This window comes from Halomonas halocynthiae DSM 14573, assembly GCF_000425725.1.
In the GTDB taxonomy this organism is placed as follows: Bacteria; Pseudomonadota; Gammaproteobacteria; order Pseudomonadales; family Halomonadaceae; genus Halomonas; species Halomonas halocynthiae.
Window position 1 is genome coordinate 1 of the sequence record NZ_KE384440.1, and the last position, 193,991, is coordinate 193,991.

General features: G+C 54.5%; 171 protein-coding genes, 1 tRNA gene, 1 pseudogene and 1 riboswitch. Of the genes and pseudogenes, 104 read left to right on the forward strand and 69 right to left on the reverse strand.

All coding sequences use genetic code 11. From position 1 onward, the window contains the following. From H616_RS0109105 to H616_RS14610, 6 genes are all read left to right on the forward strand, one after another. Positions 1–2,094 (forward strand): YadA family autotransporter adhesin (locus tag H616_RS0109105; protein ID WP_027967095.1); only part of this gene is annotated, 2,094 nt, incomplete at its 5' end. Positions 2,095–2,166: 72 nt separating this feature from the next. Next, entirely contained in the window at positions 2,167–2,961 is a 795-nt protein-coding gene (locus H616_RS14600; RefSeq protein ID WP_051234166.1) for an OmpA family protein, read from the forward strand. Between the two features lie 170 nt (positions 2,962–3,131). Continuing rightward, positions 3,132–3,452, forward strand: coding sequence for a hypothetical protein (locus H616_RS0109115; protein ID WP_156906443.1), 321 nt, complete (start codon positions 3,132–3,134; stop codon positions 3,450–3,452). Between the two features lie 73 nt (positions 3,453–3,525). After that, positions 3,526–4,461: an SH3 domain-containing protein gene (locus tag H616_RS0109120; RefSeq protein WP_035572967.1), complete on the forward strand. Its 936-nt coding sequence runs from the start codon at positions 3,526–3,528 to the stop codon at positions 4,459–4,461. Between the two features lie 22 nt (positions 4,462–4,483). Then, complete coding sequence (locus tag H616_RS14605) at positions 4,484–5,791, forward strand: FecR family protein (protein WP_035572969.1); 1,308 nt, start codon at positions 4,484–4,486, stop codon at positions 5,789–5,791. Next, on the forward strand, positions 5,769–8,099 hold the full coding sequence (locus H616_RS14610; protein WP_051234167.1) for a CHASE2 domain-containing protein: 2,331 nt from the start codon (positions 5,769–5,771) through the stop codon (positions 8,097–8,099). The genes H616_RS14605 and H616_RS14610 overlap by 23 nt, the downstream gene beginning before the upstream one ends. A 267-nt stretch (positions 8,100–8,366) precedes the next feature. Here H616_RS14610 and tsaA read toward each other — a convergent pair whose 3' ends face one another. After that, positions 8,367–9,083 (reverse strand): tRNA (N6-threonylcarbamoyladenosine(37)-N6)-methyltransferase TrmO, encoded by a 717-nt coding sequence (gene tsaA, locus H616_RS0109135; RefSeq protein ID WP_240470570.1) that lies wholly within the window; start codon positions 9,081–9,083, stop codon positions 8,367–8,369. Positions 9,084–9,103: 20 nt separating this feature from the next. After that, positions 9,104–9,955, reverse strand: coding sequence for a carboxylating nicotinate-nucleotide diphosphorylase (gene nadC / locus H616_RS0109140; RefSeq protein ID WP_027967099.1), 852 nt, complete (start codon positions 9,953–9,955; stop codon positions 9,104–9,106). A gap of 168 nt (positions 9,956–10,123) precedes the next feature. On the opposite strand from nadC, the gene ampD reads away from it, so the two are divergent. The 6 genes from ampD to H616_RS0109170 all read left to right on the forward strand — a co-directional run bounded on the left by ampD (position 10,124) and on the right by H616_RS0109170 (position 18,278). Further along, positions 10,124–10,699, forward strand: a complete 576-nt coding sequence (ampD, locus tag H616_RS0109145) for a 1,6-anhydro-N-acetylmuramyl-L-alanine amidase AmpD (RefSeq protein ID WP_027967100.1) — start codon at positions 10,124–10,126, stop codon at positions 10,697–10,699. Between the two features lie 341 nt (positions 10,700–11,040). Further along, positions 11,041–13,719, forward strand: a complete 2,679-nt coding sequence (gene aceE / locus H616_RS0109150; RefSeq protein WP_027967101.1) for a pyruvate dehydrogenase (acetyl-transferring), homodimeric type — start codon at positions 11,041–11,043, stop codon at positions 13,717–13,719. 62 nt (positions 13,720–13,781) lie between these two features. Next, positions 13,782–15,812, forward strand: coding sequence for a dihydrolipoyllysine-residue acetyltransferase (aceF, locus tag H616_RS0109155; RefSeq protein ID WP_027967102.1), 2,031 nt, complete (start codon positions 13,782–13,784; stop codon positions 15,810–15,812). A gap of 231 nt (positions 15,813–16,043) precedes the next feature. After that, positions 16,044–16,700 (forward strand): adenylate kinase, encoded by a 657-nt coding sequence (gene adk, locus H616_RS0109160; RefSeq protein ID WP_027967103.1) that lies wholly within the window; start codon positions 16,044–16,046, stop codon positions 16,698–16,700. Positions 16,701–16,812: 112 nt separating this feature from the next. Then, a complete protein-coding gene (gene tsaB / locus H616_RS0109165) occupies positions 16,813–17,514 on the forward strand; it encodes a tRNA (adenosine(37)-N6)-threonylcarbamoyltransferase complex dimerization subunit type 1 TsaB (RefSeq protein ID WP_027967104.1) in 702 nt (233 codons plus the stop codon). An 89-nt stretch (positions 17,515–17,603) separates the two neighbouring features. After that, the gene (locus H616_RS0109170) at positions 17,604–18,278 is read left to right on the forward strand and encodes a class I SAM-dependent methyltransferase (protein ID WP_240470587.1); all 675 of its coding nucleotides are present in this window, start codon (positions 17,604–17,606) and stop codon (positions 18,276–18,278) included. Positions 18,279–18,444: 166 nt separating this feature from the next. On the opposite strand, the gene H616_RS0109175 is transcribed toward H616_RS0109170, so the two are convergent. Next, positions 18,445–19,107, reverse strand: coding sequence for a YecA/YgfB family protein (locus tag H616_RS0109175; RefSeq protein ID WP_027967106.1), 663 nt, complete (start codon positions 19,105–19,107; stop codon positions 18,445–18,447). 62 nt (positions 19,108–19,169) lie between these two features. On the opposite strand from H616_RS0109175, the gene H616_RS0109180 reads away from it, so the two are divergent. The 15 genes from H616_RS0109180 (at position 19,170) to H616_RS14625 (ending at position 31,526) form a co-directional block, all read left to right on the forward strand. Next, a complete protein-coding gene (locus H616_RS0109180; protein WP_338035749.1) occupies positions 19,170–19,769 on the forward strand; it encodes a SprT family zinc-dependent metalloprotease in 600 nt (199 codons plus the stop codon). Positions 19,770–19,938: 169 nt separating this feature from the next. Next, positions 19,939–21,891: an acetate--CoA ligase gene (acs, locus tag H616_RS0109185; protein ID WP_027967108.1), complete on the forward strand. Its 1,953-nt coding sequence runs from the start codon at positions 19,939–19,941 to the stop codon at positions 21,889–21,891. Positions 21,892–22,082: 191 nt separating this feature from the next. Further along, positions 22,083–22,745 (forward strand): response regulator, encoded by a 663-nt coding sequence (locus H616_RS0109195; RefSeq protein WP_027967109.1) that lies wholly within the window; start codon positions 22,083–22,085, stop codon positions 22,743–22,745. A gap of 72 nt (positions 22,746–22,817) precedes the next feature. Then, on the forward strand, positions 22,818–22,979 hold the full coding sequence (locus H616_RS15565; RefSeq protein ID WP_156906444.1) for a hypothetical protein: 162 nt from the start codon (positions 22,818–22,820) through the stop codon (positions 22,977–22,979). Between the two features lie 52 nt (positions 22,980–23,031). Further along, positions 23,032–23,184 (forward strand): hypothetical protein, encoded by a 153-nt coding sequence (locus H616_RS15570; RefSeq protein ID WP_156906445.1) that lies wholly within the window; start codon positions 23,032–23,034, stop codon positions 23,182–23,184. Positions 23,185–23,202: 18 nt separating this feature from the next. Next, positions 23,203–23,544 carry a DUF6447 family protein gene (locus H616_RS14615; RefSeq protein ID WP_035572971.1) on the forward strand — a complete coding sequence of 114 codons (342 nt, stop codon included), beginning with the start codon at positions 23,203–23,205 and terminating at the stop codon, positions 23,542–23,544. A gap of 290 nt (positions 23,545–23,834) precedes the next feature. Then, complete coding sequence (locus H616_RS0109215; RefSeq protein WP_027967110.1) at positions 23,835–24,716, forward strand: MBL fold metallo-hydrolase; 882 nt, start codon at positions 23,835–23,837, stop codon at positions 24,714–24,716. A 43-nt stretch (positions 24,717–24,759) separates the two neighbouring features. After that, positions 24,760–26,538 (forward strand): SulP family inorganic anion transporter, encoded by a 1,779-nt coding sequence (locus tag H616_RS0109220; protein WP_035572972.1) that lies wholly within the window; start codon positions 24,760–24,762, stop codon positions 26,536–26,538. Positions 26,539–26,616: 78 nt separating this feature from the next. Further along, positions 26,617–26,808, forward strand: a complete 192-nt coding sequence (locus tag H616_RS0109225) for a YgaP family membrane protein (protein WP_027967112.1) — start codon at positions 26,617–26,619, stop codon at positions 26,806–26,808. Between the two features lie 30 nt (positions 26,809–26,838). Next, positions 26,839–27,294: a YeeE/YedE family protein gene (locus H616_RS0109230; protein WP_027967113.1), complete on the forward strand. Its 456-nt coding sequence runs from the start codon at positions 26,839–26,841 to the stop codon at positions 27,292–27,294. Further along, positions 27,291–27,710: a DUF6691 family protein gene (locus H616_RS0109235; protein WP_027967114.1), complete on the forward strand. Its 420-nt coding sequence runs from the start codon at positions 27,291–27,293 to the stop codon at positions 27,708–27,710. The genes H616_RS0109230 and H616_RS0109235 overlap by 4 nt, the downstream gene beginning before the upstream one ends. A 117-nt stretch (positions 27,711–27,827) precedes the next feature. Beyond that, complete coding sequence (locus H616_RS0109240) at positions 27,828–28,517, forward strand: response regulator (RefSeq protein WP_027967115.1); 690 nt, start codon at positions 27,828–27,830, stop codon at positions 28,515–28,517. After that, complete coding sequence (locus H616_RS0109245; protein WP_027967116.1) at positions 28,514–29,848, forward strand: ATP-binding protein; 1,335 nt, start codon at positions 28,514–28,516, stop codon at positions 29,846–29,848. The genes H616_RS0109240 and H616_RS0109245 overlap by 4 nt, the downstream gene beginning before the upstream one ends. 20 nt (positions 29,849–29,868) lie before the next feature. Then, the gene (locus H616_RS14620) at positions 29,869–30,555 is read left to right on the forward strand and encodes a c-type cytochrome (protein ID WP_035572973.1); all 687 of its coding nucleotides are present in this window, start codon (positions 29,869–29,871) and stop codon (positions 30,553–30,555) included. Then, complete coding sequence (locus H616_RS14625) at positions 30,552–31,526, forward strand: c-type cytochrome (RefSeq protein ID WP_035572974.1); 975 nt, start codon at positions 30,552–30,554, stop codon at positions 31,524–31,526. The genes H616_RS14620 and H616_RS14625 overlap by 4 nt, the downstream gene beginning before the upstream one ends. 152 nt (positions 31,527–31,678) lie before the next feature. On the opposite strand, the gene dsbG is transcribed toward H616_RS14625, so the two are convergent. The 3 genes from dsbG to dsbD form a co-directional block, all read right to left on the reverse strand. After that, positions 31,679–32,458, reverse strand: coding sequence for a thiol:disulfide interchange protein DsbG (dsbG, locus tag H616_RS0109260; RefSeq protein ID WP_051234169.1), 780 nt, complete (start codon positions 32,456–32,458; stop codon positions 31,679–31,681). A gap of 61 nt (positions 32,459–32,519) precedes the next feature. Continuing rightward, on the reverse strand, positions 32,520–33,344 hold the full coding sequence (locus H616_RS0109265) for a prolipoprotein diacylglyceryl transferase family protein (protein ID WP_338035750.1): 825 nt from the start codon (positions 33,342–33,344) through the stop codon (positions 32,520–32,522). Beyond that, positions 33,341–35,236 (reverse strand): protein-disulfide reductase DsbD, encoded by a 1,896-nt coding sequence (gene dsbD / locus H616_RS0109270; protein ID WP_240470572.1) that lies wholly within the window; start codon positions 35,234–35,236, stop codon positions 33,341–33,343. Before dsbD ends, H616_RS0109265 begins: the two co-directional genes overlap by 4 nt. Positions 35,237–35,481: 245 nt before the next feature. Here dsbD and nrdR point away from each other — a divergent pair, with 245 nt between their 5' ends. The 9 genes from nrdR to lon all read left to right on the forward strand — a co-directional run bounded on the left by nrdR (position 35,482) and on the right by lon (position 44,853). Next, the gene (nrdR, locus tag H616_RS0109275) at positions 35,482–35,997 is read left to right on the forward strand and encodes a transcriptional regulator NrdR (RefSeq protein ID WP_027967120.1); all 516 of its coding nucleotides are present in this window, start codon (positions 35,482–35,484) and stop codon (positions 35,995–35,997) included. Between the two features lie 17 nt (positions 35,998–36,014). Continuing rightward, positions 36,015–37,142 carry a bifunctional diaminohydroxyphosphoribosylaminopyrimidine deaminase/5-amino-6-(5-phosphoribosylamino)uracil reductase RibD gene (gene ribD / locus H616_RS14630; protein WP_051234171.1) on the forward strand — a complete coding sequence of 376 codons (1,128 nt, stop codon included), beginning with the start codon at positions 36,015–36,017 and terminating at the stop codon, positions 37,140–37,142. A gap of 121 nt (positions 37,143–37,263) precedes the next feature. Further along, complete coding sequence (gene ribBA / locus H616_RS14635; protein WP_035572975.1) at positions 37,264–38,454, forward strand: bifunctional 3,4-dihydroxy-2-butanone-4-phosphate synthase/GTP cyclohydrolase II; 1,191 nt, start codon at positions 37,264–37,266, stop codon at positions 38,452–38,454. A gap of 82 nt (positions 38,455–38,536) precedes the next feature. After that, positions 38,537–39,034 (forward strand): 6,7-dimethyl-8-ribityllumazine synthase, encoded by a 498-nt coding sequence (gene ribH / locus H616_RS0109290; protein WP_027967121.1) that lies wholly within the window; start codon positions 38,537–38,539, stop codon positions 39,032–39,034. Further along, a complete protein-coding gene (nusB, locus tag H616_RS0109295) occupies positions 39,031–39,528 on the forward strand; it encodes a transcription antitermination factor NusB (protein WP_027967122.1) in 498 nt (165 codons plus the stop codon). The genes ribH and nusB overlap by 4 nt, the downstream gene beginning before the upstream one ends. Positions 39,529–39,538: 10 nt before the next feature. Next, entirely contained in the window at positions 39,539–40,492 is a 954-nt protein-coding gene (gene thiL, locus H616_RS0109300; protein ID WP_027967123.1) for a thiamine-phosphate kinase, read from the forward strand. Continuing rightward, positions 40,489–40,962 (forward strand): phosphatidylglycerophosphatase A family protein, encoded by a 474-nt coding sequence (locus H616_RS0109305; RefSeq protein ID WP_027967124.1) that lies wholly within the window; start codon positions 40,489–40,491, stop codon positions 40,960–40,962. Before thiL ends, H616_RS0109305 begins: the two co-directional genes overlap by 4 nt. 55 nt (positions 40,963–41,017) lie before the next feature. Then, entirely contained in the window at positions 41,018–42,235 is a 1,218-nt protein-coding gene (locus H616_RS0109310) for a DUF945 family protein (RefSeq protein ID WP_027967125.1), read from the forward strand. A 92-nt stretch (positions 42,236–42,327) separates the two neighbouring features. Beyond that, the gene (lon, locus tag H616_RS0109315; RefSeq protein ID WP_027967126.1) at positions 42,328–44,853 is read left to right on the forward strand and encodes an endopeptidase La; all 2,526 of its coding nucleotides are present in this window, start codon (positions 42,328–42,330) and stop codon (positions 44,851–44,853) included. A gap of 50 nt (positions 44,854–44,903) precedes the next feature. Here the strand turns inward: lon and H616_RS14640 are convergent, their stop codons facing one another. After that, positions 44,904–45,656: an SDR family NAD(P)-dependent oxidoreductase gene (locus H616_RS14640; RefSeq protein ID WP_051234173.1), complete on the reverse strand. Its 753-nt coding sequence runs from the start codon at positions 45,654–45,656 to the stop codon at positions 44,904–44,906. Between the two features lie 131 nt (positions 45,657–45,787). On the opposite strand from H616_RS14640, the gene H616_RS0109325 reads away from it, so the two are divergent. The 3 genes from H616_RS0109325 to H616_RS0109335 all read left to right on the forward strand — a co-directional run bounded on the left by H616_RS0109325 (position 45,788) and on the right by H616_RS0109335 (position 48,976). After that, on the forward strand, positions 45,788–46,765 hold the full coding sequence (locus H616_RS0109325; RefSeq protein ID WP_027967127.1) for a TAXI family TRAP transporter solute-binding subunit: 978 nt from the start codon (positions 45,788–45,790) through the stop codon (positions 46,763–46,765). A gap of 68 nt (positions 46,766–46,833) precedes the next feature. Beyond that, the gene (locus H616_RS0109330) at positions 46,834–48,603 is read left to right on the forward strand and encodes a TRAP transporter permease (RefSeq protein WP_027967128.1); all 1,770 of its coding nucleotides are present in this window, start codon (positions 46,834–46,836) and stop codon (positions 48,601–48,603) included. A gap of 49 nt (positions 48,604–48,652) precedes the next feature. Continuing rightward, entirely contained in the window at positions 48,653–48,976 is a 324-nt protein-coding gene (locus H616_RS0109335; RefSeq protein WP_476729711.1) for a peptidylprolyl isomerase, read from the forward strand. A 5-nt stretch (positions 48,977–48,981) separates the two neighbouring features. Here the strand turns inward: H616_RS0109335 and H616_RS0109340 are convergent, their stop codons facing one another. From H616_RS0109340 to H616_RS0109350, 3 genes are all read right to left on the reverse strand, one after another. Then, positions 48,982–49,542 (reverse strand): hypothetical protein, encoded by a 561-nt coding sequence (locus tag H616_RS0109340; RefSeq protein WP_027967130.1) that lies wholly within the window; start codon positions 49,540–49,542, stop codon positions 48,982–48,984. A 160-nt stretch (positions 49,543–49,702) separates the two neighbouring features. Beyond that, positions 49,703–50,983, reverse strand: coding sequence for a 4-aminobutyrate--2-oxoglutarate transaminase (gabT, locus tag H616_RS0109345; RefSeq protein WP_027967131.1), 1,281 nt, complete (start codon positions 50,981–50,983; stop codon positions 49,703–49,705). A 32-nt stretch (positions 50,984–51,015) separates the two neighbouring features. Next, positions 51,016–52,461, reverse strand: a complete 1,446-nt coding sequence (locus H616_RS0109350) for an NAD-dependent succinate-semialdehyde dehydrogenase (protein ID WP_027967132.1) — start codon at positions 52,459–52,461, stop codon at positions 51,016–51,018. Between the two features lie 277 nt (positions 52,462–52,738). Between H616_RS0109350 and H616_RS0109355 the strand changes: the two genes are divergently transcribed. From H616_RS0109355 to H616_RS0109365, 3 genes are all read left to right on the forward strand, one after another. Next, entirely contained in the window at positions 52,739–55,201 is a 2,463-nt protein-coding gene (locus tag H616_RS0109355) for a DUF1266 domain-containing protein (RefSeq protein ID WP_027967133.1), read from the forward strand. A gap of 270 nt (positions 55,202–55,471) precedes the next feature. Further along, positions 55,472–56,068: a C40 family peptidase gene (locus tag H616_RS0109360; protein ID WP_027967134.1), complete on the forward strand. Its 597-nt coding sequence runs from the start codon at positions 55,472–55,474 to the stop codon at positions 56,066–56,068. Between the two features lie 75 nt (positions 56,069–56,143). After that, positions 56,144–57,352, forward strand: a complete 1,209-nt coding sequence (locus tag H616_RS0109365) for an MFS transporter (RefSeq protein WP_027967135.1) — start codon at positions 56,144–56,146, stop codon at positions 57,350–57,352. A 30-nt stretch (positions 57,353–57,382) separates the two neighbouring features. Here the strand turns inward: H616_RS0109365 and msrA are convergent, their stop codons facing one another. After that, the gene (gene msrA / locus H616_RS0109370; RefSeq protein ID WP_338035751.1) at positions 57,383–58,054 is read right to left on the reverse strand and encodes a peptide-methionine (S)-S-oxide reductase MsrA; all 672 of its coding nucleotides are present in this window, start codon (positions 58,052–58,054) and stop codon (positions 57,383–57,385) included. Between the two features lie 199 nt (positions 58,055–58,253). On the opposite strand from msrA, the gene H616_RS0109375 reads away from it, so the two are divergent. Together H616_RS0109375 and H616_RS0109380 are read left to right on the forward strand one after the other, a co-directional pair. Then, the gene (locus H616_RS0109375) at positions 58,254–60,398 is read left to right on the forward strand and encodes an FAD-dependent oxidoreductase (protein WP_027967137.1); all 2,145 of its coding nucleotides are present in this window, start codon (positions 58,254–58,256) and stop codon (positions 60,396–60,398) included. Between the two features lie 29 nt (positions 60,399–60,427). After that, positions 60,428–61,048: a CDP-alcohol phosphatidyltransferase family protein gene (locus H616_RS0109380; protein WP_027967138.1), complete on the forward strand. Its 621-nt coding sequence runs from the start codon at positions 60,428–60,430 to the stop codon at positions 61,046–61,048. A gap of 157 nt (positions 61,049–61,205) precedes the next feature. On the opposite strand, the gene H616_RS0109385 is transcribed toward H616_RS0109380, so the two are convergent. Beyond that, positions 61,206–61,688, reverse strand: a complete 483-nt coding sequence (locus H616_RS0109385) for an FKBP-type peptidyl-prolyl cis-trans isomerase (protein WP_027967139.1) — start codon at positions 61,686–61,688, stop codon at positions 61,206–61,208. 224 nt (positions 61,689–61,912) lie between these two features. Between H616_RS0109385 and H616_RS0109390 the strand changes: the two genes are divergently transcribed. Beyond that, positions 61,913–62,194: a hypothetical protein gene (locus tag H616_RS0109390; protein WP_027967140.1), complete on the forward strand. Its 282-nt coding sequence runs from the start codon at positions 61,913–61,915 to the stop codon at positions 62,192–62,194. 96 nt (positions 62,195–62,290) lie between these two features. Here H616_RS0109390 and H616_RS0109395 read toward each other — a convergent pair whose 3' ends face one another. The 7 genes from H616_RS0109395 to mnmA all read right to left on the reverse strand — a co-directional run bounded on the left by H616_RS0109395 (position 62,291) and on the right by mnmA (position 69,717). Further along, positions 62,291–62,758 (reverse strand): outer membrane lipoprotein, encoded by a 468-nt coding sequence (locus H616_RS0109395; RefSeq protein ID WP_027967141.1) that lies wholly within the window; start codon positions 62,756–62,758, stop codon positions 62,291–62,293. A gap of 220 nt (positions 62,759–62,978) precedes the next feature. After that, positions 62,979–64,574 carry an isocitrate lyase gene (locus H616_RS0109405; protein WP_027967142.1) on the reverse strand — a complete coding sequence of 532 codons (1,596 nt, stop codon included), beginning with the start codon at positions 64,572–64,574 and terminating at the stop codon, positions 62,979–62,981. 220 nt (positions 64,575–64,794) lie between these two features. Continuing rightward, the gene (locus H616_RS0109410; protein ID WP_035572976.1) at positions 64,795–65,235 is read right to left on the reverse strand and encodes a GNAT family N-acetyltransferase; all 441 of its coding nucleotides are present in this window, start codon (positions 65,233–65,235) and stop codon (positions 64,795–64,797) included. A gap of 18 nt (positions 65,236–65,253) precedes the next feature. After that, positions 65,254–66,465 carry a cupin domain-containing protein gene (locus H616_RS0109415; protein ID WP_027967144.1) on the reverse strand — a complete coding sequence of 404 codons (1,212 nt, stop codon included), beginning with the start codon at positions 66,463–66,465 and terminating at the stop codon, positions 65,254–65,256. Positions 66,466–66,488: 23 nt separating this feature from the next. Next, entirely contained in the window at positions 66,489–67,868 is a 1,380-nt protein-coding gene (gene purB / locus H616_RS0109420) for an adenylosuccinate lyase (protein WP_027967145.1), read from the reverse strand. Between the two features lie 98 nt (positions 67,869–67,966). Next, the gene (gene hflD / locus H616_RS0109425) at positions 67,967–68,608 is read right to left on the reverse strand and encodes a high frequency lysogenization protein HflD (RefSeq protein ID WP_027967146.1); all 642 of its coding nucleotides are present in this window, start codon (positions 68,606–68,608) and stop codon (positions 67,967–67,969) included. After that, the gene (gene mnmA / locus H616_RS0109430; RefSeq protein ID WP_027967147.1) at positions 68,608–69,717 is read right to left on the reverse strand and encodes a tRNA 2-thiouridine(34) synthase MnmA; all 1,110 of its coding nucleotides are present in this window, start codon (positions 69,715–69,717) and stop codon (positions 68,608–68,610) included. Before mnmA ends, hflD begins: the two co-directional genes overlap by 1 nt. A 195-nt stretch (positions 69,718–69,912) precedes the next feature. On the opposite strand from mnmA, the gene H616_RS0109435 reads away from it, so the two are divergent. The 6 genes from H616_RS0109435 to cysQ all read left to right on the forward strand — a co-directional run bounded on the left by H616_RS0109435 (position 69,913) and on the right by cysQ (position 75,076). Further along, positions 69,913–70,722: a thymidylate synthase gene (locus H616_RS0109435; protein WP_027967148.1), complete on the forward strand. Its 810-nt coding sequence runs from the start codon at positions 69,913–69,915 to the stop codon at positions 70,720–70,722. After that, a complete protein-coding gene (locus H616_RS0109440; protein ID WP_051234175.1) occupies positions 70,719–71,288 on the forward strand; it encodes a dihydrofolate reductase in 570 nt (189 codons plus the stop codon). The genes H616_RS0109435 and H616_RS0109440 overlap by 4 nt, the downstream gene beginning before the upstream one ends. A 92-nt stretch (positions 71,289–71,380) precedes the next feature. Beyond that, on the forward strand, positions 71,381–72,355 hold the full coding sequence (locus H616_RS15225) for a ProQ/FINO family protein (protein ID WP_051234177.1): 975 nt from the start codon (positions 71,381–71,383) through the stop codon (positions 72,353–72,355). Between the two features lie 95 nt (positions 72,356–72,450). Continuing rightward, positions 72,451–72,702: a hypothetical protein gene (locus tag H616_RS15575; RefSeq protein ID WP_156906446.1), complete on the forward strand. Its 252-nt coding sequence runs from the start codon at positions 72,451–72,453 to the stop codon at positions 72,700–72,702. Between the two features lie 240 nt (positions 72,703–72,942). Next, on the forward strand, positions 72,943–74,067 hold the full coding sequence (locus tag H616_RS0109450; protein WP_027967150.1) for a porin: 1,125 nt from the start codon (positions 72,943–72,945) through the stop codon (positions 74,065–74,067). A gap of 166 nt (positions 74,068–74,233) precedes the next feature. Continuing rightward, positions 74,234–75,076: a 3'(2'),5'-bisphosphate nucleotidase CysQ gene (gene cysQ / locus H616_RS0109455; RefSeq protein WP_027967151.1), complete on the forward strand. Its 843-nt coding sequence runs from the start codon at positions 74,234–74,236 to the stop codon at positions 75,074–75,076. Between the two features lie 44 nt (positions 75,077–75,120). Here cysQ and H616_RS0109460 read toward each other — a convergent pair whose 3' ends face one another. Further along, entirely contained in the window at positions 75,121–76,767 is a 1,647-nt protein-coding gene (locus tag H616_RS0109460) for an FMN-binding glutamate synthase family protein (RefSeq protein ID WP_027967152.1), read from the reverse strand. A 315-nt stretch (positions 76,768–77,082) separates the two neighbouring features. On the opposite strand from H616_RS0109460, the gene H616_RS0109465 reads away from it, so the two are divergent. The 3 genes from H616_RS0109465 to trpB all read left to right on the forward strand — a co-directional run bounded on the left by H616_RS0109465 (position 77,083) and on the right by trpB (position 79,518). Next, positions 77,083–77,289, forward strand: a complete 207-nt coding sequence (locus H616_RS0109465) for a cold-shock protein (RefSeq protein WP_027967153.1) — start codon at positions 77,083–77,085, stop codon at positions 77,287–77,289. 229 nt (positions 77,290–77,518) lie between these two features. Then, positions 77,519–78,187, forward strand: a complete 669-nt coding sequence (locus tag H616_RS0109470; RefSeq protein WP_027967154.1) for an alpha/beta hydrolase — start codon at positions 77,519–77,521, stop codon at positions 78,185–78,187. Positions 78,188–78,315: 128 nt separating this feature from the next. Continuing rightward, positions 78,316–79,518, forward strand: coding sequence for a tryptophan synthase subunit beta (trpB, locus tag H616_RS0109475; protein ID WP_027967155.1), 1,203 nt, complete (start codon positions 78,316–78,318; stop codon positions 79,516–79,518). A 454-nt stretch (positions 79,519–79,972) separates the two neighbouring features. On the opposite strand, the pseudogene H616_RS15425 reads toward trpB, so the two are convergent. Together H616_RS15425 and H616_RS0109495 are read right to left on the reverse strand one after the other, a co-directional pair. Then, positions 79,973–80,936: pseudogene (locus H616_RS15425) on the reverse strand (phosphomethylpyrimidine synthase ThiC); the annotation flags it as partial. Positions 80,937–80,945: 9 nt separating this feature from the next. Further along, a riboswitch (TPP riboswitch) is annotated at positions 80,946–81,069 on the reverse strand. Positions 81,070–81,115: 46 nt separating this feature from the next. Beyond that, a complete protein-coding gene (locus tag H616_RS0109495) occupies positions 81,116–81,937 on the reverse strand; it encodes an IclR family transcriptional regulator (protein ID WP_027967157.1) in 822 nt (273 codons plus the stop codon). Between the two features lie 180 nt (positions 81,938–82,117). Here H616_RS0109495 and xsc point away from each other — a divergent pair, with 180 nt between their 5' ends. The 3 genes from xsc to H616_RS0109510 all read left to right on the forward strand — a co-directional run bounded on the left by xsc (position 82,118) and on the right by H616_RS0109510 (position 85,832). Next, positions 82,118–83,938 (forward strand): sulfoacetaldehyde acetyltransferase, encoded by a 1,821-nt coding sequence (gene xsc, locus H616_RS0109500; RefSeq protein WP_035572977.1) that lies wholly within the window; start codon positions 82,118–82,120, stop codon positions 83,936–83,938. A gap of 105 nt (positions 83,939–84,043) precedes the next feature. Beyond that, a complete protein-coding gene (gene pta / locus H616_RS0109505) occupies positions 84,044–85,075 on the forward strand; it encodes a phosphate acetyltransferase (RefSeq protein WP_027967159.1) in 1,032 nt (343 codons plus the stop codon). Positions 85,076–85,082: 7 nt separating this feature from the next. Continuing rightward, positions 85,083–85,832: a sulfite exporter TauE/SafE family protein gene (locus H616_RS0109510; RefSeq protein ID WP_027967160.1), complete on the forward strand. Its 750-nt coding sequence runs from the start codon at positions 85,083–85,085 to the stop codon at positions 85,830–85,832. A 298-nt stretch (positions 85,833–86,130) separates the two neighbouring features. On the opposite strand, the gene H616_RS15755 is transcribed toward H616_RS0109510, so the two are convergent. From H616_RS15755 to H616_RS0109540, 6 genes are all read right to left on the reverse strand, one after another. Then, positions 86,131–86,265 (reverse strand): hypothetical protein, encoded by a 135-nt coding sequence (locus tag H616_RS15755; protein ID WP_276195418.1) that lies wholly within the window; start codon positions 86,263–86,265, stop codon positions 86,131–86,133. 81 nt (positions 86,266–86,346) lie between these two features. Then, positions 86,347–86,721, reverse strand: a complete 375-nt coding sequence (locus tag H616_RS0109520; RefSeq protein WP_027967161.1) for a Lin0512 family protein — start codon at positions 86,719–86,721, stop codon at positions 86,347–86,349. Next, positions 86,714–87,067 (reverse strand): Lin0512 family protein, encoded by a 354-nt coding sequence (locus tag H616_RS0109525; protein ID WP_027967162.1) that lies wholly within the window; start codon positions 87,065–87,067, stop codon positions 86,714–86,716. The genes H616_RS0109520 and H616_RS0109525 overlap by 8 nt, the downstream gene beginning before the upstream one ends. Before the next feature lie 10 nt (positions 87,068–87,077). Next, complete coding sequence (locus tag H616_RS0109530; RefSeq protein WP_035572978.1) at positions 87,078–87,446, reverse strand: cupin domain-containing protein; 369 nt, start codon at positions 87,444–87,446, stop codon at positions 87,078–87,080. A gap of 35 nt (positions 87,447–87,481) precedes the next feature. Next, on the reverse strand, positions 87,482–89,221 hold the full coding sequence (locus tag H616_RS0109535) for a cobaltochelatase CobT-related protein (protein WP_027967164.1): 1,740 nt from the start codon (positions 89,219–89,221) through the stop codon (positions 87,482–87,484). Next, complete coding sequence (locus tag H616_RS0109540) at positions 89,218–90,198, reverse strand: AAA family ATPase (RefSeq protein WP_027967165.1); 981 nt, start codon at positions 90,196–90,198, stop codon at positions 89,218–89,220. Before H616_RS0109540 ends, H616_RS0109535 begins: the two co-directional genes overlap by 4 nt. 861 nt (positions 90,199–91,059) lie before the next feature. Between H616_RS0109540 and thiO the strand changes: the two genes are divergently transcribed. From thiO to H616_RS0109555, 3 genes are all read left to right on the forward strand, one after another. Next, positions 91,060–92,178, forward strand: a complete 1,119-nt coding sequence (gene thiO / locus H616_RS0109545) for a glycine oxidase ThiO (protein ID WP_027967166.1) — start codon at positions 91,060–91,062, stop codon at positions 92,176–92,178. A 135-nt stretch (positions 92,179–92,313) separates the two neighbouring features. Continuing rightward, entirely contained in the window at positions 92,314–92,697 is a 384-nt protein-coding gene (locus H616_RS0109550) for a nuclear transport factor 2 family protein (RefSeq protein WP_027967167.1), read from the forward strand. Between the two features lie 46 nt (positions 92,698–92,743). Continuing rightward, positions 92,744–94,186, forward strand: a complete 1,443-nt coding sequence (locus H616_RS0109555; protein ID WP_027967168.1) for an NAD(P)/FAD-dependent oxidoreductase — start codon at positions 92,744–92,746, stop codon at positions 94,184–94,186. Between the two features lie 60 nt (positions 94,187–94,246). On the opposite strand, the gene H616_RS15430 is transcribed toward H616_RS0109555, so the two are convergent. After that, positions 94,247–94,582, reverse strand: coding sequence for a LysR substrate-binding domain-containing protein (locus H616_RS15430; RefSeq protein WP_084155826.1), 336 nt, complete (start codon positions 94,580–94,582; stop codon positions 94,247–94,249). A gap of 194 nt (positions 94,583–94,776) precedes the next feature. Continuing rightward, positions 94,777–94,935: a LysR family transcriptional regulator gene (locus H616_RS15810; protein ID WP_084155828.1), complete on the reverse strand. Its 159-nt coding sequence runs from the start codon at positions 94,933–94,935 to the stop codon at positions 94,777–94,779. Between the two features lie 176 nt (positions 94,936–95,111). Here H616_RS15810 and H616_RS15650 point away from each other — a divergent pair, with 176 nt between their 5' ends. Further along, the gene (locus tag H616_RS15650; RefSeq protein WP_027967169.1) at positions 95,112–95,318 is read left to right on the forward strand and encodes a GTP-binding protein; all 207 of its coding nucleotides are present in this window, start codon (positions 95,112–95,114) and stop codon (positions 95,316–95,318) included. 96 nt (positions 95,319–95,414) lie between these two features. Here the strand turns inward: H616_RS15650 and H616_RS0109570 are convergent, their stop codons facing one another. Further along, on the reverse strand, positions 95,415–96,374 hold the full coding sequence (locus tag H616_RS0109570; RefSeq protein ID WP_051234178.1) for a LysR family transcriptional regulator: 960 nt from the start codon (positions 96,372–96,374) through the stop codon (positions 95,415–95,417). Positions 96,375–96,488: 114 nt separating this feature from the next. On the opposite strand from H616_RS0109570, the gene speB reads away from it, so the two are divergent. Together speB and H616_RS0109580 are read left to right on the forward strand one after the other, a co-directional pair. Then, positions 96,489–97,466, forward strand: a complete 978-nt coding sequence (speB, locus tag H616_RS0109575) for an agmatinase (protein WP_027967171.1) — start codon at positions 96,489–96,491, stop codon at positions 97,464–97,466. A 63-nt stretch (positions 97,467–97,529) separates the two neighbouring features. Further along, the gene (locus H616_RS0109580) at positions 97,530–98,900 is read left to right on the forward strand and encodes a YjiH family protein (RefSeq protein WP_027967172.1); all 1,371 of its coding nucleotides are present in this window, start codon (positions 97,530–97,532) and stop codon (positions 98,898–98,900) included. Between the two features lie 106 nt (positions 98,901–99,006). Here the strand turns inward: H616_RS0109580 and pdxR are convergent, their stop codons facing one another. Beyond that, on the reverse strand, positions 99,007–100,479 hold the full coding sequence (pdxR, locus tag H616_RS0109585) for a MocR-like pyridoxine biosynthesis transcription factor PdxR (RefSeq protein WP_027967173.1): 1,473 nt from the start codon (positions 100,477–100,479) through the stop codon (positions 99,007–99,009). 770 nt (positions 100,480–101,249) lie between these two features. On the opposite strand from pdxR, the gene H616_RS0109590 reads away from it, so the two are divergent. The 4 genes from H616_RS0109590 (at position 101,250) to H616_RS0109605 (ending at position 104,811) form a co-directional block, all read left to right on the forward strand. Next, positions 101,250–102,263 carry a TRAP transporter substrate-binding protein gene (locus tag H616_RS0109590; protein ID WP_027967174.1) on the forward strand — a complete coding sequence of 338 codons (1,014 nt, stop codon included), beginning with the start codon at positions 101,250–101,252 and terminating at the stop codon, positions 102,261–102,263. Positions 102,264–102,430: 167 nt separating this feature from the next. Then, on the forward strand, positions 102,431–102,922 hold the full coding sequence (locus H616_RS0109595) for a TRAP transporter small permease (RefSeq protein WP_240470574.1): 492 nt from the start codon (positions 102,431–102,433) through the stop codon (positions 102,920–102,922). 2 nt (positions 102,923–102,924) lie between these two features. Beyond that, positions 102,925–104,265 (forward strand): TRAP transporter large permease, encoded by a 1,341-nt coding sequence (locus H616_RS0109600; RefSeq protein WP_027967176.1) that lies wholly within the window; start codon positions 102,925–102,927, stop codon positions 104,263–104,265. A gap of 57 nt (positions 104,266–104,322) precedes the next feature. Then, positions 104,323–104,811: a universal stress protein gene (locus H616_RS0109605; RefSeq protein WP_027967177.1), complete on the forward strand. Its 489-nt coding sequence runs from the start codon at positions 104,323–104,325 to the stop codon at positions 104,809–104,811. A gap of 67 nt (positions 104,812–104,878) precedes the next feature. Here H616_RS0109605 and H616_RS0109610 read toward each other — a convergent pair whose 3' ends face one another. The 4 genes from H616_RS0109610 to H616_RS0109625 all read right to left on the reverse strand — a co-directional run bounded on the left by H616_RS0109610 (position 104,879) and on the right by H616_RS0109625 (position 108,865). Further along, positions 104,879–105,661: an IclR family transcriptional regulator gene (locus H616_RS0109610; protein ID WP_051234179.1), complete on the reverse strand. Its 783-nt coding sequence runs from the start codon at positions 105,659–105,661 to the stop codon at positions 104,879–104,881. A gap of 89 nt (positions 105,662–105,750) precedes the next feature. After that, on the reverse strand, positions 105,751–107,025 hold the full coding sequence (locus H616_RS0109615; RefSeq protein WP_027967179.1) for a TRAP transporter large permease: 1,275 nt from the start codon (positions 107,023–107,025) through the stop codon (positions 105,751–105,753). Between the two features lie 11 nt (positions 107,026–107,036). Beyond that, positions 107,037–107,630 (reverse strand): TRAP transporter small permease, encoded by a 594-nt coding sequence (locus tag H616_RS0109620; RefSeq protein ID WP_084155832.1) that lies wholly within the window; start codon positions 107,628–107,630, stop codon positions 107,037–107,039. Beyond that, positions 107,630–108,865, reverse strand: coding sequence for a TRAP transporter substrate-binding protein (locus tag H616_RS0109625; protein ID WP_027967181.1), 1,236 nt, complete (start codon positions 108,863–108,865; stop codon positions 107,630–107,632). Before H616_RS0109625 ends, H616_RS0109620 begins: the two co-directional genes overlap by 1 nt. A 210-nt stretch (positions 108,866–109,075) precedes the next feature. On the opposite strand from H616_RS0109625, the gene H616_RS14655 reads away from it, so the two are divergent. Together H616_RS14655 and H616_RS0109635 are read left to right on the forward strand one after the other, a co-directional pair. Beyond that, complete coding sequence (locus tag H616_RS14655) at positions 109,076–110,710, forward strand: GMC family oxidoreductase (RefSeq protein ID WP_035572979.1); 1,635 nt, start codon at positions 109,076–109,078, stop codon at positions 110,708–110,710. Positions 110,711–110,961: 251 nt separating this feature from the next. After that, positions 110,962–111,999, forward strand: coding sequence for a YeiH family protein (locus tag H616_RS0109635; RefSeq protein ID WP_027967182.1), 1,038 nt, complete (start codon positions 110,962–110,964; stop codon positions 111,997–111,999). Between the two features lie 345 nt (positions 112,000–112,344). Here the strand turns inward: H616_RS0109635 and H616_RS0109640 are convergent, their stop codons facing one another. Beyond that, a complete protein-coding gene (locus H616_RS0109640) occupies positions 112,345–112,833 on the reverse strand; it encodes a peroxiredoxin (protein WP_027967183.1) in 489 nt (162 codons plus the stop codon). Positions 112,834–113,041: 208 nt separating this feature from the next. After that, positions 113,042–114,706: a peptidoglycan DD-metalloendopeptidase family protein gene (locus H616_RS0109645; RefSeq protein ID WP_338035752.1), complete on the reverse strand. Its 1,665-nt coding sequence runs from the start codon at positions 114,704–114,706 to the stop codon at positions 113,042–113,044. A gap of 657 nt (positions 114,707–115,363) precedes the next feature. On the opposite strand from H616_RS0109645, the gene H616_RS0109650 reads away from it, so the two are divergent. Then, entirely contained in the window at positions 115,364–117,073 is a 1,710-nt protein-coding gene (locus H616_RS0109650) for a DEAD/DEAH box helicase (protein WP_027967185.1), read from the forward strand. A gap of 168 nt (positions 117,074–117,241) precedes the next feature. Beyond that, positions 117,242–118,234 carry a DMT family transporter gene (locus H616_RS14660; protein WP_084155834.1) on the forward strand — a complete coding sequence of 331 codons (993 nt, stop codon included), beginning with the start codon at positions 117,242–117,244 and terminating at the stop codon, positions 118,232–118,234. Positions 118,235–118,300: 66 nt separating this feature from the next. On the opposite strand, the gene mqo is transcribed toward H616_RS14660, so the two are convergent. The 4 genes from mqo to H616_RS0109675 all read right to left on the reverse strand — a co-directional run bounded on the left by mqo (position 118,301) and on the right by H616_RS0109675 (position 122,624). Continuing rightward, positions 118,301–119,797, reverse strand: a complete 1,497-nt coding sequence (gene mqo, locus H616_RS0109660; RefSeq protein ID WP_027967186.1) for a malate dehydrogenase (quinone) — start codon at positions 119,795–119,797, stop codon at positions 118,301–118,303. Then, a complete protein-coding gene (locus H616_RS0109665; protein ID WP_027967187.1) occupies positions 119,790–120,197 on the reverse strand; it encodes a cupin domain-containing protein in 408 nt (135 codons plus the stop codon). The genes mqo and H616_RS0109665 overlap by 8 nt, the downstream gene beginning before the upstream one ends. A 92-nt stretch (positions 120,198–120,289) precedes the next feature. After that, positions 120,290–120,970 carry a lytic transglycosylase domain-containing protein gene (locus tag H616_RS15585; RefSeq protein WP_084155836.1) on the reverse strand — a complete coding sequence of 227 codons (681 nt, stop codon included), beginning with the start codon at positions 120,968–120,970 and terminating at the stop codon, positions 120,290–120,292. Then, on the reverse strand, positions 120,903–122,624 hold the full coding sequence (locus tag H616_RS0109675; protein WP_027967188.1) for a proline--tRNA ligase: 1,722 nt from the start codon (positions 122,622–122,624) through the stop codon (positions 120,903–120,905). The genes H616_RS15585 and H616_RS0109675 overlap by 68 nt, the downstream gene beginning before the upstream one ends. A gap of 350 nt (positions 122,625–122,974) precedes the next feature. On the opposite strand from H616_RS0109675, the gene H616_RS0109680 reads away from it, so the two are divergent. Continuing rightward, on the forward strand, positions 122,975–124,519 hold the full coding sequence (locus H616_RS0109680; RefSeq protein ID WP_027967189.1) for an acetyl-CoA hydrolase/transferase family protein: 1,545 nt from the start codon (positions 122,975–122,977) through the stop codon (positions 124,517–124,519). 20 nt (positions 124,520–124,539) lie between these two features. Here the strand turns inward: H616_RS0109680 and H616_RS14670 are convergent, their stop codons facing one another. The 7 genes from H616_RS14670 to H616_RS0109715 all read right to left on the reverse strand — a co-directional run bounded on the left by H616_RS14670 (position 124,540) and on the right by H616_RS0109715 (position 131,725). Continuing rightward, positions 124,540–125,361 carry an N-acetylmuramoyl-L-alanine amidase gene (locus H616_RS14670; RefSeq protein ID WP_084155838.1) on the reverse strand — a complete coding sequence of 274 codons (822 nt, stop codon included), beginning with the start codon at positions 125,359–125,361 and terminating at the stop codon, positions 124,540–124,542. Between the two features lie 227 nt (positions 125,362–125,588). Beyond that, positions 125,589–126,767: a vWA domain-containing protein gene (locus H616_RS0109690; protein ID WP_027967190.1), complete on the reverse strand. Its 1,179-nt coding sequence runs from the start codon at positions 126,765–126,767 to the stop codon at positions 125,589–125,591. 3 nt (positions 126,768–126,770) lie between these two features. Beyond that, positions 126,771–127,616: an AAA family ATPase gene (locus H616_RS0109695; protein WP_027967191.1), complete on the reverse strand. Its 846-nt coding sequence runs from the start codon at positions 127,614–127,616 to the stop codon at positions 126,771–126,773. A 129-nt stretch (positions 127,617–127,745) separates the two neighbouring features. Continuing rightward, positions 127,746–128,636 (reverse strand): NAD(P)-dependent oxidoreductase, encoded by an 891-nt coding sequence (locus tag H616_RS0109700; protein ID WP_027967192.1) that lies wholly within the window; start codon positions 128,634–128,636, stop codon positions 127,746–127,748. A 48-nt stretch (positions 128,637–128,684) separates the two neighbouring features. Then, positions 128,685–130,892, reverse strand: a complete 2,208-nt coding sequence (locus H616_RS0109705; protein WP_027967193.1) for a PepSY domain-containing protein — start codon at positions 130,890–130,892, stop codon at positions 128,685–128,687. Positions 130,893–130,919: 27 nt separating this feature from the next. Beyond that, a complete protein-coding gene (locus tag H616_RS0109710) occupies positions 130,920–131,399 on the reverse strand; it encodes a DUF2271 domain-containing protein (protein WP_027967194.1) in 480 nt (159 codons plus the stop codon). After that, positions 131,396–131,725, reverse strand: coding sequence for a PepSY domain-containing protein (locus H616_RS0109715; protein WP_027967195.1), 330 nt, complete (start codon positions 131,723–131,725; stop codon positions 131,396–131,398). Before H616_RS0109715 ends, H616_RS0109710 begins: the two co-directional genes overlap by 4 nt. A 207-nt stretch (positions 131,726–131,932) precedes the next feature. Here H616_RS0109715 and H616_RS0109720 point away from each other — a divergent pair, with 207 nt between their 5' ends. Together H616_RS0109720 and H616_RS0109725 are read left to right on the forward strand one after the other, a co-directional pair. Next, entirely contained in the window at positions 131,933–132,592 is a 660-nt protein-coding gene (locus H616_RS0109720) for a response regulator (protein ID WP_027967196.1), read from the forward strand. Further along, on the forward strand, positions 132,589–133,911 hold the full coding sequence (locus H616_RS0109725) for a sensor histidine kinase (protein ID WP_027967197.1): 1,323 nt from the start codon (positions 132,589–132,591) through the stop codon (positions 133,909–133,911). The genes H616_RS0109720 and H616_RS0109725 overlap by 4 nt, the downstream gene beginning before the upstream one ends. Positions 133,912–133,943: 32 nt before the next feature. Here the strand turns inward: H616_RS0109725 and H616_RS0109730 are convergent, their stop codons facing one another. Further along, complete coding sequence (locus H616_RS0109730) at positions 133,944–135,125, reverse strand: MFS transporter (RefSeq protein ID WP_027967198.1); 1,182 nt, start codon at positions 135,123–135,125, stop codon at positions 133,944–133,946. 57 nt (positions 135,126–135,182) lie between these two features. After that, a complete protein-coding gene (locus H616_RS0109735) occupies positions 135,183–135,401 on the reverse strand; it encodes a hypothetical protein (RefSeq protein WP_027967199.1) in 219 nt (72 codons plus the stop codon). A gap of 96 nt (positions 135,402–135,497) precedes the next feature. Here H616_RS0109735 and H616_RS0109740 point away from each other — a divergent pair, with 96 nt between their 5' ends. The 8 genes from H616_RS0109740 (at position 135,498) to H616_RS0109775 (ending at position 141,977) form a co-directional block, all read left to right on the forward strand. Continuing rightward, a complete protein-coding gene (locus tag H616_RS0109740; protein WP_051234185.1) occupies positions 135,498–136,070 on the forward strand; it encodes a DUF924 family protein in 573 nt (190 codons plus the stop codon). Positions 136,071–136,158: 88 nt separating this feature from the next. Then, complete coding sequence (locus H616_RS0109745; RefSeq protein WP_027967201.1) at positions 136,159–136,401, forward strand: GlsB/YeaQ/YmgE family stress response membrane protein; 243 nt, start codon at positions 136,159–136,161, stop codon at positions 136,399–136,401. A gap of 209 nt (positions 136,402–136,610) precedes the next feature. Next, a complete protein-coding gene (yrfG, locus tag H616_RS14675) occupies positions 136,611–137,312 on the forward strand; it encodes a GMP/IMP nucleotidase (protein WP_051234187.1) in 702 nt (233 codons plus the stop codon). Then, the gene (gene hslR, locus H616_RS0109755; protein ID WP_027967202.1) at positions 137,305–137,688 is read left to right on the forward strand and encodes a ribosome-associated heat shock protein Hsp15; all 384 of its coding nucleotides are present in this window, start codon (positions 137,305–137,307) and stop codon (positions 137,686–137,688) included. The genes yrfG and hslR overlap by 8 nt, the downstream gene beginning before the upstream one ends. Positions 137,689–137,790: 102 nt before the next feature. Beyond that, positions 137,791–138,666 (forward strand): Hsp33 family molecular chaperone HslO, encoded by an 876-nt coding sequence (gene hslO, locus H616_RS0109760; RefSeq protein ID WP_027967203.1) that lies wholly within the window; start codon positions 137,791–137,793, stop codon positions 138,664–138,666. 209 nt (positions 138,667–138,875) lie between these two features. Further along, entirely contained in the window at positions 138,876–140,435 is a 1,560-nt protein-coding gene (locus tag H616_RS0109765; protein WP_027967204.1) for a phosphoenolpyruvate carboxykinase, read from the forward strand. Positions 140,436–140,597: 162 nt separating this feature from the next. Next, the gene (gene msrB / locus H616_RS0109770; protein ID WP_027967205.1) at positions 140,598–141,095 is read left to right on the forward strand and encodes a peptide-methionine (R)-S-oxide reductase MsrB; all 498 of its coding nucleotides are present in this window, start codon (positions 140,598–140,600) and stop codon (positions 141,093–141,095) included. A 99-nt stretch (positions 141,096–141,194) separates the two neighbouring features. Further along, on the forward strand, positions 141,195–141,977 hold the full coding sequence (locus tag H616_RS0109775) for a 3-hydroxybutyrate dehydrogenase (protein ID WP_027967206.1): 783 nt from the start codon (positions 141,195–141,197) through the stop codon (positions 141,975–141,977). 85 nt (positions 141,978–142,062) lie between these two features. On the opposite strand, the gene H616_RS0109780 is transcribed toward H616_RS0109775, so the two are convergent. Further along, positions 142,063–143,772 carry an AMP-binding protein gene (locus tag H616_RS0109780; RefSeq protein ID WP_035572980.1) on the reverse strand — a complete coding sequence of 570 codons (1,710 nt, stop codon included), beginning with the start codon at positions 143,770–143,772 and terminating at the stop codon, positions 142,063–142,065. 223 nt (positions 143,773–143,995) lie between these two features. Here H616_RS0109780 and H616_RS0109785 point away from each other — a divergent pair, with 223 nt between their 5' ends. From H616_RS0109785 to rsd, 4 genes are all read left to right on the forward strand, one after another. Then, positions 143,996–146,380 carry a Tex family protein gene (locus tag H616_RS0109785; protein ID WP_027967208.1) on the forward strand — a complete coding sequence of 795 codons (2,385 nt, stop codon included), beginning with the start codon at positions 143,996–143,998 and terminating at the stop codon, positions 146,378–146,380. Between the two features lie 109 nt (positions 146,381–146,489). Beyond that, positions 146,490–148,121, forward strand: coding sequence for a glutamate--cysteine ligase (gshA, locus tag H616_RS0109790; protein ID WP_027967209.1), 1,632 nt, complete (start codon positions 146,490–146,492; stop codon positions 148,119–148,121). Continuing rightward, the gene (locus H616_RS14680; protein ID WP_156906457.1) at positions 148,121–148,675 is read left to right on the forward strand and encodes a disulfide bond formation protein B; all 555 of its coding nucleotides are present in this window, start codon (positions 148,121–148,123) and stop codon (positions 148,673–148,675) included. The genes gshA and H616_RS14680 overlap by 1 nt, the downstream gene beginning before the upstream one ends. Before the next feature lie 68 nt (positions 148,676–148,743). Beyond that, the gene (rsd, locus tag H616_RS0109800; protein WP_027967210.1) at positions 148,744–149,220 is read left to right on the forward strand and encodes a sigma D regulator; all 477 of its coding nucleotides are present in this window, start codon (positions 148,744–148,746) and stop codon (positions 149,218–149,220) included. Between the two features lie 168 nt (positions 149,221–149,388). Here the strand turns inward: rsd and H616_RS0109805 are convergent, their stop codons facing one another. Then, positions 149,389–152,454, reverse strand: a complete 3,066-nt coding sequence (locus H616_RS0109805) for an efflux RND transporter permease subunit (protein WP_027967211.1) — start codon at positions 152,452–152,454, stop codon at positions 149,389–149,391. Next, a complete protein-coding gene (locus tag H616_RS0109810) occupies positions 152,454–153,590 on the reverse strand; it encodes an efflux RND transporter periplasmic adaptor subunit (protein WP_027967212.1) in 1,137 nt (378 codons plus the stop codon). Before H616_RS0109810 ends, H616_RS0109805 begins: the two co-directional genes overlap by 1 nt. 211 nt (positions 153,591–153,801) lie before the next feature. On the opposite strand from H616_RS0109810, the gene H616_RS0109815 reads away from it, so the two are divergent. After that, positions 153,802–154,776: a malate dehydrogenase gene (locus H616_RS0109815; RefSeq protein ID WP_027967213.1), complete on the forward strand. Its 975-nt coding sequence runs from the start codon at positions 153,802–153,804 to the stop codon at positions 154,774–154,776. 157 nt (positions 154,777–154,933) lie between these two features. On the opposite strand, the gene H616_RS0109820 is transcribed toward H616_RS0109815, so the two are convergent. Continuing rightward, entirely contained in the window at positions 154,934–155,590 is a 657-nt protein-coding gene (locus tag H616_RS0109820; protein ID WP_027967214.1) for a histidinol-phosphatase, read from the reverse strand. Positions 155,591–155,751: 161 nt separating this feature from the next. Between H616_RS0109820 and H616_RS0109825 the strand changes: the two genes are divergently transcribed. Together H616_RS0109825 and ptsP are read left to right on the forward strand one after the other, a co-directional pair. Next, positions 155,752–156,246, forward strand: a complete 495-nt coding sequence (locus H616_RS0109825) for an RNA pyrophosphohydrolase (RefSeq protein WP_027967215.1) — start codon at positions 155,752–155,754, stop codon at positions 156,244–156,246. Positions 156,247–156,387: 141 nt separating this feature from the next. Continuing rightward, a complete protein-coding gene (gene ptsP, locus H616_RS0109830; protein WP_027967216.1) occupies positions 156,388–158,652 on the forward strand; it encodes a phosphoenolpyruvate--protein phosphotransferase in 2,265 nt (754 codons plus the stop codon). Between the two features lie 32 nt (positions 158,653–158,684). On the opposite strand, the gene H616_RS14685 is transcribed toward ptsP, so the two are convergent. Continuing rightward, positions 158,685–159,491 (reverse strand): NRDE family protein, encoded by an 807-nt coding sequence (locus H616_RS14685; protein ID WP_051234193.1) that lies wholly within the window; start codon positions 159,489–159,491, stop codon positions 158,685–158,687. Between the two features lie 139 nt (positions 159,492–159,630). Here H616_RS14685 and H616_RS0109840 point away from each other — a divergent pair, with 139 nt between their 5' ends. Both H616_RS0109840 and lgt read left to right on the forward strand, forming a co-directional pair. Continuing rightward, positions 159,631–160,422: a sulfite exporter TauE/SafE family protein gene (locus H616_RS0109840; protein WP_027967217.1), complete on the forward strand. Its 792-nt coding sequence runs from the start codon at positions 159,631–159,633 to the stop codon at positions 160,420–160,422. A 61-nt stretch (positions 160,423–160,483) separates the two neighbouring features. Further along, positions 160,484–161,287, forward strand: a complete 804-nt coding sequence (gene lgt / locus H616_RS0109845) for a prolipoprotein diacylglyceryl transferase (RefSeq protein WP_027967218.1) — start codon at positions 160,484–160,486, stop codon at positions 161,285–161,287. A gap of 38 nt (positions 161,288–161,325) precedes the next feature. Here lgt and H616_RS0109850 read toward each other — a convergent pair whose 3' ends face one another. The 3 genes from H616_RS0109850 to H616_RS0109860 all read right to left on the reverse strand — a co-directional run bounded on the left by H616_RS0109850 (position 161,326) and on the right by H616_RS0109860 (position 164,810). Continuing rightward, positions 161,326–161,775, reverse strand: coding sequence for an NUDIX domain-containing protein (locus H616_RS0109850; RefSeq protein ID WP_035572981.1), 450 nt, complete (start codon positions 161,773–161,775; stop codon positions 161,326–161,328). Next, the gene (locus H616_RS0109855; protein WP_027967220.1) at positions 161,775–162,410 is read right to left on the reverse strand and encodes a pseudouridine synthase; all 636 of its coding nucleotides are present in this window, start codon (positions 162,408–162,410) and stop codon (positions 161,775–161,777) included. The genes H616_RS0109850 and H616_RS0109855 overlap by 1 nt, the downstream gene beginning before the upstream one ends. A 162-nt stretch (positions 162,411–162,572) precedes the next feature. Next, positions 162,573–164,810 carry an NADP-dependent isocitrate dehydrogenase gene (locus H616_RS0109860; protein ID WP_027967221.1) on the reverse strand — a complete coding sequence of 746 codons (2,238 nt, stop codon included), beginning with the start codon at positions 164,808–164,810 and terminating at the stop codon, positions 162,573–162,575. Positions 164,811–165,278: 468 nt separating this feature from the next. Here H616_RS0109860 and clpS point away from each other — a divergent pair, with 468 nt between their 5' ends. Beyond that, entirely contained in the window at positions 165,279–165,653 is a 375-nt protein-coding gene (gene clpS, locus H616_RS0109865) for an ATP-dependent Clp protease adapter ClpS (RefSeq protein ID WP_027967222.1), read from the forward strand. A gap of 183 nt (positions 165,654–165,836) precedes the next feature. After that, the gene (gene clpA, locus H616_RS0109870) at positions 165,837–168,116 is read left to right on the forward strand and encodes an ATP-dependent Clp protease ATP-binding subunit ClpA (RefSeq protein ID WP_027967223.1); all 2,280 of its coding nucleotides are present in this window, start codon (positions 165,837–165,839) and stop codon (positions 168,114–168,116) included. A 131-nt stretch (positions 168,117–168,247) separates the two neighbouring features. On the opposite strand, the gene infA is transcribed toward clpA, so the two are convergent. The 3 genes from infA to aat form a co-directional block, all read right to left on the reverse strand. Beyond that, on the reverse strand, positions 168,248–168,466 hold the full coding sequence (gene infA / locus H616_RS0109875) for a translation initiation factor IF-1 (RefSeq protein WP_027961652.1): 219 nt from the start codon (positions 168,464–168,466) through the stop codon (positions 168,248–168,250). Between the two features lie 169 nt (positions 168,467–168,635). Next, entirely contained in the window at positions 168,636–169,376 is a 741-nt protein-coding gene (locus tag H616_RS0109880) for an arginyltransferase (RefSeq protein ID WP_027967224.1), read from the reverse strand. A gap of 41 nt (positions 169,377–169,417) precedes the next feature. Then, positions 169,418–170,158 carry a leucyl/phenylalanyl-tRNA--protein transferase gene (gene aat, locus H616_RS14690; protein WP_051234195.1) on the reverse strand — a complete coding sequence of 247 codons (741 nt, stop codon included), beginning with the start codon at positions 170,156–170,158 and terminating at the stop codon, positions 169,418–169,420. Between the two features lie 149 nt (positions 170,159–170,307). On the opposite strand from aat, the gene H616_RS0109890 reads away from it, so the two are divergent. Further along, a complete protein-coding gene (locus H616_RS0109890; protein ID WP_027967225.1) occupies positions 170,308–173,676 on the forward strand; it encodes a DNA translocase FtsK in 3,369 nt (1,122 codons plus the stop codon). A gap of 109 nt (positions 173,677–173,785) precedes the next feature. Then, positions 173,786–174,415, forward strand: coding sequence for an outer membrane lipoprotein periplasmic chaperone LolA (gene lolA / locus H616_RS0109895; RefSeq protein WP_027967226.1), 630 nt, complete (start codon positions 173,786–173,788; stop codon positions 174,413–174,415). Between the two features lie 15 nt (positions 174,416–174,430). Here the strand turns inward: lolA and H616_RS0109900 are convergent, their stop codons facing one another. Continuing rightward, positions 174,431–175,777 carry a replication-associated recombination protein A gene (locus tag H616_RS0109900; RefSeq protein WP_035572985.1) on the reverse strand — a complete coding sequence of 449 codons (1,347 nt, stop codon included), beginning with the start codon at positions 175,775–175,777 and terminating at the stop codon, positions 174,431–174,433. Positions 175,778–175,993: 216 nt separating this feature from the next. Between H616_RS0109900 and H616_RS0109905 the strand changes: the two genes are divergently transcribed. The 5 genes from H616_RS0109905 (at position 175,994) to H616_RS0109925 (ending at position 184,955) form a co-directional block, all read left to right on the forward strand. Next, positions 175,994–176,545, forward strand: a complete 552-nt coding sequence (locus tag H616_RS0109905) for a hemerythrin domain-containing protein (protein WP_027967228.1) — start codon at positions 175,994–175,996, stop codon at positions 176,543–176,545. 265 nt (positions 176,546–176,810) lie between these two features. After that, entirely contained in the window at positions 176,811–177,587 is a 777-nt protein-coding gene (gene murI / locus H616_RS0109910) for a glutamate racemase (protein WP_027967229.1), read from the forward strand. Between the two features lie 75 nt (positions 177,588–177,662). Further along, positions 177,663–178,778 carry a tRNA (uridine(54)-C5)-methyltransferase TrmA gene (gene trmA / locus H616_RS0109915; RefSeq protein ID WP_027967230.1) on the forward strand — a complete coding sequence of 372 codons (1,116 nt, stop codon included), beginning with the start codon at positions 177,663–177,665 and terminating at the stop codon, positions 178,776–178,778. A gap of 166 nt (positions 178,779–178,944) precedes the next feature. Then, positions 178,945–183,777: an NAD-glutamate dehydrogenase gene (locus H616_RS0109920; RefSeq protein WP_027967231.1), complete on the forward strand. Its 4,833-nt coding sequence runs from the start codon at positions 178,945–178,947 to the stop codon at positions 183,775–183,777. A 161-nt stretch (positions 183,778–183,938) separates the two neighbouring features. After that, positions 183,939–184,955 carry a quinone-dependent dihydroorotate dehydrogenase gene (locus H616_RS0109925; protein WP_027967232.1) on the forward strand — a complete coding sequence of 339 codons (1,017 nt, stop codon included), beginning with the start codon at positions 183,939–183,941 and terminating at the stop codon, positions 184,953–184,955. A gap of 150 nt (positions 184,956–185,105) precedes the next feature. Here the strand turns inward: H616_RS0109925 and rmf are convergent, their stop codons facing one another. Continuing rightward, positions 185,106–185,321 (reverse strand): ribosome modulation factor, encoded by a 216-nt coding sequence (gene rmf / locus H616_RS0109930; protein WP_027967233.1) that lies wholly within the window; start codon positions 185,319–185,321, stop codon positions 185,106–185,108. Between the two features lie 304 nt (positions 185,322–185,625). Here rmf and rlmKL point away from each other — a divergent pair, with 304 nt between their 5' ends. After that, a complete protein-coding gene (gene rlmKL, locus H616_RS0109935) occupies positions 185,626–187,890 on the forward strand; it encodes a bifunctional 23S rRNA (guanine(2069)-N(7))-methyltransferase RlmK/23S rRNA (guanine(2445)-N(2))-methyltransferase RlmL (RefSeq protein WP_035572986.1) in 2,265 nt (754 codons plus the stop codon). Next, complete coding sequence (locus H616_RS0109940) at positions 187,890–188,237, forward strand: glutaredoxin family protein (RefSeq protein WP_027967235.1); 348 nt, start codon at positions 187,890–187,892, stop codon at positions 188,235–188,237. The genes rlmKL and H616_RS0109940 overlap by 1 nt, the downstream gene beginning before the upstream one ends. A 23-nt stretch (positions 188,238–188,260) precedes the next feature. Here H616_RS0109940 and H616_RS0109945 read toward each other — a convergent pair whose 3' ends face one another. Continuing rightward, positions 188,261–188,545 (reverse strand): hypothetical protein, encoded by a 285-nt coding sequence (locus tag H616_RS0109945; protein ID WP_027967236.1) that lies wholly within the window; start codon positions 188,543–188,545, stop codon positions 188,261–188,263. Positions 188,546–188,731: 186 nt separating this feature from the next. Here H616_RS0109945 and pdxB point away from each other — a divergent pair, with 186 nt between their 5' ends. Further along, a complete protein-coding gene (gene pdxB / locus H616_RS0109950) occupies positions 188,732–189,877 on the forward strand; it encodes a 4-phosphoerythronate dehydrogenase PdxB (RefSeq protein ID WP_027967237.1) in 1,146 nt (381 codons plus the stop codon). A gap of 50 nt (positions 189,878–189,927) precedes the next feature. Here pdxB and htpX read toward each other — a convergent pair whose 3' ends face one another. The 4 genes from htpX to msrB (H616_RS0109970) all read right to left on the reverse strand — a co-directional run bounded on the left by htpX (position 189,928) and on the right by msrB (H616_RS0109970) (position 193,764). Continuing rightward, positions 189,928–190,830 carry a protease HtpX gene (gene htpX / locus H616_RS0109955; RefSeq protein WP_027967238.1) on the reverse strand — a complete coding sequence of 301 codons (903 nt, stop codon included), beginning with the start codon at positions 190,828–190,830 and terminating at the stop codon, positions 189,928–189,930. A 191-nt stretch (positions 190,831–191,021) separates the two neighbouring features. Continuing rightward, positions 191,022–192,251 (reverse strand): pyridoxal phosphate-dependent aminotransferase, encoded by a 1,230-nt coding sequence (locus tag H616_RS0109960; RefSeq protein WP_027967239.1) that lies wholly within the window; start codon positions 192,249–192,251, stop codon positions 191,022–191,024. A 42-nt stretch (positions 192,252–192,293) separates the two neighbouring features. Further along, complete coding sequence (ylqF, locus tag H616_RS0109965; protein WP_027967240.1) at positions 192,294–193,274, reverse strand: ribosome biogenesis GTPase YlqF; 981 nt, start codon at positions 193,272–193,274, stop codon at positions 192,294–192,296. An 88-nt stretch (positions 193,275–193,362) separates the two neighbouring features. Continuing rightward, positions 193,363–193,764 (reverse strand): peptide-methionine (R)-S-oxide reductase MsrB, encoded by a 402-nt coding sequence (msrB, locus tag H616_RS0109970; RefSeq protein ID WP_027967241.1) that lies wholly within the window; start codon positions 193,762–193,764, stop codon positions 193,363–193,365. A gap of 149 nt (positions 193,765–193,913) precedes the next feature. On the opposite strand from msrB (H616_RS0109970), the gene H616_RS0109975 reads away from it, so the two are divergent. After that, positions 193,914–193,989 (forward strand) — tRNA-Glu (locus tag H616_RS0109975). Positions 193,990–193,991 lie beyond the last annotated feature (2 nt).

The following is a 193,991-nucleotide window of genomic DNA, read 5'->3' on the forward strand; positions in this document are numbered from 1 at the left end:
GTCGACGGTAAGCTGGGTGTCAATGGCAAGGACGGTAAGAGCGGTGTTGCTATCGACGGCTCTGATGGCTCTATCGGCCTGACGGGCAGGCCAGGCAAGGACGGCATCAGCCCTGAGCTGACCATGCGTCCGGAAATCGTACCAGGCAACGTTATTGACAACGTCACCGAGGTAACACGCCTTCAGTACGTCGATGGTGATGGCAATACCAAAAATATTGCCACGCTGGAAGACGACGGCCTGCGCTTCTCGGGTAACGATAACACGGCAACGACTGACGGCTACGTCACCCGCAAGCTCAACAAAGAGATGCAGATTGTCGGTGGTGGGGATGAAATCGATGCTGATGGTAATGTGCTGACGTACTCGTCCAGCAACGTTAACACGGTTGCAACCCAGGACGGCGGTATCGAGATTCAGTTTGCTGAGTCTCCACGCTTTAAAGGTGATCTGACCGTTGAGGGTGACACCCAGCTAGGTGATAACTTCTTCGTGACCAAGGAAGGTGATACTAAGTACGACGTGACGATTGATAAGTCTACTGGTGACAAGAGCCTGGTTAATAAGGAGTACGTAGATAACTCAGTGACGGGCATTGCCAATAGCCCGCTGACCTTTGCTGGCGACTCTGGCACCAATGTAGAGCGCAAGCTGGGTGAGACTGTCAATCTGACGGGTGGCGAGAAGGATGAAGCCGAGCTCAGCGAAGGTAACATCGGTGTGGTAGCCAACGGTGATGATACCTTGGAAATCAAGCTGGCTAAGAACCTTGACTTGGGCAATAGCGGCAGTGTGACGATGGGTGACACCATCATCAACAACAACGGCTTGACCATCATGGGTGGCCCGAGCATTACCCAGGGCGGTATTGATGCGGGTGGCAAGCAGATTACCAATGTGGGTAGTGGCCTTGGTGGTAAGAAGTATGATGAGATTACCGGTGACGACCTGAATAACGCCGTTAATGTTGGCGATCTTCAGCAAGTTGCTGGGGATATCAACAACGACGTGGCGGCTGCAAAAACAGAGGTTGTTCAAGGGAAGAACATCACTGTCAAAGAGTCGACCGGCGCTGATGGTCAGACTGTCTATGAGGTGGCCACGGCTGACGAGGTTGATTTCGATGAGGTTACCGTGGGTGGCGATGGCGGCCTGACGATCAACAAGAACAATGTTGATGCCAATGGCGACGTCAAGATCGCCAATGTTGGCAAGGGAGATATCTCTGAAACCAGCACCGATGCGGTGAACGGTAGCCAGCTGTGGGAGATGCAGAATCAGATCACCAATATTGAAGTGGGCGATACCAAGTACTTCAAGGCGAACTCTGAAGCGGCAGCTGCCAATGCGGCTGGCCAGGAAAGTGTAGCGATGGGGCCACAGAGTGTCGCCCAGGGTGATAACAGCGTCGCCGCTGGTAATGGAGCCATCTCCAAGACCGAGGGTAGCGTGGCGCTGGGTGCAGGCTCTGTCGCTGACCGTGAAGGGATGAACGGTAAGAAAGAAGCCTTCTCGAACACCTCTGTGGCGTCTACTCAGGGTGCGGTTTCCGTGGGCAGCAAAGGTGGTGAGCGTCAGATCACCAATGTGGCCGGTGGTACTCAGGACACCGATGCGGTTAATGTGCGTCAGCTGAAGTCTGTTCAGGCGGGATCGGTGAACTACGATCGGAACGAAGATGGTAGTATTGACTACGGCAACGTCACCTTGGGTGGCGGTGGTGACCAGACCACTGTGATTCACAACGTTGCTGCAGGCGAGAAACCGACGGATGCAGCGAACGTTGGGCAACTGCAAGATTTGAATGATCGCTTCTATAATGAGATTGGCGGTGTCAATAAGCGCATCAGCAATCTTGAAGATGATGCATTCGCAGGTGTTGCTAGTGCCATTGCTGCCGCTTCCGTGCCGCAGACGGTACACTCTGGTGAAAGCATGTTTGCGGTGGGTGCTGGTACTTACAAGGGTGAGTCGGCAGTGTCGGTGGGTGTCTCTAGGCTGTCGGATAACGGTCGCATGGCGATCAAGTTGAATGTTACCGGTGATTCTCAGGGTAACTTCGGTGCAGGCGTTGGCGCTGGTTGGCACTGGTAAGCTAGAAGCAGAGCTTCCTACAAGGCGGTGCCAAGCGCCGCTTTGTAGGTCACGATACGTAAAGGAGCTTTTATGATGATATTCAATAAGCGCGTGCTGCTTGCTGGCTTGGTTGCTGCCTCAGCTGCACTAGTTCAGGGTTGTGTGACGTCGTACAGCGAGAATGCGGACGGTGTCAACTTTCCTGATATACCGCACTCTTATATTGAAGAGGGAACGTTTGTCGATCCTGAGGCAGTGCTGCGAATCTCTCGTGGCCAGACTAAAGACCAGGTTCGAGCCTTGCTGGCAGACCCGCATTTTGATGAGGGCCTGTTTGGTAACCGAGAGTGGAACTATATTTTCAACTTCTATACGGATACGGTGCCGGAAGGCTATATGACCTGCCAGTATCAGGTAGGCTTTAACAGTGAGGTGTTGGTTGAGCGCACTCACTGGAAAAACCCAGCCTGTGCAGATCTGTTAGTGCCGGTTGAAGTGGAAGAGATTGCTGACGATAAAGTGGTTACGCTTTCCGCTGATGTACTGTTCGACTTTGACAGCGACGTGCTACGTCTTGAAGGTCGTCGCAGTATCGACCGTTTTGCGGATGTTTTAACCGCTGAGTTTAAGAACCCACGCTTACAGGTCTTTGGCTTTACTGATCGCTTGGGTGACGATGCCTACAATCTGAAGCTATCTGATCGCCGTGCTGCGGCTGTCAAACAGGCGTTGATTGAAAATGGCGTGTCAGCTTATAGCATTCAGGCCGTGGGCAAAGGCGAGAGTAATCCGGTAGCCTCCTGTCCAGGCGTTAGCGGTAATGCGCTGAAAGAGTGTCTGCAGCCTAACCGTCGCGTTGAGATATTGATTACAGAAGCACCGTAATGTGATATCGGAGTATGTTGCGCCCCTTTCTGGCCTGGTCGGTAGAAAGGGGCGCAATGCTATCAAGTGCTCTAGTAATTGCTGTTACGGCTTTGTACTGAAATATGTCTAGGGCTAATATGTATAGGTCTGACTTGGTAAATAAGCTAAGTAAACATGGGGGTATGGGTGTGAATATTATCAGAGTCATTTTTTATGTGGTGATGGTTGCCCTGGTGGGCACGGGCGTGGCGATGTACGCGTCGGCGAGTAAGGGTGGCAAGGCGGGGGTCGATCAGACAAAGGTGTGTGTGATTGAGTCTGATCAGGATGCCGTTGATTGCGAAGAGGGGAGTTCAATACTGGCGCGCTTCACTGATAGTGAGCCAGCGGTTGCGGCGACTCGTATCATCAATACCGCAGCACTGTATTGTGATACCAACTATCAAGTGACGACAACAGCCACAGGCGTTTTTTGTGTGTTGACCCATGAGCGTATTCCCTCTCGCTAAGCGGAATTGTGCTCTGGTGAAACGAGCTATGGTAAATTGCTTGTATATCAAATGGCTGGAGGTTTAGGTGCCGATGATTTTATCAACGGATAAGCGCTGTTTTTTACCCTTGTTGCTTGTCGTTGCTTTGCAGGCACCTGTAGCAGTGGCTGACTTTGCATCCGCTCAACGCGATTTTGATAAACAAAATTACGCATCCGCTTTTTATGAATGGCGCCAGCTGGCTGAGCGGGGTGATGTGGGCTCACAGTATCAGGTGGCCCGCTTGTATGAAGCGGGTGTGGGGGTTGGTGCGAACTCTGATGAGGCGCTGAAGTGGTATCAGCTGGCCGCTGAACAGGGGAGTGTTCAAGCACAATTACGTTTGGCGAACTTGGCCTTGGCTGGCGAGGGTTTAGGGGGTGGCGATGCCGAAGCCAGGCGTTGGTTGTCTATGGCTGCCTCAGAAGGTAACGCAGATGCCCAAGTGAGCCTGGCCATGTTCTTGCTGGAAGGCCGAAGTGGAGAGGAAGATCCTAAGCGAGCAGCAGAGCTGTTTGCAGCGGCAGCAGAACAAGGGGTTGCGGTAGCTCAGAATAATTTGGGAGGGTTGTATGAGAGGGGTAGTGGCGTAGAGCGTAACCCTGAAAAAGCTTTCGAGTGGTACAGTAAAGCTGCTCGGCAAGGTGATCAGTATGCTCAAAACAACCTGGGCGCTTTGTATGCTAAAGGTCTTGGTGTTGAGAGAAACAACGCCTGGGCTGTTTTCTGGTTTGCTCAAGCCATAGCGAATGGCAATACGTTAGCCCAGGAAAACCTTGAGACAAGCCTTGAATACCTCAGAAAGCGTACAATTGCAGGCTCGCGGGTTAATATTCGTGCAGGGAACTCGACCCGTTATGAGGTGGTTGCCAAGCTTGAGCGAGGAGACGAGGTGTTTGTGTTGGGCGAAAGTGATGGCTGGTCACAGGTGTATATGAAACCTCAGCAGCGACTTGGGTGGGTCTCTTCTGCACTATTGGGAGACTGACTTGAGCAGAGGGGGAGATGCAATGAAAACTTTTTCTGGTTTAGTGTTAGCGGCTTTGTTGATGGTGTCTGCCAGTAGTGTTGCTGATGTGAACTCCAGCGTCGGTGATGCGGGCTCTCCGGGGCTATATCGAGTAAAACCCGGTGATACGCTATGGGATATTTCGGAAGAGTATTACGGCACACCTGATGTTTGGGGGAAAATCAGTAAAGAAAATAATGTGCCTGTGCCCATTCATTTACAGCCTGGCAAGGTGCTTAACCTTGATGCGTTGATGCCGCCTGTACCAGAAAGCTTTCCTGGCATTGTGACTCATTTAACCGGTGCGGTGTGGCATGTTGAGCAGGGTCGTCAGCGCCAACCATTAGCAATGGGTGATGACGTTCAGGTAGGTAGCCTGTTGGAGACGAGCTTTGATGGTTTTGTGGCCGTAGCATTCGCCGATGGTGCCAGAATTACGTTGCCGTCCAGGACGCGCGTTACGCTGGAAAAACGAGAAGATGGCCGTGGTGTGAGTGTGATGCTTGCTGAGGGGAGAGTGGAGTCTCGTATTCCGCGAACTGAATCTGGCAAGCCGCATTTTGATGTAGTAACGCCCACCGGCAATCTTGGCGTTCGGGGCACGCATTTTCGCGTGGCATATAATGATGCTACTGCCACTTATGGCGAGATAACGGGAACCACTGTTAGTGTGCTGGAAGGGCTGGTGGATGCGTCTTTCAATGTGGGGCAAACGGGAGTGGCTGCTGGCCAAGGCGCGTGGGAGTCTGAGGGTGAGTTCGGTGTGGTAGAGTTGTTGCCGTCGCCGCGTTTACACTCTTCCAGTGAAGGTTTGAATGACTCTCTGGAGTTGATGCTAAGTCAAGTGCCGAAAGCTGAGCTGTATCGTGTAAAGCTGGCAACGGATGCTGACTTCTTTAATGTTGTTCAAGATGTTAGCTCCCCAAATCATCAGCTTGAAATCTCAGGCCTTGACGAAGGTTTGTATTATTTGCACCTCACCGCTATTGATAGTAACGGCGTTGAAGGAATGCCGAGTGTAGAGATGTTGTACTACCACCCTGTTGGTGCCCAGGTGTCGTATCGTCAAGGCGAGTGGATATTTAATTGGAATTCGCGGCCTCGTTCGAGTTATCGCCTTGAGCTTTCTGCGTCAAGTGATTTTAGTCACCTGATTGTTGATAGAGAAATGACCAGTTCAAAAGGGGCATATGTTAGAAACTTGCCTGAGGGTGACTACTTCTGGCGGTTGAGCGTTTCCCATGACGATGAAGAGGCCAGCCATGTGGTGGGCACAGGACAGCTGAATGCCGAGGCTCGCAGCCAGTAGTACGCGACGCTACGCGCGTACGTGTTTTTTGATTGCCTTGCTGTTGGTGCCCCTAACTTGGTGGCTTCAATATGAGCGTTTTTGGGCTTCCGATAAGCTGCTCTACGATACGCTGGTGTCGTGGCGCAGCGATCCGGTTTCTTCTGATGTATTAATTGTCGCTATTGATGAACTCAGCCTTGAGTCGCTGGGGGCATGGCCGTGGCCAAGAAATATTCATGCGCAATTACTGGACCGCTTGACTGACGCTGACGCCAAGGCGGTGTTGATGGATGTGTTTTTTACTGAACCTGCCCGTCACTCAGTGGAGGATAAGCAATTAACGGAGGCGATTGAGCGCAACGGAAATGTTTTTCTTCCCGTGCTGCGGCTGCATGGTGCGGGTATGCGTGGTTCGGTGCTGCCGCCATTGCCCGAGTTGCGCGATGTTGCTCGGGGGCTTGGCCATGTGAGCGTTGAAACCGATACCGATGGTATGGTGCGTCGACTTTATCTTAATGTGAAAAGTGCTGGTGAGAGCTGGAATCAGTTGGCGTGGCAGTTGTATCAGACTTTACAGGAGGAGACTGAGGAGCCGCTTACAACATTACCTAAGGTGTTGCAGCCCCTGTCGCGTAGTGATAATGCAAACTGGCAGAGTGATCAGGTGGTTCGTGTGCCTTACCGAGGACCACCGGGCAGTTATTCAAGCGTGCCTTACATCAGCGTATTGCGTGGTGAAGTGCCGGATGTGTTGCTGCGTGATCGCGTCATCATGGTCGGTGCTACTGCTGGCGGATTGGGAGATAAACACCCAGTATCGTTAGCTTTTACCCAAGGAAGTATGCCCGGCGTGGAAGTGCAGGCCAACCTGTTTGATGCACTGCGTGATGGCCGATTTATCGTGAATGTACCAGAAAAAGTAGCCGCTGGCCTTGGGTTGCTGCCGCTATTAGGTATGGTGCTTATATTGTGGCTGTTGCGTTTTCGCTACTTGATGTTGCCGGCGATTTTGGCGCTATTGGCTACGTTGTTGGCGTCGTGGCTGTTGATGACACAGGGTTGGTGGTGGCCGCCGTCGATTAGCATGTTGTCGATTGTTGCAGCTTATCTGTTGATTAGTTGGCGCAGCCAAGCTGAGGCGCTGAACTGGTTCAAGAAAGAAATTGAGCAGCTGGAGCGGGAACCCCACCTGTTTCCGGTGGTTGACGCTGAGCCTCCACCCAACTGGGGTGATGCATTGCATCGGCGGTTGTATGCGTTGGATACCGGCGTTGAGCGCTTGCGCAGTGCACGTCGTTTTGTGTCAGATTCTCTGAAGTCACTACCGCTGCCGCTGCTGGTTGTGGCGGATGATGGCCGAGTGATTCTGGCAAACCGTTTGGCTAGAGAGCTTGAGCATCAACAGTTAGGGCGACGCTGCGAAAATATTTGTGAATTCCTTGAAACGCTAGATGACAACATCCTCGCGGGTAGTGACGGTAACAGCCTTGGTAGTGCGCTTGGGGGAGCTCACGGACGGCGGGTATATGGAGTTGCTGAGCGCTGTTATCGGTTGGACTTTGCACCACTGCGCACGAGTCGTTTGACGCGCCAAAATGGTTGGTTAATTGGTCTGGTCGATCTGACTGCGGAAAATCAAGCCGAAGAGCAGCGCGCGCGTATGCTGCGTTTTCTTTCGCACGACCTTAAGTCTCCTCAAACTGGTTTGTTGGCGCTGGTTGATTTGCAGCGTAAGCCGCAAACGGCATTACCGGATGAGGCTTTTTATCAGCGTATTGAGCAGCAGGTGCGCACTGGCCTGAGTCTGACCGAAGATTTCATGCAGCTGGCTAAAATCGAATTCGGCGCACCGGTAATGGATGTCGTGGTGTTGGAAGATGTGGTGATGGAGGTGCTGGACCAGGTATGGGCAGCCGCCAGAATTAAGCGTATTAAATTGAACTCAGCACTGGAGTGTGAAGAGGGCGGTATAGTGCGTGGCGACAGGGGATATTTGGTGAGAGCCCTGCATAATGTGCTGGAAAATGCGGTGAAATACAGCCCTGTCGATACAGAAATAACCGTGACGGTTAAAGAAGAAGCCGAGCGTGTGATCTGCCAAATTTGTGATCAGGGTCGAGGCATTGCCGAAGCTGATCTGCCGTATATTTTCGAGAGTTATAGCCGCGTAAATGTTGACGCCGAGGTTCAGGGGCATGGCTTGGGCCTTGCGTTGGTTAAAGCCGTTATTGACCAACACCGCGGGGATATTTCCTGCACTAGCACCTTAGGTGAAGGCACTTGCTTTACGTTGACATTTATACGCGACAACGAGTTGCTGGAATAAGCCCTGTTTAGCTCTCTTAGTTTTTCCATAATGCTTAAACAACGTTTACGCGTTATTGTTGTGAGAATCCGGTTGATTGAGCTTTGATCAAGGCGTAAGCGCTATTGTGGGAGCCCGGTTTATCGAGCGATGAGGGCTGGTTGGTTAACTCAAATCGCCCGATAAATCGGGCTCCTGCTTGTGTGAGTTACTGCCTCTTAATAAATCGGCCTTCTGTAAGCCTTGGGTTGGGCTGTGGTGGTATTAGAAGGCCAGCTTGCTGGGCGGCTATATGGCGGCGAGCTCTATGACTTCCAGTACGTTTTCTTGTGTGGCCCGAAAGCGTACATCGATGTCGCGCAGGCGTATGCCGTGGATGCGTGTGTCGGGGCGGCGGCGGTAAGCGGGGCGTGGGTCTTGGGCGAGCACCTGTTGGATTAGAGCGCTCAGGTTTTCGCTGTCGGGGCGTGCAGCGAGTTGTTGCGCGGCCTGGTTGCTGAATGTTACCTGGAAGAGAGGCGGTGCTTCGGGGGCGAAACCGCTACGTGCCTGGGGTTTCGATTCGAGCCAGGGCAGGTAGGGTTTGATGTCTACTACTGGTGTGCCGTCAGCGAGATCTGCACCGTTGAGAGTTAAGGTTACACCGTTGCGTGTATCAATGTGCTCTAGTGCTACCAGTGAGAGCCCGATACGGTTGGGTCGATGGGTGCTGCGGGTGGCAAAAACGCCCATTTTGGCATTGCCGCCCAGTCGAGGTGGGCGCACTAGTGGCTTCCAGCGTGTGGGGCTAAGGTGAAAAATGAAGGTTAGCCAGATATGGCTGAACTCGTCTAGCCCGCGCACACTAAGAGGATCATCGTAAGGAGGGGTCAGCACTAGGCTGGCACGGGCGGCGTTGGCGAGCCCAGGTTGGCGTGGAATGCCAAAGGGACTGATAAAGTCGCTGCGTATATGGCCGATAGGCTCAATGCGTAGCGATTCATTGTTGGTGATGGAGGAGTTCAAAAGCAATTAGCCGATGTTGTTTAGTCAAAAATATCTGTTAGACGCATGGATAGGTCGATGGCAGTGATATTTTTGGTTAGAGCGCCGCTAGAGATGCAGTCGACGCCAGTTTCAGCAATATCTCTGAGCCGGTCGGCGTCGACATTGCCTGATGCTTCAAGTACGGCGTTACCCGTGTTGCGTTTTACCGCTTCGCGCATATCTTTCAACGAGAAGTTATCTAGCATGATGACATCGGCACCTGCAGCCAGTGCGCTATCTAGTTCATCGAAGGTTTCAACTTCTATTTCTACCGGCAAGTCGCGTGCGATGCGACGCGCTTCCTCAATAGCTGCAGAAATCCCTCCGCAGGCGGTGATGTGGTTTTCTTTAATTAAGAAGGCGTCATAAAGACCGATGCGGTGGTTATGCCCGCCGCCGCAGGTAACCGCGTATTTCTGGGCGAGGCGCATGCCAGGCAGGGTCTTGCGGGTATCTAGCAAGCGCACGCCGGTGTCCTCAACCAAGTCAACGAAGGCGCGTGTTTGGGTTGCTGTGGCAGAGAGGGTTTGTAGTAGATTGAGTGCTGCACGCTCGCCAGTTAGCAAGCTGCGCGCGGGGCCTTCAAGTAGCAGGAAAGGCTCATTAGCACTGATGCGGTCGCCGTCGCTGGCCAACCAGTGCAGCGAAACGCTGGCGTCTAGGCGACGAAACAGTTCATTCACCCAAGCCATACCGCACAATACACTGTCCTGGCGGGCAATAACGCGTGCCTTGGCGCGTTGTGTGGCAGGAATCAGTTCTGCAGTGATGTCGCCGGGACCAACATCTTCCGCCAGTAAACGGGCAGCACTATTGCGAATTTCCTCGGCGAGAGCATCTTGGTAATCCATGATAAGTCTGTCCCTGTTCTTTTATGGAAGTTTTTCTAAAGAAAACGCTTATATAGATAGTCTGTGCGCTAGAGCTGTCTGTATGAACGTTTGGGTGCAACGTTTGTGATAACAGATGGTGAACGGCCATTATAAGTGAATTATGCAGGTTAACGTCAGAGGGGAGATATGTCGATTCAAGCGCTTATACAAGAGGGCTGGCTGGCCGAGGCTAGGCGTGTTCCTTCACCTAACTGCAATGAGCGACCGAGCGGGGAAGTGTCGTTGCTGGTGGTGCACTCTATCAGCTTGCCGCCGGGGGAGTTTGGCGGTGAGGCCATCGAGCAGCTATTTACTAACCGCCTGGCGCCTGAAGCACATCCTTTTTTTGCTGAGATTCACCAGCTGCGTGTGTCGGCACATCTACTGATTCGCCGTGACGGGGAGTGTGTGCAATTTGTGCCTTTTAATCAGCGTGCGTGGCATGCAGGGCGCTCGCGTTGGCGGGATGAAGGTCGGTGGCGTGAGTCGTTGAATGATTTTTCTATTGGTATTGAGCTGGAGGGTGATGAGGTGTCGCCTTATACGCAGGCCCAGTATCGTGCACTATGCCGTGTAACCGCTGCGCTGATTGAATCTTATCCCGCGATGTCGGCTAAGCGCATCGTAGGTCATGCGCATGTTGCTCCGTTACGTAAAAATGACCCTGGCCCAGCATTTGATTGGGCGTTTTATGCTCAGCAGCTGAGTCGTCACTCTGTGTAGCGAAAAAAGAAGGCTCGTTTGGCAGGTTTCAATGGCTTTGGCTATTGTGTCTGATTGAAGCCCGCTTGGTGGGTGGGTAGGCGAAATAATCCTGATGAGGCAATGGCGAGGCTGGTTCAAAGAGTTTTGGAAATTGCTTCCAAATCTGTTTTAATTGCTGCTATGTAGCTTATGCGATAATTTTGAGACCTGTTTTGAGAACGGTGCTGTGTGGTTCACAGTATCTTGTAATAATACTACAACATCGGGTTGTCCTGTCGGCAAATGCACGCACAGCACCCATAGCAAATTACCTCTTGCCGTGGGGAAATTAGTCCCCACCGTCATTCGGAGAGACGTCCATGAGTCTTGAGACACGAGAAGATCTCGATCCGGTCGAAACCACGGAGTGGTTGGAATCCCTGGAGTCTGTACTGGACCGCGAGGGCGAAGAACGCGCCCGTTTCCTGTTAACCCGCTTGGCGGATCGCGTTCGCCGAGACGGCAGACAGGTACCTTTCTCGGTGACGACGCCTCATCGCAACACGATTCCGGTGCATCGCGAGGCACGCATGCCTGGCGATATGTTCATGGAGCGGCGTATTCGCTCATTGATCCGCTGGAATGCGGCTGCCATGGTGACGCGTGCTAATGCCAAGAACAGTGGTATTGGCGGTCATATTGCCAGCTTCATGTCCAGTGCTACGCTGTACGATGTAGGCTTCAATCATTTTTTCCGTGCTCCCAAGGGCGATTTCAAAGGTGACCTGTTGTTTATTCAGGGTCATAGCTCGCCGGGTATTTATGCCCGCTCTTTTCTGGAAGGTCGTCTGACGGAAGCTCAGATGGATAAGTACCGTGAGGAAGTGGATGGCGATGGTCTGTCTTCTTATCCTCACCCGTGGCTGATGCCTGATTATTGGCAGCTGCCAACGGTCTCCATGGGGCTGGGACCGATCATGGCGATCTACCAGGCGCACGTTATGAAGTATCTGGATCAGCGTGACCTGCAGCCGATGATGGACCGCAAAGTGTGGTGTTTCATGGGCGATGGCGAGTGTGATGAGCCGGAATCTCTGGGGGCAATTCACCTGGCGGCGCGTGAGAACCTTGATAACTTGATTTTTGTGGTCAACTGTAATTTGCAGCGTTTGGATGGCCCGGTACGCGGTAACTCGCGGATCATGGATGAACTGGAAGGCGTGTTCCGAGGAGCCGGCTGGAATGTCATCAAGGTGGTATGGGGCCGTTTGTGGGACCCGCTTTTCGAGCAGGATCATAAAGGGATTTTGCAGAAACGGATGGACGAAGCGGTTGACGGCGAATACCAGAACTACAAGTCAAACGGCGGGGCTTATACTCGAGAGCACTTTTTCGGCAAGTACCCGGAAACGGCCGAGATGGTCAAAGACCTGTCCGACGAGGATATCTGGAAACTCAACCGTGGTGGTCACGACCCTTACAAGATGTATGCGGCCTACCATGAGGCAGTGAATAACGCTAATGGTCGTCCTACGGTAGTCCTGGCGCACACCGTTAAAGGTTATGGCTTGGGTGCTGACGGTGGGGAAGCCGACAATGAGGCGCACCAGGTCAAGTCGATTGACGACAAAGGGGTTCTCAAGCGTTTCCGCGACCGTTTCAGCATCGATGTGACTGATGAGCAGATCGAAAATGAGATGCCGTATTTCAAGCCAGCAGATGACTCGCCAGAGATGCGCTACATGCATCTACAGCGTGAGCGTTTGAACGGCTATCTGCCAGCTCGCAGTCCAGATTTTGACGCGCTGGATATTCCGGGGCTTGATGACAAGATTTTCTCTTCTCAGACAGGCGGCTCCAAAGGTCGTGAAATTTCTACCACCATGGCCTTTGTACGCATTCTCAATGGGCTGGTGAAGCATAAAGGCTTTGGTAAACAGGTTGTGCCGATTGTGCCCGATGAGGCACGTACCTTTGGTATGGAAGGTATGTTCCGTCAGCTGGGTATTTATAGTCCTGCGGGTCAGAAGTATGAGCCCATGGACAAGGGCCAGTTGATGTACTATCGCGAAGATAAGGCCGGCCAGGTGCTTGAAGAAGGCATTACTGAGGCAGGTGCCATGTCGTCGTGGGTCGCTGCGGCCACGTCGTATAGCAATAACGATATTCCGCTGTTGCCGTTCTATATTTATTACTCGATGTTTGGCTTTCAGCGCATTGGTGATCTGGCTTGGGCCGCTGGCGATATGCAGGCGCGAGGGTTCATGGTGGGTGGCACGGCAGGGCGTACGACACTTAACGGTGAGGGCCTGCAGCACCAGGATGGCCACAGCCACCTGCAGGCGTCGATGATTCCCAACTGCCGCAGCTATGACCCGACCTATGCTCATGAGGTTGCCGTGATTGTTCAGGATGGTCTGAAGCGGATGTTTGCCGACAAGGAAAACTGCTTCTACTACCTCACGGTAATGAATGAAAATTATCCACACCCTGAGCTGGCAGAGATTCCCGCGGCGGATATCATCAAGGGCATGTACCTGCTGCGTGAAAGTCAGGGCGACAAGGGCCATGTTCAGCTGATGGGGTCTGGTACTATCCTGCGTGAAGTCGAGGCCGCCGCTGAAATGCTTAGTGACGAGTGGGGCATTGGTTCTGATATTTGGAGTGTGACTAGCTTCAATGAGCTGCGTCGTGACGCGTTGGAAATCGACCGACAGGCCTTTATTAACCCTGAGACTGAGCGTGGGCAGCCGCATGTAACGGCTTGCCTAGAAGGTCGTGCGGGGCCGGCGATAGCGGCTACTGATTACATGAAGCTGTTCGCTGATCAGGTTCGCGCTTGGGTGCCAACCGATTATCATGTGCTTGGTACCGACGGCTATGGCCGCTCTGATACCCGCGAGAAGCTACGCCACTTCTTTGAAGTGAATCGTTACTTCGTCACCGTCGCCGCTCTCAAGGCGCTGGCGGACCGTGGTGAGCTGGATCGCAAGGTTGTTGTTGAGGCAATGGCTAAGTATGGCATTGACCCCAACAAGCCGAATCCGCTGACCAGCTGATCCCGATGTCCGGGCGGGGCTTACCCCGCCCGTTCCAGACACGATTTGGAAGGAGCGCAACCTTGAGTAGCGAAACCATCAAAGTTCCCGACATCGGCGGCGATACCGATGTGGAAATCATCGAGATCGCGGTGTCTGTTGGCGATGTGATTGACGCTGAAGATACCCTGATCACGCTTGAGTCTGATAAAGCCAGCATGGACGTGCCTTCGCCTAAGGGCGGTAAGGTAGTCAAGGTGTTGGTTAGCGAGGGTGACACCGTTTCTGAAGGCGATGCTATTGTTGAGCTTGACGTCGAAGGCGATGGTAGTGACGACAGCGGCGATAGTGAGCCTGCGGTGGAAGCCAGCAAGCCTCAAGAGCAGCCCGATGAACCGTCAGCAGCTGCTGCGGCTCCATCTGCTTCAAGTGCTAGCTCTGGTGGCGGTAAGCAGACAGTAGATATCGTGATTCCAGATCTTGGCGGTGATGAAAACGTTGAGGTCATCGAAGTGGCAGTGGCTGTTGGCGAAGAGATCGCTGAAGAAGACACGCTGATTACGCTGGAGTCTGACAAGGCGTCTATGGACGTGCCCAGCGAGCAAGCGGGTAAGCTCGTAACGTTGACTGTTAAGGTGGGTGACACCGTGTCAGCGGGTGATGTGATCGGCACTATCGAAATGGCTGGCGGTAGCGATAGCGAGGCTGACAGTAGCGCAGCGCAAGCGCCTGCTGCAGCACCGAGCGCGGCGTCTGGCGAGGCACGGAAACCCACGCCTGCACCAGCGGCCAGCAGCGGGCCGACACGTCAGGAAGTCCGTGTACCGGATCTGGGTGGCTCCGGCGACGTCCCAATTATTGAGGTGGCCGTTGCGGTTGGTGATGAGGTTGAGGAAGAAGGCACATTAATCACCTTGGAGTCTGACAAGGCGTCGATGGATGTGCCAAGTCCTTATGCGGGTAAGCTGGTTGAGTTGAGTGTCAAAGAAGGCGATAGCGTCTCTGAGGGCGACTTGATCGGTTATATCGAGACCGCTGGTGGTCGTGTCGCCGAAGAGGCGAGCGAGCCTCAGTCTGCGCCATCACAAAGCACGCCTAAGCAACGCGCTGAACAGCCTAAGCAGAGTGCTGCGCCGGTTGGACGCCCGAGTCCTGAAGCAGAAATGGCTGCGCATAAACCGCGTGATGGCAAGCTGGTGCATGCTGGGCCGGCGGTGCGTATGTTGGCTCGTGAGCTGGGAGTGGATCTTGAGCAGGTTAAGCCTAGCGGCCCCAGAGAGCGCGTGCTGAAAGAGGATGTTCACAACTACGTTAAGCAAGTGATGGCGGGTGGCCAGGCCAAGAGCGCTGGAGCTGAAACTCAGGCTGCGGTGGGTAGTGGTATACCGCCAATTCCTGATGTTGACTTCAGCCAGTTTGGTGATGTCGAAGAGAAGCCCATGGGTCGCTTGATGAAAATGGGCGCGACCAATCTGCATCGTAGCTGGGTTAATCTTCCTCATGTGACGCAGTTTGATGAAGCCGATATCACCGAGCTTGAGGCTTTCCGCAAATCGATGAAGGCTGAGGCGGAAGCGCAAGGAGCAAAACTCACGCCGCTACCGTTTATGATCAAAGCCTGTGCCTTGGCGCTGGCGCGCTATCCGCAGTTTAATGTCAGCCTGAAAAGCGACGGCGAGACCTTGGTGTACAAAAAATACGTACACATTGGTATCGCCGTGGATACGCCGGATGGTCTGATGGTGCCGGTGATTCGTAATGCTGATAAAAAATCGCTGATTGAGCTGGCCAAAGAGTCTGTCGAGCTGGCAGGCAAGGCGCAAGCCAAAAAACTCAAGCGCGATGAAATGAGTGGCGGCTGCTTCACTATTTCGAGCTTGGGTTCGATAGGTGGTACTGCGTTCACTCCTATCGTTAATGCGCCCGAGGTGGCAATTCTTGGCGTGTCAAAGGCGCAAATGAAGCCGGTCTGGGATGGTGCTAACTTCCAGCCAAGGCTGATGATGCCGTTATCGTTGTCGTACGATCACCGTGCAGTTAATGGGGCAGATGCTGCGCGTTTCACTGCCTTTATTGCGCAGTTGCTCAGCGATATTCGTCGTCAGTTGCTGTAATACGTCACAGCAGAGCTAGAGCGGCGCCTTCGGGCGCCGTCTTTTTTTCGTCGTTTGGTCTGCCAGACCAAAGTGCTATTCGTTGTTAGCTGGTTGTTAAATAATAATTTTTTTTTGAAATTTTATGAGCTTTCAATGCCGCTCATCTTGTTTGGTGGCCGTAGCAGGGGTATTGTAATTTCATTCAATTTTAACACTAGTACAATTTATCTCGCTTCAAGGAGCAGTTAGATGCGTTTGATCCTTTTAGGGGCGCCGGGCGCCGGCAAGGGCACCCAGGCTCAGTTTATCTGTGAGCGTTTTGGCATTCCTCAGATTTCAACGGGCGATATGCTGCGTGCGGCCGTGAAGGAAGGAAGTGAGCTGGGCCTCAAGGTTAAAGAGATTATGGCCACAGGCGGGTTGGTCTCTGATGATTTGATTATCGCACTGGTTAAGGAGCGTATTGCGCAACCCGACTGCGCCAATGGGTTTCTGTTCGACGGCTTCCCTCGCACCATCCCTCAGGCCGATGCCATGAAGGATGCTCAGGTCAAGATTGATCATGTGCTTGAAATTGCCGTGCCAGATGAGGAAATTGTTAAGCGTTTGGCAGGCCGTCGTGTGCATCAGGCGTCTGGGCGCACGTATCATATCGACTACAACCCGCCCAAAGAAGCGGGTAAAGATGATGTGACGGCTGAACCGCTGATTCAGCGCGAAGACGATAGCGAGTCGACGGTGCGTAATCGTTTGGCTATCTATCATGACCAGACAGCACCGCTGGTTGAGTATTATCAGCAGTGGGCATCACAAGAGCCCAGCGTTGCTCCCGCTTATCATCGGGTTGAGGGTGTCGGTAGCGTTGATGACATCACCGCTCAAGTGACCCGTGCGCTGGAAGGCTGAGCTAAGCTAGCCTAGCAGCATGGTGTGATACATTCTGTTGTTCCAAGGGCCCGCATTGTGCGGGTCCTTGGCGTATAATCAGCCGACACTTTTCTGACGCCTTGTTTTTCATATGCCCATACTGCTTGCCCTAGATGCCTCTTCGAGCGCCTGTTCTGCTGCACTGTTACACCGCGAAAACGGTAGAGACGACCGGCTGATTTCACGCTTTGAGTTTACGCCCCGTGAACATACACGGCGATTGTTGCCAATGGTTGACGCGGTGTTGGCTGAGGCAGGCGTTGTGCCTGCTGAGCTTGACGCCGTGGCCTACGGGCATGGCCCCGGTTCTTTTACAGGGCTGCGTATTGCTGCGGGTGTGGCTCAAGGGCTGGCGTTTGGCTTGGAGTGCCCGCTGATTGGTGTCTCTACCCTTGAGGCGCTGGCGCTGGGGGCTTATCGTCGTCATGGCTTTCATCACCTGTTTACTGTGCTCGATGCTCGCATGGGCGAGCTATACGCCGCTGCGTGGCAATGCGGTACTGACGGTAAGCTGCTGGCACGCATGGAAGAAAGCCTGTTAGCACCAGAGCATTTGCAGCTGCCCGAGGGGAGCGAGAGCTGGGTGGGTGTTGGCTCAGGCTGGCATCTGAAAGAGGCCATGCCCGCAGGCACTCAGGCGGCGGTTAGGCACTGCCTTTCCGACTGCGAAGCAGCAGCGGAAGATATGGCGCTGTTGGCAGCCGATGCGTTTGTGGCTGGCGGAGGGCGTCCTGCGCAGGAGGTACAGCCAGTCTATTTGCGTGATCAAGTGGCGTGGAAAAAGAGCCAGTGATTCAAACCTCTGTGGTAGCCGCGGCAACTGTTGACCTGGCCAGGAGCTGGGGGCTGCCTGAACGAGATAGCCCCGAAGGGCGTGAGGCCCTGCTGGTATTACAACAGTACGGTGACCGCTTGGCGCTGGTGGGAGATCCTCGGGTATACGGCAAGCCGCTGCAGGTAGACTTTGTTGCTGGGCGGGCTGCGCATCGTCGGCATTTCGGTGGTGGTAGAGGTCAGTTGGTCGCGCGGGCCTGTGGGTTGGGTAAGGGAGTCAGCCCGTCTGTGGTGGATGCTACCGCAGGCTTAGGGCGTGATGCGTTTGTGTTGGCCAGTCTTGGTGCTCGAGTGCTGATGGTGGAGCGGGTGCCAGCTATTGCCGCATTGCTGAATGACGGGCTGGCGCGGGCGCGACAGGATGCTGGTATAGCCAATATTGCAGCGGCGATGACCTTAATGCCGGGTGATGCTTGCCGAGACCTAGCGCTGCTGGTTCAGCGCGCTGATGTGCTGCCAGAAGTTATTCATTTAGACCCGATGTTTCCCCACCGCGACAAGTCTGCACTGGTCAAAAAAGAAATGCGGATATTTCGTGAATTGGCCGGTAGCGACGACGACGCACCACGACTGCTAGAGGCGGCACTGGATGTGGCGACTCATCGTGTTGTTGTCAAGCGTCCACGCAAGGCACCACCGTTGGCAGGCCCCGCACCACGTCATGTGTTGGAAGGTAAAACGAGTCGCTACGACCTCTATGTGCACCAGTCCATGACGAGTTGAGGGTTCCGTAACACCAGGCCGGTGCCTCAGCTCTATTGTGGGCGTTCTATTGTGGGAGTCCGGTTTATCGGGCTCCCACAAAACCATCTGGTGACGTCTTCAGCAGGCCGGTGTTACCCCATGAACTGGTTTCCCACAGCACCTGACCAGCGCCAGCTTCTGAGACTCAGCGTTTGTGTCCTGTTTTTCCCTTTCTGTCTCCGGCTGGACCTTTGCGCCTTGGGCGCGGTTGGTCTGTCTCAGGGGGGACGCGAAAGTGCAGGTACAGGTCCAGTACCAGTTCGGGTAACTGAGCGGTTAGGGCGTCGAGTCGAGGGGTGTCTTCGGCCAGTTCAGTCATATCAGGTTCGTCATCGAATAGCCCCGATAACAACATGAAAGGCAGCAGCAAGGTCGCTGTGGTTTCTTCGTTGTCTTCAAACCAAGCGGCTTCGTTAAGAAATACGCCTTCCATAAAGCCAGCGCACCAGTCGCCGATGGGAGTTTCTTCGGGGGGCAGGCCGCCTAGCTCCAGATCAAACGGCAGCTCTGGCAAACCGCCAGCCTCCAGCACGTTAATCGCATTGGTGCGAAGATTGTCTAGCAAGCCAAGAATTCGGTCACGCTCAGTGGTATCAGTAAACGCAGGTTCGCCTTGAAACAGCTCGGCCACCCAAATGCTGATTGGCTGCTCAACCGGTGCTAGTGCCAGCGCGACCAGAAAGCCATGGCTGCCGATCAGGTCTAGTGCATCGGGGCCAACACGTTCAGACGCTAGGAAATCGTCGAGCTCATCGAGGCTTTCATCCTCAAGCAGAGGGCTGGGGACTGGTGTTTCATTGTCAGACATGATGTATCTCGCTGCTGTCGCGGGCCTGTCAGCAGGCCGATTAGCGGGGATAGTCGCTGCTGGTGGTGCGCTTTACGCTACCAGAGGCTCATGCCATTCTACCATCCATGATGACACCCACACTGGATGATATTGATAAGACCTGGCTGGCTAAGCTGAGCAAGGCAGCGAGTCAGCAAGCGTTGCGTGATCGCTGTACTGACGCCTGGAAGCTGTGTTTAGAGGTCTGTGACGACTTGCCGTCGCCGAACATTTGGTTTGATTTGCGCGGTAAAACGGCAGGCCAGGCACATTTTGGTCGAGGTGGGCTGCGCTTTAACCCCGTGCTGTATGACGAAAATCGCTATGAGTTTTTAACAGATATTGTGCCTCATGAAATGGCGCACTGGTTGGTTGATCACTTGAAAGGCAGCGAGCGAATGCGCCCGCATGGCCATGAATGGAAGACCGTGATGCGTGAGCTGTTTGGGCTGGCGCCGACAGTGACACATCGTTTTGATACTCGGCGAGCCAGCCCTGCGCCGTATATTTATGGCTGTTCATGTCAGCAGCATGCGTTTAGCCGTCAGCGTCATGGATTGGTTTTAGCAGGGAAGCGTTACTATTGCCGAGGTTGTATGCTCCCTTTGACGTATGTGGGTCATAGTGAAGCTATTTTTTAAATATAAGCTGTTGTTATTAAATGATAATTTATTTCTACCAAGGTCTAAATGGAAGACTGCCTCGGGAAAGATATGCTAGAGACGTTATTTATGGGGTCGGTGCGTACAACAATAATGCGTCCGAACGTGGTAATTGCCTGATTTACTCCCTGATCGAGAGGTCTGTTTTATGACTGAGCAACACAAGAATATTTATCCGGTTCCTGAAGCGCTGGCGAAGAAGGCTTGGGTCAACAAAGCGGACTATGAGGTACTGTATCGCCAGTCCATCGAGGATCCTGATGCCTATTGGGGAGAGCAGGCTAAGCGGCTTGACTGGATCAAGGCGCCAACCAAAATCAAAAACACGTCGTTTGAGCGCGATAATGTTGATATTCGTTGGTTTGAGGACGGCACGCTAAACGCCAGTGCCAACTGTATTGACCGTCACCTTGAGACTCGCGGTGACCAACCGGCGATTATCTGGGAAGGCGATGATCCTAATACTGATAAGACGCTGACCTATCGCGACCTTTACGAACAAACCTGCCAGATGGCCAATGGTCTGAAGGCGTTGGGTATTGGAAAAGGCGATGTGGTAACGCTTTATCTACCGATGATTCCGGAAGCTGCTATTGCGATGCTGGCCTGTGCACGCATCGGGGCGATTCATTCGGTGGTGTTTGGTGGTTTTTCACCGGATGCAGTGGCTCAGCGCGTCGTGGGTGCGAAGTCCAAGCTGGTTATTACTGCGGATGAATCGGTGCGTGGTGGTAAGAATGTGCCGCTTAAGGATAACGTGGATGCGGCGCTAACCCGTGAGGGCACTGACGTCTGTAAGAATGTGATGGTGGTGAAGCGTACCGGCGGTAGCATTGACTGGCATGACGGTCGTGATGTGTGGTACGACGATGCTGTTTCACAGCAGCCCAAAGAGTGCCCGGCTGAAGTGATGAACGCAGAAGACCCGCTGTTCATTCTCTATACGTCTGGTTCTACTGGCGCGCCCAAGGGCATGAAGCACACCACCGGTGGCTATCTGACGTATGCCGCTCTCACGCACCAGTATGTTTTTGACTACCATGATGGCGATATTTATTGGTGTACCGCTGACGTAGGCTGGGTTACCGGCCACAGTTATATCGTTTATGGTCCGTTGGCTAATGGCGGTACCACCTTGATGTTTGAGGGTGTGCCGAGTTATCCGACGCCGGGCCGCATGGGTGAAGTGGTTGACAAGCATAAGGTCAACATCCTTTACACCGCACCCACCGCGATTCGTGCGTTGCGTGCTCATGGCGATGATGTCATGGCTTCTAGTACCCGTGAGAGCTTGCGCCTACTGGGTTCGGTCGGCGAGCCAATTAACCCTGAAGCCTGGGAGTGGTACTACCGTGTTATTGGTAACTCTAAATGCCCGATTGTTGATACTTGGTGGCAAACCGAGAATGGCGGCATTCTTATTTCACCGTTGCCCGGTGCTACCGCGCTTAAACCAGGGTCTGCCACGACGCCGATGTTTGGCGTTAAGCCGGGCATTGTTGATACGGATGGCAACCTGCTTGAGGGCGAGGCTGAGGGGAATCTAGTGATTCTCGATGCATGGCCAGGTATTGCTCGTTCGATTTGGGGAGATCATGAGCGTTTTGTTCAGACCTATTTCTCAACTTATCCAGGGATGTACTTTACCGGTGATGGCTGCCGCCGTGATGCGGATGGTTATTATTGGATTACTGGGCGTGTTGATGATGTTCTGAATGTCTCTGGGCACCGTATGGGTACCTCTGAAATTGAGTCTTCCTTGGTGGCGCATGACAAGGTGGCTGAAGCCGCAGTTGTTGGTTTCCCTCATGATATCAAGGGGCAGGGTATCTATATCTACGTTACCTTGGCGGAAGACTTTGAGCCCAGTGATGAGCTTAAGAAAGAGCTGGTTCAGTGGGTGCGTAAAGATATTGGCCCCATTGCTTCGCCTGATGTGATTCAGTGGGCCACAGACCTTCCCAAGACGCGTTCAGGAAAAATCATGCGCCGTATTCTGCGCAAGATTGCTGCCAATGAGACAGAGGGTCTAGGAGATACTAGTACTTTGGCAGATCCGTCGGTCGTCGATGAGCTGATTGAGCACCGCGTTAATCGTTGAGACCCCGCAGTTGCCAGTGAGTGATATGTTGTTGCAGTAACACAAACACCAGCGTCAAGCTGGTGTTTGTGTTTGTGACATACGCAATAAAGATACTTGGGGCCAGTGGCTGGGCTGGGTTAACATGAATCAATAAATAATGCATTCGCTAATGGTGCGGCGCATTGCTCAAGGTATTAGGAGGAGAGCCCATGACAGTTGCTCAGAAGTTCATCGTTGCTGATGACCATCCCTTGTTTCGTGCAGCTTTGACTCAGGCGTTGCGTCAAGTGGGAACTCAGGCCGAAATTGTAGAAGCTGATACCATGGAGGCCACGACAGAGGTGGTCACGCGTCACCCCGATGCGGATTTGATTCTGCTGGATTTGCACATGCCGGGAGCTCATGGGTTTTCAGGCTTGATTCAGCTCCGTAGCCAAGCGCCGGAAATTCCGGTGGCTGTGGTTTCGGGAAGCGACGAACCCCATGTGGTGCGTCGAGCTATTGACTACGGTGCGTCGGGGTTTATTCCTAAATCGTCTTCGCTGTCGTTAATTGCGGAAGCCGTAGGAGAGATTCTGAATGGTGAGGTGTGGCTGCCTGCTGAAATGGCAGACACCCTGGCGGATGCTGATGAAGAAGACACGAAGTTTGCTGAAGCGATAGCGTCGCTGACCCCACAACAGTTTCGAGTGCTCAATATGCTGACTGAAGGCTTGCTGAATAAGCAGATTGCCTATGAGTTGAGTGTTTCAGAAGCCACTATTAAAGCGCATGTTACTGCCATTCTACGTAAGCTGGGCGTTCACTCTCGTACCCAGGCGGTTATTATTGCTCAGAAGCTTGAGGTCGAGCCTCCTAAAGTTAAAAGCTGAAACGGCGAGAGTAGCCACGCGTCAGCTAGCGCATTGGGGCTGCTGCGACGTAAGGACGCGCGTCACCAGCGCATGAGAATGATGAATGAGGGTGCTGAGGTTCAGGTGTGTGCCATCTACCTGCCTAATAGCGAGCATAGTGAAGACGATCTGCGTGATGGTATTAGTGTTGCTGCGCCAGGCCCGATTGGTGAAATGATGCGCGACACCTCGGTCGCGACTTTTACGTTCTGAATCGTTGCTGCCTGAGCCTGACGTGAGTGCGTGTGATGTGAGGACGCATGGCGTGAAAGAGTCGGTTGGCCGTGACGTCTTATGGCAGTTTGGTAAGGCATGGCTGCCGCGCTGCTTGTCTGCCTATGGTGTGTATCAGATGTTCATGTTTGCTGGGTATTTATCTGAACGTGAGTTTGGCACCATAGCGCTTATCAATTCGTAATGAATCAAGGAGTAGGACATGGCGAAAAATGAAACGGTCGCACAGGCTGCACAAAGCACGTCAGGCGTTCAGGAAAACACGCAAACGCTGAATGTGGGTGGCAAGCTGTATGACTTGGGGCAACTTTCAGAGCAGGCGCGTCAGCTGGTTGTCAATATTCAAGCGGCTGAGTATGAGCTTGGCGAGTTGAGCCGTAAAACAGCAATCGCACAGACTGCGCATGCAGCGTATATGAATGCGCTTAATGAGGTGTTGCCCGCACCGCTGGCGGATGGTGCAACAGATGCGGCTGATAAGCCAGCAGCAGAGGAAAAGCCAGCCGTTACTGAGAAAAAACCGACGACTCGAAGAAAAAAGTAAGTGGTGAGCGTCGCCCTGAGTGATGGGCCAAGCGTCGTGTACTAAGCATGTACTAAGAACGATGTTACCTACCAAGAACCCCGCTGATGTTCGTCATCAGCGGGGTTCTTGGTTCTATGAGTCGACGAATAGCGCGGTGATGATGGCTGGGAGTTATCGAGTGGCTTGAAAGCTTTGAAATGATAAAAAGAGCGAAGCAGTAATTGATAGTATATTCCAAAAAAAACTAAGCATATAATAAAAAAGACATTATAATGTAGGCACGATCACTTCTGATGGAGCCCTGAATTATGTCGACACCTCTTGCCTCAACGCCCATCGTTACCGCTTTTTTTGATGAGTCGACCAACACATTTAGCTATGTGGTGAGGGACCCAGCAAGCGCTGTCTGCGCGATCATCGATTCAGTGCTTGATTTTGATTATGCCGCTGGTCGTACGGATGTACGCTCGGCTGATGCAATTATTGACTTCATCAAGCGTGAAGGGCTGAGGGTGGAATGGATTCTTGAAACCCATGTGCATGCCGATCACTTGTCGGCTGCGCCCTATCTGCATGAAGCGCTGGGCGGTAAAACGGGTATTGGCGCCAATATCACGGTGGTGCAAGAAGTGTTTGGCAAGGCGTTCAACGCTGGCACTGAATTTGCCCGAGATGGCAGTCAGTTTGATCAGCTATTTGAAGAGGGGGATACCTTCGCGATTGGTAAGCTGCAAGGTCGTGTATTGCATACGCCAGGTCACACGCCTGCTTGCCTGACGTATGTCATTGGTGATGTCGCTTTTGTTGGCGACACGCTGTTTATGCCCGATTACGGGACGGCTCGCTGTGACTTCCCCGGCGGAGATGCCCGCACGCTTTACCGCTCTATTCATAAAGTGTTGAGCCTGCCGGATGAGACGCGGTTGTTTTTGTGCCATGACTATTTGCCGGAAGGGCGCAGCGAATACCAGCACCAAACGACAGTTGCTGAGCAGCGCAGCGCCAATATCCATGTTCATCAAGGGGTGGCTGAGTCGGCATTTGTTGCCATGCGTACTGAACGTGACGCCACGCTTGATATGCCTAGGCTGATCCTGCCATCGGTACAGGTCAATATGCGTGCTGGCGAAATGCCGCCCGCTGAAAGTAACGGCCAGGTGTATTTAAAGGTGCCGCTCAACCTCTTTTGAGGTTTAAGCCGCTATTTATTAAGTGGAAGACGGAATCATGCCCATGTTGAGTACGCGACTCGCCCGCTGGATACCGTTGATTGGCTGGTTGCGTGACTATCATCGCGACACCCTGACACGAGACCTGCTGGCCGCAGTGATTGTTACCATGATGCTAGTGCCGCAAGCGCTGGCTTATGCGTTGCTGGCTGGGCTCCCACCTGAAGTGGGGTTGTATGCCAGCATGTTGCCGCTGGTGTTATATGCACTATTTGGTACCAGTGCGACGCTTGCCGTAGGGCCGGTCGCTGTTGCGTCATTGATGACTGCCTCGGCGCTGGCAGACATTGCCGTTTCTGGTACTGCTGAATACGTTGGGGCGGCGCTAGTGTTGGCGTTTTTTTCTGGCGTGTTACTGCTAGGAATGGGGCTTCTGCGCATGGGGTTTCTGGCCAACTTTCTGAGCCATCCAGTGATTTCTGGTTTTGTCACCGCATCGGGTATTTTGATTGCAGCGAGTCAGCTTAGCCATATTCTGGGTATTAATGGCTCAGGCAATAACCTAATTGAAATGGCCACTGGGCTGGCCAGCCAGTTAAATGAGATTAACGTGTTCACGTTATTACTGGGCATGGGGGTGTGGGGGTTTTTGCTGATCTGTCGGCGTTATCTCAAGGCATGGCTGACAGACGCAGGGTTGTCAGTGCGCCATGCCGAGCTTTTGTCCAAGGCCGCGCCGGTGCTGGCGGTAATAGCCACGACCCTGTTGGCTTGGTGGTTGACGCTGGGGGAGCACGGTGTGGCACTGGTAGGGGACGTTCCAAGCGGCTTGCCCGCGCTTGCGCTGCCCAGCATGGATCCTGGCCTTTGGGCAACGCTGTTGCCAGCAGCAATATTAATCAGCCTGGTCGGTTTCGTTGAATCTGTGTCAGTGGCGCAGACGCTGGCGGCTAAACGTCGTCAGCGCATTGACCCTAACCAGGAGCTGATTGCACTGGGATTAGCCAATATGGGGGCGGGGGTGAGTGGTGGCTCGCCGGTATCCGGTGGGTTTTCGCGCTCGGTGGTGAACTTTGAAGCTGGAGCCGCAACGCCGTTGGCGGGCGCCTTTACAGCGATTGGTATTGCCATTGCAACGCTGGTACTGACCGAACCGTTAGCCTATCTGCCTAAGGCGACTCTGGCTGCCACGATTATTGTTGCAATCGGAACCTTAATCGACCTGCCTGCGGTGCGTGAGGCCTGGTCTTACTCGCGTGCTGATGGTGTGGCTATGTTGGCGACTCTTTTGCTGACGCTGGTGCACGGCGTGGAAAGCGGTATTTTGGTAGGTGTCGCGTTGTCGATTGGCCTGCATTTGTATCGTACCAGCCGGCCACATAGCGCGTTAGTTGGGCGGGTTCCTGGTAGTGAGCACTTTCGTAACGTGCAGCGTCATCGTGTGGAAACTGACGAGCGCTTAGCTATCTTGCGTGTGGATGAGAGTCTGTATTTTGCCAATGCTCGTTATCTTGAAGATACCGTCATGGCGCTGACAGCGCATCAGCCGGGCCTTGAGCACATTGTATTGGCTTGCCAGGCCGTGAATGGGGTGGATGCCTCAGCGCTGAAGAGCCTAGAAGCAATCAATGCACGATTACGAGATGCCGGTGTGACGCTACATATGGCCGAAGTTAAAGGGCCGGTGATGGACCGACTTAAAGGAACGGAATTTTGTCGCGAGCTGACCGGGCAAGTGTTTCTGAGCACCTATGATGCCTGGTGTGAGCTGCGTGATGAGGCGTTGCCGAACCAGCTAGGCTCGCCCGTTGATGCATCAGTTAATGTTGCAGCCAGCGAGTGAATAAGTTGTTGGAGCGTGTCGCGGGGCGTTGTTGATGCACCATCATCTGTAAAACCACTTGAATAAGAGGCAGAGATTATGAAAAAGAACGTAGGCGGAATCGATAAAGTAGCCCGTATTGTGATTGGCGCACTGCTGATTGTGCTAGCGCTGACCGGCACTATTGGTGTTTGGGGCTGGGTAGGCGTTGTGCCTCTGGTTTCTGGGCTGTTCAACACTTGTCCGCTTTATCAGCTCTTCGGTATTAACACCTGTAAGGTTAAAAAGTAACGTTAATCAACGACATAGAAGGAGGTTTACGTGGACTGGACGGCAAGTCTTCATGGGCTGATCGGCGGTGTACTGATTGGCTTATCAGCTACTTGGCTGATGGCCACGCTGGGGCGTATTGCTGGCATCAGCGGCATTATCAGTGGGTTGATCGGAACACGGCCCAATGGTGATCACGCTTGGCGTTTTGCTTTTCTGCTAGGGCTGTTAAGTGGCCCAGTTTTGGTTATGTTACTGGGGTTTGGAAATGTTGCCGCTGAGCCAGAGGCGGTGATTGGTGCGCCAGCTGGTGGCCCAGGACTCATGCTGTTGGCAGGTTTACTGGTTGGGTTTGGCACGGGCATTGGTAGCGGCTGCACCAGTGGGCACGGCGTGTGTGGGCTGGCACGACTTTCCTGGCGCTCTTTTGTTGCTACTTTGACCTTCATGCTAATGGCGATTATCACGGTGTATGTGGTCAGGCATGTCATTGGAGGTGGGGCATGAAAGTGGTGATGGGCTATATTGCCGGTTTGTTATTTGGCCTTGGTGTGGCAGTGTCTGGTATGACAGATCCGGCGCGCGTGCTGGGCTTCTTGGACGTCTTTGGTGCCTGGGACCCGACCTTAATGTTTGTGCTGGGCGGAGCTGTAATAACCAATTTTATTGGCTATCGCGTGGTGTTGCGCCGTGAATATCCGCTATTCGCAGGGAGTTTCCAGCTGCCTGAACGTAGCGACCTAGATGCTCGTTTGATTGGTGGTGCTGCCCTGTTTGGCATTGGGTGGGGGTTGTCGGGCTATTGTCCTGGGCCGGCTATTGCCTCGGCATCGGGTATGACCTTGCCGCTTGCTGCCATGTTGCTTGCTATGGCATTGGGCTGGATTGTTTCCCAGCGAATGGTGAGATCGGCTGGCCGCTGACGTTAACGTTCATGCACGCCTTTTCGGCTAGCAGATTGCCCGCTGGCGAAACTTTTGCCTGCAGTTAATGCAGGCTTAATCATTGCGGGCCACAATGCAGCCTTGGAGGGTTAATGCATGCATGTACTTTTAATCGAGGATGATGCGCTGGTTGCTGCCGGTATTCGTTCCGGCCTGCAGGTGCATGATTTTGTTGTTGACGTGGCTACCAGTGTGGCTGAGGCGCGCGCCATGTTTGATGGCGTAGTCAGTGATGCTGTCATTCTTGATCGAGGTTTGCCGGATGGCGACGGCCTTGACCTGCTGGCCGACTGGCGTGCTGTTGGCCGTAAAGAACCGGTGCTTGTGCTCACTGCTCGCGATGCGGTGGCTGATCGGATTGAAGGCCTCCAGGAAGGGGCTGATGACTATCTTGCTAAGCCGTTTGATCTTGACGAGTTGGTGGCGCGCTTACAAGCGTTGATCCGGCGCAGTGCAGGGCGGGCTCGGTCGTTGATTGAACACGGCCCACTCTGCCTGGACAGCGTCACCCGCGAAGTGACCTTGGCAGGGCGACATGTTGTGCTATCGCGACGTGAACTGGTGTTGCTTGAAGCGTTTCTACAGTCGCCGCGTAGCATCCTCTCTGCTGAGCGCCTCAAAGACAGCCTCTATGGGTTGAGCGAAGAAGTGGAAAGCAATGCACTGAACGTGCATATTCACCACCTGCGCCGCAAGCTGGGTACGGGCATCGTCAAGACCGTTCGCGGGCTTGGTTACCAGCTCGGTGAGGCAAGTGTTACCTCCTCAAAGAACAGCGTCCGTTGAGCTTACGTACGCGCCTGTTGCTTAGCCTGGGTTTGACGCTGACCTTACTCTGGGGGTTAGCCGCAACCTGGTTGTTGAGTGGCCTGTATGATCAGTTAGAAAAAACGCTCGATCAACGTCTGGCTCAGTCAGCGCGCATGGTTGCGGGCCTCATGGAACAACTCCCTCAAGATGCCTGGTCTCAGGCCCAGCGTCCGGCACTGTCCATCCCTGCAATTGAGGGGCTGGCCTGCCAAGTCCACTCTCCCCGCGGCGAAGTGATTGCGCGCACCCATACCGACATGGCCGACATATTAACTCCGGGGGATCGGGGGCATATGTATCGCCAAGAGCAGGGAATCACTTGGCGTGTGTTTACCTATGAGCGCAATGGCTTGGTCATTACCACAGCTGACCGGATGGACGAGCGCAATTTGCTGCTGCGTAATGTGATTGAAGTGACGGTTGTGCCTTTTGTGGTGGCGCTAACAGGTAGCTTATTCATGTTGTGGTGGGGCGTTTCTAAAGGATTAGCGCCGCTGGTCAAGCTACGCCAGGCCTTGGCGAGTCGTCATCCAGATGCGCTGTCACCCGTACCGACTGAGGGTGTGCCAGCAGAAATTCGTCCGTTGGTTGATACGTTGAATGAGCTACTCGGCCGAGTGCAGCAGGCCATGGCGCGTGAGCAGCGTTTTACCAATGATGCCGCCCATGAGCTACGCACACCATTAACGGCAATTAAAACGCATTTGCAGGTAGCAAGCCGAGTCGATGGCGACGCTGCGCGCGACTCTGTTGCGCTGGCCGAGCAGGGGGTAGAGCGCCTGGCGCGAACCCTGGAACAGTTGTTGATGCTTGCTAGAGTCGAAGGGCGAATAGCTTTTGATGATGGTCAGCCGTGCCGAGTCGATGAGGTAATGCAGTTAGCCTGCGCTGATGCGAAAGGGCCTGTTACGCGTATTGATGTTATCAACCATTGTCCTGATGCCGTGTTGGATATGCCCAGAGAATTAGCCATTACGGCGTTGCGTAATCTTATCGATAACGCCCTAGCTTATGGTGGAGATGAACCCGTCAAACTCGTTGCTGACGCATCGCAGAGCGGGCATCTGTGTCTCAAAGTGCGTGATTATGGGCCAGGGCTTGATTCTGATGTGCTATCGCGCCTGCCGCGACGATTCTGGCGGTTGGGGAAAGGGCAGGGGAGTGGATTAGGTCTGGCTATTGTAGCGGCCATCGCTGAGCGGTTTGGTGGTGAGCTAAGTCTGTACGAGCCAGAAGGCGGTGGGCTAGAGGTGCAACTTTGTGTACCTCTGGTAGTGTCGTCATTATGCTCCATAAGAGAGCAGTAAACTGACAAGGGAGAAAGACCATGATAACAATTAGTAAGGTGGGGGGGATTGCACTGCTGTTGGCCGCAGCAACGCCAGCACTGGCCCAGCAAGGCGATGCTGAGCGTGGTGGTACCTCTGCCGTTGTTTGTGTGGCTTGTCACCAAGCCGACGGTATGGGGATGAATATCCCTGGTGGAGAATCCTGGCCACGTTTGGCAGGTATGAATGCTGATTATTTGGCCAAGCAGTTGCACGACTTCAAGTCGGGTGACCGTGAAAATATGACCATGATGCCGTTTGCTAACATGCTCAGTGATCAGCAGATTGCTGATGTGGCTGCGTATTACGCTGAAATGGCTTCCTGGCCTGAGTTGCCGACAGCTTATCATGCGGCTGACCCGAACAAGGAAGGCGAGTGGCTGGCAGAGCGGGGCGACTGGGAAGACAGCACGTTCATCCCGGCATGTAACCAGTGCCATGGCCCCAATGGGCAAGGGGTTGGTACGACATTCCCCCCCCTGGCTGGTCAGCACGCGGGATACATCAAAAACCAACTGAATGCCTGGCGTGAGGGAACGCGTCACAATGACCCGAATGAGTTGATGGTGGGTATTGCTAAACGTTTGAGTGATGAACAGGTTGAATTGATTGCTGAATACTACGCTGAGCTGCCGGAGAGCTTAGCTGCCGCTGACGCTCAAGAACAGCAGGAGGACGCCAAATGAAACTGCGTAACCCCCATTTGTTGACCGCCGCTGCCCTGATGTCTGCGCTAACGATTTCTCCTGCGCTTGTTGCTCAGGACGCCGCCAGCAGTGATGGCGAAGAGCGTGACTATCAAATTCAGTTACCCGCTCCCCCTGAGGGCGAGGTGACGTTCCAGCCGCCTCATGAGCGTGACCTGCCCGATAACCAATACGGTGACATGGTTCGTAAAGGGCGCGATCTTTTCATCAATACACAGTCGTTGCGCGGTAAGCACGTGTTCAACGACCAGAACTGCGTCAATTGCCACCTGGATGCTGGCCGCCTGGCTCATTCCGCTCCGATGTGGGCTGCCTTTGGTGTTTACCCCGCGTATCGTGGTAAGAACGATAAAGTTAATACATTGACCGATCGAATGCAGGGGTGCTTCACTTACTCAATGAATGGTGTACCGCCGGAAGCGGGTAGCGAGGAAATTGTTGCACTTGAAACTTACTTGCATTGGCTGTCAACCGGTGCGCCGATCAATGAATCGTTGCCTGGACGGAGTTATCCGACGCTGAGTGAGGCGGAGCAAGAGCCTGATATTACGCGTGGTGCTGAGGTCTACGCAGCGCAGTGCGCTATTTGCCATGAAGACGATGGTAGTGGTCAGCAGGTAGGTGAGCGCTGGGTATTCCCACCGCTGTGGGGCGATGGCGCCTTTAACTGGGGGGCGGGAATGCATCGCGTCAATACTGCTGCCAACTTCATTAAGGCGAATATGCCGTTGGGCAAGCCGTACTCCTTGACCGATCAGCAGGCCTGGGATGTTGCCGCGTTTGTGAACAGCCATGAGCGCCCACAGGATCCGCGCCGTCGTACTATGGAATCGCTTGATGAAACCGTCGATATCTACCACAACCACATGGGGTTCTACGGTGACGAGATCAACGGAGAGCGTTTGGGGGAGGGCGACAACTATGGTGAGAACCCGACGCCCAGTGAGTAATCATGGCGTATTTGGTGTGCCATGTTGACTGTATGAGCTGAACGCGCGAGTTGAGTGCATCAGTTGAAGAGAGTGTAGGTTGAAGAGAGTATAAAACGCTCCGTCGTTGTTGGCTTAGTGGGCCAGAGCGACGGAGCGTTTTTTTGGGCCACTCAGGGGGCTGGGCTGCCCATAATTTCTTCTAGCTTATCTGGAGCCGGGGCTCCCTGGCTGCTGAGTAATTTGCCATCTTCCATATAAAGAATGCTCGGAGTGGCGTACAGGCCGAAACTTTTCATTAGGTCGTGATTTTTCTGCAGTTCCATTTCCCATTCACGAGATAGTGATTCGAGAGGCTCAATGGGGTCGCCTGACTCATGGGCATTAAGTGCTTGTGAAGGGTTGTCGGCAGCCAGCATGGAAATAGCCATTCGTGGGCTGTCACGTTGCAAGATACCTACCATGACATGGCGCAGTTGTACGTCGCCAGCATCAATCCAGGGGCGGGCACTTTGCCAGAACTGACTGCAGAACGGGCAGTTAGGGTCGGTAAAAGTATAGACAGTGCGTTGTGCTTCATCATCGCCGTCAGCGATCCAGGCGCTTTCCTCTAATGCCTGCCAATCGAGGGCATTCTGAGGACCAGAGACCAAGCGCTCCAACGGCTCGGTTGACAGGTTGTTACCGTCAGCATCGACCATGTTGCCGATAATGGCATGCTCGCCGTCACTGGTGAGATACACCGATAGTTCGCGGCCTTGCATGCTGGTCGCGTAACCCGTGAGTCCGGAGGGCGCGTCAAAAGTCCCGTGTACGGTCAGGCCTTCATCTTCAAGTGCTGCAATGGGGGCCGGAATCTCCTCGGCCAATGTGCTGCCTGCGCTGACTGTTAGCCCTAATGATAGCCCCAGGGCTAGGGTTATCGTGCGGCCTGTTTGTGCATGCTGTGTCATAAGGATCACTCCGTCACGTTAGTGTTTATAAACGTTGTGTTTGCCAAATTACTGATTCTGTTTATGGCTGCAGGCGTTTTAAATATGGCGAGAGAGTCGCTTCTGATAGTTCGCCAATATGGCTGTCGATCAAGCGCCCGCTGGCGTCATAAAACAGGGTGGTGGGCATGATATGAGCGCCTAGTTCCTTGCCTAGTGTTAAGTTGGCGTCAAGCCACACATTGCTCAGGCTCAGTGACTGGTCCTGTAGAAAGCGTGTGATATGCAGAGGGTTCTCGCCTTGATTCGCAAAGACAAAAGCAATGTCGCCATTTTCTTGCTGAGCACTTTCTAGCAGAGGCATTTCGCGGCGGCAGGGCGGGCACCAAGTAGCCCACAGGTTGACCACCAGCGGTTTGCCTGTGTCTTGCGACAGTTCAGGCAGGCTGACCGGCGTGTCGTCCAGTGTGGCCATAGGGATGTCGGGCAGTGTGCTTGTCTGTTGGTTAATTAGCATCAGGCTGCCCGCTGTTAGCCCCCAGCAGATGGTCCCGATAATCACTGCGCCAGCGAGTGGGGTGCGCTGTTGCGGCGTGCGCCACAAGCGCCATAGTAAGTAGAGCGCTGCAACAATAATGCCGCCCAGCGGAGCAAACCCACCATCGCGTATATCAAGCATCGCCAGTAGGCTGTCATAGTTTGAGTAATTCAAAGTAACAAACAGCAGTCGTGCGCCTATTATTCCGCTCAGCGCAGCGGTAATCAGGCTGTCGCTGACGGAAACTCGGCGACGAGCGCCCATCAAGGCACCCGCTAATAAGGCAATCACGACGGCCAGTATTAGTAGCCAGCGCTCCACGCTCAGGCCGATTGGGCCAATGGCAAAACTTTGATGTAGCAGGTTCACTGGGAAATCTCCGTCGCGGCTTTCTGGCTAAGGCCTGCTTGGAGCAGGCGCGCCATGAAGTCTTCTGCGGAAAGCTCGCCGATGATGCGCTGGGCGCGGCGTTCTTCACCGTCAGGGCCAATCAGTAGCAGGGTAGGTGGCCCAATGATGCCGAACTCTTGCATCAGGGCTTTATCGGCGGCGTTGTTCTTGGTGACATCGGGACGTAGCAGGCTGACATCCGCGAGTGCTGCCTGCACTTCAGGGTCGCCAAATACCTCTTTCTCAATCACTTTGCATGACACGCACCAGTCGGCGTAGAAGTCGACCAGTGTCCAGCGCCCAGCGCTGCTGGCAACATCTACTTGGCGCTGCAGGTCGTTCAAACTAGTGACGGGAGCAAAGCGCTCCATGAAGTCCTGCTCTACCTGCTGTGTTGGGGTGGCCGACGAGCTGAGGTGGAAAGTGCTCAGCGGCTGCCATGGATTGCTGCTGCCCGTAGCGCTGCCCAGTACCATGATGACTCCCCATAGACCAAAGAGAATGCCAGTGGTGCGGCTGATCAGTTGACCCGGCGATGGTGTGGCGCTGCGTCCGGCTTGATATAGCGCGACGGAAACAGCAATAAGCCAGCCGCCCCAGAGCCCGAGCGCTAAGGCGTCGTTAATAACTCGCTCAATGAAGTAGATCGCCATGCCCAACAGTACAAAGCCAAACAGCGCTTTGACCCGAGTCATCCACGCGCCAGGTTTGGGCAGCAGTCGAGTACCCAGTACACCGACGGCAAGCAATGGTGCTCCCATGCCAAGGCCTAAGGCGAATAGCGCACTGCCGCCCAATACTGCATCGCTGGTTTCACTAATGTACAGCAACGCGCCAGCCAGTGGTGCAGTCATGCATGGGCCCACCAGTAGCGCTGAAAGTACTCCCATTACTGCTGCGCCGCCCAGGGTGCCCCCTTTTTGTCGCTGTTGCAGGTTATCTAAGCGCTGGCGCAGCGGACCGGGCAGCTGCAGTTCGAAAAGCCCGAACATGGCCAGTGCGAAAATCACAAATAAGGCGGCGAAGATACCTAGTACCCAAGGTGTCTGTAGCATGGCTTGCAGGTTGGCACCGGCCAAGGCTGCAGCGACACCAAGAACGGCATAGGTAGCTGCCATGGGCAATACATACGCAATAGAAAGCATCAGTCCGCGTTTGGCTGAAGCGTTCGCACCAACCACTAAACTAGAGAGAATGGGTATCATCGGCAGCACGCAAGGCGTGAATACCAGTAACAGGCCCATGCCGAAGAAGGCCGTTAGGGTCCAGAAGGGAGATGCCTGGCTGAGACGCTCGGCCAGCGCTTGGTCGTCGCCCAGGTTGTTGCTGGTCGATGCTTCAGTGGCGGCGGATGACGTTTCTTCGCTGGGGGCTTGGGGCGTCGTAGCAGCGGTGCCTAGGCTGCCACCTTCAACAATTGTCATATCCGACAGCTGAAGGTCTGCGCTTTGTGGTGCGTAGCATAACCCGTTTTCAGCACAGCCCTGCCAGGTTAGCGTTAAGTGCGAGGTGTCTCCCGGCGCCACGCTGACATCGAGCTGGTTATAGGAAACCGCTGATTCGCCGAAATATTCGTCGGTGATGGTTACACCGTCTGGCAGTGGCGGCTCCAGAAGAACCCCTTCAGCGGTCTTGAACTCCAATCTTTTATGGTAAAGATAATAGCCATCGGCAATATTCCAGCGCAGTAGCACCTGCTCGTCATCCGCTACGGCACTGAGCTGAAAGGCTTGGTCTGGTGACAAGAACTCATCTCTGCTTGAAAACAGGCTTTGGGCCATGGCCGGTAGGCTGAGTAGCGCCATCAAGAGCAACAGCAGCGCAAGTGAAAGCGGTGCAGTGTGGCGCGAATGAGTGCGTCTGGGCATCATGGTCGAGTCGGGCTCCATTTCATGTAGATAGTTATATAGCAAGGTAATGGGGGCTGAATAAGGCCATGTAATGAATTGTGTAATTTAGCCATAGTCTGCCAGTAGAGGATTAGCGGGGTATTATGTCATTCGAGTTTTCTGACTATTGCGTCAGTATGCCGCAGCATCGCCAGTGCTGTGCTCATTGGCTGTGAACCGTTACAATGTGGTGACTTTTTTCGTTTTTGATGCGAGAGCACGGTTTTATGCACTGTCCCTTTTGCGGCGGTAATGATACACGCGTCACCGATTCACGGTTGGTCGCAGAGGGTGACCAAGTGCGTCGGCGACGGCAGTGCGCGTCTTGTGGCGAGCGCTTTACAACGTATGAAGCCGCTGAGCTTGTGATGCCTCGGGTCATCAAAGCGGATGGTTCGCGCGAGCAGTTCAATGAAGCCAAGTTACGTGACGGCATGTTGCGTGCGCTGGAAAAACGGCCGGTTGAAGCTGAGGCTATCGAAGCGGCTGTAGAGCGTATTCGCCAGAGTCTCAGAGCTCGGGGCGAGCGCGAAGTTCACGCACGAGATGTCGGTGAGGAAGTAATGCAGGCTCTCGAGCGCTTGGATCATGTGGCCTATATCCGCTTTGCCTCGGTGTATCGCAGCTTTCAGGATATTAATGCCTTTCGTGCAGAGATTGATCGTCTCGCTCAGGAGCCTTCTGTAAGCCGTGACGAGTCTGCGCGGCAACCTAGTGTTGATGATACAGGGTCGTCACAGTGACTGTGCCTGAGCAATGGATGTCCCGCGCACTCATCTTGGCGCGCCGAGGGCTTTACACCACGCAGCCTAATCCGCGGGTGGGTTGCGTGCTGGTGCGTGATGGTCACTGCGTGGGGGAAGGGTGGCATGAGCGTGCTGGCCAGCCGCATGCTGAGATCAATGCGCTAGCCATGGCTGGCGATGCCGCAAACGGTGCGACCGCTTATGTCACGCTGGAGCCTTGCTCGCACTATGGTCGTACTGGGCCCTGTGCCGATGCGTTAGTCGCTGCTGGTGTGACACGAGTGATTGCTGCCATGCAAGACCCTAACCCTCAGGTGGCGGGGAATGGTATGGCGCGTCTTAAGGCTGCAGGCATTGAAGTGCAAGTTGGCTTGCTGGAAAGTGAGGCGCGTGCGCTGAATGCTGGGTATATTCGTCGTATGAGCGGGAAGCTACCGTTTGTGCGGTTGAAAATGGCCATGAGTCTAGATGGGCGCACTGCCATGCAGTCTGGGGAGTCTCAGTGGATCACGGGGCCTTTTGCGCGGCGCGAAGTCCAGCGCTTACGTGCCCGTTCCTGTGCGGTGATGAGTGGTGTGGACTCCATTATTGCGGATGATTCTCGGCTAACTGTTCGCGCTGAACAGCTGGGCCTGGCTGACGCTGAGCCACGTGTTTGTCAGCAACCGCTACGGGTGATATTGGACAGCCGTTTGCGTTTACCGCCGAACGCCGCGTGTTTGCGTGAGCCGGGAAGAACTCTCATCGCAACGTGTGAGGGGTACGAGGTTGAACGCCGCGCTCGCTTGGAGGCAGCTGGGGCTGACCTTGTGGTGTTGCCAGCAGGCAGTGATGGACGTATTGATCTTGCCGCGCTGCTAGCGCATTTAGCACGGTGTGAGCAGGTCAGCGAGGTGTTGCTGGAAACGGGTGCCACGCTCGCTGGCGCCATGCTGGACGCGCAGCTTGTTGATGAAATGCAGCTGTTTGTTGCCCCTATGCTGCTAGGTGGCGATGCTCGCCCTGTTGTGGAGCTACCCGGCTTAACGCGTATGGCGCAACAGCGACCACTGGAAATACGTGATATTCGCGCGTTGGGCAACGACTGGCGTATTACGGCGGTACCCTGCCCCTGTTTGGGCAGCGAGCTATCTAGGGAGTGAGTGGCTAGGGAGTGACTGGCGTCATCGGTCGCACCGCGATACTCTGATTCGTTTTTTTAAACGCGCTTTCGAGACACAAAATTTTACCCTGCCGGTGTCGTGCAGAAGCAATGGAGAATTCATGGAGAACTCCTCCACGGGGGGAATGGCCCCTATCGCTGATCTAATTGAGGACATTCGCCAAGGGCGAATGGTGATTCTGGTTGATGATGAAGATCGCGAAAATGAAGGTGATATCATCATGGCTGCCGAAAAGGTCGAGGCCGAGCATATCAATTTCATGGCGCGTCATGCCCGTGGGCTGATTTGCTTGCCGATGACCCGTGAGCGCTGCCAGCAGCTCAAGCTACCGCTGATGGTCACTGACAATGCGTCAGGCTTTGGCACGAAGTTTACTCTGTCGATCGAAGCGACTGACGGCGTGACTACGGGCATTTCTGCTGCTGACCGAGCGCGTACGGTTCAGGCTGCTGTGGCGCGTAATGCGCGTGCAGAGGATATTGTTCAGCCTGGGCATATTTTTCCGCTGATGGCAGAGCCGGGTGGTGTGCTACGTCGGGCTGGGCATACAGAGGCCGCGTGTGACCTGGCCGAGTTGGCTGGGCTAGAGCCTAGTGGTGTGATCTGTGAAGTCATGAATGACGACGGCAGTATGGCGCGACGTCCTGAGCTTGAGCAGTTTGCCCATGAGCATGGTATCAAAATGGGTACCATCGCTGACCTGATTCATTACCGGATCCACAATGAACAGACCGTTGAGCTGATAGAGTCGCTGCCGGTGCAGACCGCTCACGGCGATCTTGAACTGCATGTGTTCCGCGATCGCATTCAGGGAATTCACCATCTGGCGTTGGTTAAAGGGCGGCCTACGCCTGACGCCTTGACGACGGTGCGTGTTCACCTGGCGAATGTGATGCGAGACTTGCTGTCTCTTCAGCATGGTGAGAGTTCTGGCTGGGCGGCCAGTGCCGCTTTGGCTGATGTCGCCAGCTCGGAGCAGGGCGTTTTTGTGCTGCTGGACGATGGCCGCCCCTCCCAGGATCTGTATGACCTGCTTGATGTGTTTCTTGAGCGTCGCCGCGTCGCACGTAGCAGCGAGGTCGATGGTACTGGCAACTTCATGACCATTGGCACCGGTTCACAAATTTTGCGTGAGCTGGGTGTGGGCCATATGCGTTTGCTCAGTTCACCCTGGAAATATTCGGCGCTGTCCGGTTTCGGTCTTGAAGTCGTGGAGCGCTATGAGCCGGAAGACCTACAGGAAGGCTCCTTGCAACGTAGCTCGTCAGACAAAAGCGACAGCGACGCCTAATGGCGCCGACTGTTAACAGAATTCAGTGCTGCCTGCTCGTGGGTGGCATTGGCGCGTGACCGATTAGATCAGGAAAGAGACCATGCAACCGATTTCTCAGCTCGAAGGCCGCTTCATTGAGGTAGATGGCCGATACGTCATTGTGGTGGGGCGCTTCAATCATCATGTGGTAGACAGCTTGGTAGAGGGCGCGATTGATAGCCTGACCCGCCATGGTGTGGATGAGCAAAATATCGATATCATCCATGTACCAGGTGCCTGGGAGCTGCCACTGGCCGTGAAGCGTACCCTGGAAGTGGTTCAACCCGACGCGGTTATTGCGCTGGGCGCCGTTATTCGAGGTGGTACGCCGCACTTTGAATATGTGGCGGGTGAGTGCAATTCGTCGCTGAGCCGTCTGCAGCTGGACTTTGATACTCCGGTAGCGAATGGCGTCCTGACCGTCAACTCCATCGAGCAGGCTATCGAGCGCTCAGGCACTAAGGCGGGTAATAAAGGGGCTGAGGCAGCGATGGCGGCCATGGAAATGGTCTCTTTGCTGCGTCAGTTTGAAGGCGCTCGCGAGGGAGACGACCGATGAGCGAGTCCCGTCGGCCTTCCAAGAGCCAGTTGGCTCGCCGTGCGGCCCGTGAACTAGCCGTACAAGGGTTGTATCAGTGGCAAATGACCGGTAAGTCGATCAGTGCGGTTGAAGCGGAATTCCGCAGCCAGGTTGCCGATGATGATCTTGAAGATCATGAAAACTGGCATAAGGTGATGGAGATTGCTGACCTGGCCATGCTGCACCTATTGATGCAAGGCGTGGCTAAGCATCGTGATGCCTTGGACGACGGTATCGCTCCGCTACTTGATCGCCCGTTGGGCGAATTAGATGCTATTGAACTTGCCATTTTGCGGCTTGGTGCTTTTGAGTTGGGCTACCGTTTGGAGGTTCCCTACCGAGTGGTGATTAACGAGGGTGTTGAGCTGGCCAAGTCATTTGGCGCGACCGACGGGCACCGTTACGTCAATGGCATTCTTGATAAGCTTGCCGCCCGTCTGCGTGCCTCTGAGGTTGCTGCGCGTCGGCGCTGAGGCGTAGCTTATGCTAGGTGAATTTGACCTAATACGCCGTTATCTGGCACCTGAGTCTCAGTCCTCAGCCGAAGGCATTGTACTGGGTCCGGGGGATGATGCGGCGCTATTGATGCCCTCACCAGGACAGCAACTCGTGGTGAGTGTCGACACCTCTGTTGCGGGAGTGCATTTTCCGCCTGACGCACCGGCGCAGGCTATCGGCCACCGTGCCTTGGCAGTTAGCTTAAGCGACTTGGCAGCCATGGGCGCGACGCCTCGCTGGTGCCTGATGTCGTTAACGCTGCCACACGCTGATGCCGACTGGGTAGCGAGTTTTGCTTCTGGCTTTCATGCGCTTTGTCAGGCGAGTGGTATTCACCTAGTCGGTGGTGATGTTACGCATGGTGAGCTGGCTATCGGCGTAACAGTGATGGGAGAAGTGGCGGTCGGTGAAGAAATGCGGCGCAGTGCTGCCCAGGCAGGGGATCTGATCGCCGTGACTGGTGCGTTGGGCGGCGGAGCCGGAGGGTTGTCTGCTTGGCAGGCCGGCAATCGTAATTTGGACTCCCCCTTGTTGGCGCGTTACCTTTTGCCTCAGCCTCGCATTGCGGCGGGTTTGGCATTGCGTGGGCTGGCGACGGCTGCTATAGACGTTTCTGATGGATTAAGTGCTGATTTGCGTCACCTGTGTGACGCGTCATGTGTTGGTGCTGAACTAGATATTAGTTCCATGCCACTGGCCGACGGGCTAGTTGAGACCTTAGGAGAGAGTGCGGCTTGTCAGGCGGCTCTTGGTGGTGGTGATGACTATGAACTGCTGCTTGGCCTACCGCCTTCCGCGCTGAACGTGGCCAGGCAGCGTCTTGACGCGCTGGCACTGGAACTGACGGTTATCGGTCGTTTTACCAGTACGCTGGGGGTAACAGGCGTCGATCCCGAGTGGTTGACAGGCTGGCAGCATTTTTCGGGAGATAAGCCATGAATCGCGCACCACAGACAATCTGGCGACGCCCCACTCACTTTTTGGCGTTTGGCCTTGGTAGCGGTGCTGCCCCATTTGCTCCGGGTACCGTTGGTACCGTGGCTGCTATTCCCTTCTATTGGTTGATGGCAGACCTGCCGCTGGGCTGGTATCTGGCAGTGATTCTGGTCACTTTCGTGTGGGGAGTGTGGCTGTGCGAGAAAACCTCCCGAGACCTGGGGGTACATGATCACTCAGGAATTGTCTGGGATGAGTTTGTTGGTTATTGGTTAACCATGACGGCCGTGCCATTTTCCTGGGAGGCTGCCTTGTGGGGATTTGTCGTTTTTCGTATTTTTGATGTTATCAAACCTTGGCCGATTCGTTGGGCAGATCGGCGGGTTACTGGCGGTTTTGGCATCATGATTGACGATATCATGGCCGGTGTTTATGCCTGGAGCCTGATGCATCTTTGGTTCTGGTTGCACTGAGCCAGGGGGCATGTGCTGTTATTCGTAACCAACGCTCGCGAAAGGGGAGAGGGTCATGCGCATGGAGCGGCTGGTAGTTCCGCTACTTTCGCTGCTGGCGTTAATCTGGGCGGTAGCTCAGACCATGGCAGGAGTGTTTTTTGAGCGTGAGTTAACGCGCGCCATTGCTGATCTTCAGGCGAGAGGTGAGCTGCTGATCTACCGGTCCGAGGTAGATAATGGCTGGCTTGCATCGCGAGGCGTGTTGCATGTGTCTCCGTTGCTAGACAACGGCTGGCACATCGACATTCCTTATCGAGCGCGGCATGGCATCTTTGATACGTACCTTGACGGTACATTGCAGCCGCATCCTGACGAGGGCAAAGCGGTAGTCTCTGGCGGCCAGTCGCTGCATTGGAAAGCTCGCTACCACATGCTGGCTGGTACCTTTGATGGCGCGCTGGAGCTGCCCCCCATCGAGTTGCGTCAACACGGCAGCCGCTTGGAAATGAAGGGGGGGCGCGTTGCATTTCGCGGCGGCTTTGGTGATTGGCAGGTGCGTGCCCGGTTAGAAGCTGTGCGCCTTATGGATGGTAAGCGCCGCTTTGAAGGTGGGCCATTTGTTCTTGAAAGTCGTTATGCCTACACTCAGGGAGCCCACCATTTTTCTCAGCATGACCACCTCCGGCTTTCCAACCTGCGCTGGATACAGCCTGACCTGACGTTAGCTGCTGGAGAGGTCACTCTGAGCAGTATGACCACGCTTGATGAGTCAGAGCTGCGTGTACATAGTGAGCTGGACCTAGGCCAGATATATGCTGCTGGCGAGGTTCTGTTGGCGGGCAGTGTTAGTGCGGAGCTGTCACGTCTTAAGGCTGACGCGCTGCGTGCGTTATTCCATCAGTTGCGTCATCAAACAACAACGCGTCAAGGCGCTTCCGCACAGGAGCTGGCAGATAATCTGCGCTGGCTCATGAAAGACTCGCCGAGACTGGACATTCTTGATGTTAATATCGATAGCCCTATGCTGGGCGCCAGCCTGACAGGTAGTGGTGTGATGGTGTTCGATACCGAGGGTCTGGAAGAACTTGATCCATTGGCATTGTCCACCAACGCAGAGCGCACTCGTTGGTGGAACCAAGTTGATGGTGATTTCCTGTGGCGCAACTCTCCCCCAATGGCTGCGCTGTGGCTGGGGTTGCCGCTTGGAACGCAAGAGCTGCAATTTGATGTAGTGAGCGGGCAGTTAAGAGTTAATGGCCGCCCCCTGCCTGACGTTCTCCATTGGCGTTGATGACTTGAAGTTCGTTCGTTGTGCCCGCATTGCTTGTGTATCTGGGAGGCGGGGCTTTGCTCCCTCACATATACGCTGGCTAAGAGGTAGAGATGAGCGACGATCGGCAGCGCAACGACCAAGAAGACCTCGATACTTCCTTGAGTGACGACGGAGGTAGCGACGAGAATAGTGTAGAGAGTACGTCGTTTGATGAAGAACATAAGAGTGACTCTGAGCATCACAGCGCTAGTCATGAGGTAGTACCGGCCAGCGAAGCGCTGCCCGAGCAAATCTATCTGTTACCGATCCATAATCGTCCTTTTTTCCCGGCCCAGGTGCAGCCTCTGGTAATTAACCGTGAGCGCTGGGAAGACACCGTTCGGCTGGTTGGGAATACGTCGCATCATATGGTTGGGTTGGCCTTTGTTGGTGATGGCGATGAGGCCGAAATTCAGGATCACGAGCAATTTCCTACGATGGGCACTGTGGTTAAAGTGCATCGCTTGCAGGGTGAAGACTCGCAGATGCAGTTTATTGCCCAAGGTAGACGGCGCTTCAAGATTCAGCGCTGGATATCACGCAAGGCGCCGTACCTTGTCGAGGTGACATACCCTCGGGAACCGGTGGATGCAGAAGATGATGAAACCCGTGCTTATGCCATGGCATTGATCAATGGCATCAAGGAACTGCTGCCGATCAACCCATTATATGGTGAGGAGCTAAAGCATTATCTCAACCGCTTTAGCCCCCATGAGCCAGGCCCTCTGACGGACTTTGCGGCGGCGATTACCTCGGCCAAAGGAGTGGAACTTCAAGATGTCTTGACCACGCTGCCGGTGATGGCGCGAATGCAGAAAGTGTTACCGCTACTGCGTAAGGAAATTGAAGTTGCCCAGTTGCAGAGCGACATCAGCGAGCAGGTCAATGCCCAGATGGAGGAGCATCAACGGGAGTTTTTCCTGCGTGAGCAGCTCAAGGTGATTCAACGCGAACTGGGCATTTCCAAAGACGACCGTGATAGCGATCTTGATACTTTTCGTCAGCGTCTTGAAGGTAAGGTGGTCCCCGATCGGGTAATGGAGCGCATTGAGGAGCAGTTTGACAAGCTCGCGATGTTAGAAATCGGCTCGCCGGAATACGGCACCACGCGGCAGTACCTTGATTGGCTAACCGCTATGCCTTGGGGGGTAACCAGTGACGACCAGCTTGATCTGCCTCAGGCGCGTAAGGTGCTTGACCGTGATCACGATGGCCTCAAAGACGTTAAGGAACGTATTGTTGAGTTTCTTGCTGAGGGAACTTTTAAGGGCGATGTTGGCGGCTCGATCCTGTTGCTGGTTGGCCCGCCAGGGGTTGGTAAAACATCCATAGGGCGTTCGATTGCCGAGGCGCTGGGCCGAGAGTTTTTCCGTTTCTCGGTAGGCGGCATGCGTGACGAAGCCGAGATCAAAGGTCATCGGCGAACTTATGTTGGCGCTATGCCGGGTAAGCTGGTTCAGGCGATTAAGGATGTGGGTGTCGAGAACCCTGTGATTATGCTTGATGAAATCGACAAAATGGGGCAGTCATTTCAGGGCGATCCCGCTTCGGCGTTGTTGGAAGTGCTTGACCCTGAACAGAATGTTGATTTTCTTGATCACTATCTCGATGTGCGTTTGGACTTGTCCAAGGTGCTGTTTGTCTGCACAGCCAATACGCTGGACTCGATTCCGCCTGCGCTGCTTGACCGTATGGAACAGATTCGTCTGGCGGGGTATATCGCTGAAGAAAAAATGGCCATCGCCAAGAATCACCTGTGGCCGAAACTGCTAGAGCGTAGCGGTATCCCCAAAAAGCGTATCAACCTGACCAAGGCGGCCTTGCATCAAGTGATTCAGGGCTATGCGCGTGAAGCCGGCGTGCGCCAGCTGGAAAAGCAGCTACACCGCATTGTGCGTAAAGCGGCAGTCCAGCTGCTGGAAAATGGTCAGCACGATGACGATAAGGCTGTTAATGACGGGGCATCAAGTGGCCAGCACATGGTCAAAGTCTCGATCAATAACCTCGAAGAGTTTCTTGGTGCGCCGCTGTTCCGCAAAGAAGCCGTGATGAAGGGGGAGGGCGTGGTGACAGGGCTGGCCTGGACCTCGATGGGGGGGGCTACGCTGTCGGTCGAGGCGAGCAAGGTGCACTCGCTGGAGCGTGGCTTCAGACTGACGGGCCAGCTGGGCGATGTCATGAAGGAGTCTGCCAACATTGCTTATAGTTACGTGATTGGTCACTTAGACGCATATGTTGATAACGCCGACTTTTTCGACAAAGCCTTCATACATTTGCATGTGCCAGAGGGCGCTACACCAAAAGATGGCCCCTCTGCGGGGGTGACAATTGCCACCGCACTGCTCTCCTTAGCGCGCCAGCAGCCCATTGGCCGCCCTCTGGCAATGACCGGTGAACTGACATTAACCGGTCATGTGCTACCAGTGGGTGGGATTCGTGAAAAAATCATTGCGGCTAAACGTAGTGGAATCAGTGAGATTATTCTGCCCGAAGCCAACCACCGAGATTATGATGAGCTGCCGGATTACCTTAAGGAAGGGATGACAGTGCACTTTGCTGGGCGCTATGCGGATGTGGCCAAGGTCGTTTTTGGCTAATAGTTAGCTAGTACAGATAGTCGGTGAACGCCTCGGTGGTGTCAGTGAGCCTAGATAGCGCTGCTGGCACCGCCATCAATAACAAGTGTTTGCCCCGTGATGAACGTATTGGCGGGGTACATCAACTGCTTTACTGCAGCGGCGACTTCGTGAGCGGTTGAAACGCGCCCCAGTGGGGTGGCTGATTGCCAGCGTCGCCGTGATTCAGAATTGGCATCTTGCATGCCGGAGCTGACCGGCCCTGGTGCCACGGCATTCACAAGAATGCTTTGTGGGCCAAGCTCTACTGCTAAGGCGCGGGTCAGAGACAGAATTGCCCCCTTGCTCATAGCGTAAGCCGTACGCTCAGTGCCGGTGCGTAACCCATGGGCTGAGGCAACGTTGACGATGCGTCCGCCGCCGTTGTTTACCAATAAGCGTGTGGCGTGCTGCAGGGCGATAAAAGGTCCGCTAACGTTGGTTTCCATCACTCGGTGAAGATCGCTTGCAGACGTTTCAATAAAGCTTCCTCGGTGGATTACGCCGGCAGCATTAATACAGGCATCAAGCTTGCCAGGTGCTGCACCGAGCTTCTGGAAGGCGCTCTCGATACTGTTATGGTCGCGCAGATCGCATGGCAGAAAGCGTGCTTTTTCTGGGTGATTTTTTTCCAATGAGGTAAGTGCTGTGTGACGCTCTTGCAAGTCAAGTAAGTAAACGTAGTGACCGTTTTCTAGCAATGATTTGGCGATGATGCTACCAATACCGCCAGCCGCTCCGAGTAATACAATATGCTGTGCTGCTATGGCCGATGTGGCTGTCATGGGAAGAGGGTTCCTCAAGTCGCATTCCTTGGCGATAAAATCTGGCATTATAGCGAGTTAGCAGACCAACGGATGATTTATCCCTGGATTGTTGTTGTGAACTCAGCCACTGGCCATACAAGGAAAAAGCCATGTCTCGTTTCTCTCGTACTCTTTCTCGTACCTTGCTGGCGTCGGCCACCGCGGCCCTAGTGGGGGCTGCATCGTTGCAAGCGATGGCAGAAACGCGTGTGACCTATAAATCCGCCTCAGCGGGCACTGCGTATTACCAGATGGGGGTTGAGCTTTCCGAGGCCATCCGGCAAGGCACTGATGGCGACGTGGTATTGACCTTAGAAGAAAGCCAAGGCTCTGTGCAAAACGTCATGGAAGTGATGGCGCGTCAGGGAAATTATGTTTTTACCACGCCTCCGGCTTTGGTGCAGAGTGCGTTGGATGGTGACGGACCTTTTGCTGATCGCCAGAGCCCACGTTTTCAGGATATTCGAGGGCTGTTTCCGATTCCTGCGATTACCATGCATTTTGTCGTTGCTGATGACGCAGGTGTCGTGAGCCTTGATGATCTGGCTGGTAAAGAGGTGCTGATTGGCCGAGGGACTTTTGGGGCCCGGGAAGCTGAGCGTTACCTGACAATGTTTGACCTGATGGAGCGCATTGAGGTTGCCAACGCCAGTGTTGGAAGTGGGCCGGATGCGCTCAAGAACGGTCAGATTGACGCCTTTGTTACGGCCAGCTCGTTCCCAACACCTAACGTTATTGAAACGGCGGCCAGTATGCCGGTGAGTCTTGTCAGTTTGAGCGATGAGCAGATCGAGCAAAGCGGCGCGGCGCGTCAGACCATTCCTGCAGGGACCTATGCGGGAATTGATGAAGACGTCGCTACGACGTCGCTGCCGGTGATTGCTTATACAACAGCAGCCATGTCTGACGACACGGCCTATGAGCTGACCAAAACGTTTTGGGAAAAACGTACAGATATGGCAGAAGAGTCGCCTTGGTGGGGCGGTATCACTCATGACATGGTTGGCAATATTGCAGGCACCCTGCACCCCGGTGCCATCCGTTATTATGACGAAGCAGGCATCGAAATTCCTGACCACCTTCGCTGATTTTCTACCACGGGTAGCATCAACGCACAGTTTGTCGTTGGCGGCTGCCCGTATGACTGGCTCTTCTCATGTTTGAATCTGATACTCGTCCGCATTCGGTTTGGGTCGTACTGGGTGCGGTGACCGTGATATTTCATCTCGGTCTGATTTTTTATGGGCTGACGCCCGCTCTGGTCAGCAGGCCAATACATATGGCGCTGATACTTCCTTGGGTGTTGATTTTGGCAGCACGCACCCGCTTTGCGCGGTGGAGTGGTTGTGTACTGACGGTGCTCGGTATTCTTGCCTGTGCCTATATCGTCATCAACGAGCAGGCTCTGGCTGATCAGTACGGCTTTATTGATACGCCATTGCAGATGGTGATTGGGATTTTTTTGATCCTGCTGGCGTTGGAAACCGCGCGTCGGGCGATTGGTTGGCCACTGCCGCTGGTCGCGCTGCTGGCATTATTGTATGCCGCGCTGGGCGAGCATGTGCCAGGCCAGTTTGGTCATCCAGGGCTGCCGTTACCGAGCCTCGTGGGTACCCTGACAATAACCGAGGGCGGCCTGTGGGGTTCGTTAACTGGCGTTAGTGTCGGTGTGGTATCCATTTTTGTTATTTTTGGCGCGGTGCTCAACGCCGGTGAAGCGGGGCGTGGCTTCATGAATCTTGCTGGGGTCATGGCGGGGCGCTTGAAAGGGGGCGCGGCCAAGGTGGCAGTGATTTCCTCGGCGTTGATGGGGTCTATCTCTGGCTCAGCGTCAGCTAATGTGGCATCAACCGGTGCTATTACTATTCCTAGTATGGTGCGGCTGGGCTACCCTCGTGCGTTAGCGGGTGCCGTTGAAGCGGTGGCCTCATCTGGAGGGCAAATCATGCCGCCGCTGATGGGAGCGGGTGCTTTCGTCATGGTGGAGCTAACGGGCACGCCCTATACCCAGATTATGGCGGCAGCCTTGTTGCCCGCCGTGCTGTACTTTGCCACGGTATGGGTTGGCATTAATGCGTATGCCACGCGCGATGACCTCAGCCCAGTCGCTGAGGCGGATCGCCCCAGTCGCCGTGATGTGCTGATTACCTCGCTGTTTTTTGCTGTGCCCTTTGTAATATTGCTGCAGCTGATCTTTATCGGTGGCTATACGCCGCAGTATGCGGCGAGCTTGGCGATATTTGCTGGCATGGCGCTGCTGTTGGCTGATGCGAATTTGCGTATTTCGCTGCGTGGCTTTGCTGCTCGAATGACTCAGGCGCTTCTCACGGCTGGCCGACAGGTGGCGGTGATCGGGGCTATCATCATCTGTGCTTCGCTAGTGATCGGCGTGTTGGCTATGACAGGGCTAGGCGTCAAAATCACCTCTGGCATTCTCTCGTTATCTGGCGATATGTTGTGGCCAGCACTATTGCTGACGGCGGTGGCGTGTTTGGTGCTGGGGATGGAGGTGCCAACCACTGCGGCTTATGTCATTTGTGTTTCGGTGGCGGGTCCCGCGCTAACGTCTCTTGGGTTGGATCTGTTGTTGGCACATTTGTTTGTTTTCTGGTTTGCGCTGCTTTCCACCATTACGCCACCCGTTTGCGGTGGGGTGTTCATTGCTGCTGGTATGGTGGGGGAGAACTGGCTCAAGGTAGCACTCAAAGCGATGGCACTGGGCATTGGGCTCTATATTATTCCGCTGGCGATGGTGGCGAATCCAGAAATTATTCAGCTGGCGGCTGATCCGTTTGGTGCTGTATTAAGCGCGATTAAAATTGCTGTTGGCCTGACAGGTATTTCTTATGGCGTTATTGCTCGGCGACCGCTCTGGATGCGGGCGTTATTGGTGTTAGCGGGAATGCTGGCCATTTTTGTCATTTAAGTAGTAAAAATAGTGAGCGCTAATGCTGAAGGCACAGGATGAATATCCCATGTTAAGCTTGCCGCTCATTCCATTTAGTAATGCGGAGAGCATCATGACTCAAGCTAGCGCGCGCCATATTCTGGTTGACGATGAAGCCAAGTGTGAAGCGCTGAAAAAAGAAATTGAAGACGGCCGTGATTTTGCTGCGGTAGCGAAAGAGCACTCTAACTGCCCTTCTGGGCGTCAAGGAGGAGAGCTGGGCACTTTTGGGCCAGGACAGATGGTGCCAGAGTTCGACAAAGTGGTATTCAGCGGTGAAGTGAACAAGGTTCATGGTCCGGTGAAAACTCAGTTCGGTTATCACCTGCTGGAAATTACTAGCCGCAGCTAAGCGGTTTAGATGACTCTGGGGTCGTCATTGGGCAAGGGTTGGGTGCTGAACAGTATCCAGACGTCCAGTGCCGGCCCCAAATTTTTGATCAAACGAAGCGTTTCCGGGTGGCGTTGCTGTGTCTCCAGCGCACAAATGCCGGCATCGAACTGAGCGCTCAATAAGCCGTTTGCAACATCAACAATAGTGGGCATCTCAACCTGTTCTGCAAAGGCAGATAAGTCGGTGTAGTGGCGGGTAGCTGGTTGTAGGCCGACGCGGGTCGGCAGCGTTGCTGAGTGGCGAGCCAATAGAGCCAGTGGGCGGCTGCCAGCAATGAAGGTATCTACTGGAAAAGCGCGGTGCATGAAGCGCCCTACGCATTCGCTATGGCTGACATGCGCTGAGCACTGAAGAACTCGGTCCACTTTTCCCGTTAGTAAGGCATCAAAGGCGGCGTTAAAGTTGTTAAATAGCTGGATACTGGAAGGGGCGCTGGTAGGCGGCGTGTTGTGAGTATGGCGTAGGTAGCGCTTGAGCACCAATTCATGGTTGCTACCGGTTGGGCCTAGTGTGGCATATCGCATATTTGCTCCGGCAAGCCGCTTGGTCAGTGAGGTCGGTTAGGTTTCAATAGTGGCATGAGATAATGAAAAACGCTCGACGGTATCAACCGTCGAGCGTTTCGCATTCGCCTTGTTGGGCTATTGCTGCTACGCCGAGTCGGGCACCAGCTAGTGTGCTGTCTTAGGCACCAGTTAGCTCGACTAGCGACTGCTCGATGATCGCCAAGCCTTCCTCAAGGATCTCATCCTCGATAGTGACTGGCATCAAGAAGCGGATCGTATTGCTCCAGAAACCGCAAGATAGCAGGATTAGTCCTTTCTCTTTAGCCTTTTTGCACAGTGCCGCAGCAAGTTCTGGATGCGGCTGGCGAGACGCTTTATCGGCAACCAGCTCAAAGGCTGTCATACAGCCCAAGCTGCGCACGTTATCGACGTTTTCGAAACGCTGCTGCCAGTCGCTGAAGCGGGCCACCAGCTTTTCACCAAGTGCGTTGCTTCTGGCCAGAATGTCTTCTTCCTCAATGACATCAATAACAGCTAAAGCTGCCGCACAGGACAGTGGGTTGCCGCTGTAGGTGCCGCCCAGTGAGTTAGGGCCTGACGAGTCCATGACGTCGGCAGTACCGACGACAGCAGACAGTGGCATGCCGTCAGCCAGACTCTTAGCCATGGTGACGATGTCGGCCTTGATACCACTGTGCTCCAGAGCAAACAGCTTACCGGTACGGCCAAAGCCTGACTGTACTTCGTCGGCAATGAGCAGAATGCCGTGCTCGTCGCAGAGCGCGCGAAGGGCCTGAAGGTAGGCGGGTGATGCGGCATAGAAGCCACCCTCACCTTGTACCGGCTCAATCACGATAGCGGCGGTGCGATGCGGGGCAATGTCTGTTTTGAAGACGGTTTTCAGTGCGTTTAGCGAATCCTCTTCGCTGATGCCGTGGTAAGGCACTGGGAAGGGGGCGCGGAAAACGTCGCTGGGCATTGGGCCGAAGTCATTTTTGTAAGGCAGAACCTTACCTGTCATGGCCAGTGTCATCATAGTACGGCCATGGAAACTGCCATCAAAGCAGATGATACCGCTACGGCCAGTAGCTGCGCGGGCAATTTTTACAGCGTTTTCCAGCGCTTCGGCACCGGTGTTGACTAGCATCGCTTTGGCGTCGCCCTTAACCGGCGTCATATGGCAAAGCTTTTCGGCCAGCTGCACAAAAGGTGCGTAGGCCATTACGGTCTGGCAAGTATGCATCAGCTTGTCTAACTGAGCTTTGACAGCGTCGACCACTTTGGGATGACGGTGGCCTAGGTTCAGCACGCCGATACCGCCAGCAAAGTCGATCAGTCGGTTGCCGTCGGCATCCCATATCACAGAGTTTTCAGCGTGTTCAGCAAATTGTGCAGAAGCGCTAACGGCGCCCTTAGCGATATAGCGTTGTTTGAGTTCGTTGAGCTGTGCGTTATTCATGAGTCATTCCTATAGGGCTGTTGGGCGAGCAATCAGAGGCCGCCGACGCAGACATATTTCAGTTCAGTGTATTCATCTAGGCCGTGACGTGAGCCTTCACGACCAAGTCCTGATTCCTTGACGCCACCAAAAGGCGCAAGTTCAGTTGAAAGAATCCCTTCATTTACCGCGACCATGCCATATTCCAAGCCTTCCATGACATGCCAGATACGCCGGTAGTCGCGGGCATAGAAGTAAGCGGCCAGGCCAAACTCAGTGGCATTAGCCATGGCGATAGCTTGTTCTTCTGTATCGAAACGAAATACCGGAGCCAGTGGGCCGAAGGTCTCTTCGGTAGCCACGCGCATGTCGTCGTTTACATCGGCAATGATTGTTGGCTGGAAAAAGGTGTGCCCAAGCGCATGGGGCTCTCCGCCACACACCAGGCGTCCGCCTTTATCCAGCGCGTCGCGAATGTGGGCTTCTACCTTGTCAACGGCGGCCTGGTTAATCAGAGGTCCTTGATAAACGCCATCTTCTAGGCCGTTACCGACCTTGAGCTCAGCAACTCGAGCTGCCAGCTTGTCGAGAAAGGCGTCATACACACCGGACTGCACCAAAAAGCGGTTGGTGCAGACGCAAGTCTGGCCAGAGTTGCGATACTTCGATGCCACGGCACCTTCTACGGCGGCGTCTAGGTCGGCATCGTCAAAAACAATGAACGGCGCGTTACCACCCAGCTCCATGGAGGCTTTCTTAACGGTGCCAGCGCATTGCGCTAGTAGCCGTTTGCCGACGGGCGTTGAGCCAGTGAAGGAGATTTTGCGTACCCGTGGGTCAGAGGTCAGCACTTCGCCAATTTCAGCAGGGCGGCTGGCAGTGACAATGTTGATCACGCCTTCAGGAAAGCCAACCTGCTCGGCCAGCTTGACCAGCGCCAGGGCTGTCAGTGGAGTCGCTTCGGCGGGCTTGATCACAACCGTGCAGCCAGCCGCCAGTGCGGGTGCACACTTGCGGGTAATCATTGCCAGCGGGAAGTTCCAGGGCGTGATAGCAGCGACCACGCCGATTGGCTCGCGAAACACCAAAATACGCTTGTCGACGCCGTGGCCGGGAAGTGTCTCTCCAGCAACACGCTTCGCTTCTTCGGCGTAGTATTCGACGAAGCTGGCACCATAGGCAACTTCACCGCGAGACTCTGCCAGCGGTTTGCCTTGTTCGCGGGTCATCAGGCGAGCCAGGTTTTCTTGGTTGGCCATGATCGCGTCATACCAAGCGCGCAGCAGGTTAGCGCGTTCTTTGGCGGTGCGCTTGCGCCAAGCGTTGCCAGCGGCTTCGGCGGCAGCAATGGCGTCGCGGGCGTCGTCGGCGGTTAGGTCTGGCACTTCGGCCAGCTGTTCACCCGTGGCAGGGTTGGTGACGCCGAAGCGGCGCTCGCCAGCGCGCCATTGTCCGGCCACATAGGCCTTATCGGTCAGGTGTTCTGAGTTGGCGGTCATCGCATGTTCTCTTGAGCTATTCTTGGGAGCGGCACAGAGTGTCGTTATGGGGTGGCTATCTTGTTTGACGAGTGTGCATTATTTTAAACGTTTCGCCAAGCGGGAGTGTTTATTTTTGCCGAACAGGAAGTCGAGGCAATGGACAACGTATGGTAAATAATCGGCCTAGCGCTGGCTTTCCGTTACAATTGCCCGCCATAGAGTTGGCTGCAAGTGAGCGGGTGTTGTGGACGCTGCATTTGGCGGCAATAACAGATTTTGTCTGGCGAGGTGAGACTTGGTTAATCCCCTGAATGCCTGGTGGGCCCAGCAGTTAGTGCTGTGCGACTGGGCCTTTTCTCCTGAGCCTTTGGCGCTTGATGCTGAGCTGGCCAGTGCTCGTTTGGTGATGCTTGACGTGGCTGACCGTAGTGAGTTGGCTTGGCGTCTGCTGGAATGTTTTGGTACTGGTGAGCCAACGCCTTTGGGTTGGTTAAACGGTCTTGAACTTGTTGCCTTGGGTGGCGCATCCGGTTGGCTAAGTGAGCCGCGGGCCACAGGATGGGCGCGTGCTTTTAGCGAACGAATCCATGCCTGTTACGCCAGTTTGGACGACTGGCTCGACGCCTTGCGCGGCGCTTGGAACACCTTGGGCTGGGCCAATGCGGAAGCTGGCCTGCCCAGCGCTTGCGATGCGCTTTCACGGCTAGAAGGAGAAGGCGAAGGGATCACCTGGTCGATGCTGGGTGACTGGTTGGCTATTCAGACAGAACGTGCCGCCTGTTGGCCAGAAGATGACGGGTTTCGCGTATGGCGGTTGCGTGCCGCTTTTGGGCCGGTGCTTGAAGCACCGCCTGCTGCCACCGACTGGAAAGGGGTGGAATCTTGGCTGAAGGATGTTTGGCAGGTGGGCAGTCGTGATGAACTGGTCGCTTTGCTGCTGTGGTTAGCCGCGCAGGGAGATCGTCATGGCTGGGACCTGATGGCATCAAGGCTGCTGGCTCAAGACAATGACGCGCGTCGTCGCTGGCAGGCTGAGCTGAGCACGGGAGAGCGTGGCTTTGGTAATGTATTACTGAGCTTTATTGAGAGCGGTGAACCTCTCGACTGGGCTGGCTGGGACTGGTTAAGGCTGATCGACTTAGCATGGGCTGGTGCTTGCGTGGGCTGGCTCACCCATGACGAGGCGCGTGATTTTGCTGTGCATGGCGCCGACTTAATTATCTCACGCTACAGTGGCTGGGCCGCTCTTGCGCGAAGCTGTCAGCGTGGGCGCAGCTTGTTTGATGGCCGCGATCAGTTAGGTGAGTTTGATGCAGACTGGGTGCTCCTGATGCACTCGCCCTTAACGCCATGGAGTGGGGCGTTGTCAGGTGCGGTGGATGACGCGCAGCTAGTGGCTTCTCGGCAAGCAATTCGGCGGTGGCGCTCTGATCCTCGCCATTGGTTATTGGCGCTGGCGGGAGTGCGCGATCCGTTGCTTGCGACTCGTCAGGGGAAACGTGTTGGCTGTGATGACGAGCGTGCCAACGAAGCTCGCCAGTATTTAAGCGACGTGCTTGAAATACATCCTGATGAAAGCATTGGCACATTAGCGCGGTTCTGGATGCCTGCTCAGGCGCACCACCTTAACCAACTGGCAGCTGATGCAGCGCATCGAGCGTTGCCTGGGCCGAACACCCCTTTTGGCTCTGCTGTTGAGCAGGAGCGGCAAGTGAGAGACGCATTGGGTGCTGCCAGCCGTCATGCGGCAACTATTCACATGGCTGAGGAGTATGCATTTCACTTGCAGATGGCTGTGGATAGCGCCCTTTTTGATGCCGACGAACTAAACGCCAGGGTATTGGCGTTGAAAGATACTTTATGCCGTTTTTATCCTGATGTTAGGCGTTTGTTGTCTGCTTGGGAGGTATGGGAATCGCTGCTTCCAGGCGAGGACGGCGAGTCGTCACTGATTGATGTGCTGCGTTGGCACCGAGAGGATCCGGGTAGCTTGTTTCACTGGCTGGAGTGGCGCAGCGAGACCCCTCACGAGCCAGGTTTGCGCCCCAGCTTGCCCCACTTTACTGCACTGGCCTTAGCGGGCCCGCTAAATACGCCGGTATGGAATTTTCCTCAACCTGAAAGCCCACGCCAGTGTGTTGACATCATGGACTGGCTGGATAGCCACTACGGACTGCATAGCGCTGATGAGCTTGAGGCGTTCATTGATCAGCTGTTTGATGTGGGAGATCGACAGGATTATCAGATTAACTATGCGCCCTACACGTTGAGCGGGAAGCGCTTGGTATCTGAGATTGAAACACTTGAAAGTGGCCATTGCAGCGAAGAAGAGCGCAATCACCTGCTGCGCCTTGAGCGTGTACGCAATAATGTTGCCGGTTGTAATGAGCTGGATATGCTCGCTTGGGATCTAGCGCAAGCCGTTGACCTGCTGGTTGCCGCGCGACAATTGGGCTGGCTGGATGAGGCGGCGCTCATGGCAAGGCTGGAGCGCGCCTATCGCATGGCCCAGGACAGCTACAGTGGCTGGGAGGATTATGCGTTAGGGCTGTTTGCCGGTTTTTCGTTTTTTATGGGAGAAACCTCTGAGCGCGATAACTTCCTGGAGGGGATGAGGCAGGCATTGGTGGCGTGGCTGACAGCGTCACCGCCCCTAGCTGGCCCCTGGGCGAGCCTGGACTTCCCGGGCGCGCGGCCACGGCACTGGGCACCTATGCATATTGATACGCTGCCAGGGGATACTCGACAGTTGCATTGATGGAATGATTTATCGCTTATTGACCTGGTATTGCCTGAGCACAGGAGTTGTGTGAAATGTGCTGCTGACAGTTATATTAATCGCTATATTGCTTTATGCTATAGCGCTGTATGAGCGGGTGTAAAAGGGATGATCTCGCTCGATTTTTTGTTGAAAAGTCGATAGATTGTTAGAAAATTACTAGAAATATGGTTGCCATGGTCAGGCGAAAAGTTGGTAATTGGTCCTGATGGGTGTTAAACGAAAATACGGAAGATAAGGATTGCAGGGATGGCGTTTCCCCAATATTACCGTTTGGTACCTGTAGCACTGGCGGTTTCATTGCTGACGGGTTGCGCTAGCGCCACCAAAGAATCACCGGGTAGTGACTATTTTGCTCGCGATATGCCGGGATTGATCTCTCCAGCGGAATCGGTAAAACCGCTGCAGGCTCAGACGCCGGTGGATGCCTCTGCCTTGATTCGTGATGCGTTACTTTCACAACATGAGCGTTGGGAAGGCACGCCATATCGTTTGGGCGGCACCAGTTCTTCGGGTATTGACTGCTCGGCGTTAGTACAGAACATTTACTCAGATCAGTTTAATATCGACCTGCCCAGAACAACGCGCCATCAGGTTAACGAAGGTGCTGCAGTAACGCGTGCCTCTCTTGAGCCAGGCGACTTGGTGTTTTTCCGCCCACCGGGTAGTCGTCACGTCGGTATCTATGTAGGGGATGACCAGTTTTTGCATGCGTCATCATCACGAGGTGTGATGATTTCCTCGCTGGATAATGTGTATTGGAAGCGTTACTACTGGAAGTCACGTCGCCCCATGGAAGCCGTACAATTGGCTCAGTTGAGTCAGTCTGCCAGCGCCAACAGGTAAGTTTGAGGTGTGAACGATGTTGACACCTACGCTCTAATAATGAGCGGGCGCGACGGTTATAACGTAAGGCTTTGCATGATCCAAGCTCATAGTCGCGCCTGGTGGCGCGCAACCCTTGCCTTGTGCCTGGGTTCTTTTCTTGTATTTATCAACTTATATGCGCCCCAGCCGCTCTTACCTGAGCTGCGTGAAAGTTATGCGGTATCGACGCTGGGGATCAGCCTCGTCATGTCGGTAGCGACTCTGACGGTAGCGGCTTCTCTGCTGGTGTTTGGCCCTTTGTCCGATGCAGTGGGGCGGGGGGCTATTATGCGTTTTACGCTGTTGGCTGGTGGCGCTCTGTCATTAGCCCTAGCCTTTGCTCCTGATTTTGAGACGTTGCTAGCGCTACGTGCCTTGCAGGGCTTCTTTCTCGGCGGCTTGCCGGCAGTGGCTATTGCTTGGATGGGGGATGAGTTTGAAAAACCGGCGTTGTTGACGGCGGTAGGGCTTTATATCGGTGCTAATACGTTGGGTGGTATTAGTGGACGTATTGTGGGTGGTTCGGTGGCCGAAGTCAGCTCGGCATCAATGAGCTTTTTGGTCGTAGGGAGCATGACACTGGTTGGCCTGCTGGTGTTCTGGCGACTCCTGCCGGCAGCCAAGGCATTCACGCCGCATCCGTTTGAACTGCGTACCGCATTGGCTGATTTGCGAGCACATCTGCGTAACCCTTTGTTGCTGGGAGCCTATCTGCTAGGTGGGCTGAATTTTCTGATTTTTATCAACCAATATAGTTATATCACTTTTTACTTGGCTGACGCGCCTTATTCGCTGGGTGCCAGGCTATTGGGGTTGATTTTTCTGACCTATCTAGGCGGCACTCTGGGGTCGGCGTTGTCTGGCCGTATTGCCGGGCGGTTGTCGCAGCCACGCTGTATGATGCTGGGTATCGTTATTTTGATGGCGGGTACAGCCGTGACGCTGTCAGCGTCGCTAAGCTGGATCCTCGTTGGGCTTACTATCAATGCCTTTGGCTTTTTTCTGGCCCATTCCATGGCTTCTAGCTGGGTAGGGCGTCAAGCGCTTACTGCCAGGGGGAGTGCCTCGGCATTGTACCTGGTGTTTTACTACACTGGGGCAAGCCTGGGTGGTTTCTGGTTAGAGCCATTCTGGCAGTTGGCTGGCTGGCCCGGTGTGGTACTAGCATCCTGGCTGATGCTTGGCGTTACGCTGGGAATTGCGTTTTGGTTACAATGCCGTGAGCGGCACACCCATCTCAGTGAAAACTGCAGTAGAAGCTAAGACGAGCGTGGCTGAATAGCTGCTCAGTGTTTACACACCACCTGCCTCATCTCCCCATACCTCCTGCAGACGCTCAGTTCGGCCACAGGCTGATTTGTAAAAGCGGTAGCGAAGAGGGTTTTCTGTGTAATAATTCTGATGCGCTTTTTCCGCTGGATAAAACGTGGAAGCCGTCAAAATATCGGTAGTGATATTGCGACCAAAGCGCTCAGCAAGAGCCTTTCGGCTGGTTTCAACCAGTTCTCGCTGGGCCTCATTGCTGACAAACACCGCACTACGATATGAGTCTCCCTCATCACAGAACTGTCGATTGACAGCGAAAGGATCAATGTTGCGCCAGAAAACATCCAGTAGCTCGGGGTAATCGACTTGCTCGGGGTTATACTCAACTTCGACGACTTCCAGGTGCCCCGTGCCGCCATTAACCACCTGCCGGTAACTTGGGTTTTCTGTTTTGCCACCGCTGAAGCCGGAAGTCGTGGCAGTCACGCCACTAACCTTGTCGAAAGCCTCCTCCATACACCAGAAACAACCGCCCGCGAATACAGCGTTTTTGCTGCTCACCGATGAACTGCTTGCTAATGCACTGGCTGGCATTGCGCCGAACAGTAAGGTTGCGAGTGTGCCTGTCAGAAAAAATAGGCCTCGCTGGCGATACCCATTGTGAGCGATGGGTTGGGGGCGGTGTGGTTGGTTCGACATGGTGGGCGCTCCGAGGTAAAAAGCCTAAGCTAATGTGAACGTTTGTGCTCATGGTAGTTCAGTATATCAGTGCAGTTGCCAGTGTTTTTCTTGTGTCTTTTTTAGCAATAGCATCGGAAAAAGCTGTGCGGAAAGTCAGATGTCAAGCCGTGCGTAGCAATATAAGGCGGTAAGAAAGATCGTAAAAAGGAGGCTTGGTGTGGCACAGAGACGAGCAGTTATTGCGATAGGTATTGTTGTGTTGCTGGCGGTATTTTTCGTCAGCGGTGCCCATGAGTTTTTGACGCTGGACAATATTAAGGCTAGCCAAGCGCGCTTTCAGTCGCTATTTGATGTCAGACCGTTAGCGGTGGCAGGTGGGTTTTTTGCGCTCTATGTGTTGATGGCGGCGTTATCGTTGCCAGGAGCAGCGCTGTTGACGCTACTCGGTGGGGCGCTGTTCGGGCTGGGATGGGGCGTATTGTTGGTGTCTTTTGCCAGTAGCTTAGGAGCAGCGCTGGCTGCCTTGATTGCTCGTAGCTTACTGCGAGGTTCGTTGGAGCGGCGATTTGCTCACCAGCTTGAGCGAATCAATGCAGGTATCGAGCGGGAAGGCGCTTTTTATCTGTTCACGCTGCGACTAATTCCGGTCTTTCCGTTTTTCGTTATCAATTTGGTTATGGGGTTGACCCGAATGCGTCTGACGACCTTCTACTGGGTCAGTCAGCTTGGTATGTTGCCAGCGACCGTGGTTTACGTAAATGCGGGCCGGGAGCTGGGCAGCCTTGAGTCGCTGGGGGGGATTTTGTCGCCGGGGTTGATTGGCTCGTTTGTGTTGCTGGGCCTGTTTCCCTGGTTGGCGCGTGGGGGAGTCTCATTAATCGAGCGTCGACGCCTAGCCAAGCGGCATCGCCGACCTACACACTTTGAGCAGGACATCGTTGTCATTGGGGGCGGCTCAGCAGGGCTCGTTGCCAGCTATATTGCCGCCGCAGTGAAAGCCAAAGTGATGTTGGTAGAGCGCGATAAGCTGGGTGGTGATTGCTTGAATACGGGCTGTGTGCCTTCCAAGGCATTGATTCGGGTGGCACACAGCGTGAGTGAGATTCGCCGCGCCTCGCGCTATGGCGTGCATGCCGGTGAGCCTAACGTTAACTTTGCTGATGTGATGGCGCATGTTCATCAAGCGATTCGTGTTGTTGAGCCTCATGATAGTCGCGAACGCTATGAGGGACTGGGCGTTGATATTGTGGAGGGAGATGCGCGTTTGGAAGACCCATGGCGGGTGCGTATCAATAACCGTCTGGTTACAACGCGTCATGTCATCATTGCCAGTGGTGCAAGGCCGCGGCTCCCTGAGCTACCTGGCCTTGAGCATATCGAGGTGCTGACGTCCGATAACCTTTGGCAGTTAAGCGAGCTGCCTAGGCGGCTTGTTGTTTTGGGTGGTGGGCCAGTTGGCTGCGAGCTTGGCCAGAGCTTTGCGCGGCTGGGCAGTAACGTCACTTTGGTGGTGAAAGGGGATCAGCTGCTACCCAGGGAGGATGCTGATGTTGCCGCCGCAGTGGCCAAAGGGCTTGAGCAGGATAGCGTGGAGCTGGTCTTGGGAGCTCAGGCGCAGCGTGTTATTGCTAACGGCGCTAAGGGCAGTGCGCACCTGCTAGAAATTACGCGTGACGGTCAAGTGCAACGCCTGCCCTTCGATCAGCTGTTGGTAGCGATTGGGCGTCAGGCTAATGTTGCTGGGCTGGGCTTGGAGTCGCTGGGCGTTACGCTGCGTGACGATGGCACGTTGCCGGTGGATGAAGCCCTGCGTTCGGTATTACCCAATGTTTGGGCGTGTGGCGATGTGACAGGGCCGTATCAGCTAACCCATGCCAGCGCACATCAGGCTTGGCATGCCACGGTTAATGCGCTGTTTGGTGAGTTCAAACGTTTTCGGGTCAGTTATCGGGCCATGCCAGCTGTCACTTTTACCGCCCCTGAGGTGGCTAGGGTTGGGCTGAGTGAGCGAGAGGCTCAGCAGCAGGGTGTTAAATATGAGCTGACACGCTATGCACTCAGCGAGTTAGACCGCGCTATTGCCGAAGGTCAGCGTGATGGGTTTATCAAAGTGCTGACCGTGCCAGGAAAAGACCGAATTCTTGGCGCAACAGTGGTGGGCGACGGTGCTGGTGAGATGTTGGCCGAGTTTACCTTGGCGATGACACATAATATCGGCCTGAACAAAATACTCGGCACGGTACATCCTTACCCCACGCGTTCTGAGGCGGTGAAAGCAAGCGCTGGCGTATGGAAAAATGCGCACAAACCCGAACGGCTGCTTGGCTGGCTAAAGCGTTACTTTGACTGGCGGCGTAGCTAAGTGGTCGCGCTGTAAAAAAGGATTGAGACATGCTGGATCGCTGGACCATGCCGCTGACCCAAAAACCACTGCGCTGGCTGGCGAGGGGGCTGGCGCGCGTGAGCGTAAAGCCGGATCAGGTCACGTTGATCGCTTTTGTTATCGGAATGCTGGCTTTACCGTTGTTGGCGTTTGAGCTGTACTGGCTGGCGCTGGTTGCTATTGTATTGAACCGACTAGGAGATGGCCTAGATGGAGCGCTGGCGCGGCTGACTGGTACAGATAGCGATGCGGGGGGCTTTCTCGATATCGGCTTGGACTTCGTGTTCTATGCCGCGGTGGTATTCGGTTTTGTGCTGGCTGATCCTGGCGCTAATGCGTTGGTGGGCGCGCTCTTGTTGTTTGCCTTCATTGGTACTGGAACGTCGTTTCTGGCCTTTGCGATTATGGCTGCAAGGCATCAGTTACAGTCCCCGCGTTTTCAGCATAAGGCGTTTTATTACTTGCATGGGCTAACGGAAGGTACTGAAACGGTTCTGGCTTTAGTGGCGTTTTGCCTGTGGCCTGAGTATTTTCCGCTGTTGGCAACACTGTTTGCGGCGGCTTGTGCACTGACGACGGTAACCCGCTTGTGGGGGGGATATATCACGCTGAAAAATGTAGCTAGCTAGTATGTGTCCTGAAATCGCGTGTCGGTGAGCGCAAGGTGTAACGTAGTTCACGTGAAATAGAAAAAGGGCAGCGTTAACGCTGCCCTTTTTTAAGTCCTTGTGGCACGGCTGGGTTGTTAGACAACCGCTAGCACAAGGGCTAAACCAGCGTTGATGCTCAGTGCTGGTGGTCGCCTTCATTATGCACATGGCCGTGCTCAGCCTCTTCCTGGCTGGCTTCACGTACTTCAACAATTTCAACGTCGAAGTTCAGTGGCTGGCCTGCCAGTGGGTGGTTTCCGTCTACGGTAACCGTGTCGCCTTGTACCTCGGTGATAGTGACCATCAGCGGGCCGCCATCAGTTTGGGCTTGAAACTGCATGCCCGGCTCAATAGTGTCAACTCCTTGAAATGACTCACGAGAGACTTCCTGAACCAGCTGTGGCTGAACTTCGCCATAGCCTTCTTCGGGGCTGACATTAGCTTGCAGTTTGTCGCCCGCCGCGCGGCCTTCTAGCTGCTTTTCAAGCCCAGGAATAATGTTGCCGGCGCCGTGCAGGTATGTCAGCGGCTCGCGACCTTCCGAGCTGTCCAGCACCTCACCAGCCTCGTTGGTCAGAGTGTAGTGAAATGCGACAACGGTGTTTTGCGCAATCTGCATGAAAGAACCTTTGTTTGGTAAATAGCTGGGTTAAGCGTTTATGGTAACGCGGCTATCTTGGGCTGTCAGTGGTCAAGTCAGTTTTTTCCATGCATTGGAGTGCCCCATGAGACAAATTCACTGTTGTATGTGGGTTGCGAGGCGGGCTTCTCAAGGCTACCCTTGCAGGGATTTATTCATTGCTGCGCCTACTCTAACCTTTGATTTTTGACTCGGAGACCATAATGACGATCGCCATTATCTGGCTGGTTGCTTTTGTATTCTTTCTTTACATGCTGCTAAAGAACTGGGATGCCTCGGTCAGTGCTAAGCTAGATGCCATGTTACCGACCATTATGCGTAGCCATGATGACCGTTATGTGTTGGCACCCGCTTCAGCTGTTCTGTTGGCAACGGCGATTGTTGCACCAGTCGAAGTGCTGATGGTGGCAATTATTATTGGTGTGATCACCTTGGTTGCTACCAAGGTTGTTGGTTGCATCATGAACAAGGCGAACCTTGGTTGATGTAGCAGCTGTTCTGTTGATCGATAAAAAACCGATGCCAATGGCATCGGTTTTTTGTGCAGTACCACAGTGCTGCCGAGCTAGCGCTGTGCTGTATTAAAACGGTACAACGCTGGCGTTGTTGCCGTTGCCAACAATGCGTACACGCTGGCCCACTTGGAAGGGCTGGTCGGCTTTTTGTACGACAATAATGCTTTGTCCGTTTTCTTTGCGTACTTCAATTTCCCAAGCAGTAATTCGGTTAAGGCGTTCTTCTGCAGCACTACCCGCTGCTGCGCCACCCATGGCACCGACGACTGTAGCAATTTGACGGCCTGAACCTCCGCCTATGCCGCTACCTAGGATACCGCCGATCGCGCCACCACCAACCGTACCGACTAAACCGCCAGCGCGGCTGTCAGCCTGAATTTGGACTTGGCGCAGGGCAGTAATGGTGCCTAGCGTCACGTTTTGGGCTGTTCCGGCTTGGTTGGCGGAATACACGTTGCCCGAAAAAGGTGCGGTGTTAGCACAGCCGGCAAGTGACAGGGCGCTAACGGCAATAATGGGAATAAGTCGCTTCATGTGAGTTCTCCTTGAGCATCCGTGGCATGGTGAAGGCGAAGATTAACCGTTGGTTAGAAAACGCTGTTTTTGATCTTAACGCTTACCCTATGACTACGCTAGCTTTGTTCGCTGCAGCAGGCAAGAAGGCATAAAAAAGGGAGGGGCTTAAACCCTCCCTTAGTATTGCATACTGTTAGTATCAAATACTGTTATGCCAAAGCATACAGGAAAATTCAGGTTAGAACTGGTTCATGGTGTTGTCGCCACCGCCTGCTTTGAGCGCGGCATCCCCATGGAAGAACTCTTTGTGGTCGTCGCCAATGTTAGAACCCGCCATATCCTGGTGCTTAACGGTAGCGATTCCCTGGCGAATTTCCTTGCGCTGCACGCCTGCTACATAGGCCAGCATGCCTTCGTCGCCGAAGTAGCCTTTAGCGAGGTTGTCAGTCGACAAGGCGGCGGTATGGTAGGTCGGCAGGGTGATCAGGTGGTGGAAAATACCGGCTTCACGGGCAGCATCACGCTGGAAGTTTGCTGTCCACTCGTCAGCCTGATCACACAGCTCGGTACCGTCGTATTTCTCGTTCATCAAATCGGCACGCTCGTAAGCGCTGACGTCTTTGCCTTCGGTCTGCCAAGCATCGAACACTTGCTGGCGGAAGTTGAGCGTCCAGTTGAATGATGGCGAGTTGTTATAGACCAGTTTGGCATCTGGGCAGACTTCGCGGATGCGGTTAACCATGCTGGCAATCTGGCCGACGTGGGGCTTTTCAGTTTCGATCCACAGCAGGTCAGCGCCATTCTGCAGGCTGGTGATGCAGTCCAGTACAACGCGGTCTTCGCCAGTGTTCGGTTTGAACTGGTAAAGGCCCGACGCCAGACGCTTTGGCTTCAGCAGTTTGCCGTCTTGTTTGATGACAACATCGCCGTTGTTAATATCAGCGGCGTTTTCAATAACATCGCCATCAAGGTAGCTATTGTACTTGTCGCCTAGATCGCCAGGGGTGCTGGTTACCGCAATTTTCTGGGTCAAACCGGCACCCAGGGAGTCGGTACGCGCAACAATGACACCATCGTCAACGCCTAGCTCAAGGAACGCGTAGCGAACGGCATTGATCTTGGCGATAAAGTCTTCGTGAGGCACGGTAACTTTGCCGTCTTGGTGACCACACTGCTTCTCGTCAGATACCTGGTTTTCCAACTGAATGGCACAAGCACCGGCTTCTATCATTTTCTTGGCTAGCAAGTACGTTGCTTCGGCGTTACCGAAACCGGCGTCGATGTCAGCGATGATCGGCACGACATGAGTTTCGTGGTTGTCGATCTGCTTGATCAGCTCTTCTGCTTTGGCAGCGTCGCCTGCCTTCTTGGCCTCGTTCAGATCGCGGAACAGGTGGTTAAGCTCCCAGGTGTCTGCTTGACGAAGAAAGGTGTAAAGCTCTTCGATGAGCGATGGAACACTGGTTTTTTCGTGCATAGACTGGTCGGGTAACGGACCGAATTCAGAACGCAGCGCGGCGATCATCCAGCCTGACAGATACAGATAACGACGCTTGGTGTTGCCGAAGTGCTTTTTAATAGCGATCAGCTTCTGCTGGCCAATGAAGCCGTGCCAGCAACCCAGCGACTGAGTGTACTTGCTGCTATCGGCATCGTAGGCTGCCATGTCTTCACGCATAATCTTGGCGGTGTAACGGGCGATATCCAAGCCAGTGTGGAAGCGGTTCTGAACCCGCATGCGAGCTGCGTCGCTGGGGTCGATATTGTCCCACTTGCCGCCTTGTGCGTTGCGCAGTTCGGTCAGCGCTTTTACCTGATCCTTGAATCCTGTCATGACGTCTCACTCCCAGTTAATTGCCAATTACTTGATGTCTGAATCGACGGGCTTGCCCACAGTCACCGCAATGCTGCCACACCATCATCATCGGGATATGTTGCATTCTGTGCTGTTCATCACTATGGCTTGGCTAGACAGAGATCGGCAATTGGCCCTTGGGGGGATGAGTGGTTGTAACTTGACTACACCGTGGTGTTTCAAGTGCCATTTCTGTTACTTAGCGAATGAGAGAGAGAGTCATGTGACGGTGAGGTATTCCTGCGTCGAGAAAAACGCTTCCCTTAGCCTGGAAGCCTAGTCGTTCATAAAACGTCAGCGCATGGGTCTGAGCCGCTAATTCGACCTGTTTAAGCTGTTGATGCCGAGCCGCCTCGATTGCGGCCATCATCAGGGCCCGGCCGATACCGTTGCCGCGCTGTTCGGAAAGTACGGCGACGCGCCCGATATGCCCATCGGGCAAAAGCCGTGCGGTGCCGATAGGGCGTTCGTCGCTATATGCCAGAAAATGCAGGCAGTCAGGGTCTAGACCGTCCCACTCTTCCTCCTGGGAGACATTCTGCTCGTCAATAAAAACCGTTCGGCGCAACTGCTCGGCTTGCTGGCCTAAACGTGCCCAGTCGCCCTGAATAATGCGGATATTGGCTGCTTTTTTTGTCATTGATAGGAACTCGTGTCGTCAGCCGTTATCTGCCATGTCTTCCTGAACCTCCCAGTGCCAGCACAGGCTGCCGGCATCCAGCAGGTGAGTTAGTAGCTCAGAGGCACCGTCTTCCGCCAGCAGGTGATGATCAAGCGGCGTGTCAGGATTGGCCAGCGCCTGAGCCAGGGGTAAATGAATGATGAGACCATCGCCGTCGACGAACAGCGTGGCTCGCTGGGTGTCAATGGCGCGCCAGGCGAATCGTGAGCCGGGCGTGCGCTGAAGAACGTCGCCTTCTTGTAGCAGGCTGATAAGTTCTGCCGGATCAGTAGGCGTGTCGCTGGGTGATAACTGGTCGGGATATTTGGTCTGGGTCATCACGCGGCCAAACCATTGCGCTAATTGGGCCGGATCATCAAGGGTGTCGAGAATCAGGGCGCGCATGCGGGCCACGGCAGCGTCGTCCAGCTCGCTCGTGTCTGAGCTTACGGCCATGCCGGCGTCTGAGTAGCGCAGTGAGCTGGGCAGTTGTTCGCCAAGGTAATCAGCAAACGAGGTGACGGCTTCATCGGCGGAGGGGGCGCGAAAGCCCACGGAAATGGTCAGGCAGTCGTCTGACTGGCTGACGCCATGGTGCGCCCAGCCGGGGGGCAGATACAGCATGTCGCCAGGCTCTAGCACCCAGTCGTGGTCAGCAGAAACGTTAAAGCGCTTGAGGATGCGTAGGTCAATACCCTCAATAATTGGCGCATCGTGGCTCACCTTGCCACCGAGTTGCCAGCGGCGCTGACCGCTGGCTTGAAGCAAAAAGACATCGTACTGATCTAAATGCGGCCCTACGCTGCCGCCAGGTGGTGCGTAGCTCATCATAATGTCGTCAAGACGCCAGCGCGGCAGAAAGCTGAACTGCTCAAGTAGCTCGGCGACCTCTGGGACATAGTGATCGACGGCCTGCACTAGCAGCGTCCAGTTGCGCTCGGGCAAGTGAGCGAAGGTATCCTCGTTAAAGGGCCCATGGCTGACTTTCCAGGGGCAGGGCGTGCCTTTTTCGTCATGCCCGTACTCTTCGACCAGTCGTGCTTCAACGTTTTCCTCGCAAGCCAGACCCGCTAGCTCATCGGGAGATAGCGGGCTTTCAAACTCAGCAAAAGCGCCGCGTATTAGTAGTGGCTTTTGTTGCCAGTGGTCGCGCAGAAAGTCGCTGGCAGTCAGGCCACCAAGCAGCGTCAGCGGAGCATGGGAAGGCATGGCGAATATCTCCTGTAGCGCGGTTACAGCCGGCTGGCTTGGTCGATAGCGTTACCAATGTAGCTGGCAGGCGTCAGCGCTTTAAGCTCTATTTTTACGTCGTTTGGCAGCGCCAGAGTATCAATGAAGGCGCTAAATCCGGCTTGGTCGATGCGCTTGCCACGGGTCAGTTCTTTGAGTTTTTCATAGGGTTTTTCGATGCCGTAGCGACGCATGACCGTTTGAATAGGCTCGGCCAATACTTCCCAGCTGGCGTCTAAATCATCGTTTAGCCGTTGGGGATTGGCTTCTAGCTTGCTAATACCTTTGAGCGAAGCCTGGTAGGCGATTAGCGCGTAGGCCATGCCGACACCCAGGTTGCGTAGTACCGTTGAGTCGGTGAGATCACGCTGCCAGCGTGAGACCGGTAGTTTCGCGGCCAGGTGGCCAAGAACTGCGTTGGCCAACCCCAGGTTGCCTTCGGAGTTCTCAAAGTCGATAGGATTGACTTTGTGGGGCATGGTCGAGGAGCCGATTTCGCCTTCGACGGTTTTTTGCTTGAAGTAGCCTAGTGAAATATAGCCCCAGACATCGCGATCGAAGTCGACCAGGATGGTGTTGAAGCGACACACCGCATCGAATAGCTCCGCGATGTAGTCGTGGGGCTCGATCTGGGTGGTGTAGGGGTTGAAGGTTAGTCCTAGGCTTTCAACAAAGTGGCGAGCGTTGGCTTCCCAGTCGATATCGGCGTAAGTCGTTAAGTGAGCGTTATAGTTGCCTACCGCGCCGTTGATTTTGCCAAGAATCTCGACGGCTTCGATCTGCTTGAGCTGGCGGCGCAGACGATAGGCCACGTTAGCCATTTCCTTGCCCAGCGTGGTGGGGCTGGCGGTTTGGCCGTGGGTGCGTGACAGCATAGGCTGTTTTGCATGGGTATGGGCGAGCTGCGTGATGGCATCAGAGACTTGACGCATTTCTGCCACAACAACATCCAGCCCTTCGCGCAGCATTAAGCCATGAGACAGGTTGTTGATGTCCTCACTGGTGCAAGCAAAGTGGACAAACTCGCTGACGGCCTGAAGCTCAGGAGTGGCTTCGATGTGCTCTTTGATGAAGTACTCGACTGCCTTTACGTCATGATTGGTTGTACGTTCGATATCCTTAATGCGCTGGGCGTCGGCAACGGAGAAATCTGCAACTAGCTTGTTCAGTACATCGTTGGCGGCGCTGGAAAGCGGCGGCACTTCGTCAATACCTGGCAGCTCGGCTAAGCGCTGTAACCAGCGCACCTCAACGGTGATGCGGGCGCGTATCAGGCCAAATTCGCTGAAGTGTTCACGCAGCGATTCGGTCTTGCTGCCATAGCGTCCATCAACGGGCGACAGGGCGGTGAGAGCAGAAAGGGGGAGCGACGTAGACGGCATGGCATGAGTTCCGAAAGTGGCGTTTAAGTGAGAGAGTAAGTCGTCGTAATCAAACGTAAGTAATTAATGATGCAATATCAGCGATGGGCCACGCGTGTTCAGCCAATGGTATCCAGCGCGCGCTGCATGGCTCCGCGTTGCAATATCAGGCGCCAGCGGCGTCCTCCCTGCTGGTGCCATAGCAGCCCAAAACGCACGCCAGCTAGCAGGCAGGCACGGATGCGCTCGGGCATCATTGGGCTTTGCAGTAAAGATGGGTCGCCTTGAACAACAATGCGCTGTTTAAAAGTGGAAAGCGTCTGTTGGTAGGCTTCACCCAGGCTTGCGACCACATTTTCATGGTTGTCGCCGAAATAGTCAGCCTGGCCCTGGATGCGCGATAAACGCTGCCCTAGGTCGTCCAGCATGGTGTCATTTTTACGCAGCTGATTGGTCAGCATGAGTAACGCAAAACCGTAGCGCATGACGGTGGTGTTAGCGTCTTTTCGCCCGAGTAATCCGCCTAGTGTATCGAGGCCACGGCGTAAATTGTTGGGGTGCCCACCATAGATAGCTTCAAAACTTGGCGGACTGGTGTCGATAGTGGCGCGTATTAGGGTTTCCCAGGCGCGCGTATCGGTCTGTCCAGTTCGCGCAAGTTCATCTACCAAACTGGCGGCTTGAAACACGCCGGCCAGTGCCAGCACCTGGCGCGCTGTCGGTGAATCCGGGGCGCGGTGAATCGGGGTGGTATCGTTCATCAGGCGTGCTCCGTCGCATTCCAAGTAGTGCGGATCACTCCGCCGCCAAGGCAAATATCGCCATCATAGAGCACCAGCGATTGGCCTGGCGTTACCGAACGTTGAGCATGGTCGAAATGAACGCGCACGCTGCCGTCATCAAAGGCTTGCACGTGGCAGGGCACATCTCGTTGGCGATAGCGCGTCTTGGCCGTAAAGCGGCCTTCGTTTACCGGGGCTTGTCCAGCAACCCAGTCCATGGCTTCGGTGTCTAGGCTGTCGCTATATAGTAGTGGGTGGTGTTTGCCCTGTACCGCAACCAGTACGTTGCGCTCTAGATCTTTACCCGCGACGTACCAAGGGTCTTCTGAATAATTAACCAACCCTCCGATACCTAAGCCCTGGCGTTGGCCCAAGGTGTAATACATTAGCCCCATGTGTTCGCCGATGGTGTCGCCGTCAGGCGTTTCGATCATACCGGGCTGGGCAGGCAGGTACTGTTTCAGGAAGTCGCTAAAGCGACGCTCGCCAATAAAGCAAATACCGGTAGAGTCTTTTTTGCGCGCAGTGATCAGGCCATGGCGCTCGGCAATGGCGCGTACCTCGGGCTTTTCTAACTCGCCAACGGGGAAGAGGGTTCGTGCGATAGCCGACTCGGGTACGGCGTACAGGAAGTAGCTCTGGTCTTTATTGCTATCAATCCCCCTAAGCAGGCGAGGTCGCCCGTTACGCTCGCCTTGGCGAACATAGTGTCCAGTCGCAATTTTCTCAGCACCGAGCAGCTCAGCGTAGTCCAGAAATACTTTGAACTTGATTTCACGATTACACAGCACATCTGGGTTTGGGGTGCGCCCAGCACGATATTCCGCCAGAAAGTGCTCGAATACGTTATCCCAGTATTCAGCGGCAAAATTGGCGGTGTGTAGAGGGATGCCGAGTTTGTCACAAACGGCCTGAGCATCGGCCAAGTCGTCTTTGGCAGTGCAGTACTCGGTGCCGTCGTCTTCATCCCAGTTTTTCATGAACAGACCTTCGACCGTGTAACCCTGCTCCAGTAGCAATAGGGCAGAAACGGAAGAGTCAACACCGCCGGACATCCCGACGATGACTTTGCCTAGCGTGGCTGTCATGGCGCTCTCTAAACCTAAATGGGTAGCTCACAAATGGAGAAAGAGTATACCTGACAAGAACCGCAAGCTCGACGTGCTGTTTTGAACTGCTGCCGTCAGGTGCGAAAGACTATGATTAGAAGTACACTGAGGGACAAAACTTTCAGCCTGTCGGATTGCCGTGTGATTCACGAAACCTCTAATAGCGGTGTGCCAATGCAGCCCGCTCTCGAACAGCCGTACCTTGACCTGATGCGCCACGTGCTTGATCACGGGGTGGAGCGTGATGACCGTACCGGTGTTGGTACTCGTTCGCTGTTTGGTCATCAGATGCGCTTTGATCTGTCGCGAGGCTTCCCGCTGCTGACGACGAAGAAAGTGCATTTGCGTTCGATTATTCATGAGTTGCTGTGGTTTTTGATGGGCGATACCAATATTGCCTACCTGAAAGAGCATGGTGTCAGCATTTGGGATGAGTGGGCTGATAATAACGGTGACTTGGGGCCGGTGTATGGCTATCAGTGGCGTAGCTGGCCAAGTCCGCGTGGTGGTCATGTTGATCAGATCAGTCAGGTGCTTAATCAACTGCGTGATAACCCGATGTCGCGTCGGCTCGTCGTGTCGGCGTGGAATCCGGCGTTAATTGATGAAATGCGTTTGCCTCCATGTCACTGTTTATTCCAGTTCTATGTGTCTGAAGGCCGCTTGTCGTGCCAGTTATATCAGCGTAGCGCTGATATTTTCCTAGGTGTGCCGTTTAATATTGCCAGCTATGCACTACTGACCGCGATGATAGCCAAGGTATCAGGGCTTGAGCCGGGAGACTTCGTGCATACGCTGGGCGATGCGCACCTGTATTCGAATCATCTTGAGCAAGCTGAGCTGCAACTTAGTCGTACTCCGCGCGAAGCACCTCGTTTGGTGCTGGCACCGAACGTTAAGAGCCTGTTCGACTACCGTTTTGATGACATAGTGATAGAAGGTTACGACCCGTATCCCGGAATTAGAGCCGAGGTGGCTGTATGAGCGGCAATGTCGATGAGTTGAATGCTGAGCTAACGCATGAGCTGAGCACTCCGGTGGCAATGATTGCTGCTGTCGCTGCCAATGGCGTCATTGGGGTGGATAATAAGCTGCCTTGGTATTTGCCCGAGGACCTCAAGTTTTTCAAGCGTATGACGCAGGCAAAGCCGCTGGTAATGGGGCGAAAAACCTGTGCGTCTATTGGGCGGGCGCTACCGGGTCGGCTTAATATTGTTGTGACCAGAAACCCTGACTTTGCCGCGCCAGGTGTGCGGGTTTGCCAGGATCTGGCTTCAGCGCTACGCCTTGCTGACCAGCAGGCGCTGATTGATGGCGCAGAGGAAATCATGGTAATGGGTGGTGGTGATATCTATGGCCAGGCCATGGGCTACGCCAGTCGCCTGTACTTAACAGAAGTGGCGATTAATGCCGAGGGTGATGCCCGTTTCCCGCGCTTGGCGGAAAATGTGTGGCAAGAGGTTCAGCGTGTGCCGGGCAGCCCAACAGATGGTCAGCCGGCCTATGATTTTGTCGAATATCGTCGTTTGGCGCTTTCGGGTGCCGCGTAACGCCATTCTCGACACCCGATTTCGACGCGCCAGTCTCGACGCACCAGTCTCGACGCACCATGCTCGGCAAGCTGCACTTGGAGGATTGACCTTTGACCGAACAAGCCCCCGCCCATTTGATCAGGCAGTTGGAGGACCAAACGCAACGCTTGATCGACTGTTTGGGCGTAGCGCATCGTCAGCTTGCAACGTCGCAGGCCAGCCAGGCTCTGCTGGAACAGCAGGCGCGGGCGTTAGAAACCCAGCGCTATGAGCTGCAGGAAGCATGCCGTCGGCTCAGTGAACAAAACGATACGCTGGCGCAGCATAATCAGCGCTTGCAGGCGCGCTTAGACGACGCGGGTGAGCAGCAGTCTGCGGCCTGCTCTGACTCTGCGCTTGAACCTGAACCTGAGCGTAAGCCTGTTCCTGAGCTTAAGTCTGAGCCTGTGCCTGCTACTCCTTCGCCTCAGGCGTTGCTGAAAGAGTGGTATCAGCGTTACGACAAGGCCTTCTTCAAAGGGCATACTCAGCCGTTGAAAGTGGGTATTCATGAAGCGCTTGCAGCGGCAGAGCCCTGGCCCGAAAAGCTGGTGCGTCGTGCGCTGGCATGTTATGTGAATTTGCCGCGCTACTTGAAAGCAGTACGCAAAGACGCCCAGCGTATTGACCTGCAAGGGCAGCCTGCCGGCACCGTGGACCAAAGCGCCGAAGCGCACGCTCAGGGTAAGCTGGCGCACTTACAGGCTGCACGCAGCGGCAATCAGGGAAGCAAGGAAAAGATAGCGGGTCGAGAAGCAACACGCCGGGCAAGGGCGAGAGGAGAAGGGGTGGGCCAAGAAAAAACAGGCCAAGCAAAAACAGGTCAGACAAAAAGCGGTGTCGGTCGGCACGCGACAAAAAGTAATACGCCAAAAGAGCGGCAGGCAGGAACGGCAGTCGACAGCGTCAGTTCGCAGGCATCGGTGGCGTTGAATAACCTTGGCCAGCCAAATGGGGCGAGTATAGGCGAGAGGCTGCCGAAGGATCCTGCCAAGCGTATGCAGCTTAAGCTTGATGCGCTATTGGCAAGGCATGGCAAACCATGATGTCTGTGTCAGCATAAGTTCAGCGATAGCAGGGCAGTTAATGGTGGGGTAGGTGATGAAAGGTGCCTAGGCGGTGATGGGTGGCGCTAGGCGCAATGGATCTGCCGCTGGCACGAGAATTGCTGCTTGAAAGCCCTAAGTACCCAAGGCATTATGTCTGCGTTCGCCAGCCGCCAACGAATAAAGGCAAGCTTGGCGAACGGTTGAGGTACCATAAGACAGTCGCCTCTATCGTTTCACTGCGTTACCTGTTCAAGGCTGTATGGGTAGTAGATATTGGCTCGGGAAAAGCTGCATCAAGGAAAACAGTGTTTTTTATGCTTGCGCTTCTTGTTTTCCCGGTATAGAGTTCGTTTGCGAGCATTGGAAATTACTATGGCTTGCCGAGGACTGGCTCGTATTGTCTGCCTCTAAGCGCGAACATGGCTTATAGCCGCAGTAGCGATAAACAGCAGGATAAGCTGAGTTAAGTGAGGCATCGACGAGAACCGGCATCAAGACCGGCAAGGCCGCTGCACTAGCCCCGACATAAAAGCGGGCAGGCAGCTAGAATCGAAACAGCAAATCAAGTCAAAAGGATGATCGAAATGAAAAAGACACTGTTAGCGACTGCCATCGCCGGTGCCGTGGTTGCCTCAGGCGCCCAAGCCGCCACTCTTTATGACCAGGACGGCACTAAGCTGGAAGTTTATGGTCGCATCGCGCTGGGTATTTCTGGTGGTGGTAATGAATATGCCGTAAATGGCGATGGTGAACGAATTAAATCAGACGGTACTGAGTTCCGTAATGTTTATTCGCGCTTCGGCCTGCGTGGTAGCCAGCGTGTGACTGACGACCTGACCGCTTTCGGTAACTTCGAATTACGTCCGAAAATGAACGAAGTCAACCGTGATGGACAGCAGGTGCGTAACAGCTACTTGGGTCTGCGCAGCAACACTTACGGTACTATTCAGGCGGGTAACTTTGACAGCTTCTACCTTGACGCCGTCTCTGCACCGTTTGATGTTTACATCGATCGCGGACTTGAGTTCACCGGTGGTAGTCATTATGCCCGTGGTAACTCTATTGGTTATATCACACCTGACCTGAGCGGTTTTAAAGTTTACCTGATGGGTAAACTGTACACTGGTAACGGCCAGGTAGTTGATCAGGGCAATAAGGACAGGACTAACGAATCTCAGGTCAACACCGCTGGTGGTGCTGTCTATGAAGTCGACGGCCTGCGTTTAGCTCTGGGTTATGCAGAAGCCAGAGACGGTCGTGTTGTTGCAGCTAAGGAAAACCCCAATCGTGAGCTCGACTGGTCTCAGAACGGCGAAAACATCTATGGCGGTACTGCTGCCTATGCGTTTAATGATGACTTCAGCACGCGTATCGGTTACGAGCAGCAGAAAGACAACCGTGGTATCTTTGGTATCGGTATGACTGCCGGTATTCCTGACACGGGCTGGTCGTTCAACGTCGACTATTACCACGTCAGCTACAAAGGCGATCATCGCCAGGATAAGCGTGATAAGAACGAAGACACCACACGCAACTCGTGGGCTGCTGGCGCGTATTACGACGTTTCCAGTAACTTCGAGCTGTTCGCCGAACTTCACGAAGCTGACCAGAGCTTCCAGTGGGGCCGTCGTGGTGACGAAGCCGCTAGCAGCCTGCGCGCGACTCGCGACAGCGTTTACTGGCTGACTGGCGCGCGCTACTTCTTCTAAGTAGCCGCTTGCCTCTGGCGTAAGCCAGGCTCAGCAACGCGTAGCGAGATGTACTTACTTCGTGTAGAGGTACAATCGCTAAACAAACCGGCCCCTGCAGAGGGGCCGGTTTTTTTGCGTCAACCGGATTGTTTCAATGGGTTGCGCCGCACTCAGGAGAATGCCGATGAGTGGTTTGATAACCCATGATATTCGCCAGGCGCTGCTTGACGGCGTGTTGGCTACTGGGCGTGAGGTGCTAGAGGTCTATCGGCATGGCTTTAGCGTGCAAACAAAGCCTGATAACAGCCCGCTGACAGAGGCGGATCTATTGGCGCACCGTGCGTTGACGGCGTTGCTGCAGGCCGTGACACCTAATGTGCCGGTGTTGTCTGAGGAATCACCCGCGATTGACTACGCGATTCGTCGTGACTGGTCACGTTATTGGTTGGTGGATCCAGTGGATGGGACCCGAGAGTTTATTGATGGCACGGGTGAGTTCAGCCTTAATGTTGCGCTGATTGAAAACGGCGAGCCGATATTTGGCATTGTGCATGCGCCAGTGCTAGGTGTTAGCTGGATAGGCCAGCAGGGGCAGGGTGCAGTGCGGATTGAAGGCGAGAAACAGCGCAGTATACAGGTGCGGCCGTTGCCGTCTCGAGGTGCGGCACCCTGGCGGGTGGTGGGTAGTCGTTCGCATCGTGCTGGGTTGTTTGATCAATTTTGCGACAGCTTGCCGCCCCATGAGCGTTTGGTGATGGGAAGCTCCATCAAGCTATGTTTGGTTGCTGAGGGTGAGGTAGACCTTTATCCGCGCTTTGGGCCAACCTGTGAGTGGGACACCGCCGCGGCGCAGGCTGTGGTGAGTGCTGCGGGCGGCGGTGTGCTTAATGCTCGGACCCTTGAGCCGTTGCGCTGCAATCAGCAGGACAGTTTATTTAATCCGTCGTTTATTGTCTGTGGTCAGCGAGATGAGCGCTGGGAGCTGGCATTGAACGCAGCGCTTGTGCATGACGCTTACCGGCCTTAATGCGGCTCTTAGGGCACGCTGTGTGCTATCTGGGTGATGCTTTATCATGCGGTGGCAATGCGGTTGTGGCGGCGTTTGAGCAGCTCTGCCGGTGGTGCAAAGGTATCTGGGTTGGCTTCGGCCCAGAACTCGCGGAAAACGGCGTGTTGGGCAGCACCACCTTCTAACAGCTCGTTGGGTTCAAGAAAGGTATAGAGCTTGGCCAGGCTGTTGACCTTGTTGGTGGCTATGCGGTGAATGATATGCTCGGGTCCCAGTTCGTCGGGATGCTCTAGTCCGGCAGATTCGAGCATTTCAGTGAGGGCGCGCAGGGTGTTGGCGTGGTAGCGATGTACCCGTTCCGACTTCAGAGGCACATCTATGCGACTGCCGCGCCACTTGTCTTGGGTGGCCACGCCGGAAGGGCAGCGGTCGGTATGGCAAGACTTGGCCTGGATGCAGCCCAGCGAGAACATAAAGCCGCGTGCTGAGTTACACCAGTCGGCTCCCAGCGCTAAGCTGCGGGCCATGCCAAATGCCGAAATAATTCTACCTGACGCCGCTATGCAGATCTTGTCGCGTAGCCCGGCGCCTACTAAGGTGTTGTGCACCAATACTTGCGCATCGAACAACGGGATGCCGATGTGGTTGATGAACTCCACCGGGGCGGCACCGGTACCACCTTCGCCGCCGTCCACGACGATAAAATCGGGGTGTTCGCCGGTCGCCAGCATGGCTTTGACCATGGCAAACCACTCCCAGGGGTGGCCGAGTGCCATCTTGATGCCTACCGGCTTGCCGCCAGACAGCTCGCGCAGCTGCTCAATGAAGGCGATCATTTCGCGTGGGGTATTGAAGGTGCTGTGAGACGCAGGTGAGATGACTGTTTGCCCCTCAGGTACGCCGCGTGTGGCGGCAATTTCGGCATTGACCTTGGCGCCAGGCAGTACGCCACCATGGCCGGGTTTAGCGCCTTGCGACAGCTTGATTTCAATCATCTTGACTTCATCGCGGGTGGCGTTGGCGCGAAATTTTTCAGGATCGAAATTGCCCTTGGCGTCGCGGCAACCAAAGTACCCCGAGCCGATTTCCCATACCAGATCGCCACCATGCAGGTGGTAAGGAGAAATCGCACCTTCACCTGTGTCGTGATAGAAGTCGCCGCGTTTGGCGCCTTTGTTCAGGGCGCTGATGGCATTGGCTGACAGGGAGCCAAAGCTCATGGCAGAGATATTAAATACACTGGCGGAGTAGGGCTTGGCACGCTGGCTGCCGACCACTACGCGGAAGTCGCTGTCCAAAATCTTGCTGGGCTTCATCGAGTGGTTCATCCACTGGTAGCCAGGGTCTCTTGTCTGCATCAGTGAGCCGAAGGGTTGACTGTCCATGACGCTTTTGGCGCGTTGGTATACCAGGGTGCGCTGCTCGCGGGAAAAGGGACGCTCCTCCAGGTCGGACTGAATGAAATATTGGCGAATTTCCGGGCCAATATACTCTAGGCCGTAGCGGATATGGGCCAGTATTGGATAGTTGCGACTTAGCGTTCGCGCACGCTGCAGCACGTCATGGGTGCCCAGTGCTGCCAAAGCGGTAAAAATGAGTAGGCTCAGCCCCCAGGGCCACGTCGGCAGTGAGAAAAAACCGATCAGGCAGATCACAAAGCCGAGCAGGCTGAGGGCGTAAGCGCTATAGCGCATGGGGAAGTGAGGCATGGCATGGCTTCCTTGCAGGAGTGTTCGGTCGTGACAGCGCGTATGGAGGCTGTTGTTGTTAAGGATACCCTTGATTGTTCAACTCTGCGAAATGCGGCTGGCTAACGCCTTAGAATGTCTCGCAGAGTAAATAATATTTGACCTTGGGCCAGTAAGTGGGCATGCTGTGCACAGTAGGTTAGCAAGTGGAACATCGCAAAGTGGTTATCGGCGCTATCATTGCCTCGTTACCCGGTGAAAGTCTCTTGTTTATCCCACTGCAACTCGGGATTTCCCCGGCTACATATATTTTGTAATATTGAGGTAATTCGATACATGGCTACCGGAACTGTCAAGTGGTTCAACGACACCAAGGGCTTTGGCTTCATTTCTCCGGACGAAGGTGGTGACGACCTGTTTGCCCACTTCTCCGAAATCCAAGCAGACGGCTTCAAGTCTCTGCAGGATGGCCAGAAGGTTTCTTTTGACGTTACCCAGGGCAAGAAAGGCCTGCAGGCGTCCAACATCAAAGCAGTCGACTGATTGCTGATGTTGCTTCATCCTCTGCAGTGAGGATGAGTCTATAAAAAGGCCCGCTTAAGCGGGCCTTTTTGCGTGTGCTGTTTGCTAATATGGCGGCGCGATTTGCGGGGTGTAAGGCAAGGTGCAGAGCAGAGTGTTGGCGAGTTTTACCACGGTTTTTGCCACAGTTTTTGCCACAACGCCTCATCATCATGTTTGTGTGCCAGTGCGGTACTTTTCTGGAGACCTAATGAACGCTTCTGACGAGTTGATTATAGAGCCACGTAGCGGTCAGGCCGCTGATGCATGTGTGATCATCCTGCATGGGCTGGGTGCTGATGGTCGTGATTTTGAGTCGCTGGTGCCTGCGCTGAACTTGGGTGGCAAGCATGCGGTGCGTTTTATTTTGCCCAATGCGCCGCGGCTGCCCGTCACGGTGAATGGCGGCATGGTCATGCCGGCTTGGTACGACATCATGGAGATGAGCCTGGATCGGCGCGTTGACGAAAAGCAGCTCAAAATTTCAGCGCAGCGTATTCAGGCGCTGGTTGATGAACAGATTGAGCATGGCATTGCACCGGAGCGAATCTTTTTGGCCGGCTTTTCTCAAGGGGGGGCAGTCGCCTATGAGGCGGCTCTGAGTTATCCCAAGCGTCTTGGCGGCCTGTTGGCTATGTCGACCTATTTGGCGACAGCTGGCAGTCTGAGTTATGCAGAGGCCAACCGTGACCTGCCAGTGGAGATCCATCACGGCCTCATGGATCCGGTGGTGTTTGAGACGTTGGGGCGTGCGGCACGCGATCATCTCATCGCCAAAGGCTATTCGGTAAATTATCGCCAATACCCCATGGCGCATGCGGTTTGCCCTCAGCAGGTAATGGATATTGGTCGTTGGCTGGATGAGCATTTAGGCGCGTGAGTTTGCGCTGGCGTGGCTGGCTGTTAAGGCCGGCTTTAGGGGGTTGTGGGCTGTTACGCTAGACTGGAACCTCATGATAATGGCGGGTATGCCGCACTATATTGATCTCTTTATTTGGAACTTAAACCATGAGCCAATCTCCCTTCGCTGAGCTTCCTGATGCTAATGGCTATTTTGGTGCTTTCGGTGGTCAGCACCTCCCGCCTGAGCTTAAGCAAGTAATGGATGACATTGATGCTGCCTATGAAGAAATTCGTCACCGTGACGATTTTCAGCAGGAGCTGGCAAGCCTGTTGTCTGATTACGTTGGTCGCCCCAGCCCAATTTTTCACGCTCGGCGTTTGTCTGAAAAGCTCGGCGGTGCCCAAATTCATTTGAAGCGCGAAGACTTGAACCATACGGGGGCGCATAAGATCAATCACTGCTTGGGTGAAGCCCTGTTGGCGAAGTTTATGGGTAAAACCAAAGTAATTGCCGAAACCGGGGCTGGGCAGCATGGAGTTGCTCTGGCGACGGCTTGTGCCTTGGTCGGCTTGCCATGTGAAATTCACATGGGTGTCACTGATATCAAAAAAGAACATCCGAACGTCACCAAGATGAAAATTCTAGGGGCAACGTTAGTGCCTGTGTCGCGTGGTGCGGGCACTTTGAAGGAAGCGGTGGACAGTGCGTTTGAGGAGTATCTCAAGGACCCTCATAACTTTATCTATGCGATTGGTTCGGTGGTTGGGCCACACCCGTTTCCTAAGATGGTGAGGGATTTTCAGGCGATTGTTGGCCGTGAGGCGCGTGAGCAGTTCCAGGCTTGCCATGGGCGTTTGCCTGATCATGTTGTTGCCTGTGTTGGTGGGGGCTCTAATGCCATTGGCATGTTTACGGCGTTTCTTGATGATGCCGATGTTCACTTGGTAGGTGTTGAGCCTGCTGGTGAGGGGCTGGATACGGTGAGACACTCAGCCACGCTGACACTGGGGAAGCCGGGGATGCTACATGGTATGGCGTGTTATGTTCTGGAAGACGCTGAGGGTAACCCAGCGCCGGTGCACTCGATTGCCTCGGGGTTGGACTATCCAGGGGTGGGGCCGCAGCATAGTTACCTCAAAGAGCAAGGTCGCGTTGATTATATTGCCATGAGTGATGCTCAATGCCTTGAGGCGTTTATGACGCTGTCGCGGGTTGAGGGAATCATTCCTGCGCTGGAAAGCGCCCATGCGGTTGCTTGGGCGATGCAGGAAGCCGCGCGCCTCCCTGTTAGTGAGCATATTTTGGTGAATTTGTCAGGACGTGGCGACAAGGACGCCGATTACGTCGCCGAGATACTTGGCTTGTAAGCCGGGTTTGTAGGCTTGAACTATGAGCGTTTGCGTAAGGGTGTTGCAGCCGACCAGCATGCATGGTTCATCAGCTTCTTGGTTTTTTCGTCATGTGTTGAGGACGAAGGCGTCTCTGATTGTGAGGCAGGCAATGATATCGTTGTCTGCTGTCTCCAAGGCATCGGGTTGCTTAATGAAGCCTAGCATGTGGTGACTGAATCAGCTGGGTATGAAGGTACCCAGTGCAGCAAAAATCACGACACAGCGTCCGGCGAGAAAGCGCCAATGCAACGGTCGTGTATCTTTTTTGCTGTGAGATAGGGTGATACTTTTTTATTAAAATACTTTGATAAGTAATTGTAGTTAAGGGGGTAAAGCTGCCATGGCGTAGCTCCCAACCTCTTTGTGTTTTGGGAGCTACTTTCTTTGTGGTTGGAATCGCAAGTATGACCAGCTCTTGCTGCGGTTTTATTTAGATGGCTTTGTAGATTTTTGCACCTGTCTGGCGAAATTTCTGGGCTTGTTGCTCCATACCCTTCATTACAGCTTCTTGGCTGCCTTCGAGATTGCTATCTCGAGCGTATTCTCGAACCTCTTGGCTGATTTTCATTGAGCAAAACTTGGGGTCGCACATGGAGCAGAAGTGCGCCACCTTAGCAGGGTCTTTGGGTAAAGTTTCGTCGTGGTATTCTCGGGTGGTGTCTGGATCTAGGCCGAGATTGAACTGATCTTCTCAGCGGAACTCGAAGCGTGCTTTAGAGAGCGCGTTGTCGCGACGCTGGGGGGGCGGCGGCAGGGTGCCCTTTGGCTAGATCAGGGTGTCGTGGAATACCTTTCAAGTGAGCTTTTCGTTCACACCATTAACCTTCTCCAGCGCTTGATAAATGGGCACTGGGGCATTGCGAATGATCCATTCACGGGTTGCGTGGATGTTCTGTCCAGTGGAGAGGTCCATGATGGTATCTGAGCCTCAGAGAATTCCCTAGGTCATCTTGTCGGCCTCGATCTCGTCCTCGATGGAGGAAGTAACCGCCGAGTTACCGAGGTTGCCGTTGATCCTTACCAAGAAGTTACGACCGATGATCATCGGTTCGGATTCTGGATGGTTTTCGGATTCTGGATGGTTTATGTTGCAGGGTATGATTGCTCGGCCGGTGGCCACTTTGTTGCGTACGAACTCTGGGGTGGTTTCCTCGGGTAGGCGAGCGCCGAAACTCTCGTCACGGTGTTGGTGGCTAAGGGTGTACTCGACCTTTTCGGTGCCAAGCGTCTGGCGGCGCTGGTTCTCGCGGATGGCAATGAAGTCCATCTCTGGGGTGATGGTGCCCTGTCGAATGTAATGAAGCTGGGTGACATTCTTGTTCGTTTTGGCGCGAAGGGGGAGGACGGATCAGGTCGAAGTGCAGGTTGGCGAGCATCGGATCGTTGGTGCGGCGCCAGCGAAACGCAGCCTGTCGCTTGATCCCTACGCTGATCCTAACCAGTTCAGGTGCAACGGAATCCCGTGCTGTTTCTTTGATTAGATGGGCATGATCTCAGCCGTCTTTAACGGCACTCCGTCAAGCGTTGTTGCCGACGATACTGTGTTGTCGGCTGTTGTTTGCCAGTTGTGTCGTTAGACGCTGCTGGCAGAGTGGTATTGACTAAGCATTGCATCGTTGTCGATAGCGGCGATGGCGTTGGCGGCCTGCTGAAGTGCCGGCAAACATTCTAGGGCCTGGTCTCGTGTGAGGCGCATGATAGGAGCTTGAATCGCGACTCCGATATTGGATTTGCCGCCTTGGGGGTTGTTGGCCAGCACGGCGATGCATAACAACCCTGACAGAAATTCTTCGTCGTCGAAGGCGTAGCCTTGTCGGCGTACTTTGTCTATCTCTTGTTCCAGTTTACCCATATCGGTCAGTGTGTTTTTTGTGAAGGCTTTGAGGGTGACTTCTCCCAATAGTCGTCTACGCTGAGCGGGTGACATCTGTGCCAGAAAGAGTTTGCCGCTAGCGGAGCAGTGTACTGGAACCCGTGATCCTGGGTGGAGATAAAACCGCAAAGCCGCCGAGGTCTCGACTCGGTCCAAGTAAAGGACATCACTTCCTGACATGGCAGTGATGTTACAGCTCTCGCCCACCTCGTTAACCAGCTGACTCAGCACGGCGTGTCGTGCACCATGGACGGTATCGTTGAGCAGCAAATTTTCGGCCAGTCGGCGTAGACGACAGCCTTTGCCATAATGCCGGCTATCTGCCTCACGTTGTAGCATGCCGGCTCCTTCCAGTTGCTGGAGCATACGATGCAGTGTCGGTTTGGGCATACCAGTTTCCTCCACTAGGCTTTGCAAAGTGAAGAAATGATCCTTTTCAGCGATAACTTCCAGCAGCGCTAACAGGCGCTGTGCAGGGGTGTCGCCTTCTATACGCGTTGTTTCGGTTTTGTGGCTAGTCATGGCAGGCCTCTCCCTTGTGTATCCAAGTTATCCTGTTCTGTAAAAGAAATCAATTTGTACCGCTTTACGAAATTTAATGTTGACCTTTGTCAAATAGGCGACTAAATTCGAGTAAAGTTTCGTTATACGGAACTTTTCATATCATAAAAAAATATATAGGTCGTATTCAGGAGGTCAACCATGAGCACAGATAACACCACAGATACCCGTCAAGTCGTGGAAGGTAAGCAGGTGATGACACCTTCGGAAGCATTCGTAGAGACTCTAGTCGCCAACGGCGTTACGGATATGTTTGGCATTATGGGTTCAGCATTTATGGACGCTATGGATATTTTTGCTCCGGCAGGGATCCGTCTGGTGCCAGTGGTGCATGAGCAAGGGGCAGCGCATATGGCGGACGGCTATGCCCGGGTCTCGGGTCGTCATGGTGCAGTGATTGGCCAAAACGGCCCTGGAATCTCTAACTGTGTGACTGGCATTGCCGCGGCCTATTGGGCGCACAGTCCGGTGGTCATCGTAACCCCAGAGACCGGCACTACTGGCATCGGCCTGGGTGGCTTCCAGGAGTGTCATCAACTGCCGATGTTTCAGGAATTTACTAAGTATCAGGGCCACGTGACTCATCCGTCGAGAATGGCGGAATATACTGGACGGTGTTTCGATCGTGCGATGTCCGAAATGGGGCCGACCCAGCTCAACATCCCGCGCGACTATTTTTATGGTGAAATCGAGTGTGAGATTCCAAAGCCGGCTCGTCTCGACCGAGGCCCAGGCGGCACTAAGACTCTCAACGAGGCAGCCGAGCTGTTGGCTAAAGCTAAGTTTCCAGTGATTGTGTCTGGAGGCGGCGTGGTGATGGCCGACGGTGTTGAGGCCTGTAAAGCGCTGGCTGAGCGCTTGGGTGCGCCGGTAGTTAACAGCTATCAACACAATGACTCTTTCCCAGCTAGCCACTCGCTGTGGTGTGGTCCACTAGGCTATCAGGGCTCTAAGGCTGGCATGAAGTTAATCTCCCAGGCTGATGTGGTGGTGGCGCTGGGTACGCGCCTGGGGCCGTTTGGCACCCTGCCGCAGCACGGTATGGACTATTGGCCGAAGGATGCGAAGATTATCCAGATTGACGCTGACCACAAAATGTTGGGGCTGGTGAAGAAGATTGCAGTGGGCATCTGTGGTGACGCCAAGGAAGCTGCTGAGGCGATCACCGAGCGCTTAGCCAGTCGTGAGCTGGTCTGCGACGCCACCAAGGGCGAGCGCGCCGAACAAATTGCTAGCGAGAAGGCAGCTTGGGAGCGTGAGCTGGACGAGTGGACCCATGAGAAGGATCCGTTCAGCCTTGATGCTATCGATGAGGCCAGAGGGGAGACGCCATTTTCTGGTGGCGAATACCTCCATCCTCGCCAAGTGCTGCGCGAGCTGGAAAAGGCGATGCCAGAAGACGTCATGGTATCCACTGATATTGGTAACATTAATGCGGTGGCACATAGCTACCTGCGCTTCGAGAAACCGCGCAGTTTCTTCGCACCAATGAGCTTCGGCAATTGTGGCTATGCACTTCCGACCATCATGGGAGCTAAAGTGGCTGCGCCGGAGCGCCCAGCCATCGCTTACGCCGGTGATGGTGCCTGGGGTATGAGTTTAATGGAAATCATGACGGCGGTGCGTCATGAGATTCCGGTGACTGCGGTGGTATTTCATAACCGCCAATGGGGAGCTGAGAAGAAAAACCAAGTGGAATTTTATAACCGTCGCTTCGTGGCGGGGGAGCTGGACAACCAAAGTTTCGCCGAAATTGGGCGAGCGATGGGCGCAGAGGGCATCACTGTGGACCGTTTGGAAGACGTGGGGCCTGCACTGAAGAAGGCACTGGATATGCAGATGAACGAAGGCAAAACCTGTGTCATCGAGATTATGTGCACTCGTGAGCTGGGCGACCCCTTCCGCCGCGACGCATTGAAAAAGCCAGTGCGCTTGCTCGAGAAATATCAGGATTACGTTTGACCCGGACTTAGATGCACTTAATGGTCGCTTGATGGTAGTGCCTCCCCCAGCATTGCTGGGGGCTCCTGGGTACGTGGTTGTGTCAGAGTGAAGGAGGTATATGACGTGAAGGCACTGAACCGAATTCTAGAGCAAGCTCGCCAAGACCCACGACGTATTGTGCTTTGCGAGGGTGAGGATGAGAGAGTGTTGCATGCTGCCGTCAAGGCGGCGGAAAACGGTATCGCCAGAGTCGTCTTAGTAGGAGAACGCACGGGCATCAATCGCAAGGCGGAGTTGTTAGGGCTCGACTTGGCGGCTATCGATATCATCGATCTTATGGACTCTCCCTTACGTGAGAGCCTCGCTGAGGCGCTGTATGCATTGCGTGAGAAGAGAGGTATGACGCGTGAACAAGCTCAAATTTCTGTCTGCGAACCACTATGCTTTGCTAATTTACTTGTGCGTGAGGGGTACGCGGACGGCAGTGTCGCGGGAGCGGTCAATACCACTGCTGATGTGGTGAGGAGTGCCATTCAATTGTTGGGGCTAGCACCGGGGAGCAAGCTGGTATCGAGTTTCTTTCTGATGATGCTTTGCAAGCCATTCCATAATCTCAAGGGCGGCATGATTTTTTCCGACTGTGGGCTGGTCATCGCCCCCGATGACGAGAAGCTATCACAGATCGCGCTGACAGCGGCTGACAGTGCCGAGACCCTGTTGGGGGAAGAAGCTAGGGTTGCCATGCTGTCGTTCTCGACTAGCGGCAGTGCCCAGCATGACAGCGTAGAGAAGGTGGTGCGGGCAGCACGGCGGGTCAAGGCCGAACGTCCGGATCTTGCCATCGACGAAGATGTTCAGCTCGATGCGGCCATTGTCGCCGATATCGCCGAGCGCAAACTTCCCAACTCTAAGGTCCAAGGCAGTGCTAATGTATTGATCTTTCCCGATCTACAATCCGGTAATATTGGTTACAAGCTGGCCGAGCGAATTGGTGGTGCCGAGGCCATCGGCCCGCTTCTACAAGGACTGGCAAAGCCGGCCAATGATTTATCGCGTGGTTGCAGTGCTGATGATATCTATCATGTTATTGCTGTGACGACTGTACAGGCACAGGCCGCCGAGTCGCGAGACACCACCGTAGCTGACGACGCCTGAGGCCGCCATGAGCATCGACGTTCTGCTGCCCTTCGTGGCCATTGCCGTGATTGCCGGTTACTTTCAGACGGTGACCGGCTTCGGCCTAGGAATGATCGTGATGGGCGCCACCAGCGGGTTGTCTATCACCTCGATGGCTTCGGTGGCCGCGGTGGTTAGCCTGATGACACTGGCCAATTGCGCCGTGGCATTGCCAGGTAAGCTGAAACTCCTCGATCTACGCGTCACGGCTGCCACTGTCGCAGGTATTATTCCGTCGACCATTGTCGGTGTGCTGTTGCTTGACTATTTAAGTCACAGCGCAGCCAGCGTGTTGCGCATCGCCCTCGGTCTGGTGGTGTGCTACGGCGGGCTGAGCCTGGTGCTCAGGCCGAGACCTCGCGAAACGCTCTCCTCGCGAGGCAGTTTCTTTATCAGTGGCATGTTTTCGGGGTTGTTCGGGGGGCTGTTTGGCATCGCCGGGCCGCCGGTCATCTATCAGTGCTATCGCCAGCCGATGCCGTTGATGGCGATTCGTAATATGCTGATACTGCTGTTTGCGGCCACTTCTGGTATGCGTACTCTGTTTGTCGGTATGCGTGGACAGCTGAATCCCGAGATACTAACTCTTGCTGCCTGGGCTATTCCGGTAGTGGCCCTAGCGACCTATGTAGGCCGCCGCTGGCCACCACCGCTTTCGGCGTTGGCAATGCGCCGCCTGGCCTTTGCTACCCTGATGGTGATCGGAGGTGGGCTGATTACCTCGGAGCTGGTGTGAAGCTTATAAATGCCCTAAGGATGACTGATGTTGCCCCTTCCGTCGCCTTGGCGGTGGCTGCTGCTAGGTTTTGAGCCCGGCTTTGAGGTAGGGTAAAAAACGCTGGCAGTACCTTGAGGGCGGGTGACATCGCGAGGTGATCAAGACAATCTCCAGGTCGATGGCTGGTTCGAAGGCTACAATCGTGACATCGCCATCATGCCGTCGGAGAAAACTGTCGGCAGATATCGGGTCACCAGTGCATGGCTAAGGCCCGCATTGACAAGATTGATGGTCGAAGGAAATAGATGGGTCTCGGTCACTCCTCGGTATCGACGTTTCTCGGATTGATTGTGGTGATGGCTACGGCCACCTTGGCTTGCCCCTGCAGGTCGATACTGGGCGGCCGGTGGTGGAGCTGGTAGAGGTTGAGGCGCTGCCCGAGTACGCTCATGCCCTGACACCACAACGATGCCTGACATGCGGATAAGCCAAGCTGGTCTGCGGTGGGAGCCAGCAGGTCAGTCGGAGAGCCTCAGCTTCCCTGGCCGCTCAGTTTCCAGGCGCCATCCTCCAGCGTCAGGAAGGCGGCAATTGCCGCGGTGGCAATCACATGGGTGGTGGTGTTGCCTGAGTCGTGAACGTCGAGGCCGCCGTGAACCACCTTGACCTCAGGGCGGCCACGGGGCAATTCGGCATGTAGCGTTTCGATATCGACCCGTTCGGGCTGCTGTACGCCGATGGTTACTTGAACTCGCATCTCGTGGTGGTCGATGCCGAGTGACTTGAACAGTACGATGGAGGAGTGGTGCAGGGCATCCTGTATTGCGCGGCAGGCGGCTTTAGTGTAGTCCTCGCCGTAGAGGTCATTGCCGGTCCCCATCTCGAGAATGATACGCTTCTCAGTCATGATACGGCTCCATATCAAAGGAAACGATGACGGCGGCATTGGCGATCACGGTGGTGCCGCTACCATCAGGCTTGTCGATGTCGAGGCCGCCTTTGACCACGGTGATGCTCGGCTGGCCGTAAGGGAAGACTTCCCTCAGGGCGTTTCTATCCACGGCCTCTGGTTTCTGTACGCCGATCTCGACGTCGATCAGCATCGTCTCTCGGGGGAAGTCGAAGGCGTCGGCCAGGTTGAGGGAGTGATGCCACAAAGCGTCGCGGATCGCCCGTGCTGCAGCTTCAGTGTAGTTGCGGCTACGAATCGAGGTGCCCATGCCGAACTGATGTACTAGGCGTGTTTTGGCCATATATCTTGTCTCAATCTGCGGCGTGGTCGCGAATTACAAAATGTTTGGTGGTGGTCTCGATCACCTCCCAGTAACCGCGGAAACCGTCGGGAACCAGAAAGGCGTCGCCGCTGCGAAAGGTCTGGGCGCTACCGTCTTCGGCGACCAGGCGTACATGGCCCGAGAGGATGTAACAGAATTCGTCGCGATCGGTGAAGGCGTGCCACTTGCCCAGGGTGCTAGTCCAGGTACCTGCGACCATCTTGCTGTCAGGGCTCTCGAAGAATAGCGTGGACTCGTGTTGTGGATCGCCTTCGACGACACGACTTGGCAGATCAGCCAAGCGCCAGCGCGCAGTCGTGCTGGCACTCTTGCCGAAATCGATAACCTTGATTGTCATGTTCTTCTCCTCTGTGCCGGTATAGGGTGTAAGGTTCAACGGCGGTGTTGGCCGCCGATCAGTTCGACGATCTCGTCGAACAGGTGAGTGTCCAGCGTCTCGGACATATCGGTGGCCAGGCTGCGTCGGTAGAAGGGGCTCAGGTCCAGGCCCACTCCAAGACCGAATACTTCTACCAGGCCTTCACGCGCGCGTCGGGCGACCACTTCCTTGAGGTGGTTGTCCAGATAATAGGTGTCGTTGGTTAGATTGGTGGCACTGTCCGCTGGGCAACCGTCAGAGATCACGATCAGAATGCGACGATTCTCTGACCGGGCGAGCAGCCGCTCGCAGGCCCAGTCCACCGCTTCGCCGTCGATGCCCTCACGAAACAGGTCGGCCTTCAACAGGGCGGCAATGTCGGTGCGAGCTCGGCGCCAGCTACGGTCGGCGTCCTTGAACACCATGTGACAGGCCTCGTTGAGTCGGCCCGGCTCGCGGGGGCGTCCGCTGCGCATCCACTCCTTATAGGCGCGGCCGCCATTCCAGGCGCCTGTGGTGAAGCCAAGCAGCTCGGTCTCGGCGCCAATCATCTCTAGCGCACGGATCAGGCTCTCGGCCATTATCGTTACCGGAACGATGTGATGCTTCATGGAGCCGGAGCAGTCGATCAGCAGGCTGACAGCGCAGTCGGTACCCAGTTTGATCTGTTCACGATAGAACAGCCGCCGCTCGGTAGGTGAGCTGACCAGTTGTGCCAGGCGACGCCCATCGATACGACCCTCTTCTTCGCCGAAGGCCCAGCCATCCTGGCGAGGTTCCCACAGTATGCTGCCGAGCCGTCGCGCTAGGCGAGGGAGGTTGATGCCCTGTTCGGCCGAGGCCTGGTCGAGGCGTTCGCGATATTCGCGGAGTAGGGCGCGGCGGACCAGGCTGCCGGCGTTGACCTCTCGGTCGAAGCGGGTAGTGAAAACGCGATAGACCGATGCGGAGTCTTCGAAGACCTTGCTGCGCCCCGTGGCAGCCGCGGCGATATCGGCATCGTCGCCCTCACTGTCCTCGAAGTCGAGCAACAGCGCAAAGGCGCCGGTGGCGGCCTCTTCATGGTCGGCAGTTTCGTCGTCATCGTCACCCCGAGCCTGAGTCCGTTCGGCGTGTACACGCTCACCGACAATGGCCGCTATTTCCAGGGCGTGTTCAGCGTAGGCATCCTGGTCGTGGCGTTGGCGGCGCAGGCCGTACAGTGCCTTACCGAGTGCCTTTGCCAGGGAAGCGCGGGTGCTCTCGATATAGTCCTCGGTTTCTTCTAGTACCGGCCGGGCATGCAAGCGTGACCAGCACATCTGGGCCACGGTGTAGAGCAACAGCCCGACGCTGCCCTCGGTAAGGCCGGAGCGATAGAAATCTCGCGACCAACGCTCGAAGCGCTGCAGCAGGTTGTCAGCCATGCCGGGCATGTCGGCGGGAACCCGGGTTTCGACCCTCAGCTGTTCGAGAAGCTCGAATACCAGCCGCTCGATGGGGTCATTGGGGCAATGTTGTCGATGCACGGCCATGTCGGAGCTCAGCAGGCGCATCGCCATGCCATCGGCGACGGCACGGCAGTCGGCGAAATCATCTTCGGCTGGGTCGGTGCGAAGGTGTGGCGCATGGGTAGGGAGGCGCCTCTCGCCTTGATAGAGACGCTGCCCGCGATAGTGCAGGTCGGCGTGGCCGGTTATGGCGCGTAGGCTGGCCGCGCAGAGCTCCTCGATCTGTTGCTGCCGGCGCGCCTGCTGCTGGGCGCTTACAGTCATGACGGTTGAGCCTCCTGCGTCCAGGATTCGTCGAGCTCTACGCTGAAACACCGCTGGTAGTACTCGGCAACGATGGGGCGTTCCGCCTCGTCACACTTGTTGAGGAACGAGAGCCGGAAGGCCAGGGCGGGATTGCGGAAAATCTCGCAGTTTTCGGCCCAGGTGATTACGGTGCGCGGTGACATCAGAGTGGACAGGTCGCCTGCCGCGAAGCCCTGACGGGTCAGGTTTGCGACCGCCACCATGGCAGAAATCAACTCGCGTCCTTTCTCGTAGTTCTTACTGGGTACTCGGCTCAGCACGATCGCTACCTCCTCTTCTCGAGGAAGGTAGTCGAGCTTGGCGACAATGTTCCAGCGATCGATCTGAGCGTGATTAAGCACCTGGGTGCCCTGGTAGAGCCCAGAGAGGTTGCCTAGGCCTACGGTATTGGCGGTAGCGAACAGTCGGAAGTTGGAGTGGGGATGGACGACCCGACTCTGATCGAGCAGGGTGAAGTTCCCGTCGCGCTCGAGGATGCGCTGGATGACGAACATTACGTCCGGGCGACCGGCGTCGTACTCGTCGAAGATCAGTGCCACTGGGCGCTGTAGGGACCAGGGTACAATGCCTTCCTGAAATTCGGTGACCTGTACCCCGTCGCGCACCACGATGGTGTCCTTGCCGACCAGATCGAGACGGCTGATATGGCCGTCGAGATTGACTCGTAGGCAGGGCCAGTTGAGGCGGGCGGCGACTTGTTCGATATGTGTAGACTTGCCGGTGCCGTGGAGCCCCTGGATCATTACTCGGCGGTTGCGAGTGAAGCCGGCCAGGATCGCCAACGTCACATCGGGATTAAAACGATAGGCTTCGTCGATTTCCGGCACGTATTCGTCACGTTCGCTGAAGGTGGGAACCTCGAGGTCGCTATCGATACCGAAGAGTTCACGGGCCGAGCGCATAACGTTGGGCTTGGCATTGATTAGATCTGTCATCACTGTCTCCTCGGCCATCGTTGGCCGTTGACCTTGAGCCCTGTGGCCATATTGCTGAGTTTGGCGCATCAATGGGCGATTGTTGTGTTGCAGGTACGTCACGTTGAGCGATCGTTCGATAATAGATCAGTTTCTTAAAAAGAATCAAATCATACCAATTTATGAGACACGATGTTGACGGCGAGGTGTTAGCGACCTAGAGTGATGCTGTGTTCTAAAAAACGATATAAATTATTTCATAATAAAGCATTTCAAGAGCTCTGTGAGCGTTGCTTCATAAGGGGGCTTATGAGCACAGGTATCCGCCAGGTCGCGGTAAACAAGCTGGTGATGATGCCTTCGTAGGCTTCGTAGAGACCTTAGTCGTCAACGGCGTTATAGGGCGTTATGGATAGGTTTGGGATTATGAGTCCGGCATTTCTAGATGTTATGGATATTTTTTAGTTAGCCGGAATCCGACTGGTAAGAGTGATGTGTGGGTAAGAAGTAGCGCACATGGTGGACGGCTATGGGCGAGCCTCAAAGCACTATGGCGTACTGAAGAATCTGACGCGCCTTGCTCGAGAAGTATCGGGGGAGGCGTTTAAATAATTTTTTAATATTTTTCGATTTTTTTAATAATTCAAATAATTGTTGTTGTTTTTTCTAGGGTTTTCCGTTTTTTATTTTCCATGTTTTTATGTGCTTGGGTTAAAGTTGTTTTTTGGTTTTTTTATTATTTATGTTCTTGGGGTTAAGTTGGCCGTTTAAGCGGTGATGGCTTGTTTGGTTTTCGGATGGATTGTTTTTCCATGGTTTTATTGAGGTAGTTGCTTGGCTTGGAACGGAAGTGTCTGTAATGGCGGTTTAAGGAGGTGGTTGGTGAAAGATTTTCTGGTTATTGGTGGTGGTGTCATCGGTATGATGACTGCTTGGCAGTTGGCCGAGGCTGGTCATGGAGTGGCTCTTGTGGAGCGTGGAAGGTGTGCCGGAGAAGCCACTTGGGCCGGGGGTGGCATTATTTCTCCTCTCTATCCTTGGCGTTACTCTGCTCCTATTTCGCAATTAGCTAGCTGGTCGGAAGGGCGCTATGCAGGCTTGGCAGCTCGCTTAGTGGAGGAGACTGGTATTGATCCAGAGTTTCGCCAGAAAGGGCTGCTTTATCTAGACGTGGAAGATGAAGATGAGGCTATTAAATGGGCTAGACAAGTAAATAAGCCGCTGAGTCGAATTAGCTCTAAAGCTGTTTATTCTCGCGAGCCCAGGCTTGCTGAGGGACTGGCTGGCGGAATGTGGATGCCGACTTTAGGCAGTTTACGTAATCCTCGGCTGGGTCAAGCATTACGTGCCAAACTTAAAGCATTGCCTAACGTAGATTTACACGAGCATTGCTTGGTTGAAAGACTGACTATTAAACGAGGGCATGTAAGCGGCGTTGAAACTGCCACTGGGAGAGTTGCTGCTGGCCAAGTAATTCTATGTGGTGGAGCCTGGACAGGGCTGCTATTGGCTGACTTGGGAATTAATTTGCCGGTACGTCCAGTCAAAGGTCAAATGATGCTGTTCAGAACGCCACTTGTCTCTAGCGAGAGGCAGTGGCTAGAGAGGGTCGTTCTGCGCGCTGGTCGTTACCTAATACCTCGCGCTGATGGGTGCGTATTAGTGGGCTCGACTCTTGAGGAGGCTGGCTTTGACAAAATACCGACACCAGAAGCTAAAGACTCTTTATACGCTAGTGCTATTTCTATTATGCCAGAACTCGCTGAATGCGAAATTGAGCATCATTGGTCGGGGTTGCGGCCGGCGGCACCTGAAGGCGTGCCTTTTATAGGAAGGGTTCCTAATGTGAGCGGGCTTTTTGTTAATGCTGGCCATTATCGCAATGGCTTGGTCCTGGCTCCAGCTGCGACTCGCCTATTGGTTGATGAGCTACTTGGGTGCCCCCCGATTGTTGATCCGGAGCCTTTTCGCCCAGCGTTGCGAACAGCTAATCATTGCTGAATACAGTCTGGTCTAATGTCTGGCTGATAACTGGCGCTAATGAATAGTCAGCGGGTGCCGTACGGTAGTGGATGATAGCTGCCGGTCGCTTTCCCGCTTTTATTTACATTGCTTCAATGGTGCTTAGGAGAAAAAATGAGTCAAATTGATACTGTTTTCCTTCAGTCTTTTAGTGATGCTTTGAATCGCCACGATATAGATGCTGTTATGAGTATGATGACTGATGATTGTGTTTTTCATGCTGTTGGTGGCCCTGACTTATTTGGCAAGAGCTTTGTTGGCCAGGCCGAAGTTCGCCAGGGGCTCGAGAATGCTTGGAAGGCGGCGTCCGATGCCTGCTGGACTGATGCTGAGCATCATGTGGTCGGTGACAAGGGGTTCACTGAGTCTACCTATCAGGGCACCACTGCTGACGGTGTGCGCTCTGAGGCGCGGATGATTGATGCCTTCACTTTCCGTGATGGCAAGATCGCCGTGAAGAACGCATTCCGCAAGAATCGTCCCCCCATCAATTCCTGATTGACTCGGGCTTGAACACGGGACCCAGACTGTTAGGAGTGCGATCATGGAGACAACAAGACTAACAAATGGGGTGGAGGCTGAGGCCACCAAGACCTCTCCCGCCCTGCCATATGATCCGGCCTATGATCCCCTGAAGAGCAAAACCCCGGGGACGGGTCGTGACTATGCGCCAACCTACTGGGTCGGCACCGCCGGCGAGCCGCCGGCTGATGACGGGCCGATCACCCAAGATACGGATGCCGATGTGGTGATCATCGGCTCTGGTTTTACCGGATTGACCGCGGCGATCTTCCTGGCCGAGGAGTACGGGATCAAGGCCACCGTGCTGGAGGCCAATCGGACCAGCTGGGGCTGTTCAACCCGCAACGGCGGGCAGGCACAGTGCGCCTCGGGGCGTCTCAAGCGCTCCCAGTGGATCCAGCGATATGGTCTGGATACCGCGCTGAAGCTGCATCGCGAATGCCTCGACGGTATGGCAACTTTCAAGGAACTCATCAAGGACATCGACTGTGATCCACAGCCCGGCGGTCATCTTTATGTGGCGCATCGTGACAAGATGGTGCCGATCCTTGAGAAGGAGGCCAAGCTGCTGCGCGAAACTTTCGATTACGATGCTCAGATTCTGGATGCCGATACCGTCAAGCGCGAGTGGATCGGTGATCAGGAAGCGGCTGGGGCCATGCACGAGCCTGAGGGCATCGGCATCCATGCCGGTAAGCTGGCATTCGGCTATCATCGCAAGGCTCGGGCTCTGGGAGTAAAGATCCATCCGGCAAGTCCGGTACAGGGTTTCGAGACCCGTGACGGCGTGCACTACCTGCAGACTCCGGGCGGCGTGGTTAAGGCGCGGGCAGTGGGTATTGCCACCGGCGGTTATACCTCCCAAAGTCTGCATCGTGAGCTCAAGAATCGATTGCTGCCGATCCTCTCGAACTCCATCGTCACACGACAGCTGACAGATGATGAGATCGAGGCCTGTAACCTGCGTACGCACCAGGTAATCACCGATACGCGGATCCTGCGCCACTACTATCGTTTGCTGCCAGACAACCGCTTGCAAATTGGTAGCCGCAGTGCCATCACCGGCCGCGATGCGCCGCAGAAGGCGCATGAGTTGAGGTTGATTGGCGACATGCATCGTAAGTTTCCTGCGCTTCAAGGCATCGATATCGATTACTCATGGTGGGGCTGGGTGGATGTTAGTCACGATATGATGCCGCGTATCCATCAGCCTAATACCAAGGAAATGGTCTTCTACGCCCTGGGCTACGGAGGCAATGGCGTGATGTATTCAGCTCAGGCCGGGCGGCGCCTCGCGCAATGGATCGCCGGGGATGGGCAGAAGCTAGATCTGCCGATTTTCACCTCCAGGCTGCCGTTCCCCAATCTGCGTGAGCTGGTTGAGTCACAGGCCTTTGCACCGTTTCGGCGCACTGGGCAGCGGTTCTTGTATCGCTGGTATCATCTCAAGGACGAAGTGATTTGAGCGTCGATTACTGGCGGTTTGGCGAGCCTGCGCCCGCCGAATCACTATCACGCTTCTCAGTCACCCGCTCTGCTCGATGAAGGGCGTGACGGCTGGATTAGAGTTGTCAAGATGCCAGGCGAGCTCGATGCTCAGCCTGGCATCGCTGTTTTCCAGCGGATGAATGGCGATGTCACCTCGTGTGTGGTTTAGCTCGCAATCTGGGTAGAGAGTCACGCCCATTCGGGCAGCCACCAGCCCCGGGATGCTGTCATTATTGGGGGTTCCCAGCGCGACGCGGGGAATAACTCCTGATTTTAGACAGTAGGACTGCAGGTGAGGAATGAAGTGACGCCAGCTGTCGGAGTTGCCGAGTATGACGAAGTCACGGGCTAAAGCTTCAAGGGGGGGGCCGATGTTTTTCTAACGGATGATCGTGAGAGTCGTGCGGTCTCAGCTCGATACTGACATCGGGGAAGGACTCATAGAACTGTGACAGGCACCTAGGCAAAGGCCCGTTGATGTCCAAAACGATATATCCGATAGTCAGGTAGCCAGATTCGCCGCCAGCAGCTCTAACAGTACTGGCGCTGGTATTCTTTAGGATGTGGCTACTTTCCTGCACTCTCTATAGAGCGCTTTTCTTTTCTATAGAGCGCTTTTCCTTCTGCCGTTAGCGCGACATTGCGGTCATTTCGTTTGAGTAGTGTCACTCCTGTCAGCGCCTCTAACTGACGTATTACTCTGCTGACAGCCTGGGTGCGGCCTATACACTGCGCCTAGGTCACCTGGCAGGCAGTCTCGAGATTGGCAAATTCGCCGACATGGTCGCGCTGGATCGTGACCCGCGGGCCCCGCTACCTTAAGCCCTTAAAGAAATACGGGTAGCGGCAACGGTGCTGGGGGCGTGCATGAAGCCGAATGAAGCGTCGAAGGTGCCCTGACGGTGATCGACGGTTTCGACGATATTAACATCGACGTCGAGCTGATCGACCATCGGGACGATCAGGTGATTCAGCTGGCCAACGGCTGCATCTGTTGCACCCTGGCTGAGCAACTGATCTGCACCGGCCGAACGGGTCAGCGCTTCGAGGCGCTGGTGGCGGGGCTGAACGGCCTAGAGCGTGACAAGAGGGTGAGAGGTTCCATCTAGCTGAGCCGTCGTAAAAGAGAACCGGTGCTGAGCCATCATGGCGGCCCCGTTTTTTGTCGATATGCGCGTGGAATCGTCGGAGCGCGGCTGGTTGTGTCAGGGGAATGGTTCATGCTGACCATACTCGTCAAGCAACAGTTGAAGAAAAGAGTCTCTTAGAAGATGGGGTTGCGTTTCGTTCTTCTGTACAGCCATGAAGGTGGTGTCAAAATGAAACTTGTCAGGTAGCAAGGCTCGCATTTGAGAGTCATTGGTCCACTGGCGGGCATAGTGTTCGGGAAGGAAGCCGATGAAGTGCCCACTCAGGATCAAGTTGGCAATACCCTCCATCTGGTAGGCGCGCGCAGTGGGCTTCAATAAGGATTGCAAGTTGAGCAGGTTGATATCCGGCTTGTAGGCGGGCGCGACATAGTCATGATTACATAGCTGCGCACTGTGAAGCATATTTTTTGAGTGCGAGTAGAGGGGATGCCTGTGGCCGCAGTAGAGGTAAGATGTCTCGCGATATAGCTTGTGATAGCGCAACCCGGGAAGCTCTTGGTGACATGGCAGGATGCCGATATGCAAGCGGCCCTCAATCAGGGCGCGCTCAATCTCGTTGGGCCCGGTCGTTTCCAGGGTGATCGTGACATCGGGGCCCAGCTCCTTAAGCCGAGCGATCACTGAGGTGATCTGTGAATTCGGATCAGAAATGGTGTTGTCGGTCAGGCCTAGGTGTAGATCTCCCACTAAACGGTGATGTATGGCATTGATGTTGGAGCGAAACTTTTCCAAGTCGGCCTGTAGTTTTAACAAATTATCATAAACTTGGTTCCCCTGCCCTGTGAGAGAAAATCCGGCCCGGCCTCGGTTGCATAGACGCATGCGAAGGCGTGTTTCAAGGTCGCTCATATAGCGGCTGATGGCCGAGCGGCTGATGTTGAGTTCCACCTCAGCCGCCGAGAACCCGCCACACTCCACGACGTTTTTGAAGATCCGCAACAGACGAAGGTCAAAGTCGCTGATTTCGCCAGAGAGGGCGCTGACGGCTGATTTTTTAGTTGTGTTTTTTGTCAACCTTAATTTCCTTGTTTGTTATTTATTGAAACATAAAGCGGCGCTATTACTGTGTCAACGAGAGCTATCGATGTAGCTCTCGTTAGCCAACTCTCGCTGTAAGGAAAAAATGACATGACAGAACAACACAACCGTTTTATGCCCGTCGATTCCAATGGCACGCCGCGCTTTGCCGGTATCGCGACATTCATGCGGCTCCCTCATGTGCCGCTTGAGGAAGCGCAGGACGTGGATATCGGCCTGATCGGCGTACCCTGGGATGGGGGAACTACCAACCGAGCCGGTGCTCGGCATGGTCCGCGCCAGATGCGTGACCAGTCTTCTCTGATGCGCAAGTTCCATCCCAGTTTAGAGATCAATCCTTATCAGCTAGCGAACTGTGCTGACCTGGGGGATACCCCAGTCAACCCTGTCCTGATTGAGGATACGCTGAGCCGCGTAGAAACCTTTTTTCGACAAGTCGTTGATCAGGGCATTCTTCCTCTGACAGCCGGTGGCGACCATCTGATCAGCCTGCCGGTGCTGCGTGCCCTAGCTGAGCGTCATGGGCCGCTCGGTATGGTTCACTTCGACGCCCATACCGATACCTTCGATCGCTATTTTGGAGGCTGTAAATATACCCATGGCACGCCTTTTCGGCGTGCCATTGAGGAAGGCGTGCTGGATCCCAAGCGGACCATTCAGATCGGTATCCGAGGAGGGCTCTATAGCGAACAGGATGATGTCTGGGGGCTTGAGCAGGGAATTCGTGTCATTCGCATTGAGGAATATGAAGATTTGGGTATGAACGCCGTGATTGACGAGATCCATCGCGTGGTAGGCGATCAGAAGACCTATGTGAGCTTTGACGTGGACTGCCTGGATCCAGTCTATGCCCCAGGGACAGGCACGCCGGAAGTTGGAGGGCTGAATACACTCGAGGCTCAACGCATGTTGCGCAACCTGATTGGCCTTAACTTGGTCGGGGGCGATGTCGTTGAGGTGTCACCACCCTTCGACCCTAGCGGTAATACAGCGCTTGTCGGCGCGACAATGATGTGGGAAATCCTCTGTGTTCTGGCTAATAACATAGGTCGAAAAGGCGGTCGTTAGTATTTGTAATCGTTGCCCATGAATCTCCTAATAGTAATGAAAAGTATAATAATGGAGTAAGCTATGGAACTTAGAAAGAGTAGCAAAGAGAGTCGGCCAAGTACGAAATCCGTTCTGAGATTTTTGTTGCCGTCCTTGGTCGGCGTCGGGGCTTTTCTTGTGCCCATAGAATACAATGGCCAGATCACCATCCTGATGGCGGTCCTGTCTGACTGGCTCAAGTCCGAGCTCGCCGATTACATGATGTTGATCGTACTCGCGATTATCGGCGTATCGGCGCTGGCGACCTGTTTCTTCACCTTACTGGCTCCGCGTCTGCTTCGGCAGGGGTCGTTTACTGCTGAGTTGTTTTCCGTGAGTTTTCCCTGGCTGTTGTTGCGTGTTCTGGGGCTGGCTATCGGGCTGATGGTTTATTTTCAGGTAGGTCCCGAGTGGGTCTGGTCAGAACGCACGGGGATGATTGTGCTGCGGGATCTGGCCACGGCGATTGTAACCATCTTTCTGTTTGCCGCCTTACTGCTGCCGCTGCTGACGGATTACGGTCTGATGGAGTTGGTTGGCACGCTGTTTCGAAATATTTTCAGGAAACTATTCTGTATCCCCGGACGAGCCTCCGTTGATGCCACGGCATCTTGGCTGTCTTCTGCGGCAGTAGGTGTCTTGATTACCTCGCAGCAGTATGAGCGTGGTTACTATTCGGCTCGGGATGCCGCGGTGATCGCGACTAATTTCTCTATTGTGTCGGTACCATTCACATTAGTGATAGCGCAGTTTGTGGGGTTGGGGCATCTCTTTATTCAATTCTACATGACGGTCGTGGTTGCCGGTATCGTGACAGCTATCATCGTGCCGAGGCTGCCTCCTTTGTCACGAATTCCCCATAGCTACTACCCCCCGGAAGGTAATGCATTGAATGAAGACGTGCCCAAGGAGGTCTCGCTCTTAGCCTGGGGACTGCATCAGGCCGTGGAGAAAGCCGAGCAGGCTCCGAGCCTTAAGGGCCTTCTGCAGTCCGCGCTGAAGAATGTTTGTGATATCTGGTTTGGCTTGATGCCGCCGCTGATGGTTATCGCCACTGCCGGACTGGTCGTTGCGGAGTTTACGCCCTTCATGACCTGGTTGTCTTACCCTTTTATTCCGCTTCTTGAGCTGCTTCAGATTCCTGAAGCTGGCAAGGCCGCGCCGGCGCTGTTGCTTGGGTTTGCGGAGATGTTTCTGCCGGCGGTAGTGGCCGCTGGTATTGAAAGTGAGCTGACACGTTTCGTGATTATCGCTGTCTCAATCACCCAGCTCATCTACATGTCCGAGGTGGGGGTATTGATACTCAAGGTCAAGATTCCGCTTGGGTTCATGGATCTGGTCAAGATTTTTCTGCTTAGAACTCTCGTCAGCTTGCCGATCATCAGCGTGATTGCTCATTTTGTAGTGTTCTGAAAGTCCGCCCTTTCTAGTAGTACTTGGCCTTCGGAACTAGCGGCAGGGTCATCGGCTCCAGAGCTTGTCTACTGGGAATGATATGGTCGGTGAGCAGATGTAGCTGTTAGTGTGTGTGGACCGCTTGAGGAATCAGAGCCGCGAGGCGTGCGATTCCCTCTTCTATGCGATTGTCGGCAATCGCCGAAAAACCGAGCCGGAAGTACTCTCGGCGTGGAGAGTCGAAGAAGTGGATGTCGCCGCACTCGATCAGAATGCTTTGCTCGGCGGCTAGGCGCCTGAGCTTTTGGCAATCGAGACCCTTAGGCCCCTTGATCCAGAAACAGGAGCCACCGTAGGTGGGAGGCAGCGCGGCGTGTGGCATGTAATGAGCGAGAGCATCTCTCATCAATTGCCAGCGTCTGTGGTACGCCTGATGCATCTGGCGTAGCAAGGCGTCGTGATAGCCGCGGTCGAGAAACAGTGCCACGGCACGTTGGTTGTTGGTTGGCGGGTGCCGCAGCATCAGGCGTCTCAGTGCTCGAGCTTCGCGAATCAAGGTGGGGTGGCCCACCATGTAGCCGAGACGTAGCCCGGGGGCCAGAGTCTTGGAGAGGCTGCCTACATAGATGACTCGTTTGTGACGGTCCAGGCTCTTGAGTGCCGGTGTAGGACTTTCCAGATAGTTGGTTTCGCTTTCGTAGTCGTCTTCGATTATCAGAAAGTTATGTATTTCGGCCATGTCCAGCAGCTTACGACGACGTTTCAGGGGCATGGTGACCGTGGTTGGTGACTGATGACTGGGCGTGGTATAGACAAGCTGGCAGCTTGTGATATCGGCCTCCAGCTGCATCCCCTGCTCATCGACCGGCAGCAGTAGAATATCATCCGTAAAGGTGCGCGCGGTGTTGTAAACATCAACGTAGCCAGGGTTTTCCATGCCGAATCGGCGTCCGGCCTTAAGCATTAGCATGCAGGTGATCCACAGTGCTTGCTGGGCGCCAACGGTCACCAGAATCTCCTCGGGCTTGGCCCAGACTCCGCGACGAGGGAGCAGACGCTGGTGGATTTGCTCGATCAGCATTGGGTCATCGTTGTTAAGATGATCCACGGCCCAGTTGCGGATGGCCGGTACACTCATCGAGTCGCGGCTACATTCACGCCAGCGCTGGGTAGGGAATAGATCAGGGTCAATCTGGCCGTACAGGAACGGATAGTCATAGCTGGGCCAGTCATTGGGCTTGTTGATGGTTTTCTGCTGGGAGGGGAGCATGGTCAAAAGCTCCTCCCAGGGCAGACGGTCGGCATCTATATCGTTGAGGCGTACGGGTTTTTCGGCGCGGCCCTTGAGAATCTCGGGGTTGACGAAGTAGCCGCTACGCTCCTTGGCGATCAGGTAGCCGTCATCAAGCAGCTGCTCATAGGCTAGCATTACCGTGTTGCGAGCTACGTGCAGGTCCTTGGCTAGCTTCCGGCTTGAAGGGAGAGCTTGCTCCAGCGGCAGGTGGCCATTGAGGATGGCTCGAGCCATTTGCTCTCTGAGCTGACGCTGTAAGCTTGTCGGTAGACTTGAGTCTAGGTGAAAAAGCAACTCGCCCATCAACTTTTTGCGCGAGAAGCCCCATATCTTCCGAGTGGGGAGGGATAGCGTGTTGTCCGCAAGGACAACCCTAGTCTCGCTTCCTTTTTTGTTGGCTACCTATGCAGTGAGTGGTGCGTTCAGTATCCATGGCTAAGCCCATCTGAAAATATCGATTCTATCCAACGTCGGAATTAAGAAGGGTTGATGGGGTGGACGTTCGACCATGTGCGGCCTGTCTACAGCCAAGGCTTTGCTATCTTACTTACCGATGCGTTTTATTGAAAGGCATGAAACACATCATTCAGGCGTAAAAAACACAGGTAAACTGTAGGTATTACCAGTGTCTGCACTTTTGTATCGCAACGCTTCAGATAAAATCAGCCAAAATGCGCGGAATCGTTAACATCCGTTGGGGTCGTGAGCTTTCCAGCGAACATAGTACTGTCGCCATGCTTAAGGGCTCTCGGGTGGTGTTTCATCAATTTTTTTGTTCAAGGAGAGGTGCTCCCCCTGATCTCCATAGCTGCACAGGGTATAGTGCCGGCATCAGGGGGCGCCCAATAGCGTAAGATATTTAGGTGTTTGATTTTAAATGATATATTAAGTTTGTCAGTTGCAACTGGACCAAAGGGTTGGGTGATATTGGTACTAGTTCGTAACTTACTAAGTGCGTAAAAACAAAAAGTAGGAAGTTGGTAAGCCTTATATTTTTAAAAAAGCTTGTTGAACTGGCTTTTTAAAAACAGCCTTTCCTGTCATCAAAGACAATAATAAAATTGGAGTTTTTCATGCATATTCAAAAACTGGTCCTTCCCATGGCGGTATCTGCGGTTAGCCTTGCGTTGAGCGGTAACGCGCTGGCCGAGACTTGGAAAATGGCAGTCGGCGACGCCGCCGGCGGTACCCAGTACGAGCTTGGCAAAGCCTTTGCAGAGTTGATCGAAGAGAAAACCGGTGGCGATGTGACCGTCGATCTCTTCCCCAACGGCCAGTTGGGCAGCGAGCAGGACACCGTAAACAACGCCAGCATGGGCTTGCTGGACCTGTCGATCGTCGCTATCAACAATATCACTCCGTTCTCGCCGACCGTGGGAGTGCTGACACTGCCCTATGTTATCCAAGGGCTCGAGGACGCTAAGACGTTGACTCAGGGAGAGATTGGCGAAGAGCTGGCGGAGAATACCATTCGAGATGCTGGGGTGCGCCTTCTCGGTTGGGCCTATTCCGGCTGCCGTCGTCTGACCAACTCCGCTCGTCCGGTGGCGGAGCCTGCCGATCTCGATGGCCTAGTTATTCGGGTACCCAAGAATGAGATCATGATTTCTGCCTACCAGTCCTGGGGAGTCAATCCTAACCCGTTGGCGTGGTCGGAAACCTTCACCGCCCTGCAGCAGGGCGTGGTCGATGGTCAGGATAACCCCTATATCACCATCGATGCTATGAAGTTCTATGAGGTACAGGAGTATGTCACCGACAGCTGTTACGTTTTCTCGCTGGAGCCGTTGATCATCGGCGAGGGACAGTTCCAGAGTCTGAGCCCAGAGCTTCAAATGGCTGTACTTGAGGCCGGTAAAGAAGCTACCGAGCATAGCTACAACTACCTGGTGGAACGTGAAGAAGCCATCAAGGAGAGCCTGGTAGAAGAGCACGGCATGAAGATCGTTGAGCCTGCCAACGACGAACAGGAGTGGATCGAGCTTGCTACTGGTATCTGGCCCGATTTCTACGACAGCATTGGCGGCAAGGAAAAGTTGGATGAGGTGCTCGCGACACTGGGTCGTGAGTCCGCTCCGGAGCAGTGATCCTGGCTTTGTCATGACGGCGTGAAACGCCCCCTACTCCGATCGTGATCTGGGGTAGGGTTGTTCCTAGAAAGTTCTCGCCTCAGGGGGTCAGCTTAATGAAACACTGTCTCAAGATAATCGATAATCTGGAGAACTATCTCTGTCAGTTTCTCCTGATATCTTTCGTGGCGTTGCTTTTCGCACAGATCCTTTTGCGCAACCTGTTCAGTTACTCGTTGCCATGGGGTGATGAATTGGCGACATATGCTTTTGTTTGGTTTGCCTATCTTGGTGCGGTATATGCCACCAAGATGTCGGCACACAACCGTGTGACATTCCAGTTCAAGTTTCTTCCACGCTGGGTGGAGAAAGTTTGCGGTCTCTTGACTGACCTGATTTGGATTGGATTCAATGCTGTATTTATTTATATGAGCTATGACTTCGTCTTCAACAAAATGAATCTGTTCTGGAAGTCTCAGACCCTGGGCGTTCCGATGAAGTATTTTTATCTAATTCTTCCAGTCGCCTTTGCTGCCATGACCATCCGTATTCTTCAAAATAACTATCTAAAGTTTGTCAAGAAGGTAGATGTCGTCGACCCCGAGTCCAAGGAAGTCGAAAAACTCAAAAGTACCGGTAATGAAGTACAAGATGTACCGGAAGGTCGGGAGAAATAGGAATGGATACGACGATTATTTATGTCCTGTTTGGGGTCTTCTTTCTGCTGCTGATCCTAGGTGCCCCGATCACTGTCTCCCTGGGTGTCGCGGCACTGGCGACCTATATCAGCCTTGGGGAAAACCCCATGGCGTTTGTACAGATCGCTTTCACCTCGGTAGGGGCCTTTCCGTTGATGGCTTTGCCGGCGTTTATTCTTGCCGGGGCATTGATGGAGGCCGCGGGAATCTCCAAGCGGCTAGTAGATATTGCCGAGGCCTTTGCTGGCCCAGTGACCGGCGGGCTGGCTGCGGCTACGGTGTTTGCCTGCATGTTCTTCGGTGCGATCTCAGGCTCCGGCCCCGCCACTACCGCTGCGGTAGGCATGCTGATGATTCCGGCCATGGCCAATCGTGGCTATGATCGAGGATACGCCTCGGCCATCACTGCCTCCTCGGGTGGCTTGGGTGTTGTGATACCCCCCTCGATCCCCATGGTGATCTTCGGTATATCGGGGATGGGCCTGCAGCCACCGCCGGAGGCTGTCGCTGAGCATGGCGTCTTTCAGACACTCTCTATTCCCAAGCTGTTCATCGCTGGCATTCTGCCTGGCGTGGTGATTGCCGGCTGTCTCTTGAGTATCAACTATTTTATTTCACGTAAGCGTGGCTATCGTGGATTGACGGATCACTGGTCGTGGTCTCAGGTACGCAGCACCCTGCGCAAGGGTATATGGTCGATGCTGGCTCCGATCATCATCCTGGGTGGCATCTACACCGGCCTGTTTACGCCGACCGAGTCGGCCGTGGTCGCGATTGCTTACACGCTGATTGTCGGGATCTTCCTGCACAAGGAGCTGGCGTGGAGGCCTGCACTCCGGACTCTGGAGACCACTACCTGGATCACCGGTCGTGTGTTGCTGATACTGTTCACGGCTACCGTATTCGGGCGTCTGTTGGTAGAGCAGCGGGTGCCAGCCTATATTGCTGAGGGGATGCTGAGCTTTACTGACAATATCTACCTTATCTGGGGCATGGTCATCTTTTTCCTGCTGTTTGTGGGCATGTTCATGGAAACGCTGGCGGCGATCATGATTCTGACGCCGGTGCTGCTGCCCATCATGTACATGCTCGGGATGGACCCGGTGCATGTGGGAATCGTGGTGGTCTGTGCCCTGGCGATTGGCTTTCAGACGCCGCCACTGGGTGAGAACCTGTTCGTCGCTTCGGGTATTGGAGGAGCGTCGATCGAGGAGATATCGCTCAAGGCGCTGCCCTTTGCCGGTGCTTCGGTCGTGGCCCTCTTTATCATTGCCTATTTCCCGCAGATATCACTGTGGTTACCCAGTCTACTGGGTTACTGATCAGTCCACGATGAGCCGCTACTGGGTCACGATGCCGGTGGCGGCCGAGGAGGAAGCATGAGTCATGGTATCGAACGCATCCTGTGCTGCGTGGGCTTACGCGCGGATAGCGACTACGTGTTGCACCAGGCAGTGTTCCTGGCACTGGCCACACAGGCCGAGTTGCATATTCTGCATGCGGTTAAGGCATTTCCCGATGAAATGAGAAATACACTGAAGGTTAATATTCGCGACCGTGACGTACTGAATACGTTAATGGAACAGCGTGCCGTGCAGGCTCAAGGTGAGCTGGAAGCCAAGCTCGCTACCTTCTGGCAACGCCATCCGGATCTGCATGAGACCTTTTGCGATCGTCAGATAAGCAGCACCGTGCTGGAGGGCTATCCGGCGTCGGTGATTTCCCATTTCGCCAGCCGGGGGAATTTTGACATGATCGTGATGGCCGCCAACAAGCGCAGATTTTCTGCCAACTACGCGGGTAAGGTAACCAAGGGAGTGATTAAGCGGGCTAAGGTTCCAGTAGTGGTGGTGCCTAGGAGTCCTTGATACTTAGTGCCCAAGTCATTGGCTGTACGTTGGTTGAGTACCTGGCCCCATATTGCTGAGGGAGCGGCTATGCCCATAGGGTATCCTGAAGTTCCGATGCAATACGCCGCATCAGCGGCGCCCATTCCTTCAGGCTTTCGGTAGTGTGGCGCAGGCAAGGGGCATGCACGGCCAGCGAGGCCTGGATGCGTCCTGCCTGGTCATAGACGGGTACTGCCACGGCGACCATGCCCTGAATGAACTCTTCATCGTCGGTGCTTAGCTCCTGGTCGACAATCGTCTCCAGGCGCGACTCGAGGTCGTCGACGGTGGTGGCGGTGTAAGGAGTGTGGGCATCCAATGTCAGATGCTGGATGAGTGAGCGTCGCTGATGGGGTGGTATCAGCGCCAGGAACAGCTTGCCGCTGGCAGTGCAGTGAATCGGTAGGTGGGAACCGGGCGACAGTTGGATGCGTACCGGCCAGTTGGTCTCGACACGCTCGTAGTACATGATCTCATGGCCGTCGAGCAGTGTCAGGTTGCAGGTTTCGCCGATTTCATCGGCCAGGCGCTTGAGCAGGATTCGCCGTGGAGCTTTCAGCCGCTCGTTGGAGAGCACCCCCATGGCGATGCGGTGGAGACGCCCGCCGGGCAGCAAGTGGCGGCCTTCCAGGTCGCGTATCACGAACTCCTGCTCCTCGAGTTGCTTGAGCAGGCGATGCAGAGTCGGTTTGGGAATCTCCAGGTGACGTTCCAGCTCCGTGGCACTCATGCCGTGAGGGGCCGTGGAGATGGCCTCGAGCAGTGACAGGCCTCGCTGGAGAGTAGAATTGGTTGTATTACGACGTGAGGTGGAGCTGTCGGTCGACATATTTAAGCCTCGTTGACAGAAAGCGGCAGTAAGTGAGCATGATAACGCGACAAGCCCGAAGGGGCTTGCCGCATTTGCATTTACCGAGGTTAGCCAACCAAGGCCAGAGATAGTGCCGGCCAGAGGGAGATCGCAATCCAGCAGGTGATCAGGGCGATGAAGTAGGGAATCACGAACTTCACCAGGCGTAGGTAGGGGATGCCCGTAATGCTGCTGGCCACATAGAGATTGAGGCCGAAAGGCGGCGTGACAAAGCCAATAGCGGCTCCCACTAGGAAGATCACCGCGAAGTGAACCGGGTCGACGCCCGCATTCTGGGCTACGGGCGCGAGAATCGGTGCCAGGATGATGGTGACAGGCAGGCTCTCCAAGATCATTCCCGCCATCAGGATCATCAGCATGCAGGCGCCGAGGATCACATAGTAGTTGCCGAGTCCGCTGAGTATCTCCTCGAGTGCCTGGCCTGCACCTAACACCGATAACAGCTGCTGCATGACCACCGAGATGGCGATCAGGGGCGCCAGCATGCCAGCGATCTGTCCCGAGCGCAGCATGATGCTAGGCAAGGCAGTGAAGCGGATCTCGCGGGTGATGAGCAGGCCCGCCACTAGGGTGAAGCCCACGGTGATGGCGGCGGCTTCGGTGGGTGAGAACTTACCCGAGTAAATTCCATAGAGCACCACGCCGATGGTGGCAAAGCCCAGGTAGGCACGGCGTGCGAAGCGGGCGCTGGTCCCGATCTTGAAGGGAATCAGGGTGCCCCAGCCATGGCGTTTGGCCACCAGATGACAGGCCGCCATCATTCCGAACACCATCATGGCGCCGGGAACCATGCCGGCAATGAACAGGTCACTTATCGACAGGTTCATCATGAAGCCATAGACAATGAAGATGATGCTTGGCGGGATGATGATGCCGACGGTGCCCCCCGAAGCGGCGGTAGCAGCGGAGAATCGCTCATCGTAGCCGTTCTTGATCATTTCGGGCTGCATGATGGAGCCAATGGTCGCGGTAGTGCCGGCATTGGAACCGGAGATAGCGGCAAACAGACCGCAGGCACCCAGCGTGGCCATGCCCATCCCGCCACGCAGCCAGCCAAGCACCGAATAGGCGAAGTCGGATAGACGCTTGGCAATGCCGGCAGCGTTTATCAAGTCGCCGGTTAGGATGAATAGGGGAAGGGCCAGCAGGCCAAAGAAGCTCAGGCCCTGGAACAGGGTGACGCCGATGTTGGCCAGAGTGAAGTCGATCACCATGCTGGTGCCGACGGTCCACAGGCCAATGACCAGAAATATCGGCACGCCGAGCAGGAAGATAGTGGTGCAACCGGCCGTGACCAGGCCGATCATGATTCCGTCTGTCATGTCAAGATCTCCTAGTCCATGATCGAGGGTTGCAGGTTGAAGGGATCGCGGCGCCTGAAGCGGCACACATCGACAAACAGGTTCTGTAGCACGCGGATGATGATCAGTACCCAAGCCAGGGGGGTGGCGAGGTAGAACCACCACTGCATGACATTGTTCGTGCCGGGCACGATGGCGAAGTTCATATGCGCTAGCTGCACCTGGTCGATGGTGAAGTTGATCACCAGAGCGCCGAAGGCGATCCATAGAACGGCGTCCAGAATCTGGCATAGAAACTGGCCGATATAAGGCAGACGCATGCGAATTTCATTGAGTGACAGATGAGTGCGTTGCTTGACGTTGAGCGAGGCACCGAACCAGGTCAGCCACAGGAACAGCAGTACCGGAATGCTGGTGCTCCAGGGAGCCTGCAGGTTGAAAAAGAAGCGCCGGATGACCTCGACGAAGATAACCCCCGCCATGCCGCTGTAGGCGATCAAGATGATGACCTTTTCCAAATGGTCATCGACCCACTTCAATGGCACTAGCCAAGCCGGCAGTCGGCGGTGGGGAGGGGCGCCCGCAGGCGCTCCCTGTGGAGTATCGGAGAAGTCATGGGCAGTCATTACACCCTCCACCAGCGCTTAGGCGCTACGTTGACTGCCGCTATGTCTCGAGGAATCTCTCGGGCGATGGTGTGGATCTCTTGGTAGATGTCCATGCCGCCCGACCAGGCATTGAGACGCTCACGCCACTGCTCCCAGGGACCGGGGTTGAACTCGGGAGCGCACCGGCGTTCTGCTTCGGCGCGAATTTCGTCTGATAGCGGCGCGACTCGTACATTGTTCTCGGCAAACACGGTACCGGATGCCGGTTGCTCGGTGGCGCCGACGATCTGGTAGCGGCCGGCCTCGTTCATGCCCTGGGTGAAAATCTGTGCGGCATACGCCGACTCCATTACCTGTTCCTGCAACTCACTGCCCAGGCTCTCGAACTTGGACAGGTTCATTGCGGTGTGCTCGGTACCGGCGAAGAAGCGTAGATCGACCGCCTGAGAGACGACCGGAGCCATGCCGGCATAGGCGACTGCACTCATCCAGGTCTCGGCGCCGTCGAGCAGGCCCTGACGCAGGCCGTCGAGGGTTTCTTCCCAGGCTACCGGTACCGGGTTCAGATCCAGCTGCTCCATGGCGATGCGTCCCATCTGGGTGCCGGTGACGCGGTTCTTGGTGCCTTGAAGCTGTTCAAGGCTCGTGACCAGCGGTTTATCGGCCCAGTTGAGGCCCATCATGAGCCCGCGCAGGTCGCAGTGAGTGAAGAGAAACTGCAGATTGTGGCGCTGGCGTAGCGGCTCTCTCAGTAGTGCCTCGCTGCGGGGATCATAGAAGAAATGAAACATTGAGGCGACGCTCGGGAACATGTAGGCGAAATCCAGCACGTTCAGGTAGGGCGCGCCACCCGCCGAGTTTTGGGTGGAGGCGGAGAAGATGTCGACGATGCCTTGCTGAGCCTTGCTGACGCAATCGAGCTGATTGCAGATCTCGTTACTGCCCATGAACTCGACTCGGATGGCGCCGTTGGTGCGTTCCTCAAGATCGCGTGCAAAGAACAGTTGCCCAGACTTTTGGAGATCGAGGTTGCGCGCATTGAAGCCTGAGGCACCGAAACGCAGCTGGAACTTCGGCTCACTCTGATAGCGACGTTGCTGTTCGGAATCGGCGGCTCGAGCCAGGTTGCTGACGGTGAGGCTGGCGCCGAGGCCTCCGGCGGCGAGCAGCGTCGAGGTCATACCGAAGCGCCCGGAGATATTGAGAAAGTCGCGCCGCGAGAGGCCGGAACGGTTGAACTGAGTTAGAGACATGTGGCGTTGCTCCCGAATCTTGTGGTTGATCTTTTGGGGATGCGTGTGGTCTGGCGTGATAACAGGGATTGCCGTGAACCGCCATACTCACCATAGAGTGCGATTCTTCACAGATCAAGAAATTGATTTTTTTTGTATCAACATTGACCTTTATTTTATTTGTTATCATTATTGTTGAGACAAAATGTATCAATAAAATGGTGATTTGCAATGAAATCAACAACTCCAACGCAAGACGCCTACGACTTCGTGATCGTCGGTGCTGGCTCGGCAGGCTGTGTGCTCGCCAACCGCCTCAGTGAGGACCCCGAGGTGTCGGTGCTGTTGCTGGAGGCCGGCGGTGCCGACTGGAACCCTTGGATCCATGTTCCGGTAGGGTACTTCAAAACCATGCACAATCCGGCCACCGACTGGTGCTACATGACCGACTCGGATAAGGGCATCAAGGGACGTCAGCTGCAATGGCCCCGTGGCAAGGTCCTGGGTGGGTCGAGTTCTTTGAACGGATTGCTGTATATCCGCGGTCAGCGTGAGGACTATGATGACTGGGCCGCGGCGGGTAACGCTGGCTGGAATTACGATGCGGTGTTGCCCTATTTCAAAAAATCCGAGTGCCAGGAGCGTGGCGCCGACGCTTATCATGGTACGGATGGCCCCTTGAAAGTTTCGGACCTCAGGTTGCGCCGTGAGATTGCCGAACGTTTTATCGAGGCGGCCAAGGCGGCTGGTATTCCCGAAAATCCCGATGTCAATGGCGCGACTCAGGAAGGCGTTGGTTACTTTCAGCAGACGTCCTATAAAGGCTTTCGTTGCTCGACGGCCAAGGCGTTTCTGCGCCCGGCGCTCAAGCGTAGCAACCTGACCCTCATCAAGCGGGCCCATTGCCAGCAGCTGCTGCTTGAAGGCAAGCGCGTGATAGGTGTGGAGTACCGTCAGGGAGAGCGGGTGCAGCGGGTGAGAGCCAATCATGAGGTACTGTTGTCCAGCGGTGCCATTGGCTCTCCCCAGATACTGCAGTGCTCGGGTATCGGTAACCGTGAGCACCTGAACGAGGTCGGGGTTGAATGCCTCCATGAACTGCCCGGTGTGGGTGAGAACCTCCAGGACCACCTGCAAATCCGGCTGGTGTTCAAGACACGCTGCAGGACGCTGAATGACGAGGTGCGTCATCCCCTCAAGAAACTGGCGGTGGGCACTCAATATGCACTGACTCGTACCGGCCCTTTGACTCTTGCCGCCAGCCAGGTGTGCGTCTTTACCCGGTCGCGGGATGACCTTGAACGTCCGGATCTCCAGTTTCATATGCAGCCACTTTCTGCCGATAAGCCTGCCGAAGGCGTGCATCCATTCTCCGCTTTCACCGCGTCTGTCTGCCAGCTGCGTCCCGCGAGCCGCGGGGCAATTCGTATCACCAGTCCCGATCCCGCCGTCTATCCTTCAATTCAGCCGAACTACCTGAGCGAGGAGGAGGACTGTCGGGTCGCGGTGGATGCGATCAAGGTTGCGCGGCGCATCGCCGCACAGAGGCCGCTGGCCGAGGTTATCACCGACGAGTATGTGCCCGGCACCCAGTACCAGAGCGACGAGGAACTTCTCGAGGCCGCTCGCCAGTATAGTCAAACCATCTATCATCCTGCGGGCACATGCAAAATGGGGAGTGACCCCTTGGCGGTGGTGGATGACCGGTTGAGTGTACATGGGTTGGAGGGAGTGCGCGTAGTCGATGCCTCAATTATGCCGGTCATCGTCTCCGGTAATACCAATGCGCCTACCATCATGATTGCCGAGAAGGCCGCCGACATGATCAAGATGACATATGGCGCCTCGCGAGCCGCCGACCGATAGTTAGGCGTTGGCCTCAAGTTCGGTGGGTAACTGGTGCTAACCCTGACGGGGTGTTCGAGGCAGCATGCGTTTTAAGGGCCACCATGTGTATCCCGTTCGCGCATGAGCGCAATATCAAGCGGGTGCGGTCACGATTCAGGCCGATTCGAGCCGATGATTCTAACAATAAGCGGGGCACTCAGGTTGTTGGGTACCCCTGTCGATAAAGGCGGCAATCTGGTCTGGCCCAGACTGCCGAGGGAGAAATTGTCATGCCCAGTTTCGAAGCCTCCAGGCTTTCCCCGTCGCGCTTAGTGAGTGCCTTTCAGCAGAGAATGCCGGGTGTACTGATCTGTATTACTATTGCCTTGGCAACTACCTTCATCGCCGACCACTACGGAGGGCCAACACTGCTTTATGCCCTGCTGTTCGGAATGACCCTGCATTTTCTCTCCGAAGAGGGGCGTTGCCTAGCAGGTGTTGAGTTCTCGGCACGGGCGATTTTGCGTCTTGGCGTGGCCTTGCTTGGTGTGCGGATCACCATCGAGGAGGTCGCCGAACTTGGTATCGGGCCGGTGTTGACGGTGATCTGTGGAGTTGCCTTCACCATCGCTTTTGGTGCGGTAATGGCACGTCTGCTGAAGCTTGATCGAGATATGGGGCTACTCACTGGTGGCTCGGTGGCGATCTGCGGGGCGTCGGCGGCGTTGGCGTTGTCGGCGGTGATGCCACGTCACGCGACTCATGAGCGTAATACCATCATGACAGTGGTGGGCGTTACCACGTTGTCTACCCTGGCCATGATCACCTATCCGTTGATCGTCGGAATCCTGGGCCTGAACAATACCGAAGCCGGTATTTTTCTCGGTGGCACCATTCATGACGTGGCCCAAGTGGTGGGCGCTGGCTACATGATCTCCCAGGATACCGGTGATGTTTCGACCTTCGTCAAGTTGCTGCGCGTGGCCATGCTGGTGCCGGCGGTGATGGCATTCATGTTCCTGTTCCGTCAGCACCGCCAAGAGGAAGGAAGTAATCGCAAGGTCCCCATGCTACCTAGCTTTCTGGTGGTCTTCGTGGTTCTGGTAATCATCAACAGCCTGGGATGGATTCCGCCGATGGTAGCCGAGGGTTTTACTGATTTGTCGCGCTGGTGCCTTGTAACGGCGATTGCAGCTTTGGGTATTAAAACCTCGTTCCAGAAGCTAGCTGTGGTGGGGTGGAGGCCGGTGATTTTAATGGTAGCTGAAACGTTGTTTTTATTGCTGTTGGTGCTGGTTTTTATTCAGACAAATCTTATAAGCCTTTAGTAATTGAGCCACTCTGCTATAAGTGTTTGCGAGAATATTTCAAAATTGTATAAGTGGTAGTTTTTTAGCTATTTTGAGTTGGTAATATAGAGTATTTTGTTGCTGGGCAAGACAATGTAAAAAATGGCGTTTGTCAAGCGACTTCGTCCTATATGGTTTTGAAAAAATGTCTCACACAAAATGAGCCGCCCCTTCAATAATTGGATGGCCTACTTAGACGACGCGAAAGGCCTCGGTTATGTGCTGCGGGCGTTTAGCGTCATCTCGATGCGTTTGTGGTGTAGTAAGCAATGGGAGTATTAAAGGGAAGGACATATTTGCTAAACGTGTGATGTTTTAGCTAGGTCAGCGCGTTAGCTGCTTTAGTACCTTTTCTGCGCTGCTGTCTTCAATAACGCCGCGCTGGGTGTCAATGCCGAGGTAACTGACTACGCCGTCGTCAATAATCATGGCAAAGCGCTTGCTGCGTGTGCCCATTCCGCCAGCGCTGGCGTCCATGTCTAGCCCCAGTGCCCGAGTCAGTTCGGCGTTGCCATCGGCCAGCATGATGATTTCATCGGCGCTTTGGTCTTTTTGCCAGGCGTTAAGGACGAAGGCATCGTTGACTGCGAGGCAGGCAATGGCATCAACACCAGCCGCCTTTAGCGCGCTGGCCTGCTTGACGAAGCCGGGCATGTGGTGGTTAGAGCAGCCGGGAGTGAAGGCGCCAGGTACAGCAAAAATCACCACGCGGCGGCCGGCGAGAAAATCGCCAAGCGCTAAATTTTCGGGGCCGTCTTCGCCGTTGGTTTTGATGGTTAGGGCGGGGAAGTGCGCGCCAATGGCAATGGTCATGGTTACTTTCCTTCTTCTGGATTGACTTAAATTATCCTGGGATGGCCGCTGGTGTTGTTAAACGTGTTGCTTGCGGTAGTCCAGTATGCGTCAGGCTTTTGATTCTATCATCGATAAAAGAAGCGCCCCACACAATGCGTGTGGGGCGCTTCTTTATGCTAGCAAGGCTTGCTGCTGGAGGCGAAAAGAACAAAAGCGTTTCGCAGCGTTAGCTTTCGTCGCTGTTGTCGCTATTTTTGCTGGCTCTATTGGCCACAACAGTGCCGGTTTTTCCGCTTTCTAGTGTGGCAACTAATGGTTCAGCCGTTGCTTGAAAGGCGACCAGAGTGCTGCCGCTTAGGCTGCGGTTTTCTGGCAGGGGGACGGTCATGGCGTTGACTTGGCGGTTGTTGACCAAGACTTCGTAGTGCAAGTGAGGGCCTGTGCTGCGACCTGTGTTGCCTGAAAGGGCGATACGCTCTCCCATGCTGACGCGCTGGTTATTCTTGACCAGTGCTCGTGACAGGTGCAGGTAGCGTGTTTTATAGCCATTGTCATGAAGGATTTCAATATAGCGTCCAGCGGCGGGGTGGTTGCCTATTTTCACCACTCGGCCGTCAGAAGGAGCGTTGATGCTGGTGCCGACAGGCATAGCAAAGTCGGTGCCTTTGTGGGGGCTGATTCGGCCAGTGACGGGGTGGCGTCTGGCGGGGTTGAAGTGAGAGCTTAGGCGGTAGCTGCCATCAAATGGACGGCGGTCAAATGCTGGGTCTAGGCTTTCACCATCAGGGGTGTAGAACTTGTTGTCGTCAGGGTTGCGAATCAGTGTGATGCTTGCCTGTTCGCCATCATAATTGACGGCAAGAATGCGTGGGTCAAGATAGTGACCATCGATCAAATCTGTTTCGACCAGTACTTGAAAGTTGTCTCCGCGACGGGTATCGCGACGAAAATCGATTTTCTTTTCCAGTACCTGTGATAGCTCAGAAACTTCAGTGCTAGTCAGGCCGGTAGTTTGTGCTGAGCGAGTGAAGCTGCCACTGATTTTGCCGGCGTATAGGCGTTGGGTGGCTTCGCCTTCACGCTCAATGGTGGCCATTTTAAAGCTATCAGCGTCGCGTGTGATCATGTAGCCCGAGCGGGGGGTTTCCATGATGCGCAGAGATATCAGTTTGCCGCTAGCGTCCAGCTGATAGTCGAAGCGATCACCGACACGCCAACGGTCGAATACCTTGGTATCAGGAAGGCTGGCGAGCAGGTTGGCGACATCGCTGTAACCCATGGAGAAGTTTTGTTCGGCCAGTTTGGTAAAGGTGTCGCCGCGTTTGACGCTGTATGTTTCCCACTCGGGAATATAGGGCGTATCTGCGGCAATTTCATGCTCGAGAAGCACGGGGCCAATAATCTGGTCTTCACCGAATATCGCCAGCTCTTCGTCGCTAACCTCTTCATAGGAGGTGGCATCAAGAATGGTTGGCTGGTGGCTGGATTGGTCGACGACGTTGACTGCCACTTGGTGAGCCGTGTTGTCTATCGTTGCTTGGCTCGTTTTTGCGCCTGATTGCAAGGCGCTGCTCGGCTCGGCTTGGTTGCTCGGTGCAGGTGTTGCTGCTGTCGTAGCCGCAATCGCTGTGCTGCTTGCTGAAGAGGTTGGCAGCAGCGGTGTGGATGAGCTGTTCAACGCCTGTATCGCAGTTTCTATCGTGTCTTTAATCGGATAGCTGAGATAGTGCAGCGGAAGGGGAGAGCTATCTGCTGAGCTGTTTTGCTGTAAGGCGACAAGCTGCAAGGAGGGTAGGCTTGGCAGACTTTTCGCATCCAAAGGTACAAGTACCGTACGCTGCACGGGCTTGTAATTGCCAATGTCATTGACAGTGGCAATAATTTTATTCACTCCCAGCACAGTAACCATTGTTGCAATAGGTAAAAGTAATATTTTGTGCGTGCGGGGTAGTGAGCTGAGTATCCGCATCGAGTTAACCGTGTAAAATTAAATAAAAAAGAAAAAAGAGAGTAAAACGCTTGCGAAACTTACCCTAAGATACGTTTCTTTTCTAGACTGGTTTTGTATCCAGTGATCCCTGTGCCCACTGTGGCTGCCATGGGCTGGATGTATTATAGGCGGCAGGTATTTAACGTCTGACGACAATCAAGCGCTAGCCAGCTCAGTATTATGGTGGTAGTATACGACCTCCTCGCATGTGTTGACCCCACCATCATGACGCTGCGACCCACCGTATATATGCCAGTAATCAGTCGGCGTAAGGTGGCGAAGTCGCAGTAACGCTGGGCTGAGTAGCCTATCGCGTTTGACGTGTGTAGATGGCGCGCTGAATATGTATTTTCCACCCAGGTAAATACGGCGCAAACGGTCGCCACGAAGGTTGTTGCTTGTTTTTTATACGACAGCAGCAGCCCATGCTAGGTGCGACCGGTGTCCCCGACTCCGTTACTGACGTTCTGCTTAGCGCAGGACTTGCGTGTTATTGCCGCGTCTGGGGACGCCTATACTGTTTTTTGCCGGTCCTACCGGCCTACCAAGGTGTGATTAATGACCACGACTTCTGTCGCCTCGCCGAGCTTCGGTGAACTGGCCCTGTTGCCTGCTATTCATTCTGCCATCGAGACTCTTGGCTACAAGACTCCATCGCCGATTCAGGCACAGACTATTCCAGCATTGCTGGAAGGTCGCGACATGCTGGGCCAAGCCCAGACCGGTACCGGTAAGACCGCTGCTTTTGCTTTACCTTTGCTTTCTCGCCTCGATCTTGATCGTCGCGCTACTCAAGTGCTAGTGATGGCACCGACTCGTGAGCTGGCTCAGCAAGTCGCCATGTCATTCACCCGCTATGGCCAGAACCTTAAAGGGCTGGAAGTTGCTGTACTCTGTGGTGGTATGGAGTATCGCGAGCAACTGATGGCGCTGCGCCGTGGTGCGCAGGTAGTGGTGGGTACGCCGGGCCGCATCATCGATCACCTTGATCGTAAAAGCCTCAAGTTAGATGGCTTGTCTGCGCTGGTGCTTGATGAAGCTGACGAAATGCTGCGCATGGGCTTCATCGACGATGTTAAACGTGTCGTTGCCGATACCCCGAAAGATGCTCAGCGAGTGTTTTTCTCAGCAACGTTGCCACGTGAAATTGAGCGTATCGTTAACCGCTACTTGGTCGACCCTGTCAAAGTAGCTATCGAATCGCGTGCCTCTAGCGGTGACAACATTGAACAGCGTCGGGTTCGTGTTGATGGCGGTGCCAAGCTGGAAGCGTTGTCGCGCATCCTGGAAGTTGAGCCTGTTGATGCGGCAATTGTGTTTGTTCGCACTCGTGCTGCGTGTACCACATTGACCGAGCAGCTGACGGCGCGTGGCATCAATGCGGCGGGTTTGTCTGGCGACCTGGACCAAAGCTTGCGTGAGCGTACGATTACGCGCCTGAAGCGTGGCAAGGTTGATGTGCTGATCGCTACTGATGTTGCTGCACGTGGTTTGGACGTCCCGCGCATTACTCACGTGATTAACTATGATCTGCCCCAAGATGCTGAGGCATACACGCACCGTATCGGACGCACAGGCCGTGCTGGCCGTGATGGTATTGCGATCACTTTTGCTGGGAATCGTGAAGGCCGTAAAGTGGGCTGGCTCGAGCAGGCCAATGGCCAGAAAATGGCGGATATGGAACTGCCTGACGAGGCTGCGATTCGCGCTCACCGTGACGAAGTGTTCCACCAGCGTGTCATCGCTTCGCTGACGCGCGGTGCGGAAGAGCAACAGGCACTGATTGAGCGCTTGGTTGAAGAAGGTCATGACCCGCTAGAACTGGCTTGTGTCTTCGCGTCTATGGCGCGTGCTGATGAGGTACCAATTGGCCGTTTGCAGCCGCAGTGTAAAGAGCGTAACAACAGTAGCGACCGTGCCTCTGGCCGCAGCGAGCGTGGCCCGCGTCGAGAGCGTGCGCCTAGCGAAGGGATGACCCGTTACCGTGTTTCCGTGGGCCATAAAGATGGGGTTAAGCCGGGGCAATTGGTAGGTGCGTTGGCGAATGAAGGCGGTATCGAAGGGAATCGCATTGGTCGTATTGATATTCGCAATGGTTTCTCGGTGGTTGAGCTGCCCAATAGCTTGCCGGCCAGCATTTTGACAAAAATGGCTCGTGCCCGCGTTGCGGGTCGTGCGCTGGAAATCAGTGAAGATCGTGCGCCCGAGCGTGCGCCGCGTCGTCGTCGTGATGACAGCGGCCCAGTTCCTCGCCGTGAAAGAGCCTGATCTAGAAAGCAAGACATCAGGTTCAGCGCTGAGCTGAGATAGGGAACGGCTACTTTTATTGGTAGTGTATATCAGGCAGGTCGAGAGCTTTCTCGGCCTGCCTGATTTCAGTTGAGTGACAGGTTGTGCCAGTTGGCACGGCACTAGTGATGAGAGGAGTAAGGCGGCATGTGGAAGCAGTTGCCATTCCGTCTGCGGGGTTATTTGATTTCCATGGCTGGTGTACTGCTGCTTTCGCCAGATGCCCTGCTGATCAAGGATACCCAGGTAGACGTGCCAACGTTCATGTTCTGGCGTGGTCTGTTGCTAGGTATTTTATTGTCGGCTGTGGCACTGCTGCGTTATCGGCGGCATTTGCCCCAGGCTATTCGTGCTTGTGGTCCCGCGGCTTGGTGGTGTCCATTAGCTTTTGCTGCGAGTGCTTGGGCTTTTGTCATCGCGACTCGGCTTACCGCTGCCGGTAACGTGCTAGTGATGATGACGCTGGCACCTTTGGTGGCCGGAATAATCGGGTTGGTGGTGTATGGTCAGAGGATCCGTCGCCAAACCTGGGTGGTGATTTTTATCTGTGTCGGTGGCGCAGTATTAATGGCGGCTGGTGAAGTCGGGCAAGGGAGTTTGCTGGGGTTGGCCGTTGCCCTCGTGGTGCCGGTGGCTATTGCTGTTAATACGACAGTAGCGAGCGCCCAGAAGGGCGTTCGTTCTCGCGGTGTGGATACTACGGTAATTTTGCCGCTGGGCTGTCTAGCCATGTTGGTGCCCGCGATTTTTCTTGGCGGGATACAGCTTCCGCCAGAAGATGACATGAACCGGTTGCTCTTGTTGGCGGCGTTTCTTTCGGGAGCTTATTTTTTTATTCAGACGGGCGCGCGTTATTTGCCTGGTGCTGAGGTGAGTTTGGTCATGTTGCTAGAAACCGTGGTCGGGGCGCTGCTGGTCTGGTGGTGGTTAGGTGAGACGCCGCCGCCGCTGGCTTTTTTAGGGGGAAGCCTGATTGTTTCTGCCATGCTGGTCAGCAGCCTTAGGGATCTTGGTCGCCAGCGGCGCAAAGTTGCTGCCGGGGCGCCGAACAATTGGCAGATGCAGGTTGATGCCGAGGTGCAAGCGCATGCTCAGCAAGTGGATGTGCTATGTGAAAACGATGAAACTCCGCGGAGTTAGTGGTTAAACCCACCAGCCCCAGTCAGTTGTCGGCTGATGCTGATGGGGCCTGGTGGGTGGGGTACGCTACTCGTGATTGAGCTTAAGCGTTTTTGAGGTGTGTTGGCGGGTATCTCGACAAGCTTGGGCATCTACTTTGAGATCAATGCCATAGGTAGGAATAATCGTAGACAGGCGCTCTTTCCATCCGTCGTGCTCTAATGCGTTGCTAAAACAGGTTTCAAGCACGTTGATGGCAATGTAAGCGGCGGTAGAGGCGCCGGGTGACGCACCCAGCAGTACGCTGAATGATTTGTCTTCACTGGTAATCAGCTCGGTGCCGAACTCTAGGGTTCCAGCCGCTTTTCTTTCTGGCTTGATGATTTGAACACGTTGGCCCGCGACGGCTTTATGCCAGTCACTATGCTGTGCTTTGGGATAAAACTCCTTGAGCATATCAAACTGGTGTGCGCTGCTTTGTACAACCTGGCTGATAAGATACTCACTCAGCGACCAGTTATCCTTGGCGACATCCAGCATTGGTAAGACATTATCCGATTTAACCGATTCCATGAGATCCAGATAAGAGCCATGCTTCAGGAAACGGGTAGAAAATCCAGCATAAGGGCCAAACAGTAACGAACGTTTTCCATCGATGATGCGAGTATCCAGATGTGGAACTGACATGGGGGGAGAGCCCTTGGCGGCTTTGCCGTACACCTTGGCGTGGTGTTGCTCGGCAATCGTGTCATCATCACAGCGTAGCCAAATGCCGCTGATCGGGAAGCCGCCGTACCCTTTACCCTCTGGAATGTTGGATTTTTGCAGTAGTTCGATAGCGCGACCGCCAGCACCGACGAAAACGAACTTGGCAGTAATGGACACGGTTTCATGGGTTGTTAGGTTCTTAACGTAAACACGCCAAGTACCGTCGCTATTCTTATAGAGATCAACCACGTCGTGCTGGTAGTGAATCGTGGCACCGTCCTGCTGGGCCAGTTGGCTCACTAGCGCGTGGGTTAGGGCACCATAGTCAACATCAGCACCGCTGGCAACGCGTGTCATGGCGACGTTTTGCTCGGGTGGGCGGCCGTCCATGACCAGCGGTGCCCACTCACGAAGCTGCACAGGGTCGTCACTGTACTGCATGGTTTCATAGCAGTGATGCGCGGACATCTGACGATAGCGCTGCTGCAGGAACCTGACGTTCTCTTTATCGCGCACAAAGCTAACGTGTGGGCAGGCGTGGATGAAGCTACCTGGGTCAGCAATTTTTCCTTCTGTGACCAAGTAGGACCACAGCTGGCGAGACAGGTCAAACTCCGTATTAACTTCAAGTGCCTTGCTGATGTTAACGGTGCCGTCAGTGTTGGGCGGCGTGTAGTTCATTTCACAGTTGGCTGCGTGGCCCGTGCCTGCGTTGTTCCAAGGTGCAGAGCTTTCTCGCGCACAGTCGTCGAGCCTTTCAAACATGGCAATGCTTAGGCTGGGTTCTAGCTCTTTAAGCAAGGTGCCTACGGTGGCGCTCATGATTCCCGCGCCAACCAGTACAACATCCACGTTTTCGATAAGATCGTTACTCATTTACCTTGGCCTCCACACAGTTTGCTTTGAAGGAAATGTTGCTGGCGTCTTCATAAACAATGTAAGCCCGCCGCCAGGGTTCATCATCTAGCAGGCGCCACTTGTGGCCGCTACCACGATTGTCTTGCGCCAGAAGAATATCGCCCGGCTTGATAATAAAGGTCGCGCCGGATTTGGTTTCAAACTCTAGCGTTCCTGATAGGGTGATGACATAACGCGGTTCGGGGTCCTGATGCCAGCCCCAGGCCCCACCAGGTGCTGTTTCACGAAAAGAAAGCCGAGTGGCTGGGATCGCTTGACTGGCCTGATCGCCTCGTTCGCCTTGAGTAAACTCAATGGTGCCTTCTTCAAATAGAGAGTCGCCGTTTTCTCCGGTCCATAGGCGTACACAACGTATCATGGTGCTTGCTTCCTTTGGCAATGATGAGTAGGCAATGGTAAGCGCTGGCTGTAATGGTAAAGCGTGCCGGTGATAGCTTTTACAGCGCTCATTCAGCGCTCACGGGTCCAGTGTTTGCTGAGAGTGTGCATGATGCGTTCGGGGTACCAGGTGTTGCCCAGGCTGCCGTTGTAGCGCGCCAGCGCTCGTGTCATGTCACCGTTTTCTACCGCCAGATAGTGGGCAAGAATCGTACAGCCATAGCGCAGGTTGCGCCAAGGGTCCTTCAAGTCGTCTATTGGAAGACCAAGCTCGGCTACCCAGAATGGCATGATTTGCATCAGGCCTGTGGCACCGGCAGACGAAACGGCATCGGCGCGAAAAGCGCTTTCTACCTGAATGACGGCCATTACAAGCTCGGGAGGTAGGCCAGCAATGCTGGCTTCCTGATAGATGCGGATCAGCAGTTGCCGACGATGCGCTTCATTGTGGATGTGGTGAGCCAGGCGAGGCGACATGTCTTCTGTCCATTGGCGAACTGCCCAAAGAACAGCGGGTGGTTGGGTGGTAGCGCTTAGCTCAGACAGTGTGGGGCGTAAGACAGGCGATAGGCTGGAAGAGGCAAAAGGCGTTGGCGCCGCAGCAAGGGAGGGTGGCTGCGCCAGCACGCTACTACTCAATACAGCAAACGCCACTAGGGCGCTTGCTGTGGAGGTTCCTCGAAACTTAGCGGCTGATACGCTGCCCGAGGAAATCGAAAATGCTATCAGCGGGTACCATGGTGGCTTCGGCATCGCGTCGCCCCTTGTACTCGAGTTCATTGTTGTCAAGGCCACGGTCGCCAATCACCAAACGGTGTGGAATACCCATCAGCTCGTGGTCGGCGAAGCGTGCGCCGGGGCGCAAATCACGATCATCAAGTAATACCTCAAAGCCCGCCTGAGTGAGCTCTTGGTAAAGCCGTTCGCTTTCTTCACGCACGCGCTGCGACTTGTGTGCATTCATGGGAACCATAGCAATCTGGAATGGGGCGATTGCCTCGGGCCAAATAATGCCGTTCTCATCGTGGTTTTGCTCGATAGCGGCGGCAATAACGCGAGTGATGCCGATACCGTAGCAGCCCATCCATGGATATGAGGCTTTGCCGTTGACATCCAGTACGGTGGCATTCATGGCCTGGGAGTACTTTTGGCCTAGCTGGAAGACATGGCCCACCTCGATGCCTCGCTTGATCAGCAAGGTGCCTTTGCCGTCTGGCGACGGGTCGCCTGCGACAACTTTACGTAGGTCAGCCACTTGGGGTAACGGTAGGTCGCGCTCCCAGTTAATGCCGAAATAGTGTTTGCCGTCGATGTTAGCGCCAGCGCCGAAGTCACTCATCAGCGCGACGCTCCGGTCGATGATGATCGGTATATCCAGTCCCACGGGCCCTAGGGAGCCAGGGCCTGCACCGGCGGCGTCACGAATTTCTTCCTCGCTGGCCATGGACAACGGGCTGGCGACGTCCGCTAGGTTCTCGGCTTTGACCTCGTTAAGCTCATGGTCGCCGCGTATTAGCAGGGCGATCAGTTTGCCGTCAGTCCCATGTACCATCAGTGTTTTAATTGTTTGCTCAATCGCTAGGCCATGCTGCTCTACTAACGCTGCGATGGTGCGCGCATTTGGGGTGTCGACCAAATGCATCGTTTCACTGGGTGCTGGGCGTTGAAGCTCAGTATCTAATGGCGCTGGCAGGGCTTCCGCTTTTTCCATGTTGGCGGCGTAGTCGGAGTCGCTTGAAAAGACGATGTCGTCTTCTCCTGAGTCAGCCAGCACATGGAACTCGTGTGAACCAGTGCCACCAATAGAGCCGTTGTCAGCAATCACCGGGCGGAAGTCTAACCCCAGCCGTGTGAAGATGCGCACATAGGCGTCGTACATGGCCTGATAGCTTTCACTTAGCGAGGCTTCATCAATGTTGAAAGAATACGCATCCTTCATGATGAACTCCCGTGAGCGCATTATGCCAAAGCGCGGACGAATTTCGTCACGGAACTTGGTCTGGATCTGGTAGAAGTTCGACGGCAACTGTTTGTAGCTGGAGATTTCACGACGTATTAGGTCAGTGATGACTTCTTCGTGAGTTGGGCCAATGCAGTAGTCACGCTGGTGGCGGTCCTTGAGACGCAACAGCTCTGGGCCATATTGCTCCCAACGCCCTGATTCCTGCCATAAATCAGCAGGCTGAACGGCAGGCATCAACACTTCTTGAGCGCCAGCGCGGTCCATCTCTTCACGAACGATGCGCTCTACTTTGCGTAGCGTTCTGAGGCCGACAGGTAGCCAGGTGTAGAGGCCGGATGTTAAGCGGCGAACGAGCCCCGCGCGCAGCATCAGTTGGTGGCTGATGACCTCGGCGTCGGCGGGGGTTTCCTTCATGGTGGAAATCAATAGTTGCGTGGCGCGCATGGGTCCGGCGTAACCTCGAATAATAATGAATCGAAATGAATTAGGCTGCGGCTTACAGCAATGAGCAGCGTATCGCTATTGTACGGTTAAGGCTATCTGGCGGCAAAACACGTGTCTGCAAGAGCAAGGCTTTAGTCTAATTACGAGAAAATAAATAGCGAGCTATCGATTAGCGTGAGAATATTTAAAGTGGCATTTTTCTAGGCCTTCGTAAGTCTAGGCCTTAAGCCCTAGTTCGCGTACATCGTCTTGGTGTGCCGAATATCGCATACGCAGTAGTGTGTGCTCTGTGGTTTATCCATCGTTGGTTTATTCATCGTTATTTTGTCGTTATCTCAAGGGAGTTCGTCATGGTTGACCACACGCTTTTTCAGTCACGTTGTCGCTGGGCCCCTGGGGTCGGGCTGATCCAAAGTGCTGAGCAGGCGGCGGCGTTGATTAAGGATGGTATGACGGTAGGAATGAGCGGTTTTACGCGAGCGGGTGAGGCTAAGGCAGTGCCGCGTGCACTGGCTGAACAAGCGCAGCGTGCCCCGTTATCCATCACACTGATGACGGGTGCCTCGCTGGGTAATGATCTGGATAAGCTATTAACTGAAGCGAAGGTGCTGTCGCGGCGTATGCCGTTTCAAGTGGACACCACCCTGCGCCGTGCCATCAATGACGGCAAGGTGATGTTTCTGGATCAGCATCTGTCAGAAACGGTCGAGTTGCTGCGTAACCACCAATTAGGTGAAATTGACGTAGCGGTTGTTGAAGCCAGTGCCATTACCGAACAAGGACATATTGTGCCGACGACGTCGGTGGGCAATTCGGCCAGTTACGCGATTCTGGCTGACAAAATCATTGTTGAGCTGAATTTGTCGTCACCCGCCGCGCTGGAAGGAATGCACGATATTTATATTCCGCAGATGCGACCCACGCGCCCGCCGATCCCTGTGGTTGCTGCGGACTCGCGCATTGGTTCTACGGCGATTCCTATCGACCCGTCACGTATCGCCGCTATTGTTGTTACTCAGGAAAAAGATAGCCCCTCTACGGTGCTACCTGCTGATGCTGATACCCAACGCATTGCCGAGCATTTGATTGGCTTTTTTACTGCTGAAGTCGAGTCGGGGCGGCTAACGCCGTCACTGCTGCCGTTGCAGGCAGGGATCGGCACGATGGCCAATGCGGTAATGAGTGGGCTGGCCAAGGGGCCTTTCGAGCATCTGACTATGTATTCTGAGGTGTTGCAGGACTCGACATTTGACCTGCTCGACAGTGGCAAGCTGGATTTTGCCTCCGGCTGTTCAATCACCCTATCTGAAGGGTGTGGTGAGCGGGTCTGGCCTCAGTTAGAAAAGTACCGTGATCGTCTGGTGCTACGCCCGCAAGAGCTGTCCAATCATCCGGGGATTGTGCGCCGTCTGGGGATTATTGCTATCAATACGGCGCTTGAGGCAGATATCTACGGTAACGTTAACTCGACCCATGTGTGCGGTACGCGGATGATGAATGGTATCGGCGGTTCGGGAGACTTTGCGCGTAACGCTCAGCTATCGATTTTTGTGACGAAATCGTTGGCAAAAGGAGGCGATGTTTCAAGCTTTGTGCCGTTTGCCAGCCATATTGATCACACAGAGCATGATGTGGATATTCTGGTCTCTGAGCATGGTTTGGCAGATTTGCGTGGTTTGGCGCCTCGTGAACGTGCCGTTGTTGTTATCGAGACGTGTGCTGATCCTCTGTATCGCCCAGCTCTGCGTCATTACTTTGAGCAGGCCTGTGAGCGCGGTGGCCATACGCCGCATTGTTTGGAACAGGCGCTATCCTGGCACGCTGCAGTAGAGCAGTGTGGAAATATGCGAGAGTTTCAGTTTGCTGAACGGCAAGGTGATGCGGTGGCGGGCTAACGTGATTGTTAGCCCTGCATTTAGTTGTTGGTTAGGTATTTCTCGCGCAGTGCCCACAGAATGGCAGCGGTTTGTGTATCGGGGAAACCACGGTAGTCTGCTGGGCGAAAGTGCATTTGAAAAGCCGACAGGGCCGACTGGGTAGACGCATTTAGGGTGCCGGTGACGGTGACGCCATAGCCCCAGTCTGCCAGTGCTGTTTGTAATTCGCCCATCGACGGCGGTTGGTTGCTGAAACGCTGATAGTAGCGACTAACCGTGTTTTCGTCAGGCCAAGCGCCTACGCCTGCGTCGTAGAGCCGTTTCCAAGGAAATGCGGGGCCGGGATCAAGCTTGCGGGTAGGGGCGATATCAGCGTGAGCAAGTACCTGCCAAGGTTTTATCTGGTGACGAGCGATAATATCTTGAGATAACGCAATCAGCGCTTCAATCTGGGTTTCATCGTAGTCATCCCAATGAATCTCACTGAGTTGGTTGCTCATTACTCGCTGGGTCAGGGCAGCCGCATCAAGTGGGTAAGGCCCAAGATTGACGATTTCAATGCCAATGCTGGTGTCGTTGATATTGTGCCTGCCTTGCCACGTGCTACTGCCCGCGTGCCAAGCGCGTTGTGACTCATCTACCAGTTGCATAACCCAGGGGCCATCGGGGCCTTGCTGGCCTGGGCCTGGGATCAGGTAGTGTGCGCTGACGTTACTACGGGTGAGTGCGTGTAATGAACTTGTCTGGTTTTCGTAGGTGTAATGAAACACGAGATGTTTCACGCGGCTGTCTTGTCCGGTAGCGCGATAGCGGGTATCCAGCGTATAGCCGGGGGCGAAATGCCGTCCAGCATGATCCATGCTGCCACCCAATAATACACTGACAATCAGCAGTAGCGTCCAGCGGCTAACGGTTGCACGAAGGCGCTTTGTGTTGTGTTTGGGTGGCGGCGTTTTTTTCCGCGTGGTGGTGCCGCGTTTTGGTTTGGCTGGGCGATCTTTACTCAGAGTCGTATCCCTTCTTGAGAAGCTTGTCGGTCACTGCTCAACGGTCACTGCTTGGCAGGTTTGATGCAATGATGAGCGACTCAGCGCAGCAGTTCACGCATGGCGTTTTCTAGCCCCGCAGGTGTCATGGGGTACATGCGATCTTCGATCAATTCTCGCACCAGCTGAGTGGAATGCGTGTAGTCCCAGTGACTTGAGGGGGATGGGTTGATCCACACCAAGTGTGGGAAGGCGCTGACCACGCGCTTGAGCCATACGCCGCCCGCTTCACGATTAAAATGCTCAACGCTGCCGCCGGGGTGAGTGATTTCGTAGGGCGACATGGCTGCATCGCCGACAATCACGACCTTGTAATCGGCACCGTAGGTGCGCAGCACTTCCAGAGTCGACACGGGGCGGTCGTGGCGGCGGGAGTTTTCACGCCATAGTCCTTCATAGATGCAGTTATGGAAGTAGTAATGCGCTAAATGCTTGAATTCACTGCGGGCCGCCGAAAACAATTCTTCACAGGCGCGAATGTGGTCGTCCATGGAGCCGCCTACATCGAGTAGCAACAGTACCTTGACCGCATTGTGGCGCTCAGGCCGCATACGCACATTGAGTAGCCCCGCATCTCGTGCGGTGTCGCGGATGGTCGCGTCGAGGTCTAGCTCATCGGTGGCACCAGAGCGAGCGAAGCGCCGTAGCCGCCGCAATGCCATCTTGATATTGCGATTGCCTAGCTGAAGATCGTCGTCGTAGTCACGAAAGCGCCGCTCGTCCCACACTTTAACTGCTCGTCGATGGCGCGATCCGTCCTGGCCGACGCGAATACCTTCGGGGTTGTAGCCGTAGGCACCGAACGGGCTGGTGCCGCCAGTGCCAATCCACTTGTTGCCCCCCGCATGGCGTTCTTGCTGTTCTTCAAGGCGTTTCTTGAACGTTTCGATCAGTTTTTCCAGGCCGCCCAGGGATTGGATCTGCGCTTTTTCTTCATTGCTGAGCTGCTTCTCGAATTCGCGCCGCAGCCAGTCGTCGGGAATCAGGGCATCGATAGCGGCGTCCATGTCGTCAATGCCATCAAACCAGCTGGAAAAAGCCCGGTCGAAGCGGTCAAAATGCCGCTCGTCTTTAACCAGAACGGTACGCGCAACCTGGTAAAACGCCTGAATGTCGGCAAACACCACGCTTTGCTCTAATGCCGCGTGGAGGTCGAGCAGCTCGCGTAGCGAGACGGGGACTTCATGGCGACGCAAGGTGTCGAACAGTCCAATAAACATGCGTTAACGCCCCTGACGGCGGACCATAAAGGCCAGCCGTTGTAGCAGCTGTGTGTCTTGCTCGTTCTTGATCAGTGCGCCGGCCAATGGGGGCAGTGCTTTGCTGGGATCGCGTTGATAGAGTGCTTCTAGCGCCAACTCATCAGCCATCAGTAGCTTCAGCCAGTCGACTAGCTCTGATGTAGAAGGCTTTTTCTTCAGCCCTGGGGTTTCGCGCAATTCGAAAAATACCTGCAGCGCATCGCTGGCTAGCTTGGGCGCGATGTCAGGGTAGTGAACATCGATAATTGCCTGCATGGTTGGGCGGTCAGGAAATTCGATGTAATGAAAGAAGCAGCGGCGCAGGAAAGCGTCGGGTAGCTCTTTCTCATTGTTGGAGGTGATGACGATGATGGGCCGATGCTGTGCGCTGATGGTTTCGTTGGTTTCGTGAACATGAAAGGCCATGCGATCGAGCTCTTGCAATAAGTCGTTGGGGAACTCGATGTCAGCTTTGTCGACCTCATCAATCAGTAAAACGACGCGCTTTTCGGCAGTGAAAGCCTCCCACAGTTTGCCGGGCTTGATGTAGTTAGCGACGTTCTCGACACCGTCTACACCAAGCTGGGAGTCGCGCAGTCGGCTGACCGCATCATATTCGTAGAGGCCTTGGGTGGCCTTGGTGGTGGACTTGATGTGCCAGGTGATTAATTGGGTGTCCAGCGAGGCAGCCAGCTCTTCGGCCAGGCGTGTTTTACCGGTGCCGGGCTCGCCTTTGATCAGCAGTGGCCGCTCCAACACAACGGCCGCATTGACGGCTTGCTTGAGGGACTCGGTGGCTACGTAGCTAGAAGTGGAATCAAACGCCATGAGGTTGTGTCTCGCTTGGTTCGTGAGGCTTTAAAGGGAGTGTCAACAATCAAACAAGTGTACGGAAGGCACGCTATGGCGACAAATCATTAGCACTGAAACGGTGCTGGGTGTAGCGTTGATCTGTTTTTATTCACAACCAGGTTTCGGGCGGTACGCGTTGATCAGCGTAGCGGGGTCTTGCTCAGCAAACCCTTGGCAGGCATGGTTGCGCATCAGCTGGGCGGCTAAGCCGCTCATAGGGGTGGCGCTGACGCTACGCTGACCTTGAGCGACGGCCGTGTCGAGATCTTTAAGCAGAGTGCGTAGGTGCCAGGCTGGGTCAGTAAAGTCACTGGCGGCCATGCGCGGAGTTAATATCTGGAAAGGGGTGGAGTCGGCAAAGCCGCCGGCCAAGGCCTCGGTCAGGCGTTTAGCATCCACGCCGCTAGCCTCGGCCAGCGCTACCATCTCGGCAATCACGGCCGCCTGGCAGCCAACCACCATTTGATTGCACACTTTGGTCACTTGGCCTGACCCCACTGGCCCCATGTGGGTGACTCGCGCTGATAGCGGAGTCAGTAACGCTTGAATTGCCTCGATATCTGCGGGCTCACCACCCGCCATCATCACTAAGCTGCCTGTCTCAGCACCCACAACGCCGCCAGATACAGGGCAGTCTATCCAGCGCATGCCGCAAGTGTTCTTCAACCGTTCGGCAAATTGTCGCGTTGCCGCGGGGTCGCTGCTGGAAAAGTCGATCAGCCGCTGACTGGGCCGACCGTGACTTGCCACCCCATCTTTGCCAAATACGACGGTTTCTACTACATCAGTATTGGCCAAACACAGCATTAATACATCAACATCTGCCACCAGTTCGCTAATAGAACCGAGGGCTCGAGCGCCTGCGCTGCGTAATGATTCCGCCTTAGCTGGCGTGCGATTCCACACGCTGACCTCAAACCCTGCCTGTAGCAGGCGGCGTGTCATGGGGGCGCCCATCAAACCGGTGCCAATGAAGCCGAGTCGTGGTTGAGTCATTAGCGAGGCTCCAGCGAGTCATTGAGATGAGGGTGGTTTAGGTGATTATTAATAGACATCTTCACGATACCGCCCCTGAGATTTGAGCGTTGCTACGTTTATCCCCAGTGGCGCAATAATATCTTCCAGTGTTGCCATAACATTCGCTGCCATGTCACGGCCTCCGCAGACTAAAAATTGTGCGCCCTTGTCGATCAGTTGGCGAATTTCTGGGGCGTCATCTCTGAGTTTATCTTGTACATAGGCTCGTTGCTCGATGCGAGAAAAGCTCGTGTTTAGTTGTGTGAGACGCTTATCCGCAAGATAGGTCATGAGTTCAGGTTTGTAGAGGAAGTCAGATTGCGGGTTGCGCCCGCCCCAATAGAGGTACATGGGGCGATGATAGGTATTGTGTCGAATGAAACCCATCAGTGGTCCGATGCCGGTGCCCGCGCCAATGAGTACGGTCGGCATTCTGCCGGTAGCTGGGCGGAAGTTTGGGTTGGGCTGGATGAAGGCCTCTATTGTGCCGCCGAGAGGCAGTTCATGTAAAAAACGTGAACAAAGGCCGCTGGGGTGCTGGCGCACACAGATTTCTAGACTGCCATCTGTTGACGCAGAAGCCAGAGAATACAGGCGTGGTGTTTGTCTTTTGGGTTGGCAGGTTGGCGGTAAAATACCGACGAGGTCACCAGCTTCGAAATATGGCAGGCTGGTTTTTCCGCCATGCTCGTCAGCCTTAAAGCGTAATACGGCGGTGGGTGCCTGCACATCGGTGCCGTAGATCACCCGGTCGGTGAGCACCAGAGTGGTGGTGGATGGAGGCTTAGGTGCGTGTGTCAATGTCAGTTCGGTGCCGAGTATGTTGCCTAGCGCATTGCCCCAACGGGTAAATGCTTGGGGCGATTGCCTGTTGATGGTGTCAAAGGCGAGCAACTGTGGCCAACCTCTGGCGGCCAGCGACGCCTCGACGTCTTTTGCGAATCCGCAGAATCGAGGGAACTGTTGATCACCGAAGCCCAGTACGGCAACCGGAAGTATTGATGCCTGGGGTATGTTATCTAACCGTGTAAGGAATCGATTGGCCGAGGCGGGTGCGTCGCCATCGCCGTAGGTTGCGGTGAGAATAAACAGCCGCTGGGCATGGCGGTAGTGCGGCGCCAGTTGGTTCATGGGAGCGCTATGCACGCGGTGGCCTGCCTGAACTAGGCTGTCATGCAACACCCTGGCGAAGCCCCAGGTGGTGTTGCCTTCACTGCCGACGAGAATCACGCTATCTGCGGTATTGGCGTGACTGTTGTCAGCGATCCTTGGTTTCGAACGCTGGCGCGCCCACCAGATGAGTGTGCCGGTCACGGCCATTACCGGTACCGTTAAGGCGGCTACACTGAGGATCAGCCCAAGCCACCACAGACCTTCGCCAGTGTGTAGCATCTTAATAAACTCATGCAGCCGATACGTTACGTCATGTGGCCGGTAGGAAAGCCACTCACCGCTGGCTTGGTCGATATAGCCGGCGCCCTGATCGGTTGTTAGGGAGTACACGTCCTCAGGATCATCTGGGTAAGGGAAGACCAGCTCGTGCAAGGTGTTCAGGTCGATGGTTTTCAAGGCTGACAGCGTATCGATAGCAGCAGGAGGGGCGCCACTGACTTTCAACGGAAATTCGGGCTCGGCTTCCACGCCTTCCGGCACTAACCCAAAGGTGCTGGTAGATAAGTAGACACCGGTTAGTGCCGATAGTAACAGGGCGAGAACTGCTGCTCGGCTAAGCTCGATGTGTAGTCGCTGGCTCAGATTACCGCGGACTGGTCTCAACAGCTGGTGCCAGCCGCCCAGGCGAGCGGCCAGCAGCAGGGTGCCGGAAATTGACAGTATGACCATCGCTAATGCCGCGATGCCTGCTACCGCTCGCCCGGCCGAGCCGAGAAAAAAAGAGCGATGCAGGTTTTTTACCCAGCGCGAAAACGCGGAAGGCACGTAAGGCGCAATGCCTTGCCCCGTCTCAGGGTTCACCCTGTCTGCACCTGACCGACCATCCTGGGTGTAATAGACAATCAGAGTGCCCGATGACGTACGCTGGATTTGTTCGGCTCCTGGGTAATGCTGTGCTACTTTGCCCCCCAACTCGGCCACGCTGACCTGCCCGCTTGCGGGGATCACCGTTTCTACTCGTTCAAGTGCTGGGTTAAGAGATAGAACGGCTCCGCTCAGTGAAATAACGATGATAAACACTGCCGCGGTAAGCCCCAGTAACGAGTGAAGCGAGCGTGGCATGAGGTTAATGTTCCTGTGCTTGATTAGTTAGAAGGTGTAGCGGAGCGATTGCACGTAACCTTTGCCGGAAACGGGTTGGTCTGCGCCTTCACTGGTTAGCGGTACGATGATGTCAGCACGGTTGTCGCGCATGTCTTCAACGGCAGTATCCACACGTACTTCATAGCCCGCATCAATCAACTCATCAGGAAGGTCAAGGGTAAGGTCTAGCGTCCGTCCGCTGGCAACGCTGGCGCCAGTCAGGCCGTCATATTCGTCGCTGCGCTGGCCGCTTCCTCGGGCCCAGTCTCGTAGGTGTTTGTAGTATTTAGATTTTTCTCCAGCCACCCAGAGCGTTTTCTGGTACTTTCCGTCGCCATCGGTGAGGTAGAGCGCGAGATAGGCACCGTCGCCGCCGTAGTTCGTTAACTCAGTCGTGAAGGTGACCTCCCTCGCCTGAGCGAGGGGTGGCAGTGCAAGGGTGGCGGCCAGGGTTAGCGCCAACGCTGTCGCCATGAGATTTTTCATGGCTGCCCTCCGTTATCTCCGCTGTACAGGTGATCGGGTATCACGGCATCTTCAGCAAATTTGATCTGCACCTCACGCAGGCGCAGTGATGCGGGGTAATATTCCGCCTCAACCTTGTTGCCGTTCTGGTCGAAGCCTTTGACTTCGTAACAACCATCGTCAACCTTGATTTTACGGACTTCCCAGCCTTTAGCCTCAATGTGCTGTTGCAGTGTTTCCTTGGGCTGCCAGTCAGCAACTGGATCATGACAGTCGTCATCGGCCCAGCTCATTGTTGCGGCCAGAGTGGCGGCCAGTGCGGTGTTGATAAGCAATAATTTTTTCATGGTCTTCTCCAGTGGTTCAGGTTGACGTTACGCTGTCAGAATAGAGGGGGTTTCTGACAGCAACCTGAAGGCCGTCATTTGTGTTGAGGAAATTTTCCGGATGCTGGCTGATCTGCCTGTCAGTGCTTCTTTAGCAAGTGTGTTTAGGTGGCTACCAAGCCAGCCCGTTTAGCTCAGTAGGTTTGTGGTTTCAAAAAGAGGTGGGGTATGCGGATATTGCTGGTCGAAGACGCCTTGTCACTGGGAGAGGCGGTGCGTGACCAGGTCATTGAAGATGGCCATGCGGTGGACTGGTCGCAATGCCTGGAATATGCAAACGCCAGCGTTGCCACAACAGCCTATGATTTGATTCTCCTTGATTTGATGTTGCCTGATGGCCGGGGGCTGAATTTTCTTAAAAGTCGCCGGCGAGCAGGGGACGCTACGCCGGTTATTATTCTCACGGCACTTGATCAGGTTTCTGACCGTATTGAAGGGTTGAATGCTGGTGCGGATGACTATCTGGTCAAGCCTTTTGATCTATCAGAACTCTCAGCGAGAGTCGCGGCGGTGGCGAGACGCTATAGCGGTAATCCTAACCCCACTGTGAAAGTGGGCAATCTGGACATTGATCTAGTCAATCACTCGGTACATCGCGATGGCAGCTCGGTTGAGCTAACTGGGCGCGAATGGGCGCTGTTCGAGGCCTTTGTGCAGCATCCTAAGGCGTTGCTATCGCGTGCCCAGCTTGAGGATCGGCTATATGCGTTTGGTGCAGAGGTCGAGAGTAATACGGTTGAAGTCCATATCAGTCGGATGCGTAAGAAACTGGGCCGCTCCAGTATTGAGACTGTGCGCGGTATGGGCTATCGCTTGGGGCGCGCATGAGCCAGTCATTTAGCTTGCAGCGTCGCCTTGGCTTTGGTTTGACCCTTGGCGTTGTCGTGTTGTGGCTCGTCGCGACGATGTTGACGGTGCTGATCGTTCAGCACTCCATCAACAAGACACTCGACAGTTCGCTGGAGGAAACCGCGCAGCGCATCCTGTCGCTGGCTGTGGTCGAGATCCTCAATCGAGACAGCACAGATCTGCTACAGCAGGTGGCCGCACTGAAGCCGCATGATGAATATATCACCTACGTGGTACGTGACTCAGAGGGGACACCTTTGCTGGCATCTCACGACATCAACCTGTCCGCTTTTCCTGACACACCGCAGGTAGGGCTGCGCAGTACTGAGACGCATCGCCTTTATGGTATTTCCGCTGTCAGTGAAACCATCTTCATCGAGGCTGCCGAGCCATTGACGTATCGCCAGCGTGCTACCCGAGAAATGCTGGCGATGCTGTTGCTGCCGCTGGCGGTGATGGTGCCGCTCAGCCTGATCGGTATCTGGTGGTTTGTGCGCTACAGCCTGGGCGGTCTGCTGGCATATCGGCAAGCACTCGAAGTGCGCGACGCAGGGGATTTGTCTTCCCTTGAAACTTACCACTTGCCGTCAGAGTTGGTGCCAGTTGCTGAGGCGGTTGACCAATTATTAGCGCGCTTACGCCGCACTCTTGAAGCGGAACGTAGTTTCAACGCCAATAGTGCGCACGAGTTGCGTACCCCCTTGGCCGCGGCGTTAGCCCAGGTACAGCGGCTGTGTAGTGAGGCACCACCGGGACCGTTGTTGGAGCGCGCGCGGCAGATAGAAAGCTCTTTGCAGCAATTGTCACGCCTCTCAGAAAAGTTGATGCAGTTGGCCAAGTCTGAGAGCAGTAAGCTGTTGATTGAGGTGCCTCAGGATATTCGGCCGGTTGTGACTCATGTTGTGAATGACTTTTGTCGCGCACCTGAGGTGCATCTTGAGGTGACTCTGCCGAAAGACGTGCCGGTTCTCTCGTCGCTTGATCCAGATGCGTTAGCGATTTTGTTGAGAAACCTGATCGAGAATGCGTTGAAATATGGTGCGCAGCAGCAGCCCGTCGAAGTTATCCTGACGAGGGAGGGCTGCTTGAGTGTGATTAATGCGGGGCAGGTCGTGCCTGAAGAGGTTCTTGCTACATTGACGGATCGTTTTCAGCGTTATTCTACTCAAGCTGGCGGTGCTGGATTAGGGCTGGCCATTGTCAGTGCGATTACGACAGGGGCTGGGCTGCGCCTGCAGCTGGCGTCCCCAGCGAGAGGGCGAAAAGAAGGCTTTTCAGCGAGCCTACACCTGCTTTAATAAAGAGGTCTAGGCTCTTTTGTCGCGGAATATTACACGTCGCGTTGGGCATGTTGGCGACGTAGTGAAAGCTTGCGCCAAGTCAGTGTCAGCGGCGGCAGAAGGCATAGTGGCAGTAATGCGGCGTTGAGAGCTGACCAGCCTACAGCATTAACCAATGGGCCAGCTGCCAAGGCAGTAATGGCTACTGTGGAAAAAACGAGAAACTCATTGGCAGCTTGGGTATGCGCTTTTTCTGAGGGTTCATGTGTTTCGGTAAGCAGGCCGGTGGCTGGGAGAAACGTGAAGTTCCACCCTAGTCCAAGCAGTATCAGGCCGATAACAAAGTGGGCATAGCTGATTTGAAGCTGAGCAACGGCAACGCTGGCTGCAAGGAGCAGACAACCAGTGATAATCATGAACACGGGGCCAAAGCGAGCGGTTAGTCGACCGGTGACAAATGACGGCAGGAACATGGCCACGACATGCCATTGAATAGTGGTAGCGACTTGGTTGAAGTGATGTCCTGAGCTGGCCATGGCGATTGGTGTAGCAGTCATGGCGAGATTCATTACGCCATAGCCCACCATGGCACTGGTGGCGGCCAGTATAAAGCTGGGTTGGCGCATGATCTTGTATAGCGAGCGTTTTGATGATGTGGCGTTATGATGCGGCGCGGCCGGTGCAATATGTACCCACTTCAGCAGTATTAGCGCTAGCAAGTAGAGAAGAGAGAGGCCGAAAAAACTACCCAAATATGGCGTATCAGCTAGAGTTTGGCTGTTTCGAGCAAGCCATGGTCCGAAAAAGGCAGCTAGGACACCGCCTCCCATGACCAGGCCAATAGCCCGGTCACGTTTGCCATCGGGTGCTGCCTCAACAGCAGCGAAACGGTAAAGCTGGCCAAAGCCGATACCGATGCCGATTAGCCATGTGGATGCCAAAAAGAGCGCAAACTGCTGCGTCTGCAGAGCGACCATGGCCAAGCAAGCGCCGCAAAGCCCAAGCACATTGCCTAGCATAAAGCCAAGTCGCCGCCCCAGGCGCCCCATGATCAGAGACGCAGGAATCGTCGCGCACATGAGCCCCAGCCATTGGGTGGCGACGGGGGCGGTAGACCACATGGGCGAGGGCGCAAGCTGGGAGCCAATCAGTGGGGAAACGGCGATCAGCAGAATATTGCCACTGACCAGTAACGCCTGACACAACGACAGTAACAGAACGACCCTAGGCATCTGAAATCCTTTGGCAATGACAAAATAGTGATGGGTGACCGTGTAAGCTGACGGATTTTATTGTGGAGGTAAAAGGCCTGATGCAGATGGTGCGAAAATACCTATGATCTGCATCAGCATTGGGCTTGCTGCCACCAGAAAGCCAAGCACAACTAAAACACTACCGAGTATACGGCGGTGCGGTTCACGCGCGATGGTTAGGCCAACAATACACAGTACGATGCCAATAATGTTGAAAATATAGCCAAGCATGGGAAGTAGCTGGTTGAAATTCATGGAGTCAATCGCCAGTCATATAAGTGGTGTGGAATAGTGCGATGCAGAATGATACCAGTCGCCGCTCTTAATGGGCATGAACGTGGAGATGTGGATATGTCTGACCTGAACGTAGGGCACGCACCGGAAAAACATGCCAGTGAGGTGTTGAGGTACTGGTTTACTGAGCTGACGCCGGCGCAGTGGTTTCAGAAGTCCAGCACGCTTGATGCCGATATTGGGAGGCGTTTTGGTGAAAGATTACAGGCTGCTCTGCGTGGTGAGTTGTGGCGGTGGCGTGGCACGCCGCATGGCCGTTTGGCAGAGGTGATTGTGCTTGATCAGTTCTCACGTAATATTCATCGTGACACGCCTCAAGCATTTGCCGCAGACGCTTTGGCGCTTGTGCTCGCACAGGAAGCTGTCGCGCGGGGAGATGATGCTTATCTTGAGCCCCATGAGCGGGCGTTTTTGTACATGCCTTACATGCACAGCGAATCGCTGCTGGTGCACGATGAAGCGCTGACGCTTTTTGATCAGCCAGGACTTGAGCAAAATCTAGCGTTTGAGCATCGCCATCGAGACATTTTGTTGCAGTTTGGTCGCTACCCACACCGTAATGCGATTCTTGGCCGCGAATCGAGCGCCGAAGAGCGGCGTTTTCTGCAGCGGCCAGGCTCTTCCTTTTAACGCACTGTGGTTGGATTGTTCGTATGACAGTAACGATTTGTGGCAAGCTGTTGGTGACGAGTAAACGTGCATCATCAAGGAGAATAGTATGAGTTTTATCGCTTGGTTGATTATTGGTGGTCTGGCCGGCTGGATTGCTGGGAACATCATGCGCGGTGGCGGCTTCGGTATCCTTGGAAATATTGGGGTAGGCGTCGTTGGTGCAATTGTTGGTGGTTTTCTGTTCAGCCTGCTGGGGCTTCAAGCTGGCGGGTTTATTGGCTCGTTGGTAACGTCTATCGTTGGCGCTGTGGTCCTGCTGTGGGTCGTCGCCAAGGTGAAGCAGGGCTAGAAGATACCGCGGGCTTTTGCCCAGACCGAGAAGAGATAACGTTTGATACGGCATGCGCTACGGCGTGTGCCGTTTATGTTTCTCAAGAGCTAGTCTGTAGCGCAGAGTGTCACTGCGTAACACTATCCCGACATGCGACCATGGAATTGATTGGGTACACTAGCGCGTTGTTTTCTTCTATGAATTATCTGCCTTCTTTGAGGACTCCAATGATCGATTGGTGTGCTATCGATACCGTGTTGCTGGATATGGACGGTACCTTGTTGGATCTGCACTTTGATAGTCATTTCTGGCTTGAACACCTGCCACGCCGCTATGTTGAACTGCATCAGCTGGATGAGGCGACTCAAGACGTGGTACGCGCTCGGATTATTCGTGAGCAGGGCTCACTGAATTGGTACAGCTTGGCGTACTGGAGTCGTGAGCTTGATGTGGATGTGCCAGCGCTCAAGCGAGAGGTTCAACACCTGATAGGACTGCGTAATGATTCGTTGGATTTTCTTGAGTGGCTAAAAAATGCTCACCCTAGAGTGGTGTTGGCGACAAATGCCGATCGCGAGAGCCTGGCCCTGAAGTTGCCGTTAACAGGTCTGGATCAATATGTGGACGCCATTGTGTCCTCAGAGGATGTCGGTGCGCCTAAAGAAGAGCAGAGTTTTTGGGTCAGTCTGCAGGAGATAGAACCCTTTGATCCGCAACGTACCCTGTTTATTGATGATAATGCGGCGGTGCTCGAAAGTGCGCGCCGTTTTGGTATCCGTCATTTACTGGGTATCAAACAACCGGACAGTACACGCCCTGAAAAAGTGATTGACAGCTTCTCGGTAGTGGACCGGTTTGCCGCGTTATTGCCTCAACAGAGCGTGATAGAAAAACGCCATAAAACGCGTTTAGGAGGTGCCAGTGAGTAGTGTGCGTCTCGATAAATGGCTATGGGCAGCGCGCTTTTTCAAGACGCGAGCGTTGGCTAAAAAGGCGATTGAAGGTGGCAAGGTGCATTACAATGGTGCTCGTGCCAAGACCAGTAAACTTGTGGAAGCGGGCGCCTTGATCCGAGTTCCCCAAGGCTGGGATGTAATGGAGGTTGAGGTGCTTGCGCTGTCGGATCAGCGTCGTGGTGCTCCTGAAGCTCAAACGTTATATCAGGAAACCGCCGATAGCCAGAAGCGGCGTGCCCAAGAGGCCGAAGCTCGACGCCTGACCAATCAAGCCATGCAGCACCCGCTCAAACGCCCTGATAGTAGGGATCGTCGTCAGATCAAGCGTTTTATGCGTGGCGAAGATTAGGGCTAGAGCCTCGGCCCGACTTGCCGAGAACGAGCTGTATCGGGCTTCAGTGAGTCAGCTGGGCTGATATCTCTTTTATTTTTTATGTCATCAGGGGTCTGTATGACCGATCAAATTCAGCGATTTATCTTTGAGCATACGAATGTGCGTGGTGAAATTGTCAGCCTGGCCGAAGCGCATCATGAGGTTATGGCGCGACATGATTATCCTGGTGCTGTGACACGCCAGCTGGGTGAGTTGCTCGCCGCTGTGGCGCTACTCACTGAAACAGTGAAGCTCGACGGCACCATGAGCATTGAGGTGCGCGGCCAAGGCGCGGTCACCATGATGATGGCTGAGTCCAACCCCGGCGGCGAGCTGCGGGCCATTGCTCAGCTCGACGAAGAGGCGGTTTTGCCCGATGAGGATGCGGGTTTCACCGACCTGTTTGGCAGCGGGCGCATTACCATTACGCTTGACCCCAAAGGTGGGCGTCGTTATCAAGGCGTTGTGGCACTGGAGCGCGACTCTTTGGCCGGCTGTCTTGAAGATTACTTTGCCCGCTCCGAGCAATTGCCCACGCGCTTGTGGTTGGCCGCTGACAGCGAAAAAAGTGTCGGTATGCTATTGCAGCGTTTGCCGGACGAGTCGCTGAACCAGGATGATGATGCCTGGGAACGCACTGTGATGCTGGCGCAGACCTTAGATGATGCTGAGATGCTTGAGGTCGGGCCTGATGAAATGCTGCGACGGCTCTACCACGAAGAAAGTGTGCGTATTTTTGCACCGAAAGCGCTGCGCTTCGGTTGCACCTGCTCGCGTGAGCGGATTGCTGGCGCGTTACTGACGTTGGGCGGGGATGAGCTGCGTGAAATTCTGGCTGAGCAGACGCGTATCGATACACAGTGCCATTTTTGCCATACCAGCTATCGCTTTTCTGCCGCTGACGTTGAATCTTTGTTGGAAACGCCGGACGCGCCACCACCGACGTTGCATTGAAGGGGCTCGTTTAGGTAGTAAAACTACATTACTACATATGAAAGAACAGCGTTCCACGCGGCGTCATTCTTTGTAATAATACGCGCCACTCATCTAGATGAGAGCAGTGCTGGACGAAACGGAATACCGTTTGCGGAGCTCTCGGGATGATCGGGAAATATCACTCACGCACGGTAAACGAGAGAACGGCCCAAGGCCCAGGAATGGACATGAACATGACGCAATCAGCCCCCACTAAAGCTCACGTTAACCTTTGCAGCGCAGAGCTTATCGAACGTGCCGTTGCTAACGGAGAGGGCCGTCTTGGTGCTCAGGGAGCATTAGTAGTTAAGACAGGTGAGCGTACCGGGCGCTCGCCTAAAGACCGTTTCATTGTTGATGAACCGACTACGCGTGATGAGATTGACTGGGGGAGTGTCAACCGTCCTTTTTCTGCTGACAAGTTTGGTGCTCTTTGGGCGCGTGTCGAAGAATACCTGAATGACCGCGAGCATTACGTTTCTGAACTGCATGTTGGCAGCGACCCTGTGCATTACCTGCCGGTTCGCGTTAACACTGAGACCGCTTGGCATGGCCTGTTTGGTCGCACCATGTTTGTGCGCCCTGAAGCGTATAACCCAGCAGGCAAGGATGAGTGGACTATCATCAACGCGCCGTTCTTCGTTTGTGACCCGGCCCGCGATGGAACTAACTCTGACGGCTGTGTGATTCTTAACTTTGCTGAAAGAAAAGTGCTGATTGCTGGTATGCGTTATGCCGGTGAAATGAAAAAAGCCATGTTCTCCGTACAGAACTTCCTGCTGCCTGCGGCTGATGTGCTGCCGATGCACTGTAGCGCCAACGTGGGTGAGGATGGTGAAACGACATTATTCTTCGGTCTTTCTGGCACCGGTAAAACCACGCTGTCAGCTGATCCCGCACGTTTCCTGATTGGCGATGACGAGCATGGCTGGGGCGTCGGTACAGTGTTCAACATCGAGGGCGGTTGCTACGCCAAGTGTATCGATCTGTCCCAGAAAAACGAGCCGATTATCTGGGATGCCATCAAGTTTGGTACCGTGCTGGAAAACGTGGTGCTTGATGATCGCCGCGAGCCAGATTATGCCGATGACAGCCTGACCCAGAACTCACGTGCTGCCTATCCGCTGGAGCATGTTGAGAAGCGCGTGGCTGAAAACCGCGCTGGTGAGCCCAATGCCATCGTTTTCTTGACCTGCGACATGAGCGGCGTTCTGCCGCCGGTATCTGTGCTGTCCAAGGAGGCGGCGGCGTACCACTTCCTGTCAGGCTATACCGCTAAAGTCGGTTCTACTGAAGTTGGTTCATCCAGCAGCCTGGAAGCGACGTTCTCGACCTGTTTTGGCGCGCCGTTTTTCCCGCGTCCGGCACGTGTCTACGCTGATCTGCTGATCAAGCGTGTGGCTGAAAAAGATGCCCAGGTGTACCTGGTTAATACCGGCTGGACTGGCGGCGTGTATGGTGAAGGCGGCTCACGCTTCTCTATCCCGACGACCCGTGCCATTATCAGCGCAATTCAGGCGGGTGTACTGCGTGATGTAGAGACTCGTCAGCTGCCAGGTCTGAATCTCGCCGTGCCTACCGCTGTTCCTGGTGTTGATTCGCGTCTGCTTGATCCGCGTGAAACCTGGGAAGATCAGAATGCCTATGATCGTCAACTGGGTGAGTTGGTGGCTAAGTTTGTCGACAACTTCAAGATGTTTGACGGCGTAAGCGATGCCATTACCAAGGCAGGCCCGAGCCTGAGCTGATACCTGCTCAGCAATAAAAGGGGCGGGTGTTACGGCGGTTTCAGTGAACTCAGTCTCTGGTCATCAGTCTATAAGGGGAAGCTACGGCTTCCCCTTTTCTGTGTTCTAGGTTCTAAGCTCTAAGCTCACGGCACTGACCGGTTTAATATGGGAGATTGCTTCATGAAGCGCCGCCAGTTTTTAAGCATAGTGGGTACAGTAGGTTTAGTGACAGCGCTGCCAGGCGTAGTGAGTGCGCGGCCCAAACTGAACTTGTCACCCGCCCCGAGCATTGACAAACTTGAGCTATCCGATGATGAGTGGCGTGAGCGTTTGAGTGAAGCGCGCTATGAAATACTGCGCGAGGCGAGCACAGAGCCTGCTGGGTCGAGCCCGCTCGATAAAGAAACGCGTCATGGAGAATACCGCTGTGCGGGTTGTGATCTGGTACTGTTTAACAGTGACATGAAGTATGACTCCGGTACGGGTTGGCCGAGCTTTTTTACCCACGTGGAAGGACATTTGTTGACTGAGCGCGATTTTGTACTACTGATTCCACGTACGGAGTATCACTGCGCCCGCTGCGGTGGTCATCAAGGTCACGTTTTCGAGGACGGTCCAGAGCCTACGGGGTTGCGCTGGTGTAACAATGGCTTGGCACTGACGTTTGTCCCAAGCTAAAGGCAATTTGATTGTTGACGCTATCGCAGCCCAGCTGCTGGATGAGGTCGTTTTTGATCATCTTGGTAACACGGTTACCGCTTAAAGGGAGTAAGAATCATGGCGCGTTTTGATAGTAAAGTTGGATTGATTACCGGATCTGCCAGCGGCATTGGCAAGAAAATTGCCATGCGTTTTGCCGCCGAAGGCGGTATTCCCATTATTGCTGATCTTAATCTAGATGCTGCAAAGGCTACCGCAGAAGAGATCAAGGCAACTGGTGCGGATGCCTTCGCGGTAGAAATGAATGTCACTGATGAAGATCAGGTGGAAAAGGCAGTCAATGAGGCTGTTGCCAAGTATGGCAAGATTGATATTCTTATCAGTAATGCGGGCATTCAAACAGTACACCCGCTGGTAGATTTCCCGTTTAGTGACTGGAAAAAGATGCTGTCAATTCATCTTGATGGTGCTTTTTTGACTACCCGTGCTTGCCTTAAGCATATGTACAACGCCAATTATGGTCGTGTTATTTACATGGGCTCGGTGCACTCCAAGGAGGCGTCGAAGCTTAAAGCGCCTTATGTTACTGCCAAGCATGGTCTGATTGGTCTTTGTAAGGTCTTGGCCAAGGAGGGCGCTGAGCATAATGTAACAGCGAATGTGGTCTGTCCGGGGTTTGTGCGTACACCGCTGGTCGATAAGCAAATTCCTGAGCAGGCGAAGGAGCTGGGCATCACCGAAGAGGAAGTAATCAAGGATGTCATGCTTAAGGAAACGGTAGACGCTGAGTTTACTACTACCGACGACGTAGCTGATGCGGTGTTGTTTTTTGCGGGTGCTGAAAGCAATGTTATGACGGGGCAGTCGCTGGTTGTCAGCCACGGCTGGTTCATGCAGTAAGCGATTAGCCGTCGCAAGCGGCGTAATGAAATAAAAAACGGGAAGGCATTGCCTTCCCGTTTTTGTGCGCGGTTTTTCCAATTTTTTAGGACTTTACGTCGGGAAAGTCGTCCTCAAAGAATTCCAGCTCACCACGTTGCTCATCAACTTTATCGGCTTCCGATTGGCGCAGTTCGACTCGGCGGATTTTTCCGGAAATGGTCTTAGGCAGGTCGGCAAACTCCAAACGACGAATACGCTTATAAGGGGCCAACCGCTCGCGGGTGAAGACGAAAATGTCTCGGGCGAGTTCGGCGCTGGGCTCGAAGCCGGCGGCTGGAATGATATAAGCTTTCGGGACCGATGTGCGCACGGGGTCAGGACTTGGCACAATAGCTGCTTCGCCCACGGCAGGATGCTCAATCAGTACGCTTTCCAACTCAAAAGGACTGATGCGGTAATCTGACGCTTTGAACACATCATCAGCACGGCCAACATAAGTGATATAGCCGTCATCATCGATACTGGCGACGTCGCCAGTACGATAATAGCCGCCAAACATGGCTTCTTTGGTGCGCTCGGGGTCGCCTGCATAGCCAGACATTAACCCAGCCGGGTGCTTATCTCCCAGTGCTAGGGCTACTTCGCCCTCACTGCATGGATTACCTTCAGCGTTGAGCATGGCGACGTGATAGCCGGGCAGGGGGCGGCCCATGGAGCCGGGCTTGAGCGGCTGACCTGGCGAATTGCCAATTTGGCAGGTGGTCTCGGTTTGGCCGAAGCCGTCACGAATCGTTAACCCCCACGCGTTTTTGACCTGTTCAATGACCTCTGGATTAAGCGGCTCACCTGCGCCGACGATATCGCGCAAGGCAACATGATACGCCTTAAGGTCTTGCTGAATCAGTAAGCGCCATACGGTGGGTGGGGCACATAGCGTAGTGATTTGGTAGTGCTCTAATACCTTGAGCAGAGCTGGAGCGTCGAAGCGCTCGTAGTTATAAAGAAACACGCATGCGCCAGCATTCCAGGGCGCGAAAAAGCAGCTCCAAGCGTGTTTTGCCCAGCCTGGTGAGCTGATGTTGAGATGGCGGTCGCCTTTCTGTAGGCCGATCCAATACATGGTGGAGAGGTGCCCCACCGGATACGATTGATGCGTGTGAGTGACTAGCTTAGGTTTGGACGTGGTGCCAGAGGTGAAATACAGGAGTATTGGGTCGTCGGCCTGAGTAGTCCCGTCGGCGGTAAAGCGACTATCGCTTTGATGTGATTCAGAAAAATCATGCCATCCCGTTGCTGCGCCACCAACGCTGATACGCGTCAGGTTGGCATCGATGTCATCGAATTTGCCTAAGTGAGAGTGGCCGATGATCAAGTGCTTGACGCCACCGCGGCTGATGCGGTCGTCGAGGTCCTCAGGCGTTAGTAACGTTGTGGCAGGGATCAGCACAGCGCCGAGCTTGATGGCAGCAAGCATAACCTCCCACAGTGGCACTTCGTTACCAAGCATCAGTAGGATACGGTCGCCACGCTGGATACCTAGCCCTCGCAGCCAGTTGGCCGTCTGGTTGGAGCGTTGTGATAACTCAGCAAAGCTCAAACGTGTTTCGCTGCCGTTTTCCTCAACAATCCACAGCGCTGGCGCATCGTTATCTTTGGCCATGGGGTCGAAGTAGTCTAATGCCCAATTAAATTCGGTGAAGCGCGGCCAGCGAAATTCCCGATAAGCTGTCGCATAGTCCTCACGGTGAGCCTGCAGAAAGTCACGGGCTTGCACAAACTGTGCGACATCCGGCGCTGTCGATGTGTTGCTCATGTTTGGAATCCTTTTTACGTTGTCATTTGTTATTTGAAACAGGCGATTCAGACAGATAGGGAAAAAATTCAGAAATTGTCAACAATGTGGCTGAAAGTAAAAGTATCTGTCTCTGGGTGGTGCTGACAACGCGACGAAAGTCGTCATGTTGGAGGTGCGTGGCTCAGCGGAGTGTTTGTGGTACCTTGTCGCGATACTTCGTATCTGTATCGGCAAGGACCTCATGGACGTACAAGCCAAAATTATCACCCGTCTCGCTGAAGAGCTCGGCGTTCGCCCCGCGCAGGTCGCGGCGACTGTGGAACTGCTTGATGGAGGGGCGACGGTGCCCTTCATTGCTCGTTATCGTAAGGAAGTGACTGGTGCGCTCGATGATATCCAGCTACGTAACTTACATGAGCGACTGGGGTATTTGCGCGAGTTGGAGGAGCGTCGCGATGCGGTGCTGGCCAGCATCGACGAACAAGGCAAGTTGACCGATGCGCTGGCGGGGATGATTCGTGATGCTGATACCAAGCAACGGCTGGAAGATCTTTACCTGCCGTATCGAAAAAAGCGCCGCACTAAAGCGCAGATTGCCCGTGAAGCTGGCTTGGAGCCGCTAGCTGATTCGTTGCTGGCTGATCCGATGCTGGACCCTGAAAGCGAGGCCGCGACTTACCTGCGGGCGGCCGAGGGTGATGTTCCCGCCATTGAAGATGCCAAGGCGGCACTTGATGGGGCCAAACAAATTCTGATGGAACGTTTCGCTGAAGACCCAGAGCTGGTTGGACAACTGCGGGAGCGTCTCTGGGGTGAGGGTGAGCTGAGTTCGCGTCTTATCGCGGGTAAGGCTCAGGAAGGCGCCAAATTTTCTGATTACTTCGAACACGATGAAGTTTTGGCTAAGGTGCCGTCGCATCGTGCCCTGGCGATGTTTCGTGGCCGTAATGAGGGCGTGTTAGCGCTGACGTTACGGCTGCCTGGCGAAGATGAGGCGCCAATTCACCCCGCCCAGGTTGCCATTGCACGCCATTTTAGCATTCGTGATGAGCAGCGTCCGGCAGATCGCTGGTTGGCAGAGGTAGTGCGTTGGACCTGGCGGGTTAAACTCTACACGCACCTTGAAACCGAGCTGATGGGGCGCCTGCGAGAGCGTGCCGAAATTGACGCTATTGACGTATTTGCCGCCAACCTCAAAGACCTGTTGTTGGCTGCCCCTGCGGGTGCCAAGACGACGCTGGCTATCGACCCAGGGCTGCGCACAGGCTGCAAAGTCGCGGTGGTAGATGCTACCGGCCGCTATTTGGATGAAACAGCAATTTTTCCTCATGCCCCGCGCAATCAATGGAATGAGTCGCTAGCGACTCTGGCGCGTCTGGTCGAGCGCCACGACGTGGCGCTGATAGCGGTAGGTAATGGTACCGCCAGTCGTGAGACGGATCGTTTGGCCGGTGAGCTGGTTAAGCTTGTGGCAGGCAACCGTGTATTGTCCAAAGTTATGGTGTCGGAAGCGGGAGCGTCAGTGTATTCGGCATCTGAGTATGCCTCGCGCGAACTACCGGACCTGGATGTCACTGTGCGCGGTGCCGTATCTATTGCGCGTCGGCTACAGGACCCGTTGGCTGAGCTGGTTAAGATTGAGCCCAAGTCCATTGGTGTCGGCCAGTATCAGCATGATGTGTCTCAGGTGCAGTTGTCGCGCAGCCTAGAAGCGGTCATTGAAGACTGTGTTAATGCCGTGGGCGTTGATCTTAATATGGCCTCTTCAGCACTGCTGTCACGAGTGGCTGGCCTGAACCCTGGGCTTGCTGAAAATATTGTGGCACGTCGCGATGCCGAGGGAGCGTTTCGCTCACGCCGGCAGTTGTTGGAGGTCAGCCGCTTAGGCCCTAAAACCTTTGAGCAGTGCGCGGGCTTTCTGCGTATCATGAACGGCGATAACCCGCTAGATGCTAGCGCAGTGCACCCTGAGGCTTATCCGCTGGTAGAAACGATTGCCAAGCGCAGTCAGCGGGAGCTAGGCAGTCTGATTGGTGATAGCGCGACGCTTAAAACGCTCAAGCCTGAAGACTTTACCGATGAACGTTTCGGCGTGCTCACGGTCAGCGATATTCTTGCTGAACTTGATAAACCCGGGCGTGACCCACGGCCTGAGTTTAAAGCGGCGGAGTTTCGTGAGGGGGTTGAAACCCTCAACGACTTAGAACCGGGCATGGTGCTGGAAGGTAGCGTCACCAACGTGACTCACTTTGGTGCTTTTGTTGATATCGGTGTTCACCAGGATGGACTGGTGCATATTTCGGCCTTGTCTGAGCGTTTTATTGACGACCCGCGCACAGTGGTCAAGGCTGGTGATATTGTCACTGTTAAGGTAATGAGTGTTGACATTGCGCGAGGGAGAGTCGGGCTGTCCATGCGTCTGAATGATCAGCCCGACGTACCCGCTGCTCAGAATGCAACAGATGCCGGCCAGGGAGAAAACAGTCGCCCGGCGCGTCGTCATGGCCAGTCACGTAACAAGGGGAGTGATGGCCAAGGAAAGAAAGCTCAGCATAAAGAACAGCAGGGCGGTAATTCGCTGGGTGCCTTGGGTGCGGCACTACTTAAAGCCAGAGAGGGTAAGTAGTCCTGCGTGCAACACGTTTGCTCAATGGGATGACTGGCTCTTTCAGGGTGGGCTCTGGTGCCTAGAATAAAATGTGATGCCGGCGTGGTGCCGGTGTCCCTGATACGGGATGTTTCACTTGTCTGAATCACTTACAGCTCTGCTCAAACAGCTTCGTGAGCCGGCGCAGCAAGGGCGCCTTGGCCGGTTGGAACGAGGTATTGAAAAGGAAGGTTTACGGGTTGATGCTGACGCGCGCGTTGCCCAGAGTCCTCATGCAAAGGGGTTAGGGTCTAAGTTGACGCACCCCTACATCACAACGGACTATTCAGAAGCCCTGTTGGAGTTCGTGACGCCAGTATTCAGCACGCCAGAAGAGGCGCTGGACTTTCTGACTGAGCTGCATCGCTTTACCTATCGTCAGATTGGAGACGAAAGCATCTGGCCAGCCAGTATGCCTGCACGATTAAATGGTAATGATAGTGTGCCGATTGCCGATTATGGCTCATCCAATAGCGGGCGTATGAAGCATGTGTATCGCAAGGGGCTGGATCTGCGCTATGGCCGGATCATGCAGTCGATTGCGGGGGTGCATTACAATGTTTCATTGCCAGATAGCTTCTGGGATCGCCTGTATGAGATCGATGGGCGTAATGATCTTTCCATGCAGGACTATCGCTCGGCACGGTATTTCGACTTGATTCGAAATTTCCGCCGCCATAGCTGGTTGTTGCTGTACCTGTTCGGCGCCTCGCCAGCGTTGGATACCAGCTTCCTGCCCAGTGGCTGTGTGCCGGAAGGACTAGAGCGTCATGGTAAGCACACGCTAATTTCGCGCTATGCCACTAGTCTGCGAATGTCGGACTTAGGCTATCAGAATAAAGTGCAGGCACAGATCAAAATTTGCTTCAATTCGCTGTCAAATTTTGTCAATACGCTACGTCATGCAACTACCGCCGCCTGGCCTGCCTATGCCGCCAAAGGCGTGCAGGTTGATGGCGATTGGCGTCAGCTAAATGCCAGTATCTTGCAGATTGAAAATGAGTATTACAGTGATATTCGGCCTAAGCGTGTCACTCGACGAGGTGAGACCCCCAGCCAGGCGCTGGAATGCGGCGGCGTAGAGTACATTGAAGTGCGCTGCTTGGATTTAGACCCTTTTGATGTGCGCGGTATTAATGCCACGCGCTGTCGTTTTGTCGACATGTTTGTGGCTTGGTGTTTGCTGTCAGAAAGCCCATGGATTTCTGATCAGGAATGCGAGCACCTCGATGACAATCGTCGGCTAGTGGTGAACCGTGGTCGTGATCCTGAACTGCGTCTGGAGCATAATGGTCACAAACGCAGTATTGCCGACTGGGGCGGCGACATTTTTGCGGAGATGAAAGAAGTGGCAGCGCTGTTGGATATTGAAGAGCAGGGCAGCCCTCACCAAAATGCGCTGGCCGAGCTAGCACCGTTACTGGACAACCCCGAGCTGACACCGTCAGGGAAGTACCTCGAAAAGCTGCTGGAAAATAATAGTGAGTTTTCCGATTTGGCTTATGCTGAAGCGCGTCGCCAAGCCGAGCAGTTGGCATCACAGCCTTCCAATTCATCGCGTCAGGCTGAATTTGCCGCCTTGGTTGAGCGTTCTGAGCAGCAACAAAAGGACATTGAAGCGGCGGACACGCAAGGTTTTGATGAATTCATGCAGGACTACTTTATGCGTGCGAACAAATCGTGCGCGACTGTCATTCGGGAGACAGGGGGCAGGCAATGATGCTGGAAGATCTTAGAGAAATGAGTGTGCGTTGCTGGGCACTGATGGGCTTGGCGTTTTGCATATTGATGATGGCTGTGGCGCTTGGTCTGGAGCATCTCGCCGATTTGGCACCTTGCTCATTATGCATTTTTCAGCGTGTGGCCGTGTTGGGCGCCGCTCTAGTGTTTGCTATAGCGGCAATTCATAACCCGGAAGGGCGCGGGGGAGCCTTTGTTTATGGCTCATTGGGGTTGTTAGCAGCGGGGAGCGGTGTGGCCTTGGCATGGCGCCATCTGTGGTTACAGTCGTTGCCGGCTGACGAGGTACCTAGTTGCGGCCCGCCGCTGGATTACATGATGGAAATGCTGCCGTTACAGCAGGTCATTAGCCAAGTACTGACCGCCTCGGGTGAGTGTGCTGTTGTTAGTTTGCGCTTCCTTGGTCTGTCGCTATCCGGATGGACCCTGGTTGGTTTTGTGGTGCTGGCGCTGTTACCGTTGGGTATGTTGTTGCGTTTGATTCAAGGTCGTCGTAGCGGGTATCGCTGGATGAATACACCCCCTGCTGACTGATCAGGTTATCGTAACATCGGGGTCTGCTGGCGCGGATTGGCTGGCCTTGGTATTTGTGGAGAACAGTCATGCTTGAGAAATGCGAAACAGCGCAAGAGCGCTGGGGCGGCGTCCATCAGCTGGTTGATCACTGGTTGATACAGCGCCGCTCATTATTGGTGAGCTTCAAGGCACTAAATGACGCCTGTGATGCCAATATGGAAACACCCATCAAGCCATATATTGACGAGTTCAGTCAGTTGCTGATGGACTATGTTAGTTCGGGGCATTTCACGGTTTACCTTCAGTTGGCTAAAGAAGCCGAGGCGTTTGGGGATACCCAAGCGCTGGCGTTAGCCAGTCGCCTGCTTGAGAGACTGGACATGTCGACTGAGCTGGTGTTGGCATTTGATGAAGATTACGACACGCCAGCAAGCTGTGAGCGCAACTTAAATCGGTTGCCAGCCTGGATAGAACGCCTGACCAAAGGTCTGAGTGAGCGCTTTGAGCTAGAGGATGAGCTGATAGCCCGGCTGCACGACACCCACACACCCTCAGCAGAGTAGCGCACGCTGGCGGTTTTGTGCAGAGCGGTTTTGTGCAGAGTCTCGGCAGGCCTCGTGGCCTGCATCGCCTGATAAACGCGAGTTCTCAAATGGGGCGCTTATTTGTCGATAGGCGATGATCGCGTGAGATGATCGCGCAAAAGGGACCGCTGGGTATCGTGGTTAATTTTATTTCTTCGCTTTGCGTTGTTTGCCGAGCACCAGCATGCAGGGCGTCAGCAGTAAGGTTAGGCCGGTAGCGAAGGTCAGGCCACCAGCAATGGCACTGGAAAGCTGAGCCCACCACTGGGTGGAGGGGGCATTGAAGCCAAGTGCGGGGCTGAACAGGTCGACGTTGATTTGTAGCACCATGGGCATCAGTCCGAGCACCGTCGTAATGGCCGTGAGTAGCACGGGGCGCAACCTGAGACCGCCAGCCTCGAGCGCGGCTTCCGCAGGCTCAAGCCCTTCATCACGCAGTTGGTTGTAAGTGTCGATTAAGACGATATTGTTGTTCACTACAATGCCTGCTAAGGCGATGATACCCATGCCCACCATGACGACGCCAAACGGTTGGGCGTTGATCAGCAGACCCAGCAACACTCCCGCAGTAGAAAAAATGATAGCTGAGAGCACCAGCGCAGCTTGATACAGGCTATTGAACTGAGTGACAAGAATCAGAGTCATCAGGGCGATGGCGATTGAAAATGCGGTTAGTAGAAAGGTCATCGTTTCTTTCTGGTCTTGCTGCTCGCCTGCTACCTTGACCGTTACGCCATCTGGCAATCCTTCTTCCTTCATGGCATCAAGCAGGGCCTGTAGTCTTTCCTGTGGCTGATGTCCCGCTTCTACGTCAGCTTCCAGTGTAAGCGCTCGTCGTCCGTCAATGCGCTGCAGTGTGCCGACCTTGGTGGCTGGCGCCATCGTCACGAAATGCGTAATAGGGACTTGGCCGCGGGGAGTATTCAGTGTCAGTCGGCCGAGTTGGTCTAGTGAGCGGGCGTTTTCTGGCAAGCGGATACGAATATCCACTTCGTCGTCGGTGTTAATTCCGCTTGGTCGGTAGCTGGCGACCTTAAGGCCGGTGGTGATTAACTGGATAGCATTGCCGACGGTGGCAACATCGGTGCCAAACCGGGCAGCAGCCTCTCGGTCAACGGTGATACGCCATTCCACGCCCGGTAAACTGCGATTATCCTCGATGTCACGAAAACCACCCAAGCGGTTCATGCGGCTGCGAATAGCGTCAGTAGCAAGCTCTGCTTTGTCGTTTTGGGTCGCGGCAATTTCAAGCACGATGGGCTTACCTCCGGCGGGCCCTTGTTCCTGTTTGCGAAACTCTAATGTGATGCCAGCCAAGTCGTCGGTTTGTCGTGCCATCTCGTTGAGAATGACCTGTGCTTGACGGCGGTGTTGCCAGTCGACAAATTGGAATTGCAACAGGCCGATGACATCGCTGCCTAGCTGTTGGTTGGGGCTGGCGAAGGAGCGCGCATAGATTGCCTGAATCTCAGACATGCCGCTCAGCCGAGCTTCTACTCGCCGCACAATGGCGTCGTTTTCTTGCACTGAAAAATCACCACGTGCGTGAACCAGAACTTGGGCGGTATCTGGTTCGGCGTCGGGAAAGAATTCTACGCCGTAATTGAAGCGCGAGTATCCGAAATAAACCAGTGCAATGAGTAACAGAGCGCCAAGCAGGGTCAGAATAGGGTGGGCAAGCAAGCGCGACAATAAGGCGCGGTAGGCGCGCCCGCCAGTGCTAACGGCGTTGCTTTGCTGTGTGGTGTTGCCACCCAGTAACCCGCCCAGTGTCGGCAGGAAAACAAGTGCCATAGCAAGCGAAGCCAACAAACAAAGAATAACGGTGGCGGGTAAGTATTTCATAAACTCACCGACCATGCCGGGCCAGAACAGCAATGGTAGAAATACCGCCAGTGTGGTGGCTGTTGATGCGATAACCGGCCAGCTCATGCGGATTGCCGCTTCGCTCCACGCCTGTGTAGCAGGCATGCCCTGGTGTAGATTACGGTCGGCCAGTTCGCTCACCACGATGGCACCATCTACCAGCATGCCGGCGACCAGAATCAGCGCAAACAGCACGACCATGTTGAGGGTAAAGCCAATGGACCAGATCAACAGAATACCGGTAAGAAAGGCGCCGGGAATCGTCAGTCCCACGAGCAGGGCGGGGCGTAGGCCCATGGCAGCGAGAATGACAATTAGCACCAGTGCGACGGCGGTTAAGACGTTATTGAGCAGCTCAGAGAGTAGTGACTCCACCATGTCAGACTGATCGGTGATGGTGGTAATAATCATGCCGTCGGGTAGCTGGTCGGCCGCTTCTTCGAGTAGCGCGTTGACGGCGGCGACAGTTGCTATCAGGTTCGCCCCCGTGCGTTTGGAAACCTCTAGTACCATGGCTGGTTGACCGTCGATGCGGGCGAAACCGTCGGGGTCTTTGAAGGTGGGGTAAAGCTGCGCGACATCATTGAAAGTGACCACTTGGTCGCCATCAACTTTGACTGGAAGAGTAAGAACATCATCAATATCTTCGATGACGCCGGGCACTTTGAGGGCGATACGCCCCGCGCCGGTATCTAGGCTACCTGCGGCAACTAGCTGGTTGTTACGAGTGACCTGGTTGAACAGACTGCTGAAGTCGACGCCGTAGCTGTCAAGCACCTGGGGGGTGACGATGATGTCTAACTGCGGCTCGCGGTCGCCGCCAATATCGACTTCAAGCACGTCGGGGATGCCTTCGATGGCCTGCTTTAGCTGACGTGCAGCCAGTGCTCGGCGATCTTCATCTACCGGGCCTGATAGTCCGATGGTCAATACTGGGAAGCGACCGACGTTAACTTCAACAACGCGCGGCTCTTCGGCCTCATCGGGTAGTTTAGCTTTGGCAATATCTACTTTTTCACGAACATCCGTTAGTGCTTTATCTGGGTTGAAACCGGGATCAAATTCGAGGGTGACGGAAGCATGGCCTTCTGAGGCCTGAGCGGTGACTTGGCGCAGCCCTTCGATACTGCGTAGCTCTTGTTCCATGGGGCGAATCAGGAGTCGCTCAGCGTCTTCAGGACTGACACCTTCAAGCATCAGTGAAACGTAAACGAAGGGAATGGTGACGTCGGGGTTCGCTTCCTTGGGAATGGCCTGCCACGCGCTGACGCCAGCTACCAGCAAGGCCACCAGCAACAGGAGTGTGGTGCGGGCATGGGATATTGCGGCCTCGATCAGTTGACGCATCATGGGGCAGCATCTGCGTTAGTGGCCTGTGGGCGGTTTACTGGCCCAGCGGTATCGGGGTTGCTAGCGGCCAGCACTGGCTCAACTTGTTCCCCAGGCGCAACGAAACCCGCGCCTAGTGTAATCAAGCGGATATGCTCAGGCAGGCCAGCAACTCTGGCTTGGTCGGCATCACTTGAGACCAGCTCAACCGGATCAAGAATAACGCGGTTTTGAGTATCAAGATGTTTGAGCGCTAATCGGCCGTCTGCGGTTAGGTGCAACAAGCCAGGTGAAACGCGGTGAACCGGCTTTGTGGGTAAGGCGAGTTCAATGGTAGCGCTGGCACCGGCTAAGCGGCGTTGCTCAGGGTTATCTAAGATGACTTCGATGGCAAAGCTGCGGGTCGCCTCATCAGCACGGCGTGAAACGTAGTTCAGGGTGCCGTTCAGCTCGCTGCCATCTAATAGCCGAACTGTGGCTGGCAGACCGATATCAAGATCCAGAGCTTGGCGCTGAGGTACCCACCCTTTGGCGATAAGGCGGTTGTCTTCAATTAGCAGCCCCCACGTTTCACCCGCTTGTAGCTCGTCGCCAAGCTCGACATCAAGACGGTCTAATCGACCGGCAAATGGCGCCTGTGGTCGAGTGTCGTCGAGTTCGCGCCTGAGGGTGGCGACTTCAGCTCTGGCTCGGCTGAGTTGGCTTTGCAAGCGCAAGTATTCGGTGTCTGAAATCATGGAGCGCTGACGCAGACGTTCGGCACCATCGAGTTCGGCCTGAGCCAGCGTTAGTTCTGACTGCGCCTGGTTTAGCCGAGCGGGCAGCGCTTGCTGGTCAATTTCAAGCAGCACGTCCCCTTGTGAAACGCGGCGGCCCTGACTAACGGGTAAACCGGCCACTTGCCCGCTCTGGCGTGCACGTAGCGCTACCTCACTTTCAGCGTTTAGCTGCCCTTGAATCAGCAAATATGGTGAGAAATCGCTAGCGTCGCGCTCCATAATTTCTACCCGTGTTAGCGCTGTTTTTGGCGTGGGCGCAGCTTCTGGCGGTGTGTCGCGAAAACTGGCCAGATCGCCGAAGGCCAGCCATAGCGTCAGTATGACCACTAGGGCGATCGCCATCAGTACCGAGCGTGAAGGGCTGCGAGAGGGCATTGGGTGGTCCGGGTAGCAAACGATGAATAGAATAATGTGACGTTAACCCTGACAGCATAACGCAGGGTCACTCTATGGCGATATATACTGTCGAAGTAGTCACATGTCGCATTGAGTTTTATGCAAGGCAGGCATACCATTTTGCCCACTTGAATGTCGGTGTGGAGCAACGCGCCGCTTTTTCCTCACGGTAGTTACCGAAGGAGTTACCATGAAAGACCCCGTACGTATTGCCATTACCGGCGCAGCCGGTCAAATCAGCTATTCATTAGCGTTTCGTATTGCCGCTGGCGATATGCTCGGCAAAGACCAGCCGGTTATTCTGCAGCTGTTGGAAATTACTCCAGCCCTTGACGCGCTAAGCGGTGTGGTCATGGAGTTGAACGACTGCGCTTTCCCGCTGCTGCAAGACATTGTGGCAACTGACGATGCCAATGTTGCATTTAAAGACGCTGATTATGCTCTGCTGGTCGGTGCGCGTCCGCGCGGCCCAGGCATGGAGCGTAAGGATCTGCTCGAAGCCAATGCGGCGATCTTCTCCGCTCAGGGCAAGGCCATGAACGACAGCGCCAGCCGTGATATTAAAGTGCTGGTCGTGGGTAACCCGGCTAACACTAATGCTCTGATCGCTTCGTGTAATGCACCGGACCTTAATCCCGGGCAGTTTACTGCGATGATGCGTTTGGATCACAACCGGGCTATGTCGCAGCTGGCTGAGAAAACTGGCAAGCATTCTACGGACGTTGAGTCCATGGTGGTGTGGGGCAATCACAGTGCCACTCAGTACCCAGATTTAGCTCACTGTAACGTCGCCGGCAAGCCAGCGCTGGAGCTGGTTGAGCAGGACTGGTACGAGAACGACTTTATTCCTACCGTGCAGCAGCGTGGCGCCGCGATCATCAAAGCACGTGGCGCGTCTTCAGCAGCGTCTGCGGCGTCTGCGGCAATTGATCATATGCGCGACTGGGCGCTTGGCAGCGATGGTATTGTCAGCATGGGGATTCCTGCTGATGGCAGCTATGGCATTGAGCCGGGCATCATGTATTCCTACCCAGTGGTTTGTAAGGGTGGCAAGTATGAAATCGTTCAGGGCCTAGAGGTCAGTGACTTCAGCCGCGAGCGTATGAGCGCTACTGAGCAGGAACTGCGCGAAGAGCGGGCAGCCGTCGAGCACCTGCTTGGCTAAGCGTTACGCTAAATGACGCAAGTGAGGCCCCGCTGGATAACTTTCCGGCGGGGTTTTTTTTGAGGTTTTTCAGGTGGGCGGTGTCATGCGGGATATTCGGGGAGCGTAGCAGCGCCGTCGCTGGATAACGCCAGCTCCCACAAAAACACCATGGCTCTCAGTCGCGCAGGCTGATAATTCGCCAGTCACGTTGTTCAGCAATCTCTCTCAGGCGGTTATCTGGATCGACGGCCACGGGATGCTCCACCATCTCAAGTAGTGGCAAGTCGTTGTGTGAGTCGCTATAGAACCAGGCATCTTCCATGGAAAGTTCTTTGTCAGCTATCCACTCTTTGAGGCGGGTGATCTTGCCTTCGCGGAAACTGGGTGTACCGACGACGCGTCCAGTGTAGTGCCCTTCTTTCATTTCTGGTTCGACGGCAATCAGGTTGTCAATACCCAGCCGTTTGGCGATGGGGGCCGTGATGAAACGGTTGGTGGCGGTAATAATCAGTAGGGTATCGCCGCTGGTGCGGTGACGGGCGATCAGCGCTTCAGCTCGTTCAAGAATGTGGGGCTCGATCCAGCCAGCCATAAACTGCTGATGCCAGGAAGTGAGTTGTTGCAGGGTGTTTTCAGCCAGTGGCTTGAGGGCCACAGCAAGAAACTCATCCATATCCAGGGTTCCGGCTTCATAATCAGCCATGAAGCGGTCATTGGCTTCGCGATAGGCGTTTGGATCTACGGCGCCTTGCTCCAGCAGAAACTCTCCCCACGCATGGTCGCTGTCGATAGAGATCAGGGTATTGTCTAGGTCGAAAATGGCTAGGCTCACGGTTTCCCTCAAGTTATGGCGGTCTGCATTTGCGCCAAGAGTATGGCAGAAGCTCATAGCGACGACGAGTTCTGCAGAGAGGCAATTCGCTGGCTGTATTGCGGCACTTCACAGCCTTATGGAAGAATGAGGCTAATATTTGAATTTATAAGGTGAAGTCCGTGATCGACGCTGACGGCTTTCGCCCCAATGTTGGCATTATTATCGCTAATGATCAGGGGCAACTGCTTTGGGCGCGTCGTGTAGGGCAGAACGCATGGCAATTTCCCCAGGGAGGCATTAACGCAAGTGAAACACCTAAACAGGCGCTCTTTCGCGAGCTGCAAGAAGAAATCGGCTTGACTGCCGATGATGTCGAGGTGCTTGCTTGTACCCGGGGTTGGCTGAGGTATCGTCTGCCGCGACGCATGGTAAGAACACATTCCCGGCCGGTATGTATCGGCCAGAAACAGAAATGGTTTCTGCTCAGAATTCGTTGTCACGATGATCGAGTTTGTGTGAGCAGAGGCCCAGCTAAACCAGAATTTGATGACTGGCGCTGGGTCAGCTATTGGTACCCACTTGGGCAGGTTGTGGCATTCAAACGTGAGGTGTATCGCTGCGCCTTGCGCGAGTTGTCGCCACGCTTGCAGCGGCTGACACAGTACAGAAAGTGAATGTTCACTTGTTAGCGAGTCAGCGCAGGAAGGTAGAGAGTTAGTAGAGCAAAGGCCGTCGGACCATTCGGCGAATAGGGGACGAGGGTCCCTTTGGGCACAGTCGTGGGGCGAAAAATAAACATGGATAGCAAAACGCCGATGCTTGAAGTGCTGCGGCGCATCATTCTGGAGGTGAACGGGGCGCGTAATCTTGAGGTGGCTATGTCCACCATGGTTCGGCGTATCCGCAAGGCGATGCGTACCGATGTGTGCTCTTTTTACCTGTACGAGCCCGAGCAGCAGCAATTGGTACTGATGGAAACCATCGGTTTGAGGACCCAGTCTGTGGGGCATGTGACACTGCCACTTGGCGAAGGGTTAGTTGGGTTGGTGGCTAAGCGTGAAGAGCCGCTTAACCTTGAAGATGCCCAGGCGCACCCACGCTTTTGGTACTTTGCTTCCACGGGTGAAGAGCGTTATTACAGCTTTTTGGGTGTGCCGATTATTCATCAGCGCCGCATGCTTGGTGTGCTGGTGGTTCAGCAGTCTGACAAGCGTCGTTACAATGAATCAGATGAAGCGTTTTTGGTCACCATGGCGGCACAGCTGGGAGGTGTGCTTGCCCACGCCATAGTGACAGGTAATCTGAACCACCCCGGTGCGTTGGGTAGTCAGGTGACGTTCCATGGTGTCGCGGCTTCTCCGGGGATGGCGATCGGCGAAGGAGTTGTTATCGCACCGCTGGCCGACCTGGACAGCGTGCCAGACTTAATTCCTACCGACCAAGAGTTCGAAATTGCCCGTCTGAAAGATGCTATTGATCATGTGCGAGCAGATATTCGCGCTGCGGGTGAGCGCTTAGCCAGCCGGATTTCAGTTCAAGAGCTGGCGCTCTTTGAGGTGTATCAGCAGATGCTGGGTGAAGCGGCGCTGTACCAGGAAGTCGTCAAGCGTATTCGTGAAGGGCAGTGGGCCCCCGGTGCTTTGGCTGATGTGGTGCGCCGCCATGTGCAATATCTTGAGCGGGTTGATGATGATTACCTCAGCGAGCGCGCCGCGGATGTTCGCGACTTAGGACGCCGTGTGCTGGCCAACCTTCAGGAAGAAACGGTTGATAGGCCGGCCGTTTATCCTGAAGGCACGATCCTGGTGGGCGATGAGTTAAGCGTGGCTATGCTCGGTGAGGTTCCTCGGGAGCGTCTAGGCGGGTTGGTGTCGGTTAATGGTTCGAGCAACTCTCATGTGGCGATCATTGCGCGGGCGATGGGAGTTCCGACTGTCATGGGTATTTCTGACCTGCCGTTGCCCAGGCTCAATGGCGCAAAAGTGGTATTGGATGGTCATCGTGGTCGGTTGATTGTGCGGCCTGGTGAGGAGTTAGAGACACGCTATCGCGCCTTGATCAAGGAAGGGCGTGAAATCAGTGAGCTGCTGGAGACCGAGCAAGACCTTCCTAGCTGCACCCCAGACGGGCATGAAATGCCGTTGATGGTTAATACTGGCTTGGCGGTGGACGCTGTTGCCTCGTTAAAACCCCGTATCAGCGGGGTGGGTTTGTATCGCACTGAAATTTCTTTCATGGTGGCCGAGCGCTTTCCGAGTGAGCAGGAGCAGATGCGCCTGTACCGTGACCAGTTGGCGAGTTTTTCTCCGCTTCCTGTGGTAATGCGTACTCTGGATATTGGTGGTGACAAGGATCTGCCATATTTCCCCATTAAGGAAGCCAACCCTTTTCTGGGGTGGCGAGGTATTCGTGTCACTCTGGATCATCCTGAAGTGATGATGGTGCAGTTGCGTGCCATGCTGGAGGCGTCGCAGGGGCTGAATAACCTGCGTATTCTGTTGCCGATGATTAGCACGGTTGAAGAGGTGGATGACGCGCTGCGGTTGCTTGATCGTGCCATTGTTGAATTGGCTGAAGATGGCGTTGACGTCATTCGGCCACAGGTTGGCGTTATGCTGGAGGTACCAGCAACGTTATACCAGTTGGGGGCTTTGGCTCAGCGGGTCGATTTTTTCTCGGTGGGCAGTAATGACCTCACTCAGTATTTACTGGCGGTAGACCGCAATAACTCTCGCGTTGCTAAATTACATGATGCCTGCCATCCCGCGGTATTGACGGCATTGTCTCGGCTGGCCATAGAAGCGCGGGCGTTGAATATGCCAGTTTCTGTATGTGGTGAGTTAGCCGGCGACCCCGCTGGTGCCCTGTTGCTAATGGGGATGGGCTTTGATTCGCTGTCGATGAACGCGCTCAGCTTGCCGCGAGTGCGTGCTGTTATTCGGCGTGTGTCTCTCTCGGCTTCGCAGCAGTTAGTTGACGATACGCTAGCGCTCGACTCCCCCCAGGAAGTCAGGTCGTTGTTGGACGCGCGTTTGCAAGGGTGGGAGTTGGGGCATTTGCTGCCGCCGAGTACAGATTAACGGCGAATAAATAGCGAGCTGGGGATTGTTGATCAGCTTAACGAGCTGCGGCTGACCGGTGCGTGAATCACCATGTGGCGTTTTGACGGGGCTGCTGGTGTCTCAGAGGCTATGTCTGGGCCGTGGCTGAGCTCTTCGATGCTCAGGTTGCCGTTTGCGTGCCATTCAAGACAGGTGGTTGCACGGGTGCCGTATTGTTGGCCGCGAATGAATGCGGCTGATAGCTGTCGCTCCCAAGTGATATCGATGCCGGTATCGGGCAGGTCGCGGTCAGCCGCACGTTGGTCGTCGGCAAAAGCGCATTGTGCCGTGGCTGGCCAATCGCCGAGTGCTAGGCTACGGGCGAGAGCTTGGCGTACTTTAATCAGCTTGGGCCAGGCCGTATTCAGATTGGCATTGGATAGTCCATACACGCCGGGTGAAAGAACGTTAAGTTCGATGCCCTGGTGCCCGCGATGTAGATGCCACAGCTGCTGACCATCTCCGACCAGCAGATTGAATCCGGCATAAGCCAAGGCCTCGCCGTCGGCTAGTTGCTGAAGCCAGCTAGCCAGGTTGTTGGTGCGTAGGGCTGCGGTTACTAAGTGGCCGCGGCTAGGGTGTTCCGCATAACTCGTGACTCGGGGGTCGCGGACATTCGTTAGTGCAGCCACGCGCCCTCGGCGATGCACAGCCAGCCAGCTGCCACCCGCTTGCAAGTCGCGCCCACCAATAATCCCCTCGGTGTCTGGCCACTCAGCCAGCGGCGCGGTAGGGCGAGCATGGAATTCGTCACGGTTAGCGATCAACCGAAGCACAATGGGCTCGCCAGGAGCATGGTGTAGGGCAATAAGGCACATTCTTTCAGCTTATCGCTTGTTGGCGTGGTACGGAAGAGCGACCTTGTAGCGCCGGTGTTGTACCATGCGATGCACTTGTCGGCGCTTGAGTTCTGTGGTGCTTGGGTGCTGCGGTTGCTTCTGCTTACTAAGGATTGTTATGACATTGATGTTGCTGTTGTCTTATCTGGCGCTTGGCGCGGTGGCGGGTACGTTGGCCGGTTTATTTGGTATCGGTGGGGGGCTGGTGATTGTACCTGCGTTAGCGGCGGCTTTTGCCGTTCAAAACGTTGCTGATTCGGTCATTATGCACCTGGCAATTGGCACGTCGTTGGCGACCATTGTGATTACTGGTAGCTCATCGGCCTGGGGGCACTATACCAAGGGCAATATACGTCGCGACTGGTTTATTATGTTGCTGCCTGGATTGTTACTTGGCGCGGTTAGTGGTGTTTTTATTGCTGATAACTTATCGAGCAGCTCGCTGGGAAGCCTGTTTGGTGTTTTCTTACTGATTGTGGCTGGGCGGATGGTTCTGGTAAAAAAAGCCGCGTCAGCGACGGTTGCGCCGAGACGCTGGGTAATGGGGGCTGCTGGCGTCGTCATTGGAGGGTTTTCGGCGTTGTTTGGTATCGGTGGTGGAACGCTAAGTGTTCCGTGGCTATCTCGTTGCGGGGCCAGCATGACTCAGGCGGTGGGTACGTCCGCTGCTTGTGGAATGCCGATTGCGGTAGTTGGCGCGGCAACATTCATTGCCACTGGCTGGGGTGTGCCTGACCTGCCAGCAGGTACAACCGGTTATGTGCTGTGGCCAGCGTTCTTGGCCATTGTGGTGACTAGTGTACCTTTTGCTCGAGTGGGAGTGCGCCTGGCCAGCGTGTTGCCAGCAAAGCAACTGAAAACTGCCTTTGCTATGCTTTTACTGGTGGTTGGGATGCGTTTTCTTTTCTGATCTTTCCACGTTATTTATGGTCTTTCGTTCCTTTTGACCCTTTGCTTTTTTAGAGGATGACATGCTGAGCTATCCTGCTATTGACCCCGTTGCCGTTTCATTGGGCCCTATACAGATTCACTGGTATGGGCTGATGTATGTGCTTGGCTTTGTCGCCGCTTGGTTTTTGGGGCGTTTGCGCGCCGAGCGTATTGGGCTAAGTAAGGATGATGTGGGTGATTATCTGTTCTATGGCGCCTTGGGCGTGGTGATTGGTGGGCGTTTGGGGTATGCGCTGTTTTATGGCTTGGGGCAGTGGCTAGCTGATCCATTGTGGGTGTTCCGCGTATGGGATGGCGGAATGAGTTTTCATGGCGGCTTGCTGGGGGTGTTGCTGGCGTCGCTATACTTTGCTCATCGCAAAGGATTGGCCTTCTTTACGCTAACCGATTTTGTTGCGCCGTTGGTGCCGATCGGTCTTGGTGCGGGGCGTATCGGCAATTTCATTAATCATGAGTTGCCAGGCCGAGTGACCGATTTGCCCTGGGGTATGCCGTTTCCGGGAATGGGGCCATTGGCACGTCATCCGTCGGCGCTTTATGAAGCGCTGCTCGAAGGGCTGGTGTTATTCATCGCGCTCTGGATAATATCGGCCAAGCCGCGCCAGCGAGGCCTAGTTTCTGGCTGGTTCCTTGTGCTTTATGGCCTCTTCCGCTTTGTTGTGGAATTTGTACGTATGCCTGATGCGCACATCGGCTTTATCGCTTTCGACTGGTTGACCATGGGCATGCTGCTGACATTGCCAATGATTGTCGCTGGTTTGGGGCTGATACTGTGGTCGCGCAGTCAGCCAGTGGATGTTCGTATTCCAGACAAGACGGGCTGAGACGCGCTTCGAATTGCTAGCGGGTTCGTTCAGTGTGGTCAGCTAAACTCGTGAATCACATCGGCTGGGTAAAAGCGCCCAGCCAGTGTATCCCGTATGCGTTGTATCACTAACTGGCTGCGTAGCCGCTGTTGCTGTGCCAGTTGCTCGATTTCTTCCAGCGTCAACCAATGAGCGGCCACCACTGCTGGGTCGAGCGGCCTGTTAATCTGGTAAAGGGGCGTGGCGCGGAAACCGTGGCTGTGAAAGGTTTTTTTGTCGGCCGCCTGAAACACATAAAGACCTAGGTAGTGGGTAATATCGACTTCCCATGCCGACTCCTCCCGTACTTCTCGCAATGCACCGTCGCGGATGCTTTCTCCTAGCTCTAAATGACCGGCGGGCTGAGTGAACAGGGTGGCACCTGGGCCATGGCGTTCTTCTACCATCAAGAAACGGTTGCCTTGTTCGATGACTGTGGCGACAGTGGTGAAGGGCTGCCAGCGCATTATGGGCGTCTCCGTTTTGATGACGTAGCTGATGGGGAGGATGATCGGCGTGAAGGTGGCTTACGTTGTGTTTTGGCGGGTGCATGCAAGGTTTCTCGGCGCCATTCGCCAGCGGCTAACCCACCCAGCTGCCAGTTGCCGATAGCCACACGCACTAGACGCAGTGTGGGGTAGCCAACGTGTGCCGTCATGCGCCTTACCTGACGGTTTCGTCCTTCGCTGATAATGATTTCAAGCCAGCTGGTTATGGGGTGGCGCTTGGGGTTGAGTGGTGGGTTACGCTCGGGCAGTCCGCCGCTCTGAAGGCGTTTTACTCGTGCTGGCCGCGTGAGCCCATCTTTCAGCGTGATACCTTGGCGCAGTGCCTCAAGTGCTGCGTCATCGGGGATACCTTCCACTTGAACACGGTAAGTTTTGGGCTGTTTGAAGCGCGGGTGAGCGATGCGGTGAATCAGCTCGCCATCGTCGCTGAGTAGCAGCAAGCCTTCCGAATCATAGTCCAGTCGGCCTGCTGGGTAGATGCCGGGCACGTTGATTATGTTTGCTAGGGTGTCGCGTGGTGTGCCGTCGCTGCCAGTTCGGTCGGTGAACTGGGATAGCATGCGGTAGGGCTTGTGGAGCAGGTAAAGGTGCATTGCGGCTCGTTTATCGTAATGGCTTGATGACAAGTGACTGGGTGAGTAGGTCCATAAAGCGACAGCTCCCGTCTGCCAGTGGCGGACGGGAGCCGAAGAAAGCCTGAGGGCCGCCCGCTCTGAGTTTTCAGGAAGAGGCGGCAATTGCGATATGGCGCTAGGTCAGCCTTTGGCAACCATCGCCAATGCGTCGTTCAGGGTCTTGCTGGGGCGCATGACTGAACGGGCTAGCTCGGCATCTGCGTGGTAGTAGCCGTTAAGGTCTACCGACTTGCCCTGCACACCGTTGAGCTCCTCAAGGATGGTCGCCTCGTTGGCTCTGAGGGTTTCGGCCAAACGACCAAACCGTTCTTTGAGCCCCGCATCCTGGTCTTGAGCGGCCAGTGCGTCTGCCCAGTAGAGTGCCAGGTAGAAGTGGCTGCCGCGGTTATCCAGCTCGCCAACTTTACGCGAGGGTGACTTGTTTTGCTCCAAGAACTCACCCGTGGCTTTGTCTAGTGCATCAGCCAGCAGCAGGGCACGCTCGTTGTCGAACTGCTTGCCGAGGTGTTCTAAAGAAGCACATAGCGCAAGGAACTCGCCAAGGCTATCCCAGCGCAGGTGATTTTCTTCTAGCAGCTGTTGTACGTGTTTTGGCGCAGAGCCGCCAGCGCCGGTCTCGAACATGCCGCCACCGGCCATCAGCGGTACGATGGACAGCATTTTAGCGCTGGTGCCAAGTTCGAGGATCGGGAATAAATCGGTCAGGTAGTCACGCAAGATGTTGCCAGTAACCGAGATGGTATCGAGGCCGCGAGCGAGGCGCTCAAGGGTGTAACGCATGGCGCGGACCTGAGACATAATCTGGATATCCAGGCCGTCAGTGTCGTGCTCTGCCAAGTAGGTGTTGACCTTTTTGATCAGCTCATTTTCATGCGGACGGTAGGGGTCGAGCCAGAATACGGCAGGCATGCCGGAGTCGCGGCAGCGATCTACCGCAAGTTTGACCCAGTCACGAATCGGCGCGTCTTTTACTTGACACATGCGCCAGATATCACCTTCTTCAACGTCTTGAGATAGCAGCACTTCGCCGGTCTCAAGGTCTGTGATGTTGGCGACACCCGCTTCTGGAACCTCAAATGTCTTATCGTGCGAACCGTATTCTTCAGCCTTCTGTGCCATTAGGCCGACGTTGGGCACGGTACCCATCGTGGCAGGGTCAAAGGCACCATGCCATTTACAAAAGTTAATCATCTCCTGGTAGATGCGGGCAAAGGTGGACTCCGGCATCACGGCTTTGACATCTTTGAGACGACCGTCAGCACCATACATTTTGCCACCAGCGCGGATCATGGCTGGCATTGAGGCATCTACAATGATGTCGCTGGGTGAATGGAAGTTGGTGATTCCGCGTGCTGAGTCGACCATCGCCAGTTCAGGGCGCTGATCGTGGCAGGCGTGAAGGTCACGGATGATCTCATCGCGCTGGCTCTCGGGCAGGGTGTTGATCCGGTCGTAAAGGTTGGCGATACCGTTGTTGACGTCGACACCCAGTTCATCGAACAGTGCACCATGCTTTTCGAAGGCTTCTTTGTAGAAAATTCTGACGCAGTGGCCGAACACGATGGGGTGCGAAACCTTCATCATTGTCGCCTTGACGTGTAGTGAGAACATCACGCCTGTTTTGTATGCGTCGTCAATTTCTTTCTCGTAGAAGTCCAGCAGTGCTTTCTTGCTCATGAACATACTGTCGACGACTTCGCCTTCGAGCAGTGAAATCTTTGACTTGAGCACCTTGGTCTCACCGCTTTGGGTGATTAGTTCCATTTTTACGTCGCGGGCACGATCCAGCGTCATTGACTTCTCGCCAGCGTAGAAGTCGCCCTCGTGCATGTGTGAAACGTGGCTGCGCGATGCTTGGCTCCACTCACCCATGTGATGAGGATACTTGCGGGCATATTCTTTGACCGCCTTGGGGGCACGGCGGTCAGAGTTTCCTTCGCGCAGTACTGGGTTGACGGCGCTACCCATTACCTTGTCGTAACGCGTTTTGATGTCTTGTTCTTGCTCGTTGCTTGGCTCACTGGGGTAGTCGGGTAGGGCGTAGCCTTGCCCTTGCAGTTCAGTGATCACTGCGCGCAGCTGCGGCATGGATGCACTAATGTTCGGCAGTTTAATGATGTTGGCTTCTGGTGTTTTGGCCAGCGCGCCTAGCTCGGCCAAATGATCTTCTTCTTGCTGCTCGTCGGTCAGGTAGTCAGGAAAGCGTGCTAGAACACGAGCGGCCAGGGAGATATCTCGGGTCTCTACCTCGATACCAGCAGCATCGGTGTAAGCGTCGATGATTGGCAGTAGCGAGTGGGTCGCCAGGGCAGGCGCTTCATCGGTGAAGGTGTAGATAATCTTGGGCGTTTGGGACATGAGCGTAGATCTCTCTGGTCACTGCGGTGGCAAGAAGCGGAAGCACCATAGAATGTACAACACAAGGTGCCCTCCAGTGAGGGCTGATTATATCTCTCTTATTGGCTGGTGTCCTGGCGAGCCTACTTCTGTCGCATGGCGCAAATGTTATACTGATAAGCTTTATCGATTGGTTAATGGCTCTGCTCTTTTTTCGCCTGAAACGTCAAGTGGCGGTGCTTCCCAGCCGTTATAAAAACGCCGAATTACGGTGCTGATATACTGAGTAGAGTGGCTTTTGGCCAGAGGGCTGTGCATCGAAAGTTGTATGCCTAATCTGTTTTCTGGGCGCTGCAGGAGTGATGTCATGAACGATACGGCGTTCGTGGCGTCTTAATCTAACCACACGTGATTCGCATGCGGCAGTTTGCAGTGTTGAGTCAGGTATTTGATATTGATGCGTTTATTTTAATGAAACCTAGTGCACATATGTTAAGCGACAAGGCCGTCTGGTTATCAGGCGCATCGAAGTGCGTTGGAGTCACCGGCCCTTCTGAGCCTGATGAAGAGGGGGGGCTTGCCGTTCTTCCCGCCAAGCCAGCGTTGAGTCGACCGCCAATGTACAAGGTCGTCTTGCTTAATGATGACTACACCCCCATGGACTTTGTGGTGGAAGTACTGACGACATTTTTCACCATGGATAGCGAAAAAGCGGTTCAAGTGATGTTGGCGGTGCATACTGAAGGTAAGGGAACTTGTGGTATTTTTCCGCGAGACATAGCTGAGACAAAGTGCCATCAGGTCAACGAGTTTGCGCGGGCCTGTGAACACCCGCTGCTATGTCAAGTTGAGGCTAATGATTGACCTGGGTAGGGTTTGAGGTGCAGGTTGAGTCATTGCATCTAGAGGTCAGGCTAGGCTGCATGCAAGCGCTTTGGTTAGCCGCTGTAAAGGTTGCACGCCATGTTTGGAACTCACGTCACGTTTGAAACTATTGGGCCGAGACGGATTCACAGTACGTCCTGAGCGGCGACAAAGGGGGCTGCCATGCTAAGCAAAGAACTTGAAGTGACCCTGAATACGGCATTTACCGTGGCGCGCGCCAAACGCCATGAGTTCATGACGGTTGAACACCTGTTGCTGGCTTTGCTGGACAACGCATCAGCCGCAGGGGTGTTAAGGGCTTGTGGGGCAAACCTCGATAAGTTGAAAAGCGACCTGCAGGATTTTATCAACTCGACTACGCCACTGATTCCGGAAAGTCACACTGAGCGTGAAACACAGCCTACGTTAGGTTTTCAACGGGTGTTGCAGCGAGCGGTTTTTCATGTTCAGTCGTCTGGGAAAAGTGAGGTGACCGGTGCCAATGTTCTGGTTGCGATTTTCTCAGAACAAGAAAGCCAAGCGGTATATTTCTTGAAGCAGCAAAATGTAGCTCGGGTGGATGCCGTTAACTATATTGCCCATGGAATTTCCAAGGTGGTCGATCAGGATGCTGGCACTGACTCTGGTGCTCAGCAGGTTGATGACGCCGAAGAAGGTGGTAGCGAGAGTGCTAGCAGCCCTTTGACCAGCTACGCGACCAACCTTAACGAGCAAGCGCGACTTGGCAAGATTGATCCGTTAATCGGGCGTGCTCATGAAGTTGAGCGCGTGGTGCAGATTCTGGCTCGTCGCCGTAAGAATAACCCTCTGCTGGTGGGTGAGGCTGGGGTGGGAAAAACGGCTATTGCCGAAGGGTTAGCCAAGCGCATTGTTGAAGAAGAGGTGCCTGAGGTTATTAGTGAGGCGGTGGTTTATTCGCTAGACATGGGAGCGCTGCTGGCAGGAACCAAATATCGCGGTGATTTTGAAAAGCGCCTCAAGAGCTTGCTGGCAGAAATACGTAAGCTACCTAGCGCCGTGTTGTTTATTGATGAGATTCATACGGTGATTGGTGCCGGAGCAGCTTCTGGTGGCGTTATGGATGCTTCTAATCTGCTCAAGCCATTGCTGTCCTCTGGTGAGTTGAGTTGTATTGGTTCTACCACCCACGAAGAGTTTCGCGGGATTTTCGAGAAAGATCGTGCGCTTGCTCGCCGCTTTCAGAAAGTCGACGTGCCGGCCCCGTCAGTGGAGGACACCGTACAGATTCTCAAGGGGCTGCGCTCGCGCTTTGAGGAGCACCACCAACTCAAGTACACCGACAAAGCGTTGGAGAGTGCTGCGCGATTGGCGGATCGCTATATTAATGATCGCCATTTGCCAGATAAAGCGATTGATGTGGTGGATGAAGCCGGAGCCCATCAGCGCCTGTTGCCACCTGAAGTGCGCGTAGACGCCATTGATGTAGCGCAGATTGAGGCGGTAGTGGCATCGATGGCACGTATTCCACCCAAGAGTGTCTCGAATTCTGATCGCAAGCTGCTGAGCCATCTTGAGCGTGACTTGAAAATGCTGGTGTTCGGGCAGGATGAAGCCATTGATAACCTATCGTCAGCCATCAAACTGTCACGTGCTGGTCTGAAGTCGCCAGATAAACCGGTAGGCAGCTTTCTGTTTGCTGGTCCTACAGGGGTTGGTAAAACCGAAGTCGCGCGACAGCTCGCTAATGTTATGGGTATTGAGCTGGTGCGTTTTGACATGTCGGAATATATGGAGCGCCACACGGTTTCGCGTTTGATCGGTGCGCCGCCAGGCTATGTGGGCTACGACCAGGGCGGCCTGTTGACCGAAGCGATTACCAAACAACCGCATTGTGTGTTGTTGCTTGATGAAATTGAAAAAGCGCATCCTGAAGTATTTAACCTGCTATTGCAGGTAATGGATAACGGTCGTTTGACCGATAACAACGGGCGTCAGGCAGATTTTCGTCATGTCATTTTGATCATGACATCCAATGCGGGGGCTGAAAAAGCCTCGCGGCGCTCCATTGGCTTTCAATCTCAGGATCATTCAACCGATATGATGGAGGTGGTGCTCAAAACGTTCACACCAGAGTTTCGTAACCGTTTGGACGGTATTATTCAGTTTGATGCGTTACCGCCGGCTGTTGTGCGCAGTGTGGTTGATAAGTTCCTTATTGAACTGCAGGCACAGTTGGACGAGCAGCGAGTGCAAATGGATGTAGATGACGATGCACGAGACTGGTTGGCTGAACATGGGTATGACTCAGACATGGGGGCGAGGCCTTTGTCGCGGCTGATACAAGAAAAGATTAAGAAGCCGTTGGCTGAAATGATTCTATTTGGCGATTTGTCTGAGAACGGGGGTGAGGTACATATCTCTATTCAAGGTGATGAGCTGTGCTTGGAAACTCAGCCAGAACTTGCTGGCTCACATGAATAGCGAATAAATAGGCACGAAAGAATACGCCCTGCCTGATAGCGGGGCGTGTTCGTAGGGCTGGCTCGTTGCACTCAGGTAACACGCGCCGAAGTGAAAAAATACCGAGGTGATAAAAATCCTCGGCGCTGTGCTTAGCGTGAGCGGTAGACGATGCGGCCTTTAGTTAGGTCGTAGGGAGTCAACTCGACCTTGACCTTATCGCCGGTCAGGATGCGGATGTAGTTCTTACGCATCTTGCCGGAAATGTGGGCGGTGACGACGTGCCCATTTTCTAGTTCGACTCGGAACGTGGTGTTAGGCAGTGTATCGACGATAACGCCTTCCATCTCAATATGGTCTTCGCGTGCCATATGTGGCATTTCCTCGCTGTTGGTAGTATCTGGTGGCGGCCTGTGTGGCATCTCGTAGTGAGTGCCTCATCCATTATGACCGTCAGAATAGCGCGATATTGTGACGCATGATGCGCAGCAAGGCAAAAAAAGCGCACTTATATCGGTTTGCAGGTTGTTCGTAACACGCTTATCCCAAGGTAATGAGAGGTCGCCAGTGACGACCGTCCAGCTGCTCCAGTGGGCGAAACGTCTGCTTATAGGTCATTTTCTGGCATTCGTTGATCCAGTAGCCCAAATAGAGATAAGGCAGCCCCAAGTTACGACAGTGTGTTATCAGGCTGAGTACGGCAAAGGTTCCTAGTGAGCGACGCTCCAGTTCAACTGCGGGGTCAAAAAAGGTGTAAATGGCTGATAACCCTTGTCGAAGTGAGTCGAAGGCGCAGACGGCGATGAGGCGTTCGCCAAGGCGCATTTCTAGCAATTGTGCATAGTCCCTCTCCAGCCCCAGAAAACTGCGGTACTGCTCGGGGCTGGGCGGGTACATATCGCCGTCGGCATGGCGCTGCTGTATATAGCGGGCATATAGCTGATAGTGGGCTGGGTTGAAGCCGCTAGGCAAAAAGGCCAATGTTACGTCGGCATTGCGATGGATAGTTTTGCGTTGCGAGCGGCTGGGTTGAAATAGCTCAACGGGAATCCTGACTGAAATACAGGCATTGCAGTTTTCGCAATGTGGGCGGTATAAGTGATGGCCACTGCGCCGAAATCCCTGTTGTGTTAGGTGGTCGTAAGTCTCACGATCGGGGGTTACCTGAGGGTCAAGAAATAGCGTAGAAGCCCGGCGGCCTTCTAGATAGCTGCAGGCGTGAGGCGCGGTGACGAAAAAACGTAGATCACGCCGTGGTTGTCTGGCACTGTCGTTGTTCAACTTAGGCGGCTCCTATACGAATCAGTGTTGCATGTTAGTGGTTAGTGGTTAGGGTCAATAAGCGTGTGGAGTGGAGGAAAATGCCAGTGGGGTGGGGTGGCCCATTGTGAAGGATTGTTTCCTACAGGCGTCGGCAGCCAAGCTTCAAGGTAGCCTATGAACGTGTCACGAGGTATGTCGCGTGCTCCAAGGCTTGCCAGGTGCGGTGTGTGCATTTGGCAGTCAATCAGTTTGCCTTGCCCGGCAGACATGCTGTACGCCAAGTAGACCAGCGCGACTTTGGAGGCGTCAGGGACACGTGAAAACATGGATTCGCCGAAAAAGACTGGCCCCATGGCGATGCCGTAAAGACCGCCCACCAAGCGCTCTTGTTGCCATACTTCGATGGATTGTGCGGCACCCAGTTGATGCAGGTGATGGTAGGCGCTACGCATGTCATCGGTAATCCAGGTGCCAAGCTCTTCCTCTCGGGGGGAAGCGCAAGCGCTTACTACGTCATCAAAGGCTTGGTTGGTGGTTAGAGAAAAGCCGGCGTTGCGAAGGCGTTTAGCTAGGCTTCGGCGAACACGAATTTCTTCAGGAAACAATACCATGCGCGGATTTGGACTCCACCATAGCAGCGGCTGATCGTCGCTGTACCATGGGAAAATTCCACTGCGATACGCCAACAACAAGCGTTCGGGGCTCAGATCTCCGCCTGCGGCTAGCAAGCCGTCTGGCTCTTCCAGGGCGTGTTGAGTGGGTGGAAAATAGAGAGGAGAAAGGGGAAGCCAAGGCAACATGTGTGCTTTCCTGAGAAAATAAGGACCTAGTCTGCCGCTGCAGTACTCGAGGCTCAAGCTTCGGACTACTGTGATGGAGCGCGTAGGCTCGGTATGATACTGCGTCGATATTGATCAGGTGACGCCTACGGGCGCAAGGGGATAGCTGGTTGACTGCCAATGACAAGTTCACGCGGAATGGACAGGCCAAAACGGCCAAGGATCGCGCCAAGCGCGTGGGGCTGCGACTTCAAGGGTCGCTGCGTGAAGGCCTTGTTATCGTACTGCTGGCGATTTGTGTGTTTTTGCTGCTGGCGCTATTCAGTTACAACGCTGCGGATCCAGGTTGGTCACATACCAGCTCTGGGAATGATGTTAGTAACTGGATGGGTTCTATTGGAGCCTGGATTGCCGATGTGCTGTATTCACTATTTGGTGCTAGTGCCCTGTGGTGGCCAGCTATTTTTGGTTATTGCGCTTGGTGGATGATCCGCACGCGTCAGGAGCGCCTGGAGTGGAATCCTCTCACGTTGACATTACGCTGTGCAGGGCTTGCGCTGGTGCTGATGGGAACCACCATGTTCGGTGCATTGCTTTTTCCTCTGTCTGAAAGCAGTTTGCATTTCGGTACGGGGGGGGTGTTCGGCGAGGGGTTGGTGAGTGCGCTGTTGCCGTTGCTGAACAGTGGCACTTCACTGGTGGCGCTGGCAGCGTTGTTGTGTGGGTTGCCATTGTTGACGGGGCGGTCATGGTTATTAGTCATTGACGATATAGGGCGCTACGGTCTGCGAGCTTGGGATGGATTAAAAGCGCGTATTGCTAGCAAGCGGGAAGCAAAACAGTCGGCCAAACTTGCTGAAGTAGCTACTGGCGAAGATGTGTCGGCGGAAGGAGCATCAGGCCTAGTGGATTCTGCTAGCGCGTCTGCTGGAAAGAGCGCCTCATGGTGGCGCCGTCGTGGGAACAATGCTGTCGCTGAAAAGACGGAGCCTGCGGCTTTTGCTGAACCCGTACTCGGTGAGTCAGTGCTAAGTGAGCCGGTAATTGGTGGGGGTGATACGCAGATTCCATGGGCTACCCCAGTCACTTCTGCCCAAACGCCTGACGAAAGCCGTGTTGGTCAGCCGGATGAGTCTCATCCTGGCTCCTCTAGTGATGAGAGGGTTATTACACCGACTGTTGAAACAGACGGTGTGAATCGTGAGCGTAAAGAGCCGAGCGTTTTCGTTGTGCCAGCCCCTCTTGCTGCTGACGCCAAGGTGAGTGATACGCCTGACGAGCCTCAGCAAATGGCGCCTTTGGAAAGTAATACGGTTGAAGCTCCCAAAATGGTTCAACAGGAGGCATCGCCGGTTGAAAGTGCCCCTGTCTCTGACTCTAGTGACGCAATGGCTGTTTCAGCGCCGGAGCAGAAACAAGGGCCAGAGCCAGAGCTGAAGCCAGAGCCAGAGCTGAAGCCAGAGCCAGAGCTGAAGCCAGAACCAGAGCTGAAGCCAGAACCAGAGCTGAAGCCAGAGCCAGAGCTGAAGCCAGAATCAGAGCTGAAGCCAGAACCAGAGCCGAAGCCAGAACCAGAGCCGAAGCCAGAACCCGCTGATCAGGGTGCGCCTGAACCCGAGCAAGTGGCTAAGTCTGAGCCGCGCTCTCCTGAAGCTGTGCCTGACCCCGTGTTGCCCGATGACGATGGGCCTCTCGTGCCAGCTTCCTACTCGGCGTCGCCGATAGACACGCTAGCGGATGCTAAGGCGGCGCAGCACTTGTCACAGCCATTGAGTAGTAAAATGGCGGGCGTCTCGGTAGCCGCAGGCGTGGTTTCTGCTGCAGCCATTAGCCAGACGCAAACCCAGAGCGCCAGTCAGAGTCACAGCCAGGAGCAAAGCCAGGGTCACCACCAAGGCCAGCCAGCGCATGAGGCTGCGGGTCAGATGGCGACGGCTGATCAGGCGCAGGCAGCTGCCGCAGAGGCTGGCACAAAGCTCTGGACAGTGGAGCATTTGCAGAGTCAGCGTCCGAATTTGGACGGTGATGATGAGCCCGAGGGGGATCTGCCGGATTATCGGTTGTTAACCGAGCCTTCTGCCCATGAGCCGAATTACACAGAAGAGCAGTTGGTTGATATGGCCGAATTGCTGGAAGTGCGTTTGCGAGAGTATGGCGTTAAGGCTGAAGTGGTGGATACCTGGCCCGGACCGGTAATTACGCGCTTTGAAATCAAGCCGGCAGCTGGGGTAAAAGCCTCTAAGATTAGTAACCTGGCCAAGGATCTTGCTCGCTCGTTGATGGTTAAGAGTGTGCGTGTGGTAGAGGTGATTCCTGGCCGCCCTACAGTGGGTATCGAAATCCCTAACCCTAATCGCGCGATGATCCGGTTGCGCGAGGTGATTGACTCTGATCGCTTCCAGAATGAATCCTCGGCCTTAACGCTGGCGCTGGGTCAAGATATCGGAGGCGCACCTGTTGTGGCCAATCTTGGCAAGATGCCGCACTTGCTGGTTGCTGGTACCACCGGTTCGGGCAAGTCGGTAGGGGTTAATGCCATGTTGATCTCGATGTTGCTCAAGGCTACGCCGGATGATCTTCGCATGATTATGGTTGACCCAAAGATGTTGGAACTGTCGGTATACGACGGCATCCCCCATCTGCTGGCACCAGTGGTTACCGACATGAAGGAAGCGGCTAATGGTCTGCGTTGGTGCGTGGCTGAGATGGAACGTCGTTATAAGTTGATGGCGTCGATGGGGGTGCGCAATATTGCTGGTTTTAATGAGCGCCTGGATGAGGCCAGGCAAGCTGGCGCTCAAGTGGCCGATCCTCTGTGGGAGCCGCAGCCATGGGAAATGCATCAGCCGCCGCCAGTGCTGGAAAAACTGCCTTACATTGTGGTTGTTATCGACGAATTTGCCGATATGTTTATGATCGTTGGTAAAAAAGTCGAAGAGTTGATTGCGCGTCTGGCGCAGAAAGCGCGGGCTGCCGGTATTCACTTGATTCTGGCAACTCAGCGCCCCTCCGTCGATGTTGTCACTGGCCTTATTAAAGCCAATGTGCCGACCCGTATGGCCTTTCAAGTATCATCACGAGTGGACTCCCGAACTATTCTGGACCAAGGCGGCGCAGAGAACTTGCTGGGCCATGGCGACATGTTGTATCTCCCCGCGGGTTCGGGTGCGCCAAATCGGGTGCATGGTGCCTTTGTTGACGATGACGAAGTGCATCGGGTGGTTGACGACTGGAAGCGACGTGGAGAGCCACAGTACATCGACGAAATTCTCTCTGGTGGTGTGACTGCTGATGCGCTAACGGGGCTTGAAGCGGAGGGCGCCGATGGTGACGACGCAGAGCAGGATGCGCTTTATGACGAAGCCGTGGCTTTTGTCACTGAGAGTCAGCGTGCTTCGATTTCGGCAGTGCAGCGCCGCTTCAAGATAGGCTACAACCGCGCAGCGCGTTTGGTTGACGCCATGGAAGCCGCTGGCGTGGTATCGCCCATGGGAAATAATGGTGCCAGAGAAGTCTTGGCTCGCTCCCATGGTGCTTGAGGCGATGGTGCAGATAGCGTGCAAGTTGCCGTCACAGTGAAACTTGTGGTGGCAATACGGGTCGCAGAACCAGGCCGTTATGGCGAGCCACTCTACAGGGAGAGACAAAATGAAGTTGAGGACATTGATTACCGGTGCACTGGTATCACTGGCAGTACCAAGCATCGCGCTTGCTGATGACGGCGCCGATCGTCTGACACGAATACTCGAGCCGTTGACGACGTATGTGGCAGATTTTGACCAGAAGATTCTTGACGGCAGTGGCCAGCGTTTGCAGTCGGCCAGTGGCGAGATGTGGCTGGCACGGCCAGGGCGTTTTCGCTGGGAAGTGGATGCACCTTACTCACAGGTTGTTGTGTCAGACGGTGAGCAGGTAACGCTGTATGATCCCGACCTTGAGCAGGCAACCATCCAGCCACTGGATCAGCGTGTTACGCATACACCTGCGTTATTGTTATCGGGTAGTGCGGAGGCGTTAACCGAAAATTATGACGTCATGTCTAGTCAGCGTGGCACGACAGAGGTGTTCACATTAACGCCGCGTAGCGCCGATACGTTGTTTGAAACACTGCAGCTGACGTTCCACGGCGAGCAGCTGGGTGGGCTGCAAATGACCGACAGTACTGGCCAGCAAACCGCTATTGAATTCGACAATGTTAAACAGAATGACAGCGTTCAAGACAATCGCTTTCATGTTGAATTACCTGACAACACAGATGTAATACGTAGCGGTAATTGAGTTGCTCAGCGAGCGTTAGTATTTTTTTGATGCGTTGTCGGCGGCTTCGTCTAGGCTGAGGCGCTGTTGCTGGATTTGCCTGAATCGTTGCTCATGCCCATATTCGCTGGGCAGAAAAAATGTTTCGCGTGGTAGTGCGTCAGGCCAGCAATCATGAGAACTGCCCGCTGGGTAGCCGTTGGGTTCGTTGTGTGCGTAGCGGTAGCCTTGGCCGTGGCCGAGAGACTCCATCAGTTTGGTCGGTGCGTTACGCAGATAACTGGGCACCTCTAGGCTGGGTTGAGCGGCGGCAAAGCGTTGCGCTTGCTTCCAAGCGACGTCTATCGCGTTACTCTTGGGGGCTACGCTTAAATGGATCAATGCGTGAGCAATTGCGCGTTGCCCTTCATAGTCTCCCAGGCGTAAGTAAGCATCCCAAGCCGCCATGACGAGAGGAAGGGCGCGCGGGTCGGTATTGCCGACATCTTCCGAGGCAATGGCTGCCAAACGACGTACGACGTCTAACGGATCGCCGCCGCCTTGGATGAACCTTGCCATGTAGAGTAGTGCGGCATCGGTGCGTGATGAGCGAATCGACTTGTGAATAGCTGACAGCAGGTCATAGTAATAATCCCCCTGTTTGTCAAAGGCACTGGCGGTGTGGCCGATCACATCTGACAGCGCTTCCAGTGGCAGCCGCTCTCCACTGTTGTGAGGCTGCGTAAAACTTGCCGCTGTTTCAAGTAAGCCTAGGGCGCGTCGGGCATCGCCTGCTGCTGCCCTGGCCAGCGTTTGTAGTACGTTATCGTCTGCCTGAATATGGCGTAGCCCAAGGCCACGCTCGGTATCACTCAATGCCTGCTGAAGTACCTGTAGTAACTCATCTTCGTTGAGTGACTTGAGCACATAAACTCGGGTGCGGGATAGCAGAGCCGAGTTGACCTCAAAAGAAGGGTTTTCCGTTGTCGCACCGATCAGCGTTAACAGGCCAGACTCCACGTGCGGAAGCAGGGCATCCTGCTGGCTCTTGTTGAGGCGGTGAATTTCATCGAGGAACAGGACCGTTTTTCGCCCTTGGCCTTGAGCAACTCTCGCCCGCTCGGTCGATTCGCGGATATCTTTAACCCCGGCCATCACCGCGGATAATCGTTCTAGGTGAGCGTCAGACTGAATGGCCAGAATTTCAGCTAATGTCGTTTTGCCAGTGCCCGGCGGGCCCCACAGGATCATTGAGTGCAACGAATGGGTTTCAATCATCTGGTATAAGGGTTTACCTGGGCTGACTAACGCCTGTTGACCAATATATTCGCTTAGTTGGCGCGGCCGCATGCGCCATGCTAATGGGGCGTTTTGTGCAGTAACGGATTGCTGAAACATGTCCATTTCGGATTCCTCGCTGGAGCCTGCTAGGATGGGAAAGGTTCGGTCAGGATTGCAAGCTAATCGCTGAATGCCTAAATGTATTGTTTATTCAAAAAAGCGTCAGACTCTAGCCCTTCTCAGCGTTGAGTTATCTTGCATTGTACCGTGGGAACTCGTTTTGGGGTGGGGAGTCGGATGATATAGGCCATTTGGCTTATTACTGGAGGAGGTTGTCGTATGGCTACGTTGAATCAGCTTCGCCAAGACCATGCCAATATGGCGGGTATGCTGCACGTTCTGAAAGTAAAACAGAAAGTGTTGATGGAGGGAGAGCGACCCGACTTTCGACTTGTCCGAGAAGTTGTCGATTATATTCTTGATTACATGGATGGTTTTTCCAAGCTGCTGGACGAGGTCTTTGCTCAGCTTGTGCATGACAAAGTGCCTGATGCGGATAGTACCAGTGCGTTATTGGCTGAGCATTATCGTGCGCTTAGAAAGCAACTGCTGCGTCTTTCTTCTGATCTAGACATGATTCTGATGGATGGCGTGATGCCCATGGATCGCTTTGCCGCAGACCTTGATGGGTATTTGGACATGCACCAGAGGTATTTACGAGAAGAGCGTGAGCACTTGGTGCCTTTGATGCGTGAACACTTCGATGATAGTGACATGGAACGCTTTGCTGCAGCACTGCCTGAAGGTGCGGCAAATCAGTTTGAGCAACTCAAGAAAGCATATCCGGCGCTTGAGGAAGAGCTAGATGACGTTGCACCGCCCGCTATGTAACCCTGGCTTTATCGTGATGTGCTGTTGGCAGTCGTAGCAAGCGCTATTATCACCAGGCCACAGATTTTGCGGCTTTCGTTGACGTATACGCTTCGACACAGCTCGCGGCTGGGTTAGAATCTGCCCTTGAGTGTTTAAAGCTATTGCCACGTTGAATAATGAGCCACTGCATGCCCCAGCCGTTATCTTTGCCGCAATTTTTGCGGATAGACTTTTGTTCGGTCTTCGCTCTTTTTTTAGCCTCTAACATGGCGGAATGGCGCTGATGGCAGGGCCAATACTGGTATTTGATTCGGGTGTTGGTGGTCTGTCGGTCGTTGCCGCGCTGCGTCAGCGGCTGCCTAGTGCAGAGCTGACGTATGCGTGCGATAACGCCATGCTTCCCTATGGCGTTCGTGAAGATGACTGGTTAGTAAAGCGGATAGTCGAGGTCTGTGGTGCGGCCGTTAACGTCAGTGGTTGCGTTGGGTTAGTGGTGGCCTGCAACACGGCGAGTACGCTGGCGCTGGACCGATTGCGTCAGCACCTTGATGTGCCCGTTATTGGTACGGTGCCCGCGATTAAGCCTGCCGCTGAACTGAGCCGCTCGCGTCATATTGGGCTATTGGCTACCAGCGCGACAGTGCGTCGCCCCTATACCGATCAGTTAATTCATGACTTTGCGGGCAACTGTCGGGTGACTCGTGTAGCGGCTGATGCCTTAGTGGTTGAAGCTGAACAGATGGTGCGCGGTAAAACACCTGACTTGTCTCGCATACGTGACGCGCTGGCGCCATTGGATGCGCTGCATGACCTGGACACGGTCGTGCTAGGCTGTACGCATTTTCCATTGTTGCGAGACTGGTTGTCCGGCGCCATGACACGCCCCTTGCGATGGGTCGATTCAGGTGACGCCATTGCCCGTCGCTGCGCGCAAATCATGCCCATAACCGCTTCGCGTGGTTCGGTTGAAACCGCTTGGTTGACGGCACTTACCCCAGAACTGGCCGTTGGGCTACGGGCCCATGGCTTCAAAAACAGTTGTTCACTAGTGATTGATTGAGCAGAACCTTGGCTATTTGCTCAGTACCTTTTGCCATCTTTCGTCTCGATTTATCTGCATTTCTCAGGAGCCGCCGTGGCTATTCCCGTTGTCGACCCCGACCGCTATGACGACCAGCTTGCTACCAAGCGCAGAAGAATTAACCAGTGTTTTGCACGATTTTCGCCACCGGAGCTAGAGGTGTTTGCGTCGCCATCCAGTCATTACCGGCAGCGTTGTGAGTTTCGTGTTTGGCATGAAGGTGATGACATTTATTACGTCATGTTTGAGGTGGACCCAAATAACCCGGCCCAAAAACATGTGGTACGAATGGATAGTTATGCCGTAGCTAGCCAGGCGATCAATACGTTAATGCCTCGCTTGATGGATGCCATTCGCGATAATCCGGTGCTGAGACGGCGGTTGTTTCAGGTAGATTTTTTAACCACGCTATCTGGCGAGAGCTTGGTGACGCTGATTTATCATCGTCCACTGGAAGGCGACTGGGAAGAGGAAGCGCGCCGGCTGGAAGAAGAGCTAGGTGTAATGATTATTGGCCGTTCGCGCAAGCAGCGTATTGTGCTGACTCGTGATCATGTGTGGGAGCACCTAGAAGTCGATGGGCGTGAGCTAGTCTATCAGCAGGTCGAAAACAGCTTTACTCAGCCTAATGCCGAGATTTGTTGCGCCATGCTCAGCTGGGCACGCGATGTGACTTCAGGAAGTCAAGATCATGATTTAGTAGAGCTTTATTGCGGGAATGGCAATTTTACTATTGCGTTGGCTGACAACTTTCGGCGCGTATTGGCCACGGAAATTTCGCGCACCTCCGTCGCCAGTGCGCGCGAGAACGTGCTTGCCAATGGCGTTGGGAATGTCACGGTAGGGCGGATGTCGGCCGAAGAGTTTTCTCTGGCGCTGAGCGGCGAAAAAGCAGGGCGTCGAGTGGCCGAGATGCGGTTGGAAGAGTACGACTTCTCGACGGTGCTGGTCGACCCGCCTCGAGCTGGCCTGGATGCAGAGAGCTGTAGTTTGCTCAGCAACTATGAGCGCATTGTATATATTTCCTGCAACCCCGATAGCCTGGTTACTAATCTTGAGATGTTATCCCGCACGCATGCTATTCAGCGCTTTGCTCTGTTTGATCAATTTCCATGGACGGATCATACCGAGTGTGGCGTCTTACTGGAGCGCCGAGCCGAGGGCAATTAAACGCGCGATATCATGCCAAATCGTTATGGATTATGTGTAAGTCGGCATCTTCTTGGGGTCAGCCTGAATATTGGCGTAAGCTCATGGTAAGGCTGGCAGAACCAGCCCAACATCTAGAGACCATGATTTGGCCGCATTGATGGCCACTGCCAGTCGAGGTGAAAGGATGCAAGATGTCGCAAATGGCGAGGCCCGTGAGGATCTCCTCAAACAGCTCTGTGAGCGGATAGAAAGCTGTCTAGAAGAAAGCAAAGCTAAGCAGGTAGTAGCCTTTGCCAACGATTTCTACCACTCGGTTCCCGTTGAAGACCTGAGCGAAAGAGACCCAGAGGAGCTCTATGGAGCGACGTTGTCTCTTTGGCAGTTTTTGCAGCAGTTTGATGAAAGTGAGGCCAAGGTCAGAGTGATTAACCCTGACTTTGAAAATCACGGCTGGCAGTCAGCACACACCTACATTGCCGTGTTGAACAAGGATATGCCCTTTCTTGTAGACTCGGTACGCGTTGAGTTGAACCGTCGCGGCATGACCGTGCATGCCATACACAACACGGTGATACAGGTTGAGCGTGATGCTAAGCACCATCTTGTGCGTTTGCTTGCGGCCAATGAGAGCAGCAGCCAAAGTGTTGGTGAGTCGCTGATAGCCATTGAGGTCGATCGCCGCACTGATACTAGCGAGCTAGACGACATTGAGTCCAGCATTGCTGATGTGTTGGTTGATGTTCGCACCTCCGTCAATGACTTTGCGCCGATGCTTAGCAAGGTGCAGAGCGCGGTTGATGAGCTCAAGTCACTGTGCCCAGCGCAGATTGACAAGCAGGACCACCAAGAAGCGATCGATTTTTTAGAGTGGTTACAGGAAGATAACTTTACTTTTCTGGGCTATGACGAATATTCGGTGACGGCCAGTGGCAAGCAACTTGCCAAGGTGGAAGGGAGTGAGCTTGGCGTATTTCGTTTGGATCAGCCGCGTTATCGTGAGTGGGTCCGTGCTAATCAAGGAACGGACAGCGAGCAGGTTGCGTTAGCGCCGAAGCTGGTTTCTTTTGCGAAAAGTGCTCACCGCGCACGGGTGCATCGCCCAGCCTATCCTGATTATATCTCTATCGACCGTTATGACGATCAAGGGCGTATTACGGGCGAGTATCGCTTTATGGGGTTGTTTACCTCAACGGTATATAACGACTCGCCACGTCATGTCCCTATTTTGCGCCGCAAGATCGACAGAGTCATGAGCAGCACCGGTTTTGACCCTGCTGGTCATAATGGTAAGCGACTGCTACAAACACTTGAGGTTTATCCACGTGACGACCTGTTCCAGGTCGACGAGGGTGAGCTTGCTGCGATGGCGCTGAGTATCCTGGACTTGCGTGAACGTCGTCGTGTGCGCCTGTTCATTCGAGAAGATACGTTTGGTAAATACTATTCCTGCCTGGTATTTGTACCACGCGATGTATTTTCCACAGAGCTTCGGCTGCGTCTGCAGGATGTGCTGTGCAACGAGCTTGATGCCACCTTTGGTGATTTCAATACCTATCTGTCGGAATCGGTGTTGGCACGCATTCAATTCATCTTGCGTTTTAACGGCGACGCGCCTGTTGAGTACGAGATCAAGCGTCTTGAAAAACAGATGGCCAAGTTGGCACGCAATTGGCGTGATGACCTGTTGAATGCTGCTGTTGAGAGCTTTGGTGAAGAGCGCGCTAATCAGTTGATGAACCGTTTTCGTGACGCCTTTCCGAGCAGTTACCAAGAAGATTTTTCTGCACGTACCGCAGTTTATGACTTGCAGCATATAAGCGAACTATCAGATCAGCAGCCGCTGGCGCTGTCTTTGTATCGTCAGATTGAAGCAGAGGGCAGTGGCGTTAATCTCAAGCTGTTTCATCGTGACCAGCGGATACCGCTCTCTGATGTGCTGCCGATGATGGAGAACCTTGGCTTGCGTGTGCTGGGAGAGCGTCCATATGAAGTGGTTGCTAGTGGAACCACTCACTGGATTCATGATTTTGATCTTGAGCACCATGCCAGTAGTAGTGAGGTCAATCTGCAGGAAATGCGCGAGCCTTTTATTGAGGCATTTCAGCGTATCTGGGCTGGTGAGGCGGACAATGATGCCTTTAATCGCCTGATTATTGGTGCCAATCTTGGCTGGCGCGAAGTGGCCATGCTGCGTACTTACGCACGCTATCTCAAGCAGATAGGCCTTGGCATGTCGCAGAGCTATATCGCCACAACATTGAGTAATTACCCACATATTACTCGTGAGCTAGTGACGCTATTTGCGCTGCGCTTTAATCCGGTTGAGCGGCCTGATGATGGCGAGTTGGCCGCTTGTGAAGCGCATATTATGGCGCTGCTTGATGACGTGCCCAGCCTTAATGATGACCAGATGTTACGTCGTTATATGGAGCTGATTAACGCAACCTTGCGTACCAATTACTATCAGCATGATGAGCATGGCGGTGTAAAAGACTATATCGCTATCAAGCTTGAGCCAGCCAAGGTGTCAGGTATGCCTAAGCCGCTGCCTGCGTATGAAATTTTTGTTTGCTCGCCGCGTGTTGAAGGGGTGCATTTGCGCGGTGGAAAAGTGGCGCGTGGTGGGCTGCGCTGGTCTGATCGCCATGAAGACTTCCGTACGGAAGTGTTGGGTTTGGTTAAAGCACAGCAAGTGAAAAATGCGGTTATTGTACCGGTTGGGGCCAAAGGCGGCTTTGTTTGCAAGCGTATGCCAGAAGGCGCAGATCGAGATACCACTCAGAAAGAAGGCATCGCCTGTTATCAGATATTTATTCGAGCACTGCTGGACGTAACGGATAACTTAGATGGCGAAACGGTGGTGGTGCCGCGTGAAGTGGTTCGTCATGATGGTGATGATGCGTATCTGGTGGTCGCCGCCGACAAAGGTACTGCTACGTTCTCCAATATTGCCAATGCCATTTCTGCGGAGTACGGCCACTGGTTGGGTGATGCGTTTGCCTCGGGAGGGGAGCATGGCTACGACCACAAAGGTATGGGAATTACGGCCACTGGTGCTTGGGAGTCAGTAAAGCGTCACTTTCGTGGTCTAGGCATTAACACGCAGCAAGATGCATTTAGTGTGGTCGGTATTGGTGATATGGCGGGCGACGTGTTTGGTAATGGCATGCTGCGTTCCGAACATATCCGCTTAGTGGGCGCCTTTAACCACATGCATATTTTTATTGATCCTACGCCGGATGCCGCATCGACATTCGCTGAGCGAAAACGCTTGTTTGAGACGCCACGTACGACTTGGGAGGACTTTAATACCGAGCTGATTTCTAAGGGAGGAGGTGTGTTTTTACGCAGTGCTAAAACCATTGCGATTTCCCCGGAAATGAAAAAGGTCTTCGGTATTACACAGAGTCAGCTGCCTCCTAACGAGCTGATTCGTGCCATGCTTAAGTCCTCTGTGGACCTGATTTGGAACGGGGGTATTGGTACTTACATCAAAGGCAGTGTCGAAACCGATGCCGACGTTGGCGATAAAGCTAACGATGTGCTGCGTATCAATGGCCGGGATGTAAATGCGCGGGTTATTGGTGAGGGCGGCAACCTTGGTATGACTCAGCTGGGGCGTATGGAGGCCGCAGCGAAAGGCGTGCGCGTTAATACTGACTTTATCGATAATGCCGGCGGTGTGAACTGCTCAGACCATGAGGTCAATATCAAGATACTTATCGATGATATTGTGGCCCGTGGCGACATGACCGAGAAGCAGCGCAATCAGCTACTAGAAGACATGACCGACGAAGTATCAGAGCTGGTGTTGGCTGGTAGTTATCGTCAGACCCAGGCATTGGATCTGGCTGAGCTGGCATCATTCAAAGAGCTGAATATGTTCCGCCGCTTCATCAGTGAGCTTGAAGCCGCTGGCCTGGTTGATCGTGAGCTGGAGTTTTTGCCAAGCGATGAAGAGCTTCAGGAACGTGCCCATAAAGGGCAAGGCATGTTGCTACCAGAGCTTTCTGTACTGCTTTCTTATGCCAAGAGTTCGCTCAAAAATGAGCTGGTTGTTTCTGATGTGCCGGACGACCCCGTTGTACGAGCTTATGTAGAAGGCGCTTTTCCCAAGGTATTGGCTGAACGTTATCACGATGAAATGTATCAGCATCGCTTGGTGCGTGAAATTGTTGCAACGCAGCTGGCCAATGATCTAGTCGAGCATATGGGCATTGTTTTTGTGCGTCGTCTGCTGGACTCCACGGGATATGGACGGGCTGAAATTGCGCGTGCGTATGTTATTGCCGCGCAAAGCTTCAACCTGCTCAGTCTGTGGGGGCAAATTGAGGCACTGGATAACCAGGTGCCAAGCGCAGTGCAGTACTCGATGATGCTTGACCTGATACGCATGATGCGTCGCTCAACTCGCTGGTTCTTGCGCCAGCACAGCGCCATGAGTACCAGCGAAGCGATAGATTACTTCAAGCCACGGTTGACCGAGCTGCAGGGGAGTATTGGCAACCGTCTGCGTGGTGAAGACGCCGAGCGTTGGCAACAGCGTCGTGATGAATTGATCAAAGCCGGTGTGCCTGAGGCTCTGGCCTCTACTGTCGCGGCGTCTACCAGCCTGTATGCGGCACTGGGTATCATTAATGTTGCCAGCCAGTCCGGTGATAAGCCTCAGCGCGTCGCCGAGGTGTTCTATGAAGTTGGTGACAGGCTTGAGCTGCCGTGGATGATTCAGCAGGTCACTCAGCTGGAGGTTGGCGATAACTGGCAGGCTCAGGCACGTGAGAGCTTCCGTGATGATATCGAGCGACAACAGTTGTCATTAACCGCTGCGGTATTAGATATGCAGGGCGGTCCGAAAGAAGCGGCAGAGCGTACCCAGGCCTGGCTGACTCAGCATGAGGTTATGCATGAGCGTTGGTGTCGGTTGCTGGAAAAGGTGCGTGGCACTCAGGCAGACTTCCCTCTGTTTGCTGTGGCAGTGCGCGAACTGGTTGATTTGAGCGAAAGTAATCGCGCTTGATAGCCGTTAGCGAATAGACATAGGCCGGATAAGAAAATCTGGCCGATAGTAAGAACCAACGAACCCTGCCTGCGTGATGTTTAGCGCTGGCGGGGTTCGTTGTTGTGGGCCAGCTGCGCTATAATCCGCAGCGTTATTTTCAGCCTCGCCCTGGAGTCATCATGTATTCGTTAGCCCGATCGCTGCTGTTTCGTCTTGAGGCGGAAAAATCTCATGCCTTGGCTTTATCGGGGCTGGAGTGGGCGCACCGCTTGAGGCTTGCCAAATACCTTGGCGGAGAGCGAGTGGACGATCCTGTCACGTTAATGGGGCTGCGTTTTCCTAATCGAGTGGGGTTGGCGGCAGGGCTCGATAAGAACGCTGATCATTTAGACGCATTAGGAGCCCTGGGTTTTGGTTTCGTTGAAGTTGGTACCGTAACGCCAAAGCCTCAGGCTGGTAATCCGAAGCCGCGGCTGTTTCGTTTGCCTGATTCAGGTGCCATCATCAATCGTATGGGGTTCAACAATGCAGGTGTCGATCATTTGATTGAACGCGTCCGAGCGTCGACATTTGATGGCATTTTGGGAATTAATATTGGCAAAAATCTCACCACGCCAGTAGAGCAAGCGGTTGATGATTACCTGCTGTGCTTGAAGAAAGTGCATGCTCATGCAGACTACATCACCGTAAATATCTCATCGCCCAATACACCTGGACTGAGAACATTGCAGTTTGGCGAACAGCTTGATGAGTTGCTGGGTCAGTTGCGTGAAGCGAATACTCGGCTGGATCAGAAGACGGGTCGCCGGGTTCCGTTGGCGGTGAAAATTGCGCCAGATATGAACGAAGACGACGTTGGGCTGGTGGCGCTCAGCCTGAAAAACAATGGCATTGATGCGGCGATTGCCACCAACACTACCGTCTCGCGTGACGCTGTGAAGGGGCAGCGGCATGCTGACGAACAAGGTGGGTTGTCTGGGCGGCCAGTTTTCTCTTCATCGAATGAGGTTGTTGCTGAGTTGCGTAAACAGCTGCCAAAAATGACAATTATTGGCGCAGGTGGTATTGACAGTGGCGCAGCGGCGCAGGTTAAACAAGCAGCGGGCGCTGATTTGGTGCAGGTTTATACGGGCTTTATTTATCGTGGGCCAGCGCTGATAAGGGAGTGTGCTCGAGCATTGAGCGAAAGAGTGTGAAATGCAAGGCGTCGGTCAGGCCCGTAGGCGGATGCTGGAGGCATTGACGTAGGAAGCGTCTCATGAAAAAGCCCATGAGAGTTCATGGGCTCTGTCGGACTTCGAGCCGGTTAATGTTGATGAGTTGCTACTTATTTCGGTATGTCAGCATTAAAGCTGCTGCAGCACCATTGGGTTTTTATGGATGCCTGCGATGCCTGTCATGCCAGACCACTGGTCACCACGACCCTCACGCCAACCGCTCATCCAGTACTCGCGCATATTAACTTCCTGGCTGGGGCAGTCATCTCTTGATTTACCGGTGACGCCGGCTTTGTATCCTTTGACATAGGCCCGTTGGAAGCGATCACGTTTCTGTCGTTTCATTGCTTACCCTCTTGTCATGTTGGTAGCTTGCGACTTGCTGGAGAGCGCTAGAAAATTTGGCCATGCGCCCTCGCGATGCTTGGGACTTTCTGTGCTCAGGTATTCGCTCTTGTTGGTACATGGATGGCCCATTGGCCGTGTCTAACACATTGCACATCGGTAGGCATCTCAGGCCTGCCTTAAGCAGCACCTCCACCTATAGCGTAGTATCTGGTCTGTTGTCGACCAGAAAATGTAATTTGAATGTGGCACCGTATCGCCGCCAGTTACATACTGGCGGCACTCACCGATGAGACAGGCGATCATGCAAGCACAGACCCACCCAGCACTTACCTTTCTAGCCACCTGCCCTACAGGCATGGAATTGCTGCTGGCGGATGAATTAACAGAGCTTGGAGCAGTGCCGGGCAAGACGACTGTGTCGGGCGTGCATTTCAGCGCCAGCTTAGCGGTCGCTTACCGCGCCTGCCTATGGTCGCGCCTGGCTAACCGGATTGTGCTGTGTCTAGCGCGCGAAGAGCATGTTGAAACCCCGGAGCAGTTGCGTGCCGCCTCTGCCACGATTGACTGGCGGCGCCACTTGCTTCCCGGGCGAACCATCGCCGTGGGGTTTAATGGGCGCAGTGATGCCATTCGGCATACAGGCTTTGGCGCCCAAGTGGTCAAAGATGGCGTGGTAGATCGCCTTCAGGCTGACGGGCAGGAGCGGCCAGATGTTGACACGCAGCAGCCAGACCTAGTGATTTATGCCAGCCTGCATCGGGGGCGACTCACGTTAGGCATCGATTTTTCTGGCGAGAGCCTGCATCGGCGTGGTTATCGCCGTGATGTGGGCCATGCGCCACTCAAGGAAAACCTGGCGGCGGCACTGCTGATCCGTGCTGGCTGGCCTGAGATGGCGAAGCAGGGAGGCGCACTGGTAGACCCCTTGTGCGGCGCTGGTACGCTGCTGATTGAAGGCGCGATGATGGCCTCGGACCGCGCACCGAATCTTCAGCGTGAGCGTTTTGGCTTTCATGGTTGGGCTAATCACGATGAGGAAAGCTGGCGCGAACTTAAGCGTGAGGCTGAGGCGCGGGCGAGCATTGGCCGTAAGCGCTGTCGCAACAGGATATACGGTTTTGATCGTAGCCCGCCGGCGCTGGCGGCGGCTAAAGCTAATGCCATGCGTGCTGGTATTCCGGCATTGATTCAGCTTGAAGGTGCCGGGCTGGGTGAGCTGCGTCGCCCAGCATCGCTTGATGACGTAACAAATGGCTTGATTCTAACTAACCCGCCTTACGGCGAACGACTGGGGGAGTTGCCTGAACTGGTAGGGCTCTATGCCACCCTGGGTGAGCGCGTGAAAGAGGCGTTTCCGGGATGGCGTTTGGCTGTTTTTACCGCAAACCCCGATCTTGGTCATCGCCTTGGTATGCGAGCTTTCAAGCACTACTCATTGAGGAATGGGCCTCTGAGTGCTCGGTTGCTATTGATAGATGTACCGGTATGGGTGCCAGGCGCGACGGCGTCTGATGCCGCATTTGAAACGGCCTCCAAAGAGGTGACAACAGGTATTGAGAAAAAACGCTCTGAGCCGATGGCTCCGTCGCTTCCCGTGCGCTCTGACGGTGCGCAAATGTTTGCCAACCGCTTAGAAAAAAATCAGCGACGGCTGCGTAAGTGGCTCAAGCGTAGCGGTGTCAGTTGTTATCGCTTGTATGATGCGGACATGCCTGAATATGCGTTGGCTATTGATGTGTATGGCGATTATGTTCATGTTCAAGAGTATGCTGCGCCGCGCTCAGTCGATGCGGCTCAGGCTCAGCGCCGCCTTCACGATGCGCTGTCGGTTATTCCTGAGGTGTTGGACGTCGACCCTGTTCGAATTGTCATCAAGCGGCGTGAGCGGCAGAGTGGGCGTGGACAATATCAGCGGCAGGATAGTCGCGGAGAACGCTTTGAGGTTCAGGAAGGTTCGGCGCGGCTATGGATTAACCTACGCGACTATCTTGATACCGGCCTGTTTCTGGATCATCGTCCAGTGCGTCGTCGGTTGGCTGATATGGCGGCAGAAAAGCGTTTTCTTAACCTGTTTTGTTATACCGCCACAGCCACGGTGCACGCAGCGCTGGGTACAGCAAAAAGTCGTGGGGCCAGCGAGAGCGTCAGTGTTGATATGTCCAATACCTATCTGGACTGGGCGCGAGATAATTTTGCATTGAATAACTTGGACTCAAGACGCCATCGATTAGTACGTGATGATTGTTTCCGCTGGCTGGAAACGGCGACCAGCCAGTTTGATGTGATTTTTCTTGACCCACCGACATTCTCTAATTCCAAAAAGATGACGGATAACACCCTTGATGTGCAGCGCGACCATGGTCGGCTGGTACGCCTTGCTATGGCAAGACTGGCTCCTGGCGGCACCTTGGTGTTTTCTAATAATCAGCGGCGCTTTGTGCTGGATACGGATTTAGCTGACGAATTTTCGGTAGACAACATTTCTGCGAACACCTTCGATCCAGACTTTCAGCGTCGGCCTGATATGCACCACTGTTTTGTCATTCGTCACCACGAGAAAAGCTAATGCGCCTGCGGCTCTATACAACGCTAGGTTGCCATTTGTGCAGTGAGCTTGGCACTTGGCTTGAGCGGTTGGCCAATCAACCGCTAACACTTGAGCGCGTTGAGATCAGCGACGATGAGGCACTGGTACAGCGTTATGGCGTGCGTATTCCGGTGCTGGCTGATGAGCAAGGCCAGGAGCTGGAGCGTGGCTTTGAACCGGTAAGACTGGCGCAGTGGCTTGCCGAGCGTGGTTGGCTAGATGAGGCGGCTTGGCAAAAGGCTAGCCGTGGGGAGGATGAAAAAGGCTCTGGCACGAAAGCGTTACGCGGTGCGCACATGCGTCAAGGACGTCGCTATTTGAATTGACGAACTGAGCGAGTCGGTCAGCGTTAGGGGGCTGTGTCGAGAAACGATAGCTGGTGCATGGCGTTGCGGCCTTCAGGACTGTCGTCGTCGGCTTCCAGTACTTTTCGATAGCCCCGTGCCGCTTGAATGGTTTCTTCGTCGGCAAGCCAAGTGAGCGCCAGTTGTCGGTCATCGGCCAGTTGATGCCTGAGCCCGCCAGACTGCGTGCCAATCTCCCCCCAGGCACGACTGAATATCCAGTCGCCAAACATGTCCTGATGAATATGTACCAGCACGTAGTCATGCTTGGTTTCCCAGCGGACGATCACGGCAGCTCCTAACGTTAATAGCAAGGTTGATGCTCGGTAGGCTACTGGCTTTTCACAGTAGTCATCCGAGCAACCAGTGTACGATGAATCGCTTACAATAAGCGGCTATTGTAAGCACTTGTAGGATGCGGGCAAGCGTGTCTTTCAGACAGGGTCGGTTTTTCACGTTTCATGGAGATCATGGCTATGCGTATTGTAGTTGATGCCAATGTACCTGCTGCCGATGACACTTTCGGCACCTTGGGTGAGGTGGTGCGTGTGCCTGGGCGTGACATTACGGCAGGCACCGTACGCGACGCTGATGCATTAGTCGTGCGTTCGGTGACTCCAGTAACGGCAACGCTGGTTGAGCAGTCACGGTTGCGTTTCGTTGGTACCTGCACCATTGGTACCGATCATGTTGATCAAGCCGCTCTGGAAGCCTCGGGCATTACGTTTGCGAGTGTGCCAGGGTGTAATGCCGAGGCCGTCGTTGATCAGGTGTTGATTAGCCTGTTAACACTGGCTGAGCGCTATGGCTGGCAACTTAGTGAGCGTCGTGTTGGTGTTGTGGGAGCCGGAAATGTAGGCAGTCGTTTGCTGCATCGTCTTCAAGCCATGGGCGTTGCATGTTTAGCGTGTGATCCGCCGAGAGCGGAGCACGAGGCCTCGGTTGGATTCCATTCGCTGGATGAGCTGATTAATCAGTGCGACGTGTTATGCCTGCATACACCGCTGACGCATGATGGCCCGCATGCCACGTACCATTTGTTGGGTGCTCAGCAAATCGAGTCGTTGGCACCACAAACGGTATTATTGAATGCGGGGCGTGGGGGGTGCGTGGATAATAACGCGCTGCGTCAGCGACTAGAGCGTCAGGGTGATTTACAGGTAGCGCTGGATGTCTGGGAGCAAGAGCCAGCGATCAACGCTGCGTTAAGCACGTTAGTCGAGCTGGCAACACCACATGTGGCAGGTTACAGCTTGGATGGAAAGTTGCGTGGTACCCATGGCATTTATCGCGCGCTGTGCCGAACTGTTGGGTTACCCGCGCGGGTTTTGCCGGGAGCGCTGATGCCGCCACCGGCGCTGGCTGAAATGGCATTGGCAACGGCGATGGATAGTGAAGATGCGTTAAGGCTGTGTATGCGTGCTGTATATGATGTACGTCGTGATCACGATGCTTTGTCGTTAGCTGCATCGACTCAGGGCATGAGTAAAGGCTTTGATAGTTGTCGCGCCAACTACCCGCTGAGGCGCGAGTTTTCAACGCTTACGATACGCCTGTCCGGTGGCGCCCAGTCGCTGGGCGCACCGTTAACTGCGGCAGGGTTCAGACTGGCTGACGGGTGATGCGCCAGCCTGACGGTAGTTGGCGAATGATATCGCCTGAGCCGGGTGGTTTATTGGCGATAGCTGGCTTCTTTCAGGGCGCGAATGCGCTCATCTAGCGGCGGGTGGCTGGCAAACAGTTTTTCCATTAGCTTACGGGTCTGGCCGGTGGTAATGGCAAAGGCAGTCAACGTATCAGGCATCTGATCAGGCATCTGGCTTTCTGCCTGCAAACGCTGGAGCGCTCCCACCATAGCATCGGTTCCAGCTAACTTGGCGCCGGCTTCATCCGCTCGGTATTCGCGCAGGCGAGAGAACCAGGCAGAGATCATGGAGGCGAGAATACCGAAGACAATTTCTGCCACCGTTACTACCGCGATATAACCGAAAAATCCTAAGCCGCCGCCGTTATCATCGCGTCGTAGGAAACTGTCGACCAGCTGTGCCACGATGCGTGCAAAAAACATAACGAAGGTGTTGAGTACGCCCTGGATCAGCGCCATGGTGACCATGTCGCCATTGGCTACGTGGCCGATCTCGTGAGCGAGAACAGCGCGTACTTCGTCTGGGCTCATGCGGTTGAGTAGGCCGGCGGAAACTGCCACCAGAGCGTCGTCTCGCTTCCAGCCAGTAGCGAACGCGTTAGATTGCTGGGCAGGAAAGATACCCACTTCAGGCATGCCGATACCGGCATCATTGGCTAGCTGAGCAACGGTATCCACTAACCATTTTTCTGTGGCATTAGCGGGTTGCTCGATAATCACGGTGCCGGTGCTGCGCTTGGCCATCCATTTGGAAATGAACAGCGAGACCATCGATCCGGCCATGCCGATAATAAAACAGAAAATGAGCAGGGCATTGAAGTTCATGCCTTGTTCGGTCAAGTAAGCGTCTACACCGAGTAGGCGTAGAGTCAGGCTGGCAACCAGTACTACGGCAAGGTTGGTCCCCAAAAACAGCATGATTCTCATCATCAGTGGTGTACTCCTCAAAAAAGGGGTGCTGGCGCTATGGCCTTCGTTGATATCGGCAGCAAGCCAGAAATATACCAGTATCTGGTGCAGGCTTGTCAGAATGGTTAGATAGGCGCGAAGGGGTAGGGTTTCAAGTCTCGCCAGCAACGCGGGCTTAAACGTTGCTGGCTCGAAGTGTGTTAGTGGTTGCGCTATTGACGATAGCTGGACAGAAAACGTTCGAAACGTTGTAGGGCGTCGCCCAGTTGGTCAGCCCAAGGTAGCGTAACGATGCGCACATGATCTGGTTCTGGCCAGTTAAACGCCGTGCCCTGCACCAGAAGGATTTTTTCTTGAAGCAAGAGATCAAGCACCAGCTGCTGGTCGTTTTTGATGTCATGCACGTTAGGGTCTAGGCGCGGAAAAGCATACAGTGCGCCCATTGGCTTGGTGCAGCTAACGCCGGGAATGGCATTCAGGCGTTCGTGGGTTAGGTTGCGCTGTGCCAAGAGTCGCCCGCCTGGAAGAACGAGATCGTTGATTGACTGGTACCCACCAAGCGCTGTTTGAATGGCGTGCTGTGCCGGAACGTTGGCGCACAGCCGCATCGAGGCCAGCATGTCGATCCCCTGGATCATGCCGCGCGCGCGCTGCTTGGCCTGGTTGCCTGAAATTGTCATCCACCCGCTACGAAAGCCCGCGCAACGGTAGCTTTTCGATAGACCATTCATGGTGAGGACTAGCTGGTCGTCGCTGGCCAGAGACGCGGTCGCAATATGCTCGGCCTCGTCGTAGAGAATTTTGTCGTAAATTTCATCAGACAGTACGACCAAGTTGTGTTGGCGAGCGATGTTGAGCAGCTCGTTTAGTACGTCGGGCGGGTACACAGCGCCGGTGGGGTTGTTAGGGTTGATAATGACGATGGCGCGAGTGCGGTCAGTGACTTTGGCGCGAATGTTGTCCATATCCGGTGCCCAGTCAGCTTGCTCGTCGCAGCGGTAATGTACAGCCCGTCCGCCTGCGAGGTGAGTGGCAGCCGTCCATAACGGATAATCTGGTGCGGGAATCAGGACTTCGTCGCTGTCATTGAGTAAGGCCTGAAGAGCCATCACGATCAGTTCTGATACGCCGTTACCGATGTAGATATCCTCGATACCCACCCCTGGCATGTTCTTGCGCTGACACTCTTGCATGATGGCTTTGCGCGCCGAAAATAGCCCTTTGGAGTCGCAATAGCCTTGGGCAGAGGGCAGGTTTCTAATAACGTCCTGAAGAATTTCTTCCGGTGCCTCAAAGCCAAAGGGTGCGGGATTGCCGATATTGAGCTTGAGAATACGCTGGCCTTCATCTTCCAGGCGCTTGGCGTGGTCAAGTACCGGGCCACGAATGTCGTAGCATACGTTGCTCAATTTCTGAGACTTGGCAATCTGTTGGGTGTCCATGGGCGTTTGTGGGATCCTTAGTAGGGCTTGGTTCGGCAAAGGTTAAGCGTCAGGAATGGGGGGTGTTGTGTGAGCTGCCTCGTTGCCTGGGGCGTCGTCAGAGGCGTCGTTAAGACTGGGAATATCCTCGGGTGTTTCGAGGGTGATTCGACCTAGCTTGCCATCGCGAAGCTCATGCAGCAGAACTTCGGCGCCGCGATGCAAATCAATCTCTCCGCCTGAACGCAGGCCGCCACGTCGAGAGGCAATGTCAGCCAGAATGGCGTGGCCATCAAAGCCAGAGGCTGCCAATAAATCAGGGCGTTGGTCACCATCAGCTTCAACAGTCGCCGCATCAGGGTTTGCCGTGTACGGGGGCAGTGTTTTGAGCTTGTAGCGTGAGGTCAGTGCCTCAGGGTAGCGTTTGGCGAGCTCGGCGGAGGCGACAATAGCTACGTCGATGTAGTCGATGGCTGTATCGCGAATTGCGCCGCTAGCGGCAAGGCGATAGGCGCTCGCCTGGTCTTCTATCTTAGGCCAGAGCACGCCTGGTGTGTCAATTAGCGCGACTTGGCCCTGAATGCGCACTTTTTGCTGGCGTTTAGTCACGGCTGGCTCATTGCCGGTTCTGGCAATGTTTCGTCCAGCCAGGCCATTAATTAGAGTCGATTTTCCGACGTTAGGAATGCCCATAATCATGACCCTGACATCTCGGTCAGCGCGAATATGCCCAGCTAGTGTATGGCATAGCGATGGGATACGCTTGAGCTCGCGCGCTTGGGTAGTGGTGACGGCCAGTGCCCGAGTATTCGGTTGGCTGTCAAAATAATCTGTCCACTCCTTGGTACGCTTAGGATCGGCTAGATCCGCGCGCGAAAGAATCTTGAGCACCGGCTTGTGACGAATGACGTCGGCCAGCATTGGGTTGGCGCTGGAGTAAGGTAGACGCGCATCCAGCACCTCGATAACGACGTCAATTTCCGGCAGTGCCTCAAGAATCTGGCGTCGTGCTTTGTTCATGTGTCCCGGAAACCAGCCGAGCATCAGGGGCTCTCCTGCATACAAAATAAACGGCCAGCTATCATAACAGATGGCTGGCCGTGCGGGAGGCCGTAGAGTGGCTCAATGTCAATTATTCGCCAGCATGAAAGTCTAGCGCTACGGAGTTAATACAGTAACGCTCCCCAGTGGTATCGCGAGGGCCATCGGGAAATACATGGCCTAAGTGTGCGTCACAACGCGAACAAGTGACTTCGGTGCGATGCATGCCGTGGCTGGTGTCTGTGCGTCGCTCAATGCTTTTGTGGGTTAGTGAGCGATCGAAGCTTGGCCAGCCGCAGCCAGCATCAAATTTGTGTTCGTTCTCGAACAGCGGGGCGTTGCAACACACGCAGTGATAAATCCCGTGTTCGTCGGTGACTTGGTAACCACCGCTGAAAGGTGCCTCAGTGCCATGCTCTCGAGTGATACGGTACTGTTCGGCGGTTAGCTGTTCGCGCCACTGGGCCTCGGTCTTGCTGATTTTGTCAGGCATGGTCAGTTACCTCTTATCGTGTGATGTGGCATTTAGTGTGACACCAATATTGGCAATTACTTCCATGCTATGCCATGGCCCGGATCCTGGCTTGACAAGCGAGGGGGGGCTACGTATTATACGCGCCACCTCGTGAAGTCGAGATATGCGTCCCATTCGTCTAGTGGTCTAGGACACCGCCCTTTCACGGCGGTAACAGGGGTTCGAACCCCCTATGGGACGCCACT

Excerpts from the sequence above, each read along its gene's own strand:
- H616_RS14600 (WP_051234166.1), top strand. The coding sequence starts at position 2,167 with ATGATGATATTCAATAAGCGCGTGCTGCTTGCTGGCTTGGTTGCTGCC.
- H616_RS0109120 (WP_035572967.1), top strand. The coding sequence starts at position 3,526 with ATGATTTTATCAACGGATAAGCGCTGTTTTTTACCCTTGTTGCTTGTC.
- H616_RS14605 (WP_035572969.1), top strand. The coding sequence starts at position 4,484 with ATGAAAACTTTTTCTGGTTTAGTGTTAGCGGCTTTGTTGATGGTGTCT.
- H616_RS14610 (WP_051234167.1), top strand. The coding sequence starts at position 5,769 with ATGCCGAGGCTCGCAGCCAGTAGTACGCGACGCTACGCGCGTACGTGT.
- nadC (WP_027967099.1), bottom strand. The coding sequence starts at position 9,955 with ATGGATTACCAAGATGCTCTCGCCGAGGAAATTCGCAATAGTGCTGCC.
- ampD (WP_027967100.1), top strand. The coding sequence starts at position 10,124 with ATGTCGATTCAAGCGCTTATACAAGAGGGCTGGCTGGCCGAGGCTAGG.
- aceE (WP_027967101.1), top strand. The coding sequence starts at position 11,041 with ATGAGTCTTGAGACACGAGAAGATCTCGATCCGGTCGAAACCACGGAG.
- adk (WP_027967103.1), top strand. The coding sequence starts at position 16,044 with ATGCGTTTGATCCTTTTAGGGGCGCCGGGCGCCGGCAAGGGCACCCAG.
- tsaB (WP_027967104.1), top strand. The coding sequence starts at position 16,813 with ATGCCCATACTGCTTGCCCTAGATGCCTCTTCGAGCGCCTGTTCTGCT.
- H616_RS0109175 (WP_027967106.1), bottom strand. The coding sequence starts at position 19,107 with ATGTCTGACAATGAAACACCAGTCCCCAGCCCTCTGCTTGAGGATGAA.
- acs (WP_027967108.1), top strand. The coding sequence starts at position 19,939 with ATGACTGAGCAACACAAGAATATTTATCCGGTTCCTGAAGCGCTGGCG.
- H616_RS0109195 (WP_027967109.1), top strand. The coding sequence starts at position 22,083 with ATGACAGTTGCTCAGAAGTTCATCGTTGCTGATGACCATCCCTTGTTT.
- H616_RS15565 (WP_156906444.1), top strand. The coding sequence starts at position 22,818 with ATGAGAATGATGAATGAGGGTGCTGAGGTTCAGGTGTGTGCCATCTAC.
- H616_RS14615 (WP_035572971.1), top strand. The coding sequence starts at position 23,203 with ATGGCGAAAAATGAAACGGTCGCACAGGCTGCACAAAGCACGTCAGGC.
- H616_RS0109215 (WP_027967110.1), top strand. The coding sequence starts at position 23,835 with ATGTCGACACCTCTTGCCTCAACGCCCATCGTTACCGCTTTTTTTGAT.
- H616_RS0109220 (WP_035572972.1), top strand. The coding sequence starts at position 24,760 with ATGTTGAGTACGCGACTCGCCCGCTGGATACCGTTGATTGGCTGGTTG.
- H616_RS0109225 (WP_027967112.1), top strand. The coding sequence starts at position 26,617 with ATGAAAAAGAACGTAGGCGGAATCGATAAAGTAGCCCGTATTGTGATT.
- H616_RS0109235 (WP_027967114.1), top strand. The coding sequence starts at position 27,291 with ATGAAAGTGGTGATGGGCTATATTGCCGGTTTGTTATTTGGCCTTGGT.
- H616_RS0109240 (WP_027967115.1), top strand. The coding sequence starts at position 27,828 with ATGCATGTACTTTTAATCGAGGATGATGCGCTGGTTGCTGCCGGTATT.
- H616_RS14620 (WP_035572973.1), top strand. The coding sequence starts at position 29,869 with ATGATAACAATTAGTAAGGTGGGGGGGATTGCACTGCTGTTGGCCGCA.
- H616_RS14625 (WP_035572974.1), top strand. The coding sequence starts at position 30,552 with ATGAAACTGCGTAACCCCCATTTGTTGACCGCCGCTGCCCTGATGTCT.
- dsbG (WP_051234169.1), bottom strand. The coding sequence starts at position 32,458 with ATGACACAGCATGCACAAACAGGCCGCACGATAACCCTAGCCCTGGGG.
- dsbD (WP_240470572.1), bottom strand. The coding sequence starts at position 35,236 with ATGATGCCCAGACGCACTCATTCGCGCCACACTGCACCGCTTTCACTT.
- nrdR (WP_027967120.1), top strand. The coding sequence starts at position 35,482 with ATGCACTGTCCCTTTTGCGGCGGTAATGATACACGCGTCACCGATTCA.
- ribD (WP_051234171.1), top strand. The coding sequence starts at position 36,015 with ATGTCCCGCGCACTCATCTTGGCGCGCCGAGGGCTTTACACCACGCAG.
- ribBA (WP_035572975.1), top strand. The coding sequence starts at position 37,264 with ATGGAGAACTCCTCCACGGGGGGAATGGCCCCTATCGCTGATCTAATT.
- ribH (WP_027967121.1), top strand. The coding sequence starts at position 38,537 with ATGCAACCGATTTCTCAGCTCGAAGGCCGCTTCATTGAGGTAGATGGC.
- nusB (WP_027967122.1), top strand. The coding sequence starts at position 39,031 with ATGAGCGAGTCCCGTCGGCCTTCCAAGAGCCAGTTGGCTCGCCGTGCG.
- thiL (WP_027967123.1), top strand. The coding sequence starts at position 39,539 with ATGCTAGGTGAATTTGACCTAATACGCCGTTATCTGGCACCTGAGTCT.
- H616_RS0109305 (WP_027967124.1), top strand. The coding sequence starts at position 40,489 with ATGAATCGCGCACCACAGACAATCTGGCGACGCCCCACTCACTTTTTG.
- H616_RS0109310 (WP_027967125.1), top strand. The coding sequence starts at position 41,018 with ATGCGCATGGAGCGGCTGGTAGTTCCGCTACTTTCGCTGCTGGCGTTA.
- lon (WP_027967126.1), top strand. The coding sequence starts at position 42,328 with ATGAGCGACGATCGGCAGCGCAACGACCAAGAAGACCTCGATACTTCC.
- H616_RS14640 (WP_051234173.1), bottom strand. The coding sequence starts at position 45,656 with ATGACAGCCACATCGGCCATAGCAGCACAGCATATTGTATTACTCGGA.
- H616_RS0109325 (WP_027967127.1), top strand. The coding sequence starts at position 45,788 with ATGTCTCGTTTCTCTCGTACTCTTTCTCGTACCTTGCTGGCGTCGGCC.
- H616_RS0109330 (WP_027967128.1), top strand. The coding sequence starts at position 46,834 with ATGTTTGAATCTGATACTCGTCCGCATTCGGTTTGGGTCGTACTGGGT.
- H616_RS0109335 (WP_476729711.1), top strand. The coding sequence starts at position 48,653 with ATGTTAAGCTTGCCGCTCATTCCATTTAGTAATGCGGAGAGCATCATG.
- H616_RS0109340 (WP_027967130.1), bottom strand. The coding sequence starts at position 49,542 with ATGCGATATGCCACACTAGGCCCAACCGGTAGCAACCATGAATTGGTG.
- gabT (WP_027967131.1), bottom strand. The coding sequence starts at position 50,983 with ATGAATAACGCACAGCTCAACGAACTCAAACAACGCTATATCGCTAAG.
- H616_RS0109350 (WP_027967132.1), bottom strand. The coding sequence starts at position 52,461 with ATGACCGCCAACTCAGAACACCTGACCGATAAGGCCTATGTGGCCGGA.
- H616_RS0109360 (WP_027967134.1), top strand. The coding sequence starts at position 55,472 with ATGGCGTTTCCCCAATATTACCGTTTGGTACCTGTAGCACTGGCGGTT.
- H616_RS0109365 (WP_027967135.1), top strand. The coding sequence starts at position 56,144 with ATGATCCAAGCTCATAGTCGCGCCTGGTGGCGCGCAACCCTTGCCTTG.
- msrA (WP_338035751.1), bottom strand. The coding sequence starts at position 58,054 with ATGTCGAACCAACCACACCGCCCCCAACCCATCGCTCACAATGGGTAT.
- H616_RS0109380 (WP_027967138.1), top strand. The coding sequence starts at position 60,428 with ATGCTGGATCGCTGGACCATGCCGCTGACCCAAAAACCACTGCGCTGG.
- H616_RS0109385 (WP_027967139.1), bottom strand. The coding sequence starts at position 61,688 with ATGCAGATTGCGCAAAACACCGTTGTCGCATTTCACTACACTCTGACC.
- H616_RS0109390 (WP_027967140.1), top strand. The coding sequence starts at position 61,913 with ATGACGATCGCCATTATCTGGCTGGTTGCTTTTGTATTCTTTCTTTAC.
- H616_RS0109395 (WP_027967141.1), bottom strand. The coding sequence starts at position 62,758 with ATGAAGCGACTTATTCCCATTATTGCCGTTAGCGCCCTGTCACTTGCC.
- H616_RS0109405 (WP_027967142.1), bottom strand. The coding sequence starts at position 64,574 with ATGACAGGATTCAAGGATCAGGTAAAAGCGCTGACCGAACTGCGCAAC.
- H616_RS0109410 (WP_035572976.1), bottom strand. The coding sequence starts at position 65,235 with ATGACAAAAAAAGCAGCCAATATCCGCATTATTCAGGGCGACTGGGCA.
- H616_RS0109415 (WP_027967144.1), bottom strand. The coding sequence starts at position 66,465 with ATGCCTTCCCATGCTCCGCTGACGCTGCTTGGTGGCCTGACTGCCAGC.
- purB (WP_027967145.1), bottom strand. The coding sequence starts at position 67,868 with ATGCCGTCTACGTCGCTCCCCCTTTCTGCTCTCACCGCCCTGTCGCCC.
- hflD (WP_027967146.1), bottom strand. The coding sequence starts at position 68,608 with ATGAACGATACCACCCCGATTCACCGCGCCCCGGATTCACCGACAGCG.
- mnmA (WP_027967147.1), bottom strand. The coding sequence starts at position 69,717 with ATGACAGCCACGCTAGGCAAAGTCATCGTCGGGATGTCCGGCGGTGTT.
- H616_RS0109435 (WP_027967148.1), top strand. The coding sequence starts at position 69,913 with ATGCAGCCCGCTCTCGAACAGCCGTACCTTGACCTGATGCGCCACGTG.
- H616_RS0109440 (WP_051234175.1), top strand. The coding sequence starts at position 70,719 with ATGAGCGGCAATGTCGATGAGTTGAATGCTGAGCTAACGCATGAGCTG.
- H616_RS15575 (WP_156906446.1), top strand. The coding sequence starts at position 72,451 with ATGGATCTGCCGCTGGCACGAGAATTGCTGCTTGAAAGCCCTAAGTAC.
- H616_RS0109450 (WP_027967150.1), top strand. The coding sequence starts at position 72,943 with ATGAAAAAGACACTGTTAGCGACTGCCATCGCCGGTGCCGTGGTTGCC.
- cysQ (WP_027967151.1), top strand. The coding sequence starts at position 74,234 with ATGAGTGGTTTGATAACCCATGATATTCGCCAGGCGCTGCTTGACGGC.
- H616_RS0109460 (WP_027967152.1), bottom strand. The coding sequence starts at position 76,767 with ATGCCTCACTTCCCCATGCGCTATAGCGCTTACGCCCTCAGCCTGCTC.
- H616_RS0109465 (WP_027967153.1), top strand. The coding sequence starts at position 77,083 with ATGGCTACCGGAACTGTCAAGTGGTTCAACGACACCAAGGGCTTTGGC.
- H616_RS0109470 (WP_027967154.1), top strand. The coding sequence starts at position 77,519 with ATGAACGCTTCTGACGAGTTGATTATAGAGCCACGTAGCGGTCAGGCC.
- trpB (WP_027967155.1), top strand. The coding sequence starts at position 78,316 with ATGAGCCAATCTCCCTTCGCTGAGCTTCCTGATGCTAATGGCTATTTT.
- H616_RS0109495 (WP_027967157.1), bottom strand. The coding sequence starts at position 81,937 with ATGACTAGCCACAAAACCGAAACAACGCGTATAGAAGGCGACACCCCT.
- xsc (WP_035572977.1), top strand. The coding sequence starts at position 82,118 with ATGAGCACAGATAACACCACAGATACCCGTCAAGTCGTGGAAGGTAAG.
- H616_RS0109510 (WP_027967160.1), top strand. The coding sequence starts at position 85,083 with ATGAGCATCGACGTTCTGCTGCCCTTCGTGGCCATTGCCGTGATTGCC.
- H616_RS15755 (WP_276195418.1), bottom strand. The coding sequence starts at position 86,265 with ATGAGCGTACTCGGGCAGCGCCTCAACCTCTACCAGCTCCACCACCGG.
- H616_RS0109520 (WP_027967161.1), bottom strand. The coding sequence starts at position 86,721 with ATGACTGAGAAGCGTATCATTCTCGAGATGGGGACCGGCAATGACCTC.
- H616_RS0109525 (WP_027967162.1), bottom strand. The coding sequence starts at position 87,067 with ATGGCCAAAACACGCCTAGTACATCAGTTCGGCATGGGCACCTCGATT.
- H616_RS0109530 (WP_035572978.1), bottom strand. The coding sequence starts at position 87,446 with ATGACAATCAAGGTTATCGATTTCGGCAAGAGTGCCAGCACGACTGCG.
- H616_RS0109535 (WP_027967164.1), bottom strand. The coding sequence starts at position 89,221 with ATGACTGTAAGCGCCCAGCAGCAGGCGCGCCGGCAGCAACAGATCGAG.
- H616_RS0109540 (WP_027967165.1), bottom strand. The coding sequence starts at position 90,198 with ATGACAGATCTAATCAATGCCAAGCCCAACGTTATGCGCTCGGCCCGT.
- H616_RS0109550 (WP_027967167.1), top strand. The coding sequence starts at position 92,314 with ATGAGTCAAATTGATACTGTTTTCCTTCAGTCTTTTAGTGATGCTTTG.
- H616_RS0109555 (WP_027967168.1), top strand. The coding sequence starts at position 92,744 with ATGGAGACAACAAGACTAACAAATGGGGTGGAGGCTGAGGCCACCAAG.
- speB (WP_027967171.1), top strand. The coding sequence starts at position 96,489 with ATGACAGAACAACACAACCGTTTTATGCCCGTCGATTCCAATGGCACG.
- H616_RS0109580 (WP_027967172.1), top strand. The coding sequence starts at position 97,530 with ATGGAACTTAGAAAGAGTAGCAAAGAGAGTCGGCCAAGTACGAAATCC.
- pdxR (WP_027967173.1), bottom strand. The coding sequence starts at position 100,479 with ATGGGCGAGTTGCTTTTTCACCTAGACTCAAGTCTACCGACAAGCTTA.
- H616_RS0109590 (WP_027967174.1), top strand. The coding sequence starts at position 101,250 with ATGCATATTCAAAAACTGGTCCTTCCCATGGCGGTATCTGCGGTTAGC.
- H616_RS0109600 (WP_027967176.1), top strand. The coding sequence starts at position 102,925 with ATGGATACGACGATTATTTATGTCCTGTTTGGGGTCTTCTTTCTGCTG.
- H616_RS0109605 (WP_027967177.1), top strand. The coding sequence starts at position 104,323 with ATGAGTCATGGTATCGAACGCATCCTGTGCTGCGTGGGCTTACGCGCG.
- H616_RS0109610 (WP_051234179.1), bottom strand. The coding sequence starts at position 105,661 with ATGTCGACCGACAGCTCCACCTCACGTCGTAATACAACCAATTCTACT.
- H616_RS0109615 (WP_027967179.1), bottom strand. The coding sequence starts at position 107,025 with ATGACAGACGGAATCATGATCGGCCTGGTCACGGCCGGTTGCACCACT.
- H616_RS0109620 (WP_084155832.1), bottom strand. The coding sequence starts at position 107,630 with ATGACTGCCCATGACTTCTCCGATACTCCACAGGGAGCGCCTGCGGGC.
- H616_RS0109625 (WP_027967181.1), bottom strand. The coding sequence starts at position 108,865 with ATGTCTCTAACTCAGTTCAACCGTTCCGGCCTCTCGCGGCGCGACTTT.
- H616_RS14655 (WP_035572979.1), top strand. The coding sequence starts at position 109,076 with ATGAAATCAACAACTCCAACGCAAGACGCCTACGACTTCGTGATCGTC.
- H616_RS0109635 (WP_027967182.1), top strand. The coding sequence starts at position 110,962 with ATGCCCAGTTTCGAAGCCTCCAGGCTTTCCCCGTCGCGCTTAGTGAGT.
- H616_RS0109640 (WP_027967183.1), bottom strand. The coding sequence starts at position 112,833 with ATGACCATTGCCATTGGCGCGCACTTCCCCGCCCTAACCATCAAAACC.
- H616_RS0109650 (WP_027967185.1), top strand. The coding sequence starts at position 115,364 with ATGACCACGACTTCTGTCGCCTCGCCGAGCTTCGGTGAACTGGCCCTG.
- H616_RS14660 (WP_084155834.1), top strand. The coding sequence starts at position 117,242 with ATGTGGAAGCAGTTGCCATTCCGTCTGCGGGGTTATTTGATTTCCATG.
- mqo (WP_027967186.1), bottom strand. The coding sequence starts at position 119,797 with ATGAGTAACGATCTTATCGAAAACGTGGATGTTGTACTGGTTGGCGCG.
- H616_RS0109665 (WP_027967187.1), bottom strand. The coding sequence starts at position 120,197 with ATGATACGTTGTGTACGCCTATGGACCGGAGAAAACGGCGACTCTCTA.
- H616_RS15585 (WP_084155836.1), bottom strand. The coding sequence starts at position 120,970 with ATGCCGAAGCCACCATGGTACCCGCTGATAGCATTTTCGATTTCCTCG.
- H616_RS0109675 (WP_027967188.1), bottom strand. The coding sequence starts at position 122,624 with ATGCGCGCCACGCAACTATTGATTTCCACCATGAAGGAAACCCCCGCC.
- H616_RS0109680 (WP_027967189.1), top strand. The coding sequence starts at position 122,975 with ATGGTTGACCACACGCTTTTTCAGTCACGTTGTCGCTGGGCCCCTGGG.
- H616_RS14670 (WP_084155838.1), bottom strand. The coding sequence starts at position 125,361 with ATGGATCATGCTGGACGGCATTTCGCCCCCGGCTATACGCTGGATACC.
- H616_RS0109690 (WP_027967190.1), bottom strand. The coding sequence starts at position 126,767 with ATGTTTATTGGACTGTTCGACACCTTGCGTCGCCATGAAGTCCCCGTC.
- H616_RS0109695 (WP_027967191.1), bottom strand. The coding sequence starts at position 127,616 with ATGGCGTTTGATTCCACTTCTAGCTACGTAGCCACCGAGTCCCTCAAG.
- H616_RS0109700 (WP_027967192.1), bottom strand. The coding sequence starts at position 128,636 with ATGACTCAACCACGACTCGGCTTCATTGGCACCGGTTTGATGGGCGCC.
- H616_RS0109705 (WP_027967193.1), bottom strand. The coding sequence starts at position 130,892 with ATGCCACGCTCGCTTCACTCGTTACTGGGGCTTACCGCGGCAGTGTTT.
- H616_RS0109710 (WP_027967194.1), bottom strand. The coding sequence starts at position 131,399 with ATGAAAAATCTCATGGCGACAGCGTTGGCGCTAACCCTGGCCGCCACC.
- H616_RS0109715 (WP_027967195.1), bottom strand. The coding sequence starts at position 131,725 with ATGAAAAAATTATTGCTTATCAACACCGCACTGGCCGCCACTCTGGCC.
- H616_RS0109720 (WP_027967196.1), top strand. The coding sequence starts at position 131,933 with ATGCGGATATTGCTGGTCGAAGACGCCTTGTCACTGGGAGAGGCGGTG.
- H616_RS0109725 (WP_027967197.1), top strand. The coding sequence starts at position 132,589 with ATGAGCCAGTCATTTAGCTTGCAGCGTCGCCTTGGCTTTGGTTTGACC.
- H616_RS0109730 (WP_027967198.1), bottom strand. The coding sequence starts at position 135,125 with ATGCCTAGGGTCGTTCTGTTACTGTCGTTGTGTCAGGCGTTACTGGTC.
- H616_RS0109735 (WP_027967199.1), bottom strand. The coding sequence starts at position 135,401 with ATGAATTTCAACCAGCTACTTCCCATGCTTGGCTATATTTTCAACATT.
- H616_RS0109740 (WP_051234185.1), top strand. The coding sequence starts at position 135,498 with ATGTCTGACCTGAACGTAGGGCACGCACCGGAAAAACATGCCAGTGAG.
- H616_RS0109745 (WP_027967201.1), top strand. The coding sequence starts at position 136,159 with ATGAGTTTTATCGCTTGGTTGATTATTGGTGGTCTGGCCGGCTGGATT.
- yrfG (WP_051234187.1), top strand. The coding sequence starts at position 136,611 with ATGATCGATTGGTGTGCTATCGATACCGTGTTGCTGGATATGGACGGT.
- hslO (WP_027967203.1), top strand. The coding sequence starts at position 137,791 with ATGACCGATCAAATTCAGCGATTTATCTTTGAGCATACGAATGTGCGT.
- H616_RS0109765 (WP_027967204.1), top strand. The coding sequence starts at position 138,876 with ATGAACATGACGCAATCAGCCCCCACTAAAGCTCACGTTAACCTTTGC.
- msrB (WP_027967205.1), top strand. The coding sequence starts at position 140,598 with ATGAAGCGCCGCCAGTTTTTAAGCATAGTGGGTACAGTAGGTTTAGTG.
- H616_RS0109775 (WP_027967206.1), top strand. The coding sequence starts at position 141,195 with ATGGCGCGTTTTGATAGTAAAGTTGGATTGATTACCGGATCTGCCAGC.
- H616_RS0109780 (WP_035572980.1), bottom strand. The coding sequence starts at position 143,772 with ATGAGCAACACATCGACAGCGCCGGATGTCGCACAGTTTGTGCAAGCC.
- H616_RS0109785 (WP_027967208.1), top strand. The coding sequence starts at position 143,996 with ATGGACGTACAAGCCAAAATTATCACCCGTCTCGCTGAAGAGCTCGGC.
- gshA (WP_027967209.1), top strand. The coding sequence starts at position 146,490 with ATGTTTCACTTGTCTGAATCACTTACAGCTCTGCTCAAACAGCTTCGT.
- H616_RS14680 (WP_156906457.1), top strand. The coding sequence starts at position 148,121 with ATGCTGGAAGATCTTAGAGAAATGAGTGTGCGTTGCTGGGCACTGATG.
- rsd (WP_027967210.1), top strand. The coding sequence starts at position 148,744 with ATGCTTGAGAAATGCGAAACAGCGCAAGAGCGCTGGGGCGGCGTCCAT.
- H616_RS0109805 (WP_027967211.1), bottom strand. The coding sequence starts at position 152,454 with ATGCGTCAACTGATCGAGGCCGCAATATCCCATGCCCGCACCACACTC.
- H616_RS0109810 (WP_027967212.1), bottom strand. The coding sequence starts at position 153,590 with ATGCCCTCTCGCAGCCCTTCACGCTCGGTACTGATGGCGATCGCCCTA.
- H616_RS0109815 (WP_027967213.1), top strand. The coding sequence starts at position 153,802 with ATGAAAGACCCCGTACGTATTGCCATTACCGGCGCAGCCGGTCAAATC.
- ptsP (WP_027967216.1), top strand. The coding sequence starts at position 156,388 with ATGCTTGAAGTGCTGCGGCGCATCATTCTGGAGGTGAACGGGGCGCGT.
- H616_RS14685 (WP_051234193.1), bottom strand. The coding sequence starts at position 159,491 with ATGTGCCTTATTGCCCTACACCATGCTCCTGGCGAGCCCATTGTGCTT.
- H616_RS0109840 (WP_027967217.1), top strand. The coding sequence starts at position 159,631 with ATGACATTGATGTTGCTGTTGTCTTATCTGGCGCTTGGCGCGGTGGCG.
- lgt (WP_027967218.1), top strand. The coding sequence starts at position 160,484 with ATGCTGAGCTATCCTGCTATTGACCCCGTTGCCGTTTCATTGGGCCCT.
- H616_RS0109850 (WP_035572981.1), bottom strand. The coding sequence starts at position 161,775 with ATGCGCTGGCAGCCCTTCACCACTGTCGCCACAGTCATCGAACAAGGC.
- H616_RS0109855 (WP_027967220.1), bottom strand. The coding sequence starts at position 162,410 with ATGCACCTTTACCTGCTCCACAAGCCCTACCGCATGCTATCCCAGTTC.
- H616_RS0109860 (WP_027967221.1), bottom strand. The coding sequence starts at position 164,810 with ATGTCCCAAACGCCCAAGATTATCTACACCTTCACCGATGAAGCGCCT.
- clpS (WP_027967222.1), top strand. The coding sequence starts at position 165,279 with ATGTTAAGCGACAAGGCCGTCTGGTTATCAGGCGCATCGAAGTGCGTT.
- clpA (WP_027967223.1), top strand. The coding sequence starts at position 165,837 with ATGCTAAGCAAAGAACTTGAAGTGACCCTGAATACGGCATTTACCGTG.
- infA (WP_027961652.1), bottom strand. The coding sequence starts at position 168,466 with ATGGCACGCGAAGACCATATTGAGATGGAAGGCGTTATCGTCGATACA.
- aat (WP_051234195.1), bottom strand. The coding sequence starts at position 170,158 with ATGTTGCCTTGGCTTCCCCTTTCTCCTCTCTATTTTCCACCCACTCAA.
- lolA (WP_027967226.1), top strand. The coding sequence starts at position 173,786 with ATGAAGTTGAGGACATTGATTACCGGTGCACTGGTATCACTGGCAGTA.
- H616_RS0109900 (WP_035572985.1), bottom strand. The coding sequence starts at position 175,777 with ATGGACATGTTTCAGCAATCCGTTACTGCACAAAACGCCCCATTAGCA.
- H616_RS0109905 (WP_027967228.1), top strand. The coding sequence starts at position 175,994 with ATGGCTACGTTGAATCAGCTTCGCCAAGACCATGCCAATATGGCGGGT.
- murI (WP_027967229.1), top strand. The coding sequence starts at position 176,811 with ATGGCAGGGCCAATACTGGTATTTGATTCGGGTGTTGGTGGTCTGTCG.
- H616_RS0109920 (WP_027967231.1), top strand. The coding sequence starts at position 178,945 with ATGCAAGATGTCGCAAATGGCGAGGCCCGTGAGGATCTCCTCAAACAG.
- H616_RS0109925 (WP_027967232.1), top strand. The coding sequence starts at position 183,939 with ATGTATTCGTTAGCCCGATCGCTGCTGTTTCGTCTTGAGGCGGAAAAA.
- rmf (WP_027967233.1), bottom strand. The coding sequence starts at position 185,321 with ATGAAACGACAGAAACGTGATCGCTTCCAACGGGCCTATGTCAAAGGA.
- rlmKL (WP_035572986.1), top strand. The coding sequence starts at position 185,626 with ATGCAAGCACAGACCCACCCAGCACTTACCTTTCTAGCCACCTGCCCT.
- H616_RS0109940 (WP_027967235.1), top strand. The coding sequence starts at position 187,890 with ATGCGCCTGCGGCTCTATACAACGCTAGGTTGCCATTTGTGCAGTGAG.
- pdxB (WP_027967237.1), top strand. The coding sequence starts at position 188,732 with ATGCGTATTGTAGTTGATGCCAATGTACCTGCTGCCGATGACACTTTC.
- htpX (WP_027967238.1), bottom strand. The coding sequence starts at position 190,830 with ATGATGAGAATCATGCTGTTTTTGGGGACCAACCTTGCCGTAGTACTG.
- H616_RS0109960 (WP_027967239.1), bottom strand. The coding sequence starts at position 192,251 with ATGGACACCCAACAGATTGCCAAGTCTCAGAAATTGAGCAACGTATGC.
- ylqF (WP_027967240.1), bottom strand. The coding sequence starts at position 193,274 with ATGCTCGGCTGGTTTCCGGGACACATGAACAAAGCACGACGCCAGATT.
- msrB (WP_027967241.1), bottom strand. The coding sequence starts at position 193,764 with ATGCCTGACAAAATCAGCAAGACCGAGGCCCAGTGGCGCGAACAGCTA.